Origin of the sequence: Geobacillus thermocatenulatus (assembly GCF_002217655.1) — a bacterium.
GTDB lineage: Bacteria > Bacillota > Bacilli > Bacillales > Anoxybacillaceae > Geobacillus > Geobacillus thermocatenulatus.
Genome location: NZ_NEWK01000001.1, coordinates 297,670 through 528,355 on the forward strand (window position 1 = coordinate 297,670; position 230,686 = coordinate 528,355).

The 230,686-nt window shown below is 50.0% G+C and carries 214 protein-coding genes, 1 tRNA gene, 19 pseudogenes and 2 riboswitches (1 of these 236 cut by a window edge); of the genes and pseudogenes, 181 read left to right on the forward strand and 53 right to left on the reverse strand.

Annotation, left to right across the window (positions count from 1 at the left end; all coding sequences use genetic code 11):
• Positions 1 to 451: 451 nt before the first annotated feature.
• A complete protein-coding gene (locus B9L19_RS01530; RefSeq protein ID WP_025949192.1) occupies positions 452 to 1,219 on the reverse strand; it encodes a MurR/RpiR family transcriptional regulator in 768 nt (255 codons plus the stop codon).
• Positions 1,220 to 1,343: 124 nt separating this feature from the next.
• Here B9L19_RS01530 and B9L19_RS01535 point away from each other — a divergent pair, with 124 nt between their 5' ends.
• Positions 1,344 to 2,687, forward strand: a complete 1,344-nt coding sequence (locus tag B9L19_RS01535; protein ID WP_025949191.1) for a 6-phospho-beta-glucosidase — start codon at positions 1,344 to 1,346, stop codon at positions 2,685 to 2,687.
• Positions 2,688 to 2,968: 281 nt separating this feature from the next.
• On the opposite strand, the gene B9L19_RS01540 is transcribed toward B9L19_RS01535, so the two are convergent.
• Positions 2,969 to 3,610: a hypothetical protein gene (locus B9L19_RS01540; RefSeq protein ID WP_047752549.1), complete on the reverse strand. Its 642-nt coding sequence runs from the start codon at positions 3,608 to 3,610 to the stop codon at positions 2,969 to 2,971.
• 277 nt (positions 3,611 to 3,887) lie between these two features.
• On the opposite strand from B9L19_RS01540, the gene B9L19_RS01545 reads away from it, so the two are divergent.
• The 7 genes from B9L19_RS01545 to B9L19_RS01575 all read left to right on the forward strand — a co-directional run bounded on the left by B9L19_RS01545 (position 3,888) and on the right by B9L19_RS01575 (position 12,831).
• Positions 3,888 to 4,901 carry a sugar-binding protein gene (locus tag B9L19_RS01545; RefSeq protein WP_025949188.1) on the forward strand — a complete coding sequence of 338 codons (1,014 nt, stop codon included), beginning with the start codon at positions 3,888 to 3,890 and terminating at the stop codon, positions 4,899 to 4,901.
• Positions 4,902 to 5,124: 223 nt separating this feature from the next.
• Positions 5,125 to 6,594, forward strand: coding sequence for a sensor histidine kinase (locus tag B9L19_RS01550; protein ID WP_025949187.1), 1,470 nt, complete (start codon positions 5,125 to 5,127; stop codon positions 6,592 to 6,594).
• Positions 6,572 to 8,092, forward strand: a complete 1,521-nt coding sequence (locus B9L19_RS01555) for a response regulator transcription factor (protein ID WP_025949186.1) — start codon at positions 6,572 to 6,574, stop codon at positions 8,090 to 8,092. The genes B9L19_RS01550 and B9L19_RS01555 overlap by 23 nt, the downstream gene beginning before the upstream one ends.
• 318 nt (positions 8,093 to 8,410) lie before the next feature.
• A complete protein-coding gene (locus B9L19_RS01560; protein ID WP_025949185.1) occupies positions 8,411 to 9,706 on the forward strand; it encodes an ABC transporter substrate-binding protein in 1,296 nt (431 codons plus the stop codon).
• Between the two features lie 61 nt (positions 9,707 to 9,767).
• The gene (locus B9L19_RS01565; protein ID WP_025949184.1) at positions 9,768 to 10,739 is read left to right on the forward strand and encodes a carbohydrate ABC transporter permease; all 972 of its coding nucleotides are present in this window, start codon (positions 9,768 to 9,770) and stop codon (positions 10,737 to 10,739) included.
• The gene (locus B9L19_RS01570) at positions 10,739 to 11,560 is read left to right on the forward strand and encodes a carbohydrate ABC transporter permease (RefSeq protein WP_025949183.1); all 822 of its coding nucleotides are present in this window, start codon (positions 10,739 to 10,741) and stop codon (positions 11,558 to 11,560) included. Before B9L19_RS01565 ends, B9L19_RS01570 begins: the two co-directional genes overlap by 1 nt.
• A 407-nt stretch (positions 11,561 to 11,967) precedes the next feature.
• A complete protein-coding gene (locus B9L19_RS01575; RefSeq protein ID WP_025949182.1) occupies positions 11,968 to 12,831 on the forward strand; it encodes an alpha/beta hydrolase family protein in 864 nt (287 codons plus the stop codon).
• A gap of 71 nt (positions 12,832 to 12,902) precedes the next feature.
• Here B9L19_RS01575 and B9L19_RS01580 read toward each other — a convergent pair whose 3' ends face one another.
• The 11 genes and pseudogenes from B9L19_RS01580 to ssuE all read right to left on the reverse strand — a co-directional run bounded on the left by B9L19_RS01580 (position 12,903) and on the right by ssuE (position 23,297).
• Positions 12,903 to 14,297 carry an LLM class flavin-dependent oxidoreductase gene (locus tag B9L19_RS01580; RefSeq protein WP_025949181.1) on the reverse strand — a complete coding sequence of 465 codons (1,395 nt, stop codon included), beginning with the start codon at positions 14,295 to 14,297 and terminating at the stop codon, positions 12,903 to 12,905.
• Between the two features lie 60 nt (positions 14,298 to 14,357).
• Positions 14,358 to 15,191 (reverse strand): MetQ/NlpA family ABC transporter substrate-binding protein, encoded by an 834-nt coding sequence (locus tag B9L19_RS01585; protein WP_025949180.1) that lies wholly within the window; start codon positions 15,189 to 15,191, stop codon positions 14,358 to 14,360.
• A gap of 66 nt (positions 15,192 to 15,257) precedes the next feature.
• Positions 15,258 to 15,914: a methionine ABC transporter permease gene (locus B9L19_RS01590; protein WP_025949179.1), complete on the reverse strand. Its 657-nt coding sequence runs from the start codon at positions 15,912 to 15,914 to the stop codon at positions 15,258 to 15,260.
• A complete protein-coding gene (locus tag B9L19_RS01595; protein ID WP_025949178.1) occupies positions 15,904 to 16,917 on the reverse strand; it encodes a methionine ABC transporter ATP-binding protein in 1,014 nt (337 codons plus the stop codon). The genes B9L19_RS01590 and B9L19_RS01595 overlap by 11 nt, the downstream gene beginning before the upstream one ends.
• A gap of 13 nt (positions 16,918 to 16,930) precedes the next feature.
• On the reverse strand, positions 16,931 to 18,178 hold the full coding sequence (locus B9L19_RS01600) for an acyl-CoA dehydrogenase family protein (RefSeq protein ID WP_025949177.1): 1,248 nt from the start codon (positions 18,176 to 18,178) through the stop codon (positions 16,931 to 16,933).
• Between the two features lie 12 nt (positions 18,179 to 18,190).
• A complete protein-coding gene (locus B9L19_RS01605; protein ID WP_025949176.1) occupies positions 18,191 to 19,504 on the reverse strand; it encodes an LLM class flavin-dependent oxidoreductase in 1,314 nt (437 codons plus the stop codon).
• A gap of 14 nt (positions 19,505 to 19,518) precedes the next feature.
• A pseudogene (locus B9L19_RS01610) lies at positions 19,519 to 19,953 on the reverse strand (ABC transporter substrate-binding protein); the annotation flags it as partial.
• A gap of 110 nt (positions 19,954 to 20,063) precedes the next feature.
• Positions 20,064 to 21,185 carry an LLM class flavin-dependent oxidoreductase gene (locus B9L19_RS01615; RefSeq protein WP_025949174.1) on the reverse strand — a complete coding sequence of 374 codons (1,122 nt, stop codon included), beginning with the start codon at positions 21,183 to 21,185 and terminating at the stop codon, positions 20,064 to 20,066.
• A 92-nt stretch (positions 21,186 to 21,277) separates the two neighbouring features.
• Entirely contained in the window at positions 21,278 to 21,637 is a 360-nt protein-coding gene (locus B9L19_RS01620) for a NifB/NifX family molybdenum-iron cluster-binding protein (RefSeq protein WP_025949173.1), read from the reverse strand.
• 100 nt (positions 21,638 to 21,737) lie between these two features.
• Positions 21,738 to 22,646 (reverse strand): LysR family transcriptional regulator, encoded by a 909-nt coding sequence (locus B9L19_RS01625; protein WP_025949172.1) that lies wholly within the window; start codon positions 22,644 to 22,646, stop codon positions 21,738 to 21,740.
• Positions 22,647 to 22,748: 102 nt separating this feature from the next.
• Positions 22,749 to 23,297 (reverse strand): NADPH-dependent FMN reductase, encoded by a 549-nt coding sequence (gene ssuE / locus B9L19_RS01630; RefSeq protein ID WP_025949171.1) that lies wholly within the window; start codon positions 23,295 to 23,297, stop codon positions 22,749 to 22,751.
• Between the two features lie 262 nt (positions 23,298 to 23,559).
• On the opposite strand from ssuE, the gene B9L19_RS01635 reads away from it, so the two are divergent.
• From B9L19_RS01635 to B9L19_RS01645, 4 genes are all read left to right on the forward strand, one after another.
• A complete protein-coding gene (locus B9L19_RS01635) occupies positions 23,560 to 24,429 on the forward strand; it encodes an ROK family protein (protein ID WP_025949170.1) in 870 nt (289 codons plus the stop codon).
• Positions 24,430 to 24,632: 203 nt separating this feature from the next.
• Complete coding sequence (locus B9L19_RS18900) at positions 24,633 to 24,773, forward strand: hypothetical protein (RefSeq protein ID WP_025949169.1); 141 nt, start codon at positions 24,633 to 24,635, stop codon at positions 24,771 to 24,773.
• A complete protein-coding gene (locus tag B9L19_RS01640) occupies positions 24,766 to 25,689 on the forward strand; it encodes a TetR/AcrR family transcriptional regulator (protein WP_025949168.1) in 924 nt (307 codons plus the stop codon). Before B9L19_RS18900 ends, B9L19_RS01640 begins: the two co-directional genes overlap by 8 nt.
• Entirely contained in the window at positions 25,674 to 27,290 is a 1,617-nt protein-coding gene (locus tag B9L19_RS01645) for an MDR family MFS transporter (RefSeq protein ID WP_025949167.1), read from the forward strand. Before B9L19_RS01640 ends, B9L19_RS01645 begins: the two co-directional genes overlap by 16 nt.
• A gap of 207 nt (positions 27,291 to 27,497) precedes the next feature.
• Here the strand turns inward: B9L19_RS01645 and B9L19_RS01650 are convergent, their stop codons facing one another.
• From B9L19_RS01650 to B9L19_RS01665, 3 genes are all read right to left on the reverse strand, one after another.
• Complete coding sequence (locus B9L19_RS01650; RefSeq protein WP_015375908.1) at positions 27,498 to 27,857, reverse strand: DUF779 domain-containing protein; 360 nt, start codon at positions 27,855 to 27,857, stop codon at positions 27,498 to 27,500.
• 207 nt (positions 27,858 to 28,064) lie between these two features.
• The gene (gene adh, locus B9L19_RS01655; protein WP_089113818.1) at positions 28,065 to 29,585 is read right to left on the reverse strand and encodes an aldehyde dehydrogenase; all 1,521 of its coding nucleotides are present in this window, start codon (positions 29,583 to 29,585) and stop codon (positions 28,065 to 28,067) included.
• A gap of 205 nt (positions 29,586 to 29,790) precedes the next feature.
• Positions 29,791 to 30,378 carry a hypothetical protein gene (locus tag B9L19_RS01665; RefSeq protein WP_025949164.1) on the reverse strand — a complete coding sequence of 196 codons (588 nt, stop codon included), beginning with the start codon at positions 30,376 to 30,378 and terminating at the stop codon, positions 29,791 to 29,793.
• Between the two features lie 864 nt (positions 30,379 to 31,242).
• Between B9L19_RS01665 and B9L19_RS01675 the strand changes: the two genes are divergently transcribed.
• The 4 genes from B9L19_RS01675 to B9L19_RS01690 all read left to right on the forward strand — a co-directional run bounded on the left by B9L19_RS01675 (position 31,243) and on the right by B9L19_RS01690 (position 35,298).
• Positions 31,243 to 31,677 carry a DUF1284 domain-containing protein gene (locus B9L19_RS01675; protein WP_025039145.1) on the forward strand — a complete coding sequence of 145 codons (435 nt, stop codon included), beginning with the start codon at positions 31,243 to 31,245 and terminating at the stop codon, positions 31,675 to 31,677.
• 266 nt (positions 31,678 to 31,943) lie between these two features.
• Positions 31,944 to 33,320, forward strand: coding sequence for an aspartate kinase (locus B9L19_RS01680; RefSeq protein ID WP_025949163.1), 1,377 nt, complete (start codon positions 31,944 to 31,946; stop codon positions 33,318 to 33,320).
• A gap of 442 nt (positions 33,321 to 33,762) precedes the next feature.
• Complete coding sequence (locus B9L19_RS01685; protein ID WP_025949162.1) at positions 33,763 to 34,662, forward strand: processed acidic surface protein; 900 nt, start codon at positions 33,763 to 33,765, stop codon at positions 34,660 to 34,662.
• A gap of 6 nt (positions 34,663 to 34,668) precedes the next feature.
• Positions 34,669 to 35,298 carry a class D sortase gene (locus tag B9L19_RS01690; RefSeq protein ID WP_025949161.1) on the forward strand — a complete coding sequence of 210 codons (630 nt, stop codon included), beginning with the start codon at positions 34,669 to 34,671 and terminating at the stop codon, positions 35,296 to 35,298.
• Positions 35,299 to 35,355: 57 nt separating this feature from the next.
• Here the strand turns inward: B9L19_RS01690 and B9L19_RS01695 are convergent, their stop codons facing one another.
• The gene (locus tag B9L19_RS01695; RefSeq protein ID WP_025949160.1) at positions 35,356 to 35,796 is read right to left on the reverse strand and encodes a YwpF-like family protein; all 441 of its coding nucleotides are present in this window, start codon (positions 35,794 to 35,796) and stop codon (positions 35,356 to 35,358) included.
• Positions 35,797 to 36,064: 268 nt separating this feature from the next.
• Here B9L19_RS01695 and ssb point away from each other — a divergent pair, with 268 nt between their 5' ends.
• Positions 36,065 to 36,424 (forward strand): single-stranded DNA-binding protein, encoded by a 360-nt coding sequence (ssb, locus tag B9L19_RS01700; RefSeq protein WP_011232661.1) that lies wholly within the window; start codon positions 36,065 to 36,067, stop codon positions 36,422 to 36,424.
• Between the two features lie 121 nt (positions 36,425 to 36,545).
• Here the strand turns inward: ssb and B9L19_RS01705 are convergent, their stop codons facing one another.
• The gene (locus B9L19_RS01705; protein ID WP_025949159.1) at positions 36,546 to 36,953 is read right to left on the reverse strand and encodes a helix-turn-helix domain-containing protein; all 408 of its coding nucleotides are present in this window, start codon (positions 36,951 to 36,953) and stop codon (positions 36,546 to 36,548) included.
• A 208-nt stretch (positions 36,954 to 37,161) separates the two neighbouring features.
• On the opposite strand from B9L19_RS01705, the gene B9L19_RS01710 reads away from it, so the two are divergent.
• From B9L19_RS01710 to B9L19_RS01800, 18 genes and pseudogenes are all read left to right on the forward strand, one after another.
• Positions 37,162 to 37,671: a hypothetical protein gene (locus tag B9L19_RS01710; protein ID WP_025949158.1), complete on the forward strand. Its 510-nt coding sequence runs from the start codon at positions 37,162 to 37,164 to the stop codon at positions 37,669 to 37,671.
• Between the two features lie 157 nt (positions 37,672 to 37,828).
• Entirely contained in the window at positions 37,829 to 39,184 is a 1,356-nt protein-coding gene (locus B9L19_RS01715) for a C40 family peptidase (protein WP_025949157.1), read from the forward strand.
• A 42-nt stretch (positions 39,185 to 39,226) separates the two neighbouring features.
• Positions 39,227 to 40,006 (forward strand): hypothetical protein, encoded by a 780-nt coding sequence (locus tag B9L19_RS01720; protein WP_025949156.1) that lies wholly within the window; start codon positions 39,227 to 39,229, stop codon positions 40,004 to 40,006.
• Between the two features lie 372 nt (positions 40,007 to 40,378).
• Positions 40,379 to 43,090, forward strand: a complete 2,712-nt coding sequence (locus B9L19_RS01725; protein ID WP_089113819.1) for an S-layer protein — start codon at positions 40,379 to 40,381, stop codon at positions 43,088 to 43,090.
• 384 nt (positions 43,091 to 43,474) lie between these two features.
• On the forward strand, positions 43,475 to 43,960 hold the full coding sequence (locus tag B9L19_RS01730; RefSeq protein WP_025949154.1) for a tetratricopeptide repeat protein: 486 nt from the start codon (positions 43,475 to 43,477) through the stop codon (positions 43,958 to 43,960).
• 14 nt (positions 43,961 to 43,974) lie between these two features.
• Entirely contained in the window at positions 43,975 to 45,573 is a 1,599-nt protein-coding gene (locus tag B9L19_RS01735) for an O-antigen ligase family protein (RefSeq protein ID WP_025949153.1), read from the forward strand.
• A 9-nt stretch (positions 45,574 to 45,582) separates the two neighbouring features.
• Complete coding sequence (locus B9L19_RS01740) at positions 45,583 to 46,524, forward strand: YveK family protein (RefSeq protein WP_167372760.1); 942 nt, start codon at positions 45,583 to 45,585, stop codon at positions 46,522 to 46,524.
• Positions 46,525 to 47,204: 680 nt separating this feature from the next.
• Positions 47,205 to 47,627: a hypothetical protein gene (locus B9L19_RS01745; protein ID WP_033024186.1), complete on the forward strand. Its 423-nt coding sequence runs from the start codon at positions 47,205 to 47,207 to the stop codon at positions 47,625 to 47,627.
• Positions 47,628 to 47,769: 142 nt separating this feature from the next.
• A complete protein-coding gene (galU, locus tag B9L19_RS01750) occupies positions 47,770 to 48,651 on the forward strand; it encodes a UTP--glucose-1-phosphate uridylyltransferase GalU (protein WP_025949781.1) in 882 nt (293 codons plus the stop codon).
• Positions 48,652 to 48,761: 110 nt separating this feature from the next.
• A pseudogene (locus tag B9L19_RS01755) lies at positions 48,762 to 48,887 on the forward strand (sugar transferase); the annotation flags it as partial.
• Positions 48,888 to 49,174: 287 nt separating this feature from the next.
• Positions 49,175 to 49,399, forward strand: a pseudogene (locus B9L19_RS01765) (sugar transferase); the annotation flags it as partial.
• Between the two features lie 50 nt (positions 49,400 to 49,449).
• Positions 49,450 to 50,331: a glycosyltransferase family 2 protein gene (locus B9L19_RS01770; RefSeq protein WP_025949784.1), complete on the forward strand. Its 882-nt coding sequence runs from the start codon at positions 49,450 to 49,452 to the stop codon at positions 50,329 to 50,331.
• The gene (locus tag B9L19_RS01775) at positions 50,309 to 51,598 is read left to right on the forward strand and encodes an oligosaccharide flippase family protein (RefSeq protein ID WP_075261376.1); all 1,290 of its coding nucleotides are present in this window, start codon (positions 50,309 to 50,311) and stop codon (positions 51,596 to 51,598) included. The genes B9L19_RS01770 and B9L19_RS01775 overlap by 23 nt, the downstream gene beginning before the upstream one ends.
• Before the next feature lie 61 nt (positions 51,599 to 51,659).
• On the forward strand, positions 51,660 to 52,547 hold the full coding sequence (gene rfbA, locus B9L19_RS01780) for a glucose-1-phosphate thymidylyltransferase RfbA (protein WP_025949786.1): 888 nt from the start codon (positions 51,660 to 51,662) through the stop codon (positions 52,545 to 52,547).
• 18 nt (positions 52,548 to 52,565) lie between these two features.
• On the forward strand, positions 52,566 to 53,123 hold the full coding sequence (gene rfbC, locus B9L19_RS01785) for a dTDP-4-dehydrorhamnose 3,5-epimerase (RefSeq protein ID WP_025949787.1): 558 nt from the start codon (positions 52,566 to 52,568) through the stop codon (positions 53,121 to 53,123).
• Between the two features lie 2 nt (positions 53,124 to 53,125).
• Positions 53,126 to 54,139 (forward strand): dTDP-glucose 4,6-dehydratase, encoded by a 1,014-nt coding sequence (gene rfbB / locus B9L19_RS01790; protein WP_025949788.1) that lies wholly within the window; start codon positions 53,126 to 53,128, stop codon positions 54,137 to 54,139.
• Entirely contained in the window at positions 54,136 to 54,981 is an 846-nt protein-coding gene (rfbD, locus tag B9L19_RS01795) for a dTDP-4-dehydrorhamnose reductase (protein ID WP_025949789.1), read from the forward strand. Before rfbB ends, rfbD begins: the two co-directional genes overlap by 4 nt.
• 14 nt (positions 54,982 to 54,995) lie before the next feature.
• A complete protein-coding gene (locus B9L19_RS01800; protein ID WP_025949790.1) occupies positions 54,996 to 55,919 on the forward strand; it encodes a glycosyltransferase family 2 protein in 924 nt (307 codons plus the stop codon).
• Between the two features lie 1,597 nt (positions 55,920 to 57,516).
• Here B9L19_RS01800 and B9L19_RS18500 read toward each other — a convergent pair.
• A pseudogene (locus tag B9L19_RS18500) lies at positions 57,517 to 57,621 on the reverse strand (IS982 family transposase); the annotation flags it as partial.
• 11 nt (positions 57,622 to 57,632) lie between these two features.
• Here B9L19_RS18500 and B9L19_RS01810 point away from each other — a divergent pair.
• The 19 genes and pseudogenes from B9L19_RS01810 to B9L19_RS01890 form a co-directional block, all read left to right on the forward strand.
• Complete coding sequence (locus B9L19_RS01810; RefSeq protein WP_244182594.1) at positions 57,633 to 58,172, forward strand: IS630 family transposase; 540 nt, start codon at positions 57,633 to 57,635, stop codon at positions 58,170 to 58,172.
• A 78-nt stretch (positions 58,173 to 58,250) separates the two neighbouring features.
• Entirely contained in the window at positions 58,251 to 59,357 is a 1,107-nt protein-coding gene (locus B9L19_RS01815; protein ID WP_025950806.1) for a glycosyltransferase family 4 protein, read from the forward strand.
• Between the two features lie 384 nt (positions 59,358 to 59,741).
• Positions 59,742 to 60,872 carry a glycosyltransferase family 4 protein gene (locus B9L19_RS01825; protein ID WP_025950807.1) on the forward strand — a complete coding sequence of 377 codons (1,131 nt, stop codon included), beginning with the start codon at positions 59,742 to 59,744 and terminating at the stop codon, positions 60,870 to 60,872.
• A 6-nt stretch (positions 60,873 to 60,878) separates the two neighbouring features.
• A complete protein-coding gene (locus tag B9L19_RS01830) occupies positions 60,879 to 62,249 on the forward strand; it encodes a sugar phosphate nucleotidyltransferase (protein ID WP_025950808.1) in 1,371 nt (456 codons plus the stop codon).
• A 131-nt stretch (positions 62,250 to 62,380) separates the two neighbouring features.
• Complete coding sequence (locus tag B9L19_RS01835) at positions 62,381 to 63,787, forward strand: undecaprenyl-phosphate glucose phosphotransferase (RefSeq protein ID WP_025950809.1); 1,407 nt, start codon at positions 62,381 to 62,383, stop codon at positions 63,785 to 63,787.
• 215 nt (positions 63,788 to 64,002) lie between these two features.
• A complete protein-coding gene (locus tag B9L19_RS18905) occupies positions 64,003 to 64,152 on the forward strand; it encodes a hypothetical protein (RefSeq protein ID WP_157720883.1) in 150 nt (49 codons plus the stop codon).
• 794 nt (positions 64,153 to 64,946) lie between these two features.
• Entirely contained in the window at positions 64,947 to 66,212 is a 1,266-nt protein-coding gene (locus B9L19_RS01845) for an Ig-like domain-containing protein (RefSeq protein WP_089113821.1), read from the forward strand.
• A gap of 554 nt (positions 66,213 to 66,766) precedes the next feature.
• Positions 66,767 to 68,008 carry an EAL and HDOD domain-containing protein gene (locus B9L19_RS01850; RefSeq protein ID WP_025949578.1) on the forward strand — a complete coding sequence of 414 codons (1,242 nt, stop codon included), beginning with the start codon at positions 66,767 to 66,769 and terminating at the stop codon, positions 68,006 to 68,008.
• Between the two features lie 293 nt (positions 68,009 to 68,301).
• Positions 68,302 to 68,652 (forward strand): annotated as a pseudogene (locus B9L19_RS01855) (JAB domain-containing protein); the annotation flags it as partial.
• 188 nt (positions 68,653 to 68,840) lie between these two features.
• Positions 68,841 to 69,257, forward strand: coding sequence for a hypothetical protein (locus B9L19_RS01860; protein WP_033024147.1), 417 nt, complete (start codon positions 68,841 to 68,843; stop codon positions 69,255 to 69,257).
• Positions 69,258 to 69,338: 81 nt separating this feature from the next.
• On the forward strand, positions 69,339 to 69,803 hold the full coding sequence (locus tag B9L19_RS01865) for a hypothetical protein (RefSeq protein ID WP_025949576.1): 465 nt from the start codon (positions 69,339 to 69,341) through the stop codon (positions 69,801 to 69,803).
• Between the two features lie 96 nt (positions 69,804 to 69,899).
• A riboswitch (cyclic di-GMP riboswitch) is annotated at positions 69,900 to 69,982 on the forward strand.
• Positions 69,983 to 70,011: 29 nt separating this feature from the next.
• Positions 70,012 to 70,257: a hypothetical protein gene (locus tag B9L19_RS19240; RefSeq protein WP_244182595.1), complete on the forward strand. Its 246-nt coding sequence runs from the start codon at positions 70,012 to 70,014 to the stop codon at positions 70,255 to 70,257.
• Entirely contained in the window at positions 70,244 to 70,738 is a 495-nt protein-coding gene (locus B9L19_RS01870) for a hypothetical protein (RefSeq protein WP_244182596.1), read from the forward strand. The genes B9L19_RS19240 and B9L19_RS01870 overlap by 14 nt, the downstream gene beginning before the upstream one ends.
• Positions 70,739 to 71,056: 318 nt before the next feature.
• A pseudogene (locus B9L19_RS18505) lies at positions 71,057 to 71,161 on the forward strand (IS982 family transposase); the annotation flags it as partial.
• A gap of 199 nt (positions 71,162 to 71,360) precedes the next feature.
• Positions 71,361 to 73,697: a bifunctional 2',3'-cyclic-nucleotide 2'-phosphodiesterase/3'-nucleotidase gene (locus tag B9L19_RS01875; protein WP_089113822.1), complete on the forward strand. Its 2,337-nt coding sequence runs from the start codon at positions 71,361 to 71,363 to the stop codon at positions 73,695 to 73,697.
• Entirely contained in the window at positions 73,675 to 73,815 is a 141-nt protein-coding gene (locus B9L19_RS18910) for a hypothetical protein (protein ID WP_169714166.1), read from the forward strand. The genes B9L19_RS01875 and B9L19_RS18910 overlap by 23 nt, the downstream gene beginning before the upstream one ends.
• 368 nt (positions 73,816 to 74,183) lie before the next feature.
• A complete protein-coding gene (locus tag B9L19_RS01880) occupies positions 74,184 to 74,426 on the forward strand; it encodes a hypothetical protein (protein WP_025949136.1) in 243 nt (80 codons plus the stop codon).
• Entirely contained in the window at positions 74,413 to 74,781 is a 369-nt protein-coding gene (locus B9L19_RS01885; protein ID WP_025949135.1) for a type II toxin-antitoxin system VapC family toxin, read from the forward strand. The genes B9L19_RS01880 and B9L19_RS01885 overlap by 14 nt, the downstream gene beginning before the upstream one ends.
• 138 nt (positions 74,782 to 74,919) lie before the next feature.
• Positions 74,920 to 75,144 (forward strand): annotated as a pseudogene (locus B9L19_RS01890) (RNA-guided endonuclease TnpB family protein); the annotation flags it as partial.
• On the opposite strand, the pseudogene B9L19_RS01895 reads toward B9L19_RS01890, so the two are convergent.
• From B9L19_RS01895 to B9L19_RS01915, 5 genes and pseudogenes are all read right to left on the reverse strand, one after another.
• Positions 75,145 to 75,397, reverse strand: a pseudogene (locus B9L19_RS01895) (transposase); the annotation flags it as partial.
• A 76-nt stretch (positions 75,398 to 75,473) separates the two neighbouring features.
• Positions 75,474 to 75,824 (reverse strand): annotated as a pseudogene (locus tag B9L19_RS01900) (transposase); the annotation flags it as partial.
• Positions 75,825 to 75,972: 148 nt separating this feature from the next.
• A complete protein-coding gene (locus B9L19_RS01905; RefSeq protein WP_025950013.1) occupies positions 75,973 to 76,440 on the reverse strand; it encodes an SMI1/KNR4 family protein in 468 nt (155 codons plus the stop codon).
• Between the two features lie 17 nt (positions 76,441 to 76,457).
• Positions 76,458 to 76,760 carry an HNH/ENDO VII family nuclease gene (locus B9L19_RS01910; protein ID WP_208615366.1) on the reverse strand — a complete coding sequence of 101 codons (303 nt, stop codon included), beginning with the start codon at positions 76,758 to 76,760 and terminating at the stop codon, positions 76,458 to 76,460.
• Between the two features lie 40 nt (positions 76,761 to 76,800).
• Complete coding sequence (locus B9L19_RS01915; protein WP_089113823.1) at positions 76,801 to 77,679, reverse strand: IS982 family transposase; 879 nt, start codon at positions 77,677 to 77,679, stop codon at positions 76,801 to 76,803.
• A gap of 629 nt (positions 77,680 to 78,308) precedes the next feature.
• Here B9L19_RS01915 and B9L19_RS01920 point away from each other — a divergent pair.
• The 4 genes and pseudogenes from B9L19_RS01920 (at position 78,309) to B9L19_RS01930 (ending at position 80,381) form a co-directional block, all read left to right on the forward strand.
• On the forward strand, positions 78,309 to 79,010 hold the full coding sequence (locus B9L19_RS01920; RefSeq protein ID WP_141104707.1) for a hypothetical protein: 702 nt from the start codon (positions 78,309 to 78,311) through the stop codon (positions 79,008 to 79,010).
• Between the two features lie 178 nt (positions 79,011 to 79,188).
• A complete protein-coding gene (locus B9L19_RS01925) occupies positions 79,189 to 79,422 on the forward strand; it encodes a hypothetical protein (RefSeq protein WP_025949139.1) in 234 nt (77 codons plus the stop codon).
• 143 nt (positions 79,423 to 79,565) lie between these two features.
• Positions 79,566 to 79,715 (forward strand): annotated as a pseudogene (locus B9L19_RS18510) (IS5/IS1182 family transposase); the annotation flags it as partial.
• Positions 79,716 to 79,976: 261 nt separating this feature from the next.
• Positions 79,977 to 80,381, forward strand: coding sequence for a hypothetical protein (locus B9L19_RS01930; RefSeq protein ID WP_141104708.1), 405 nt, complete (start codon positions 79,977 to 79,979; stop codon positions 80,379 to 80,381).
• Between the two features lie 147 nt (positions 80,382 to 80,528).
• Here the strand turns inward: B9L19_RS01930 and B9L19_RS01935 are convergent.
• Positions 80,529 to 81,652, reverse strand: a pseudogene (locus B9L19_RS01935) (IS701 family transposase).
• Between the two features lie 207 nt (positions 81,653 to 81,859).
• On the opposite strand from B9L19_RS01935, the gene B9L19_RS18515 reads away from it, so the two are divergent.
• The 4 genes from B9L19_RS18515 (at position 81,860) to B9L19_RS01960 (ending at position 85,502) form a co-directional block, all read left to right on the forward strand.
• Positions 81,860 to 82,708 (forward strand): hypothetical protein, encoded by an 849-nt coding sequence (locus B9L19_RS18515; RefSeq protein WP_075261360.1) that lies wholly within the window; start codon positions 81,860 to 81,862, stop codon positions 82,706 to 82,708.
• Positions 82,701 to 83,360 (forward strand): ABC transporter ATP-binding protein, encoded by a 660-nt coding sequence (locus tag B9L19_RS01945; protein ID WP_025949022.1) that lies wholly within the window; start codon positions 82,701 to 82,703, stop codon positions 83,358 to 83,360. Before B9L19_RS18515 ends, B9L19_RS01945 begins: the two co-directional genes overlap by 8 nt.
• A 514-nt stretch (positions 83,361 to 83,874) precedes the next feature.
• Complete coding sequence (locus B9L19_RS01955; protein WP_141104709.1) at positions 83,875 to 84,672, forward strand: hypothetical protein; 798 nt, start codon at positions 83,875 to 83,877, stop codon at positions 84,670 to 84,672.
• Positions 84,673 to 84,791: 119 nt separating this feature from the next.
• Complete coding sequence (locus B9L19_RS01960; protein WP_141104710.1) at positions 84,792 to 85,502, forward strand: hypothetical protein; 711 nt, start codon at positions 84,792 to 84,794, stop codon at positions 85,500 to 85,502.
• Positions 85,503 to 85,520: 18 nt separating this feature from the next.
• Here B9L19_RS01960 and B9L19_RS01965 read toward each other — a convergent pair.
• Positions 85,521 to 85,802 (reverse strand): annotated as a pseudogene (locus tag B9L19_RS01965) (IS4 family transposase); the annotation flags it as partial.
• A gap of 424 nt (positions 85,803 to 86,226) precedes the next feature.
• Here B9L19_RS01965 and B9L19_RS01970 point away from each other — a divergent pair.
• Positions 86,227 to 86,786: pseudogene (locus tag B9L19_RS01970) on the forward strand (DUF6431 domain-containing protein); the annotation flags it as partial.
• 1 nt (position 86,787) lies between these two features.
• Positions 86,788 to 86,973, forward strand: a pseudogene (locus tag B9L19_RS18520) (hypothetical protein); the annotation flags it as partial.
• A 219-nt stretch (positions 86,974 to 87,192) separates the two neighbouring features.
• On the opposite strand, the gene B9L19_RS01975 reads toward B9L19_RS18520, so the two are convergent.
• The 11 genes and pseudogenes from B9L19_RS01975 to B9L19_RS02020 form a co-directional block, all read right to left on the reverse strand.
• Positions 87,193 to 87,693: a VanZ family protein gene (locus B9L19_RS01975; RefSeq protein WP_025949150.1), complete on the reverse strand. Its 501-nt coding sequence runs from the start codon at positions 87,691 to 87,693 to the stop codon at positions 87,193 to 87,195.
• A gap of 196 nt (positions 87,694 to 87,889) precedes the next feature.
• Complete coding sequence (locus B9L19_RS01980; RefSeq protein WP_047753276.1) at positions 87,890 to 88,210, reverse strand: hypothetical protein; 321 nt, start codon at positions 88,208 to 88,210, stop codon at positions 87,890 to 87,892.
• A 459-nt stretch (positions 88,211 to 88,669) separates the two neighbouring features.
• Complete coding sequence (locus B9L19_RS01985) at positions 88,670 to 89,791, reverse strand: hypothetical protein (protein ID WP_089113826.1); 1,122 nt, start codon at positions 89,789 to 89,791, stop codon at positions 88,670 to 88,672.
• A gap of 12 nt (positions 89,792 to 89,803) precedes the next feature.
• Entirely contained in the window at positions 89,804 to 90,469 is a 666-nt protein-coding gene (locus tag B9L19_RS01990) for an ATP-binding cassette domain-containing protein (RefSeq protein WP_089113827.1), read from the reverse strand.
• Positions 90,470 to 90,636: 167 nt separating this feature from the next.
• Positions 90,637 to 90,849 carry a hypothetical protein gene (locus B9L19_RS01995; RefSeq protein WP_047752326.1) on the reverse strand — a complete coding sequence of 71 codons (213 nt, stop codon included), beginning with the start codon at positions 90,847 to 90,849 and terminating at the stop codon, positions 90,637 to 90,639.
• 234 nt (positions 90,850 to 91,083) lie between these two features.
• Positions 91,084 to 91,365, reverse strand: a complete 282-nt coding sequence (locus B9L19_RS19735; protein ID WP_128733400.1) for an IS3 family transposase — start codon at positions 91,363 to 91,365, stop codon at positions 91,084 to 91,086.
• A 256-nt stretch (positions 91,366 to 91,621) separates the two neighbouring features.
• The gene (locus B9L19_RS19740; RefSeq protein WP_128733399.1) at positions 91,622 to 91,864 is read right to left on the reverse strand and encodes an IS3 family transposase; all 243 of its coding nucleotides are present in this window, start codon (positions 91,862 to 91,864) and stop codon (positions 91,622 to 91,624) included.
• A 67-nt stretch (positions 91,865 to 91,931) separates the two neighbouring features.
• Positions 91,932 to 92,156, reverse strand: coding sequence for a helix-turn-helix domain-containing protein (locus B9L19_RS02005; protein ID WP_241771925.1), 225 nt, complete (start codon positions 92,154 to 92,156; stop codon positions 91,932 to 91,934).
• Positions 92,157 to 92,214: 58 nt separating this feature from the next.
• On the reverse strand, positions 92,215 to 92,403 hold the full coding sequence (locus tag B9L19_RS02010) for a hypothetical protein (protein ID WP_047752324.1): 189 nt from the start codon (positions 92,401 to 92,403) through the stop codon (positions 92,215 to 92,217).
• A gap of 304 nt (positions 92,404 to 92,707) precedes the next feature.
• Positions 92,708 to 93,626 (reverse strand): annotated as a pseudogene (locus B9L19_RS02015) (ABC transporter ATP-binding protein).
• Positions 93,626 to 94,309, reverse strand: coding sequence for an ABC transporter permease subunit (locus B9L19_RS02020; protein ID WP_047752323.1), 684 nt, complete (start codon positions 94,307 to 94,309; stop codon positions 93,626 to 93,628). The pseudogene B9L19_RS02015 and the gene B9L19_RS02020 overlap by 1 nt, the downstream one beginning before the upstream one ends.
• 97 nt (positions 94,310 to 94,406) lie before the next feature.
• Here B9L19_RS02020 and B9L19_RS02025 point away from each other — a divergent pair, with 97 nt between their 5' ends.
• Both B9L19_RS02025 and B9L19_RS02030 read left to right on the forward strand, forming a co-directional pair.
• Entirely contained in the window at positions 94,407 to 95,117 is a 711-nt protein-coding gene (locus tag B9L19_RS02025) for a response regulator transcription factor (protein WP_047752322.1), read from the forward strand.
• The gene (locus B9L19_RS02030; protein WP_047752321.1) at positions 95,114 to 96,838 is read left to right on the forward strand and encodes a HAMP domain-containing sensor histidine kinase; all 1,725 of its coding nucleotides are present in this window, start codon (positions 95,114 to 95,116) and stop codon (positions 96,836 to 96,838) included. Before B9L19_RS02025 ends, B9L19_RS02030 begins: the two co-directional genes overlap by 4 nt.
• A gap of 304 nt (positions 96,839 to 97,142) precedes the next feature.
• Here the strand turns inward: B9L19_RS02030 and B9L19_RS02035 are convergent, their stop codons facing one another.
• The 3 genes from B9L19_RS02035 to B9L19_RS02045 all read right to left on the reverse strand — a co-directional run bounded on the left by B9L19_RS02035 (position 97,143) and on the right by B9L19_RS02045 (position 100,470).
• A complete protein-coding gene (locus B9L19_RS02035; RefSeq protein ID WP_244182599.1) occupies positions 97,143 to 98,549 on the reverse strand; it encodes an SH3 domain-containing protein in 1,407 nt (468 codons plus the stop codon).
• 238 nt (positions 98,550 to 98,787) lie between these two features.
• Positions 98,788 to 99,795, reverse strand: coding sequence for an LCP family protein (locus B9L19_RS02040; RefSeq protein ID WP_025950133.1), 1,008 nt, complete (start codon positions 99,793 to 99,795; stop codon positions 98,788 to 98,790).
• 33 nt (positions 99,796 to 99,828) lie between these two features.
• Positions 99,829 to 100,470, reverse strand: a complete 642-nt coding sequence (locus B9L19_RS02045) for a YigZ family protein (RefSeq protein ID WP_025950132.1) — start codon at positions 100,468 to 100,470, stop codon at positions 99,829 to 99,831.
• A 306-nt stretch (positions 100,471 to 100,776) separates the two neighbouring features.
• Here B9L19_RS02045 and B9L19_RS02050 point away from each other — a divergent pair.
• From B9L19_RS02050 to B9L19_RS19245, 4 genes and pseudogenes are all read left to right on the forward strand, one after another.
• A pseudogene (locus B9L19_RS02050) lies at positions 100,777 to 101,736 on the forward strand (RNA-guided endonuclease TnpB family protein); the annotation flags it as partial.
• Positions 101,737 to 101,896: 160 nt separating this feature from the next.
• Positions 101,897 to 103,036: pseudogene (locus B9L19_RS02055) on the forward strand (CBM20 domain-containing protein); the annotation flags it as partial.
• 213 nt (positions 103,037 to 103,249) lie between these two features.
• Positions 103,250 to 103,858, forward strand: a complete 609-nt coding sequence (locus tag B9L19_RS02060) for a type IV toxin-antitoxin system AbiEi family antitoxin domain-containing protein (protein ID WP_025951212.1) — start codon at positions 103,250 to 103,252, stop codon at positions 103,856 to 103,858.
• Positions 103,858 to 104,352: a nucleotidyl transferase AbiEii/AbiGii toxin family protein gene (locus tag B9L19_RS19245; RefSeq protein WP_241771937.1), complete on the forward strand. Its 495-nt coding sequence runs from the start codon at positions 103,858 to 103,860 to the stop codon at positions 104,350 to 104,352. The genes B9L19_RS02060 and B9L19_RS19245 overlap by 1 nt, the downstream gene beginning before the upstream one ends.
• 680 nt (positions 104,353 to 105,032) lie before the next feature.
• Here B9L19_RS19245 and B9L19_RS02070 read toward each other — a convergent pair.
• Positions 105,033 to 105,776: a hypothetical protein gene (locus B9L19_RS02070; protein ID WP_025950157.1), complete on the reverse strand. Its 744-nt coding sequence runs from the start codon at positions 105,774 to 105,776 to the stop codon at positions 105,033 to 105,035.
• Between the two features lie 222 nt (positions 105,777 to 105,998).
• Here B9L19_RS02070 and B9L19_RS02075 point away from each other — a divergent pair, with 222 nt between their 5' ends.
• From B9L19_RS02075 to B9L19_RS02095, 5 genes are all read left to right on the forward strand, one after another.
• Entirely contained in the window at positions 105,999 to 107,231 is a 1,233-nt protein-coding gene (locus B9L19_RS02075; RefSeq protein ID WP_025950156.1) for a CAP domain-containing protein, read from the forward strand.
• A gap of 155 nt (positions 107,232 to 107,386) precedes the next feature.
• Positions 107,387 to 109,345, forward strand: coding sequence for a phosphodiester glycosidase family protein (locus B9L19_RS02080; protein ID WP_025950155.1), 1,959 nt, complete (start codon positions 107,387 to 107,389; stop codon positions 109,343 to 109,345).
• A gap of 319 nt (positions 109,346 to 109,664) precedes the next feature.
• Positions 109,665 to 110,066 carry a hypothetical protein gene (locus B9L19_RS02085; protein WP_025950154.1) on the forward strand — a complete coding sequence of 134 codons (402 nt, stop codon included), beginning with the start codon at positions 109,665 to 109,667 and terminating at the stop codon, positions 110,064 to 110,066.
• 164 nt (positions 110,067 to 110,230) lie between these two features.
• The gene (locus tag B9L19_RS02090) at positions 110,231 to 110,971 is read left to right on the forward strand and encodes a hypothetical protein (RefSeq protein WP_025950153.1); all 741 of its coding nucleotides are present in this window, start codon (positions 110,231 to 110,233) and stop codon (positions 110,969 to 110,971) included.
• A 31-nt stretch (positions 110,972 to 111,002) separates the two neighbouring features.
• Positions 111,003 to 112,415 carry a S41 family peptidase gene (locus B9L19_RS02095; RefSeq protein WP_025950152.1) on the forward strand — a complete coding sequence of 471 codons (1,413 nt, stop codon included), beginning with the start codon at positions 111,003 to 111,005 and terminating at the stop codon, positions 112,413 to 112,415.
• Between the two features lie 175 nt (positions 112,416 to 112,590).
• On the opposite strand, the gene B9L19_RS02100 is transcribed toward B9L19_RS02095, so the two are convergent.
• Both B9L19_RS02100 and secA2 read right to left on the reverse strand, forming a co-directional pair.
• Positions 112,591 to 113,484 carry an accessory Sec system S-layer assembly protein gene (locus B9L19_RS02100; RefSeq protein WP_025950151.1) on the reverse strand — a complete coding sequence of 298 codons (894 nt, stop codon included), beginning with the start codon at positions 113,482 to 113,484 and terminating at the stop codon, positions 112,591 to 112,593.
• Between the two features lie 38 nt (positions 113,485 to 113,522).
• Positions 113,523 to 115,913, reverse strand: a complete 2,391-nt coding sequence (gene secA2, locus B9L19_RS02105; RefSeq protein ID WP_025950150.1) for an accessory Sec system translocase SecA2 — start codon at positions 115,911 to 115,913, stop codon at positions 113,523 to 113,525.
• A gap of 271 nt (positions 115,914 to 116,184) precedes the next feature.
• Here secA2 and B9L19_RS02110 point away from each other — a divergent pair, with 271 nt between their 5' ends.
• The 12 genes from B9L19_RS02110 to B9L19_RS02170 all read left to right on the forward strand — a co-directional run bounded on the left by B9L19_RS02110 (position 116,185) and on the right by B9L19_RS02170 (position 130,216).
• Positions 116,185 to 117,267 (forward strand): glycosyltransferase family 4 protein, encoded by a 1,083-nt coding sequence (locus B9L19_RS02110; protein ID WP_025950149.1) that lies wholly within the window; start codon positions 116,185 to 116,187, stop codon positions 117,265 to 117,267.
• Positions 117,268 to 117,500: 233 nt separating this feature from the next.
• Positions 117,501 to 118,619, forward strand: coding sequence for a DegT/DnrJ/EryC1/StrS family aminotransferase (locus B9L19_RS02115; protein WP_025950148.1), 1,119 nt, complete (start codon positions 117,501 to 117,503; stop codon positions 118,617 to 118,619).
• Between the two features lie 118 nt (positions 118,620 to 118,737).
• On the forward strand, positions 118,738 to 119,475 hold the full coding sequence (locus B9L19_RS02120) for a GumC domain-containing protein (protein ID WP_025950147.1): 738 nt from the start codon (positions 118,738 to 118,740) through the stop codon (positions 119,473 to 119,475).
• Entirely contained in the window at positions 119,472 to 120,485 is a 1,014-nt protein-coding gene (locus B9L19_RS02125; protein WP_025950146.1) for a Gfo/Idh/MocA family protein, read from the forward strand. Before B9L19_RS02120 ends, B9L19_RS02125 begins: the two co-directional genes overlap by 4 nt.
• A 15-nt stretch (positions 120,486 to 120,500) precedes the next feature.
• Positions 120,501 to 121,814: a nucleotide sugar dehydrogenase gene (locus B9L19_RS02130; protein WP_025950145.1), complete on the forward strand. Its 1,314-nt coding sequence runs from the start codon at positions 120,501 to 120,503 to the stop codon at positions 121,812 to 121,814.
• A 17-nt stretch (positions 121,815 to 121,831) separates the two neighbouring features.
• Positions 121,832 to 122,563, forward strand: a complete 732-nt coding sequence (locus B9L19_RS02135) for an N-acetyltransferase (RefSeq protein ID WP_025950144.1) — start codon at positions 121,832 to 121,834, stop codon at positions 122,561 to 122,563.
• A gap of 1 nt (position 122,564) precedes the next feature.
• Positions 122,565 to 124,013, forward strand: coding sequence for a lipopolysaccharide biosynthesis protein (locus tag B9L19_RS02140; RefSeq protein ID WP_025950143.1), 1,449 nt, complete (start codon positions 122,565 to 122,567; stop codon positions 124,011 to 124,013).
• Between the two features lie 32 nt (positions 124,014 to 124,045).
• Entirely contained in the window at positions 124,046 to 125,104 is a 1,059-nt protein-coding gene (gene wecB / locus B9L19_RS02145) for a non-hydrolyzing UDP-N-acetylglucosamine 2-epimerase (RefSeq protein WP_025950142.1), read from the forward strand.
• A gap of 12 nt (positions 125,105 to 125,116) precedes the next feature.
• The gene (locus tag B9L19_RS02150; RefSeq protein WP_025950141.1) at positions 125,117 to 126,505 is read left to right on the forward strand and encodes an O-antigen polymerase; all 1,389 of its coding nucleotides are present in this window, start codon (positions 125,117 to 125,119) and stop codon (positions 126,503 to 126,505) included.
• Between the two features lie 3 nt (positions 126,506 to 126,508).
• The gene (locus tag B9L19_RS02155; protein ID WP_025950140.1) at positions 126,509 to 127,621 is read left to right on the forward strand and encodes a glycosyltransferase; all 1,113 of its coding nucleotides are present in this window, start codon (positions 126,509 to 126,511) and stop codon (positions 127,619 to 127,621) included.
• Positions 127,618 to 128,700, forward strand: a complete 1,083-nt coding sequence (locus B9L19_RS02160; RefSeq protein WP_025950139.1) for a glycosyltransferase — start codon at positions 127,618 to 127,620, stop codon at positions 128,698 to 128,700. Before B9L19_RS02155 ends, B9L19_RS02160 begins: the two co-directional genes overlap by 4 nt.
• Before the next feature lie 259 nt (positions 128,701 to 128,959).
• The gene (locus B9L19_RS02170; RefSeq protein ID WP_025950137.1) at positions 128,960 to 130,216 is read left to right on the forward strand and encodes a glycosyltransferase family 4 protein; all 1,257 of its coding nucleotides are present in this window, start codon (positions 128,960 to 128,962) and stop codon (positions 130,214 to 130,216) included.
• A 101-nt stretch (positions 130,217 to 130,317) separates the two neighbouring features.
• On the opposite strand, the gene B9L19_RS02175 is transcribed toward B9L19_RS02170, so the two are convergent.
• From B9L19_RS02175 to B9L19_RS02190, 3 genes are all read right to left on the reverse strand, one after another.
• Positions 130,318 to 131,649: a SpoIID/LytB domain-containing protein gene (locus B9L19_RS02175; protein ID WP_025950136.1), complete on the reverse strand. Its 1,332-nt coding sequence runs from the start codon at positions 131,647 to 131,649 to the stop codon at positions 130,318 to 130,320.
• Positions 131,650 to 131,652: 3 nt separating this feature from the next.
• Positions 131,653 to 132,330 carry an SH3 domain-containing protein gene (locus tag B9L19_RS02180; RefSeq protein WP_025950135.1) on the reverse strand — a complete coding sequence of 226 codons (678 nt, stop codon included), beginning with the start codon at positions 132,328 to 132,330 and terminating at the stop codon, positions 131,653 to 131,655.
• Between the two features lie 217 nt (positions 132,331 to 132,547).
• Positions 132,548 to 133,600 (reverse strand): N-acetylmuramoyl-L-alanine amidase family protein, encoded by a 1,053-nt coding sequence (locus B9L19_RS02190; RefSeq protein ID WP_244182598.1) that lies wholly within the window; start codon positions 133,598 to 133,600, stop codon positions 132,548 to 132,550.
• Between the two features lie 352 nt (positions 133,601 to 133,952).
• Between B9L19_RS02190 and B9L19_RS02200 the strand changes: the two genes are divergently transcribed.
• The 38 genes from B9L19_RS02200 (at position 133,953) to darG (ending at position 170,390) form a co-directional block, all read left to right on the forward strand.
• Positions 133,953 to 135,134: a sensor histidine kinase gene (locus B9L19_RS02200; RefSeq protein ID WP_025950131.1), complete on the forward strand. Its 1,182-nt coding sequence runs from the start codon at positions 133,953 to 133,955 to the stop codon at positions 135,132 to 135,134.
• Entirely contained in the window at positions 135,131 to 135,805 is a 675-nt protein-coding gene (locus B9L19_RS02205) for a response regulator (protein WP_025950130.1), read from the forward strand. The genes B9L19_RS02200 and B9L19_RS02205 overlap by 4 nt, the downstream gene beginning before the upstream one ends.
• A 243-nt stretch (positions 135,806 to 136,048) precedes the next feature.
• Positions 136,049 to 136,894 (forward strand): DegV family protein, encoded by an 846-nt coding sequence (locus B9L19_RS02210; protein WP_025949793.1) that lies wholly within the window; start codon positions 136,049 to 136,051, stop codon positions 136,892 to 136,894.
• A gap of 575 nt (positions 136,895 to 137,469) precedes the next feature.
• Positions 137,470 to 138,861 (forward strand): ATP-dependent helicase ComFA, encoded by a 1,392-nt coding sequence (locus tag B9L19_RS02215; RefSeq protein ID WP_025949794.1) that lies wholly within the window; start codon positions 137,470 to 137,472, stop codon positions 138,859 to 138,861.
• Positions 138,858 to 139,550: a ComFC family protein gene (locus B9L19_RS02220; RefSeq protein WP_025949795.1), complete on the forward strand. Its 693-nt coding sequence runs from the start codon at positions 138,858 to 138,860 to the stop codon at positions 139,548 to 139,550. Before B9L19_RS02215 ends, B9L19_RS02220 begins: the two co-directional genes overlap by 4 nt.
• Before the next feature lie 72 nt (positions 139,551 to 139,622).
• A complete protein-coding gene (locus B9L19_RS02225) occupies positions 139,623 to 141,767 on the forward strand; it encodes a hypothetical protein (protein ID WP_025949796.1) in 2,145 nt (714 codons plus the stop codon).
• Positions 141,764 to 142,060, forward strand: a complete 297-nt coding sequence (locus B9L19_RS02230) for an EscU/YscU/HrcU family type III secretion system export apparatus switch protein (RefSeq protein WP_025949797.1) — start codon at positions 141,764 to 141,766, stop codon at positions 142,058 to 142,060. The genes B9L19_RS02225 and B9L19_RS02230 overlap by 4 nt, the downstream gene beginning before the upstream one ends.
• 55 nt (positions 142,061 to 142,115) lie before the next feature.
• The gene (fliS, locus tag B9L19_RS02235; protein WP_025949798.1) at positions 142,116 to 142,541 is read left to right on the forward strand and encodes a flagellar export chaperone FliS; all 426 of its coding nucleotides are present in this window, start codon (positions 142,116 to 142,118) and stop codon (positions 142,539 to 142,541) included.
• 18 nt (positions 142,542 to 142,559) lie between these two features.
• The gene (locus B9L19_RS02240; RefSeq protein ID WP_025949799.1) at positions 142,560 to 143,387 is read left to right on the forward strand and encodes a flagellin N-terminal helical domain-containing protein; all 828 of its coding nucleotides are present in this window, start codon (positions 142,560 to 142,562) and stop codon (positions 143,385 to 143,387) included.
• Positions 143,388 to 143,470: 83 nt separating this feature from the next.
• Positions 143,471 to 143,908, forward strand: a complete 438-nt coding sequence (locus tag B9L19_RS02245) for a YaaR family protein (RefSeq protein ID WP_025949800.1) — start codon at positions 143,471 to 143,473, stop codon at positions 143,906 to 143,908.
• 235 nt (positions 143,909 to 144,143) lie between these two features.
• Positions 144,144 to 144,554 carry a TIGR03826 family flagellar region protein gene (locus tag B9L19_RS02250; protein ID WP_025949801.1) on the forward strand — a complete coding sequence of 137 codons (411 nt, stop codon included), beginning with the start codon at positions 144,144 to 144,146 and terminating at the stop codon, positions 144,552 to 144,554.
• 71 nt (positions 144,555 to 144,625) lie between these two features.
• Positions 144,626 to 144,892: a flagellar biosynthesis anti-sigma factor FlgM gene (flgM, locus tag B9L19_RS02255; protein WP_025949802.1), complete on the forward strand. Its 267-nt coding sequence runs from the start codon at positions 144,626 to 144,628 to the stop codon at positions 144,890 to 144,892.
• 15 nt (positions 144,893 to 144,907) lie between these two features.
• Entirely contained in the window at positions 144,908 to 145,375 is a 468-nt protein-coding gene (locus B9L19_RS02260; RefSeq protein WP_025949803.1) for a flagellar protein FlgN, read from the forward strand.
• Positions 145,376 to 145,387: 12 nt separating this feature from the next.
• On the forward strand, positions 145,388 to 146,983 hold the full coding sequence (flgK, locus tag B9L19_RS02265; RefSeq protein WP_025949804.1) for a flagellar hook-associated protein FlgK: 1,596 nt from the start codon (positions 145,388 to 145,390) through the stop codon (positions 146,981 to 146,983).
• A gap of 10 nt (positions 146,984 to 146,993) precedes the next feature.
• Positions 146,994 to 147,887 (forward strand): flagellar hook-associated protein FlgL, encoded by an 894-nt coding sequence (gene flgL, locus B9L19_RS02270; protein ID WP_025949805.1) that lies wholly within the window; start codon positions 146,994 to 146,996, stop codon positions 147,885 to 147,887.
• A gap of 34 nt (positions 147,888 to 147,921) precedes the next feature.
• Positions 147,922 to 148,476: a DUF6470 family protein gene (locus tag B9L19_RS02275; protein ID WP_025949806.1), complete on the forward strand. Its 555-nt coding sequence runs from the start codon at positions 147,922 to 147,924 to the stop codon at positions 148,474 to 148,476.
• 22 nt (positions 148,477 to 148,498) lie between these two features.
• Positions 148,499 to 148,933, forward strand: a complete 435-nt coding sequence (gene fliW / locus B9L19_RS02280) for a flagellar assembly protein FliW (protein ID WP_025949807.1) — start codon at positions 148,499 to 148,501, stop codon at positions 148,931 to 148,933.
• Between the two features lie 13 nt (positions 148,934 to 148,946).
• Positions 148,947 to 149,186, forward strand: coding sequence for a carbon storage regulator CsrA (gene csrA / locus B9L19_RS02285; RefSeq protein WP_025949808.1), 240 nt, complete (start codon positions 148,947 to 148,949; stop codon positions 149,184 to 149,186).
• A gap of 191 nt (positions 149,187 to 149,377) precedes the next feature.
• The gene (locus B9L19_RS02290) at positions 149,378 to 150,358 is read left to right on the forward strand and encodes a flagellin N-terminal helical domain-containing protein (protein ID WP_025949809.1); all 981 of its coding nucleotides are present in this window, start codon (positions 149,378 to 149,380) and stop codon (positions 150,356 to 150,358) included.
• 173 nt (positions 150,359 to 150,531) lie between these two features.
• Positions 150,532 to 151,116: a DUF8042 domain-containing protein gene (locus tag B9L19_RS02295; protein ID WP_025949810.1), complete on the forward strand. Its 585-nt coding sequence runs from the start codon at positions 150,532 to 150,534 to the stop codon at positions 151,114 to 151,116.
• 28 nt (positions 151,117 to 151,144) lie between these two features.
• Entirely contained in the window at positions 151,145 to 152,152 is a 1,008-nt protein-coding gene (locus B9L19_RS02300) for a UDP-N-acetylglucosamine 4,6-dehydratase family protein (protein WP_025949811.1), read from the forward strand.
• Between the two features lie 32 nt (positions 152,153 to 152,184).
• Entirely contained in the window at positions 152,185 to 154,452 is a 2,268-nt protein-coding gene (locus B9L19_RS02305; RefSeq protein ID WP_025949812.1) for a motility associated factor glycosyltransferase family protein, read from the forward strand.
• Positions 154,453 to 154,805: 353 nt separating this feature from the next.
• Positions 154,806 to 155,774: a class I SAM-dependent methyltransferase gene (locus tag B9L19_RS02310; protein ID WP_025949813.1), complete on the forward strand. Its 969-nt coding sequence runs from the start codon at positions 154,806 to 154,808 to the stop codon at positions 155,772 to 155,774.
• A gap of 119 nt (positions 155,775 to 155,893) precedes the next feature.
• Positions 155,894 to 157,162 carry a hypothetical protein gene (locus B9L19_RS02315; protein ID WP_025949814.1) on the forward strand — a complete coding sequence of 423 codons (1,269 nt, stop codon included), beginning with the start codon at positions 155,894 to 155,896 and terminating at the stop codon, positions 157,160 to 157,162.
• A 29-nt stretch (positions 157,163 to 157,191) separates the two neighbouring features.
• Entirely contained in the window at positions 157,192 to 158,556 is a 1,365-nt protein-coding gene (locus tag B9L19_RS02320) for a glycosyltransferase family 2 protein (protein WP_025949815.1), read from the forward strand.
• On the forward strand, positions 158,531 to 159,439 hold the full coding sequence (locus B9L19_RS02325) for a glycosyltransferase family 2 protein (RefSeq protein WP_025949816.1): 909 nt from the start codon (positions 158,531 to 158,533) through the stop codon (positions 159,437 to 159,439). The genes B9L19_RS02320 and B9L19_RS02325 overlap by 26 nt, the downstream gene beginning before the upstream one ends.
• 190 nt (positions 159,440 to 159,629) lie before the next feature.
• A complete protein-coding gene (locus B9L19_RS02330; RefSeq protein ID WP_025949817.1) occupies positions 159,630 to 160,121 on the forward strand; it encodes a glycosyltransferase family protein in 492 nt (163 codons plus the stop codon).
• A gap of 4 nt (positions 160,122 to 160,125) precedes the next feature.
• Positions 160,126 to 161,286, forward strand: a complete 1,161-nt coding sequence (glf, locus tag B9L19_RS02335) for a UDP-galactopyranose mutase (RefSeq protein WP_025949818.1) — start codon at positions 160,126 to 160,128, stop codon at positions 161,284 to 161,286.
• Between the two features lie 9 nt (positions 161,287 to 161,295).
• Positions 161,296 to 161,970 carry an HAD family hydrolase gene (locus B9L19_RS02340; RefSeq protein WP_025949819.1) on the forward strand — a complete coding sequence of 225 codons (675 nt, stop codon included), beginning with the start codon at positions 161,296 to 161,298 and terminating at the stop codon, positions 161,968 to 161,970.
• A 35-nt stretch (positions 161,971 to 162,005) separates the two neighbouring features.
• Positions 162,006 to 162,974, forward strand: a complete 969-nt coding sequence (locus tag B9L19_RS02345; RefSeq protein WP_025949820.1) for an ATP-grasp domain-containing protein — start codon at positions 162,006 to 162,008, stop codon at positions 162,972 to 162,974.
• Between the two features lie 12 nt (positions 162,975 to 162,986).
• The gene (locus B9L19_RS02350) at positions 162,987 to 163,712 is read left to right on the forward strand and encodes a cytidylyltransferase domain-containing protein (RefSeq protein ID WP_025949821.1); all 726 of its coding nucleotides are present in this window, start codon (positions 162,987 to 162,989) and stop codon (positions 163,710 to 163,712) included.
• A gap of 23 nt (positions 163,713 to 163,735) precedes the next feature.
• A complete protein-coding gene (locus B9L19_RS18915) occupies positions 163,736 to 163,885 on the forward strand; it encodes a hypothetical protein (RefSeq protein WP_155836623.1) in 150 nt (49 codons plus the stop codon).
• A 22-nt stretch (positions 163,886 to 163,907) separates the two neighbouring features.
• The gene (gene pseG, locus B9L19_RS02355; RefSeq protein WP_025949822.1) at positions 163,908 to 164,957 is read left to right on the forward strand and encodes a UDP-2,4-diacetamido-2,4,6-trideoxy-beta-L-altropyranose hydrolase; all 1,050 of its coding nucleotides are present in this window, start codon (positions 163,908 to 163,910) and stop codon (positions 164,955 to 164,957) included.
• Between the two features lie 4 nt (positions 164,958 to 164,961).
• Positions 164,962 to 166,017 carry a pseudaminic acid synthase gene (pseI, locus tag B9L19_RS02360; RefSeq protein WP_033024191.1) on the forward strand — a complete coding sequence of 352 codons (1,056 nt, stop codon included), beginning with the start codon at positions 164,962 to 164,964 and terminating at the stop codon, positions 166,015 to 166,017.
• A gap of 12 nt (positions 166,018 to 166,029) precedes the next feature.
• Entirely contained in the window at positions 166,030 to 166,977 is a 948-nt protein-coding gene (locus B9L19_RS02365) for a dTDP-glucose 4,6-dehydratase (RefSeq protein WP_025949824.1), read from the forward strand.
• Positions 166,978 to 167,020: 43 nt separating this feature from the next.
• The gene (gene pseC / locus B9L19_RS02370) at positions 167,021 to 168,196 is read left to right on the forward strand and encodes a UDP-4-amino-4,6-dideoxy-N-acetyl-beta-L-altrosamine transaminase (RefSeq protein WP_025949825.1); all 1,176 of its coding nucleotides are present in this window, start codon (positions 167,021 to 167,023) and stop codon (positions 168,194 to 168,196) included.
• Positions 168,197 to 168,769: 573 nt separating this feature from the next.
• Complete coding sequence (darT, locus tag B9L19_RS02375; protein ID WP_241771939.1) at positions 168,770 to 169,330, forward strand: type II toxin-antitoxin system toxin DNA ADP-ribosyl transferase DarT; 561 nt, start codon at positions 168,770 to 168,772, stop codon at positions 169,328 to 169,330.
• Between the two features lie 13 nt (positions 169,331 to 169,343).
• On the forward strand, positions 169,344 to 170,390 hold the full coding sequence (gene darG, locus B9L19_RS02380; protein WP_025949826.1) for a type II toxin-antitoxin system antitoxin DNA ADP-ribosyl glycohydrolase DarG: 1,047 nt from the start codon (positions 169,344 to 169,346) through the stop codon (positions 170,388 to 170,390).
• Positions 170,391 to 170,488: 98 nt separating this feature from the next.
• Here darG and B9L19_RS19745 read toward each other — a convergent pair.
• Positions 170,489 to 170,656: pseudogene (locus B9L19_RS19745) on the reverse strand (DUF4277 domain-containing protein); the annotation flags it as partial.
• Between the two features lie 222 nt (positions 170,657 to 170,878).
• Between B9L19_RS19745 and flaG the strand changes: the two are divergent.
• The 4 genes from flaG to fliT all read left to right on the forward strand — a co-directional run bounded on the left by flaG (position 170,879) and on the right by fliT (position 173,633).
• Positions 170,879 to 171,235, forward strand: a complete 357-nt coding sequence (flaG, locus tag B9L19_RS02385) for a flagellar protein FlaG (protein ID WP_025949827.1) — start codon at positions 170,879 to 170,881, stop codon at positions 171,233 to 171,235.
• Between the two features lie 15 nt (positions 171,236 to 171,250).
• Positions 171,251 to 172,753, forward strand: coding sequence for a flagellar hook-associated protein 2 (locus B9L19_RS02390; protein WP_025949828.1), 1,503 nt, complete (start codon positions 171,251 to 171,253; stop codon positions 172,751 to 172,753).
• A gap of 125 nt (positions 172,754 to 172,878) precedes the next feature.
• Positions 172,879 to 173,280, forward strand: coding sequence for a flagellar export chaperone FliS (gene fliS, locus B9L19_RS02395; protein ID WP_025949829.1), 402 nt, complete (start codon positions 172,879 to 172,881; stop codon positions 173,278 to 173,280).
• Positions 173,280 to 173,633 carry a flagellar protein FliT gene (gene fliT / locus B9L19_RS02400; protein WP_025949830.1) on the forward strand — a complete coding sequence of 118 codons (354 nt, stop codon included), beginning with the start codon at positions 173,280 to 173,282 and terminating at the stop codon, positions 173,631 to 173,633. The genes fliS (B9L19_RS02395) and fliT overlap by 1 nt, the downstream gene beginning before the upstream one ends.
• Positions 173,634 to 173,666: 33 nt before the next feature.
• Here the strand turns inward: fliT and B9L19_RS02405 are convergent, their stop codons facing one another.
• A complete protein-coding gene (locus B9L19_RS02405; RefSeq protein WP_025949831.1) occupies positions 173,667 to 174,746 on the reverse strand; it encodes an HD-GYP domain-containing protein in 1,080 nt (359 codons plus the stop codon).
• 175 nt (positions 174,747 to 174,921) lie between these two features.
• On the opposite strand from B9L19_RS02405, the gene hpf reads away from it, so the two are divergent.
• From hpf to B9L19_RS02480, 15 genes and pseudogenes are all read left to right on the forward strand, one after another.
• Positions 174,922 to 175,470, forward strand: a complete 549-nt coding sequence (gene hpf / locus B9L19_RS02410) for a ribosome hibernation-promoting factor, HPF/YfiA family (RefSeq protein WP_025949832.1) — start codon at positions 174,922 to 174,924, stop codon at positions 175,468 to 175,470.
• Between the two features lie 85 nt (positions 175,471 to 175,555).
• A complete protein-coding gene (locus B9L19_RS02415; RefSeq protein WP_033024193.1) occupies positions 175,556 to 176,029 on the forward strand; it encodes a coiled-coil domain-containing protein in 474 nt (157 codons plus the stop codon).
• Between the two features lie 209 nt (positions 176,030 to 176,238).
• Positions 176,239 to 178,752: a preprotein translocase subunit SecA gene (secA, locus tag B9L19_RS02420; RefSeq protein ID WP_089113829.1), complete on the forward strand. Its 2,514-nt coding sequence runs from the start codon at positions 176,239 to 176,241 to the stop codon at positions 178,750 to 178,752.
• Positions 178,753 to 178,845: 93 nt separating this feature from the next.
• A protein-coding gene (gene prfB, locus B9L19_RS02425; RefSeq protein ID WP_128733406.1) for a peptide chain release factor 2 occupies positions 178,846 to 179,950 on the forward strand; the annotation gives its coding sequence in 2 pieces (ribosomal slippage) (positions 178,846 to 178,920 and positions 178,922 to 179,950; 1,104 coding nt in all).
• 111 nt (positions 179,951 to 180,061) lie between these two features.
• Positions 180,062 to 180,322: a hypothetical protein gene (locus tag B9L19_RS02430; protein ID WP_081804132.1), complete on the forward strand. Its 261-nt coding sequence runs from the start codon at positions 180,062 to 180,064 to the stop codon at positions 180,320 to 180,322.
• Positions 180,291 to 180,551, forward strand: a complete 261-nt coding sequence (locus B9L19_RS02435) for a type II toxin-antitoxin system RelE family toxin (protein WP_025949837.1) — start codon at positions 180,291 to 180,293, stop codon at positions 180,549 to 180,551. The genes B9L19_RS02430 and B9L19_RS02435 overlap by 32 nt, the downstream gene beginning before the upstream one ends.
• A 136-nt stretch (positions 180,552 to 180,687) precedes the next feature.
• Positions 180,688 to 181,551: a YitT family protein gene (locus B9L19_RS02440; RefSeq protein ID WP_025949838.1), complete on the forward strand. Its 864-nt coding sequence runs from the start codon at positions 180,688 to 180,690 to the stop codon at positions 181,549 to 181,551.
• Between the two features lie 62 nt (positions 181,552 to 181,613).
• The gene (cccB, locus tag B9L19_RS02445; protein WP_025949839.1) at positions 181,614 to 181,949 is read left to right on the forward strand and encodes a cytochrome c551; all 336 of its coding nucleotides are present in this window, start codon (positions 181,614 to 181,616) and stop codon (positions 181,947 to 181,949) included.
• A gap of 218 nt (positions 181,950 to 182,167) precedes the next feature.
• The gene (gene ftsE, locus B9L19_RS02450; RefSeq protein WP_025949840.1) at positions 182,168 to 182,863 is read left to right on the forward strand and encodes a cell division ATP-binding protein FtsE; all 696 of its coding nucleotides are present in this window, start codon (positions 182,168 to 182,170) and stop codon (positions 182,861 to 182,863) included.
• The gene (gene ftsX / locus B9L19_RS02455) at positions 182,844 to 183,737 is read left to right on the forward strand and encodes a permease-like cell division protein FtsX (RefSeq protein WP_025949841.1); all 894 of its coding nucleotides are present in this window, start codon (positions 182,844 to 182,846) and stop codon (positions 183,735 to 183,737) included. The genes ftsE and ftsX overlap by 20 nt, the downstream gene beginning before the upstream one ends.
• Positions 183,738 to 183,761: 24 nt before the next feature.
• Positions 183,762 to 185,060, forward strand: a complete 1,299-nt coding sequence (locus tag B9L19_RS02460) for a murein hydrolase activator EnvC family protein (RefSeq protein WP_025949842.1) — start codon at positions 183,762 to 183,764, stop codon at positions 185,058 to 185,060.
• Between the two features lie 198 nt (positions 185,061 to 185,258).
• A complete protein-coding gene (locus tag B9L19_RS02465) occupies positions 185,259 to 185,552 on the forward strand; it encodes a transporter (RefSeq protein ID WP_025949843.1) in 294 nt (97 codons plus the stop codon).
• A gap of 70 nt (positions 185,553 to 185,622) precedes the next feature.
• Entirely contained in the window at positions 185,623 to 187,263 is a 1,641-nt protein-coding gene (gene merA / locus B9L19_RS02470) for a mercury(II) reductase (RefSeq protein ID WP_025949844.1), read from the forward strand.
• Between the two features lie 203 nt (positions 187,264 to 187,466).
• On the forward strand, positions 187,467 to 187,892 hold the full coding sequence (gene merR / locus B9L19_RS02475) for a mercury resistance transcriptional regulator MerR (protein ID WP_025949845.1): 426 nt from the start codon (positions 187,467 to 187,469) through the stop codon (positions 187,890 to 187,892).
• Positions 187,870 to 188,441 (forward strand): annotated as a pseudogene (locus B9L19_RS02480) (RNA-guided endonuclease InsQ/TnpB family protein); the annotation flags it as partial. The gene merR and the pseudogene B9L19_RS02480, both read left to right, overlap by 23 nt.
• A gap of 88 nt (positions 188,442 to 188,529) precedes the next feature.
• Here the strand turns inward: B9L19_RS02480 and B9L19_RS02485 are convergent.
• Positions 188,530 to 189,390 (reverse strand): hypothetical protein, encoded by an 861-nt coding sequence (locus tag B9L19_RS02485; RefSeq protein ID WP_025949846.1) that lies wholly within the window; start codon positions 189,388 to 189,390, stop codon positions 188,530 to 188,532.
• A gap of 40 nt (positions 189,391 to 189,430) precedes the next feature.
• Positions 189,431 to 189,516, reverse strand: a riboswitch (cyclic di-GMP riboswitch).
• Positions 189,517 to 189,971: 455 nt separating this feature from the next.
• On the opposite strand from B9L19_RS02485, the gene B9L19_RS02490 reads away from it, so the two are divergent.
• Positions 189,972 to 190,685: a pirin family protein gene (locus tag B9L19_RS02490; RefSeq protein WP_025949848.1), complete on the forward strand. Its 714-nt coding sequence runs from the start codon at positions 189,972 to 189,974 to the stop codon at positions 190,683 to 190,685.
• Between the two features lie 527 nt (positions 190,686 to 191,212).
• Entirely contained in the window at positions 191,213 to 192,661 is a 1,449-nt protein-coding gene (locus tag B9L19_RS02500) for a S41 family peptidase (RefSeq protein WP_025949850.1), read from the forward strand.
• A gap of 100 nt (positions 192,662 to 192,761) precedes the next feature.
• On the opposite strand, the gene B9L19_RS02505 is transcribed toward B9L19_RS02500, so the two are convergent.
• The 3 genes from B9L19_RS02505 to B9L19_RS02515 form a co-directional block, all read right to left on the reverse strand.
• Entirely contained in the window at positions 192,762 to 193,754 is a 993-nt protein-coding gene (locus B9L19_RS02505; RefSeq protein ID WP_025949851.1) for a glycosyltransferase family 2 protein, read from the reverse strand.
• Positions 193,755 to 193,770: 16 nt separating this feature from the next.
• A complete protein-coding gene (locus B9L19_RS02510; protein ID WP_025949852.1) occupies positions 193,771 to 195,444 on the reverse strand; it encodes a DUF6044 family protein in 1,674 nt (557 codons plus the stop codon).
• A gap of 403 nt (positions 195,445 to 195,847) precedes the next feature.
• On the reverse strand, positions 195,848 to 196,390 hold the full coding sequence (locus B9L19_RS02515) for a MerR family transcriptional regulator (RefSeq protein ID WP_025949853.1): 543 nt from the start codon (positions 196,388 to 196,390) through the stop codon (positions 195,848 to 195,850).
• 218 nt (positions 196,391 to 196,608) lie between these two features.
• Here B9L19_RS02515 and B9L19_RS02520 point away from each other — a divergent pair, with 218 nt between their 5' ends.
• The 26 genes from B9L19_RS02520 to B9L19_RS02645 all read left to right on the forward strand — a co-directional run bounded on the left by B9L19_RS02520 (position 196,609) and on the right by B9L19_RS02645 (position 222,308).
• A complete protein-coding gene (locus tag B9L19_RS02520; protein WP_025949854.1) occupies positions 196,609 to 197,781 on the forward strand; it encodes a PDZ domain-containing protein in 1,173 nt (390 codons plus the stop codon).
• A 13-nt stretch (positions 197,782 to 197,794) separates the two neighbouring features.
• Positions 197,795 to 198,019, forward strand: a complete 225-nt coding sequence (locus tag B9L19_RS02525) for a CsbA family protein (protein ID WP_025949855.1) — start codon at positions 197,795 to 197,797, stop codon at positions 198,017 to 198,019.
• Positions 198,020 to 198,259: 240 nt separating this feature from the next.
• Positions 198,260 to 200,236, forward strand: coding sequence for an excinuclease ABC subunit UvrB (uvrB, locus tag B9L19_RS02530; protein WP_025949856.1), 1,977 nt, complete (start codon positions 198,260 to 198,262; stop codon positions 200,234 to 200,236).
• A gap of 16 nt (positions 200,237 to 200,252) precedes the next feature.
• The gene (gene uvrA, locus B9L19_RS02535; protein WP_033024206.1) at positions 200,253 to 203,111 is read left to right on the forward strand and encodes an excinuclease ABC subunit UvrA; all 2,859 of its coding nucleotides are present in this window, start codon (positions 200,253 to 200,255) and stop codon (positions 203,109 to 203,111) included.
• Between the two features lie 119 nt (positions 203,112 to 203,230).
• Positions 203,231 to 203,557: a magnetosome magnetite crystal formation protein family gene (locus tag B9L19_RS02540; RefSeq protein WP_025949858.1), complete on the forward strand. Its 327-nt coding sequence runs from the start codon at positions 203,231 to 203,233 to the stop codon at positions 203,555 to 203,557.
• A 101-nt stretch (positions 203,558 to 203,658) separates the two neighbouring features.
• Complete coding sequence (locus B9L19_RS02545; protein ID WP_025949859.1) at positions 203,659 to 204,021, forward strand: phage holin family protein; 363 nt, start codon at positions 203,659 to 203,661, stop codon at positions 204,019 to 204,021.
• A 230-nt stretch (positions 204,022 to 204,251) separates the two neighbouring features.
• Positions 204,252 to 205,187 (forward strand): HPr(Ser) kinase/phosphatase, encoded by a 936-nt coding sequence (gene hprK / locus B9L19_RS02550; RefSeq protein ID WP_025949860.1) that lies wholly within the window; start codon positions 204,252 to 204,254, stop codon positions 205,185 to 205,187.
• An 81-nt stretch (positions 205,188 to 205,268) separates the two neighbouring features.
• On the forward strand, positions 205,269 to 206,081 hold the full coding sequence (gene lgt, locus B9L19_RS02555) for a prolipoprotein diacylglyceryl transferase (RefSeq protein ID WP_025949861.1): 813 nt from the start codon (positions 205,269 to 205,271) through the stop codon (positions 206,079 to 206,081).
• Positions 206,082 to 206,297: 216 nt separating this feature from the next.
• Entirely contained in the window at positions 206,298 to 207,236 is a 939-nt protein-coding gene (locus tag B9L19_RS02560; RefSeq protein WP_025949862.1) for a nucleoside recognition domain-containing protein, read from the forward strand.
• On the forward strand, positions 207,233 to 207,877 hold the full coding sequence (ppaX, locus tag B9L19_RS02565) for a pyrophosphatase PpaX (RefSeq protein ID WP_025949863.1): 645 nt from the start codon (positions 207,233 to 207,235) through the stop codon (positions 207,875 to 207,877). Before B9L19_RS02560 ends, ppaX begins: the two co-directional genes overlap by 4 nt.
• Positions 207,878 to 207,897: 20 nt before the next feature.
• Positions 207,898 to 208,395: an acyltransferase gene (locus B9L19_RS02570; protein ID WP_025949864.1), complete on the forward strand. Its 498-nt coding sequence runs from the start codon at positions 207,898 to 207,900 to the stop codon at positions 208,393 to 208,395.
• A 290-nt stretch (positions 208,396 to 208,685) separates the two neighbouring features.
• Entirely contained in the window at positions 208,686 to 209,861 is a 1,176-nt protein-coding gene (locus B9L19_RS02575) for an ATP phosphoribosyltransferase regulatory subunit (protein ID WP_025949865.1), read from the forward strand.
• A 175-nt stretch (positions 209,862 to 210,036) separates the two neighbouring features.
• Positions 210,037 to 210,660, forward strand: coding sequence for an ATP phosphoribosyltransferase (gene hisG / locus B9L19_RS02580; RefSeq protein WP_025949866.1), 624 nt, complete (start codon positions 210,037 to 210,039; stop codon positions 210,658 to 210,660).
• 146 nt (positions 210,661 to 210,806) lie between these two features.
• Entirely contained in the window at positions 210,807 to 212,081 is a 1,275-nt protein-coding gene (gene hisD, locus B9L19_RS02585) for a histidinol dehydrogenase (RefSeq protein ID WP_025949867.1), read from the forward strand.
• A 3-nt stretch (positions 212,082 to 212,084) separates the two neighbouring features.
• Positions 212,085 to 212,672 (forward strand): imidazoleglycerol-phosphate dehydratase HisB, encoded by a 588-nt coding sequence (gene hisB, locus B9L19_RS02590; protein WP_025949868.1) that lies wholly within the window; start codon positions 212,085 to 212,087, stop codon positions 212,670 to 212,672.
• A 181-nt stretch (positions 212,673 to 212,853) separates the two neighbouring features.
• The gene (gene hisH / locus B9L19_RS02595; protein WP_025949869.1) at positions 212,854 to 213,495 is read left to right on the forward strand and encodes an imidazole glycerol phosphate synthase subunit HisH; all 642 of its coding nucleotides are present in this window, start codon (positions 212,854 to 212,856) and stop codon (positions 213,493 to 213,495) included.
• Positions 213,495 to 214,229: a 1-(5-phosphoribosyl)-5-[(5-phosphoribosylamino)methylideneamino]imidazole-4-carboxamide isomerase gene (gene hisA, locus B9L19_RS02600; protein WP_025949870.1), complete on the forward strand. Its 735-nt coding sequence runs from the start codon at positions 213,495 to 213,497 to the stop codon at positions 214,227 to 214,229. Before hisH ends, hisA begins: the two co-directional genes overlap by 1 nt.
• Positions 214,226 to 214,984, forward strand: a complete 759-nt coding sequence (gene hisF / locus B9L19_RS02605; RefSeq protein WP_025949871.1) for an imidazole glycerol phosphate synthase subunit HisF — start codon at positions 214,226 to 214,228, stop codon at positions 214,982 to 214,984. Before hisA ends, hisF begins: the two co-directional genes overlap by 4 nt.
• Positions 214,981 to 215,628: a bifunctional phosphoribosyl-AMP cyclohydrolase/phosphoribosyl-ATP diphosphatase HisIE gene (gene hisIE, locus B9L19_RS02610; protein ID WP_025949872.1), complete on the forward strand. Its 648-nt coding sequence runs from the start codon at positions 214,981 to 214,983 to the stop codon at positions 215,626 to 215,628. Before hisF ends, hisIE begins: the two co-directional genes overlap by 4 nt.
• Positions 215,629 to 215,780: 152 nt before the next feature.
• Entirely contained in the window at positions 215,781 to 217,253 is a 1,473-nt protein-coding gene (locus B9L19_RS02615) for a tetratricopeptide repeat protein (protein ID WP_025949873.1), read from the forward strand.
• A gap of 75 nt (positions 217,254 to 217,328) precedes the next feature.
• Positions 217,329 to 218,285 (forward strand): thioredoxin-disulfide reductase, encoded by a 957-nt coding sequence (gene trxB / locus B9L19_RS02620; protein ID WP_025949874.1) that lies wholly within the window; start codon positions 217,329 to 217,331, stop codon positions 218,283 to 218,285.
• A 331-nt stretch (positions 218,286 to 218,616) separates the two neighbouring features.
• Complete coding sequence (locus tag B9L19_RS02625) at positions 218,617 to 219,093, forward strand: NUDIX hydrolase (RefSeq protein WP_033024198.1); 477 nt, start codon at positions 218,617 to 218,619, stop codon at positions 219,091 to 219,093.
• A gap of 18 nt (positions 219,094 to 219,111) precedes the next feature.
• Positions 219,112 to 220,008, forward strand: coding sequence for an RNase adapter RapZ (gene rapZ / locus B9L19_RS02630; RefSeq protein WP_025949876.1), 897 nt, complete (start codon positions 219,112 to 219,114; stop codon positions 220,006 to 220,008).
• Positions 220,005 to 220,958 carry a gluconeogenesis factor YvcK family protein gene (locus tag B9L19_RS02635; RefSeq protein ID WP_025949877.1) on the forward strand — a complete coding sequence of 318 codons (954 nt, stop codon included), beginning with the start codon at positions 220,005 to 220,007 and terminating at the stop codon, positions 220,956 to 220,958. Before rapZ ends, B9L19_RS02635 begins: the two co-directional genes overlap by 4 nt.
• 115 nt (positions 220,959 to 221,073) lie before the next feature.
• Entirely contained in the window at positions 221,074 to 222,036 is a 963-nt protein-coding gene (gene whiA / locus B9L19_RS02640; protein ID WP_025949878.1) for a DNA-binding protein WhiA, read from the forward strand.
• A 14-nt stretch (positions 222,037 to 222,050) separates the two neighbouring features.
• Positions 222,051 to 222,308 (forward strand): HPr family phosphocarrier protein, encoded by a 258-nt coding sequence (locus tag B9L19_RS02645; RefSeq protein ID WP_025949879.1) that lies wholly within the window; start codon positions 222,051 to 222,053, stop codon positions 222,306 to 222,308.
• A 127-nt stretch (positions 222,309 to 222,435) separates the two neighbouring features.
• On the opposite strand, the gene clpP is transcribed toward B9L19_RS02645, so the two are convergent.
• Entirely contained in the window at positions 222,436 to 223,026 is a 591-nt protein-coding gene (clpP, locus tag B9L19_RS02650) for an ATP-dependent Clp endopeptidase proteolytic subunit ClpP (RefSeq protein WP_011232532.1), read from the reverse strand.
• Between the two features lie 308 nt (positions 223,027 to 223,334).
• On the opposite strand from clpP, the gene B9L19_RS02660 reads away from it, so the two are divergent.
• From B9L19_RS02660 to gpmI, 9 genes are all read left to right on the forward strand, one after another.
• Positions 223,335 to 223,406, forward strand: a tRNA-Arg gene (locus B9L19_RS02660).
• 239 nt (positions 223,407 to 223,645) lie between these two features.
• Positions 223,646 to 223,798 carry a hypothetical protein gene (locus B9L19_RS18920; RefSeq protein WP_033024199.1) on the forward strand — a complete coding sequence of 51 codons (153 nt, stop codon included), beginning with the start codon at positions 223,646 to 223,648 and terminating at the stop codon, positions 223,796 to 223,798.
• Between the two features lie 278 nt (positions 223,799 to 224,076).
• Positions 224,077 to 225,384 (forward strand): RNA polymerase factor sigma-54, encoded by a 1,308-nt coding sequence (gene rpoN / locus B9L19_RS02670; protein WP_025949880.1) that lies wholly within the window; start codon positions 224,077 to 224,079, stop codon positions 225,382 to 225,384.
• A 29-nt stretch (positions 225,385 to 225,413) separates the two neighbouring features.
• The gene (locus tag B9L19_RS02675) at positions 225,414 to 225,659 is read left to right on the forward strand and encodes a glutaredoxin family protein (RefSeq protein ID WP_025949881.1); all 246 of its coding nucleotides are present in this window, start codon (positions 225,414 to 225,416) and stop codon (positions 225,657 to 225,659) included.
• A 122-nt stretch (positions 225,660 to 225,781) separates the two neighbouring features.
• Positions 225,782 to 226,801, forward strand: a complete 1,020-nt coding sequence (locus B9L19_RS02680) for a sugar-binding transcriptional regulator (protein WP_047752580.1) — start codon at positions 225,782 to 225,784, stop codon at positions 226,799 to 226,801.
• A 42-nt stretch (positions 226,802 to 226,843) separates the two neighbouring features.
• Positions 226,844 to 227,851, forward strand: coding sequence for a type I glyceraldehyde-3-phosphate dehydrogenase (gap, locus tag B9L19_RS02685; protein WP_025949883.1), 1,008 nt, complete (start codon positions 226,844 to 226,846; stop codon positions 227,849 to 227,851).
• 122 nt (positions 227,852 to 227,973) lie between these two features.
• On the forward strand, positions 227,974 to 229,158 hold the full coding sequence (locus B9L19_RS02690) for a phosphoglycerate kinase (protein WP_025949884.1): 1,185 nt from the start codon (positions 227,974 to 227,976) through the stop codon (positions 229,156 to 229,158).
• Between the two features lie 61 nt (positions 229,159 to 229,219).
• Positions 229,220 to 229,981: a triose-phosphate isomerase gene (gene tpiA / locus B9L19_RS02695; RefSeq protein WP_025949885.1), complete on the forward strand. Its 762-nt coding sequence runs from the start codon at positions 229,220 to 229,222 to the stop codon at positions 229,979 to 229,981.
• Positions 229,974 to 230,686 carry the 5' end (the start) of a 2,3-bisphosphoglycerate-independent phosphoglycerate mutase gene (gene gpmI / locus B9L19_RS02700; RefSeq protein WP_025949886.1) on the forward strand. Its footprint extends 823 nt past the window's final position, so only the first 713 of its 1,536 coding nucleotides appear in the window; the start codon lies at positions 229,974 to 229,976; its stop codon lies beyond the right edge, outside the window. The genes tpiA and gpmI overlap by 8 nt, the downstream gene beginning before the upstream one ends.

Below are 230,686 nucleotides of genomic sequence, written 5' to 3' on the forward strand. Positions count from 1 at the left end.
AAAAAACAATCTGGATATGTAAAATAGTGAATTTTTAGGTGCTTCACCACAAAATGCACTTGACAAAGAGAGATGACCATGATAAAAGACCAAAACAGTGTTTTTCTATTTAAGCAACATGATGATCATGTTTGTCTTTAAAAGTCAAGTACATCTTTTGATGAAGAACCCATTTTGATTCATAAAAAATTCATATTATTATGAATTTTTATTCATAGTATGAAATGTTCGTTTGTTTACCGTGAGAAATGTAAGAGAATCGACAAAATGGAAACAGGGGATGCCTTTGTTCCTGTAACACAACGTTACAACATAGAAACAATTGTTTTTCGTTTTCCCTTTGTTACAACCGAGCGCCATTCCCTTTACTTTTGCCCTCAGGCGCGGTTTAGTAATAGTAGATGGAGGCACCAACAAGGCGATGGCGCTGCTGCAATCAGCAGAGCTGGGCTCAAACGGTCGGACTGCTGTCCTTTCCGATCGTTTCCGTCTTCCGTCCCAGCAGTCGATACATTTCTTTCGCCAGCCGCTCAAGCAAGTAGACGACCGGAAGCTGGGTGGTGACATTGGTTTGCCCGATCCGCTCCGGTGTGGCGTAGTACGTCAAGTTGTAGTCCGAGATGTTCGCGAGTGTGCAATGTTTCCGGTTGGTGATGCTGATGATTGTGCCGCCGTTTTCCTTGAACCGGTGCACTTGGGCAAGCGTATAGGACGTCTCTCCGGACACCGACAAGGCGATGACGGCGCAGTTGTGGAAGTAATGGCCGTAAATTGGAAAAAACGGATCTTTGATGTAGACGGAAAACTTTTGAAAGGCGGAAAAATAGCGCGAGCCGTATTCGGCCAAAATGCCGGAGCTGCCCGATCCGACGAAAATGACGTGATCCGCCCGGGCGATCGCGGCTGCCGCATCCAGAATGGTCCGCTCGTAATCGGCGGTCAGCGTCCGTTCGAAAAATTCCCTTAATGTCTCTTGACTGCTGATGATCGCGGTTTGCTTTGTCTCGCGCAAATACAGCTTCCATTTCGCTTTAAATTCACTGAACCCTTCGCATCCGACCTTTTTGCAAAAGCGAAGCACGGTCGGCGGCGAGACGTGGACGGCTTCGGCGAGTTCACGAATGCGCATGTACGCGACTTCATTTGGATGCTTCATCACATAGTCGTAAATGGCGTAGTCGAGCTCGGAAAACTGGGCGATTTGTTCAGGAGTGAACATCGGGACACCTCGCTTTCATGGGACGGAACGTGCGATAGCTGGGAAAGGATGGCGCTTTTAAGCCCACTGATTGATTCCTACATTGATTATACCATGCCCAACAGGGCGAAAGGGGAAGAGGAATATGGATAAACGATTGAAAATGGCGACGATTGGCGGCGGGTCGAGCTACACGCCGGAATTGGTCGAAGGGTTGATCAAGCGTTATCATGAATTGCCGGTCGGGGAATTGTGGCTTGTCGATGTTCCGAAAGGCAAAGAAAAACTCGAAATCGTCGGCGCACTGGCCAAGCGGATGGTCGAAAAAGCCGGTGTGCCGATTGAGGTTCATTTAACGCTCGACCGCCGTCGGGCGCTTGACGGGGCGGATTTTGTGACGACGCAGTTTCGCGTCGGTGGGCTCGAGGCGCGGGCGAAAGACGAGCGCATCCCGCTCAAATACGGGGTGATCGGCCAGGAGACAAACGGCCCGGGTGGCTTGTTTAAAGGGCTGCGCACCATTCCGGTTATTCTCGACATCATCCGCGACATGGAAGAGCTGTGCCCGGATGCGTGGCTGATCAATTTCACCAATCCGGCTGGGATGGTGACGGAAGCCGTTTTGCGCTATACGAAGCAAGAAAAAGTCGTCGGCTTGTGCAACGTGCCGATCGGCATGCGCATGGGCGTCGCCAAGCTGCTTGGCGTTGAGGCGGACCGCGTGCACATCGATTTTGCCGGCTTGAACCATATGGTGTTTGGCTTGCACGTCTACTTGGACGGCAAAGAGGTGACAGAACGGGTGATCGACCTCATCGCCAACCCGGATCGTTCCGGCGTAACGATGAAAAACATCGTCGACCTCGGCTGGGAGCCCGATTTCTTAAAAGGATTGAAGGTGCTGCCGTGCCCGTATCATCGGTACTATTTCCAAACAGCCAAAATGCTTGCCGAAGAGCTTGAAGCGGCGAAAACGAAAGGGACGCGCGCCGAGGTCGTGCAGCAGCTTGAAAAAGAGCTGTTCGAGCTGTACAAAGATCCGAACTTGGCCATCAAGCCGCCGCAACTCGAACAGCGCGGCGGGGCGTACTACAGCGACGCCGCGTGCAGCTTGATCAGCTCGATTTACAATGACAAGCGGGACATCCAGCCGGTCAACACGAGAAACAACGGCGCTATTGCCAGCATTCCGGCAGAATCGGCGGTCGAGGTCAATTGCGTCATCACGAAAGACGGCCCGAAACCGATCGCCATCGGCGATTTGCCGGTCGCGGTGCGCGGGCTCGTCCAGCAAATCAAATCGTTCGAGCGCGTCGCGGCGGAAGCGGCGGTGACCGGCGACTACCGAACGGCGCTCGTTGCCATGACGATCAACCCGCTTGTGCCGTCTGACACCATCGCCAAACAAATGTTGGACGAAATGTTGGAAGCGCATAAAGAATACTTGCCGCAGTTTTTCAAACAAACCAAAACAGCGGCTGGGAACTAGGCCGCTTAGGAACAGCCGCCGGCGGCAGGCGGCTTGGTCATGAAATACGACAGAAGCATTCTTCCGATTGTTACGGGACATTTTTGATCTGCTGCGGATTGGCCAGTGTCGGATGTTTTTGTTTGGTTGTCAATTTATGTTTTATCGTTGTTGGCAGAAGCATTACGCGCGCGCCTGATCCATCATTCCATGGATGGAGAAAAGCAACCGTGCATGCGGTTGCTTTTTGCGCTTAGTACAGGATTGATTGCTACGGTAAGAAGTGTTGTTGCGTGGCTAGATTATTTCGCTTTTAATGCACGAATCTCATTTTCTTGTTCAAGCGAGCGAAATGCAAGTGATTGGAGAACGAGCTCTTGCCGCGCTTGGCTGGCGATAACATTGTCTAGTTTTCGTAGCGCTTCAGCGAGGGTTTGTTTTATTGCTGGGATTTCATTGATGGTTTCTAACGTTTCCATCACTGCTTGTTTAATAAACGGAATATCTGCCACATCATCTTTCGTCGCCATCCGCTGTTCGATGCTGGCAATATCGTCTTTTGTCGCCATCGTTTGCTCGATCTGGCTGATGCGTTTGTCCATGGCGGCAATATCATCTTTTGTCGCCATCGTTTGTTCGATCTGGCTGATGCGTTTGTCCACGGCGGCAATATCGTCTTTTGTCGCCATCGTTTGCTCGATCTGGCTGATGCGTTTGTCCATGGCGGCAATATCATCTTTTGTCGCCATCGTTTGCTCGATCTGGCTGATGCGTTTGTCCATGGCGGCAATATCATCTTTTGTCGCCATCGTTTGCTCAATATGACTGGCGCGACTTTCTAATGCTCGAATATCATCTTTCAACGCAGCCACATCGTCTTTCGTTGCCATATTCGCCCGCAAAAAAGCCAGCTCATCAAAAATACGTTCTAACAACTGCTCCATCATCTTCACCTCCTTTTTTCCGTTTCTATTATATCATTATTCGACAAAAAGAAGCAGGATCGAAAGGAAAATATGATCAAAAATTTTTTTGAATTTTTTCTTAAGGTACATATGAATTTTTTACATAAAAGGGCATCATTTATATACGTCGAGAAGAAGAGGAGAAGAGCGATGTGAGGCCGCGGCAGGCGGGAAGAAGGGAGAGACGCGGCATCCATTTCTTTTTTCTAGGCTAGCATCCCGACGTTCGTGTACAATGGCGGTAGGAGGGATCACGATGCGCGATTGGTGGAAACGGCTGTTTTACGGGGGCGGCATCGCCGCGCTCTTTGCAAGCGCTTCCTTCACCGTCTATTGCGCTTGGAATGTGTATGCGTATCCGCGACTCGAAAAAGAACAGGTTCGGGAAAACGCGAACGAGGCGTATCATTTTGTGCTTGTGCCCGAGGAGCTCGACAATGATTACTGGCGGCTTGTGGAAAAAGGAGCGAAAGCAGCGGCGAAGGAACTCGGCGTGGACCTCGAATACATCGGCCCGCGGCAGGCGAACATTGATGAGCATTTGCGCATTTTGAAAAAAGCCGCGGCGGCGAAAGTGGACGGAATCATCACTCAAGGGTTGACGAAAGCGGATTTTGTCCCCGTGATTGATGAGATCGCGGACAAAGGGATTCCGGTTGTGACGGTCGACACCGATGCCCCGACGAGCCGGCGCGCCGCGTATGTGGGCACCGACAACTACTATGCTGGATTTATTGCCGGGCGGGCGCTTGTCGAGGATACGCGCGGGGCTGTCAATGTCGCGATCATCACCGGCAGTTTGACGGCGGCGCATCAACAGCTGCGGGTGCAGGGGTTTCAAGATGCGGTCAAACGGGAAAAGCGAATTCGCATCGTTGCCGTGGAAGAGTCGCACATTACGCGTGTGCAAGCCGCCGAAAAGGCGTATATGATTTTGAAAAAGCACCCGGATGTGAATGCGTTTTACGGCACGAGCGCGCTTGATGCGATCGGCATCGCCAAGGTCGTCGAGCAGTTTCATCGGGAGAACAAGACGTACATTATCGGTTTTGATACGCTGCCGGAGACGATCCGGTACTTGCAAAAGGGGACGATCGCGGCGACCGTTGTGCAGGAGCCGTATGAAATGGGATACAGGGCGGTCAACATGATGGCCGAAATCGTGGCCGGCAGAGACGTGCCGAAGGTGACGAATACGGAGACGAAAGTGATTCGGAAACAAGATTTGCCGCTGCGCCCGGCGCGCAATTACGAGGTCAACACGCCATGAAGGCGCCTGTTCATCCGGACGCCGGGAGGGGATGAAGGCGAGGGAAGGCTGGCCGGCGTCCGGCGTGCTTGTTGTCACGCGCACCGATCAAGAAGCGATGAAAGCGGACAAAGGTTGGCGGACGCCGCTGGACGATGACCGGTGGCCGCATTTGGGAAACTCATACGGCTTGAAGCGGCGGGGCGATGCAACAAAGCGCTGGTGGCAGCGGGGTGGAATTGAGATGAACATTCGGACGAAGATGCTCGTTTGTTTTACCGTGTTTTTGCTTTTGCTGAACGGAGCGGTGTTTCTTTTGCACCAGACGAGCGAAGAGATGATGAACGATTATGATCAACGGATGCGCCGGTTGCTCATGCTCAATGAGGTGTCGCAGCGGACGAATCGAATGACTGAGCAGCTGAATGCATATGTGTCCGAAAAAGAAGGGCGATATGCGCGCGCGTATGAGCAGGAATACCGTTGGCTGCAGCAGCACAGCCGGCAGCTGGACGGATTTTTGCCCGTGCTGTCTGATCGCTTGGCGGCGGAAAACTATGAACATATGATCGAAAGTGTATTAGAAGAGGCGGCGCTCACTTTCTATCATTTTCAAGCTGGAAATATTGGCTTGTACTCGTCCCACTTGCATGAAACGATGAACATTGCGTCCTTTTTGCAAGAGGAAACGCTGAACTTGATTGATGATGAGTTGACGGCCTACCAGCGGCGGTACGATGAAGTGGAACGGCGCAACCGCTATTTCCGTTATATGGGGATGGGATTGTTTGTCACAACGTTGCTGCTTGGCGCCTTGCTGGCGGTGTTCTTCTCCGGCCACTTGACAAAGCCGATCAGTCTCCTCTCGCGCGCTGCCCGGGCGATCGCTGACGGACGTCTGGATGGGCCGGATGTGGAGCCGACGACGAATGACGAACTGCGGCTGCTGACGATGACGTTTAATGACATGCGCCGCAATTTAAAGCGGCTGATTGCCGAAATGAAACAAAAGGCTGAGCTCGACCGGCTCGTGAAGGAGCTGGAGCTCAAAAGCTTGCAAAGCCAAATCAATCCGCATTTTTTATTCAATACGCTGAACACGGTGGCGAAGATGGCGTACTTAGAAGACGCGCAGCAGACGTCGCGGCTGATTGAAGCGGTGGCGGCCATTTTGCGCTACAACTTGGGCGATTTGCAGCGGACGGTGACGCTTGCCGATGAGGTGCGCATCGCCCGTGAATATTTCTTCATCCAGCAGACGCGGTTTTTTGATCGGATCAAGTTTTCGTTAGAGGCGGAACCATCTTGCCTCGATCAACCGATTCCGCCGCTTACGCTGCAGCCGCTCATTGAAAATGCGTTCATCCATGGCATTGAGACGTACGAGCAGGGAGCCGAGCTGTCCGTGTCCGTTTTCGCTGAAAACAGGCGGATCGTCGTCGAAGTGCGCGACAATGGCGTGGGCATGGATGAGCAGATGAAAGCGGAGCTTGAGGCGTTGATCCGCGGCGAAGAACCGCCGGCCCGCCGCGAGCAAGGGCGCGGCCATTCGACCGGCATCGGCTTGCGCAATGTCATTCGCCGGCTGCAGCTGTTTTACGGGGTGATGGATGTGGCTGAAATCGAGTCTGCGCCAGGAAACGGAACGACGGTGCGGTTATGGCTGCCAAGATGGCATGGGGGGATGAACGGTGAAAGTGGCGATCGTCGATGATGAGGCGTTGGAGCGAAAAGCGCTTTGCAAAATGATCAACAACCACCTTCCGGACATTGAGGTGGTCGCCGAGGGCGCCAACGGCCGCGAGGCCATTGACATTGCCAAGCAATATTGTCCGGATGTGATGCTGATCGACATCAAAATGCCCGGTCTTGATGGGCTGCAAGCCATCGAAGCGATTCGCCAAGACGGATTGGATCTTGAGTTCATTATTGTGTCGGCGTTTGATTTGTTCGACTATGCGAAACAAGCGATGCGGTTTGGCGTCAAGGAATATATATTGAAACCGAGCCGGAAGGAAGAGGTCATTTCCGCCCTAGAACGCATCGGCCAAGATGTGGCGGCCAAGCGGCGGCATGCGGAGCAGATGCGCTGGCTGCAGACATTGATGGAAAGCGAATGGCTGTCCGTCCTTATGACAGAAGACGTATCGGCTGATGAGTGGGAGCGGTGGCAAGAGCTGCTGCCGTTTTCGATTGCGTCGGGGATGTTCCTCGTCATTCAGTTCCCAGATGCAGGGGTGACTGACGAATGGAAATCATGGCTGGACAAGCAGCTTAGCGGGAAGGCGCCAACGCGCTATTGGATCGGGCGGATGGCGAACCGGCGGCTGCCGGTCTTGTTGTTTCGCAGCCCAAACGATGGCGAGCCGGCTTGGAAGCCCATCATCCAGGCATTGGCGCTTGATTTGGCGCGGCAGTTTTCGGCCCGGTACGGTGCCGCGCTGTATATCGGGCTCGGCTCCCCGTTTTCCCGTCTTGACCAACTTCGTTCCTCATACTATGAGGCGCTGTCGGCCGCTCATTATTACGCCGACCGGCAAAAAGCGCAAGTCGGCTTTCTGCCGGCGGAAGCGGCGCGCGCCGGCGGGGAAGCGGAACGGGATAAACAGCTGTTTGAAGCGCTGCGCCTTGGCGACATCGAGCAAGCCCGGATGATTTGTCTGACGTATATAGAGGAACTGGCCTCTTCTCATTCACTGTTGGCCGCCGGTCGCAAAGCGGAAGAGACCTTTGTGTGGCTCGGGCGTCTTCTATCGGAGCTGGGCATTCGTTATGAGCGGCTCGCTTCCTTTGCCTCCTGCCGATCGGCGGCCGAATTGAAGCGCTTGGTGCTTGAGGAACTGAATCGCATCGCCGCAGATCTCGAGGTTTGGCGACAGCAGCAAGCCCACGGCAAACTCGGCAAAGCGAAAGATTACATCGACCGTCATTACGCCGAACCGCTGACGCTTGAGGAAGTGGCCGAACATGCCGGGATGAGTCCGTACTACTTCAGCAAACTGTTCAAAGAGCATTTCGGCATCACCTTTATCGACTACGTAACGAACGTGCGCATCGAACGGGCGAAAGAAGCGCTTGCTGAGACGGATCAAAGCTTAAAAGAAATTTGTTTTTCGGTCGGCTACAACGACCCCAACTATTTTAGCCGCGTCTTTAAAAAACAGACTGGCTTATCGCCGAGCGAATATCGGAAAAAAGTGCAGGCGCGCTGACAAAGGGAGTGCTGTCTTCACAACAGGCAAGGTGGAGATGGGTCAAAAGGCAAACCGGCAACGTCTCGCAAATGAAACAGATTGCCCCGCCTCCATCTACACCTTCCGCAAAGCCCGCCCCCGGATGGGGAGACGGGCTTTTTTTGCGCCATGAAAGCGAAATGGCTGTCCGCTGCGCTGCTTACGAGGAGAACGGAAAACAAAAAAGTGAAGAAAAACGCAAAAAAGTGAAGAAATCAAGCCGCCGATTGGTGAACGGCGCATGGTACACTCAGTGTTGAAAGGGGTTTCAAAAACAAAAGGCAAAGGGGGAGAATCATGAGAAAGAAAGCATCCGCATGGCTGGCGTTGGCGCTTGGAGTCGGGATGGCGCTCTCAGGCTGCAGCAGCTCGAACTCTTCATCCGATAACGCCAAACAAGGCAGCCAAAAAGCGGGAGAGAAACTCGAGATTTTCAGCTGGTGGACCGGAGCCGGCGAGGAAGACGGCTTAAAAGCGCTCATCAAACTGTTCCAAGAAAAATATCCGGATATTCAAGTCGAAAACGCCGCGGTCGCCGGCGGGGCCGGAACGAACGCCAAGGCGGTCTTGGCGAGCCGCATGCAAGGGAACGACCCGCCATCAACGTTCCAAGTGCACGGCGGAGCGGAGCTCAATGAAGGCTGGGTGGCAGCTGGCAAAATGGAGCCGCTCAACGATTTATATGAAAAAGAAGGCTGGATGGACAAATTCCCGAAAGCGTTGATCGATATGGTAAGCAAAGACGGCAACATTTACTCCGTGCCGGTCAACATTCACCGGGGCAACGTGCTCTGGTACAACAAAAAAATCTTCGCCGACAACGGACTAAAGCCGCCGAAAACGTTCGACGAGTTTTTCCAAGTGGCGGACAAGCTGAAAGCAAAAGGCATTACGCCGCTCGCCTTGGGCGACAAAGAGCCGTGGGCGGCGACGCACCTGTTTGAAAACGTGCTGCTTGGCACGCTCGGAACGGAAAACTACAAAAAGCTTTGGACGGGCGAATTGTCGTTTAACGATCCACAAGTGAAACAAGCCGTCGAGACGTTTAAGAAAATGCTTGGCTATATTAACGAAGACCATAGCTCGCGCAACTGGCAAGACGCCGCCCAGCTCGTTGCCGAAGGAAAAGCGGCCATGTACGTGATGGGAGACTGGGTGAAAGGCTATTTTGTCAACGATTTGAAATTGAAGGTGAACGAAGACTTCGGCTATGTGCCGGTGCCGAATACGGAAGGCAAGTTTATGGTTATCACTGATACGTTCGGCCTGCCGAAAGGCGTGAAAAACCCGGACGATGTGAAGAAATTTTTAGCGGTGCTTGGTTCGGTGGAAGGGCAAGATGCGTTCAACCCGCTGAAAGGCTCCATCCCGGCCCGCATCGACGCGGATCCGTCCAAGTACGATGAATACGGCAAACAAACGATGCAAGACTTCAAAACAGCAGAGCTGGCGCCGAGCTTAGCGCACGGTTCCGCAGCGCCGGAAGGGTTTGTCACGAAGGTCAATCAGGCCGTCAACATTTTCGTGACGCAAAAAGATGTGAAGACGTTCATCGATACGCTGGCTTCAGCGGCAGCAGAACTGAAGAAGTAATCGGGAAAAGGGGACGGGAGCCATTCTCTTCCCCTTTTCGTCATCATGAGGAGGGATCGTAGTGGAAACGGTCAACGTCACAACGACGGAGAAGGCAACGGCAGTCCCGGTGGTGCGGAAAAAACGAAAATGGACGGCCGATCATTGGCTGGCCGCGGCGTTTTTGGCGCCGTCTGTCGTTCTCATTTTCTTATTTGTGTATGGGTTTATCGGCTGGACGGGGTATGTATCCGTGAGCAACTGGAACTCCCTTGTGCCGGATTGGTCGTTTGCCGGGTTGAAAAACTATGTGTATTTGTTTCATGATTTCCGCTTTCAAGCCGACTTGCGCAATACGCTTGTGTTTACGGTGCTGTTTATCGCCGCCGTCATCGTGCTCGGTCAACTGCTTGCCATTTTGCTTGACCAAAAGCTGCGCGGCGAGTCGCTGTTCCGCAATATTTTCTTTTTCCCGATGGCCTTGTCCTTTGTCGTCACCGGGGTCGTGTGGCAATGGTTGTTCAATCCGTCAACGGGCGTGAATCTATTTTTAAAACCGCTTGGCCTTGATGGAAAATGGTATACGGATACGAACATCCTTGGCGGATTCCATTGGGGCAAAATCGAATTTGGCGTTCCCGTGGCCATCATTGCCGTTGTCGTGGCGGCCGTTTGGCAAATGACCGGATTTGCGGTGGCGATGTATCTCGCCGGCCTGCGCGCCATTCCGGATGAGGTGCGGGAAGCGGCGCGGATGGACGGGGCGACGGAGTTTCAGTTGTATTGGAAAATCATTTTGCCGCTGCTGCGGCCGATCACCGTCAGCGTCATCATCATCATGGCCCATATTTCGCTCAAAATTTTCGATTTGATTTACGCCATGACCGGGCCGGGGGCGAACTTTGTCACCGATGTGCCGGGCGTGTACATGTTTGAAACGACGTTCCGCGGCAACTATTACGCGAACGGCGCGGCGATTGCGATCGTGATGCTGCTGTCGGTTGCCATCTTTATCGTGCCGTATCTTATCTCAAGCCGGAAGGGGGGATCGTGATGGCAAAGTCGTTATGGGCCCGTCCGTTTTTATATGTGCTCGCTGTCGCCATGAGCGTGTTTTTCCTCATGCCGGTGTATGTCATGGTCGCCACAAGCTTGAAGCCGCTTGATGAAGTGACACTGGCTGATATGTGGAAACTGCCGTCGACGATCGATTGGAGCAGCTACGCCACGGCCTTTGACAAGCTCGCCCCGAACTTTTGGAATTCGATTTTGCTCGTCGTGCCGGCGACGCTCTTATCCGCCCTGCTTGGGGCGCTCAACGGCTACGTGCTGTCGAAATGGAAGTTTAAAGGAGCGGATACGCTCTTTACGCTTATTTTGTTCGGCATGTTCATCCCGTATCAAAGCATTCTTATTCCGCTCATCCAGTTTTTGCGCGAAATCGGGCTGTACAACACGATCCCGGGGCTCGTGTTCGTTCATGTCGTCTACGGCATTCCGATTACGACGCTCATGTTCCGCAATTTTTACGCCGCGATACCGGATGAGATGATCGAATCAGCGAAAATCGACGGCGCGGGGTTTGTCCGCATTTTTCGTTATATTATGCTGCCGCTGTCGATCACCGGGTTTGTCGTCGTGGCGATCTGGCAGTTTACGAACATTTGGAACGAGTTTTTGTTCGCGGTGACGATCACGACATCGGACAAACAGCCGATCATGGTCGCCTTGCAAAATTTATCGGGAAGCCAAATCGTGCAGTGGAACGTGCAAATGGCAGGCGCCTTGCTCGCGGCGCTGCCGACGTTGCTGGTGTACATTTTCCTCGGCAAATATTTCGTCCGCGGCTTGCTTGCCGGATCGGTGAAGGGGTGAACAGGCGAAAAACGGAAGACGTCTCCGTTGGGGGCTGGCCCAAAAAGATGTTTGCCTTCAAGGTGGGATCAAAATGAAAAGAGCAGTGTGTATATAGGGGTGAAAGGGGCCGGATCGTTTTGGGCCCCTATTGTATTTTGTCTGGTAGAATCATTTCATTACTAATGATCTCTTCGCTGCATCATTGGGCATCACTCTTCTTCCTTATTCTCCGCCCATGCAGCAGTCGCTCAATGCCCTCATGTATGATACTTCTCTTCCATACATCCCGCTTGCCAGCTGATGGATCGATTAGGACAGCGATGGGGAATGTTGACGATCATGCAAAAGCGTGGTAAGATAACACAAAACATACTATTCATATTTATTTACTATGAATTTAGGATGTGTGAAGGGGGAGAGAGCCGTTGATTCGATTCCAATATATTGAGAGCGGAGGGGAACGTTTGGCCGTTTCGATTCACAATCCAGCTATGTCCGTTGATCATGATGATTTACCTGTTGTCGTCATTTGCCATGGGTTTATCGGCACGAGGGTCGGCGTCGATCGATTGTTTGTCCAAGCGGCGGAACGATTTGCGTCGGCGGGAATCGGAGTCGTCCGTTTTGATTATGTTGGTTGTGGGGAGAGCAGTGGAGAATATGGAAACAACCGATTTGATGATTTCGTTCGGCAAACGAGAGATGTCATTCATACAGTCGCGCAATTTCCATCGTTCCAGCGCCGGCCGCTTGTGCTTTTGGGCCATAGTTTGGGAGGAGCAGTGGCGACGGTCACCGCGGCATTGGATCGGCGAGTCGAACGCTTGGTGCTTTGGGCGCCTGTGGCCTATCCCTATCAAGATATCGTCCGCATTGCCACACAGGGGCGAGGGCAAGTTGAGGAAGAAACGGTGGAGCACCGCGGATATGTATTTCCCCCTTCCTTTTTTGCATCGCTTGCTTATGCGAATCCGCTGAAGTCGGCAGAACAGTTTTCGGGTGATGTTCTGTTGGTTCATGGCACGGCTGATCGCGATATTCCTGTCGCATATGCGGATGTATATCGGGAGGCGTTTGGAAAACGGCGTGATTCACGATTTCTGAGCCATGTCATCCCAGAAGCCGACCATACGTTTTCCTCGATCTCGGCAAGGTGCCAACTATTCGACATCACGGCTGATTGGCTTTCTCAACGTCCAAATCGTGAGCAGGAGGGAGAACAGAATGACCAAGGCCAAACGTTGGCCGAAACAGGCCATTTTTCATTAAAGACGGGACAAAACATGTAAACATGGCGAGGGGTGATCGAAAACGAGCATGCGTTTTTCGATCACCCCTTCTTTCATGAACCGATGGAGTATCATGAGCTCTTTGTCCGAACTCCAATGGAACGGAAAGCGGCAGCGGGATGGTGGCTAGGCAACCGCGCTCCGCCCCCGAACAGCTTCTCCCGCATGGTTCCGGGGGTGTAGGCGGTTTTGTATAAACCGCGTCGTTGCAGGATGGGAACAACATATTCAATAAAATCGTCCAAATCCTTGGGTGTGACGAGGTGGGTGAGATTGAATCCATTCACCCCCGAGCGTCGGGCCCGTTCTTCAATCGCATCAGCGACTTGTGTCGGGTTTCCAATGATGACGGACTCTCGTGTCAGCGTTCCGGCTTTTTGTAACGCCTCGCCGATCGTGAGCCGCTTTGCGGCGTCTTTTGTTAACGAAGCGGCTTTGTAATGTCCGTGATCCGTGGTGCGGAACAAAAACGGTTCATCGGAGGGCTTTGTTTCATATTCAGCCAAGTCATAGCCGCTCGCCCCGCTGAATTGGGCTTTGGCGGCATCGGCGCTCCAAAGGCGGCGCAATTGTTCAAATTTGGCTTCCGCCTCCTCTGACGTTTTGCCCACGATGACGGTTAAAAAGGTGAAAAATTTGAGTTGCTCGGGATCACGCCCGTATTGTTCCGCTTGGCGGCGAATGTCTTCGATGTAGGCTTGCAATCGTTCGGGAGACGGAGCGCCGACGAACACACATTCCGCATGTTTGGCTGCGAATGCCCTCCCACGTTCGGATGAACCAGCTTGGTACAACACAGGTGTGCGTTGTGGGGAAGGCTCGCATAAATGCGGACCTTCGACCGAGAAGAAAGCACCGCAGTGGTGGATTGGATGAATTTTAGCCGGATCAATGAGCATTCCTGCTCCCCGGTCTTCGACAAAGGCGTCCTCTTCCCAGCTTCCTTCCCACAACTTATACGTTACTTCCAAAAACTCATCCGCGATCTCATACCGCTGATCATGAGCGATCATTCTCTCCAATCCAAAGTTTTTGGCCGCATTGGGCAAATACGAGGTGACGATATTCCACGCCATGCGGCCATCTGTCAGATGGTCAAGCGTGGAAAATCGCCTGGCGATATGAAACGGATGTTCATAAGTCGTGCTTGCCGTTAATACGAACGAAAGATGATTAGTGACGCTTGCCATAACAGGAATGACCAAGGAAGCATCGTTTAATGGAAACTGCATTCCATCACGAATCGATGGGGCTGGGCTTTGGCGATAAGTGTCGTATACCCCGAGAACATCAGCGAAAAAAACAGCGTCAAACAGCCCGGCTTCCAGCCGCTTCGCCATTTCCACCCAGTAGTAAAGTTCTTTGTAGCGGCGGTGTCGTTCGCTGTCGGGATGTTTCCATAGACCATGGGCGTTGTGCATTGCACTTGCCATCTCAAAGGCATTGAATAGTAAAGGACGATCCATGGGTCGTCTCCTCCTTTCCACATCGGCGGCTCGCTGCGGTGAGAGCCGCTGATGGGATGGTTACTGTTTTTTGAACCAATCAGGCCATACGTATCCTTTGTATTTTGGATCCTCTTTGATCAGTTTTGCAAATTCTTTCGATCGGTAGGCGGCGATCAAATCATTGACGAACGGTTTGTCTTTGTCTTCGGGACGGATAGTGACGACGATCAAATAGTAATCCGGTGTTTTTTCCAAGGCGACGGCTTCGGTTAATTTCAAGCCGGATGACAGGGCATAGTTGCCATTGATGAGCGCGTAGTCGACGTCCCCCAGCGCTCTTGGAAGCTGGGCCGGATCGAGCGGCTTGAGGACGACTTTTTTATAAAACTGGGCGATGTCATTCTCCGACGCTTTTGTCGGCTCCACGCCCGGTTTCAGTTTGAGAATGCCAAGCTGTTCGAGCATCGTTAATGCCCGCGCTTCATTGACGGGTTCATTCGGCAACGCGATCGTTGTGCCATCTTTGATTTCATCTAAAGAAGAATGTTTTTTAGAATACAAACCTATAGGAACAGTAGGAATAGAAATCAATGGATGCAACTGCATATGATGGGTGTGGGCAAAATTTTCTAAATACATTGAGTTTTGGAAGACATTGACATCAATGGACTTTTGATGAAGTGCGATATTCGGCTGCACATAGTCATTGAATTCCACCAGTTTCACGTTGTATCCTTTTTTCTCTAAATACGGTTGAATCGCTTCCCGAATTTGATCGCTGTAGGGGCCGGCGGTGGCGCCGATCGTAATGGTTTTCTTTTCCTCTTGCGCCGAGGAAGAGGATGACGAGCATCCTGCTGTGCCGGCTAGCAGCAATATGATGAGGGTGAATAAAAATGAAAGACGCTTCATCAGACCAATCCTCCTTTGGAAATCAGGTTTGAAGCATGTCTATAGCGTGCAGCGTCCAGACGGCGCTTACCGCTTATCCATCCAGCGGGCGACGGAATCGCCGGCCAATTGGACGATTTGCACTAAGCAGAGAAGAACGATAATCGTTGTGATCATGACGGTGTTGTCGTATCGATAATACCCAAAGCGAATGGCTAGATCCCCCACACCTCCGCCTCCGACGATGCCGGCCATCGCGGAGTAGCTGATCAAGCTGATGGCTGTAATCGTCAGTCCGTGGATGATGCCAGGAAGCGCATCGGATAAAAGGACGTCTTTGATGATCATCCATGGAGTAGCTCCGACAGCAGTGGCCGCTTCAATCACCCCCTTATCCACTTCCCGCAAAGAAGTTTCGACGATGCGGGCAAAAAATGGGGTGGCGGCCACGGACAGCGAGACGGCCGCCGCTGTTGGCCCAATCGTTGTGCCGACCAGCAGTTTTGTCAGCGGCAGCAAGGCGACTAGCAAAATGATAAAGGGAATCGAACGCACCATATTGACAAGAAATCCTAAAACGGTTTGCAGTGGCTTATTTTCCCAAAACAGGCCGCGGTCGGTGACGAATAAGAGTACACCAAGCGGCAGACCGGCGATGATGGCTGCCAACAAAGCAATGCCCACCATGTACAACGTATCCCAAAACGCTTTGATGAGTTCTGGAATCAATGTATCAAGCGGCACGATCGATCACCTCCACTCCTTTCGTCCGCTCCGCCACATAGTGGATGGCGCGTTCCACTTCTTCTTTCTCCCCGTTCAGTTCCAACAGCAGCACGCCAAGCGGCGTGTCATTGATATATTCAATTTTTCCGTGCAAAATATTGGCGCGCACGCGAAAGGTTTGAAGAGTGTCGGAGAGAATGGCTTGTTCAGCGGCCGGACCTTGAAACAAGACTCTTACCAATGTACCGCTTCGTGCTTGCCACAACCGCTCAGGCACGTCTAAGCGCAATATGTGTTCGACAAATGATCGTGTTAATGGATGCTGCGGCTGGGTGAACAAATCGTACACGCGCCCGATTTCGACAATTTGGCCGTTTTGCATGACGGCGACGCGGTCGCAAATCTCTTTAATGACTTCCATCTCATGTGTAATCACGACGACGGTAATGCCGAGCTCCCGGTTGATTTGCTTGAGAAGCTGCAAAATGGAAGAGGTTGTGGCTGGATCGAGAGCCGATGTGGCCTCATCGCACAATAGAACAGATGGATTGTTGGCCAAGGCGCGGGCGATGCCGACGCGTTGTTTTTGGCCCCCGCTTAATTGAGACGGATAAGCGTCCCGTTTATCAGACAATCCGACCAGCTCGAGCAATTCATGGACACGAGCCTCGATTTCAGCTCTTGTTTTGCCTGCTGCTTTCAAGGCGAAGGCAATGTTTTCAAACACCGTTTTGGATCGGATTAAGCAAAATTGCTGAAAAATCATTCCGATTTTCAACCGCGCTTCACGCAAGGCTTCTCCGGACAAGGAAGTGATGTCCGTGCCCTCTACAATGATGCGGCCGGATGTGGGGCGTTCCAACAAATTGATGCACCGGAGCAAGGTGCTTTTTCCCGCTCCGCTATGGCCGATAATGCCGAAGATTTCCCCACTTTCGATCTGCAAGGACACATGGTCGACGCCGACCACTTTCGTACGATGGAGGGTGTAGATTTTGGTCACTTGTTGAATGTCAATCATGCCGTTCCTCCTTTCAACGAACGGGTGATGGATGGTTGCCGGTGTTGTGAACGATTGCAGCGCCATTCGGAATGGCATGCGATGCAAACAATTCTACGACCGCATCTTCCATCGGTGGATTGTGCAACCCCGCCCGCACATCACGATAGTATTGTTGCAGCGGATTGGAGCGTTGCAAACTTTTCGCTCCGGCGATGCGCATGGCTAAATCGACGACACGGTTGGCGCTGTTTAACGCAATGTATTTGGCTAATGCTAATTCTCGGTCCATGGCTGAACGTTTTTCTGGAATGGCGTCCCATCTTTCGGCGGTAAAATAAAGCACGTGACGGGCTTTCCACAGTTCCATGTCCATTTCCGCTATTTTCTGTCGAACATGCGGCAGATGAATGATCGGTTCGGATACGCTGTTCGGCTGATAGTGCGAAGCAAACGAAATGGCGTAATTTCGGGCTGCGATGGCAGCCCCTAAGTAGCAGGCGGGAATGTGCAAAAGCCAAGCACGGCTCCCCCCGCCTTTGACGAACTCTAATTGATCGAGTTCGACTAACGCATCGGCAGGCAGTTCGACATGGTCGAAAATGACGTCATCGCTTCGTGTCCCCCGCATGGCGATCATGTCCCACGTTTTTTCAATGCGAATCCCGCTGCTTCGATGATCGACGAGGAAAAACCCGACTTTCCCCGTATCGGCAATGACGGCTGTGACCAATGAGTAGTCCAACGCTTCCGCCATGGAGGCAAATGATTTTCTCCCCGTCAGAATCCATTTGCCATCGCGTTTCACGGCGGTTGTAATCGGTTTTCCTCCTCGAGTCGGGCTTCCTGTTGCTTCTTCAGTGGCAAGTCGATTGATGACGGCTTTTCGTTTCACAATTTCCTCGCAAAGCCACGCAAACGTGCGCGCATTCCATGTGCGGCGTTCCCGAATATCGTACACAAGACCTAAATGCCAGCCTGCGCACAATCCGGTGGAAGCATCGCCTTGGCTTAGGCGCTCTTGCACGAGGATCAGTTCGTATAAAGACAATGATTGTCCTCCATATTCTTCTGGAACGGTTAGGGCTAAATAATGGGTCTCTTTCAAAAGCTGGAAATGTTCAAATGGGAACGCTCCTTCCTCATCGATGTGCCGCATGTTCGGACGGAATTGTTCCGCAAGCATAGAGGCTTGCTGCAACAGTTGTTCGTGGCGTTCTGTTTTGACAAACAATCGGGACAAATCATTCGCTAAGTTGGGAATCAGATCAGGAAACACCAATCAAATCACTCCTTATACACGGATCGGATTGGGCATGGGCAGTTCTAGATGGTCTCGCAATGTGGTTCCTTCATAGTCGCGGCGAAATAACCCGCGCTTTTGCAAAATCGGAATCACATGCTCGACAAACAGCAGCAGTCCATGCGGATAGTACGGAAACATAAGATTAAACCCGTCCGCTGCCCCTTGGCGAAACCACTGTTCAAGTTGATCCGCTACTTGTTCAGGCGTTCCCATGATGGTAAAGTGCCCTCGCGCTCCGGCGATTCGCTCGTACAATTGGCGGATGGTCAAGCGTTCGCGGCGCGCTAGATCGATGATAAGCTGGCGCCGGCTTTGATTCCCGTTTGTTTCAGGAATGTCGTCGGGAAGCGGATCATCGAGTGAATAGCCTGAAAAGTCGATGCCCCCTAAGTAGTCGGATAAGAATGCCAACCCGACCTCCGGCTTGATTAACGTTTGCAATTGTTCATATTGCTCTTGCGCTTCCCGTTCCGTTCGTCCGATGTAAGGCGCTACGCCCGGCATGATCAACAGATGGTCAGGATCGCGTCCGCTCCGTGCGGCTTCCTGTTTCACCGTTTGGTAAAAACGTTGGGCGTCAGCCAACGTCGATTGAGCAGTGAACACGACTTCCGCAACACGGGCGGCGAAACGGACGCCGTCTTTTGAAGAACCGGCTTGAATCAAGACGGGCTTTCCTTGCGGCGATCGCGACGAATTCAGCGGTCCGCGCACGGAAAAATAGGTTCCACGGTAATGTAAGGGCCGCCATTTTTCCGTTTGCACGTAGATTCCCGTTGACGGATCACGAATCAGCGCTTCGTCATCCCAACTGTCCCACAACCCATTGACGACATCGACGAATTCGCGCGCCCGCTCGTAGCGCAGGTGATGTTCCAAATGAGCGGTTTGGCTGAAATTGTATGCTTCTTCCTCATAATAAGACGTGACGATATTCCAGGCGGCTCGCCCGCGGCTAATATGGTCGAGCGAGGAAAATTTCCGCGCGATGTGAAATGGCTCGTTGTATGTGGTCGAAGCTGTGCCGGCCAACCCGATCCGGCTGGTCACGGCTGCTAAAGCAGCGAGCAATGTGAACGGCTCGAGCCGGACGATCTCGGCAGGGTGAGACAACGGCTCAATGGCGAGCCCGTCGCTGACAAACAGCATGTCCAGCTTCCCTTGTTCCGCGATTTCCGCAAGACGGCGAAAAAACGCGAAATCTTCGCACCATTCCGGCCGCACATCGGGGTGCCGCCATGCGGCGATATGATGACCGACGCCCATGAGGAACAGTCCAAGCTTGATTTGTCGTCGTTTCATGTGGCTCAGCCCCTTTACTTGTTTGTTGGTTTCCAGACAACGTTTTCTATGGACACGTGTTTTTCAATGAAACCGATCGCGCGCAAGTCGTCTGCTTCTTGCTGCAAGTCGCGAACCGCTTGAGGGTCGATCCAGTAGACAGTAGATTGTCGTTTTTTCAACACGTGAATCCATGTGTCGACAGGCAAATTCGTGGCTTCATGAAGCAGCTGTGCAGCTTCTGTCGGATCGCGGCGGATTTGTTCTCCTGACTTCTGCAATGCTTGGACGAATTGACGAACGATATCCGGATGGCTGTCCGTCATAGCAGGTGAGCTGAAATAAAAGGTGCGATAGGGAACGATGCCCGTTCCATCTTTTAATAATGTATGTCCTTTGCTTTCAGCTACGGATAAAAAAGGATCCCAGACAACCCATGCGTCGACTTCTCCTTTTTCTAAAGCCAAGCTGTATTGTGTGTTTGCTGTTTTTCATGGCTGCAGCCCGACAAAACCCATAAGAATAAGAAAAGCAACAATGTTGCCAGTCGACGGTTGCCTCTCAACTTCCGCCCCCCCTGTCAATGATGAAACAACTTCGCCTGCTGAAGCTTCTCCCGAACAAGCGGAATCACAGAGGCTCCCACTTGCTCAATCGTTTCCAAATGCGGAAACCCACGCAGCAATACATAATCAAAGCCAAGATCGATGAATTCAATAAGCCGGTCGGCAATTTGATCAGCGGTGCCGACAAGGGCGATGGAATTGCCCGACAACACTTGTGTGAGCCCGGCCCATAAGTTTGGGCCGATTTGGAAGCGCCGTTTTGCGCTTGTTTTCATCAATTCGTGCAGCCGCCTTGCGCCAACCGAATCGCCTTTTTCAATCAGTTCATCTTTTTTTTGCTTCGCCGATTCGGATAGATGGCTGACCAACGCATCCGCTCGTTCCCATGCTTCTTGTTCGGTTTCCCCCAGCACGACTTGAAAGGAGATGCTGTATCGGAGCGTTCGGCCGTAATCAGCTGCTTTTTGTTTCATTTCTTCGATTCGCTCTTTCATTCGTTCGAATGTCTCTCCCCACATCATGTACACATCTGCCACTTGCGCCGCCACTTCCTTGGCGATGTCTGAGGCGCCTCCAAAATAGATCGGCGGGCGCTGTGCCGGCTTAGGAAACAGCGAGGCGTTTTCAAGACGGTAAAACCGCCCCACGTGCGTGACGGAAGGGAGCGTAAACAGCTGTTTCAACAAATGAATGTATTCTCTCGTCCGCTCATATCGCGCATCATGGTCAAGAAAGTCTCCTTCAGCGGCCAGTTCGACTGGCGAGCCCCCTGTGACAATATTGGGGAGAGCCCGGCCATTCGTCCAAAAATCAATGGTCGCCAATTGTTTGGCGAAAATCGCAGGGGAGGTGGCGCCAGGACGTACGGCGAACAGAAGGCGCAATTTCGTTGTTCTCGCCGCCAAATACGCAGCGATAGCCAATGAATCGAGGCAGCCTGCGCCGGTCGGCAGCAGCAGCGTGGAAAAGCCATACGTTTCCGCTGCTCTTGCAATTTTTTCAATATACTCGACTGTCGGCGGGCGTTCCGGGTTCTCATCTGTTCCGGTCCAGCTGTTCAACGCTGTCGAATTGTTGCCGAGTCCGACCCATGTGCTGTCCCCAGATGTGGGGGCCATTGTAATAAATTCGACCATCGTGTTTCCTCCTTATATGATTGGAATGGACGTGCATCGGGGGCAAGGTGCGCTTTTCTACATCATGCAGATGGGAGGAGCGCCCGTCGGCCTTAACTCGCCACAATTGTTTCTTTTGGAAGCTGATCGGTTGGGGAAAGCAATCCGCTTTGCCGTCGTTGTGCAAATTCTCGGAATGACGTCGGGCCTTCCAACAAATAAAATTGGATTCGTTGTTCGACCGCTTGGGCATAGGAACGCTCACAAAACGTATGGGGCGGAGAAGCAAAGGCTTCGGCTCCCTTTTCGGCAGCGAAACGGAGCACCGCGCTTCGGCGTCCCTCTTGCAGTTGTTTGGCGATGTTCGGATAGTCTTCATACGTTTGCGAATCCGTGTCATAAAGGCGAATGGTTGCTCCTTCCAGGGTGGGCACCACGCTCTCCTGTTCATCGATCACAAGAGCAATGATCATCCATGTTCCCTCCTCACCATTTCCTAGTAATTTCATAGGTTTAATAAAAATATAAAGGAGCAACTTCCGTTTGTAAAATTGAAAAAATAGAAGCGATGGTTCAAAAAATATGAAGATCTGTACAACGTTCTCCTGTATAATGGTCTAGTAAAAAACGAATCCATGCCTCCGTTGCGGGATGGCACGCTTCACTCGCAAATCGTCGTAAGATGCCGACGGTCAGCCCATGGGGAAAATCGGCAATTGACAGCGCCACCGTCCCTTTAGGGGGAGGGGTGACGGAGATTTTCGGTACAACCGCGACGCCAAACGACGCATGGACGTAGTATTTTAGCGCCAACATATTGCTCACTTCGGTTTCATATAACGGTTGAATACCGCGTTCGATCAACTTTTTTTCCAAATGGCGCCGAAATGGGCAAGCAGCGCTTGTCACAAGGAGGCGCTCATAGGCTAAGTCGTGAAGATTGATCGATGAACGTTTGGCCAACGGGTGGGAAGAAGGAACAAGAAGCACGACATCCTCGGAAAACAATGGTTCAAAGCTTGCCCCTGTTAACGATTCCGGAGTTGCGCAAATGGCGATGTCAATGTCTCCTCGCTCGACCATGTCGACAAGCGTTTGGCTGCTGTGAATTTGGATATTGAACGAAATGGCAGGGTGCTTGTTCCGGAAAGCGCTCAGCCAGGCAGGCAAACGATAGCTGGCTGTCGGCTCCATTGCTCCGATGCGGATGACGCCTCCTTCGCCCTCGATGCATTCTTTCAAGGTTTTTTGCAAGTGCTCGAAGCTTTTTAGCAAAAACGCTCCTTTTTCGCTGAGCAATCGGCCTGCTTCGGTCAACTGAAACGATTTGCCCCGTTCGATGAGGGTGACGCCAAGCTCCGACTCCAAGTTTTTAATATGGGTGGTAACGGTTGATTGGGCATAGTTCAATTCTTCAGCTGCTCGTTGGAAGCTACGGTGTCTCACGACCGCTTGGAATGTTCGGATGGTTCGTAAATCCATCTTGTTTCCTCCTTGACGTTCTCTTTTTCCCTATAAAAAAGGCAGATTGTCCGACAGGGGGCAATCTGCTTGCACGATCAGGGTGAGTGGGTGAAATCGTTCTTACAACGAGCCGGAAACAGACAGATGAAGGGCGGAGCCCAATTCTGATAAGCTTTCATCAAGCCGGCGCTTCAATTCTTCAGGCAGCGAGTAGCCCCCTTCCGGAAGACGGGTGACCCATTGATCGACAGCGTAGACGCCGCCCAACAAGTAGCGCGCTCCCAAGGCGGACAGAACAGGTTTCAATCCGTAGTCTATCGCGAGCAAATGGGCAAGGGAGCCTCCGATGAACAACGGAAGGATGACTTTGTGCTGCAATCCCTTTTGCGGCAGCAAATCCAAGTACGCTTTCAATATTCCTGTGTAGGCGGCTTTGTAAACGGGACTGGCAATGATGACGCCTTGGGCCTTCTCTACTTTTTGGTTGGCGGCTGCAATGGCGGGGCTGTCAAAGCGAGCCCGCACCAAATCATCAGCCGGCAAATCGGCTACGTGAATTTGTTCGATGGCAAATCCCTTCTGCCGCAAAGCTCGTTCGGCATACTCAATGAGTCCATTGAGGCGGGACGTGGACGATGGGTTTCCGTTGAGAATAACGATATTCAGCATGGAAACACTCTCCTCTATAATTCATATAGGAATACTTGGTTTTTGTTATCGTATCACGCGACAGATGATGTGTCAATCGTCTTTTTGCCAATTTCTCCATCTTGTGTGCAAAACGGTGATGGACATCTGTGCGCTGGAATGCGGCACCCGTTTTTCCCCTTCCGTTTGGCGTGCGGCCGCTTTGGTGTGAAAGGGATTCCAAATCGCCATGCTTCAAGGTAAACTAAATAAGGAATAATCACAGAGGAAGGGGACGCATAGGATGCTCGGAGCCATTGAAGCGGGAGGCACGAAATTTGTCTGCGCCGTCGGCGATGAACACGGCAACATCCATGAACGGGCGGTGTTTCCGACGACGACGCCGGAGGAGACGATGGCGCACGTCATCGATTTTTTCCGTCCGCACCGCATCGAGGCGATCGGCATCGGGTCGTTCGGTCCGATCGATTTGCGCCCGGACAGTCCAACGTATGGGTACATTACGAGCACGCCGAAACAGGCGTGGGCAAATTTCGATTTTGTCGGCGCGATGAAGCGGCATTTTCCGGTGCCGATCGGCTTTGACACGGATGTCAATGCGGCGGCGCTTGGCGAACAGCGCTGGGGGGCGGCGCGGGGGCTTGACAGCTGCCTGTACATGACGGTCGGCACCGGCATCGGCGTTGGGGCAATCGTCGAGGGCCGCTTGCTGCATGGGTTGCTCCATCCGGAGATGGGGCATATTTTGGTCCGCCGCCATCCGGATGACACGTTTGCCGGCGTCTGCCCGTACCATGGCGACTGCTTGGAAGGGATGGCGTCCGGCCCGGCGATTGAGCGGCGCTGGGGGAAAAAGGGGGCGGAGTTGGCGGACCGCCATGAAGTATGGGAGTTGGAAGCCTTTTATCTTGCCCAGGCGATCACCAACTACATCCTTGTTTTATCACCGAAAAAGGTGATCACGGGCGGAGGCGTCATGAAGCAGACACACGTGTTGCCGCTTGTGCGCCGCCATGTGCAGAAATGGCTGGGCGGCTACATTCGGCATGAAGCGATTCTCGAGAAGATCGATGAGTACATCGTCCCCCCAGCGCTTGGGGACAATGCCGGCGTGGCGGGTGCGTTGGCGCTCGCGGCGGTGGCAAATGAATAGCAAAAACGGCCGTTTACCGTCTTTGTTCAGGCGGTGGGGCCGTTTTTTGTTTGAAGGCAGGGATTTTGACCATTTGTTCAAAAAAACTTAGCGAAAAACCGACCTGTTGGTCAAAAAATATCGTTTTTGAGTTGCGAATCTTTATAACATTGGTTTATAATTAGTTTGACCATTTGGTCATGATTGATATGGAGGCGAGGACAATGATCCGTGTTCGACGGTTGGTGGAATGGCTGCAACAACAAGGTGTGCGCGCTGATTTGGTGAAGCCGCGCGCGGTGTTGCCGTCGTACCGGCAATGGATGAGGGCGAATGGGAAAGGAACGAGTGGCTGCCATGGATGAGCGGCGCACTCAATTTATTGAGGTGGCATTGAAATTATTTGCTGAAAAAGGGTATCACGCCACTTCCATTCAAGACTTGGTCGAGGCGTGGGGGATTTCCAAAGGAGCGTTTTATCACCATTTCGCCTCAAAGGAGGAGTTGTTGCTTTCGGTGCTCCGCTACTACAGCGAAAAAATGGTCGCGGACTTCATGGCGGACGGCGGGAAAGGGACGGAAAAAGAGCGGTTTGTCCGCCAGCTGGCTGCTCATTTTTCTCACATTCGCCAGTACAAAGACTTTTTGCGCATGATCATGTCGGAGCAATTGCCGAAAGTCAATCCGGAAGTGGAGCGGTACATGTTCCGCCAGCATGGGCGCCTTTTTTTATGGTATTGCACGCGCCTAACGGAGGTCTATGGCGAGGCGGTTGGTCCGTATGTGTATGATGTGGCCATGATGACGAACGGCATCATCCGGCAATATTTGTTTTATTTCTTTTTTCGCGAGGAGGAGTTTGATGCAGACGAGGCGGCCCGTTTTCTTGTGCGCCGCATTGATGCGATTGTCGCCAGCTTCACGGTTGATGAGCGCCCGCTTTTGACCGAGGAGTCGTTTGCGCCATGGATGAAACTGGAGGAGCGCGAGCGCGAGCGCCAGCGGGAGCGGCTGGCTTCCGCGTTCGACGCCGTCCGGGAGGCCGTCAACGGACTCAATCCGAAGCAGGCAAGCGATGTGCTGGAAGCCGTAGCGGCGCTGGAGGAAGAGCTGCTTGGGCGCAATGAGCCGCCGCGTGCCTATATCGTCGAAGCGCTGCTGTTGTATTTGCGGCATCAACAAGCGCCTCAACTGGCGTCGGCTTTGGATGCATTGGTCAAAGAAATGGATGAATACCAACGACAAAACGGATGGGAGAGAGAAGTATGGAAAAAGCGATAGCAGTGCCGACGAGCACTATTCGTCACCGCTCGCTGTTGATCACCGGGCTCATTATTGCCATGCTCTTTGCGGCGTTGGACGGAACGATTGTCGGAACGGCCATGCCGCGCATCGTCGGGGAACTTGGCGGACTCGGCGTCATGACGTGGCTGACGACGGCGTACATGCTCACGTCAACGACGGTCGTGCCGATTGCCGGCAAGCTCGCTGACTTATTGGGCCGGCGGATTGTCTATGTGAGTGGGTTGGTCATTTTTATGGCTGGTTCGGCGCTTTGCGGCATGGCGAACGATATGACCGAGCTCATCCTTTACCGCGGCATTCAAGGGTTAGGCGGCGGGATTATGATGCCGATGGCCATGGTTGTCATCGGCGACGTCTTTACCGGCAAGGAGCGGGCGAAATGGCAAGGGGTGTTCGGCGGCTTGTACGGCCTTGCTTCGGTGCTCGGCCCGCAAATCGGCGGCTTTATCGTCGATCACTTGAACTGGCGCTGGGTGTTTTACATCAACTTGCCGGTTGGCATTCTCGCCACGGTGCTGATTGCCATGGGGTTAAGCAAATATAAAGCCGAGGGGCCGGTGAAATTTGACATCGCCGGGATGGCGACGTTGACCGTGGGCGTCGTCAGCTTGCTGTTGGGCCTGACGTTTGGCGGCGACCGATATCCGTGGGGGTCGTGGCAAATCGTCTCGCTGTTTGTGGCGTCCGCTGTCTTTTTCGCTTTGTTCGTTTGGGCGGAAAAGCGAGCTGAAGAGCCGATCCTTCCGCTTTGGCTGTTTGGCAATCGGACGTTTACGCTGCTCAATGGCATCGGCTTTTTCATGAGCGTCGGCATGTTTGGCGCGATTATGTTTGTGCCGTTTTTCATGCAAGGCATCATCGGCGTGAGCGCCACCCAGTCCGGGACGATCATGACGCCGATGATGATCACGATGATCATCGGCAGCGTCGTTGGCGGCCGTTTGGTATATCGAATCGGGGTGAAAACGCAACTCGTCGCCGGCATGATCATTATGGCGTCCGCATTTGGGCTCCTTGGCACGATGGATGTCGATACGTCCAAATGGACGGCGACGATGTATATGATTATTCTCGGTCTTGGCACCGGGCTTGTGATGCCGATTTTGACGCTCGCCTTGCAAGAAAGCTTCCCAAAATCGGAGCTTGGCGTCGTGACCTCTTCGAGCCAATTTTTCCGCTCCATTGGGGGGACGTTCGGGATGACGGTGCTTGGCGCCATCATGAACCATCGGTCGAGCGTCTTGCTTGACGAGCGGCTCATGCCAAAGCTTGAAGCGCTGCCGGCGCAGGCGAAGGGGCTTGTCGACCGCTTCGCCGATATGATTCACACCGACCCGCAAGGCTTGTATTCCGTCTTGCTCAGTCCGGAAGCGATGGCGAAAATTCCAGCGCCGCTTCGAGACATGTTCGTGCCGGTGCTGAAGCAGTCGCTTGTCGATTCCCTGCAAGCCGTCTTTTGGTTCGGGCTCGCGTTTATCGCGGTCGGCTTGCTTTTCGTGTTCGGCTTGAAGCGGATCGTCTTGTCCGATCGGGCGGAGGCGATGAAGCCGTTGAAGCAAGGAACCGAGACCGAGTGAAGAAAAGGAAACGGCGGACCGCGCCTCGTTCGACCAGGCGGCGGGCCGCCTTTTTTGTGGGCGGCCATGAACAAAACGCCCGCGGAGCGATGAGACATCCAGAGGTAGGCGGCGGCTTGCTTTGTGCCGCCCATTTCGCCAGGTGGTTTCACCTAAACGCGATGCCCGGCGCCTGGCGGCTTCACGGTGACGATCGGCAACGGGCGGCTACGGCGCGCCCGCATCCGCGCTTTGGCCGAAGACGCGCGAGCGGGTGAGAAAGCGAACGCCTTCCGGGCCTTCGAGGGAAAACATGCCGCCGCGACCCGGAACGACGTCGATGATGAGCTGCGTATGCTTCCAATATTCGTATTGCGCCTTAGCGATGTAAAACGGGCAGCCGCCGATTTCGCCAAGCAACACGTCGGAATCGCCGACGATCAGCTCGCCGAGCGGATAGCACATCGGCGAGCTGCCGTCGCAGCAGCCGCCGGATTGATGGAACATGAGCGGGCCGTACTTGGCTTTCAGCTTTTCGATTAACGCTAACGCTGCTTCCGTGGCGATGACTTTCGGTTCTTCAGCCATTGGGTGTCCCTCCTTTGCATTCATGCATTTCGTTCTTTTTCGGTATGGACGGTCGATCGGCGGCCCGCCGCTTGGCGGAGAATGAGTGGACAACAGCGGCGTCGTCAAGGCAAAAGAGGGTGTCCCGAACGGACCGGGACACCTTATCAACATGATGGGCTCTTCACCTCAAAACGAGGAGGCGATGAAAGAGCGGGTGGGTGAGTATTAGAACAAGCCCAGTTTTTTCGGTGAATAGCTCACGAGCAAGTTTTTCGTTTGTTGGTAATGGTCAAGCATCATTTTGTGCGTTTCACGGCCGATGCCGGACATCTTGTAGCCGCCGAACGCCGCATGGGCCGGATAGACGTGGTAGCAGTTCGTCCAGACGCGGCCGGCTTGGATGCCGCGGCCGAAGCGGTACGCGGTGTTGATGTCGCGCGTCCAGACGCCGGCGCCAAGGCCGTACAGCGTCTCATTGGCGATGGCAAGCGCTTCATCATGGTCTTTAAAGGTGGTGACGGCTAAAACGGGACCGAAAATTTCTTCTTGGAAGATGCGCATCTTGTTATGTCCTTTGAAAATCGTCGGCTTGACGTAATAGCCGCCTGCGAGCTCCCCTTCCAGCATGTTCCGTTCCCCGCCGATCAAAAGTTCGGCGCCTTCCTGTTTGCCGATGTCGATGTATGACAAAATTTTCTCGAGCTGTTCAGAGGAGGCTTGGGCGCCGATCATCGTTTCGGTGTCAAGCGGGTTGCCTTGTTTAATTTGTTTGACGCGTTCAAGCGCCCGTTCCATAAAAGCGTCGTAAATCGACTCATGGATGAGGGCGCGCGACGGGCATGTGCACACTTCGCCTTGGTTCAGAGCGAACATCGTAAACCCTTCAAGCGCCTTATCGAGAAACTCGTCATTGTTGTCCATCACATCAGCGAAGAAAATGTTCGGGGACTTGCCGCCAAGCTCAAGCGTGACCGGCACGATGTTTTGCGAGGCGTACTGCATGATGAGCCGTCTGGTCGTCGTTTCACCGGTGAACGCCACTTTCGCCACGCGCGGGTTCGAGGCGAGCGGCTTGCCGGCTTCTAAGCCAAAGCCGTTCACAACGTTGACGACACCAGGTGGAAGCAAATCTTCGATGAGTTCGATGAGGACGAGGATCGATGTCGGTGTTTGCTCTGCCGGTTTCAAGACGACGCAGTTGCCGGCTGCGAGCGCTGGCGCAAGTTTCCACGCCGCCATGAGAATCGGGAAGTTCCACGGGATGATTTGCCCGACGACGCCGAGCGGTTCTTTGAAATGATAGGCGACCGTGTCGTGATCGATTTCTGAAATCGTGCCTTCTTGCGCGCGGATGCAGCTGGCAAAATAGCGGAAATGGTCGATGGCAAGCGGAATGTCAGCCGCGAGCGTCTCGCGGATCGGCTTGCCGTTTTCCCACGTTTCGGCGACGGCCAGCATTTCCAAATGTTCTTCCATCCGATCGGCGATTTTGTTCAGCAAACGGGCGCGCTCCGCTGGAGACGTGCGTCCCCAGGCGTCTTTGGCCGCGTGGGCGGCGTCAAGCGCCAGTTCGATGTCCGCCGCTTTGGAGCGCGGCACTTCGCAATACGGCTGTCCGGTGATGGGCGTGATGTTTTCAAAATACTCGCCGTCGACCGGCGGCACCCATTTGCCGCCAATGAAGTTTTCGTAGCGCTTTTTCAATGTGACAAGCGCGCCTGGCTGGCCTGGTTGTGCGTAAATCATCCCCGATTCCTCCTCCATTTGAGTTTTTTGTATTCGCTTACAAAGGAAAGAATATTATAAAAATTCTTTCCAATGAATACAATATCATGACTGGACAATACTGTCAAATCGAAAATATCCATGCAGCCGTATAGATGAAAAGGCGCCCCGCTGCGTTTGGGGCGCCCTTGGTTGGCTTCAAGGACTTGAATCGACGGTTCGGCCATCAATCGACTTCCAAGCCTTCCAGCCAGCGGCTTGCGTAGACGCTGCAAAGATGATGGAACACTTCGATCGCCTCGTTCGGATCGGCGGCGAAAAAGACGCTCGCGGCCGTTTCGTTTTCTTCGCGGACGAACTCAAGCAAAAAGTCGGTGGCGATCCGGTTGAACAAAAGAAGCGCGCTGTAGGAGCGCTCAAGTTGGCGTTTCCGCTCGAGCGGATCGTCGATGGATAAAAACGGCCGCTCATAGCGGGCTGTCATCTCGGACAGCCGGCGCTGGATCTTGCGCTGGGCGTCCGCGAGCATCGCCTCGATCGTCTGTGGCGATAGAAAGGTTTGCTCGCGCAGCATATAGCCCCAAATTTGCTTGAGCGCATGGGCCGATTCACTCGCAAACGCGATGTTGTTGAGCAGATCGGCAACGTATTGCTCGTCGTCATCGGCTTGAATGCGCAGCTTCATAATGATTTCGAGCACATCGGAATGAATTTTTTCTTTCCGCCACGATTTCGTCAGTTCATGAAGCAAGACGGAAAGCGAGCGTGCCAATTCTTCTTTCGTCATGATCAGACAGTCCTTTCCCAGCAACATCATTCTCTTTCCCATTGTATCATGACGGCTGTCTGGATAAAGGAGATCCGTTATGTTTCCGAATGGACTTAGAAAAACAGCGGTTGGGGCGAAGACCGGGAGCCCATCGTTTCATCCTATTTCGCGCAGGAGACTCCCACTTCAACGACCAAAAGGAGTAAGTGGGAGAGGAATGCGCGTTCCCCCTTTCTTTTGTGTATGATCGAATAAAGACGTGGAGAAAACCGTTCAATAAAGGCACTCCAATAACTGCTACTCGATGTATGGAGTTAGTTACAGGAAATGTTGTAACCGTAAAACATCGAGCGTAGGTCCGTCTGTTGTGTGTGGAAGCCAAGTACTGCCAACAGACACACCGAGAGAATCGGTAACGATGCAGGCATGACCGGCGTCGTTGGGTAGTCGTCAACCTGCCCCCTGATGCAACCTCAAGTCAAGGAAGGAGGACGACGTCCGTTTGCACTTCTGGGGAGTTGCAAGCCCCCACTTCAAGCGTTAGCTAAGTGGGGGCAGTTGACAGACGATGCATAGGTCTAAAAGGGATGTCGCTTCGCTGTCCACTGCTGGTGATCGAGGTGCCAGTTGCTCAATGAAAAGAGTTGACGTATGATGGAGTCAAAAACAGCGGCATATGTCTGAAGAGAGGAAAGAAGGCAGCGTCAAAAGTTGGATGAAAACGCCATACAGACGATTCCATTGAGGATTCGCCCTTGACCGCCCCCATCAAAGGTGCGAAGGGTTCGCCCAGGACGACGGGGGCAAAAAAGAAAGCGATCGAAAAGCCGTCGTTCCCATCTCCAAATGTTCACTTCGACACGGTTCGGTTGGTCAAAGGTCATCCGGAAAAAAGGAAGGGGAGAAAAGATGAAACCGGTTCGTTTGCGCGGCCATCATTTGCTTTGTGTGCACGGATTTCGCGGCATGGGCTACAGCCCGTCGTTTGTGGAAAAAATGTGGGAGATCGTGGCCCGCATTCGCGATGAACACGACGATTTCCCGATTGAAGTCGTCGCGGCGCTTGACGAGGCTTGCCTCGCCTGCCCTCATCATGGGGAGACAACGTGTGAAGCCGGCCCGAATTCGGATGCTCACGTCCGTTCGCTTGATGGAAACGTCATTCGCCATTTAGGCTTGGAACCGGGCAATGTGTATTGGAAGTCCGAACTGATCCGGCGGACGGCGGAACGAGTCAAGCCGGATGATTTGGACGAGTTGTGCCGCAACTGCTCGTGGCTGCCGTACGGCGTCTGCAAAGAAGGAATCGCCAACGTCCGCCGCGGCAATGTGGCACAAACGTGAGGCAGAGCGGCCGTTTTCGGAAACATCAAGGAGGAACGATGGAAAAACGGCGTTGCGCTGAACCAGCATTCGTTCGTCAAGGCGGGGGATCTGTGGCAGCGCCGCCTTTCCGACATGGCCTCATCTGTTTGATGGGGAATCATGGCCGGCGATGGCGGCGGTTTTGGACGTTGGCGGAAATTTCTAAAAAGTGAATAGTTCCATGGGCGGAAAAATGTGATATGATAAACAATTATAGAGACTTTCGACAGAAAGGGTCATGAACGATGAAAGTAGCCAAATTCGGTGGAAGTTCGGTGGCGAGCGCCGCGCAATTCCGCAAAGTGGCCGATATCATCAGCTCCGATATCGAGCGCCGCATCGTCGTCGTGTCGGCGCCGGGGAAACGGTACAAAGACGATGTCAAAGTGACCGATATGCTCATAAAGCTGGCTGAACAAGTTGTGGCTGGCGAGCCGCATGAGGAAACGATGGAAGCGATCGTGAAGCGGTATGCGGACATTGCCAATGAGCTGGGGCTGGAAGCTGACGGCTTTTTGGCCGAGCTTGTCGATGATTTGCAGTCGAAAATCAGCGCCTATCGAAGCGAGCCGCCTCGATTGTTTGACGCCATAAAAGCAAGCGGCGAAGATCATAACGCAAAGCTTATGGCGCTCTATCTGCAAGATCGCGGGCTTGAGGCGAGCTACGTCAGCCCGCTTGAAGCCGGCATCATCGTCACCGATGAGCCGGGCAACGCCCAAGTGCTGCCGGAGTCGTATGACAAACTAAAGCAGCTTCGCGAACGCCGCGGTGTGCTCGTAATCCCGGGCTTTTTCGGGTATTCCCCGTCCGGCCATATCGTCACGTTCCCGCGCGGCGGGTCGGATATTACGGGCTCGATCGTCGCCGCGGGCGTCAAAGCGGACGTGTACGAAAACTTTACCGACGTCGACTCGATTTATTGCGTCAATCCGTCCATCGTTGCCGATGCCCGCAAGCTGAAAGAAATCACGTACCGCGAGATGCGCGAGCTGTCGTATTCCGGTTTTTCCGTCTTCCATGACGAGGCGCTGGAACCCGTCTATCGCGCCGGCATTCCTGTCTGTGTGAAAAACACGAACAATCCGGCTGCCCCAGGCACATGGATCGTTGCCAAGCGCAACCACATCGAAGAACCGGTTGCCGGCATTGCGAGCGACACGGGCTTTTGCAGCATCAACATCAGCAAATACTTAATGAACCGCGAAATCGGCTTTGGCCGGCGCGTGTTGCAAATTTTAGAAGACGAAGGCATCTCCTACGAACATACGCCGTCCGGCATCGACAACATGTCGATCATTTTGCGGGCGGATCAGCTTGCGGAGGGAAAAGAGGAGCGCATCCTCGCCCGCATCCGCGAAGAGCTTGCCGTCGATGAGGTGACGATTGAGTACGGCTTGGCGCTCATTATGGTCGTCGGCGAAGGGATGGAAAAAACGATCGGGATGGCGGCGAAAGCCACGACCGCACTTGCTGATGCCAACATCAACTTGGAGATGATCAACCAAGGCTCGTCCGAAGTGAGCATGATGTTCGGCGTGAAGGAAGAAGTCGTCAACGAGGCGGTTCGCGCCTTGTACAACGCCTACTTCCAACAGGCAGCCGTCAGCCCCCTTTCTTAATGTGAAACAGGCGTCCGAAACTCGGGCGCCTATTTTTTATGAACCGAGAAGCTCGTCAGCCCGACAAATCCGCAGAATGACAAACTGGCCTATTTTTTATGAACCGAGAAGCCCCCATTTTCGCGCGATCAGCGGAAGGGGGAATCCATCAGCATCTTCCATCACGGATGTTCCCCAACGCTCCCAAAGTGTCTTGAAAGAAGGATTTCGTTGGGACAGCCAAACCGCAGGGACAGACGGGGATGGTCTGGCTGGCAGTCTGCCTTATGGCAGGTGTCCCCGAGAATCTCCCGCCTCTAAGCGTTTGCGTAGAGGGGAGAGCGTTCAAGCGCTCTAAGCCGGGCTTTCTTCTTTATTTTCGCTCATTGGCGTACATAATAGCGGTGTGTTCGGAAAATACTACCAATGTATGCCGAAGAAAGCGAAAGGGAGGAAAGAATGGATGCGGCAGTGGCTAGGAATGGTCGTGATGGTCGCCGTTTTCGCTTCGTTTCCAGCTGGAGCGGCCGCCATCAGCCGAAGCGAGCTGGAGCAGTACGCTCGAAGCGTCGGCTGGACAGTGAGCGACTTGTTGGACTATTTGGATCGATACGGCTTGACAGCCGCCGATTTTCGCACGATGGATGAGCTGAAGCAATGGCTCGGCACGCCCATAACCGACGAGCGGCTTCACGCCGTGCTGCGCCGGCACGGACTGACGGTCGAGGAGCTCGAGGCGCTGCTTGGCCAGTTTGGTGAAACAGTGCAAGACTACCCATTTGTCGAAGACTTGGACCGGGCCATCCGTTTTTACTCACAGCACAACGCCGCCATGCAGCAAATCAACGACTTGCTTGGGGCCATGGGGATGACGGAACAAGAAGTGCGCGCCCTCACCCGTCATATCGCCTCGCTTGACGGCCCGCAGGTAGCGGGGGGGCTTTTGGCGCTTCGTGAGCGGCTGCGCCCGTTTGCGGAGACGGAAGGGCCGTGGACGGATAAAGAGCGCCGCCAACTGCGGGAGATGTGGGAAGAGGGGCTTCGCCTGCTTGAACTTGAGGCGGACGTGCCGGACATCAAGACGGCCGGAGCGGCGCCGATCCATGTTCGCTTGTACACCCGCCAAGGCGAGAAGGTCGCCGATATCGCCATAACGCGCGAGATGCTCGCATCAGGCTACATCATCCGCGCTGGGGAGAAAGGCATTGACGCCGGGCTGCTGGCTGTTGAGATGAAAGGAAAGATGTATGGAGAAAAACTGCCGGAGACGGCGTCGCCGTATTTGGCCTATACATGGGCCGGGCTGCTGCTCGCTTCTGCCGGGTTTCTTCTTTACCGGTGGGTCGGGCGGCTGAAAGGGTGAAGGAACGTGAACGGCAAGCCCACGCGGTTTTCGTGGGGGCGCCGGGCCGCGCAATGGGCGGCGCTTTGGGCGATCGTCGTCGGGGCGGCGACAGCCGGCTGGAACGGCTATTGGTACACCGTCGGCCGGATGGCGGTCAAGCGTGATGCCCCTCAGCCTTCCCCACCGCCGACCGCACCCCCTCCAACGGAACGCTCGACGCAAAAAGACGCGCCGCTTGGCGCCCGCCTTGGCGAACTCGCCATTCCGAAGCTCGGGGCGGTGATTCCGGTGTATGAAGGCGTCCGTGAACAAGAATTGCGTCGAGGTGTCGGCCATTACCCAGCGAGCGATTGGCCAGGGGAAAAAGGGCATGTTGTGCTATCTGGGCACCGCGATACTGTGTTCCGCCGCTTTGGCGAGCTCAAGATCGGCGATGCGCTCGTCATTCGGACGGATCGCGCGGCCATCCATTACCGCATCGTCAACATCCGCATCGTCGATGACGACGACCGGACCGTTTTGGTTGACAAAGCGCGCCCAACGCTGACGGTGACGACGTGCTACCCGTTTCGCCTCATCGGCCGCGCTCCGAAACGCTGCATCGTCACCGCCCGCCCGGTCCGGGTCGAGGCCCTGGCGTTTCCAAGAGGATGATCCATTTGCCTGCCGGAAGGCAAACAAACAAGGCTGGAAAGCACGCCCTCCAGCCTTTTACCTCTTCCGTTCATGCGGCGCCTTGGCATCGATTCGCTCATGCATTTGCTGGCGAAACTCTTGAAGCAGCGCTTCGCCTTGCAGCCCTTTCTTGACAAGGCCGGCCAGCACGACTTCCGCCAAATGGGTGCGCCGCGGGATCATGAGCCCTTCCATCAAGACGCTGATATGGCCATTCATTTTCGTGATCGAACGGACGGCGACGAGCATGTTGGCCGGGTCGTTGCTTCTGTGGGTGATCGTCACTTGCAGTTGAAACTCCGCACGTCTCTGCAAGCTCACAAACATCGGCTCATAGTCATCATCCAAATACGCTTCCACAAGCCAGCGGTTTTGCCCGTCTTCCTTATTGATGATCAATCCGTCAATAAACGGGATGTCTTGGCGGTGCATGTCGTCATCGATGACGGAGAGCCCGACAAGCTTGAACGTTTTCATCTCGTCCACCTCGTTCTCACGGTCTTATCCAAGATTATACCACAGGCGGACGAGAGAAGAAAAACGGGATGCGGCTCCTGATGTTGAAAAACGATTTATATGTTTTCCGTCGGATGGCAAAAACGCCATTTTGCTCCGCCATTGTCGACGGAGATTTCGCCTTTTTCGCTGGATTCCATCCATAGAATGTAGAAAAAATGCAAAAATCGCGATTTTACGACCTAAAACGAGATTCGTTATCATAAAGGTGCGGTGGAGGAAAGGGGGGATGCGCCAACACATGATCAATCAAGTCGTGTTGGTCGGCCGATTGACGAAAGACCCTGAGCTTCGCTATACGGCCGAAGGGGCTGCCGTCGCGACTGTCACGCTGGCGGTGGCGAGAAATTTTCGCAACGCGGAAGGAGGGATTGACGCCGATTTCGTTCCGTGCGTTTTATGGCGGAAAACGGCGGAACATACCGCCAATTATTGCCGAAAAGGTTCGATGGTGGCGGTGACTGGGAGAATCCAGACGCGCCGCTACGATAAAAAAGACGGTCAACGCGTCTATGTCACCGAAGTCGTCGCGGAGTCCGTCCAATTTCTCCACTCTGGCAAGAAACCAGAATGGCCAGAGCACGTATAGTCGTTTCCCCATCCATGCCTTTCAAAGCGAATCCCCAAGAGAAAGAACGTGTCCCCAAACACTCCCCCAACGGATGGCGCTAGCACGTCGTTGTTAGCGCTTTTTTTCAGCATGAGGGGAGCTACATGAGCTCGGCGCACTCTTTCACGATCGTCACGATCATCGTTTCGACATGTTTCCGCTTTTTATCCGGCAGCTTCGCGAGCGCGTACACCGCTTCGCTCATCTCCCGGTTCTGAAGCAAGTAGTCCAACGCCGCGAGCGCTGTTTCGTGCACGTCCGCTGTTCCGTATATGTCCGTTACTTCGCGCAGCAGCTCGCGCTGGCGTGTTTCGCCGCCAAGCAAAAAATCGGCGCTGACGCCAAACAACTGGCAGAGCTTCTCAAGCGACTGCACATCCGGAAGCAAGCTGCCGTTTTCCCATTTGCTGATTTGCGAACGCGACACGTTTAGCTGCTCGGCCAGCTGTTCCTGTGTCCAGCGCCGTTCTTTTCGCAATCGTTTGAGCGTTTCCCCAAGGTTTGTCATCGTTTGTCACCACGCTTTTCATCATTACTCTTTAAAGATAGAAAAGCGCGGAGGCAATGGTTGTTCCTTTTTGGACCATTTCTTTATTCGTTTCCAAATTAGAACATATTTGTCGATTATTCTGTCGTTCGGCCTCTTTTTTGCCCAGGAAGCACATAGTACAATTAGTTAAAAATGGGAAATTTATAAGCAAAAAGAGGGGGTCAAGGTGAACATTTATCTTGCCGATTTTGTCATTTGTGAACGAAACGGGCACAAGCATACGCAAAAACTGTACCATATCTATATTAAGGAAATGAAAAATCCGTTTTCCGTTCGGCTGAAAACGATCGCCCCGGCCAGTTTCACCGATTCGCTGCGCTCGCTGAAAAACGAAGGTGGACGGATGCGATTTTCGTCTGAAGGCGAGGCGCTGTTTCGCACGATCACGTGCTCGTCCGAAGCTCAGCTCTATTTTGTGTTTAAATGCACGAGCCAGTTGTACATGTTTATCGTCAAGCTCGACCTTCGCCAAAAAAAGTTTACCGTCGCCCTCTACGAGTGGAACGAACCGAAGCAAAAATACATCCCGATCCGCGTTGACGAATGGCTGGCGATGGAAAAACAGCTCATTTATGAAGTGCTGCAGTCGATTTACCTTGTCGATGATCGGCGTGTGTCGCACTTGTTCGCCAATCTGTCGCGTCCGAAACGGGGAACACCCCATTCCGGTTCATGATCTTCTTTCTTCTCCCAATGGAAAAAAGCATTTCCTTTCATGGCTTTCATACGATATACTGAAAATAGAGAACATTGCCGCACCTCATCTTAAACATCCATTTCAGGACAAGATGACAACAAACGAAAGAAGCGGCGAAGGGAGAGAGGACGCATCCGTGAAACCGAATCACGCCTTCTTTGCCGCTGCTATGGTTTCGTCCTTTTTTCTTGCCCCGGATGACAGCCAGGCAGCGGAATGGAAAACAGGCATGAGTTCCCCCGAGATTGCACAAATTCAGCAGCGTTTAAAAGAACGAGGCTTTTTTACATACCCAAACGCGACCGGCTACTTTGGCGCCATCACTGAAGAAGCGGTCAAAGCGTTCCAACGGGCGATGCATTTGCCGGCCACCGGCATCGTCGATGACGCCACCTACCTGAAACTCCAAAGCGCGCCTGCGTCAAACGACGAGTTGGCAGTCGGGTCCCACGGCGCGGCCGTCCGCGATTTGCAGCACCGGCTGAAACAGCTCGGCTATTTTCGCTATCCGCAAATCACCGGCTACTACGGCGTCGTGACCGCCGATGCGGTGAAGCAGTTTCAGCGGGCGAACGGGCTTCCTGCCACAGGCCGGGCGGATCGTGGGACGCTTGAACGGCTGAAGCAAAAAGCAACAAGTCAGCCAGCCGAGTCAACTGACACGCTGACGATCGGTTCGCGCGGCGACGGCGTCCGCAAGCTGCAGCAACTGCTCAAACAACTCGGCTACTTTACCTATTCGGACATCACCGGCTACTATGGGGTGCTGACGGCCGACGCGGTCCGCCGCTTCCAACGCGACTATGGCTTGCCTGCAACCGGCGCCGTTGACCGCCAAACCGCCGCCCGCCTCGCGAGCGCGGCAAAAGCGAAAACAACTCCGCCTGCACCGACCAAAAGCGAGCGTCAAGCGGTTCGCTTCTCAATCGGCGCGCTCGGCGACGACGTCAAGCGCATTCAGACGAAGCTGAAAGAGCTCGGCTACTTTGACGAGGGCATCACCGGCTACTACGGCGCCGCCACCGCCGATGCCGTCCGCCGCTTCCAGCAGGCGGCCAAACTCCCCGCAACCGGCGTCGTGGACGGCGAAACATATGAGCGCCTGCTTGGACAAGCCCCTGCGGCGAAGCTGGACGTCATCGAACTTGTCGCCGATGCGGCCGAACTGCTCGGCGCCCCGTACGTTTGGGGCGGCGAGACGCCGGAAGAGGGATTTGACTGCAGTGGCTTCATTTTCTATCTTTTCCAGCAACAAGGCGTCACCGTGCCGCGCACCGTTGCGTTGATGTGGAATGCAGGGACATCCGTTTCCAGCCCGGAAGTCGGCGACATCGTCTTTTTCGCCACGACGACCAACGGCCCGTCGCACGCCGGCATCTATATCGGCAACGGCCAGTTCATCCACAGCGGCGCCTCGACCGGAGTGACGACGAGCCGCCTCGACCAGCCGTATTGGGAACAGCGGTATTTGGGGGCGAAGCGGCTGTTTTAGCATACAACACTGACAGCGAAACGCAAAAGGAGGAACCAGAACATGACACGACCATTCCACATGGCGGCTGCCGTCTGCCTCGCCGCCGCCATCGCCCTCGGAGGAAATGGGCAAACGGCTGCCGCCGCCGTCCAATGGGGGCAAGTCCAATGGAAGCAAGGCATGATCGGCAAAGTCGTCATTTTGCGCGACACGCCCCTATACCGCCTAAACGGAGCCTCATGGCAGTCCGCCATGACGGCGAAACAAGGGCGCGAGTATCGCGTCTACAGCCAAAAACGGGCAGGTGGCGCCGTTTATTACAGCCTCGGCGGCGGACTGTACGCCAAACAAGGGGGTGCCATCCAATACGTGCCGTTCACAAAAGACGAGCTTCTCTCCCTTGTCGCCCGCTCATTGAAAGGCCAGTATACGGTGCAGGCGGGAACACAATCCGTCCCGTTCGTCATCGAGCGGCAAAAAGGAAATCGTCTGTTCGGCTGGTACTTATACGGCCAAAACATGTCATTGCCGCTTGAAGGCCGCTTCGACGGCGCCTCGGTGACGCTCTCCATTTATTTCAACGACAATGCCGACGCGATCGCCGACTCGATCTCGTATTTAAAAGCATACAACGTGCCGAAGGAAGAGATCGAAAAAATCGCCCAAGAGCTTGCCAACAGCGGCGATTACGCCATGCAGCTGCAATTTTCCATCACCAACAGCCCGGAACAATTCGCCGGACAGTTCCGCTTTCTCGATTTGTACTTGAATGATCGCTATGACGTCGTCAAAATGGCGCTCGGCCAACCGATGAGCGTCACGGTGAAGAAAAACGATTGATGTTTTTGCACAAAATGTTTGCCAATCAAAACCATCAAACTTCCAAAATATTGTTCTAAATTTCTGTTATAGGCATATTCATATCAATGTCGCCATCAATGGAAATCATTTCAATGGCATATTCTCTAAAAAATTTGTATTTAGGGCTAGAATTTAGAAGAAAAATGTATTATTATAGGAGACGTGGAGCATTAAGGAATGATGTGAAAGTGCTAGCACTGGATGATAGACTTGCTAATAAGTCTACCATCTGGACACACAGGATGATGTTGGTTCATGTTAGCACCTTTTAGGCAATGAATCTACTAAACGGCCGCCGTTTAGGGTCATTGCCCTAAAGTTTCATAAAAACGAAGGGGGATTTTAGGCTTTATGGACAAGAAGAAAGCAGTCAAACTCGCCACAGCCAGCGCTGTAGCAGCGAGCGCTTTCGTCGCCGCCAACCCGCACGCTTCCCAAGCGGCAACGGACGTGGCGACGGTCGTGAGCCAAGCGAAAGCGCAATTTAAAGCAGCGTATTATGCGTACAGCCACGCGGTAACGGAAACGGGCAAACTCCCGAACATCAGCGACGTATATGCCGCCTACAACAAAGCAAAACAAGCATATGCGAACGCGGTCGCTGTCGTGAACAAAGCCGGCGGCGCGAAAAAAGACGCGTATTTGGCTGACTTGCAAGCTACATACGAAACGTATGTATTCAAAGCTAACCCGAAATCGGGCGAAGCGCGCGTGGCTACGTACATCGACGCTTACAACTACGCAGTCAAACTTGACAGCCTGCGTCAAGATCTGGCGAAAGCTGTCGAAGCAAAAGACTTGGCAAAAGCCGAAGAGCTCTACCACAAAATTTCGTACGAGCTCAAAACGCGCACGGTCATTCTCGACCGCGTCTACGGCCAATCGACGCGCGATCTGCTTCGTTCGCAATACAAAAACGAAGCGCAAAAACTGCGCGACAGCTTGATCTACGACATCACGGTTTCGATCAAAGCGCGTGAAGCGCAAGACGCCGCTAAAGCCGGCAACCTAGACAAAGCGAAAGCCGCACTTGACCAAGTCAATCAATACGTATCGAAAGTAACGGATGCGTTCAAAGCACAGCTGCAAAAAGCAGCCCAAGACGCCAACGCGGCGTATGAAGCGGCGCTGCCTCCAAAAGTGGAAAGTGTAACAGCCGTTAACGCCAAAACGTTGGAAATCAAATTCAACAAAGCGGTCGATGCTGCAACGGTAATCGACAACAAAGGAACAAGCGATACGTCCGATGACGTCGTGAAAGCGAGTGCTATTACACTCACAGCGATTGACAGCCAAGGACCGGTTTCCACCGTGAAAGCATCGTTGAGCGATGATAAGAAAACGCTGAAATTGGTGGCTGATGGCAGTCAATTTTTCACGAAACGTTATGTAGTCGACATTAAAAATGTCAAGACGTTGGATGGCAAAGATGTTCCATCCTACACGACGACGATTGACACAACAGATTCGGTACGTCCGAGCGTTCTGTCGTCCTCTTACGCCGACAACGGCTTGACACTGAAAGTGAAGTTCTCTGAACCTCTTGCCAGTGTCGGAACAGTAAAACTGTACGACGGAACAACCGAGATTTCCGTTTCTCCGAAGTTCACGGCTGGCGACGATGAAATGACGATCAATCTCGCATCTTCATCTGTGCCCGTGAATAAAGACTTGACATTGAAAATCTTCGGTGCTGTCGACTACAACGGTAATGTCATCAATCCGAACCCAGCTGAATTGACTGTCAAAAAGACAACGGTAGATACCACGAAGCCGACGGTTCAAAACATCGAAGCGGTCAATACGAAAACAGTGAAAGTAACGTTCAGCGAAAAATTGCTGAGCAATCCGACCATCAAAATCGGTGGCCAAACAGCATCTGTTTCGGTTGATTCGACCGGCTTAGTCTACACGGCAACGTTGGCTAATGCTCTGTCGGAAGGTGTGTATGCAGTTGAGGTAAGTGATTATAAGGATTTGGCGGGTAATGCTGGGGATACGTACACGAAAGTTGTTCAGCTGAAGGCAGATACCACAGCGCCGAAATTCGTCAGCAGCCAAGTAGTAAAAATTGACGGCGTCGAGCATCTTGTCTTGACATTCGACGAAGAAGTCACGACTGGCAGCAACGTTACAATCGTTCAAACGAGCGATAAGTATATTGACGAAAACAACGTACTGAAACAGGTCGGCACATCTTTGACAACAACTAGCGACAATTTCAAATTATATCTGCCGACAGATGGAAAATCGAAATCCGTTGCATTGAATATTTCTTCCTTGCCAAAAGGCACGTACACCGTGACGCTGCCGAAAGGTTTAGTAAGCGATTTGGCTGGCAATTCATATGCTGAGCGTAAACAAATTACGTTCGTTCGCGGCTCTGACAGCTTAACGACGAAGCCAGCTCTTGATACAAACTATGACGCCAATGGTGTTAAAGCGGACAACAACAACGAATTAGTATTTGCGTTCACGCAAAATCTGGACGCTTCTGCATTGAACTTGTCCAACTTCAACATCAACGGATTGACTGTCACGAAAGCCGTCTTTGATGTTGATACGAAACACATTCGCGTGACGCTCGCCCCGGGAGCAAATACGTGGACGGGTACACACGTCATTACCATCAGCAACATTAAGAATACGTCTGGGCTCGTCATGGATACCGTGACCGTGAGCGAATTTATGAAAGAAAACGTGGCTCCGACGTTTACGGCGACCTTAACCAGCGCAGACGTCATCCGTGTCGACTTTAGCGAACCGGTGGCAAATGCGACGATCAATAGTCCACTTTCTGCTAACAACTTTACCGTAAAAGTCGATGGTAATGTTGTCACTGTATCTAGTGTTTACGAAGACAACAATGCTAATACCGGAGTACAGGGTTCGAAAGGGTACAAAACGGTTTACCTGAAATTGCAGTCTCCTGTGAGCGACTTGTCCAAACCGATTACGCTGTCCGCAAAAGACATTGTGGATGTGGATCAAACAGGTGCGATTAATAGTAATAATGTAGTTGGCAACAATGTTTCCGATGCTGTTGTAAACGTGGCAAAATAAGGCTGGAGTGTATAGCAAGGCAGCAACCCTCCCATGAAAGTGGTGAACTCACTTTCATGGGAGGGTCTTTTGTGAGATTCTTTTTCAAATGATGTATCATCAGGGAAACAACTGAATTTTAAAGGTTTTCATCAAAAGTTGTACTTGACTGCCTCAGAATAGGTCTTGCTTGCGTCTGTAAGGAAAAATCCGTAAATGAATAGCTGTGATGCGTGATGATTCAAACGATGTCGTGCTTGTCAATTACATGTTGTGGTGATGAACCACTTTTAGCAAAAAGCTGCTCTGTTGCCGTTTCAACCACCTATTGCTTTATAGGGCAAAATGCACTAAAATTTACAAGTGGGAGGTTGTCGATTTTTGCAGAATGAGGAGAATTTACTCATGCATGGAAAATGGGACCGATACGTGTTTCTTAGTCTGCTAGTCTTGATTTTATCGGGAATCAGCTATGCTCACTGGAAAGGCCAACAACAGGACGAGCAGTTTCTAAAAGACTATACTGAGTATCAACAGGCGGTTCAGTTGATGCAGCAGGGACGGGCAGAGCAGGCTTTGCCGTTATTGCGGTCGTTGCTGGGCAAATACCCGGATCGTTACAACATCATGCGCACACTTGGTTTGGCGTATGCGATGAAAAATGATTTTCAGAAGGCTGCTTTTTATTACGAAAAAGCGATTAGAAAAAGGCCGTTCTTGCAACAGGATCCGATTTTCACGTTGCAATTTGGCGAGATTCTGTATTACAACGGTGAGTATGCGAAAGCGAAAGCATACTTGGAGAAAAGCAAACAGTTGCCTGGATCAGAAACGTATCATGCTAGAATCGATGAACTGTTGTCTCAAATCCAGCATCAAAAATCATCATAAGGTGAGAAGCGAACATGTCTGATTGGTATAAATATTTAAATATTGAACGTGATGAACATGAGGACCAACTGGATATGGAACGGGTCGATGCGATATTGTTTTGGGGGCTGGCATTCATTGTACTGGCCATTCCATTGATCGCAAGAGTGCATATTGGCGACTTTATCAGCCCGTCGATTACCCAAACCGATGTATTGGACACAGGAAAAAAAGCGGATGTATTTACATACTATAAATTTATCGTGTTTCTTGTCTCTACAGCGTTTCTCAGCCTTGTTTTTCTATATAAAGTATTCGTGTTGAACTACCAGATTCCGAAAACAAAAATCAACATCGCTCTAGCAGTTTTAGCTGTCTGTTTGACGTTGTCAGCTGTTTTGGCGCCCTATAAAACATTGGCCTTGTACGGAATGTATGACCGGCATGAGGGAACGATCACGTATTTATGCTACTTGATGTTGTTTTTCATTGCGTCTAATATACGCTACACCCTAAGACGCATCCAATGGCTCATTTATTGCTTCACTCCATTTGTCATCATGAATGCGATATTGGGGATCGTCAATTTCTTTGGTTATGATGTATTAAAGCTCCATTGGGTGCAAAACCTGCTGTATTCCAGTCTCCCAGAAGGAGCAAAACTAGCTCAAGGCTCCCGCTTTCTCGCTACGATCAACCACGGAAACTATGTGAGCGGGATTTCAGCTTTTTTCATCGCTCTTTTCTCATATTTGACGATTTTCGAAAAAAGACTGTGGCGAAAAATCGTCAATGGTCTATTCGCCTCATTAGCGTTTGCCATGCTTCTTTCTTCGCTTGCCAGCAGTGGTTTTGTCACGCTAGTGTTGATGAGTCCGTTGTTCATTTATATGTTTGTGAAGGCTGAACAGAAAAAAACAGCGGTTCTTTCGAGCTTGGTATTGGTTGTCGCCTTTGTTGCCATTTACATTCCTTTTGTGAAACACAATAGCCGTGTTTGGGATGAGACCATTGGCTTCTTCATCCCGTACAATCCGTTTCAACAGCATCATCAGCAAGAAGCAGCATTGGATGAAGCGATAATGGATATCAAGCAAATAGCAGGAAATATCACGAAAAAGGTTGTAAGCGGCTCATTGGCCTATGCCGATGAGCAGGAATACAAACTTCCTGAGCTCCCGGGACCGGGGATAGCACCGGGATCAGGTCGGGCCTTTATTTGGGAAAAAGCGTTAGAACTTATTTCTGAGAAGCCGTTTCTAGGATATGGACTAGATACATTTCCGTATTTCTTTAATCAAGATGATCCGGAAAAAAATTCGAATTTAGGTGAAGGATATAGTGTGATTGTCGATAAGCCCCACAATATGTATATCGGTATGGCATTTGGAGCAGGGATCGTAGCATTATCTGCCTTAGTAGTTGTGATAGCGGGGGGCCTCATACAGTTGCTGCGTTCTGTCCACGTACGCCTCAATGCATATGTTGCAGCGCTTTCCGCGGGTCTGATGGCTTATGCCATTCAAGGCATGTTTAACGATTCCATTATTGGAACTGCTGTATTCTTTTGGGTGGGACTAGGTGTTTCCATCGGATTTTCACGCATAACAACCAAACAAATCAGTCAAAGGTAGGAACGGATGATGGATGAAACGATTAGCTTGCGAGAACTCATCGAAACGATATGGAGAGGAAAATGGATCATTGCGTCTACAACGATTGTAGCGCTAATGCTTTCCGCGCTGGCTAGTTTTGTATGGATCAAACCAACATACTCAGCCAACGCTACGGTATCCGTGAATAATGGGATCGTGCCCGGAAAACAATTCGATGAAACGGATAGTTATTTCAATGAGATTATTACGCCCTCGGCCTATATGGAGCGTGTGCAATCCCTTTCTGTGATCGAAGAGGGGATCAAAAACGCGCATTTGCAAGGAAAATATATGGCGGAACAAGTCAAAGGGAGTTTAAGCGTTGAAAATGTGCCGAATACCAATTTGGTCCGTGTCACCCTCAAGGCGGCCAATCCCTCTGACACCAAAAAGCTGTTGGACGGGATTTTAAACGCTGTGAACCAATCTATATGGAAAGATATTCAAACAGGTGTTGAGAAAGATCTCCACCACTTCATGAAACTGAAACAAAAAGAGCATGTTCAACTGCAGCAAACCATCAAACGTTATCGTCAGGAAGCAGCGTCTTTGAAGCTGCCGCCGTCCCTTTTGCTTGATGCAGTGATTTCCTATAATAACCAATATATCATGACCTTAGACTCAGACCACCTACGTAATATTTCATCTCTTTCGGAAAAAGAGTTAATTGCTTTAAATGAGTTGAGCAATCAAATCAAATCGTTGGCTGACCGTTACCGTCAATACGTCAATAAGGAGCAGCAGTTGCGGGATTTTATACACACATTTTCCATTGGAAATAAAATCTTAACCATCTCTGCTCCCGTCGTTCCCCAAGCACCCGACAGCCCGAAACCGCTCTTGAATATGGCGATTGCTTTTGTGGCGGGCGCCATGATTGGAACAGGAATGGTCTTTTTCCGCCGTTATTGGGAGGAATCGGGGCGATAACGAAAAGGAACAGCTCATTCGAGAGAAGGATGCTTGCATAGATGGAACAACTTGATGCACTCACTACCTGCGTTTGTTTTGGGCATCATGAGGAAGCAGGGAAAGATCGATGGTTCTAGAGAACTGGTAAAAAACGGCCAATTTCGCTGAGCCTGTTGCCTTCAGCCGAAAGAGAAGCGCCGATTTTCCAAATCTTCTCCGTTTGAGAAAAGAGTTCGTTTCTTGTGATTTTTCACTAAATCGCTAGGCCTTCTAGGAGAATGGTGAAAAACGACCGATTCCGTGGAATCCATTGCTTTCGGTTGAAAGAGGGACGTTGATTTTACAGGACTCCTCAATTTGAGAAGAGTCGGCTTTTCCCAAATTTCCACTACATCACCGACTTTCTAGGCTTTTTCGCGGAAGTTGTCTGATCCGTCCCTTTTGAAAAAAGGTCGTGCATAGAGGACAGCTGTGGGTTGGCTGGCCCATCTAAAAGAGAAAAGATGGCGGTGATGTCTCCTTACCGTTATCAATGGAGGCACTCGGCCATGCCGTGGGTGGGGACGATGACGGTCCTAGCACCTTAGACGCCCGTCGTCGAGGGTGTGGCGTGAGGGCGGGTTCGATGCCCGATCTAACTGATTTTGTTTCTATGTGCTTCACTGGCCATGCTATAATCAGAGCAGGGAGGTGAAGCCATGAGCCAGGAGCTGAAAGAATTGCTTCGTTCCGTCTTGCAAGAAGAACTGAAACCAGTCCACGACAGGCGCGAGCGGTTGGAAGGCACAGTCGGACACCTTCGTCAAGACGTATCGCAGCTGCAGCAAGACGTATCACAACTTCAGAAGGATGTCACCCAACTGCAAGAAGGTCAGAAAGCATTGCAACGTGATGTCACCCAGCTGCAACAAGGCCAACAAATATTAGAACACGAGATGGTCGGCATGAAGCAGATGCAAGAGCGAATCCTCGAAGAGCTGCACATTTCCAAACACAATCAAGCCCTCATGTTGAATGATGTCACGAGCATCAGAAAATCCGTCGATGTCACCGTCTCGTACTTGCAGCGTCGATCCGATGTGATGTTTGACAAACTGATCGATCATGAAAAAGAAATTTGAAATCTAAAATCACGGATGCCAAATTAAGTCCCAAAAAGGGGCTGTTTTTTATGCCCATATGCATCGGCGCATCGGCGCAACGGCGGTTGCACCGATGCGCGAGGGCATAGGGGCCAACTATACATAGGGGGTTACGTACTACATGAAAAAAGTGCGCAAAGCGATCATCCCAGCCGCGGGCTTAGGCACGCGCTTCCTCCCGGCGACGAAGGCGATGCCGAAGGAGATGCTGCCGATTGTCGACAAGCCGACGATCCAATACATCGTCGAAGAAGCCATCGCCTCAGGGATCGAAGACATCATCATCGTCACCGGCAAGGGAAAACGCGCCATCGAAGACCATTTCGACATCGCTGTTGAGCTTGAACAAAATTTGATGGAAAAAGGAAAATATGACTTGCTGGAAAAAGTGAAAGAGCCGTCGAAAGTCGACATTCACTACATCCGCCAGAAAGAGCCGAAAGGGTTGGGACATGCCGTCTGGTGCGCGCGCAACTTCATCGGCGATGAACCGTTCGCTGTGCTGCTTGGCGATGACATCGTCCAAGCCGACCCGCCGTGCCTCAAGCAGCTCATCGACCAATACGAACAAACATTGAGCTCGATCATCGGCGTCAAACAAGTTCCAGACCACGAAACATACCGCTACGGCATCATCGACCCGCTGGAGCAGCACGGACGCCGCTATCAAGTCCGCCAATTCGTCGAAAAACCAGCGCCAGGCACCGCGCCGTCCAACTTAGCGATCATGGGACGATACATCCTCACGCCGGAGATCTTCTTATTCCTTGAAAAACAAGAAGCCGGCGCCGGCGGGGAGATTCAACTGACCGATGCGATTCAAAAGCTGAACGAAATTCAGCGCGTCTTTGCGTATGAATTTGAAGGAAAGCGGTACGATGTCGGGGAGAAGCTCGGGTTTATCAAAACGACGATTGAGTTTGCGGTGCAGAATGAGGAGTTGCGGAAGGAACTGATCCCATTTATGGAACAGTTATTGGAAAGTGTAGCAGAGAAGGTGTAAGAGAAAAAGAAAGAGTGGAATAGAAGTTGACGAAGCTGGGAGGGACGGCAACAATCGAAGCTGCCTACCGCCAATGATAACGCCAATGATAAGAAAGATGCTGAATGGCCAAGCGAATCATGGACATCTACGGGGCGATCATCGGACGGATTTGTTCGTATCTGTTTCTCATCGTCGCGATCCTGATTACACTTGAAGATCCGAAAGGTCCCGTCTTTTTTAAAACAATTAAAATAATGATTAGACCGAATAGCGCTTATTAAGAAAGAGGTTAATTCTTACATGTAACAAGCTCTGATCCCCCCCTAAATTGACCAGTGCATCATTAATAAGATTCATCACCAAAAGATGTACTTGGCTCTTAAAGACAAACATGATAACAATGTTGCTCAAAGAGATGTGTGGTATAAAAAGGAAAAACACGGTTTTGATTTTCTTTATCATGACCGTCTTTCTTTGCCAAGTACACTTTGTGGTGAAGAGTCATTAATAAGGAAAAATAGGTTTTATTGGAAAGGAACTAGTGATCGAGGAAGAACTAAAAAGTTATAAAATGGGAGTTTTAAAATTCTTATCAGTCAAGCCAAGAATTACAGGCTATTGGAAGGTAAGCGGAAGAAGAGAGGTTAGGTATCCTGAGAGAGTAGACGTGGAATTATTTTATGTATATAATCAATCGTTGTTTTTAGATATAGTGATTCTCGTAAAAACAGTGTTCATGGTCCTTTTAAGAAAGGGAGCTTATTAATGTTTAATGCCGTAGCTTAAGCTATTCATGATTTCAGAGGGAGAGACGTAATGAGTACCAATATTTCCGTTTTGATTAATACATTCAATGAAGAAAAAAATATTCGCAACTGTTTAGAATCTGTTAAATGGGCAGATGAAATTATTATTGTGGATATGTATAGTGACGATAGGACGGTGGAGATTGCACGAGAGTATACAGATAAAATTTATATGCATGAGCGCCTAGGATATGTTGAGCCAGCAAGACAATTTGCTCTTGAAAAAGCCTCAAATGAATGGATATTAGTTGTTGACGCAGATGAGATAGTTCCGATTGAGTTGAGGAACAAGCTTATTGAAATTGCTGAATCTGGAGAGTATGATGCTGTTTTCATCCCGCGTATTAACTATTTTTTTGGATATAGAATGAAAGGTTCAGGATGGGGGCCATTACAAGATATGCAGTTGCGTTTTTTTAAGAAAAAATTTATGAAGTATGGGACTAGGATTCATAAGGGTTCAAATCTCGATCTGTCAGCGCGTGTTTACAAATTAAAAGATGAATCATTGGGATTTATCCATTTTAACTATATTGACGTTGAGCATTTTTTAGAGAAGTTAAACAGGTATACAACGATTGAAGCGAAAAATGCTGTTGATGCAGGCGAAAGATTTAGTATAGCAAAGCTTCTTATAATTATGTTCAAAGAGTTTATTAATCGATTTATTAGGAAAAAGGGTTATGCCGACGGTTTCCAAGGTTTTGGGCTATCGATGCTTATGGTGACTTATAGATTGAGCGCATACTTAAAGCATTATTTGATCGAAAAATATTCATCTGACCAGACTAAAGAAAAAATATTAAATCAATATACCCAAATAGCTAGTAATGAAATAAAAAAATATTTAAATGAAGAGGATGTAAAAATTGCTAAAAAGACTTCTTCTTAAGGTTAATAAACAAGTGTTAAAAAATGTTATATCTTTATCAATACTACAAGGTTCTAATTATATTTTACCGTTAATTACTTTTCCTTATCTTGTTAGAGTATTGGGTAGCGAAAAATATGGAACAATAGCTATAGCTACTGCTGTTGCTCAATATTTAAGTGTTTTTGTTGATTTTGGATTTAATTATACAGCTACTCGCGATGTAGCACTACATAAAAATGATTCAGAAAGATTAAATAAAATAATTTCCAATGTGTATTCAGCTAAGTTAATTTTTTTATGTATAGCACTTGGTTTTTTAACAGTCATTGTTATTCTTATTCCAATTTTTTTTAAGTATTATCCAATATATTTTATCTTTTTTATGATAGTTATAGGTAATGCATTATTCCCTACGTGGTTTTACCAAGGGGTAGAAAGAATGAATTATATAACCGCAATTAATATCAGTATAAAAATATTGTCTGTTGTTCTTATTTTTTTATTTGTAAAGGAGAAAGATGATTATATAACTGCTTCAATTATTCAAGCATCAGGGATATTGATTGCGGGTTTTATAGGATTTTCAATGTTACAAATTAAGTTTTCAATAAGTGTAAGAAATCTAAAGTTAAATTTTAACTTTAGGCATTTATTACAGGAAATAAAAGATAGCAGTAATGTTTTCATATCCACTCTAGCGGGAAATGTTTATGGCCAAGGGGCTGTTATCATAACTGGCATTTTTGCTGGAAACAAATATGCAGGTTATTATTCTATAGTTCAAAAAATTGCAAGTGCCATTGTAGGGCTATCTCAACCTTTTGCTCAAGCTATTTATCCATATTTATGCAATGTATATGTTAATAATTATAAAAGGTTTAATGAAATCAAAAAGAAAACAGCATTTTTGGTCATAGCTTGTTCTTTTACAATTAGTGTAATCAGTTTTTTTTCCTCAGCGATTTTCATTAAATGGGTAACCGGTGATAAAAATTATTATATTACTAACATGATGAGATTTTCTTCAATTATGATTGGGTTTACTATTTGCAATGTATTGCTTAATCCATTTATATTAGCTATGAAAAAATATGTACAAATGAGAAAAATGTATCTTATTACATCAACACTGTTTTTAATTCTCTCCATTCCTGTTACGTATTCTTTAAAAGGAATTGGAATAATGGTTTGTATGATTTTTGTGGAGATTAGTATATTTGTGGGGAGTATTTTTATAATGATGATCAATAAACAGTATAAAAAGTTTTTTAGTTTATTATCATGACAGGTGCTTAATACGTTAATTTAAAGTAGTTTAGCAGCATATGGATTAGGAGAAGATATGTATGAAAGGCATCATCTTAGCCGGCGGGAGTGGTACCCGCCTTTATCCGTTAACAAAAGCAGTATCTAAACAATTATTGCCTGTTTATGATAAGCCAATGATCTATTATCCGTTATCTGTTTTGATGTTAGCTGGTATTCGAGACATTTTGATTATTTCTACTCCTAGTGACACACCTCGTTTTAAAGAATTGCTAGGAGATGGCTCAGACTTAGGAATCTCATTATCCTATGCCGTGCAACCTTCTCCGGATGGTCTTGCACAGGCATTTATTATTGGTGAAGAGTTTATTGGTGACGATAATGTTGCGCTGATTTTAGGAGACAATCTTTTCTACGGTCATGGTTTAACTCAGTTGTTGCAGAGAGCGGTTGAGCGCAAAACTGGGGCAACGATTTTCGGCTATTATGTCAATGATCCTGAACGTTTTGGCGTTGTAGAGTTTGATGAAAATGGCAGAGCCATTTCGATTGAAGAAAAGCCTAAACATCCGAAGTCCAATTATGCGGTGACAGGGTTGTATTTTTATGATAACCGGGTTGTTGAATTTGCGAAAAGCATTAAGCCTTCCGCACGTGGCGAGTTAGAAATTACCGATGTGAACAAAAAATATTTGGAGCTTGGCGAATTGCATGTGGAGATTTTGGGGAGAGGTTTTTGCTGGCTGGATTCCGGCACGCATGAATCTTTGCTGGAGGCTTCGCAGTTTATCGAGACAATCGAGAAACGGCAAAGCTTAAAGGTTGCTTGCCTAGAGGAAATCGCTTATGTGAAAGGATATATTACGCGGGAACAATTGTTAAAGTTAGCGGAGCCGTTAAAGAAAAACCAGTACGGCCAATATTTAATAGATATCGCAAATCAGAAAAAGAAACCAATCTATTTATAAAATGGCGGGGTGCTTGTGATGAAAGTGATCGAGACTTCACTGCCCGGTGTGTTGTTGATTGAACCGAAAGTATTCGGCGACCATCGGGGTTTCTTTATGGAAAGCTACAACAAAAAGCTGTTTGTGGAATATGGGCTTGATCTTGATTTTATTCAAGACAATCATTCATTGTCAAAACAAGCGGGAACGTTGCGAGGCCTTCATTATCAGTTAAACCCAAAGGCACAAACGAAATTAGTTCGCGTGACGCGTGGGGCGATTTATGATGTCGTTGTCGATATTCGCAAAGGTTCACCGACATTTGGAAAGTGGCAAGCGTTTATTTTAAGTGCGGAGAATAAACGGCAATTGCTTGTACCAAAAGGGTTTGCGCATGGTTTCTGTACGCTAGTGGAAAATACGGAAGTACAATATAAAGTGGATGAATACTATTCTCCAGAACATGACCGCGGCATTCTTTGGAATGACCCAGCGTTAGGCATTGATTGGCCGACAGCGAATCCAATTCTTTCTGACAAAGATACGAAACATCCATTATTAGCCGATGCCGAAATCAACTTTGAGTGGGAGAGATAATAATGAATCTTTTAGTCACAGGCGGAGCAGGTTTTATTGGCAGCAACTTTGTCCGTTACATGCTTGAGAAATATCCAAATTATAAAGTAGTCAATTATGATTTATTAACCTATGCCGGCAATCTTGAAAACTTGAAGGATGTCGAAAATCATCCTAATTATACGTTTGTGAAAGGCGATATCAATAACCGTGAGTTAGTCGATTATCTTGTGAAAACCCATAAGATTGACGTTATCGTAAACTTTGCGGCGGAATCGCATGTCGACCGCAGCATTGCAGACCCTGGAATTTTCGTAAAAACCAATGTATTGGGCACGCAAGCGTTATTAGATGTGGCGAAAGCCAACCATATTAAGAAATATGTGCAAATTTCAACGGACGAAGTGTATGGTACACTTGGGGAAACGGGGTACTTTACCGAAGAAACGCCATTAGCGCCAAATAGCCCTTATTCGGCAAGCAAAGCTGGCGGAGATTTGCTTGTAAGGGCGTATCATGAAACGTACGGTATCAATGTGAATATTACGAGATGTTCCAATAACTATGGGCCGTATCACTTCCCTGAAAAACTGATTCCGCTCATGATCACGAACGCGTTGGAAGGAAAAGAGCTTCCGATTTACGGTGACGGCCAAAATATTCGCGACTGGCTGCATGTGAAAGACCATTGCGCGGCGATTGATTTAGTCATTCATAAAGGCAGACCGGGGGAAGTATACAATATCGGCGGGCATAATGAACGAACCAATAATGAAATCGTGCATATAATCGTTGAAAAACTCGGAGTTTCGAAAGAGTTAATTAAATATGTGGCCGACCGTCCGGGGCATGACCGCCGTTATGCGATTGATCCAACGAAAATTATGACAGAACTTGGCTGGAAGCCGCAATATACCTTTGAAGAGGGCATCGAAGAAACGATCCAATGGTATATCGACAACCAAGAATGGTGGAAAAATATGAAATCCGGTGAATACATGAACTACTATCAAAAACAGTATGGTGACAAGCTATGAAAGTAGTTGTAACAGGTGCAAAAGGCCAGCTTGGCACAGATTTAGTCGATGCGCTCGCTGATCGAGGCTTTGAAGTGTATGGGTATGGACGGGAAGAGTTAGATATCACAAACTTTGACCTAGTGAAACAGGTTATTGCGGAAGTTCATCCTGATGTTGTCATACATGCCGCTGCATACACAAAAGTCGATTTAGCCGAATCCGAGCCAGACCAAGCGTTTTTAATTAACGCATACGGAATGAGAAACGTCGCTGTCGCATCAGAAGCGGTAGGAGCAAAACTTGTTTATATTAGCACAGACTACGTTTTTGACGGAATGGCAAATACCCCGTACAACGAATTTGCGCCGACGAATCCACTTAGCGTGTATGGTAAAAGTAAGCTAGCCGGTGAGCAGTTTGTGCGCGACTTGCATTCGAAGTTTTTTATCGTCAGAACGTCTTGGGTCTATGGGAAACATGGAAATAACTTTGTCAAAACCATGTTAAAGCTGGCTCAAGAACGGGATGAATTGATGGTTGTCCATGATCAAGTCGGATGTCCAACTTACACAGTAGATTTAGCCAATTGCATTTTGGAACTGATTCAAACGGAAAAATACGGCGTTTACCATGTTTCTAATTCTGGGCATTGTTCTTGGTATGAGTTTGCGAAAGCAATTTTTGAGGAAGCTGGGATAAAAGTCAAGGTAAATCCTTGTACAACAAAAGACTTCCCAAGACCAGCGCCAAGGCCTACTTACTCCGTGTTTGAGCATATGGCGCTTAAGTTGAATGGATTTAGTGGCATAAGAAATTGGCGAGAAGCATTGAAAGAATTTATGATAAGAATTAAACTATAAGGTAGTGATAGCACTTGAAGCGAGTAACGGATAAAGATGTTGCGATTATTATTTTAAACTGGAACGCTTATGACGATACGTTTGAATGCTTAAAGTCGCTAGAGCACTTAACGTACCCTTATTTTCACGTGTTTTTAGTAGATAATGCCTCACAAGATGGCTCATTTGATAAACTTCAACAAGATTACAACGATGGGAAATTTCATTTATCCATTACATTCATTCAAACCGGAGAGAATTTAGGGTTTGCTGGTGGAAATAACGTCGCAATCAGAGAAGCGTATAAGCAAGGGTATCAATATTTTTGGCTCTTAAATAACGATACAGTAGTAGATCCAAATGCACTCACTCCATTGGTAGAAACGTTAGAAAACGACAAACAAGTAGGGATTGTTGGTTCCAAGATTTACTACTACGGGACGAACAAAATCTGGTTTGCGGGGGGCAAGGTCAATACCTGGACAGGGAAGACAAAGCATATAGGAATTAAAGAAGAGGATGTAGGGCAGTATGATCAAGTAAAAGAAGTGGATTATATAACGGGGTGTAGTTTGGGGTTCAGGAGAGAGGTGCTGGAAACGGTAGGGTATATGTGTGAGGATTATTTTTTGTATTATGAAGAGACGGATTGGAATGTTAGAGCTAATCAATATGGATGGGAAATTAAATATGTTCCGCAATCTCGCGTACATCATAAAGTATCGGCATCTTCAGGTGGAGAAAAAAATCTATCTCCAATTGTAGCCTTTTATGATATTCGGAATGGGTATTGGTTTGTCAAGCGGACTCAAAAAAGAAAATTGAAGACTTTTACGGCTTTCTGTTATGCATACTATAAGGCATTAAAAAAACTCTTAAAAGTATTTATTATGAATCAGAATAAAAAGTGGAGAAGATTATTGTATATCCATCGAGCGTTAGTCAATATCGGTAAATAACCGTTTTTTATGCAATTTTTGATCCTTTACCAAAAGTTGTACTTTGACTATTCCAGAACATACCTTCCTTGCACTCACAAAGAAATTTGGATGTGAATCTATGTTAGTGAATTTGTTTCACTACAGTAAATGATATTTGGAAGAATGGTTTGAACTTTTTTCTCTCCTGTCAACCTTGGTGATTTGATGTTGTTTCAAATACGTTTTTGATACAAGCATTATTGGAAGAGGATAAAATTATGAAACATCTTAACAGTGCCTCTAAAAGAGATTATTTTTTATTTTATTCACTATTATTTTTTTTATTAGGGTTGTGTTTTCCTCTTAAACTTGAGATGTATAAGATTTTTTCTGAAAAATATTTTTATGACTCTTATAAAATTTTATATTTAATGCGTTCCGGGGTTAATTTAGGTGATAAGGCTTTCGATTTCAGTGCTAAATTTTACAATTTTTTAAATATATTTAATATTTATATCTGGGATGTATGGGCCTTAATTCTAACTTTTATAACCGTATTTATTCTTTTATTATCAATGTCTTTCATAAGAATACCAAGAATGGATTTGCTTTTGGCGTTTTGGTTGCCAATGTCAATAGTATTATTGGTGATTTATGTTACTCATATTAGTAAAGAGTGGATTACATTTCTATTCTCCCTCCTGTTTTCAGTGGTCTTAAAAAAAATGAAGAGTAAAAAATTGTTTTTGGTCCTGTGTATTTTGATATTTTTATATTCTTATTTTTTTCGAACTTATTTCGGGTTGGTTTTTATATATTTTTGTATCTTCTTTATGTTTTTCAATCATAAAAAATCTAGACTTTGGATAGCATTAATTGTGATTTTTATTTTAATTGTGGTTCCAAATAAATATTTGTTCGGAATATTCTACATTAGAGAAGATTTAAATTATTATCGAATGGGTTCTGTAGATGCTCAAACTATAATATCAGATGTGCTCATTTCAAATAATAATTTTATAATGTTTTTTAATTATTTACTAAATATCTTTAGATTGCTATTTCCTTTAGAGATAATGTTTGTGTCGCTAAATATAAAATATGTTTTTTTTGTCATATATATGTTATTAAACTCATACATTATTTTCTTCAATATTAAAAACTATAATAAATTGTCAACAACACAAAAAAATATACTCATTTTTTTGCTAAGCATAATTGCTGTCCATGGTATTTTCGAACCTGATTATGGCTCGTATATAAGGCATTTTATATCATACTTCTTTATTATCTATCTCAATGTTTTAATTTATATTCATTTGAAGTTTAATAAGATTAATTTGAGAGATTGATATAGGTAGAGGCTTTTACGCTAAGCAATAGAGCCTTTATATAAGTTTCTGTAGATGAGCATTTTTGATTACAATAATTTCCATGTTCTGAGAGGCAAACAGGGTACCCCTTAGGCGACATGGAGCTGTTTTTTGATCACATCAATGGGAATATCTTGCCTATTTTACCCAAGGAGTCCGGTTCATGTCTCCTTTTTTGTTTGGTTGTCAATTTATGTTAGTGAATTTGCTCATCTACAGTAAGTTTGAAAATTAATCTATATACCCGTGGTGCTAGTTGAGTCTTAACGCTCAACTAGCCCAAGAACAACAAGCGAGTAAGCCAGTAAAATACCATCCAGTGCCGTTTCAAATCCAGAAACCGAGTTCGCTCGAATCTCGGTGATCCGAATCAAAAAACTTGATCACCAAGGAGACAGAAGATGCCGTTCTTCTGTACATCGATGAAACCCATATCCGCTCTTACCATGTCTTGCGGTCCACATGGTCGGAAGTCGGCCGCCAAAAACAAGTGCCGGCGTTCGGCCATCATGCCCACGTATCGCGGTTTGGCGCGGTCAACATCCACGATGGTGAAACGGTGCTTCATCCAACGACCGCTGCCCATGCCGCGACGTTCTTGGATTTCTTGAGAATGCTTAAAGAGCGCGATCCAGACCGTCTCATCATCTTGGTGTTGGATCACGCCCGCATTCACCATGCCAACATGGTCAAGGAATTTTGGCGGGAAGAAGGGCCGTGTTTTCACTTTCTTTCCCTTCCTCCCTATTCGTCACAGCTGAACCCGATTGAACGCTTATGGAAATGGCTGAAAGACACCGTGATCGCCAATGTGTTTCACCAAAATCGAGACGATATCGTCCAGGCCATTGCTCGGTTTGTGGACGACATCCACGAACGTCCGGAGGAAGTGCTGCAGCGCTTAGGATGTGCAGGATAACGGAAAGGCTAACTCTTCATGTTGTATGTATATAATTTTGGGTAACCAACACTCGTGATAATTAACAGGTGAATAAAAATGAACATTTGTCTAATTTGTATTAATTCCTCGAGGAGTGCAATAGGAGATTCTTTTAAAAGTCTATGTAATAATTTATCAGAAAAAAAGAACATCTATATAATTAAAAGCTTTTGTTACAACGATTCAGAATTTGATTACGAAAGTCACAGAATACTAAGTGTTAATTTTGATAAAAGAGACAAGAATATTTTTAAAAAAATTGATTCATTAATAAAAATCAAAAGATTTATCAAAGAAAATGATATTCAGCATTTATTCTTTTATTCGGATAATCCTTTTAATTCTTTGGTCAAGATATTGAATAATAAAATTGATTACAGTTTTTGGTGGCACGATCCCAAACCTCATACAGGTGTTAAATTATTAAATAAGATCTTGTTTAAAATCAATGAAAGTGTGTTGTTAACAGGTAAAAGGCTTAATAATATATTTGTAGCTAGTAACTATCTAAAAGAATTGGCAGAAGAAAATCCTTTGACTGATTCGAAAAAGATAAAAGTAATTTACCTACCTTATATGGAAGAAATAACATCGTTAGTTCAGGAGGAAGTACCATATGATAAAAGGTATTATGATTTTATATTTTTTGGTCGAATTGAGCAATACAAAGGATTGGATGTACTAGAGCAAGCTTTGTATAAGTTACATATAAACGGAATTGATTATAAAGCATTAATTGTTGGTCCTGGAAATCTTAACAATTGTACCAATGGTCTTCTCATGAAATTAAAAGATAAAGTTGAAGTTATTAATAAATATGTATCTAATGATGAGTTAGCTAAATATATTCTTAATAGTAGAGTTGCTGTGTTTCCTTATAGGGATTCGACAGGTACACAAACAGTGCAAACTGCTATATATCTCGGATGTATTGTAGTAGCAACTGATACAGGTAGTTTTAAAGAGTACCTTTCAGTGAAAAGTCCTATATTAGGATATGTAATAAAACCTAATGATAGTAATGAGTTATATGAAGTTTTACTTAATTTTTTAGAGAATGATATGACTTGCGGGAATAACAAAAGTACCATCGATGAATTTTTTCATCCTAAAACCATGGCATGTAATTTATACAGTGCCATTCATAACAAAAATAGGGATTAGACGGTCTCTGTGTGTTTGGTTGGTGAAGAGACCGAACGAATGAATGTTAGAACAAGGGTGCGCGGTACATTGATGATCGGAAGATCATCGATCTGAAGTTTCCAGTACGGTTTTTGGATGGATTCGTCTGAGCTCTCGAGATTCAACAATTTTCTCAATATCACACCAATCAAATATACAATCAAGCAAATAGTCTAATCAATGAGGCAACAAAGCTTGTTATCCCTTTGTTTTGGATGCTAAGTGTGTGACTGCTTTAGTGATGGCTGGAAACGACGGCAGTGGCAAGCTTTTTTGCGTTTAGCCGTTGAAACTCAAGGGAAAATCGCGAGTGTAGAGGATAAACTTTTGACAATGCCACATTTCTAGAGGAAGGGTGAAAAATTGGAGAAGGTAAGACTACTATATATATGTGAAGCTATGGGTGGAGGAGTGCGGAGACATCTTTTGGATATTATTAAAAATATTGATTTAGGTTCGTATGATATACATCTAATTTATGGAAAAAAAAGAGCTGATAAAGTATTTTTTGATAACATTCCAAATTTAAAACGAAAAGGTATCCATCTGTATGAACTTAAGGAATTAGATCGAGAAATATCGATCAAAAAAGATAGCAAGGCATTAATAAAAATAATGAAAATAATTAATCGGATTAATCCTGATATTGTTCATTGTCATAGTTCGAAAGCTGGAGCATTAGGTAGAGTTGCAGCCTACTTATGTGGCATTAAAAATATAATTTATACTCCACATGCGTATATAGCACAGTCACCGAATCTTTCCCAAACAAAAGTAAAGTTTTACGTGGGGTTAGAAAAAATATTTGGTAAAATCACAAAAGTAACTATAAATGTTTCTGAAGGGGAAAGACAGTTTGCCCTACAAAGTGGAATAGTTACAACTAGCAATAGTATGGTTATTTATAATGGCATATCTAAAAAAGATAGATCAAAAAAAATTCAGAAAAAAAACAGAATAATTATTGGGACAGTTGCAAGACTGTCCGAACAAAAAGATCCTATTACATTCTATAACATAGCTAAAAATATAGTGTCTAAATATGACTCTGTGGATTTTCGGTATGTAGGAGATGGACCTTTTTATGAAATATTAAAGAATAAAATTGAAAAAGATAATCTTCATAAAAGAATTCAATTGGTTGGCTTTAAAAACAATATTTCTGGTGAACTAGCAGAATTTGATATTTTTATTACAACTTCCTTATATGAAGGGATGCCATATGCACTTATTGAAGCACTTTCCCAAGGATTACCTATTGTTGGTACTAATGTAACCGGAAATAACGAAATAATTTTCCATGATATAAACGGTTACTTATTTAATATTAAGGATGTCAATGGAGCAGTTCAGATTTTAGAATTTCTAATTAATAATCCACAAAAAATTAAAAGTTTAGGTGAGCAGAGTTATAAAATTTATATAGAAAAGTTTACTATAGACAAAATGATAGAAAAACTAGAAAAAACGTATGAACAATTTAGAAGAAGGTGAATGCTGATGAAGATAATTTTACTTTCCGGCGGCTCGGGCAAACGCCTTTGGCCCCTATCGAACGACGCACGTTCAAAGCAATTTTTAAAAGTGCTAGAAAATCAAAATGGTGAGTTACAATCAATGGTGCAGCGCGTATGGGGACAATTAACAAATGTCGGCCTAGCTGATTCCGCTGTGATTGCGACAAGCAAATCCCAAGTGGATATGATTCAAAGCCAATTAGGACAAGATGTCCCGATGATCATTGAACCGATGCGGCGCGATACGTTTCCAGCGATCGCGTTAGCATCGGTTTATTTGTATAGCGTTGAAGGAATTGGTTTAGATGAAGTCATTGCGGTGTTGCCTGTCGATCCGTATGTTGAGGATCGTTTTTTTGATAGAGTGAAAGATTTAGAGGAAACTGTGCTCACGAGTGGGGCTGATTTGGCGTTAATCGGTGTCGAGCCAACGTATCCATCAGCGAAGTACGGTTATATTGTTCCCGCTTTTAAATCTAGTGATGGTCATTATTTAAAAGTGATCCATTTTACAGAGAAGCCAACCGAAGAAAAAGCAGCAGAGTTAATCAAGCAAGGTGCGCTTTGGAACTGCGGGGTGTTTGGGTTTCGGTTGGGTTATGTGATTTCGTTATTGAAGGAGAAGGGATATTCTGTTCAATATGAGGAATTGTTGGTGCAATACAATGAACTGCCGAAAATCAGCTTTGACTATGAGATTGTTGAAAAGACGAAGCATATTGTCGTGTTGCCGTATGATGGGTATTGGAAAGACCTTGGCACGTGGAATACGTTAACCGAAGAAATGGGGACCAACCAAATCGGCAAGGGGATTGTGGTGGAGTCGGAAAACACCCACTTGATTAATGAGCTTGACATTCCTGTCGCTGTGCTGGGAGTGTCCAACGCCATTGTAGCGGTAAGCCCGGACGGAATTTTAGTCGCCGATAAAGCAAAAAGCCCGAAGATTAAAGACCTCGTCAATGGGTTTGATCAACGTCCGATGTATGAGGAACGCCGCTGGGGCTGGTATCGGGTGCTGGATTATACAAAATTCGAAGACGGTCGGGAAGTATTAACAAAACGGATTGGCGTGGCGGCAGGAAAAAATTTAAGTTATCACATGCATCGCTATCGAAGGGAAGTATGGACGATCATTCGAGGTGAAGGGGAATTTGCGTTGAATGGTGAAATTCGCCGCGTGAAGTCGGGGGATGTGCTTGACATTCCAGTTGGCATGAAACATGGGATGAAGGCGATTACGGACTTAGAGTTGATTGAAGTGCAGATAGGAACACCATTAATGGAGGAAGATATTATTCGCATTTTTATGTCATGGGATGAGATTGAGCAGTTTTGTCGTTATGCGAGGTGATTTTTTAATAAAATGTCGAAAATTGCTATATCTTAATTGCCAACTTGTGATAAAATAAAGAGAGAAATTAACTTTACTACTATGAATTTCAATTTTCTGTTGCAATTTGGTCGGGATATGGGGGAATCGTTATGATTCGAGGACGAGAACGATTTTTGACAAAGGTTTATGCTTCGATGGATTTTGCGATCGTTCAGTTCGCATTTATTCTATCATGGGTGATAAAGTTTCATCTATTTCACGATGGGACTGATGCCCATTTGCCATTGAAAAATTATTGGTTTTGGAGCCTCATTTATGGTGCGATTGCTGTTTTAGTGGGATATCTTATAGAATTGTACAAATCGAAACGAAAGCAGAAGTTTTTGAATGAATTAGCGAAAGTATTGCAAGTACATACGCTGAGTATGTTTCTATTATTAAGCGTATTGTTTACGTCGAAAACGGTTGATATCTCAAGGATATTTCTCTTGCTGTATTTTATATGGAACGTCACGCTTGTCTCGACATATCGCTATATAGTGAAGCAAAGTCTTCGTCAATTACGAAAAAAGGGGTATAATAAGCAATTTGTCCTAATTGTTGGAGCAGGATCGATCGGAAGGAAGTACTTTGAAAATCTCCAAATGCATCCGGAATATGGGCTTGAGGTCGTCGGGTTCTTGGACGACTTTCGGACAAAGCATGAGCCGCGCTTTGCTCACTATAAACCTATTATTGGGAAAGTATCGGATTTGGAACATATTTTGATCCACCAGTTAATTGATGAAGTGGTTGTGGCGCTCCCGTTGCAAGCCTATCCCAAATATCGAGAGATTATATCGGTTTGCGAGAAAATGGGAGTGCGTGCTTCGATTATTCCTGATTTTTATGATATCCTTCCAGCTTCGCCTCATTTTGAATTGTTTGGCGATTTGCCGATCATCAATGTGCGGGATGTGCCGTTGGATGAATTGCGAAATAGAGTGCTGAAAAGATTATTTGATATTCTGTTTTCACTGCTGGCTATTATCTTAACGGCCCCGCTGATGATTGCCATTGCCATTGGAATCAAGCTGACTTCGCCAGGTCCAATTATTTTTAAACAAGAGCGGGTTGGATTGAATAGAAGGACGTTTTATATGTATAAATTTCGTTCCATGAACCATATGCCTCAGTCCGTTTCCGATACTCAATGGACAGTCGAAAACGATCCGCGTCGGACGAAATTTGGAGCGTTTTTGCGGAAAACAAGCTTAGATGAGTTGCCTCAGTTTTTCAATGTCTTGAAAGGAGATATGAGTGTAGTTGGCCCACGGCCTGAGCGTCCTTATTTTGTTGACAAGTTTAAAGAAGAAATTCCGAAATATATGATTAAGCATCATGTCCGTCCAGGGATCACTGGCTGGGCTCAAGTGTGCGGCTGGCGTGGTGACACATCGATTCGTGCGAGAATTGAACATGATCTTTTTTATATAGAGAACTGGAGTTTATGGCTAGATATTAAAATCATTTTACGTACGATTACAAATGGTTTGGTGAATAAAAATGCCTATTAGGATTCCCGTGAACGGGTGTACTTATGTGATTGGTGACAATCCATTGAAGAAAGTCAACATTATACTCCCCGCCGCGAAAGTTAGGCAATACTTGTTTTGGTGGCAACATCAAAACGCATTGCCTATCATCAGTCGCAGGGAAAGGGATGGACAGCTATGCAGGTATACGTGGCGAGGCAGCCGATATTCGATGTTGAACGGAATGTGGTGGGGTATTGTTTTATCGAAGCGGCATTTACGATGGATTGAATGGCGATCAAGCCACATTGGAAGTGCTGATTAACAGTTTTATGAACATTGGGATTGAGAAGTTGACCAATGGAAAGCCTTGTTTTGTCAACTTTACAGAGAATTTGTTGAAATAGGAAGTGCCATTGCAATTCCCACCTTCTGTGATTCTAGTGGAGATCCTTGAGACGATTCCGATGTCGAATTGGCTTTTGCGAATGTGCCGCAAGCTGAAGTCCCGTGGATACACGATCGCGCTCGACGATTTTGTTTTAGACCGTTCTTATCTCTCTTTGTGTCCGTACGACGATTTCATTAAAGTGAATCTTTCTCGTGTTTCTGTGCAGGACGCATCATCGTTCATGAAGATATCCAACTTTTTCAGAGTTAAATGGCTGGCGGAAAAAGTGGAGCTGAAAAAATGGATCTCCGTATTGGCCTTGCAAGAGTTGTACAATCTACATGCTCGAGATGGGCAAAAGCATCTGTATGAAGAAATTGTCACATTGTCCTTTAATTAGAGGGAAAGCTTGTGAATTGCTTGGGGGAGCTGTTTGGCTATGAGCAGGACAAGGCAAGTTTGTTTTTAATGGGGTTTGTTCGCTGCTGGACGTTCTTTTGCATCAATCATTGCCGCAAATTTTAGACGAGCTGAACATTCATGATGAATATACAAGCTTGTCTTTTGCATAACAAGTGTCGCTTTTGTGCTGTCTATGACCTCGTCTGGTGTATGGAATGAGGAGATTGGGAACAAATGACGCGTTTGTAGACGCTTGGGCCTGATGGAGGATGCTGCTGTTGCGTTATCAGGGAGCGATTGAGTGGGCCGTGTGGGTACAGAGGGATTTGTAACTCGCTTCACAAGACTCGGCGAATGGCATAGCCAGAGGACTTTCATCAGAAAGAAGTTTTAGGGGGGAGTTTTTTTATGAGAAACTTTAAAAAGATATTTTCTTTTTTCTCCGTTCTTGCCATTATTCTCACTATCCCATTTCTGAAAACGAATACGGCATTCGCCAGTTCAGCGACAGACCTGCCGTTCGATACATCCGTTTCTGGATACATTACTGATACTGATGATCAACAAATCTATGCGATAAATTTAGAGAAAGCTGGAAGAATTACAGTTAAACTCAACTCCTATATAGCTGCGGTGAATATAAAATTGGAAGATTCAGATGGAAATGAAGTATTCAGGAAATATGTTTCTGAAGGCAATTCGGCGAATCCAGCCAAGTGGTCAGGCTGGGTGGATCTTGAAGCAGGGACATATTATATTCAGGTTTATAAAGAATATACTTATACAGGGAAATATGATTTAAAAGTGAGCTACCAAGAAGCCAATAACAATGAAATTGAACCCAATGATGGAACAGTACAAGCTCAACCACTTAAGGTCAATAGCCAAACAGTAACCGGATTGATTAGTTGGAATGACAGTGCGGATGTTTACAAGGTTGATTTGTCGAAAGCGGGCCGGGTAACGGTTAAGCTGGATTCTTATATAGCTGCGGTGAATATAAAATTGGAAGATTCAGATGGAAATGAAGTATTCAGGAAATATGTTTCTGAAGGCAATTCGGCGAATCCAGCCAAATGGTCAGGCTGGGTGGATCTTGAAGCAGGGACATATTATATTAAAGTTTATCAAGAAAGCTCTTATACGGGGAAATACACACTTAACGTCCAATGCCCTGATTTATTGCCTGCACCGCCAACTGTAAATTTAGTCAGCAATAAGAGCAATGTTGTAACGGGAAAAACAGTACCAAATGGAACGGTTTCTGTAAAAATCAATTCAAAAGTATATAACGGTAAAAGCGACAGCAAAGGTTTGTTCAGTATCAAGATTCCAACACAAAGCGCAGGAACAAAACTTTATATTATGGTAAAGGATAAGTTCGGCGATACAAGCAAGGAGCGAGTCGTTGTTGTAGTAGACAGAATTCCTCCCACTGCTCCAATTGTAAATAGTATTACTAGTAAATCTAAAGTGATTACAGGTAAGGCGGAAGCGAACTCCACAGTCATTGCATATGTGGCAAATCAAAAGATTGGTAGTGCTAAAGTGGATCAGTATGGAAACTATGTGATGAAAATTAAACCGCAAAAAGCAGGAACTCTCATTCGAGTCATTTCGGTTGACAGGGCTGGAAATAAGAGCACTGCAGAAGTTGTAAAAGTGAAAAAGTAAAAAGTAGTTTGGGTGCAACAGCGATACTATGTCTTTTGACTTTTGTTGGAGACGGATCTTGCAACTCACATTTTGTACCCTCCCGCTTTTTGGTGGGAGGGTGTGAAATGTGAGACATAAAAACAAAATACAGAGTCTCCTCCGTCTTTCCATATCCTAGGAGTAACAGAAGAAGATCGCTCCATTGCTTCCCCGCCCATTCATGAACACCGGCAGCCGACGGAATCCCCTCTGTCAAGAATTAGTACTGTCCTCCTAACCCCAGAAAAAGAGAAAAATGGTACAATAAAAAAGAAAACTGAATCCTTGATAAAGATGCGTGTAAAACTGCCAAGAAAACCTTGTTAAATCAACAAATATGGCCCTTGGGGGTTCTTCTCCTAATAGAAATGAAGTTGAACCTCGGGATGATTGGGTTTTTCAGCATTTTTTTGATACGCTTCTGTCATGGATTCAGGTAGAGAGACAAGCCAGCCAGCGCTGGCTTTGAGCAGAACTAAGGGAACAAATGGGCTCCGTCTTCATCAATTGCGCAGGGGGAGGGATGGACAGCCATGGAGGTGTACGTGGCGAGGCAGCCAATATTCGATATTGAACGGAATGTGGTGGGGTATGAACTGTTTTATCGAAGCGGCAAACGCAATTTTTACGATGGATTGAATGGCGATCAAGCCACATTAGAAGTGCTGATTAATAGTTTTATGAACATTGGGATCGAGAAGCTGACCAACGGAAAGCCGTGTTTTGTCAATTTTACAGAGAATTTGTTGAAATACGAAGTGCCGTTGCAATTCCCGCCGGCTGCGATCGTAGTGGAAATTTTGGAGACGATCCCGATGTCAAACTGGCTTTTGTCCGTGTGTCGCAAGTTGAAGTCTCGAGGATACACGATCGCGCTCGACGATTTTGTTTTAGACCGTTCCTATCTTCCGTTATTTCCATATGTCGATCTCATTAAAGTCGACCTTTCCCGCGTGTCCATGGAGGACGCATCGTCGTTCATGAAAATATCGAAAACGTTGGGCGTTAAATGGCTGGCAGAGAAAGTGGAAACGTATGAACAATTTTGGCGGGCTGCTGACATGGGATTCATGTATTTCCAAGGCTTTTTCTTCAGCAAACCTGTGATTTACGGGGACAAAGCCCTCCCGTTTGGTTCCCATCCATCTTATTGGGCGCTGTTGGGGTGTTTGAGCGAGGATGATCCGAATATTCACGAAATTGCCGAGATGATTGAGCGTGATCTGGCGCTCACGTACCGATTGTTGAAATTGGCCAATTCCATGATCGTGTCACATCGCCCGAAAATTAAGTCGATCCGTCATGCGATCATGTTATTGGGCATCAATGAATTGAAAAAGTGGATCTCCGTATTGGCCCTGCAAGAGTTATACGATCTGCATGCTCAAGATGGGCAAAAGCATCTGTATGAAGAAATTGTCACATTGTCTTTTATTCGAGGAAAAGCTTGTGAATTGTTGGGGGAGCTGTTTGGCTATGAGCAGGACAAGGCGAGTTTGTTTTTAATGGGGGTTTGTTCGCTGTTGGACGTTCTTTTGCATCAACCATTGCCGCAAATTTTAGACGATCTGAATATTCATGACGATATACAAGCCTGCCTTTTGCATAAAACAGGTCGTTTTTGCGCTGTCTATGACCTTGTTTGGTGCATGGAGCGAGGGGACTGGGAACAGATGATACGGCTATGCGGACAATGGGGCTTGGCGGAGGATGAGGTGTTGTCGCGCTACCAGGAAGCGATTGAGTGGTCGGTGCGGGTGCAGGGGATTTTGTAGGGATGAGAAGTTAACTCTTTATGTTGCATGTAATATAACGTTAGAATGAGGAGCTAATAATCATACGGAGAGAAATCTCTGTGGGGCTTTTCTTTTTGCCCAAATCTGTATCAAGCATGATTTCAAATATATATTATGATTTTGAGCCTATAGTCTAGTGCCTCAATTCCTTTTGGGGAATTGGGGCTATTTTTGTTTTAGGAGGGAAAGGGATGAGCAAGTACCAAACCGTTAACCACCAGCAACTGGAGTTGCTAGAAAGAGAGGTATCTGTCAAGTAGCCAGCGAAGCGCATCAACATCGTGAGCCTGAAGCTCGTTCGAGAGTCTAGCGTGCTGTACAAGGAGCGGCAAATCAAATCCCCAGAGGATGCGTACAAGTTGTTGAAGCTATTCCTTGCTGAAGCCGACCGCGAGAAGTTTGTCGTTGTCTGCCTTGACACGAAAAACCAGCCGACTGCCATTAACGTCTGCCATGTCGGAAGCCTGAACGCTAGTATCGTGCATCTGAGGGAGGTGATGAAGGCTGCCATTCTCTCCAACTCGGCTTCCATCATCGTAGCCCATAATCATCCCAGCGGTCATTGCGAGCCGTCGAGGGAAGACATTGAAGTGACAAAAAGGCTCGTGGAGGCAGGAAGGATCCACTCGAGGATTAATCGAAACAGAGAAACATTGGTTGGGCCTCTATTTTTTTCATTCATATGCAGGAGTTTGCTTGTTTTTGTTGAAAGAATCCTTTGATGATGCATGAACGGAGATTGCTCGTCATTTTGTTGGGGGCAGATGAGCCTGTTGCAAATATGACAAAAAAGGGGGGAGAAAAGGTGAAGATGTTTGAGTACCGCTTTGCCATTGCACCTCTGTTTCACTTCATTGCAAGCAAATCGATGGAAGCAGGCTTGCATGTATGTGATGGCCGTGGAAAGCAAACCGTGCAGTTGTTTATGAATGATGCCGCTTCTGAGAAAGGGAAGAAACGCATCGGGGCCATACAATATGAAGGAAGCAACGATTACGCAATGAAAGAGCCTTACATTGTCAGCTGGAGGTTCGAGCGAGCGCTGCTTCCGGATGGCCTCAAACAAGACTTGGAGGCGATCACGGCGTTTCGCAGAGATCGAAAAGAAGGGACGGCCATCAATCCAAACGCCCAGTCGATTGCTTTTAAGTTTGAAGCGTTGACGGATGCCGCCAAAGAAACGATTGAGGCGATTACGGCTGTTCTTCAGAGGCATGCCAGACGTTGAAACGGTTGCGCGACTGGCGCTTTTCGATGGATGGGGCGGTTTGGCTAAGACAGAGATGGAAAGGGAAACGAGGGATTAGGAGTGGCGCATGTATTTCAAATGAAAACGAAGCCGCATGGGTTTCAGCGGTACGACGAATTCATTCGCGATCAGGTCATTGGGATTGGCTGGCCGCTGATTGGCAATTTGAACGGCATAAGCAAAGATGAACTGAGAGAACGACTGCGCAATGTGTACCATTATTCAGGGGCGAAGCTTGGCAACGCTCTTGGGGCGATCTGGACGTTTGTCCATACGATGGAACAAGGGGATGTCGTGTTGGTTCGCCATGGTGCATGGCTCAGCATCGGCATCATTGGCCCCTATCGCTATGTGAAACATCTCGACAATGATATCGATGGGTTTTGCCACCAGCGATCGGTGGAGTGGAAGATCATCAATGAAAACGTTCGGTTGTATAATGAGAAGGTGCATGAAACATTGCGGAGCCCGGGAGTTGTGACAAAAAGCAAATATCCTGTACACGAGCTTCAACTAGGGATTTAATGGTGAACTAGGAACGTTTGAGGCATATATGAAATGGTTCAAAGGTCGAAAATAGTCATTTCGTCTCGCTTCCTTGCGAAGAAAATCATGGTACAATCATGATAAAGGTACAGCTAAGGAAACTTAGCGTCACAAAGCTACAGGGGCTAAGGGGAAACCTATGCCAGCCAGCTGCCATTACCAAAAAATATAAAAGAAGGAATTGGTAATGTTAAAGAAAGGATGGCCGATTTTGGTGGCGTCGATGCTCGTTGCCTCTCCGGCGTGGGCGGCCGCCAAGCCTGCGGGCAAAGCGCATGAGCGCGAAACGATGGTGAAGAAAGTGGAAGTCGTCGTCAAGAAGAAGACGGAGCCAAAGGAAACAGAGGCGAAGAAAAAACAGGAATCGTCCAAGCAACAAAAATGGCTTGCGCAAAAGTTGGCGCAGTTACATAAAAAAAGTGAGCCAAATTGAAGAACGTTTAGACAAAGTGACCGCTCGCATTCAAGCATTGAGTGAAGCCGAACCGGCGACGGATACGCAAACCTCGTCGACGCCTGCGGATTCGGCGTCAACGGGCGAGTCGTCCGCTTCTCAACCGACAGAAGCCACAGTGGCAACTGACGCTCCGAGCGGACAAGCCGTAGCCGCTAATGACGCTGCAGCTCCGGCGTCCAGCGGGCAAACAGTAACGGAGGCGCCGTCTCCGACTTCTCCACAACCTGTTGGTGAAGACCAAGAGGAACTCGATGAAGAAAAAGAAGAGCAAATTGTTGGCCTCATCGGCCAGCTCATTGCCCTGTCCAACCAGCTGCGGGCGGTGACGAATGACATTCGCGCTCTTGAAAAGAAAGTCGGCGCCAACAACGCAGACATTCAGAAGGTAAAAGAAAAAGTCAAGGCGTTGAACGACCAAGTGCAAGCGAACAAAAAGGCGTTGCTCAATTTGCTATAGAAATAAGGAAGGGCGCCAGTGGAGGGCGCTCTTCGTTGTGTTGCAATGGTGATTTTCTATTTTTGTTTGGGTTGCTTCTTTTCCTGCACTTTTAGAAAAGACATTCCTTCGAGGCATATTCTCTTTGCGGATAATGGATTATTTGAACAGCTTTTCTGCTTCCTTATCTACTCCTCTTAACGATGCGCGTCACTCCTTTAATGTTGGCTGTCATTCTTTCTAATGTTGAGCTGTCAATCGCTCTTCGGACGGAGGTTTCAATGATAATATACAGCATGAATGTAGAAAAGAAGATTGAAAAGATCAACCATCCTCAACCGGATCACCGACATTCGAGCGAATTCCATTGCCGGGTTTGAAGTGGCACTCGATGGCATCTTGTTGGCGTATTTCCTGGTCACACTAGGGCTAGTTGAGCGCTGACGCTCAACTATCACCACGGGTTTCCTCTATTTCTTTTTGTTTGTTTTTTCCGTGAAAATGCAGGACTGACGCATGATTTTCATCCCTGGGTGGAGGGCAAAGCGCGCTGCCCATGGACCTTTTCTATCAAAATTTTGTTGCTTTTATGGTAATATGTATAGAGATGAGAATGATTTGATCTGAGTGAGGGGGATGGGCATTGAAAAAACGGAACAAATACGCGGCGGCGAGCGTGGTGTTGGCGTTGGGGCTGCTTGCTCCGGCTGTGTCGCCGACCGCAGCGGGCGCGGAAGACCGAGATGTCGTCAAGCTGCGCATTTTAGAGACGACGGACGTACATATGAATCTTGTCAACTACGATTATTTCAAAGATAGTCCAACGAATGAGTTCGGGTTGTCGAAAACGGCACGTTTGATCGAGCAGGCGCGCGCTGAACAGCCGAATACGCTTCTGTTTGACAACGGGGACTTGATTCAAGGAACGCCGCTTGGCGACTATGTGGCCAAAGTGAAGCCGCTGCAAGACGGAGAAGTGCATCCAGCGGTGAAACTGTTGCATTTGTTGAAGTACGATGCGGCAACAGTCGGGAACCATGAGTTCAACTACGGCTTGGATTTCCTCAATGAAGTGTATGACGATGCCAAGCTGCCGATCGTGAATGCGAACGTGTACCGTGACGATCATGATCAAAATCCGGATAACGATGTCAACTATTTCACGCCGTATCAAATTTTAGAGAAAGAAGTCGTTGATGAAGACGGGGAGAAACATACGCTGAAGATCGGCGTCATTGGCTTTGTGCCGCCGCAAATTATGGATTGGGACAAAGCGAATTTGCAAGGGAAAGTGATTGCGAAAGACATTGTGCAGTCGGCGCAAAAGTATATTCCAAAAATGAAAGCGGAAGGGGCCGATTTGATCGTTGTGCTATCGCACTCGGGCATTGAGACCGGCGGAAACAGCCCGAATATGGAAAATGCATCGTATTATTTGACGCAAATTCCGGGGGTCGACGCCGTGTTGACCGGCCACCAGCATAAAAAATTCCCGGCCCTTCCAGGCACGACACCAGATTTTCCGGACGGAAACGGAATCAACAATGAAACCGGCACGATTAACGGTGTTCCTGTGACGATGCCGGGTTCATGGGGCGATACGCTCGGCGTGATCGACTTGACGGTCGAGCAAGTCGACGGAAAATGGAAAGTGACGCAAGCGAAAGCCCAACTCCGTCCAGTGTATGACAAGGCGACGAAAACGCCGCTTGTCGACAGCGACCCGGCTGTTGAGCAGGCGATCCAAGCGGAACATGAAGCGACGATTCAGTACGTCCGCAGCCCGGTTGGAAAAACAACGAGTCCGATCAACAGCTATTTTGCGCTTATCAAAGACGATCCGTCCGTGCAAATCGTCACGAATGCGCAAAAATGGTATGTCGAAAAGATGTTGAAAGGGACGAAATATGAAGGTCTTCCGGTGTTGTCGGCCGGCGCTCCGTTCAAAGCCGGCGGACGCGGCGGGGCGAGCTACTATACCGACATCCCGGCAGGGGAAATCGCCATTAAAAACGTTGCTGATTTGTACTTGTATCCGAACACGGTGTATGCGCTGAAAATTACGGGAGCCGAGTTGAAAGAATGGCTTGAGTGGTCGGCGGGGCAATTCAACCAAATCGACCCGAACAAGACAGACGTTCAGCCACTCGTCAACAACGACTTCCCGACGTACAACTTTGACATTATGGATGGCGTGACGTACGAGATCGATGTCACCGAGCCGGCGAAATACGACAAAAACCAAAATGTGATCAATCCGAATGCGAACCGGATTAAAAACTTGAAATTCGAAGGCAAGCAAGTGACGCCGAACATGGAATTTATCGTCGCAACGAACAACTATCGGGCGACGACAAACCGGATCATCAATCCGGGCGGGAAAAACACGATTTTGGCTGCGCCGGATGAAAACCGGCAAGTGATCATCGATTACATTCGGGAAAACGGAACGATCAACCCGTCGGCGGATGGCAACTGGCGGTTTGCGCCAGTGAAAGGGAAAGCGCCGGTGACCGTCACGTTTGAATCGTCGCCGGAAGCGCAAAAATACTTGCCGCAAGACGGTAGCATCCGCTATGTCGCCGCCTTGCCGAGCGGATTTGCCCAATATGAATTTGCCTTGCCGCTTTGGAAGGAAGAAAAGCCCAACCCGCCCAAGCAGCCCGAGAAGCCAACCACTCCTCCAAGCCAAGTGAAAAAAGTCTACTGGGATGGCGTGGAGTTGAAAAAAGGACAAATCGGCCGCTTGACAGTGCAAAAGCCGATCAATCTATGGAAACGGGCGAAGGATGGGCGCCTTGTGTTCGTCCGCATCTTACAGCCTGGGGAGGTGTACCGCGTCTACGGGTATGACGCGCGCTTCGGCGGGCAGTACGCGGTCGGCGGCGGGTATTACGTGACCGACATCGACACGCACATCCGCTACGAAACGCCGTCGCATCTTACAGCCTGGGGAGGTGTACCGCGTCTACGGGTATGACGCGCGCTTCGGCGGGCAGTACGCGGTCGGCGGCGGGTATTACGTGACCGACATCGACACGCACATCCGCTACGAAACGCCGTCAAAGGAGAAGTTGAAGTTGGTGAATGGGCAATAAAGTGAAATAGCTGTCTTAGCCGTCAGGGATGTATGCCTGTTTCGGCTAAAGGCAGCTTTTTTCCTTCAAGTGGAGTGGATGACGTTTTCATGAGTGAAAGCGTTCGATATGAAGTGTGAACATAACGGTAGGAATTTCACTTATTATCAGAATATAGTAATAAATGCATGCATTCAGATAAACAGAGGAATATTCTGTGGATTTTCCCGATAAATTCTTGACTGACTCATCAATTGAATTTTTGTGTGATAATGTACAATGAAAATGGTATAATATGTTTAAAGAGTTCCGCTTTATCATCTCCCGCCTCGAACGCCTCGAAGCGTAAGCGTAGGTGGGAGAGCGTTCAATGAAAGGAGCGAAGAAGCATGGATTTTGTGAGAGTAATAAAAAACAGCAATGATCTAGAAAAGTTCATAGATATACCTGAATCATTAAAAAATAGGAAAGTGGAAGTCATTATCCTTCCCTATGTAGACGAAGAAAATTCAGAACAATCAGAAAGAAAGAGCTTAAGAGGGGCTCTGTCAAAATACAAAAATGAGGATTTGCAGGCTCAAGAAAGCGATGCCTGGTCTCAAGCTGTGGTGGATCAATATGAAAATCATTGATGCAAACATTATTCTAAGATACCTGCTTAATGATCATGATGATTTGTCGGCTAAAGCGGCAACGATTATTGAAAATAACAAGGTGTTATTGCTAAAGGAAGTAGTCGTTGAAGTTATCTATGTTCTTGAAAAAGTGTACAATGTCGCAAATGCTGAGATCAGCGATACTCTTTTAGAACTGTTCAAATACGATAATATCGACGTGGATGATATCGAGATAGTAGAGGAAGCGCTCATTCTGTTTGGCAGAAGACGACTGGACTTTGTGGATGCCCTTTTGTACGCCTATCATAAAGTAAAGGGATACGAGGTATATACTTTTGATAAGAAGCTGAACAAGGTACTTGAGGAATAGACATCATGATATACTTGTTACAGACCCGCGAGTGGGAAAGCTTACTCCTTTAGGGGTGGGATGAAAGTGAGTCGTTTTACTAATATTGAATAATTATAAAAACATGGTATCATGTCATCGCTAGAAGGAGGTGAATCCATGCCGACGATCACGCTAAGGCTGGAACTGCACAAGCCGACGAAAGCCAAACAAGACATGTACGAACGGATGACAGAAGTGAATACCGCGTTTGCGAATTGGCTGTTGAATCATCCCAAGCTGAATCAAGCGACGAGCAAATTATTTAAAGCGTTTTCGTCGCAGCGGTTTCCTTCCGCCGTCGTGAATCAGACGATTCGAGAAGTGAAGTCCCAAAAGAAAAACCCGCTCAGAGTGGTCGAACCAATACGAGAGCAGCATCAGGCGAAGCAGCCGTTCCGGATCCGCCGCCGGGCGACCCGTTTTTTCCGTGTACAGGGGAGCCACCCAATCGTGAATGACGGAAAAGTCAACCGCTTCGTTGATTTGGCGCAAGATATGATGTGGAGGAACCAGTTCTTCCATGTCGATGACTTGAAACAGACGAGGCTGAGTCGAAGGGTTTTTGGGGGCTTTCATGGATCCGCTCACGCTCCATTCCAACGATTTTTCTTCCTTTTTCGACATAAGCCCCCTAAATCCCTGCCTTGGCGTGTACTTTTTCACCAGCCTTCTAGAATTCGTTCGATAAACTTGCCAATTTCCCGTGTACTCATGCCACTTTGATACATCCTAATGATGGCTTCCTCGAGCCTGCCGGTGTGGCGTTGATAAGGGGCAAACAGCTGCGTTTGAAATTCTCCGTTTCGGTCTCTAGGGACCAAAAGCCCTTCAATCCGGCCATATTGTGTATCTAGATTTCGTTGATAGTAGCCGTTTCTCATATTCGATGTTCCGGCCTGTTCGATTTCGAGGAAATGTTTGATTTCTTCCCGCATGATCCGTTCTAATTTTTCCTTCACAAACTGACGAATGACACTTTCCAGTTGATTGGCCCAGTCGACATTCGGTATACTTTTAGACATAGGTAGGGTTCTCCTTTCTCTGGAATGTTTGGGTTCAATCAGAGAATACCCTACCTTTTTTATTTTGATCTAGTAAAATGCTTTACACAAAATTTTATACATCATCAAAAAACCTCGAAAGGCTTATAGCCAATCGAGGTAATATAGGTTACAGCTCACGTTTAACTAAATCTAATAAGAAATCCCCGAAATCATTTGCAATTATTTCATACTTTTGTTTGTCTAAGTCAACTCCTGGAAAAAATGAAACAACCTTAGGTTCATTATTATCAATCTTGTTAAAGTCTAAACAAAAAACTTCATCACTTCCTGTATCGTAAATGATTAATAAATTACTTGGCAAATTACCCTCTCTTCTCTCTGTTAAAGTATACCATATTGCATCTGGAACTGAAGAATTTTCAAAATCGCTACTAATTATCCCAAAAATCTCTTGAGAACCAAAGTTACCCGCACCAAAAGACAACAGAAAATCCAAATATGAACCTGTGAACTTTAACCCAAGTTTTTCTTCTGCTTGAATAATTAATTCTCTTGAGCGAGGACCCACAAAATCACTTAGTTCTGCATTAGACAAAATAATTTTTTTAGCTTGATTATATGCTTCCATACTCATATTTTTCCCTCCTCGAACTATTTAAAATCACTAACTCTATGTTTCCAATAATCTTTGCGCCATTTATCAAATTCATTCCTGTTAATCCCACTAGGGATAGTATTAGGATTAATGTGGATTATCTTACTATTTTCTTTGTGAAATGTTTGTGTAACCTCAGCAATAGAACTTTCATTTCTTTGTGTCATGTGATGGAGATTTATAGGCTTTCCATCTGAACCTAACGGTGCTAACCCCTTTTCCATTCTTTCAAGATTAGTTCTACCACGCGCATCTTTCATATGTGGGTCTATAATATCATCTCTCTGATAAACTTTCACGTTCTTATATACGGTTGTCACCCGTGGTGCTAGTTGAGCTTTAGCGCTCAACTAGCCCAAGTGTAACCAGGGAATAGGCTAACCATATACCGTCTAACGCCACTTCAAATCCGATGATCGAATTGGCTCGGATCCCCGTGATGCAATATTGGTCAACCAGAACCGAGAACACTGTCTCGATCACGTTGCGTTTTTGTTGGATCCACGGCTCCCATGTCTCAGACGCACGATGTTTCTGGTTTTTTCGAGACGGAGTCCAAAGCGCCATTTGGTATTCTTCGTACAGCCTTTTTTGCAAGTTACGGCTGATGAATCCTTTGTCCCCAAAGTTATAGGGGTGAGGAATTTGGGTCATGACGCTTTCGGCTGCCATTCGATCGTGGCAAGATGCTTCCGTCACCACGTATCCCATCGGCAGCCCTTGATCGGTCACTTGAAGGTGCAGCTTAAACCCGTAGTACCATTGCTTTTTCGAAGTACAATACCCGATATCGGCGATTCCTTGAAACCGTTTGACCCGGTTCATTCTCACGGCATGACATAACTCGATTGGCAAGCTATCCACCACAGCGTAGGCATGGTGCTGCCCGCGTTTCGCCAATTCATGGCGAATCCATTTGATCGCAAAACGCAGTGATCGACAACGACGATGATACCGGGAACGTTCCAGAAATTTCTCCTTTGGGAACAAGTTCCCGATCACAAAGCGATGCCACGCCCGTTCAGAAGTAAAACCGAGCAGCTTTCCTAAAAGATGAATGGCGATGATGACAGCGTCCTCTTGCTTGACCAAATGGCGATTTCGACGATGAAGATGCACCTGAATGCATGAAAGTTGGGCAGAAACAAAAACGAAAATGGCGGCATATTGCTTTTGAATCTTGGACCGATCTGTAGTAAAATGAAAGTGCTCTTGCATGGGGATTCTCCTTTCGAATGGTAGGTCGCACTTTCATTCTACAGGAGATCCGCCAGGCAAGGGCTATTTTTATGCTTGTCTGATTTTATCTAGCACCACGGGTTAAATCTATATAAATGCACGTTGAAACTTTAACATTTTTCTTTTTGATGGGGTACTCGTTATTTTTCGACTGTCGGGTGACCGAACAACACCGCTCCCAGACAAATTTGTCTGGGAGGCGGCTCGTTGTTCGGTTCTCTGTCACACTAAATATTGGACTCTTCACCACAACATATACTTGACAAGCAATGTGGTTTCCTGACAAGGATAGGCAAAAAGTGCTGATGTTCCCTCACAAGCGTAAATAGGGGATGTTCAGAAAAAATCAAGTACAACTTTTGGAGAAGATCCGAATTTTACACTATATTACAATTTATGTAACCTTTTTTGGGAAAAATAGGTATTTTCCACAATTAAATTTGCGGAAAATACGGATGTTTTTCCTCTCTTATTCTGATACAATCAAGTGGTGAAGCCGGCTGGCTTAATACAAATATAGGGAGATGTTAATAGTGTAAAAAAAATCCATTACCAGCCTTACTTTAGGGTTAATGCTTTTATTTGCAACTGGAGTATATGCTAAGGGTTTGGAAGAAGATAAAATTGATATTGTAGAAAAAAGCAACCAAAAAGTTATTGTAGAAAAATCTGATGGTGAACGGATTATTATAAACGTAGATAGGCCAGATTTTAAAGATAGACTTAGTGATAATTTGATCAAAGATATAGCTGAGCAAGTGGACATTAGTGACAATGTAACTATTCATGATATTATTGAACCGTCTTTTTGTATAACAATCCCAAACGATGTGGGATTTCTAAATTCTAAAAAAAATCGATTCTCATTCTCTCTTAATGCTGCTCAGCCGGAAAGTTTGCTTTATCGATACGAGGTGACAAAGAAATATACTGATAGGTCTCCGCTAGCTGCACAATTGATTATAAGTGTTGCTTATGGTAAAACAGCAACTTTAAAATCTTCAATAACTGTTACTAATTCTGCTACTATTAGTGGGGCGACTAAACTGCCGGACGAAGGACTTGCAGAGCTAAATGCATCCCTAAATGCGTCAGTCACTTATACTTATGAGAAAGGTAGAACTTTTTTAGGTCCTTCAAAAGGGTACACAAGTAGACAATATTATTCAACTAGATTTCATGATAGAGGAAATTATATTGTTCGAAAAATAAATCGCATAACGGGCAATGTATCAGAAACCTACACTGGTACTTATGGAGAACCTAGTTTACAGGATCCAATTGTAAACTGGTCTAGAGATATCAAATAAATTACGCTTTAGTGATTTTGCTCATCTACAGTTAGTGATTGAACGAATTAGCTTTAGATAAAGAGAGCAACAGTTTTTTACGATTGAGAATGCGCTACAGACTTTCTTTTATTACAAAAACACTATAGTTCAAAACTTTGAATTGTAAATGCAAACACATAGAGAGGAGAAATGAGTTTTGAATAATTTTATTGAAAAAGGATTTATGTACGGTTTTGTCATAGGAATCACTTTAGCATTGATATTTGTCCCCTATAAAACAGTAACATATATGTCAGGAGGGGTGACAACAACGGGGTATAAAGAAATAACTGAATATATTATAAATGTACTTAGAGTGAGTTTTAGCAGCGGAGTGATTGCCTCTACAATTAGTCTGGCTTTATATAAAAAAAGAAAAACTAAAAATTAGCACGGTTGTTGATGATTGTCAAGGCCGATTATTTTTTCCCCAAAATCGCCGGTTTAAAATTCCCCAGAAGGACCTTTCACTGATCCTTCTGTTTTTCTTGTTGGAGCCTCTTTTCCCGTAATCGATAGCTTTCCCCCTTTAGGGGGACCGGCTCTTTGGCGTGCGCAAAACCGGAATTGGGAGCAGGAAGTCCTGCTCGTCTTCCCATCCTTTGGCGCCAAATGGCGGGGAGAATGGCCTCCAAAATTCGACATGTGGGAAGTCTATGCCCCATTAATTCACCGGCCTTCTAGAATGGACATCTTGGCGGGCTGCGGACCGCAGTAGCTATGGTGAAAGAGCACATAAAGGAGTACTGCATTACGGTGTTTCTGCGTTTTATTTTGGTCAAGGTTCTTTGTAATGAAATTTTACAACAGCGTCTCTTTATTGAAAAAATATGTCGAAAAATGTCTAAAATAAAGATAAAATTGTCAAACGATTTTTCTTTTTTTTTAAGAGTCAAGACTTATAATTGGGGTAGAGGATGTTTACTTTGATTTAGGGGGATGAGTATGTCTATTATTACGAAAAGGATGTCAAAAATCATTGGAATGTGTGTAATTGGGTTTGGTGCGTTAATGTTTGCAGTAGCAGTTTTTGCCTATAATGGTCCGTATTCATATGATGCCATTGTTCCTAGCTTTGGAATTCCAAATTGGTATAGTGCACCAAAACCTGCATCAGGTTCTAAACAGTATAATACTGTATCATCTATTGGTGGAGGTTATGACGGAGACATTAGTGGATGGATCTCTGATGGAAATGGCAATGCAATTTCATCCTCTTATGATCTTTATTCCGGTAAAACTTATTATTATAATACCAGCGCAACTAAAGGTTCTAAAGTTGAATTGTCGATGGATACACATATCTGGGTTCCAGTGAATGTCGAAGTAAGAGGGTTTTGGGGATCTTAATCCTCTAGTTCGGATTGGGGTCCGTTGCGGAGAAGTGTGGCATGTTTGATCTTTACTTGAGAACTGTAGTTGAGTAATTTTCATTACAATAATTACCACTAAAAAAGAGACAAACAGGGTATCCCTTATGCCACGTGGAGCTGTTTTTTAAATGAACTCCACAAGGCTATGTCCTTTTCTCTTGCGCAGGAGATCGAGCCCGTCGGAAAAATCGCTGTTCGACTCGAGCATGCTATACACATACGCCAGTTGTACCAAAATCCAATACTGTTTCACCGCCCGACGCCCGCGAACGCGGTATCCATCGAGCTTCAGCTGGTCTTTCGCTTGTCGAAAAAAGCATTCGATCGACCAGCGTTGGGCATAGCAGCGCAAGATGTCTTCATCGCTTAGCTCCCAGTCGGTGCTCAAGACGCAGTGAAGATGTTCCGATTTCATCGGCTGATGGGCTTTCCAAGCGAGCAGCACCACCGCATGGTCGAGACCGTTGAGCGCGCCTTCGTAACGATAGACACGATAGCGCTCTTCTCCCACTGTGACGAGGCGAGTGTCATTCGGTTCGATGGAGCGGGCCAACTGCTTCGCTTGGACGGCGGCGCCGTTCGGATCGAGAATCCGGTTCGTCTTGAGCATCGCAATCACGTGGAATCCTTTTTTCAGACAAGCTTTCACGAGCGCTTTCGATGGATGCCACGAATCCATCAGCCCATAAACGGGACGGCGTACATTCAGCGAAGAGAGCATCTCGATCGCGAATTCCCCTTTGCTTTTTCCCGCCGTCTTGTCGTAGAGGCGGAAGATAAAGGGGAACGCCTAGGTTGCAGTATGAACCATGAGCCAAACAAGAGAATGGCCCCAAATCGTTTTTTTTTCTCTGTGTGAGAGTAGTGCCAATCACATCCCTGAATCGCGTGTGTTGCCCGTGACGAAGGTTTCGTTTTTTGGCCAATCGTATCATCGATCGAAACAAACAAGGGTTGATTCTCCTGTTTGGCGATGCGTTCGACACGACGAAGGATCCACTGCTGGAGTTTGCGAAGCAATGTTTCTTCCTCCCACGGACTTTTCGTGAAAAAATGGCTGAGTGTCGTGCGATGGTTCGGATGAAAGTTCTCATGATGAAGGTCGGTCAATGTTCCCGAAAAACCCTCCGTGATCATCGCATCCACGAGATGAACGAGATGCTTCATAACAGGTTTCGAGAAATAAAGGGCCAACCCTAACATCGTGAAAAACTGGTGGATTCCTTGATGATGTGCTAATCTATTCATGAGACATGAACCTCCTTGTGTGAATGGTTTGTTGGCACATCTATTCTAACTAAGGAATCGGGTTCATGTCCCCTTTTTTGTTTGGTTGTCAATTTATGTTAGTGAATTTACTCATCTACAGTTGAGAAGCGATTCTAGGAAGATGTTGTTCTCTAGTAATCACCAGCTTTCTAGATATCTCAATAGTGAAAGTGGGTGATGGTTCGCATGTTTCGAACAGAATTCTATCGATTGCTACGTCGTTGGCAGCTGGCTATAGGAATGATTGCGCTAGTGGGCTTTATGCTCCAAGGATTTTACAGCTATTACACGAAACCTCCTTATTTCTCTGGACAGTACAGTGCGTATATGTCATACATTTCAGCATTGGGCACAGGTAGTGGAGCTTTTTGGATTGTCGTGTTGCCATTGATATCCTGCTTAGTAGCTGGTGATAGCTTGGCCTGGGATCGAAGGACGGGAGCAATTCGCTTCATGTTGATACGGTTATCGAGAAAACAGTACATACTTGGCAAAATTTTATCCTCTAGTATGTTTACAATCCTGTTTGTATCGATAGGTCTTATCTTATCTTTTGTGATCGCATCAATTTTGTTTCCTTTAAAGCTTCCGCCGTGGAGGTTTGTGAATGGAACGGCCACTTTTTCAGTGCCAGGAGTGCCAAAGAGCGAAATTTTCTTATTTCCAACGTTTATGCACAATTTTTTCTTTGAACATCCTTTCACTTATATACTTTTGGTAACTGGAATTGTGGTTTTATCCGCCGTGGTATGGACAAATATTGCACTATTGGCATCTCTATTTACTACCAATATTTATCTTGTTATGGGCATTCCTTGGTTGATTTACATTATCGTTTCTTTTATTATGATGATTCCGTTGGTCGGGTTGCCTCACTATTCTCCTTTAGTGTTGTCAGGTCCGTTCATGGAAAGTGGTCCTGGGACAGGGCCTTCAGCATTATCGATCCCTATTTTTTGGATGGTGGTGATCCTACTAATAAACACCTTATCTTATATAATTTTCCTTCGAAAAGGAGGAGAAGTTCTTGACTAGTTTTTCTGATTACGCAATTGAAGCAAGTGGCATAGAAAAGACACTTAGAGGAACCCTGGTTTTAAAAGGCATTAACCTTAGCGTTTCTTATGGAGAGATTGTAGCGATTGTTGGGGCGAATGGTTCCGGAAAATCGTTATTATTCCGCATCTTGGCTGGCTTGGTTTATCCAGACAAGGGAAAGATTACGATTGGTGGGAAACCACTACAACCAGGATTATTAGGTCCCCTTGCCGACATTGGCTTATTAATTGAAACACCTGGTTTTCTTCCTTATCTTTCGGGAATGGACAACTTAAGGCTGCTTGCAATGCTGCGTCGGCGGATTACAGATGAAGAGATTGCCGAAACAATGCGCAAGGTTGGGCTTGAACCAACCGATCGACGTCCCGTAAAAGCCTACTCATTGGGCATGAGACAACGTCTCGGCATTGCCCAGGCCATAATGGAACGGCAAAAAATCCTTTTACTAGATGAACCTACAAACGCATTGGACCCAGAATTTACTGATGACTTTTTGAAGATGCTTTCTGATCTTCGGAATAATCAATTTGCCATTGTTATGACGTCCCATGATTTACATGAAGTTAAGGGGCTTGCAGATCGAATACTTCTCATGAAGAATGGCATCTTAACTAACTATGAGATTTAGGAATGATGGTGGAGATTAAACTGACGCCTCATTCGAGGCGTTTTTTCATCCTATTTCGCGCAGAAGACTCCCACTTCAATGACCAAAAGAAGAAAGTGGGGGGAATGCGCGTTCCCCTTTCTTTTGTGTATGATCGAATAAAGACGTGGAGAAAACCGTTTAATAAAGGCACTCCAATCACGGCTGCTCGATGGATGGAGTGGGTTGCAGCAAACGTTGCAACCGTCAAACATCGAGCGTAGGTCTGTCTGCTGTGTGTGGAAGACAAGCGCTGCCAACAGACACACCGAGAATCGGGAACGATCAGGCATGACCCAGCGACGTTGGGCAACGGTCAACCTGCCCCTTGATGCTACCCCAAGTCAAGGAAGGAGGACGACGTTCGTTTGCACTTCTGGGGAGTGGCAAGCCCCCACTTCAAGCGTCAGCGAAGAGGGTTAGTTGATGAAAACGAATTTGCACGTTGATTCGTGATGTGAGAGGGGTTTCCACATTGTATTGGCGAATGGTTTGGATGAATTCATTGGCGATTGTAAGAAACGCTCGTTGGTGTGTTGTTCCTTTATTTGCCCTGGCAATTTTGGGGATTTCTGTTTCCGATATTGTGTATTATAGCGGGGGGCGGTTGCATGATGCAAATGAGTGGGACATCCTATTAGAAATGTTTAATGATCCTTTCAAAGTTGCTGTGCTTCTGCCTGCTGTCTATTTTACTATGATTGCTGATACAGCCACTCGTGATTTGGACGGCTGGGGATATATGATTTGGAATCGAGGAATGTCAAGAGCCCAATGGTGGTGGAGCAAGATTGGAGCACTTTGTGTGACAACGTTCATTTATACGAACATCTTATGGCTGGTGGCGTTATTTGCAAGCTTATTCTTGGTTCGGTTTGAATCGCATTGGAGCAAATTTGTCTTTTTGTCGCATTGGTCATATCAAGGCGGTCTTACCGTTCATCAGTTGCTTGTTCCTCCACCAATTATCATGCTTAAAATATGGGGATTAATCACCATTGGGCTATACGCTCTTAGTGTTTGTGTTGTATTGTTGGCATTTGTTTTTCATCATGCTGGAATTGCATGGATGATTGGGGCTGCAACCAGTATCATATCCTATGGAATTTGGGTCAAGATCCCACAAGCTTCTGCTTGGGCACCTACACTGCATTTAGTTTTGTTAACTCATTACGGTTTCTCTTCCAAAGCTCCTGCTTACTTTTCTTGTATTTTTTCGATTGTTGGGGGATTCCTTCTTATCATCATAATTGGTGCTATTGGACATTTGCTCGTATTGAAAAGGGAGTTTTAACTATGGGCAAGACTCGAGAACATATAGTTGGTTTGAGGCTAGTTGGTGCAGAACTTTGCACGTTTGTTAGGCGAAAGAGATCGTTACTATTTTTTTTGCTTATAGGCGTCTATGTGCTCGTGTCAGAAATCAATTTTCTTTATGGATTCGGGGTCAACAAATCTTCTTTAAATTCTTGGCAATTGATTGTAGCGGTTTTGGAAGGGCCCTCGCTTCATCCACCTATTTTTCAAATCATAGGATGGTTAGTTTTACCCACAATTTTCGTTCTAGGTATGGGTGAACCATTTTCCTTTTTCCAGTTGCAACGGGTGAAAATTCTGTTATCCAGAATTCCAACACGATGGGATTACTGGTGGGGCAGATTAATAGCTTGGTATGTGTTGGGTGTATTGTTTGTGGCCTTTGTATTAGTAATTAGTATACTTCTGAGCGGGATGGTCGTTTCATCAGATCATTGGAAGATTCCTAGGGCATTGATTTTAAACCAAAAGACACAGCCTTTTCAAACGGTTATCATTTGGAGCTCTTTTAATCTTTTAACAACGATATGGTGGTATATAACGATCCTTGTCATCTTCTCTATGTTTTTTTCCCATTCAGGGATCGCCACTATAGTCACCTTAGTTGCTGGCTGTATATTGACTTTCATAGGTGCAAACGATGAGCAATTTATACCATTTTTGCGCCCCTTGTTAGGGGCAAAACTGAATGGTTTATCAGATAACATAATAGATTCGAACTCTTTTATGCATCTAGTTTACAGTAGTTGTGCTTGGTTTCTGCTCAGTATTGTCGGTTATGTAATTTTTCGCTGCAAAGATTTATAATTTTAACACGAGTGTTGATTATCCAAAATTAGACATACGCCTTCCATCAATTTGGGCATACTCAAACAAAGCAGCGGCCATCCCGGATTTCCAATCGAGAGGAAGCGGCCCAGAGAAAAAACGGCGAACAAACGAAATGAAGGAAAGAGAGACGTTCGTCCGTTTTTGGGTTGGATCGTAAAGCCATCGCAACAACACATACGCAATGAACGCCGCAAACAGTTGATTGTATACCGCATTTTCCGTCGTGCCAAACAAGGTCGGGACATTCCGATATTGCTTCACCCAACGGAAAAAGATTGTTTAGTGCAAAATAAGGGTCTTTACCATTTTCTGTGATTTTCACTCAATCCTGAATCCGTGACAGAAGTGCATCAAAAATGCTGGGAAACCCAATCGTGTCGAGACTTCGACTCCATTTCGAATGTTCACCTATTAGGTGAAGAACCCCGAGTGCAATATTTTGTTGATTGATCAAGTTTTCTTGGCAGCTTTGAACGCGTCTTTATCACGGATTCAGGTCAATCCCAGAAACATGTTAGCTGGATGAAATAGGTTCATCAGTCAGGATGTAAATTATCATTTTATTTCAGCACAAAACTCCCGTTTTTTTGCACATTCTTTCAGAAAGCCCTCTCCCCTTTTCTGAAGGAATGTGCTAAATTTTTTGTGAATTGTTTCGGATGAAGATTTCCATTCGTTTCAAGGAGAGGGGGGAGGAAGTGTGATCCAGTTTCACGACTTTGGCATTGACATTCAAACGTATACGGATCGTGGGAAAGGGAACGATTTTCCCGACGTGAACCAATGCCCGCACTGTCCATCCCGCCGCCCCTTGCATCGTCACGGATACTACCAACGCTATGCGTTGACGGCAGAGGGGGAGTATCACCTTTGGATTGCACGATACGCTCGCGAGAATGCCGCAAAACCGTGAGTGTGCTGCCTTCTTTCCTCCTCCCGTATGTTCAATATACACGATCGGTCATCTGGAAAGCGGTCAAAACGTGGCTCGAAACGCCAAGGAGAGGAGCGAAGACCAAACAGGTTGGTTTTCCCACCAAGGAGGTCATCTTGCTTTATGTCCGACGATTTTTACGGAATCTTTCCCGCTTGCATCACGCGGCAGCGAGAAGGTGGGGGATCATCGGCCCTGTAGGGAACGCAAGAACAGAACGGGCGGTTTGGTGGATGCAGACCTTGGAGGGACGGGGGGTGGGCTCGATCATCCAAGACCTGTGGACAAACGAGAGGTGGCATCCGTTTGCGGATCAAATTGCTTCCTGGGACCGGCTCTTTGGCGTGCGCAAAACCGGAATTGGGAGCAGGAAGTCCTGCTCGTCTTCCCATCCTTTGGCGCCAAATGGCGGGGAGAATGGCCTCCAAAATTCGACATGTGGGAAGTCTATGCCTCATTAATTCACCGGCCTTCTATATATTTTGCAATAAACAAAAATACATAATATTGTAAAACCTGAATCCGTGACAGAAGTGCATCAAAAATGCTGGGAAACCCAATCGTGTCGAGACTTCGACTCCATTTCGAATGTTCACCTATTAGGTGAAGAACCCCGAGTGCAATATTTTGTTGATTGATCCAGTTTTCTTGGCAGCTTTGAACGCGTCTTTATCACGGATTCAGGTTTTTGTTTGGTTGTAAATTTATGTTAGTAAATTTACTCAACTACAGTTAGTTAGTCGAGTTGTCCGCTGAATTGGGAAGGTGAAAAGATTGATCCTTCTTCTCCCTTATCAAAACAAAATATAGTTTTATGGTTGCCCATCCAACCAAACCACCAATGGAATTTAATATAAAATCGTCTACGTCCGCTACTTTGTTTGGAATTCCAGTTAAACAATTAATGAGTAATTGGGTCAATTCAATGCCCAAACTGACGGAAATGACGACAGTCAAAGTTCGAAAAAAGCCTGTGCTGCGTTTTTTCAATAGTCCTATTAAAATCGGCAACGGGAGAAGGAGAACAATATTCCCCACGACTTGCAAAAGGTTGCCTTGCTTCCACGCAGAGATAATGGTTTGAAACGGGATCAACTGATAATAGTATTTCCAAGGCATGTCCGGATAGCTTGTTTTATCAAAGCTGATCGTTATCGGGAGTAAGGTCAGTTTGACAACAGACAAAGAATAAAATATCGTAGTTGCGACAAAAAAGAGTTGTTTAACGGTCATATTCGCTTTCCTTTTTTTCAAAATGAAGCAAGTGATACCACATAATATGACAAAAACGATCATAAATAGCGGTGGATGTAAGTCAAATGAGAATCCAATCGTTTTCATGCATGTCACCAATCCCGGTTCATGAATTTACCAACTGTAATCAATTTTTACTTTTCCCTCAAATAAGATCCCGGTGAAGTTTCTGAATCTATTTACCGGAACCTGAACCCGATTTATAAAGGGTGACGCTATCCACTTCTGTTGATGAAACCGTACCGCTATCAATATCAGAATCTCCAAAGAATCCTTGTTTCTTTAGATATAAAGTCATGGTTGTTCCTTTTAATCCTTTTGATGGATATGTTGTCACAACAAACTTTGGCGTCGCACTTGCATCAAACGTGCGGCTGTTAAGCCCTCCGGTCAAACTGTACGTCGATTCGTACGTACCGCTTGCTGCAAAAGCTGTCAATACCGAGGAGAATAAAACAACAGCTAAAAAACTGAAAGCCAATATTTTTCTAAACATCATAAAACCTCCTTTTTATACTTCATGCTTTGATCCAAAATACATCACCAATGATTGAGAACACAGGAATTAGCCGGCCGGCTTCACCCTTACTGTACCAAAAATAAAAGAAAAAAACATCCGTATTTTCCGCAAAATTCATTGCGGAATACCTCCTTTTTGTGCAAAAATTTATAATAGCGTATAGTAACCTTTTTTTGTCAAGAATGAAATGTTTGGTCGGTCAGTCAAGAGTTTGTGGAGAACTCTTCTCGGTTCACCACGTATGTTGTCGACCACCACCTGAATCCGTGACAAAACATCTTTACAATAGTCGCAAACCATGGATACGATAAGGGAAAACGATGTTAACGACTTTTCATCAAGTAGGTGAATGTCATGAAAGATTTCCCGATTCGGTTTGTGTTGACAGATGAAGCGATTACTCCAAGTGCTGGGCTTGCTCTCGTGGGCTACTTACTACACCAAACGAAATAAATAGCATGAATTCGAACGTCCATGGTGTGGAAACTCCTTTGCTTTCCTTGTGTACCAAGGACCTATTCGACATCGGGATGAAAAAATCCTCCCGATTTTCGTCGGGAGGGTGCGAAATGTGAGATCTAATGTGATATTAGAAAAACTTAAAAATGATATTAGAAAAGCGGTATAAAGTAGATTAGATAAGGATTCATTTGGACTTTCACCCATTGCCTTATCTATAACCAAATCACTAACTAGAGAAAAAATAAAGTACATTATTCCAATTGTCAGCAACTTCTGAACATACTCTGGGCTTCTAATCATACGAATTAACTGTACTTTAACAAGTTTTTGAAAAACTCGATTGAATCGGAAAATAGTTGTTGCAAACTCACTTAAAGAATTAGTGAATTTGTTGAACCATACAAAATTCTCTAAACTGAAGTTTCCTTTAAGTAATGCTTTTATGATTATTCTGTAAGTCACAATTGCAAAAAAAGAAGCCACGCTTAAAATGAAAATAAAAAAAGAAAAAGTCCATTGAAAATTACTAAAATAACCTTTTGGAACAATGGTATACAAACATAGTGTTAAGAAGAAAAAAGCAATTGTCCAAATAGGAAATCGTTTTTGATGATTTTTTAATAAAACCAGCAAGAATTCTAAATAAGTTCTTAAAAGCTTAATGGTTGCTATACCTATCAGTAAAAGGACGATATTTATCCATTTAGCCTTAAATAAAGCTAGATAGACTACAATCGTAATAAGTTCAGTCACATAATTAAGAGACCATCCAGATGCAATATAATGAAAATAGAAAATCTTATTTTCAGTTATTGGGACATTTCTCAGAAAGTTAATTATGAATTGAGAACTCTCATACAAATGAATAACACTAAATAAAAGTAGTAATTCAAGTATTAAGTACAACAAACAATAATAGAAGGAAAACTTATTGGGATCCATTTGAAAAGTAACAAAACATACAAAAAAGATGAGTGACCAAAATAGCACAATCAAAATGTTTTGAATAATTACTTTTTGAGAACTATCCCCTTTTTTTTCTTCTACAGAAATTCGGTATAGTTTACGGTAAGCTTTATATCTCATAGCAAGCATCCGCATCCCTTTTTAATTTATGTACTCTTCTATTAAACGACCGCCTTCTAAACGATAAAGACGATCAGCAACCTCTGTTGTATGTTGTAAAATATGACTAGTAAAAAGAGTGGTTTTATTTTCAGCCTTTCTCTTTTTAAATAAATTTTTAACCCATTCTGTAGCTTGATAGTCCAAACCTTCAAATATCTCGTCACAAACTAATAATTTTGGGTCATAAAGAATGGCTCCAATTAACTGTACCTTTTTTTTTGTTCCAAATGATAATTCCGAGAAGTTAGTGCCTAACTCTTTTGTTATATTCAATTCTTCTGACAGCTGATGATAAATATTAATTGTTTGATTAGCAGGTAATTGATATATATCGATAAGTAGTTCAAAGTACTCCTCTACAGTTAATTTTTCTAAATAATCTTGATGATCTGAAGATACAAAAGCTGTATTTTTTCTTAAAAAAATTCTATCATCAATATTTTGATTTAGAATTCGTATTTCTCCGCTGTCATATTTCATGAAATTTAACATACAATGTAGAAAGACACTTTTACCAGCCCCATTATTTCCTACAATGGAAATAATAGATGGTTTTTCAACTATTAGGTTTAGATTATTTAAAACAAGCTTATTTCCAAAACTTTTGGATAAACTGTTAATATAAATAGGTACTACATTATTCATAATATTTACCCATCCTCTAATTTTATGTTAAACTAATTCTATAGAGAGGTAATAAATCTTATAGCAACGTAAAAAGGAAAGATAAAGCAATGGGATGTGTTTAGAATTAGCTTAAGTTTATAAGATAGGATGATGAAATAAAATTCATTAGGTTAGCAGACCTAAAATTAGTCAATTAAACCTGCTGCTTTAAGTGCTTCGTAAATGGCTTGGACAATCCAAGAATGGTCTAAGAACCACTCAACTAATGCAGCAAATCCTTTCTTATAGGCAGCAATGAATGAATCATAAAGAGACCCAAGTACATTTTTAATTGCTTGGATTGCTTTACCACCATATTTTATAATCGCGTTTGCAATTTTGTAGATAAGATTCAACATTTTTTATTACCTCCCTTGTTTTATATCCCATTGCTTTATCTTACTACTTTGATATTAACAAGTATATTTTTGGCAAACAATAGAATTAGAGTTATATTGCGGAAAAACGCAAAACAAAAAAAAAGAGAAGTTCCCTTATTTTGATATTATCCTTCTTGTGTAGACAGTGTAAAAAAGGACTCACTGCTATATTGAAGTGACCCCTATCAAGTAGACAGGAATAAAAAAGCACATTTAAGCAGCCTGAATCCTATATTCATAAGGACTCAGGTTATTTAATTTCTTTTGGAAATGTTGATGGTTATAAAAACGAATATATTTGTGTACAGCATCCTTCACCTCTTCGGCCGTGCGGAAAGAGTACAGATGGAAACACTCTGCCTTGAAATGGCTGAAGAAGTTTTCCATGCAGGCATTGTCCAAGCAGTTTCCTTTCCTGGACAACTGGCCTTTATATTGTGTTGTATGGACGGGATGTATACTGGAACCCCTGATCACTATGTAGGAGGAGTCCATTTATATTCCGTTTTTTATGGCCTTTTTTAGCGTGTCGATGACCAGTTTGATGTCATTTCTTTGGCTGATATGGTAGGCCACGATTTCATTGTTGTATAAATGGCGGACAAATAGAGCTTTTGCCCATGAAAAATTAAATAGGTAATATCTGTCACCCACTTCTCGTTTGGCTTTGACGCGCGGAAATCTCGGTTTAGATGATTGCCCGAAATCACATAAGGCTCTTTCTTTCCGTAATAAGGCCGTTTCTTCCGAATCACTGCCCGGATTGGATTCCCATCTCCCTCATCAGCCTTTGTACTCGTTTATGGTTGATATCCAGTTTGTATTTCCGTTTCATCCAGACTTTGACTCTCCGATACCCATAGATTCCTTCCACTTCTTGTAGCTGCTCGTCTTCCAAGTGCTTCTGAGAAGGGCGTTCCTGTCGTTTTACCCACTTGTAATATCCGCTTCGAGACACGCCTGCTATCCTCACATAATGGTTGAATCGAACCATAACACCCGGCCATTTCTTGAAGATCGCGGAACTTCTTGTGAGCTGGTACTGCTTCCATTCCCCCTTTTCACATCTTTAAGAGCTTTTTTAGCATCTCTATTTCCGCCTCAAGACGCTTGATTTTCGTTTCAGGATCTTCTAGTCGAGTTCTCGGTCTTCCTTTATTCGGTCTTTTCGCTTTGCCCCGTTTTTCCTCCAGACCTTGTATTCCTTCCTGTTCATAGCGTTTCACCCATCGACGTACCATGGACTCATTAATCCCTAATTCTTTAGCCACCGTTTTATAGCCCATGCCCTCTTTCAAATATAAATCCACCTTTCTTTTTTCTGTCTACTATAAGGGGATCATATCATTTTTGGCTTTTAACTTCATCAGAATTCTTTTGCTCTTTCATTGAAAAGACTAGCCTGCCAAATCCACCTGCTACAAACAAAATTAGAAACAATGTCGAGTTTTCCTTGAAAAACTCAATTCCAACATACCTACCAATTGTACCTAGCGCTCCTATCAAAAACACGATATCTAATAAGACTTTCATTAGAATCCTCCATTCTCATTATTAATATCTCACTAATAGCTTAATTTTTAAAATCGTTGCTACTAACTTATGGTTAAAAAACATATTTCTCTAGCTATCGTATGAAGTTTTAAGTTTATTAATTAAGAAAACAGGCCGCGGCGTTGGATTTTTCCACCTATGTTTGAAGGAAATTTTAATGATTGGGACAATTATATTTTTTTATTACCTCATAATTCTCAATCAATTAGTATGCAAATTAGAATTTTAAGCTTCTCATTTTCAATTATCTCGACTCTCCACCAAAAGAACGCAAGCACTAGGGCTATTTAGCGACTACATCTAGATTATCGTTTAAGAAGATTTCCTCTAAAGAAGGTTCATGTACATTAACTCGATATATGTCAATTTTATGTTTGGTGAATGCCCGAATAATCAGGGGGATTTTTTCTTCTGAGTCTACGACTAAAGAAGTCCTATTTTCTGTTGTCTTGATGTCACGGCCAACAGTTTCTAGAAACTTTAAAATTAATTCTTTTTGTGGAAATGGCGAATGCTTAATATCCACATGAATAGAAGACATATAATGGGATCTTAATTCCTCTAATGTTCCTTCATTCAAAATACGACCATTTTTCATGATGGCAATTCTTGTACAAATCTTTTCCACTTCATGGAGATTATGAGAAGTCATAAAAATTGTTTTTCCTTCTTTTTGTAGATTTACAATTAATTTTTGAATATTCAAACCAGATTCCGCATCAATACCAGATGTTGGCTCATCTAAAAAGATTAAATCCGGATTATGTATAATAGCTTGAGCAATTCCCAATTTTTTCTTCATGCCAAATGAAAATTTTCCAGCCTTTTTATGGGCATGTTCCAGTAAGCCGACTCGTTTTAAAATGTATTCACAATGCTCTGTTGAAACCTTATATCCACTTATTTTTGCGTAATATTTTAAATGATCTATAGCAGTTAATGAGTCATAAAATGTTGAATAGTCAGGTAAAACTCCAATACGGTGCTTAACTTTTTTTAAACTTGGTTCATCTAACAACTTAAAGCTTCCGGAGGTAGGTTTTATAATACCAGTAATTATATTGATAAACGTAGATTTACCGGCACCGTTTCTTCCTAAAAAAACCATAAATTTCCCCATTCTTTACCTTTAAGTCTACATTATCTACCACTGTTTTGGATCCATAAATCTTCGTGATCCCTGTAGCCTCTATCACATTCATTACAAATCCCTCCTGTTAAACAACACAATTCCAAGCATTAATAACCCAATTGCATAAACAAAATTTACCAATATGTAAAAATCACCTAATAAAGCATAATAGTAAGGAGTAAAGAATTTAAACCAACTAATGAAAACATTATTTGAATGGATTACCAAAAAACTTAACACTGGAAAAGCCAAGGCAAAAACAACACCAAAAAACATGGTTATCGCTGGTTTTGGAAAGATAACGGAAAAAACAAGGTTATAGGCGATTGCTACTGAAATAAACCCCATACATTCTAAGATGCCCCACCATAAAAAGTTTTTAGATACGAATGCAATTAAAACAAAGGATGTAAAAATACAAAAAAACCAAAACAGCCAAATCCCTAAATATTTACCAATAATGATTTTAACCCGAGAAGTTTTGGTTACAAGAAACCTCATTGTTCGTGTACTCACTTCTCGGTTGATGACATCGTGTGATAAACTTGAAATGAAAAGAAACCCTAATAAAAATACAATAGATGCGATACCAGTAGCATATCCATCCTTACCCGTGTTGACATCTAACCGATCTGTTATGGTTGTCATTAAATCTGCCGTCCAATAAGTAACTCCAAAAATAATGGCAACGATAATAATGGATTTAATACTTTTAAAAAGTCCCTTAAACTCATGGAAACAAATCGTCCGCATACCAATCACTCCTTTCAATTTTTAGTATAATAAGAGTAGTTTATTTCCTTATTAACGGAACCTTAACATTTTCTTAAATTGTAAAGGAGTTAGTATTATGGAAAATTCAAGAATTTTAATCGTTGATGATGAAGAATCCATTCTTAATATGCTTAAGCTCGTGTTAAACAAAGAAGGGTTCACATCTGTGCATACTTGTACAAATGGAACGGATGCGTTGCGTCTACTTGAGCAAAAAAAATTTGACCTTATCATTTTGGATATTATGCTTCCGGATATGTCGGGTTTAGATATATGTCAAGCTATTAGGAAAATATGTGATGCCCCTTTATTTTTCATTTCAGCTAAATCATCAGATCTTGATAAATTAACAGGATTTGCACATGGATGTGATGATTACATCACAAAGCCGTTTAACCCTCTTGAAGTGGTTGCTAGAATAAAGGCACAACTACAACGATATCTTTCTAAGAATAATGAAAAACAAGCAGAAATTTTAGATTTTGGACGTTTTAAGCTTAATTTGACATCAGCTGAGCTAATCGTTGAAGACAAACCTGTACCTTGTTCGGCCCAGGTTTACCGACTCCTTGCTTTTTTTTGCAAACATCCTAACCAAGTTTTTACAAAAGAACAGCTCTATTACCAGGTATGGGGGGATGATCAGTTGACTGACGATAATACTGTCATGGTTCACATTAGAAAAATTAGAGAGAAAATTGAAAAGGATCCAAGCAATCCACAATACTTAAAAACTGTTAGGGGGATAGGTTATAAATTGGTTACTGAGGAGAAAATGCAACCATGAACCTAAGTAAAAGGTTAACCTTGCATTTTGTATTACATTTTATCCTCATGTTATGTTTTATTTTGCTATTCATTTTAGGTTCTTTCTTTTTTTTATCTTATTTTATTTTGGAATCGGAAATGAAGTCTGATTTTTCGAGGGTGAGTGAAGAGTATTTAGATCTTGCAATCACAATAAAAAATGGCAAAGCAGTTATAAATAAGAGTATAAAGGAATCTATTCAGAAAAAAGGGGGATGGCTACAAGTTGTCGATTCGAAAGGTTATGTGATCGGAGAATATAATACACCAAAAGAATTGCCAAAACGCTATAGTTTTACAGACATTTTATCCATGGATTTAAACAATTTTCGGACCCATTATTGGATTTTAGAGAAAGAAAATTCTTCAGAAGTTACTATCATTTATGGAGAGCCATTAAAAAGTAAACAGATCTTAAACACACTGTTACGATCAAACTCCTTTCCTAATATCAATACTGATTTTAAAGAGTACTTAGTTAAAAATGATGCATGGATTCAAATCTACGACGCAAGTGGAAATGTGGTATACAGCTACCATGCGCCTCCAAACTTAAAGTTTACCTATACAGAGATTCTGTCAATGAAAAAAAGACCTTGGAATTCTAAAGTAGACATTTCTAGTTATTATTTCAAAGAAAAAGACCGGATTTTTTTAGTGGGCACCTACAATCCCTATTACAGTCCAGACCACATTACCGATAGTATCATTAGTGCCTCTTTTTTGAAGAGCTTTCTTATTGTCTTCGGTACACTGATTGTATTCGCTATTATTATTTCAATTTGGTATGGTAAGAAGTTCGGTAAACCATTGCTTTATATGATGAAATGGATTAATAATATGTCAAAAGGGAATTTCATGGAACCAAAGGACAAAAAAGGGAGGGTACCAATATTAAATAAGAAAGGGAGCTTACATAAGCGTTATAAAATATTTAAAGAGGTTGTCCATTCTTTATATACTTTGTCTAAGACTTTGCAGCAAAATGAAGAAAATCAGCGAAGGATGGAGAAAACTCGAGAGGAATGGATTACTGGCCTTTCTCATGACTTAAAGACACCATTGAGTTCTTTATATGGTTTTTCTGCTTTATTAGCGTCTAACCAATATCAATGGTCTTCGGAAGAAATAATGGAAATGGGACGTATCATGAAAGAGAAAGCAGTGTATATGAGCGAGTTAATTGAAGATCTAAATCTAACATACAGACTGAAAAATAATGCTCTCCCTATTAATAAAGAAAAAACGGACATCGTATCTTTAATCAAAGAATTCCTCTCTACTTTTTCAACAACGACCGAAGCTAAAGATAAAGAAATTTATTTTGAGAGTGCTCAAGATACCATCTTTCTTGAGATCGATCTAAAGTGGTTTATGAGAATATTAGATAACCTACTGACTAATGCAGTAAAACATAATAAGCCTGGGACAAAAATCAAAGTCAAAGTTGAATCGAACCATCAACGTACGATTATCTCTATAGAAGATAATGGAATAGGAATGGATGAAGAAACAGTGAAAAACCTCTTTAATCGTTATTATCGAGGCGGGAATACTCAAGATAATGATAGTGGATCCGGATTAGGAATGGCAATAGCTCATCAGCTAGTAGTAGCTCACGGTGGAGAAATTTTAGTGGAAAGTCAGAAACATGTCGGAACCATCATAAGAGTTGCATTCTACCATAAAAATGATGTATAAAAAACTAAAAACACTTGATGAGGAGCATTTTTACTCAACAGAAAATTTTATTTAAAAATATATGTTCCACATGTGTTTACTAAAGAACATAGAAAAAGCTCTGATTTATCCCTTGGGTGTAAATTATCATTTTATTTCAGCACAAAACGCCCATTTTTTTGCACATTCTTTCAGGAAGCCCTCTCCCCTTTTCTGAAGGAATGTGCTAAATTTTTTGTGAATTGTTTCGGACAAAGATTTCCATCTCAAGATGAGGGATGAGAGTCCGAAAGCGCTTACGATATCAATTCCTGAAAATGGTTCGCTAACTAGTGATTGACAACACCCGTAGTGAACCGAAAAAATGTTCTCCACAAAGTCTTGACTGACTCAACGGAGATGCTTCTGTCGTCTTCAAAACCGTGACCGTTCGGTTTTTCGCAATCCGCTCGATGACGGTGGCGCCCAACGAAGGTTCGGCAAACAGCGCCGCGTTCGCGGTTGTCACCTGTTTTTGCTGTCCTTGGCTGGGGATGGATTTGGCGACAACCGTCTCGTGCACCCAGCCGAGCGTTTTTCCATTGAGGGACACTTTATACCAAAGCGCCCCTGACGCATCTTTGGCGCTTGACAGGCTGTTCAGTTTGGTTCCTTTTCTCAGTTGGGTGACGACTTTTGCTTTTAAAGATGGAGCTTGCCGCACATTGGCGACCGACACGCTGACCGTCAGCGGCTGGCCTGAGATGCTGGACGTATCTGAGACACCGCTTGGAACCGAAATGGTTGATGACATCGTCAACACTTTTTCCGACATCCATCCCCGGACATGTCCGAGATCAACGCGGTACCAAAGTTCCTGACCATTTGTGACGAACAAATCGATCACCTTGACAGATTGACCGCGTGACACTGTGGCGACGGCGCGGTAATGGATGCTCGCCCCGCGGCGAACCGGGGAGGACTGCACAACGTTCATGAATGTCGGTAAAAGTGTCGGAAGCTGTTTGGGTATGTAGATCTGTTCTGTTTTCACCCATCCTTTGACTCCCGCCCATTCCACACGCACATACCGTTCTCCAAGCGAATTGGTGAACTCGGCCATGATGGAGACCACATCGCCGTTTGACAATGTTTTCACGACCGGATAGGAAGGGGATGCCCCTTTGCGTATCGCGATGTCGTTGGCGGCGATGACCGCACGCTTTCCGACGAGCATGGAAGGCGGCTGGTTGGAGAAGCGGTCCGCACGCGCCCAGCCGGTGACGCCACCGTACTCGATGAGGTACCACGTTTCACCATAGGCGTTTTGAAACTCGTCTATGACGTTCACTTGTTGGCCGGCGGGAATCGAACCAACGGCCCGATATGAATCGGTTGCCCCTCTTCTCAGCAACGAGTCTTGCTTGGCGAACATTACGTTAGGGAAGGCGGCAGAGACATGTCCTTCAGAAAAGTCGTCTGCCCGCGCCCAGCCTATGATGCCCTTGTATTCGATGCGATACCACGTTTCGCCAGCAGCATTTTGGAACTTGTCGATGACCTTTACTTGTTGGCCGGCGGGAATCGAACCAACGGCCCGATATGAATCCGTCGCTCCTCTCCTCAGCAAAGCATTATGCTCAGCGATCATAAGTGTCGGTGAGGATGAGGAAGGACTTCCATTGGCGGCCAAGGCGGCTGATGGCCATAGCGGGCAAGTCGCCAACAAGACGGAAAGAAGTGTTTTTTTCAAGGATTCGATCCCCCCTTTTTTCTCAAGTTTGCGTTTTCTATACTATCATAGCGAATTTTGCCGTTTTATCCAACCCGAATTCAGTCCTATTATGCAAAAAAATGAAAAGTTTTGTTGAAAAAGAGAGAAAAAAAGCGGAGGACATGATAGGGCGTGCTCTTTCATCATCATTGCGTGATATACGCTGGAAATGGAAAAAGGCGCTCCATTGCGTTTGGGAGCACCTTCTTTGCGATCGTTAATTTTGGCTTTGTGTGGATGGTGAATCGCTGCGCGTGAGGGAGGCGTTGGACGTCTCGAGCGCTTGCTGCAGCGTTTCATTGATTGAGCTGACCGACTGCTCGTCGGGGATGTAGTAGTATACGCCGTTGATCGTTTCGTCGTATCCTTTCAAATGCAAATTTTCTACATCTGCGTTTTTCATTTTTTGATAGACATAGATGAACGACAACAAATCGGATGGAGGGATGTTCGTCCGCACATGATCCCCTAAATCGGCGATGACGTCATCCAGCTTCGGCAGCGAGGTGATGGACGTGCTTTTGTCGATAATCGCGCGGATGACTTGTTTTTGCCGCTCGTTTCGGCCAAAGTCGCCTCGGGGGTCCGATTTTCTCATGCGCACATAGGCGAGTGCTTCGTTGCCGTTCAACTCTTGTTTGCCTTTATGGAACGTATGCCATTTGAGCGAACCTGTCAGCTGGGCTCTGAATGTAAACGGAACATCCACCGTGACGCCGCCTAAGGAATCGACAATTTTTTCGAACCCTTCAAAATCCGTCGTCACGTAATAGTCGATCGGAACATCGATCAGCTCATTGACGGCCGCAATCGTCGATTGAATGCCGCCATGACTGTAGGAATGGGTGATTTTGTCTTTCCGCCCTTCGCTCGGGATGTAAACGCGCGTGTCGCGCGGAATGCTCAACAAATACACTTTGTTCGTCTTCGGATTGACGGTCAACAACATGACAACATCAGATCGCCCTTCCTCATCGTGGTACTGGTTTTCCACTCCAACCAACAGCACGGTAAACGGATCTTTGCGCATTTCAATATTTCTTGCAGGCTTGCTTGATGGATCAAGTTCTTGGTAAATTTTGTTTGTTGCCTGTTTTGTCTCGGAGTAAATATTGTAGCCAAAGGCGCCGACTCCCCCGAGCAAAAGAAGAAACACGAGCAAAAAGAATCGGCGGAGCCGCTTTTTTTTCTTCCGCTTTTTCACCGTTTTTCTTGTATGATTCATCGTTTAACCCTTCTTTCCTTGTACGGTTTCGTTTCAGGAAGACGGAAGCAACCGCTCGGCATACTCCATTGCTCCCGCTTGAATGTCCGCCCTTCCGTTTGTCAGTTCGGTCATCCACTCGCCGAACGAAGACTGGCCGTCCTCGGGAACGAGAACGTCAAACGCAACGCGGTCGGCATATAGGATATTTTTAATCGTATATACGGAAGAGCGCAGCTCATTTTCCACCTTCCCAAGCCACGAATAGTCGATCGTGACATGCATGACGCGCATGAGCCGACGCTCGACGATGCCGGCGGCGTTCAGCCCCTCGGAGACGGCGCGGCTGTATGCACGCACCAGGCCGCCCGCACCGAGCTTGATGCCGCCGAAGTAGCGGGTGACAACGGCGACGGTGTCTTTCAATCCTTTTTTCTTCAGCACCTCAAGCATCGGCACCCCTGCGGTGCCGCTCGGCTCGCCGTCATCGTTCGCTTTTTGGATTTGGTCATGCTCGCCGATCAAATAGGCGGAGCAGTTGTGAGTAGCGTCCCAATGCTTCTTCTTGATTTGTTGAATAAAGGCGACGGCCTCTTCCTCGGTTTCGGCGCGATTGATATAGCAGATGAACCGTGATTTTTCGATCACGATCTCGCGTTCACCGTATCCTTTGACCGTGTAATATGTTTGCAACAAAGCAAAACACCTCAACATACAAAAAACGCGAAAACGGTTTAATGTTGTTCATTTTTTTTGCATGAATGGCTAGCGCTCTACTCTCATTATGGTAAACTGAAAATAAAAGAGCAATAGATAGGGCATGCTTTTATTATTATAAATCGACAACTTTTTTCCTTCAAACAAATTTTGCTGGCGGAGTCAGTCAAGACTTTGTGGAGAACATTTTTTCGGTTCACTACGGGTGTTGTCAATCACTAGTTAGCGAACCATTTTCAGGAATTGATATCGTAAGCGCTTTCGGACTCTCATCCCTCATCTTGAGATTGGCTGTTGAATCATCCCAAGCTGAATCAAGCGACGAGCAAATTATTTAAAGCGTTTTCGTCGCAGCGGTTTCCTTCCGCCGTCGTGAATCAGACGATTCGAGAAGTGAAGTCCCAAAAGAAAAATCAAAAGGCAAAGACATTTCAAAAACGATGGTGTTGCTTCAACAACCAAAACTTAAAAATAGTAAAGAAGGGGGATTTCTATACGGTTTCCTTCCCCACGCTGGAGAAGCGAATCGGCGTGCCAGTGGTCACGCGCCCCTATCAAGAAGCGTGGCTGAATCGGCTGCTCGATGGAACCGCCAAACAAGGGGCCGCCAAGCTCTACAAAAAGAGAAAGAAATGGTACTTGGCGATCTCGATCACCTTTGAAGTCAAGCCGCGACACGAAACAAAGGTGATGGGGGTTGACGTTGGGCTTCGCTATATCGCCGTGGCCAGCGTGGGAACGAAATCACGGTTTTTCAAAGGGAACCGATGCGCCTTTGTACGTCGACGATATGCGGCTTTGCGGCGAAGGCTGGGCCAAGCCAAGAAGCTCCAGATGATTCGCAAAATCGGCCGTAAAGAGTCCCGCTGGATGAAGGATCAAAATCACAAAATCAGCCGTCAAATCGTAAATTTTGCCCTCGCCAACGGTGTTGGCGTGATTCGGATGGAAGAGTTGACAGGGATTCGGAAACGGGCAACATCGGCCAAAGAAGCGGGGCGAAGCCTTCATGCTTGGGCGTTCCATCAATTGCAAACGATGATCGCCTATAAAGCGGAAATGGCGGGCATTCGCGTGGAGTGGGTGAATCCAACCTACACGAGCCAAGCGTGTAAATGTGGTCATCGGGAAAAGGGAAATCGTCATGGCATCCACTTTCAGTGTAAAAAATGCGGATACACCATCCACGCCGACTTGAATGGCGCGATCAACATCGCCAAAGCGATTTCGGGCTTTGCCGTCTAACCTAGCGCACTGGTCACAGGTGCGCCGCCCATTGGGGTACATCCTAACCCGATGGGACGGGGTGATGGCACACCCTTGAAGCTTTTGCGTTGTCCGAACCAGAAATGGATGAGGACGCAAACGACCCAAGAATCCCACGCCTTTAGGCGTGTGGAGTGTCAAGATTCCGAACAGCTTGAACGGCTGGAACACAGGGGCCTGGGAGATGTCGCGCAACGGTGCGGTGACGCCCGATTGGCAATTTACCGTCGAGGTGCAGGAAGGGGAAACGATCACCTATAAGTATGTGAAAGGCGGATCGTGGGATCAAGAGGGGTTGGCCGACCATACGCGTGAGGACGACAACGATGATGACGTGAGCTACTACGGCTATGGGGCGATTGGCACCGACTTGAAAGTGACGGTCCACAATGAAGGAAACAATACGATGATTGTGCAAGACCGAATTTTGCGCTGGATCGATATGCCGGTCGTCATCGAAGAGGTGCAAAAACAAGGGAGTCAAGTGACGATCAAGGGCAATGCCATTAAAAACGGTGTTTTGACGATCAATGGCGAGCGGGTGCCGATTGATGGCCGGATGGCATTCTCGTACACGTTTACGCCGGCCAGCCATCAAAAAGAAGTGTCGATTCATATTGAACCATCGGCTGAAAGCAAAACAGCCATTTTCAACAACGACGGCGGAGCGATTGCGAAAAACACGAAAGATTATGTGCTGAATTTAGAAACGAAGCAATTGCGCGAAGGGAAGTTGACAACGCCGCCAAGCAACGGCGATTCTCCGGAAAGCGATTGGCCGGGCAGCGAAACGCCGTCCCATGACGGAGGGGCAACGCCAGGCAACGGCACCTCTCCGGGCAGCGGTGGTCCATCGGATGGCACATCCCCTGGGGGGAGCGTTCCGCCGGGCGGCACAGCTCCTCCGGGAAACGGAGCGCCTCCATCAGCACCGCCGCAAAAACCGTCTCCATCGAAACCAAAAGAGAAACCGAGAAAGCCAACCACTCCTCCAAGCCAAGTGAAAAAAGTCTACTGGGATGGCGTGGAGTTGAAAAAAGGGCAAATCGGCCGCTTGACAGTGCAAAAGCCGATCAATCTATGGAAACGGGCGAAGGATGGGCGCCTTGTGTTCGTCCGCATCTTACAGCCTGGGGAGGTGTACCGCGTCTACGGGTATGACGCGCGCTTCGGCGGGCAGTACGCGGTCGGCGGCGGGTATTACGTGACCGACATCGACACGCACATCCGCTACGAAACGCCGTCGAAGGAGAAGTTGAAGTTGGTGAATGGGGAGTAAGCAAGAAAGCGAGACTGTCCGAATCAATAGGGCAGACTCGCTTTTATATGTGAAAATAACGGCAGGAATTTTACTTATGGTCGGCATATAATAATAAGTGAATGCATTAAGGTGAAAAAAGAGGGATATGGTGAGTAATCGAGAATAAGTATATTAAACGTTTGCAATGAGTGATAAATGCCGACGTTTAGATGAAAAGAGTGGTGATCATGAATGAATAAAGAAGTAAGCAAAATCATAAAAGATATTTTTATGCGTCAAAAAGGATTTGCGAAGACAGAAGACTTAACCAGAGAAGGAGTGAGCAAATATTATATTCGAAAGTTCGAGCAAAATGGAGAAATCATTAGGATCAAACGTGGGCTGTACCGTTATGCTGCATTTGAAAGTGATCAAAATGAAGAAGTGATTGAAGTATCAAAAGTGATCCCGAATGGCGTTCTTTGTCTTTTGTCGGCATTGTCTTTTTATGAGTTAACCACTTATAACCCGTGGGAGTACCAAATTGCTATTGAAAGAAAATCAAGGAAACCCCGTTTGCCCGATTATCCGCCAATTAAAATTTTCTATTTTTCAAAAAAACAGTTTGAATATGGAATTGAAGAAGTGGAAATAGGCGGCCATAAAATAAGCATTTATAATCGTGAAAAAACGATTTGCGACATTATTCGATACAGAGAAAAAATAGGAATCGATTTAATGAAAGAAGGTTTGCGAAATTATTTACAAAGTTCTGAAAAAAATATAAGCAAACTGGTGGAATGTGCTGAGAAAATGCGCATCAAGACGGTTTTATTAAAATACTTAGAGGTGCTTTTATAATGGGAAATGTTAAAAATATACCTGCTTCAGTTGGAGAAAGACTAAAGAATATTGCCAAACAAAGTGGAAAAACCTTTGATTTCATTTTACTGTTGTATTTTCAAGAAAGGTTGCTATACCGACTTTCCATTTCTAATTATCGGGATAAATTTGTTCTAAAAGGCGGTCTCTTTTTATTTTCCTTAACACAATTTCAATCTAGGCCAACCAAAGATATTGACTTTTTAGCTAGACAAATTTCAAATGATATTCAATATATCAAAACTGCGTTTGAGTCCATTTGTACGTTAACTGCTGAAGAAGATGGAGTCGAATTTAATGTAAAGGGCATTACGGCTGAACGAATTAAGGAGGGTGCTGATTATGAAGGAATTCGTATTAAAATTCCGGCAGCACTTGGCAAAATAAAAAAGCAATTGCAACTGGATATTGGATTTGGTGATGTCGTGATCCTAAAACCACAAGAGATGCAGTATCCTACTTTACTTTATTAAATATGAAGCCCCCGGAAATTCGAGTCTACTCCACTTATTCAGTAATAGCTGAAAACGCGTCTTATGGGAAGCCATATTTGAAACCTTTCAAAGACGTCGAACGAATTTAGAAAAAGAACATCCTGTGTTTTCACCTTCTTTCGCAGAAGATGAGAGCCGAAACAAACAGTGGAAGGCATTTTTGCAAAGAACGGGTATAAAAGAAGATCTACAGTTTCCCTTCGTCATGGAGAAAATTCGAGATTTTCTTTTTCCTGTATATGAATCAATTTTAAAAGAAAATGAATATTGGAAAATGTGGAATAGCCGGGCTCTTAAATGGGAGTAACGAAGAAGACAACAGCTCAAAAATTAGAAAAGCATAGGGTAGACTACATGAATTGAGCAGTAATATTTGAGAGCCTGACAAAAACGAGACAAGAAAAACTGGCTGACGGTGATCAACGTGTACCGCTTTTTCAGCGGTACGACGAATTCATTCGCGACGAGGTCATGGGGATTGGCTGGCCGCTGATTGGCAATTTGGACGGCATAAGCAAAGATGAACGGACAACGTGTAAGACATCGACACGCACATCCGCTACGAAACGCCGTCGAAGGAGAAGTTGAAGTTGGTGAATGGGGAGTAAGCAAGAAAGCGAGACTGTCCGAATCAATAGGGCAGACTCGCTTTTTGCACGTTATTGTGCACTCGTGATCGTAACCGCCAACCCGTCTGCATCATAGGAAAGGGCAATCACAAGGCCGTCTTTGTGGAAGGCGAGTGCAGGCGGGTAGCCTTGGGTAGAATCGGACTGTTCATACTTGTTTCCAAATAGCGTGATGAGCTGTTGTTTCAGATTGTTGTAAATCGCTGTGAGCTGATCGTTTGTATACTCCTTTCCGGCATCGAACGAGTAGCCGTAGAAGGCCAGCTTTCCGTTCTCAAATCCATAGACGAGCAGCGTATCGTATCCAAAAAGAGAAGTCGAATAGACCCAGGCTTGGCCGCCGTCTATATTTTCTTGTAGGATCAATTTTGCGGTTTCCAACTTCTTGACTTGAGAAGCGGACATGCCGAGCTTGACTCCGCGGAACAGTTGCTCCATTTTGACTTGATTGAGTTTGGCTTTGGACGGCGTTTCGTATTTTACCCGAGCATCGCGATCGACATAATATCCACCGCCCAGCCCTAACATGCCCGGTTTAAACGTGTAAATGCGGTACGTTCCGCCGGCTTTTAACGTTTTTATGTAAACTTTCTTCTCTCCTTGCAACTTATAAAGCTCGGTATCTTTTAAAACGGTCAACTTGCCGATCTGTCCCTGCACCAATTCCATGCCGTTCCACCAAACTTTTGCTTGCGCATCGTGGGCGTGAAACGGCGACAGAAGGATTCCGGCGCTTAGTGCTGAGACGGCTAGAAATTTTTTTATGATCTTCATCAAGTATGCTCCTCTCTTAACAAAGATAGAAGAATAATATGATCCATTTTATCCTATCTTTCACTCTTTAGCCAAGTCTGTTGGAAATCTTGTTTGACGAAATATTGACCTTTGCACCGCCAAAGCACCCTCTTTTTCTTCGAAATCATTCTTTTTTCTCTTTTCTTTTGACGGAAAGACATCTATGATGAAAGAAAAAGAGAAAGGAAGGAGCGGGCGGAAGTGAGGAAATGGATGCAGGCGGCGGCAATTGGAATGCTGTTGGCTGTGGCTGGATGGCTTTTGATGCCCAGTTCATCAACGGTTAAAGCGGAGGATTGCGGGGAGCTTGTCGGAACGGAAAAAGTGTGGTGGGACGGCGTTGAACTGAAGCCCGGGCAAATCGGCCGGTTGACGGTCACAGCGCCGACAGAGCTATGGTTGTCGAACAAAGCTGTCAAGACGCTGCCAAGCGGCGCGGTGTACCGCGTGTACGCGCTGGGCGGCGGTTATTTCGATGTCGGCCGAGGATATGCGATCAAGAACGATGCCCGCGTCCGCTATGAAACGCCGTCAAAAGAGAAATTGGCCGCTGTTTTATGCGTGCAGCGAGTGAAGGCGAACATGGTCGATGTCACGATGAACGGGGTGGCGATCGGCGATCCGCGCGCGAAGGTCGAAGCGATGTACGGCAAGGCGAAGCGGAAGACGAAAAACGCCTACGGCCTATATTGGGAGGCGTATGATCAGGGCGGCTACCAAAACTTTTTGCTGGTGAGCTATGACCGTGATCGGGTGGCGGCGATGTACACGAATCAGCCGATTGTCCAAACGAAAAAAGGAACGGGCATCGGAACGGCGAAAACGGTGGTAGAAGCGCGCTACGGCCGGCCGCTTGCGGTGATTCAAAAAAAGGATGGCCTTTACAGCATCCAAAATGATGAATATGATACGTATCTTGTCAACGGCCGCTACATCACCTTCTTTTATGACCGATACAACAACAACCGGGTGGATGGCGTGCTTGTCGTCAATCGGACGCTCGAGGATGAAAAGCCCGGGTTTTACGGAACGCCGACGGAGGAGCTGCGTACGGCCTATGAATATCAAATTTTGGATCTCGCGAATGCTGCGCGCCGCTTGCACGGGCTTCCGGCGCTCGCGTGGGATGCGAAGGCGGCGGCGGCCGCCCGTGAACATAGCGAAGATATGGCGGTTCATCACTACTTCTCTCACACGAATTTGCAAGGATTGTCGCCGTTTGACCGCTTGAAGCGCCATGGCATCGCGTATCGCGTGGCGGGAGAGAACATCGCCTACGGACAATACGATGCGATTTTCGTTCATGAAGCGTGGATGCACTCGCTCGGTCATCGGCAAAACCTTTTATACCCGGATTTTACCCGTCTCGGCGTCGGGGTGGCGTTCAATTCATTCCATCAACCCTACTACTCTCAAGAGTTTTATGCTCCGTGACCGTGGATGATGTTTTCGCTTCTACAGAGCGTCCCAGCAGTGCTGGGACATTTTTTTGACCAAATAGATGGAAAAAGATCCCCCTTTTTGTAGAAGTTTGTCGTATAATAGAATCAGTGGCGACAAAATGATAGAAAGAGAGGAAAATAGGACCAGTGGCAAAAGTGAAAAACATCATCCGCATGGGGATCGGGGCGGTGTTGGCCGCGTGGACGGCGCTGCAGGCGGCAGAAGCGGATGCCGGGGCGAATGTCGTCTACTGGGAAGGCATGCGCCTCGTGCAAGGGCAGATTGGAAAATTGGAGATCGTGAAACCGATTAACCTCTGGAAACGGGAAAACGGGGCGCTGACGTTTGTCCGCGTGCTGCAGCCTGGAGAACAGTACCGGGTGTATTCGTATGACGAGGCGTTTGGCGGCCAATACGGGGTTGGCGGTGGATATTACGTCACCAATATCAAAGGGCATGTCGTGTATAAAACGCCGTCGAGGGAGAAGCTGAAGCTTGTCAATCCGGGGAAGTATGGGGCAAGACAGTTGGCGGTCGGCACGGTGGTAAAGGAGGTGTCGACGCGCATCGCCTCTGGGGTGGAAAAAGAGGAAATGGAAATCGTCGGAACGCGCGGCAAGCAGCACGTATACAAGCTTGACATCGATACGTCGAATGAGAGGCTGGCCATTGAGACGGCGCTGTCCAATGATCAAGTGCTTGGCATTGAACCGGTGCTTGAGCAGGCAAAACGGTACGATGGCCGCGACGGAATCGTGCTGGCGGCGGTGAACGGCGATTATTTCAAACAGGATGGTTCGCCGACCGATTTGATGGTGCACCGTGGAGAAATCGTGATGACGAATACGACGCCGGCGGCGGAACGGACGATTTTTGGCATCAGCGCTGATGGGAAGCCGATGATCGGAAACCCTGATGTTCAAATTCGCGTTCGAATTGGAGAAGGAAGCTCATACCCCGTCGATGGCATCAACAAGCCGCGGCGTGCCCATCAGTTGATGTTGTACACTCCGTATTTCGCTGCGTCGACGAAAACAAATGCCCTTGGGACGGAAGTCGTGCTGACGAATGTGCAAGGAGTGTTGAACGGGAATGGAACGGTCACCGGAACGGTGAAGAAAGTGGTGGTCGGCCAAGGCAATGAACCGCTTCAACCTGGGGAGCTCGTGCTGTCGGGCCACGGCCGGGCGAGCGACTATTTGCGGCAGGCGAAAGAAGGGGATGCGGTGGAAATTTCCCTTCAATATGATCAGCCCGAATGGAATGGGGTGAAAGAAGCGGTTGGCGGCCGCTACCGGTTGGTCTCGAATGGACAGGCGCAATCGTTCGCCATTGCCGGTGTGCATCCTCGCACGGCGGTCGGCATTGACAAGAACGGGAATGTCATGCTCGTCGTTGTCGATGGCCGCCAGCCTGCCCATAGCCAAGGCATGACATTGAATGAGCTGGCCAAACTGATGCATGAGCTTGGCGCCGTCGATGCGATGACGCTCGATGGCGGCGGTTCTTCGACCTTTGTCGTCCGCCAGCCAAACGGGCAGCTCAAAGTTGAAAACAAGCCGTCTGATGGATTTGCGCGCCCGGTGGCGAGTGCGCTTCTTGTTGTGTACAAAGAGATGCAGGAGAACGGAGAACAGGAGGAAGTGCTTGACGACTTTGAAACGGAGTCAAAGTGGAGTGCATCGGGTGTCAACTATGTGTCTGCGGCGGTTGAGCGGACGACAGAAACGGTGAGGGAAGGAAAGCAGGCGTTGAAAATTTCCTACGATTTCCGCGGGATGCCAGGGACATCCGGCGTCTATGCTAGTCGGGAGGAACCGATTTGGATTTCGAAACGGCCGCAAGCGATCGGCATGTGGGTGTATGGAGACGGAAGCGGCCATTGGCTGCGCGCCCAGTTGCGGGATGGAAGCGGGCGCCGCATCTGGATCGATTTTGTCCGCCATGTCGATTGGACCGGTTGGAAATATGTAGAAGCTGCTGTGCCCAGCGATGTCGCGCTTCCGCTCATGCTAGAGATGCCGGTGCGTTATATGGAAACGGATATCGGGCGGAAAAACGCCGGATCGATTTACATCGACGGCCTTCGCGCCATCTTCCGCTGATGCGCTCGCCTTCCCTGCTTGCCCAGAAGGATGGTGAATGGACAAGAGATGTTGCTCATCGATAGGGGTTCCGAAGTCGAGAACGTCCTTGCATGTTGCTCTTCTAGAAGGCTGGTGAAAAACGACTGATTTCGCCGAACCCATTGTTTTGGGCCGAAAGAGAAGCATTGATTTTGCAAGACTTCTCTATTTGAGAAAAAAGTCCATTTTCCGAGATTTTTCACGAAATCACCAGCCTTCTAGGCATTTGCATTTCTCTGAAAAGTATTGTATATATTAGAAAATGGGCGGATCGGCAAACCACAAGGGAGGCAAAAGTTTGACGATGGATGAGCAAACATTGTTGGAGCAGTTGCGGAAACATCCGCCGAAGCTGGTCGGAGGATATAAAAAACAAGGATGGGCGATCAAAGTGTTGGAGCGAATCGCCAATCCGGATGTGGAAGACGAAGGGGACGGCCGGGTGACGGCCAAAGCGGTGCTGCAGGCGCAAGACGGCACATATTACCCGGCTTTTTTGACAATTGACCTCCATCAACAAGGAAGAGTCGTCGGCGTCTATTTTATCGCTGAAAACAAGGAACAATTCGATTTGATTCCGTTCGAATGGGCGAAAGAGTTTCTTGGCAAGCCAGAGCAGGAAATCGTTCCGTTTCGCTACCGGACGCTGAGCAAAATCGACGGCGACAAGCAGCAAACCCATTGGCCGGACTTTCGTTGATCAAGGCTGGCTCTGACAGTCAAAAAGGTGGCTGAAGAGTCGGCCTGATTTTATGCTTTGAAGGGCTTACGTTCGATTTTTTTTCAGAACATATTTTCATTTTGTGTCTTTTCCAGTAAAATTGAAATACATGTTTCCTATTTTCATAGATAGCAGGTGAAAGTGTGAGGAGAAAACGGAGAAAAGCATTTTCCGTCATTGGATGGCTAGGGGTGTTTTGGTTGTCGTTTTCGCTGTTGGCTGTTCAGGCGGAAGCGGCCCCGTTCCCGAATGTGGAGCGGCTTGAACAGCATGCCGCCCAGCTTGAGCGGGCGATGAAAGCGGATCAATGGTCCAAGCCGTACCGTCTCTTCAACCAAGTTAAACGCGATTATGAGGCGGCAAAAAAAGAAGTGGCGCGCGTGCGTCCACAAACGGCAAGGGCGCAGTTGGAAAAACGGATTGCGGCCGGAGAACAGACGATGAAAAAGGCTTCCGCCTATATCAGCGCGGTCGAAAGCGGGGAGCGATTGCGCGCCTTGACGGCCAACGTCGACCGGGCGCTGCGGACGGGGGATGTGGATGTTGTGTACGATTCCTATGGTCCGCTGGAATATCAAATTCGCAAAACAGCGATTCTCATCGGCCGTGTTCCGGGAGCGTTGCTGCGCGAAAAGATGGAAGGATGGTTTCAACGCCCGGCTTTGTCTGTCAAGCTGCGTGCCTATGATCCCATCAATATTATGAAAGCCATGGACAAACTGCTTGATGCGTATGATGAAGGGGATATCGCGCGGGCAGAGCGGTTGCTGTCGCTTTGCGACCGGTGGCTGCCAAACGTGGTGGATGCGGCGACGCGCAAGCAGCTGGCGGTGTATATCGATGATTTTAAAGCGCCGGTTGTCTTAGATGTCGATATCGAATAAACCGGCGCATGTCGGGAGAGGAGAGACGGATATGAATGTGATTCAGCGATGGGCGGCGGCTCTTCTATTGCTTGCGGCTTCATGTTCGGTTTGGAGTCTGCCGGCGGAGGCGGCGACGGCTCCGGCGTCAACGAAGGTGCTCGAAGAAGTGCGGGAAATTGTCCGCCAGTATTATGTGGAACCAGTGAGCGATCAAGTGCTGAAGGCGAGCACCCCGCAAGATATTGTCAAACAGCTTGATCCGTATTCTGCCTATATGACAAAGGAAGAATACGAGGAATTTTTAAAGGGGATTGATATGGAGTCTGTCGGCATCGGCGTGATGATTGAGGAAGATGAGGACGGCGTCCACATCATGTCTGTCTTGGACAATGGACCAGCCGCCCGCGCCGGACTGCAGCCGGGCGATGTGATTCAGGCTGTTGACGGGCAGCCGATAACGAATGAGACAATGGAAAAAGTATTGAGCTTGATCGCAGGGGAAGAAGGAACGACGGTGGCCGTAACTGTTTGGCGGCCGTCGACCGAGGCAACCGTCAGCGTCACCATCAAGCGGGAAAAAATCGATTGGCCGAACGTGGAGTTCAAACGGCTGGCAGGGAATATCGGCTATATTCAGCTATATAGTTTTGATGAGACAGCATCTGGTGAGATCGAACGCGCCATCCGCTCGTTAAGCGGGGTGAAAGGGTGGATTTTTGACCTCCGCAACAATCCGGGGGGATATGTGGAAACGGCGCAGCAAATCGCCGGCTTTTTCCCGAATGTGAAACAGGCGTTTCAGCTGCGCGACCGTTCGAATCACCCAGAAGTGTATGCCGCTGTCAAACAGCCGGTGCAAATGACGGGTCCGATCCGGCTGCTTGTCAACGCGTCGAGCGCGAGCGCGTCGGAAATGTTGGCGGCGGCGGTGAAGGAGCAAAAGGCGGCCGTTTTGTATGGGCAACGGACGTTTGGTAAAGGATCGATGCAGGAAATGTTTGAGCTGTCGGACGGCAGCATGTTGAAGTTGACCGTCGCCCACTTTTTCTCGCCAAAAGGGACGCCGATTCATCAAGTTGGGGTGAAGCCGGATGTGCCGACGGTTGTCGGTAAAGAGATGTATGCCGCTCACCGCGATTTGCTGATTGGCCAGCTGAAAGGGTATCAGTCGCTCGGCAAGCTGCGCAATGCGCCGGTCGATAAGACGTTTGTCGTCCGCTTCTCTCGTCCGCTCGCCAATACGGCGGTAAGCGGAGTAAAATTGTATCAATTAGGTGGACAGGAAGTAACGGTGACGGCGCAAATCCGCCGGGGGACGGAGCTTTTGATCAAACCGGCAGCGAAGCTGGCCAAAGGGCAGAGCTATGTATTGGTCATTCCGCGGGTGTTAAAAAGCAAAGACGGCGTGGCGATGAAAAAAGGCGCTTACATGGAGATTCAAACCGCTTCTTCTACGAAATAAGGCCCTCCCGTCCAGATGCGTTGGACAGCCGTCTGCCCTTGATATGGTGCAAAGTTCGGCTGCTTCGACTAAGGCGCGGCCGACAGCGGGAGCGCGGTCGTTTTGAACGGAACGATGCAAAGAAAGCTGGCCTCCATCGGTCGTTTGGCGACCATGGGGGCCAGCTTTTTGCCGATTACGTTTCGCTTGATTTCGTTTCTTGCCTTTCGCTCTGTGCCGGGGAGGATGGGATTGTCACCTTCCAGGACGTCCAATCCGGTTCTGCTTTGTGCAGCAATTCCGGTGGGAAGAGGAACGTCCATGGTTTGCTCGTGTGGGCTTTCACTTCCAGATGGCACGGAAATAATCCGCGGGCGACCATGTCGCCAGCATGATCCCGCACTTCAAGCGGGATTTGTTCAAAATGGATATGTTTGTCGCTGCCGTTGCGAATGAGCAACGTGACGGCTAGTTCACCGGAAGGCAGCTGTTTCGCTTCAATGCCCATGAAGTTCACTTCCCCAGGAGCGGGAGGCGGAGCCGAGTCAACGAGGGCTTGCAGCTGTTGGCGCTGCTTAGCCGACAGCGCCTGCTCCCAGCTTTCCTCTAGGTCGAGCCGATGCCGCGGTGTCAGTTCAAAGGCGATCTTCCATCCATCTTGAGGCAACTGATCGACGAGCTTGTCCTCGGCGGCGAACAAAAACCGCCACGGGCGAGCCGTCATCGGCGGCAGCTCGCCGAAAGCGTTCATATCAAACTCTTTGCGGGCGATCGCCGTGCCATCCTCGTCAAGTAGCAACAGGCGGATTCGTTCAAAGCGAATCGGCTTCGGCAACGTGTTGCGCAAAATGGCGACAGCGACAAACCCATCGTTGTATTCGACCAGCTTGACGCCGGAAATGGAAATTTGGTTTGGCTGAAGCGGCGGCAGCTGTTCGTGGTAAAAGCGATAGACGTACGTTTCCTCTGGAGACAGTTGCCAGTCCGGATGAAACGACAGCGTCGTTTTCGTTCTGCCCTCCGGCTGTTCGACATGCTGCGCCGGCAGCTCGGCCTCCGGTTGCGTGCGTTGTTTTCGTCGGAAAATCATAGGGAACCTCCTTTACGAGGCGGCGTGCTGCACCGCGGTTATGGTTCGTTCGCGGCGGCCGCTTCGTCATCGATGACAAACTGGCTTTTCAAGTAGTTCATGGCTGTGGTGCAAATGCTGGCGTCGATCGCTTGTTGCAGCGCGACGAATTCGCGATAGGCGTCCATTTCAAAGGCGCGGTACGGATCCTCTTGGCCGTAGCTGCGCAAATGAATCCCCTCTTTCAATACATTCAGTTGATTTAAGTGGCGAATCCAGTGGGCGTCGATGGTTTCGACCATCAAATGTTTAAGCCGCATCGTTTGTTCTTCGTCGCACGGAAGATCGGTGAGCGCCGCTTCAAGCGATTGGTATTCGTCCCAAACAAGCAGGGCGATTTCTTCTTTTTGCTTATGGCGAAGATCCTCAATCGGATAGGTAAATTGGAAAAAGGCACGGCGCAGCTCGTTGTGCAGTCCTTCGATGTTCCACTCTTCAAACAAAACGTCTTCCGGACAATAACGATCGATCGTTTGTGTGATATAGCGCTGAATGTGTCGAAGGAGCTCGGACAGCACCTCTGCTTGCTTCAGCGCCAAGACGCGATCGCGCATATGGTAGATGACTTTGCTTTGTTGATCGATCACGGTGTCCAGTTTCAACAAATGCAAACGCGCTGAATAATGGGCGTTTTCAATCGTGGTTTGCACTTTTTGGACGAACTTGATCGGGTCGGGCGACACGATGAGCCCGGTTTCATCCGTCTTGACTTTGCTTCGCCATTTTTCCAGTTCCTCTTGATCGTACAGCCGAAATAAATCATCCTCCAGCGAAATGATAAACTGGGAAGACCCCGGATCCCCTTGGCGTCCTGCCCGGCCGCGCAGCTGCATATCAATGCGATGGCTTTCATGCCGCTCTGTGCCGATGATGTGCAGCCCGCCAAGTTCCTTGACGCCTTCTCCAAGCAAAATGTCGGTCCCGCGCCCGGCCATATTGGTCGCGATCATCACTTGCCCTTTTTGCCCAGCGGTCGCGATGATGCGCGCTTCTTCTTCCTCCGTTTTGGCATTGAGCAGGTGGTGAGGGATGCCTGCTTTCGAAAACGCTGCTGACAACCGTTCCGACTGTGCGACCGATGTCGTGCCGATGAGAACGGGACGGCCGATGGCATTCATTTTTTTCACTTCGTCAATAATTTTCCGTACTTTCGCCTCGTACGTCTGGTAGACGAGATCGTCCCAGTCGGTGCGGCGAGATGGCCGGTTTGTCGGAATCGTCATAACGCGCAGCCGGTACGTTTGCCAAAATTCTTCTTTCGACGGCGTAGCGCTGCCGGTCATCCCGGCTAGCTTCTCATACATGCGAAAATAGTTTTGAATCGTAATCGTGGCTTGGATGTCGTTTTCTTCGGTGATGTCCACGCCTTCTTTCGCTTCAATCGCTTGATGCAGGCCGTCGCTGAACGAGCGCCCTTCCATCACCCGGCCAGTGAACGGGTCAACGATCATCACTTTGCCGTTTTTGACGATGTAATCGACATCTCGCCGCATGATAAACCAAGCGCGCAGCGACTGCATCGCGTGATGGAGCAGCACGTGATGCTCCCAGTCGTATAGGTTGTCGATGCCAAACGCCCGCTCGATTTTTTGCGCCCCTTCTTCGGTGAGGAAAATTTGTTTCGTCTCCAAAGACCGTTCATACTCTTTTCCTTCTTCAAAGGTGCGGACGATGCGCGCCATAATCGGGAACAATTCGGCTCCGATCCCCGATTTATTGGCGATGATGAGCGGGGTGCGCGCTTCGTCGATTAAAATGCTGTCGATTTCATCGATGATGGCGTAATATAGCGGGCGCTGCACTTTATCTTCGAGGCGGTGCACCATGTTGTCGCGCAAATAATCAAAGCCGAACTCGGTGCCGGTGCCGTACGTAATATCGGCCGCGTACGCTTCTTTTTTCTCGCTGGCCGTCATTTGCGACACATTCAGGCCGACGGTTAAGCCGAGAAAGCGGAACACACGGCCCATTTGTTCGTAGTCCCGGCGCGCCAAATATTCATTGGCTGTAATAATGTGGACGCCTTTTCCAAGGAGGGCGTGCAAGTAGCTTGGCAAAGTCGCCGCCAGCGTCTTTCCTTCCCCGGTCTGCATTTCGGCGATGTTTCCTTCATGCATGGCGAGTCCGCCCATCAGCTGCACGTCATAATGGCGTAGACCGAGCACGCGCCGCGCCGCCTCCCGGACGACGGCAAACGCCTCGGTTTTGATGTCATCGAGCGTCTCACCGCATTCGAGCCGTTCTTTGAAGGCAACCGTTTTTTGGCGCAGTTGTTCATCGCTCAGCGAAGAAATGGTTGGTTCCCATTCATTGATTTGCGCCGCCAGCTTGGCAAGACGCTGCACGTCTCGCGCGCTTTCATCAAATAGTTGCTTTACTTTTGCAAACATATGTCCATTCCTTTCCTAGACAGGCATGATTCACACCAAGTGCTCTAAAACCTAATTATAGCACAAGATGTTTCCTGTGGAGAGGAATTGTAAAATATGGAACCGTCCATCGGATTGATGCTCGACGGTTCTTGCATCAAGCGGGCGGAACGAAATTTTCCATCATTGGCGAAAAAAAGAGGTGTAAAAAAAGATTGATTTACTCATCGTATATGGTAACATAAAGATGATGTGTGTTTTCCGCGATTTTATAAGGCCAAGGTGATTGTACATGAATCTGGAAGCATTTGCCGCATGTTTGGCTTCGTTTATCACGGTATTGGTCATCACCCCGTTCGTGATCAAGCTCGCGGTCAAAATTGGCGCGGTCGATCGGCCGAACGGGAGAAAAGTGCATGCAAAGGTCATGCCAAGGCTTGGCGGATTGGCGATTTTTATCGGTGTCGCCGTCGGCTATTTTGTCGGCGGGGTGTATAAAGAGCAAGTGACGGGGATGACGGTCGGCGCCATCATCATCGTGCTCGTCGGGATGCTCGATGATTTGTACGAGCTGTCGCCAAAAGTGAAGCTGGCCGGCCAGCTGCTGGCGGCGTTCGTCGTTGTTGCTTCCGGGCTGAAGGTCGATCTTTTGACCGTTCCGTTTGTCGGCACGTTTGAGTTGGGGCTGTGGAGCTACCCGATCACGATCTTTTGGATTGTCGCGATTACGAACGCCATCAACTTGATCGATGGATTGGATGGATTGTCCGCGGGCATTTCCGCCATTGGGATTGCGGCCATTGCCGTCATGGCGGGCATGGCGGGCAAAATGCTCATTTTCACGCTCTGCTTGATCATCTTAGGCAGCGTCATCGCTTTCTTGTTTTACAACTTCCACCCGGCGAAAATTTTCATGGGGGATACCGGCGCGTTGTTTTTAGGATATGCGATTTCCGTCCTGTCGGTGCTAGGGCTTTACAAAAGCGTGACGCTCTTCAGCTTCGTCGTTCCGGTGATCATTTTGGGTGTGCCGATTTTCGATACGACATTTGCCATTATTCGCCGCATTGTGAATAAAAAGCCGATCTCGGCGCCGGATAAGTCGCATCTTCATCATCGGCTGCTGGCCCTTGGCTTTTCACATCGCAACACGGTGCTGCTCATTTATGCATTTGGCTTGATGTTTGCCATCAGCGCGATTTTGTTCTCCGCCTCGACGTTATGGCAGTCCATTCTCATCGTCTTTGCCTTGATCGTCTTCGGGGAACTGCTTGCTGAACTGATCGGCTTGGTCAATGATCAGTACAAGCCGTTTATGACCTTTATTCGCAAGCTGCTTCGGGGAAGCCGAAAAGTATACGGAAATGACCGATAAATAGCAGATGGGCCGTTTGTGTCATGAAAGGGACAAACGGCTTTTTTCAGGAATGGCCCGTCTTTGGAAAATTATACCCTTCTTTTTCGTTTTTTATGCAGCTTCTTCCGTTCCTTCGCTGATTTTTTGCGGCAAGACCAAGATTGCCACAAAACTGTCATTATATATTGACGCAAATGTGATAAACTAAACATGTTTATTCTATATATTTTTTGGATGTGGAGGAACTTGCGATGAATGTGCCAATGCTGGATTTGAGCGAACAGTATGAACAATTGAAGCCGGAGATCATGAGCGTATTGGATGAAGTGATGTGCTCTTCCCGCTTTATTTTAGGAGATTATGTCAAAAAGCTAGAAGCAGATATTGCCGCCTACAGCCGGGCTAGACATGGGATCGGCTGCGGCAACGGAAGCGATGCGATACATATTGCTTTGCAAGCGGCCGGCGTTGGGTCGGGCGATGAAGTCATCACGACGGCGTTCACGTTTTTCGCGACGGCAGGATCGATTGCGCGCGTCGGCGCCAAACCGGTGTTTGTCGATATCGATCCGGTGACGTTCAACATCGATCCAGCGCAAATTGAAGCGGCGGTGACGGAGAAGACGAAAGCCATCATCCCGGTGCATTTGTACGGCCAAATGGCGGATATGGAGGCGATTGCCGCGATTGCCAAGCGGCACGGATTGGCGGTCATTGAGGACGCCGCCCAGGCGATCGGCGCGAAATACAACGGGAAATGCGTTGGCGAGCTTGGGACGGCGGCGACGTACAGCTTCTTCCCGACGAAAAACTTGGGCGCCTACGGGGATGGCGGCATGATCATTACGAATGATGACGAACTGGCGGAAAAATGCCGGGTCATTCGCGTTCATGGCAGCAAGCCGAAATATTACCATCATGTACTTGGCTACAACAGCCGCCTCGATGAGATGCAAGCGGCGATTTTAAGCGTCAAATTCCCGCATCTGGATCGGTGGACGGAACAGCGGCGCAAGCATGCGGCGACGTATACGCACCTGCTTGAGGAGGCGGTCGGCGACCTTGTTGTGACGCCGAAAGAAGTCGACGGGCGCTATCATGTGTTCCATCAATACACGATTCGAGCGCCGAAGCGCGACGAGCTGCAAGCGTTTTTGAAAGAACAGGGGATCGCGACGATGGTGTACTATCCGCTGCCGCTGCATTTGCAGCCGGTGTTTGCTTCGCTCGGGTACAAGGAGGGACAGCTGCCGGAAGCGGAAAAAGCGGCGAAAGAAGCGTTGTCGCTGCCGATGTTCCCAGAGCTGAAAGAGGAGCAGCAACAGTACGTCGTGGAGAAAATCGCAGAGTTTTACCGTCATTTCGCTTGATCATCCAACCGGCCAAAGGAAACGTCACTTGCGCACAGCCATGGCGTTTTCTTTGGCGTTGGATCATTTGTTTTGTTCTCAACACTTTGTTATTTTATGATAAGGGATGGTGGCCGGATTGACGGCGGAAAAACGACCGTTTGTGCTATATGAATATTTGCGCTTTTTTTGGCAGCGAAAATGGTGGTTTCTTGTCGTTCCGCTTGCAACGATCGTGTTGACCGTCATCGCAGGGCGGCTTTTGCTGCAGGGGGAGAAGTATACGGGGAAGGCTGTCGTGTTTACCGGATCGATTGACGTAAAAGAGTTGACGGATCCGAAAAATATAGAAGCGAAGTTTCCTGAGGTGAAAAACTTGGATGTCGTCGTTCCCGAGGAACAGTACGTGCAAATCACGGTTAAAGGCGACGATGAACAAGACGTGAGTCGAGAATTGAAGCTTGTCGTGTCGGAATACAGCCAGGAGCTCAAGCGCCATTCGCAAGAGCGGATTGATGTCACGACGAAATACTTGCGTGCGTTGGAAGAACGGGAGCGCGCCTTGCAGAAAAAAGTCGATTATTATAGCGAACAAATACAGTCGGGCCGCTTGAGTCCAGAACAATTCGATGACATCAGCGACTTGTTGGTGGAGTCGGAAAACAATTTGACTGAAGTGATGGAGCGAGTCAATCGCATCCGCGGCAATCTCGTCTTTTACGAAAAACCGGCCGTATTGTCGGAAACGGTGGCGAAATCGAAAACGTATACGGGGCAGCTGATGGCCGTCGGCCTTGTCCTCGGCCTGTTTTTGACGGTCGTTTGGCTCGTGCTTTGGAAGTATATATTGGACGCGAGGAGGTACTATTCTTCATGATCCGTTTTGCCATTGTCGGCATGGGGCATATCGCCAAAAAACATATCGATGCCATTGAAAAGGCGGACGGCGCCGAGCTGGCGGCCGTGTGCGACACGAATCCGGAACGTTTGCGCGACGTGTCCGATGTTCCTGTTTACACTGATATCGAGACGATGTTGAAGGAAAACGAACAGATCGATGTCGTCAACATTTGCGTTCCGTCCGGATTGCACGCGCCGCTGGCCAAGCTGGCGGCTCGCTATCTCCGTCATATCATTGTGGAAAAACCGATGGCGCTCCGTGCGAGCGACGCCGAAGAGATGATCCGCGCGGCGAAAGAAAGCGGCGTGAAGCTCGCGGTCGTTCATCCCAATCGCTTCCGTCCGGCGATTCGGAAGCTGAAAGAGGCGATGGAGCGGGGGATGTTCGGAAAACTGAGCCATGCGAACGCCACGGTGCGCTGGAATCGAAATCAAGCCTATTATGATCAGGCAGCATGGCGGGGGACAAAAGAGTTTGACGGCGGTGTCTTGATGAATCAAGCCATTCACAATTTGGATTTGCTGCTTTGGCTGATGGGGCCGGTCAAGTCCGTGCAAGCGATGGCGGCGACTCGTCTGCGCAAGATTGAGACGGAAGACGTCGCGGCGGCGGTTGTCGAGTTCGAGAGCGGGGCGCTTGGCGTCATTGAGGCAGCGACGACGATTTATCCGCAAAACCTGGAGGAATCGATCGCCATTTTCGGCGAAACGGCATCGGTGAAAATCGGCGGCCGGACGGCCAACTTTATCGAAACGTGGGAAGCGGAAGGCGTCAGCGAGGAAGAACGGGCAAAGCTCATCGATGAGATCAACGCCGACCCGTTTGGCAAGCCGGGGCACCAATGGATCATTGAAGATATGGTGCAAGCGATTCGCGAAGACCGCGAACCGATCGTCACGGGTTTGGACGGATTGGCTCCTGTTCGGCTGATCGAAGCCATTTTGCGTTCGGCGGAAACGGGGACAAGAGTGCAACTATCTGAGTAGAAAGGAATGAGGGCAATGAACTACGCGGAACGGCTGTTGCAAAAGTTTGAGAAACGCGACGCGGTCATCGGCGTGGTCGGTCTTGGCTACGTCGGCTTGCCGCTGGCGGTCGAAAAAGCGAAAGCGGGGTTTCATGTCATCGGCTTTGACATCCAACAAAGCCGCGTCGATCAAGTAAACAACGGGATCAACTACATCGGCGATGTCGTCGATGAAGATCTGCATGAGATGGTCAAACAAGGGCGGCTTGTGGCGACGACCGATTACGCGCGGATCGCGGAAGTCGATGCCGTGGCGATCGCGGTGCCGACCCCGCTCGATGAGCATCATCAGCCGGATACGTCCTATGTTGAAAACTCGGCAAACGAAGTTGCCAAATACGCCCATGAAGGGATGCTTGTCGTGTTGGAATCGACCACCTATCCAGGCACGACGGAAGAAATCGTGAAACCGGCGCTCGAGAAAAAAGGGCTGATCGTCGGGGAGACGGTGTTCGTCGCCTATTCGCCGGAGCGGGTTGACCCGGGCAACAAGCAGTTTAAGACGAAAAATACGCCGAAAGTCGTCGGCGGCGTGACCAAAACGTGCACGAAAGTGGCGGCGGCGATGTATCGCGCCGTGCTTGAAGGCGATGTGCATGAAGTGTCGAGTCCGGCGGTGGCGGAAATGGAGAAAATTTTTGAGAACACGTTCCGCCATATCAACATCGCATTGGCGAACGAAATGGCCATTTTGTGCGAGCGGATGGGCATTGACGTTTGGGAAGTGATCGATGCAGCGAAGACGAAGCCGTACGGATTTATGGCGTTTTACCCGGGCCCGGGGCTTGGCGGCCATTGCATTCCGATCGACCCGTTTTATTTGACATGGAAAGCGCGCGAATACAATTACCATACACGCTTGATTGAGCTGGCCGGCGAAATCAACAACGCGATGCCGGAATATGTCGTCAACCGCGCGATGCTCATTTTGAACGAAGAAGGGAAGGCGCTGCGCGGCTCGAAAGTGACGGTGCTTGGCGTCGCCTATAAAAAAGACATCGACGATGTGCGCGAATCGCCGGTGTTGAAAATCGTCGAGCTGCTCGAACAATACGGGGCGGAATTGGCCGTCGTCGACCCGTATGTGCCGTCGTTCCGGGCGTGCAACCGCGTCATTGAGACGGTCGAACTGACGCCGGAACTGCTCGAGCAGTCGGATCTTGTCTTGATCACGACCGACCACTCCAACATTGACTATGAGATGGTTGCTCGCCATAGCCGGGTCGTATTTGATACGCGCAACGCCATGAAAGACGTGTCGAAGCCAGTGAAATACGTCAAATTGTAAGCGAAGGAGACGAAACCATGAACGTTGTCGATCCCTCTGTCGTTTGCGGTGAACGTGTCGAAATCGGCCATTTCACGGTCGTCGAGGCGAATGTCAAAATCGGAAACGACGTCAAAATCGGCCATCGCGTCACGATTCATGAAGGAACCGTCATCGGCGATGGCGTGACGATCGCCGACGGTGCGGTGCTCGGCAAACCGCCGAAGCCGGCGAAAACGAGCACCGTCAAGCTGTCGGGCGAGTTGCCGCCGCTTGTCATCGGCGACCATTGCACGATCGGCGCCAACGCTGTCATCTATCGAGGAGCAGTGATCGGCGCCTACACATTGATCGCGGATTTGGCGAGCGTGCGCGAAAACGTGCACATCGGCCAATATGTAATCGTCGGGCGCGGGGTGTGCGTTGAAAATCACGTCCAAATCGGCGATCGGACGAAAATCCAATCGAACTCATACATCACCGCGTATACAACGCTCGAAGACCATGTGTTCATCGCCCCGTGCGTCACGACGACCAATGACAACTACATGGGGCGGACGGAAGAACGGTTTGCCAAAATCAAAGGGGCGACCGTCAAGCGCGGGGCGCGCGTCGGGGGCGGGGCGATTTTGCTGCCGGGCGTGACGGTGGCGGAAGAGACGTTTGTCGCCGCTGGGGCGCTCGTCACGAAAGATACGGAGCCGAAGACGGTCGTGAAAGGATTCCCGGCGCGCTTCAGCAAAATGGTCGACGAGCGGGAGTTGTTATAAATTGTTCTCGGCATTCAAGCGTTTAGGAGCGGATTCGCTCCTTTACGCGTTTATGAACGTCGGCACGAAGCTGATTGCCTTTTTGATGCTGCCGATTTATACAAGCTATTTGTCCAAGGCGCAGTACGGGGCGGTCTACTTGATCGACCAATGGACGTCGATGCTGACGTTTCTCGTCATTTTCGGTACGGATTCGGCGCTCTCTTTTTACTATTACGATACGGACGACAAAGAGAAGCGCCTTTTGTATGTGCGCAACGTCATGTACTTCCGGTTGTTTGTCGTCGGCCTCTTATTTTTGGCTGTCGTTTTGGCCGGTCCGTGGATCGCAGGCGCGCTGTTTCAAGAACCTCGCTATGTCGATTTGCTGTACATCAGCATCGCGACGCTATTGCTCGATACGATTTTCGTCATGGCGACCACGGTGCTGCGGTTTGAATTTCAGACGAAAAAAGTCGTGATTTGGACGCTCGTGAAAATGCTGCTTGTCGCTGTGCTGTCGTATGCGGCGCTCCGGTGGTTTGCGGCGACGCCGGAAGGGCTGCTCATCGGCCGGCTCGTGAGCAGCGCGCTCGTGTTTTTGCTCATGCTTCATTTGACCGTCAAGTATATGGTGTGGCGCGTGCGCTTTGACGTGTTAAAGGAGCTGCTTGCCTACGCCGCCCCGCTCGTGCCGACTTCGCTCGCCTTTTGGGTGATCGCCAACGTCAGTACGTTTTTCATTCAACGGTTTGCGTCGTTAGAGGAAGTTGGGGTGTTTGGGGTTGCCTTGCGTCTCGCGACCGTGATCACGCTCATCACGAGCGGCGTGCAGATGGCGTGGCGTCCGTATTCGATGTCGATGAAAGACCGGTCGGAAAGCCGTGCGCTGTTTGCGAAAGTGTATATGGCGCTTTTGCTGATCGGGGCGTTTGGGCTGCTTTTGATCGCCACGGCGAGCCCGTGGCTTGTGGCAACCTTTTTCAAACCGGAATATCGGGATGCAGCGTCCTATATCCCGTTTTTATCGGCCGTCACGTTTTTGAACTTTTATTATCTGATTGTTTCCACCGGCTTGTTTTTGACAAAGGAAACGGGCTATATTTCGCGGGTGTTCACGCTGGCGGCGCTTCTTCACCTTGCGTTGAACGCCGTGTTGGTGCCGCTTTGGCTCAGCTGGGGGGCGATTGCGGCCAGCCTCATGACGTATATGGCCGCTGTGGCTTTCATTTTTCGCAAAAGCCAGCAAGTGTATCCTGTGCCAGTGTCGTGGAAAAAAATGGCTTTGGTTTTGAGCGGAACATTGCTCGCCCTCATCGTCATCGTCTACGTTCAGCAGGCGCCGTTTGCGGACGGCTGGGTGCTCGCTGGGTGGGGCTTGTTTGCCGCCACGCTCTTTGTCAGCCGGGTTGATCGTGATTTGCGCCGTCCGGTGCGCACGATCGAGGGCGAAAATGCGCAAAATACTTGATAACCGCTCATCTGATCTAGGAGGTGTTTCGGATGAAAATCGCCACCGTGTTAGGCGCCAGACCGCAGTTTATCAAGGCTGCCCCCGTCTCGCGCGTCTTGCGGAAACAATATACCGAAGTGCTGATCCATACCGGGCAGCACTATGACCCGAATATGTCGGCCATTTTTTTTGAGGAGTTGAACATTCCGACCCCTGACTACTATCTTGGGGTGGGTTCAGGCAGCCATGGAAAGCAAACGGGCGAAATGCTGATGAAAATTGAAGAAATTGTCATGCAAGAAAAACCGGATTATGTGCTCGTCTATGGCGATACGAACTCGACGCTCGCGGGCGCTCTTGTCGCAGCGAAGCTCCATATTCCCGTCATCCACGTCGAAGCCGGGCTGCGCAGCTTTAACAAGCAGATGCCGGAAGAAATCAATCGCATCATGACCGATCATGTCTCCGAGCTCTTATTTTGCCCAACGGAGACGGCCGTGGAAAATTTACGAAAAGAAAATATTACGCGAAACGTCTGGAATGTCGGCGACGTCATGTATGACGCCATTTTGTACAACAAAGAACTCGCACAGCGTCAATCGACGATTTTGGCTGATTTGTCGCTGGCGGAACAATCCTACTACTTGATCACCATTCACCGAGCGGAAAATACCGATGATCCCGACAAATTGAAAGCCATTTTGGCTGCTTTTCGGGATATTGACGGGACGAAAGTGTGGCCGATTCATCCGCGGACGCGGCATAAGCTTGAAGAGTACGGCTTGGATGCTTCGGCGATTCCAGGGCTTCGGCTGATCGATCCAGTCGGTTATTTGGATATGCTTCGGCTAGAGAGCGGCGCGAAAAAAATCATCACCGATTCAGGCGGCGTGCAAAAGGAGGCGTATTTCTTGCGCGTGCCTTGCGTGACGGTGCGCGAACAAACCGAATGGGTGGAAACGCTCGAAGGCGGGGCGAACATCTTAACCGGCACGGACCGTGAGAAGATCGTCGCGGCGGTCCACAAGGAGGTCGCCCCCGTTTATGCGGACGTCTTTGGCGATGGGCATGCGGCGGAGAAAATCGTGGCGGCGATCGGACAGCGATAAGGGTGCGTCGGCATGTTGGACGTGTTGATTGGGTTGATGGTTCTTGTCGCCTCTACCTTGATGTTTCGCTATGCAGCGGGGACGCTTTCCTTGACGGCGCCGAATCTCGTGTCGATTGTGTACTATTACTCGTTCCTTCTGTCAAGCTTCATCGGTGCGTTGCTGATCGCCTTGGGGATGGACGATTACTACATGATTCGCAAGCTGTTTCGGCCCGAGGAATACCGGCAGATTGGATTTGCTGTCGTATGCTTTGTCATGATCGCGTTCCCGCTGTCGATGGTGATCGTTTCAAGGCTGTTGGGGTTTGAAGCGAGGCAGGAGTTTCGCGCCTATTTGCAAAAGCCACTTTCCCCGTTGGCCGGAGCGACGGGCAGCCAAGTGTTTTATGCGTTTTTGGCGCTGTCGCTGCTCAGTTTTGCCGCCATTGCGTATATGATTTGGAAAACGCCGACGATTCCGGTGTTTGCGCTCTTGACAGGGACGGACGAGAGCTTGGCTGCCTTGCGTGTTGAGGCTTCGCGCCATTTTGCTGGAAACGTGCTTGTTCGCAATATTTTTGCCATTACGCTCACGCCGCTTTTGTCGTTTATCGCTTATTTGTTTGTCGTGCTGACGAACGAGCTTCGATGGAAGCTTTTGTTTATTTGTCTGTTTGTCGGGGCGGTGTTCGTCAATGTGTATGATTTGGCCAAATCGCCGATTTTCTTTTATGTGATGATGTTTTTGCTGATTCGCATTTACATTGGAAAAACAAGACTGTCGGCGGCGAAATTGGCGTTGTATGGGGGAGTGGGGGCGGCGGTGCTCGTCGGCATGTACATCGTCATTCAAGGGGTTCAGGATGCCAAGACTTTTTTGTCTTACAACAAGGGTCCGATCGGCCGCATGATTTTGGCGCAAATCGCACCGATGTTTCTCCATTTGAATTTGTTCGGCGAAGCGCTGCCATTTCTTTATGGAAAAAGCTTGCCCTCGATTTTGACGGGATTGTTTGACGTCGAGAACATCCGCTCCGCCCGGCTCGTAATGGCGCATGTGTTCCCGGAGCGGATCGCAGACGGGACAGGGGGGGTTTTAAACACCCTTTTTGTCGCGGAGGCGTATGCGAACTTTGGTTATGTGGGAATCGTCATCGGCACGCTGTATGTCGGCATCGTGACGCAGCTGTTGTACATTGGGTTTCTGCGGCTGCCAAAAAATCCTTTGTGTTTAAGTTTGTTCGTTTATTTTTCCATGAACATCCCCCGCACGCTCGTCGGCGGGTTCACCGACTTTTTGTTCAATCCGACCTGGGTGCTGCTCGTGGCGTTGTTTGGCGGAATGGCGTTATGGCTGCGGGTGCAGGGGGATTTACGGGCATGGTTTGCAGCGAAAAGGCGAATCACGGATGAGGGATGAAGGATGAAAACCGTGTTGATTTATTACCCGTTTTCACTGGCCGCGGAACGAAACAGCGGATCAAAGCTGCGGCCGTATGAAATGCATCAAGCGTTTTTGCGCTGGGGAGCGAAAGAGGGAGTGGACGTTCTTCTGATCGCCGGCACGTCAGCCGAGCGGGAGAAGCAATTTCAAGAGCTCCGCAGCCAAGGCAAGCTCGATGACGTCTGGTTTTGCTATATGGAAAACCAGACGATTCCGCTTTGGCTCACGGACCCAGGGCACCGGCCGCAACGTCCGTTCGTCGACCGGGACGTTCTCCGCTACTTGAAAGCCCGCAATGTTCCGATCGGCGTCTTTTACCGCGATGTGTATTGGAAGTTCCCTGATTTGTATCCGCTCCGTGGTTGGAAAAAAGCGGTCATGCACATGATGTACCGTTGGGAAGAACGGTTTTACGAGCGGTACTGCGATGTCATCTTTTTGCCGAGCCTCGAAATGGGAACATACGTCGCGATCCGGCGTCCGATGGTTGATTTGCCGCCTGGGGGGAAACAAAAGCCACTGCAGCGGACTGAAGAGGCGAAACAGCCGCTGAATGCCATTTATGTTGGCGGCATCAACAATGCCGACTATGGGCTTCCGCTTCTGCTGGAAGCGATTCGCTTGGCCAATCGCCGCAAGCCGCTTGTTTCGCTCACCGTCGTCTGCCGAAAAGACGAGTACGAGCGACAGCCGCTTGCGGTGAAAGAAGAGCTTGCCGCCTTACAAGTGCGCGTCGAGCACGTCAGCGGCGAAGTGCTCGACCGTTTGTATGCGGAGATGGATTTCGCCTTCATCCCGCGGCGGAGGAGCGAATACAACGATTTTTCCGTCCCGGTTAAGCTCGTCGACTACCTGTCGAGCGGCTTGCCGATTGTCGCCACCGCTTGCCCGGCGCAAAAGCGGTTGATTGAAGCGGATGGGTACGGCGTCATTTGCGATGACACCCCCGCGTCGATGGCGGAAGCGATCGCCAAGATGGCTGACGTACTCGAGGAATGCCGCTCGCGCATTGCTCAGACGTTTATGGCGAAACATTCATGGGAAGCGAGAGTGGAAAAGGTGAAAGAGATGTTAGTGGGGGGCCTCCGATGAAAATCGCCTTATTGGCTCCAAGCAAATCGATCCATACGCATAAGTGGGCCCGCTTTTACCAAACGCAAGGCATTGATGTGAAAGTCGTCACGTTCAAAGACCATTACGGGCCGGAACAAGCGAAAGAAGTCGAGACGGTCGTGCTGCCGAAATGGCTGCCGGGGAAGTTGTCGTATTTTTCCACGGTGTTTTCGTTAAAGCGGCTGCTCGCCTCGTTTCAGCCCGATATTTTGCATGCCCATTACGCCTCAAGCTATGGGTTGATCGGGGCGCTTGCGGGGTACCACCCGTTTTACGTCTCCGTCTGGGGGCGCGACGTGTACCAGTTTCCAAACGCCAACCGCTGGAACCGGCGGATGCTGGAATATACGTTGCGGAAAGCTGATGTCATTTGTTCGACAAGCTATGTGATGGCGGAAGAAACCGGGAAGTACACGGACAAGCCGATTGAGGTGACGCCGTTTGGGGTTGATGTCGCCCGCTTCAAACCGTTGCCGAAACAGCCGAAGCGGACCGTGACGATCGGCACGGTGAAAGCTCTTTCCGACAAGTACGGGATCGCCGATTTGATCCGGGCGTTCGCCATTGTGCACGAGCGTCATCCGCAAACGGAGCTGTTGATCGTCGGCGACGGGCCGCAGCGGAGTGAATACGAGGAGCTGTGCGCCCGACTCGGCATCCAATCGGTGACGACGTTTGCCGGCAAAGTCCCGAACGAACAAGTGCCGCTGTATATCAATCAAATGGATATTTTCTCCGTGCCTTCGACGGAAGACAGCGAAAGTTTCGGCGTTGCCGCCGTCGAGGCGATGGCGTGCGGCGTTCCCGTTGTCGTGTCCAACGTCGGCGGACTGCCGGAAGTCGTCCGTGAAGGAACGACGGGGTTGATTGTGCCGAAAAACAGTCCGGAAAAGCTCGCGGAGGCGTTCGAACAGCTGCTGCTTGATGGAGAGCGAAGGCGGCGAATGGGAGAGAACGGCGTCAACCATGTCCATGAACATTATGATTGGACGGAAAATGCGATGCGCATGATCCGATTGTATGAACAAACGTTGAAAGGCGGTGGAGGGAGTCGATGAGGAACAAAGCCGTCATGTCAGCCGCCGCGGTTGGGGCTCGTTTGTTGCCAAAAGCGGAGGCGAAGTCACGAAGCCGGCGGCTTTCTGTTGGCCAGTTCATGATGGCTGTCAGTTCGCGGCAACGATTATCCATCCAAGGACAGCGGGATGATGCCAGGGGGGCGTTTCCCTTTTTCCACGCCTCGGTTGCGATCGCCTCTTGGTGCTCGACACGGAACATACGTTTGCGGTTTTTTGGAAAAGTGGTGTGGAGCGGACCATGAGGATCATTTACTTATGCCAACACTTCCCGCCGGAAACAGGTGCGCCGCAAATTCGTGTGTATGAGGTGAGCAAAGAGCTGATCAAACGGGGGCATGAAGTGGAAGTACTGACGGCATTCCCGCATCATCCGCACGGCGTCATCCCCAAGCCATACCGCGGCCTGTTTTATTTGTTCGAACAATGGGACGGCATTCCCGTTCATCGAACATGGATTTATCCGTCGCCAAAGGGGAGCTTTTGGAAACGGCTCGCTTCGTATTTTTCGTTTACGTTCAGCTCGTTTTATTCGCTGCTTGTGAAAGCGAAGCCGACGGATGTGATCATTTGCAATTCCCCGCCGTTGTTTTTAGGGATCACCGGGTACGTGGGAGCGAAGTTGAAACGGGCGAAGTTTGTTTTCAACGTCGCCGACATTTGGCCGGAATCGGCCGTGGAGCTCGGCATTTTGAAAAATCGGCTGTTCATTCGAATGGCGAGATGGCTCGAGCTGTTTTTATACCGGAAGGCGTGGAAAATCGCCGCCGCGACGGAAGGCATTCGCGATTATATGATTGCGCAAGGGAAGGCGCCTGAGGATGTCTTTTTATTGCCGAACGGCGTCAACACGGATGTGTTTCGCCCGTTGCCAAAAAGCAAGGAGTTGCTTGCGAAATTAGGGCTCGAAGGAAAAGTCGTCTTTACGTACGCCGGAACGATGGGATATGCCCAAGGGCTCGATTCGGTGCTGCGGGCGGCGGCCCTCGTCAAAGCGAAAGACGAGCGGGCGCATTTCCTGTTTGTCGGCGACGGCCAAGAGCGGGAAAAGCTGATGGCGCTGAAAGAAGAGCTCGGCCTTGACAACGTGACGTTTTACGGATCCGTTCCGGTTGAGAAGATGCCGGAGATTTTCTCCATCACCGATTACAGCATCGTTTCGTTGCGCAACATCGACTTGTTTAAAGGAGCAAGGCCGTCGAAAATTTTCCCGGCGATCGCCACCGGAACCCCGGTGCTGTATTGCGGCGAAGGGGAGAGCGCAGAGATTTTAGAAACATACCATTGCGGAAAAATCGCTCCTCCCGAAAATCCCGAACAGATCGCCGCGGCGGTTCTCGAGTTGCTTTGCCTTCCGAGAGAGGAATACGAAACGATGGCGGCAAATGGACGCAAGTTGGCGGTGGAGCAATACTCATGGATTCGCATTGTTGACGATTTGCTTCACGCCCTTGGCGATGAAACGAAACGTGAATCGGTCAGATGGACAGAAAAATAGAATGAAGAAAGGGCGTTCCGTTCACAAAGAAGGACGCCCTTTTTGTTTCCGCCATGTCGAGATGGAGAGCAAAACCCCGTATGACATCATGGACTCTGTCACTAGAACGAGACTTGAGCGCCGGGGAAGTAGTGTTCTAAAATTTGTTCTGCCGTCCATCCACGCTCGGCGAATGCCTTCGCTCCGTATTGGCTCATGCCGATTCGGTGCCCCCAGCCTTTTCCCGTGACGGTGATCGAGCTGATCCCTGACGGCGAGGCGGAAAGCGGCATGATGCCATCCGTTGTTTGCACGTTGATTCCTTCGACGCCGGCGAGCGAAACCGTTCCGTTCTCGGTTTGGACGGAATAAGATGACAAGGAAGAGGCGGCGACGCGCCCATTAGTCGTTTGAATCGACACGGATGGACCGCTTTTTTGCACTTGAATGTCAAACCAGTTGGACGGCAAGATGCCGTAAAATTGATTGCTGTCCAGCGGGAACAGCTTGCGGATGGTTGTTTCATTGCCTTTCACTGTTTTGGCACCGGCCGAGGTTTCAATCGTGACAGCCCCCACTTCCCCGTTCGCGCCGGTTTTGGCGATCGAGACGTCGTATAACACAACCGATGGATCGGTGATGCCGAACGACCGCAGCAGCACAGACGGGGAGAAGGTGAACGACCAACGGCTGTACGGCGATGATTCATATGGGTCATCGACGCTCGCCAAATATGGGTAGGCGGTTTGCGACGAGTTCCAGACGTCGCTTACGTTGGCGGTTCTGCCGCCGCTTGTCGAGTGGTAATACGTTTCAATGACACTGCCATTATATTTAAGATACAATCCCCTTGTCGCATCCACTGCCTCGTTCGATCGAGAAGATTCTCCATCATATCCTTTGTACGTCTGTGTGTTTGGATTGGTCGTCAAACTTGTTTTATGTTTATAGGCATAGTTTCGGGCGGCAATGGCTTGCGCCTTCAGCGCCTCAAGCGGCCAAGAGGCCGGCATCTCGCTCGGCACGACGCCTTTTAAATAATCCTCCATCTCTAAAAGATTGACAGCGTACAAGGCGCCATTTTGCAGACGAATGTCAACGCTTCCCCGATACCGAGTTTGGTTCACCTTGACAAGGGACAACGGCGCCGCGCCGATCGTTTCCTGAATGGCAAATCCAGAACTCGAAACATCCGTCTTTCCGTTGTACGTGGCCAATACGTTCGAAGAGGAAGAACGAAATGTCAAAGTTGTCCCGCTCGGCAACGGGGTGATCGTCAGCGTCTCTTTATTGAAAATTTGGTAATTCCCTTCAACGGCGACGGTCACAGATGTCCCTTTATATAAAAGGACTTGCACAGGATTGTTGTACGTTTTCACCCCAGCGGCGTTCGAGGCGGAAGGAGAGACGATGAGCCAAAACAGGCCGACGGCCAACCACGCTAGTTTTTTCACCGTCTACTTCACCTCACCAAATTCAGCGGCCATCCAACCCCGCCGCCCATCAGACAGCTGCACGTTGTACCATTTCTCTCCTTTGTTGTTGGTAAACGGCTGGATATAGACCATCTCTGTTCCTTTTGGAACGGTCGCAATAATCGGATAAGCAGTCGTCGCTCCTTTTCGAATATTGACCGCGGCGGTGGCGATGACGTGCTTGGTGCTGTCGCTGCTGACAGCGGATGTCGAGACATCTCCTGAATGGATCCATCCTTTCAGCGATGAAGATAGGACGACGTTGTACCACAGTCCTTGGGAAGTAAGGTGCGCCCCGACGACTTGCAGTGAAGCCCCTGCCTGTTTATAAGTGATGACGCGGTAGCTCGTTGACGCTCCGCTGCGGACGGCCGCATTGTTTTTCGCTACATAGACGACAGAAGGCAAAGAAGGCGAAGCGGGTTTGCTGGCAAGTTGTTGTTGAAGCTGCTGAATTTGTTGTTGCTGGGCGGCCAGTTGTGCTTTCAAGTTGGCAATGTCGTTTTTCATCGGGTTGAGCTGGGATGTCACCCAGTCGACGCTCGCTAACACGACTTCTTCCGATGCTTTCATCGCCGATGGCGTAAACAAGAGGGCGCCTGCCGTCATTCCGACCGCCAGGCTGGCAGCAACGGCCCATTTGGCTTTTCGTTTCATCATGTTCATCTCCCCCGTTTTTGGATATGGAAAGAAAGGAGAATAATAGCTTTCCTAAAAGGCCGGTGAAACACAACGGATTCGCTCGGTTCATGGGGAATCGCAAGGAATGAAAACGCGATGTTGCCGTGTTTCTCAGTTTGAGAAACACCATTGCCAAAGCTTTATATCCGTTGCATCATCGGCCTTCTCATGCTATTATTCTCCGAATGCGAACAAACTAGAATTGGTTGAAATACTCTTCCAATCCTTCACGAATGCCAACGGCTGCTTTTTGGCGGAACGCTTTCGTTTTGAGCAGCGCCTCTTCATTCGGATTGGAGATGAAGGCGAGCTCAACGAGAATGCTCGGCAGCTCATTTTTCCGGTTGACGTAAAAGTCTTGTGTTTTATGGCCGCGGTCATATGTTCCGAGTTGTTGGACAAGATGTTTTTGCACAATGGCGGCCAACTGCTCGCTTTTTGGCCCATTGAAGTTGCTCGATACGTTGTAGTACGTCGTCGTTCCGCGAGATGTCCGCGAGTACGAGTCGGCGTGAATGCTGATAAAGGCGTCGTAGTCCGAGCTGTTGGCGATCCACGTCCGTTCCGACAGCTCCAAAAAGATATCGGTGCTTCGTGTCAATTTCACGATCGCTCCGGCCCGCTCCAATTCTTCTTTTACCAATAAGGCGGTGTCGAGCGTAATATCTTTTTCCCGCGTGCCGCCAGGGCCGATCGCCCCCGTGTCGTGCGCCCCGTGCCCTGCGTCAATGATGATTTTTTTGCCCTTAAGTCCGGTCTCGAGAATTTTCAGCGCCAATCGGTCGCTGTAATGGCGAAGGGTGAACGTGTACCCCGGTTCAAGGGTGATGAGCAGGCTGCTGCCCGTCCACTCCACAGTTTGTATGCCTGGAATGTCGGTCGACGGGACTTCAGCGTAGGAAAACGAGCCGGTGATTTTCAGACGATTGCCCGGCAACAACGAATAGGAGACGCGGAAATTAGAAGTTTTTTTCCACGTCAAATAGGCATCTTCGTTGATGGTCGAAAACGTCGGTTCAACGAGACTATTTAAGGCGACGGTAGAGGTGCTCGATTCCTCCACCCATCCGCGGACGCCATTGGATGTTTCGACATTCAGCCAGCCATGATATTCATAAAGAACAGCAAGCCGTTCATTCGCTGCCAGCGTCTTCAGCGATTGATAGTTTGAAGAGGCGCCTCGGCGCAGCGGAGCGCCCGCCTGTTTGACGTATACGTAGGATGGAGCGTTGACTTCAAAGGCCGGCATCCATCCTGTTTTCCCCGATGCAGATGCGACTTGCACCCAGTCGAACGGAGAGTGTGAGTAAAATATTTGTGGGTGACATTCCGAAATGATCCCCGACGAGGGTTGCGAACTTTTGTTCGCGACACTCGTCGGGGCCACCAAGCGAAGCGCGGTAGAAAAAAGCAAATGTCATGCAAAATTGCATGACATTTGCTTTTTTCTACCGCGCTTCGCTTGGTGGCCCCGACGAGTGTCGCGAACAAAAGTTCGCAACCCTCGTCGGGGATCATTTCGGAATGTCACCCACAAATATTTTACTCACACTTGCTGGCGCCCATGCGCACCGCTTGGCAGCGCTGTTGGAGGTTGGCAAATGGCTGAAGCAAAGCATTGGGACGTGAAGCAGTTAGATCGGATTGTCGAAAAAATGATCGACACCGTTCAACATAGCAAAGACGAAATTTTTCGCATCGGGGAGCAGTCGCGTCAAGAGCACGACCATTTGCTGCGCGAACTTGAGGAGGTGAAACGGCTGACCGTGCAGGCGATCGAAGAAGCGGATCAGCTGGATAGGAAGGCGCGTCAAGCGCGCCGCCGCCTGTCGGAAGTGAGCCAAAACTTTTCCACCCACTCGGAGCAAGATATTCGCGAGGCGTATGAAGCGGCGCATGAGCTGCATATGAAGCTGACGATGGTGCGGGAGCGGGAGAAACAGCTGCGGCTGCGCCGCGACGAGCTGGAGCGGAGATTGGCAAGTCTTGCGCTAATTATCGAACGTGCCGATTATTTAGTTGGACAAATTACGGTCGTGCTCCACTACTTAAACAGCGATTTCCGCCAGGTCGGCGAGCTGATTGAAGGTGCGAAGCAAAAACAGGAATTTGGACTGAAAATCATCGAAGCCCAGGAAGAAGAGCGGCGTCGGCTGTCGCGGGAAATCCATGACGGTCCGGCGCAGCTGCTTGCGCATGTCCTGCTTCGATCGGATCTCGTCGAAAAGGTGATCAAAGAGCGAGGGACAGAGGCGGCGATCGCCGAAATTCGCGATTTTCGCAAAATGGTGCGTTCGGCTTTGTCCGAAGTGCGCCGCATCATTTACGATTTGCGGCCGATGGCGCTTGATGATTTAGGATTGGTGCCAACGCTAAAAAAATATTTGCAAACGACCGAAGAATATAATAACGGAGTCCATATTTCCTTTGTGCATATCGGCGAAGAAATTCGGCTGCCGTCGCGGATGGAGGCGGCCGTGTTTCGGCTTGTCCAAGAGTCGGTGCAAAATGCCTTAAAGCACGCCGAAGCGCGCCACATCGACGTCAAAATGGAAGTGACGTGCCGCCATCTGCTTGTTAGCGTCAAGGACGATGGCAAAGGATTTGATCCATCGGTCAAAAAAGAAAATGCGTTCGGCTTGATTGGCATGCGGGAGCGGGTGGAGCTGCTCGGCGGCACGCTCGACATCCGCTCAAAGATTGGCAGCGGAACGACCGTGTTCATTCGCGTTCCGCTCGACCGTTCGACTGACGAAACGAACAAGGAGGAGAGGAAACGATGAAAACACGCATCGCGATTATCGACGATCACCAGCTGTTTCGCGAGGGCATCAAGCGCATTTTAGAATTTGAGGGCGATTTTGAAGTCGTGGCGGAAGGCAGCGACGGAAGCGAGGTGCTTTCGATCGTCGAAACATACCGCCCGGACTTGGTGCTCATGGACATTAACATGCCGGACATCAACGGCGTGGAGGCGACGAAACAGCTGATCGAAGCTTACCCTGATACGAAAGTCGTCGTGCTGTCGATTCATGACGATGAACACTATGTCATGCGCGCCTTGCAGACGGGAGCGACCGGGTATTTGTTGAAGGAGATGGATGCCGATACGCTCATTGAGGCGGTGAGAATCGTCGCGGAAGGCGGTTCGTACTTGCATCCGAAAGTGACGCACAACTTGATTCGCGAATACCGCCGCTTGACGACGGAAAAAGGCGGCGCAGTGATGAAGCAGGAGGTGCGCCGTCCGCTGCATTTGCTGACGCGGCGCGAGTGCGAAGTGCTGCAGCTGTTGGCCGACGGCAAAAGCAACCGCGCCATCGGCGAAGCGCTGTACATCAGTGAGAAGACCGTCAAAAACCACGTCAGCAGCATCTTGCAAAAATTAAACGTCAACGACCGGACGCAAGCCGTTGTGGTTGCGATCAAAAACGGCTGGGTCGAGGTGCGCTGAACGGAATGAGGCTCTAGACAGTCTTGACAACGGTGTGTTGATGGATGAAGGGGATTCCTCCAGCACCGATGCGCCGTTTGGCGGCGAAGGAGCGGCTTGGGCAAAGCGGTTGCATGAGGATCAACGATGTTCCGCTTCACGGCCTGCCCGTGTTCTTTGCCTTCTCATGTATCGAGCGGTGGTGGACAGCCAGTCTTTTTGGTATAATGGCAGAAAAGGCTGAATCAGGAAGGAATGGCGCCCGTGAAAATTGCGATTGTCACTGATAGCACGGCTTATTTGCCGAAAGACGTGCGCGAGCGGCTCGGCATCCGGATGATTCCGCTGAGCGTCATTTTTGGGGACGAAACATATCGCGAAGAGATTGATATGACGGCGGATGAATTTTTTGTCAAAATCAAGCAGCACCCGAAGCTGCCGACGACATCGCAGCCGTCGGTCGGTGAATTTGTCGACTTGTTCACTGCCATTCGTGAGGAAGGGTACGACGCTGTCATCAGCATCCACCTCTCAAGCGGCATCAGCGGCACGTACCAAGGGGCGGTGACGGCGGGAACGATGGTGGATGGCCTGCGCGTTTACGCCTATGATTCGGAAATCAGCTGCATGGCGCAAGGGTTTTACGCCATCGAAGCCGCCGAGATGGCGCAAGCGGGGAAAACGCCGGACGAGATTCTCGCCCGCCTCGATGAGATGAAGCGAACGCTGCGCGCCTATTTTATGGTCGACGACTTGGCCCACCTCCAGCGCGGCGGGCGGCTGACCGGGGCGCAGGCGTTCATTGGGGGGCTCTTGCAAATCAAACCGCTTCTTCGCTTTGAAAACAAAGTGATCGTGCCGTTTGAAAAAATCCGCACGCGCAAAAAGGCAGTCCAGCGCATCGAGGAGCTGTTTGACGAAGATGCGGACAAAGGCGTTCCGCTCAAAGCCGCCATCATCCACGCCAACCAACCCGATGAAGCCACCCGCTGGCGCGATGAGCTGTCCGCCCGCTATCCGCACGTCGAGTTTCTCATCAGCTATTTCGGCCCCGTCATCGCCACCCACGTCGGCGAAGGGGCGCTCGGGTTGACATGGTATCAGCCATAAGCTGAGGCCGCAAAGCGCGTCTCGAGGCGCTGCAGCCGAGCACAAGGCGGAACGGTGTGCTCCGCCTTGTGCGGCGGCGAATTTGTTTTACATTCGTTTTCTCACCTCCTTATGAAACGGACTGGAGATGTGGGACTGGCTGAACTTGTCGAACGTTTTCCTTTCCTGAAAAATTTGTCGCTATTTCCCCGGGAATGTTGTCGAAACACGTTGTCGATCGACTACATGACTCTCCTGTGAATCTTCGCTGGCGTCAGGTTTCGCGGCATCCATTTCTTTCGAAGACCGATATGTCGTGAAAAAGACGGTTAAACCACATCCTGATTTTCCATTTGGAAAGGCCTTTTCACCTCCACTTTCTTTTCTGATTGAATGTTGCCGTTTTGTGCATGGTGTCTGTTTTTTATTACCAGCCTTCTAAAGAATGTCGCGAAATCGCTCTTTCTGTCCCTTTATGCGCTTCAAGCCTCTCAACTTGGGGAGAGGGTGTTTTCCAAGGCGTTTTTGCCGCGTCACCCGCTCTGTTAGGATCTCAGAGACATGCTTTTCCTGAATGACAAAAGGAGTGATGCTCATTGTACATCCCCCCATCAACCGCTGCTTCGCCGCTTGTCGTCTGGCTCAATGGCCAGCGCCTACCCCGAGAGCAGCTGCCGTTTCCCGATGGAGAAGTCGCTGCCGCCATCCAGACCGGTTCGCTATGCGAACAGCCTGGGCTCATCAACACAGCGCGCGGCTGGCGCTGCGTCCGTTGCGGAAACGACGATCCCTATCTGTTCGCCTCGTTTCCGTGCGCCCGCTGCGGATCGGATTGCGCGTATTGCCGCAAGTGTCTCGTGATGGGGCGCATCAGCTCCTGCACCCGCCTTGTTCATGCGGCGCTGCCGCTTCCATACGGCCGTTACGAAGCGCCGCTTTCCTGGGACGGGGAACTGTCCGCCGCTCAAGCGGAGGCGGCCCAGACAGTCCGCCAAGCGGTGCTGGATCGAAGAGAGCTGATCGTTTGGGCCGTATGCGGGGCGGGGAAAACCGAGATCTTGTTTCCCGCCATCGCTGCCGCCTTGGAGGAAGGTTGGCGCGTTGGCCTCGCCACGCCAAGGGTCGACGTCGTCCGCGAGCTCGCCCCGCGTTTTCAACGGGCGTTCCCGCGCGTTCCGCTCGCTGTTTGGCACGGCGGAAGCGACGAGCGCGGGCAAATCGCCCCGCTTGTTCTTTCGACGACCCACCAACTGTTGCGCGCCTACCGCGCATTTGACGTCATGATCGTCGATGAAGTCGACGCCTTCCCGTATTCGGTCGAACCGATGCTTGAATACGCCGTCAGTCAAGCGCGGAAAGAACGCTCAAGCCTCATCTATCTCACCGCCACCCCGTCCCGCGCTTGGCAGCGCGACATCGCGAGAGGCAAACGGAACGCCGTCGTCATCCCCGCCCGCTACCACGGTCATCCGCTCCCCGTCCCCGTGTTTGAATGGTGCGGCAATTGGCGCAAACGACTCGAGCGCGGCCGCTTGCCTGAAAACGTCTTCTCATGGGTTCTCCAGCGCCTTGAACAAGGAAAGCAAGCGTTTTTGTTCGTCCCACACATCGATGAGCTTGAAACGGTCGTCCGCCTGTTGCAACGAGTCGATGCCCGCATCGTCGGCGTCCACGCCGAAGCCCCGGATCGCGCCGAACATGTGCAGGCGTTTCGCGACGGGCGCGTTCCGCTGCTTGTGACGACGACGATTCTTGAGCGCGGCGTGACGGTGCCGAACATCGATGTCGCCGTTCTCGGCGCCGAAGACCGCATCTTTACGGAAAGCGCTCTCGTGCAAATCGCCGGCCGCGTCGGCCGCCATGCGGCGTTTCCTGGTGGCGATGTCCGCTTTTTTCACCACGGGAAAACGAGCGAGATGGTGCGGGCGCGCCGCCACATCCTCCGCATGAACGAAGAAGCGAAGAAAAGGGGGCTGCTGTGTTCATGAACTGCCTTCTTTGCCATTCCCCGTACAATCCGATCGCGAGCTGGCGCCAGCTTCTTCTCCTCGAAGAACCAGACGTCCTTTGCCCGCGCTGCCGCGGGACGTTCGCCGTCATTCGCGGCCGCCTTTGCGAGATGTGCGGACGACTGCTTGAGGAGGCGGCGCCATCCGTGTGCGCCGACTGCCTTCGGTGGCAGGAAGACGAACAGTGGGGGAGGGCGCTCGTGAAAAACCGATCCGTCTATCTATACAACGACTGGATGAAAGACGTCGTCGCCTTATGGAAATTCCGCGGCGACTATGTCATCGTCGAGGCGTTCCGCCGTCCGTTTGTCCAAGCGTTTCGCCGCCATTTCGGCCGCGATTGGTGCATCGTCCCGATCCCGCTGAGCCCCGAACGGCTTCATGAGCGCGGCTTCAACCAAGCGGAAGCGCTCGCCCGCCTGCTCCCATCCCCGTATTTCCCTTGGCTTTCCCGCAAACATTCCGAAAAGCAATCGAAAAAGTCGCGCCGCGAGCGGCTGGAGACCGACAACCCGTTTTTCCTTGCCGATCATCCGCCGCTTGACGGAAAACGAATCGTTCTCATCGATGACATTTACACAACGGGCATCACCGTCCGCCACGCGGCCCGCATCCTGCTTGAGGCAGGGGCGGCGGAGGTGGGAGCGTTGACGTTGGTGCGGGCGTGAGCAGGCTAAACATTTGCCTGCGGGATGCCGATATAAACAGTAGCAACCGAATGGAGCGGAAGGTGAACGGGGATGGAAATTCGCAACGTTTTGACTAGGCAATCGATAACGTCGCCAAATCAAACGCTGGTGGTGCAAAAAGGGGAAACATACGATGCCGTCATCAAAGAAAGCCAAGGCGGCGCCGCCGTTGTCGTGATCAAAGGGATCGAAGTGCAGGTGCGAACGGAAGGGGAATGGCCGCAGGAAGGGCGTGTGGCCATCAAGATCGTCGGGGAACAAGACGGAGTTCCAGTGGCGCGAATCGTTCCCCGTCCCCCCCAAGAGACGGACAAACAAGCGGTTCATTTTTCTGCTTCTGAACCGTTATCGCCTGAGCTGAGACAGGTCGGGGCTTGGCTGCAAAAACATGGACAATCGCTCACAAAAGAGATCGTTTCCACCTTGCGTACCTTTTTCACCGAAGCCCCAGGCACCGCAGAGCAAAAACTCGATACCGTCCGCGCGGTTATCAATAAGCATTTAGAACTGACGGGCGTTCATCTTGCGGCCGTCCATGAGGCGCTGCATGGGAAGCCGCTCGGAGAGAGGCTCGTAGATATGGTAGAGGAGCTGAAGGTGAATGAACAAAAGAAATTCCGCGTTTCTATGGAAGGAAAATTGGACGGCAGTGCGTCAACTTCTATGTCCCGTGTTGATTTTCCACAAGAATTCGTTCAACCATTGCTGCAACGATTAACAGCTCTTTTGTCTGAAACGCATCAAAAGGGAAATGGCACAGAGATGACGCAAGCGATCCATTTATTGCGCGACAAGGTTCTTCGTGCTATCGAGCAACTGAAAAAAGAGCCGCATCTTGAACAAGCGCTTGACTTGATTCAAAAGGAGATTGGAGAAGGAGTTCAGATTCATCCAGCCTGGAGTCAGGCGTTCAACGAAGCATTGACGGAAGCGCGCCAGTCGATGGAGAACGGGAGAGAACTTGCTGCCCGGAAAGTGTTATTCGATATGTTGAGTGACATGGAACAAACCTTTTCTTCGGGATCATCGGACCATGTTCCGCTTAATGGAGCATGGATGCAAGCGAGTGTGCCGATGCAAACGAAGGACTTTCTCGTGCAAACGGTCACAGCCAAAATGGCACAGACGTCCCGTGACTTTCAGATTGTGAAGCGCCATGTGATGCGCCATTTGGAGACGGTGCTGCACTGGATGGAACAAGGAGGACAAGCCGCCCGCTTGCAGACAAAACAGTACTTGGAAAGCGCCATTAAGCAGTTGGATAACGTCATTTTAAAAAGTAATTTGATGCTGTTTACGGACATGGCGACGGAAAAGCAGTTGATGAAGGCGAGCTCCCAGCTGGCCGAAGCGAAAAAGCGGCTTCGTCAAGGGGATGAGCAAGGAGCTCGAAAATTGGTCAATGGGGTAAAAGAGACCCTGGCGAATATGGAACTGAAACTTTCCGAAGCAAAAGTGAAACATTTTGTCGCTGGCTTGGGCGAACCGCAGACGGATTTGTCAGAAACATTTTTCCGGCAAATGAACGAAGCGGCGCAGCCGTTCGTTGACGGGCCATCCGCACGGCAATTGTTTGAAGCACTCCGCCGCTTTGGCTTTACACACGATTATGAGGCGGCTGAGTCGCTCGTGCAGAAAGATGCCAACGGGGAAGGGACGCCACAGAACATGAAGGCAATGCTTCTGCAGCTCGCGCAAAGCGGAAATGAGCCCATCGCCCGACAGGCGGAACAGGCGTTAACGAATTTGACGGGTCAACAGCTGCTAAACCGATGGGACGCAGGAGTGGGCATGCAAAGCCTGTTCTTCTCCTTGCCGTTGCGATGGCAACATGACGTGCGGAACGTCAACGTCTATGTCAACGCCCGCCAAGATGGCGAGCGAATCGATTGGGAAAACTGTCAGCTCTATTTCTTGCTGGAAACGAAAAAGCTAGGAGACCTCGGCATTTTGCTTCAGGCGAATGAGCGAAACTTATCGATTACCCTTCGCAACGACCGCGATGACTTTGCTGAAAAAGCCGCGCCGTTCATCGATATGGCGAAAAAGCGATTGGAGGAGATCGGCTACCACGTCAAAACGGTCAACGTCGACAAGCTGACGAATGAAACGAAGCGGGAGGAAGAAGAAAAACGGGCGTCATCCGTTCGCCTGTACGGACCGTTTACGGAAAGAGGGTATGATTTCACGATATGATAGCGAACTATTTCAACCAAAAAAAGCAGAGATATATGAACGGCCCAACGGCGGCTGTCATCCGCTATGACGAATCGTCGGGCCAGTCGCCGACTGTCGTTGCTCAAGGGAGCGGACATGTGGCGCAGAAAATCATTGAACTGGCGAAACAGCATCACGTCCCGATTCAAGAAGACCCACTGCTCGTGCAAAACTTGCTTCAGCTTGATCTAGGCGACCGCATCCCGCCGCAATTGTATGGGGTCATTGCCGAAATTTTGATTTTGATTGAAGAAATTGAAAAAAATGCTTAAACATTGTCGACTCATCGCCGATATAAAAAACAGAGGGCAAATGGGGGGCACGGCGTTGGACTTTTTAACCGAGGAATGGATTTACCAAAAAAACTCGCAGCAACTGACGGCATTGCTATATGAAGGATTGCTGGAATGTTTGGAAGAGGCCATCGCGGCCCTTGAACAAAAAGACTATTGGAAAGCGAACAAGCAGCTGCAAAAAGGAAACGACATCCTTCGCCGCCTCGGCGTGGGATTGCGCTATGACGCGGGCATCATCGCTCATCAGTTGGATGCGCTCTACAACTATATGGCTGAGCGCCTCATCGAGGCGAATATGAAAAAAGACGTGAAGATTGTTCAGGAAGTGTTGCGATTAACGACTACGATTGCCACCGCTTGGAACGAGGCGCTCAAAAGCGGCGCCTCTTCTGCGCAAACGGCGCGAAATCCTAAAACAGCAGCGTATGAGCAGTTCATCGCCTATGAGCAATCTTAAGCAAAGGAGTCGGTTTCGATGCGAATCAACCATAACATTCAGGCGCTCAACGCCTACCGCAATTTGGCGGCCAATCAATCGAGTATTTCGAAAAACTTGGAGCGCCTCTCCTCCGGCTTGCGCATCAACCGTGCGGCTGACGACGCAGCGGGGCTTGCCATTTCGGAAAAAATGCGCTCGCAAATTCGCGGCCTGCAAATGGCGGAACGGAACGCGCTCGATGCGATTTCGCTCATTCAAACAGCGGAAGGGGCGTTAAACGAAGTCCACAGCATCCTGCAGCGGATGCGCGAGCTGGCTGTGCAGGCGGCGAATGGGACGAACCAAGATACGGACCGCGAAGCGCTTGACAGCGAGTTTCAGCAGTTGATTGAAGAAATTGATCGTATTGGGCAAGATACGCAATTTAACAAAATGAATATTCTTGCTGCTGATCAAAATATCGATATCCAACTTGGAGCCAACAATGGGCAAACGTTGACATTATCTTGGAAACAGCAATTGAAAAACTCTCTTGGCGAGGATGCTACAGACATTAGCAATTTAAATATTAAAACGATTACTGATGCCCAGAATGCGATCACAACATTGGATAATGCCATCATCTCCGTATCCAAATCCCGTTCTAAGATGGGCGCTTACCAAAACCGCCTCGAGCATACCATTAACAACTTGACAACCGCGAATGAAAACTTAACTTCCGCCGAATCCCGCATCCGCGATACGGATATGGCGATGGAGATGGCCGAGTTTACGAAAAACAACATCTTGACGCAGGCGGCGCAGGCGATGCTCGCGCAGTCGAACCAGCTGCCGCAAGGGATTTTGCAGCTGCTGAAAAGCTGATTGAATCCGCATCGGGCGGGGCATAAACGCCTCGCCCTTTTGCTATGGTTGTGCGATAATGGGGGTAGCGAGAGGTGATGGCGATGGAAGTGCAAAAAGTGACGCGCACAGGGCTGGCGAATGTGGGCCGTAAAAATGACGTTCCCACGGAATCAGTGTCCTTCACCGAAGTGATGGCGAAAACACGCCGCGATGTTGTATGGGAGCGAATCAACGAACAAGTCCGGCAAATCGAGGAGCAAGGGAAAAAGCTCGCCGAGTCGCGGACGGTGGAGGATTTGCGCAAATACAAACAGCTCGTCAAGTCGTTTTTGGACGACGCTGTGAAAAACGGCCTCCAGCTCGAGGAACAACGTGGATTCAGCCGCGGCGGGCGCGCGCGCATTTATAAGCTCGTGAAGGAAGTCGATCAAAAGCTCGTTGAACTGACGAATGAAGTGTTGCAAAAAGAACAGCGTGGACTTGAGATTTTGCGGCTTGTCGGCGAGATTCAAGGGCTGATCATCAATATTTACACATGACGGACTCGTTTGCGGGTACAAGAGCGATTCTACAATGTTGCGTTGGTCATCAACATGGTTTCATTATCGACCTGCTTGTGGCTGTGGAAGATGGCTAACGGCGCTGCATGCCGAGATGCGGCGCTGACAGGGGGATGATGTCGGCGCCAAGCGGGTGATCACGAGAAGAGGCCGCTATTCGACCTAATCACTTTTATAAGGCGGCTTCATAGGCCATGATCGGGAGGGATGCGCGATGGCGGAACTAGTCAATTGTTCAAAGTGCGGGCGGTTGTTTGTGAGATTATCGACACGTGACGTGTGCGAATCGTGCTATCAAGAAGAAGAGCGGCAATTTGAACGCGTTTACGCGTTTTTGCGCAAGCGGGAAAACCGCACGGCGACGATGGCGCAAGTGGTGGAGGCGACAGGCGTGGAGGAGAAGCTGATCATCAAATGGATTCGCGCGGGGCGGCTGCAGCTCGTCCATTTTCCGAATCTCGGCTATCCGTGCGACTCGTGCGGCGCGCTGATCCGTGAAGGGCGGCTGTGCGCCAAGTGTCTCGGCCAGCTGCAGGCTGACTTGCGGAGGGCGGAGAGGGAAAAGGAAGCAGAAGATCGTTCCCGCCGCGCCACTTATTACAGTCAAGATCGTAAAGAGCGCTAAACATTTTCCCTAACGCTCCGATATAAACAATAGCACGATGTGAACCGTGTCTCTCAAGCGAGGTGAACGCGATGAAAATCGACCATATCGGATCGACGGGCGTGAACCCGTACCAACGCCAGCTCGCCAAAACGGAGCGGTTGGCGGCGGGGAAGACGAAGGGCGATCAAGTGGAGATTTCCAAAGAGGCGAAAGAGCTGCAAGAAGCGGCAAGCTGGGAACGGGCGCGGCAGGCGAAGCTGGAGGAGCTGCGCCAACAAATTGAGACCGGCGCCTACCAAGTCGACCCGCGGGCGGTCGCCGAACGGATGATTGACTATTACCGAAACCAACGATAAAGGAAGCGGATGGCGATGATAGTTGCCCCTCTCATTCATCTGTTGCGGATGCACATTGAGCTTTACGAAAGCTTGCTGGCGCTGTCGCGGCGGAAGACGGAAGCGCTGAAGAAAAACGACATCGAGGCGCTGTCGGCTTTGCTTGCCGATGAACAGAAGCATATTTTGGCCATCCGCCAGCTCGAAGAACGGCGGCAGCGCTGGCTGAAGGAGACGCTCGGCGATGAGGCGGCGACCCTCTCCCGATGCATGGATCTGGCAAAAGGCAAGGAGCGCGAGGAGCTGAGGGAATGCCAAGCGCGGCTTCAGACGGCCGTGAAGGCCGTGGCGGAGGCGAATGAGCTCAATCGCCAGCTCATCGAACAGTCGCTCCAGTTTGTCACCGCGATGATCGAGACGTTCGCCCCGACGCCATCCACGTACAGCCGCACGCAACAATATGCCTCTTCGCCCGAGCGACCGCTGTTTGAATCGAAAGCGTAAGGAGGAAGAACGATGCTCTCGACATTCCACGGCCTTGAAGCCGCCCGGCGCGGCATGATGGCCCAACAAGCCGCCTTGTACACGACAAGCCATAACATCGCCAACGCCAATACGGAAGGGTATACACGGCAGCGCGTTCAACTGCAGCCGACGCCGCCGTTCCCGACGCCCGGCCTCAACCGCCCGAACATTCCGGGGCAGATGGGGACAGGGGTGGAAGCGTCGTCGGTCGAACGGGTGCGCGAATATTTCCTTGACATCCAATACCGCGGCGAAAACAGCAAGCTCGGCTATTGGGAAGCGCGCGCGGATGCGGTGTCGAAGATGGAAGACATCATGAACGAGCCGTCCGACAGCGGGCTGGCGAAAACGATGGACCAGTTTTGGCAGGCGCTGCAAGATTTGAGCACCCAACCGGAGAACGAAGGGGCGCGCTCCGTCGTCCGCCAGCGCGGGTTGGCGGTTGTCGAGACGTTCCATTACTTGTCCAATTCCTTGGCGCAAATCCGCACGGACATCGGCACGCAAATCGGCACGACGGTGACGGAAATCAACTCCCTTCTCAACCAAATCAGCGCGTTGAATGAACGGATCGCCGAAATCGAACCGAACGGCTATTTGCCGAACGACTTGTATGACGAGCGCGACCGGTTGATCGATCAGCTGTCACAGTATATGGAGATCGGCGTGGAAAAGCATCCAACCGGCGGAAACGCTTTGCCCATGGCGGAAGGAACGTACGATGTTTACGTGATGAACGGGAGTGCGAAAGTGTATCTCGTTCAAGGGCGCACGGCGTCTGTTGTGTCATTTCCTGACGGCAGCGATGTCGACGGCGACGGGGTGAAGGAAATGCCCCCCGCTTCAGGCGTTAATACGCTTGATGTCAGCGGGACGACCATTTCCTTCACGGCTCTTTCCAACGGCAAGCTGCGCGGGTTGATTGAAGGATACGGCTATCAGGCGGGAACGGACGCCAGCGGCCAGCCGATCGTCAAAGGGCTGTATCCAGACATGCTCGCCAACTTGGACAAGCTCGCCTATACGTTCGGCACGGTGTTCAACGCCGTTCATCAACAGGGCTACGGGTTAAACGGAAACACGAATCACCCGTTTTTTGACGGGATCAGTGCCGTGAGCGGCGCGGCGAACACGATCAAGCTCGCTGCCGACATCGACGATTTGGCGAACATCGCGGCGTCGACGAAAAGCGGGGAAACAGGGAACGGCAACAACGCCATCAACCTCGCCAACGTCCGCAGCCTGCTTTTGTCCAATGCGACCGTTTCGCTGCAAGACGGCGTCTCCGTCAACTTGGCCTCCCTGAATTTGCCGCTTTCCTCAGGCACGGTCGAAACGAACTACCAAGGCTGGATCGGCCAGCTTGGCGTCGACGGCGAGCAGGCGAACCGGATGAAAACGAACAGCGAAACGCTGCGCCAGTCGGTGGAGGAAAAGCGGCAGTCAGTGAGCTCCGTGTCGCTCGATGAAGAGATGATGAACATGATCAAATTCCAGCACGCCTACAACGCCGCGGCAAGGCAAATCACGGTGATTGACGAAATGCTCGATAAACTCATCAACGGCATGGGCGTCGTCGGAAGGTAGGTGAACGGTGATGCGCATTACGCAAAGCATGTTGGCGAACAATACGCTTAAGCAGATTGCCCGAAGCTACGCCAATTTGGACAAATACCAAACCCAGCTCTCGACAGGGAAAAAAATCACCCGCCCATCCGATGACCCTGTCGTCGCCATGAAAGGAATCGCCTATCGCTCGAATTTGGCGGAAGTCGAGCAGTTCAAACGCAACTTCTCGGAAGCGTACAACTGGGTGGAAAACTCCGATTCGGCGCTTGACAAGGCGACGCAGGCGCTGCAGCGCATCCGCGAGCTCACCGTGCAGGCGAGCAACGACACATACGAAGAAACGCAGCGCCAGGCGATCGCCAAAGAAGTGCGCCAGTTGACGGAACATTTGGTCACGATCGCCAATACGAAAGTCGGCGACAAATACATCTTCAACGGGGCGAAAACGACGGAGCCGCCTGTGACGGTGAACCCGGACGGCACGATTTCCGTGTCGGCAAACAGCCAACAGCTGAACATTGAGCTCGCCAAAGGCATTTACATTCCGGTCAACATTCCGCCGAGCACAGCGTTTGGCGCGGGCGGCGGATTGTTTTCCGACTTGCAAAACTTGGCCGTTTCCCTCGAAAATCCAAGCACGACCGGCGATGATGTAGCGGGCTATTTAGACAAACTCGACAGCCACTTGACGAATTTGCTCGGCGTCCGCGCCGAACTCGGCGCGCGCATGAACCGGATCGAGCTGATGGAAGACCGCATCGACAGCCAGCAGGTGATCGCGGAAAAAATGTTGTCGGACAACGAAGACGTTGATCTGGAAAAAGTCATCACTGATTTGAAAACGCAAGAAAGCGTCCACCGTGCGGCGTTGGCCGTCGGCGCGCGCGTCATTCAGCCGACGCTCGTTGACTTTTTGCGTTAAACTAGCGTAACGCCCGCCGAAAGGAGCGATGGCTGTGCGCATTCCGCAGCTTAGGATGGAAGCGACGTACGCCAAGCTGGCGATCTCAAGCGAACGGGCGCGGCTTGACATCACCCAGCCGCCCGCGGAGATGACGATCGAGCAACCGCCCGCTGACATGCGCATCGCCGCCATTCCCGCCCGCCTGACGATCGACCAGACCGAGGCGTGGGCGGCGGTCAACAACAAGCACGTGTTTCGGCTGATCGAAGACGCGGCCGCTGACGGACGGCAAGCGGTGCTCGACTTCATCGAGCGCGCCGCCATTCAAGGCGATGAACTGATGCGCATTGAATACGGCGGTGATCCCCTCGTGGAACAGGCGGAGGCCAACAGCGAAGGCCCGCCGCTTGAGTTGGGCATCGCCCTCGTCCCGCCGCCGTTTAGCGTCAAGGTCGACTATGAACCGGGAAGGCTGGCGATCGACTGGAACACCTACGCGCCCCGCATCGATGTGAAACCGCATGCGCCGATCATCCGCTACCAGCAAGGGGCGGTCAAGATCGATCTCGCCCAGCGTCCGTCGCTTCACATTGACGTTGTCATTTGAGGAAAATGAGGAGGAGCAAGCATTGAACATCGACACGAAATACCACGGAACAGTGGCGGTGAAGGAAGAAGACATCGTCCGCTTCCCCCACGGCCTGCCCGGATTTGCGGACGAGAAGCGGTTCGTCCTTTTGCCGCTTGCCGACACGCCGTTTGTCATCTTGCAGTCGGCCGAGACGCCTGCGCTCGGGTTTATCTTGATTGAGCCGTTTTCGTACTTTCCAACATACGAATTTGAACTGGATGATGCCGCGGCCGAACAGCTGGCGATCGAAAGCGAACGCGACATCGCTGTGTACGTCATTCTCACCGTCGCCGACCCGTTCGACAACACGACCGCGAACTTGCAGGCGCCGGTGGTCATCAACGCCCGCAAACGGCTCGGCAAGCAAGTGATCTTATCGAACACCCCATACAAAACGAAACACCGCCTTTTCCCCGAAAAAGCGGCGACGTAAAGGAGGCGGCCTGATGCTTGTCCTAACGCGCAAAATCAAAGAAGCGATTCAAATCGGCGACGATATCGAAATCACCGTCCTCGCCATCCAAGGCGACCAAGTGAAGCTTGGCATCAACGCGCCCAAATCGATCGACATTCACCGCAAAGAAGTGTACCTCGCCATCCAAGCGGAAAACAACGCCGCCTCCGAAGCGTCCGAAGCCTCGCTCGCTGAACTGACCGCCAAGCTGAAACAATGGAAACAACCATAACGTCGAAGCGCCCAAGCGGCGCTTTTTTCGCTCCATCGACAAAAAATTTAAATTTCCCTATTAAACTTCCAAAAAACGCGCCGATATAAAAAGTGAGCGCGGCATCCGGCGAAAGGCGGCCGACTTTCGCCCCGTGCCGATGACTTCCACAGGGACGTGGAAGAGAATATCCATTCAAGGAGGAAGAAACTATGCGAATCAACCACAACATCGCGGCGTTGAATACGTATCGGCAGTTGACGGCCAATACGACCAACGCTTCGAAATCCATTGAAAAACTTTCGTCTGGCCTCCGCATCAACCGCGCGGGCGACGATGCAGCAGGTCTTGCAATCTCGGAAAAAATGCGCGGCCAAATTCGCGGGTTGGAGCAGGCAAGCCGCAACGCCCAAGACGGCATCTCGCTCATCCAAACGGCGGAAGGTGCGCTGAATGAAGTGCACTCCATCCTGCAGCGGATGCGCGAGCTGGCAACGCAGGCGGCCAACAGCACGAATACGCAAGCAGACCGCGAGCAGCTGCAAAAAGAGTTCAACCAATTGACGTCCGAAATCAACCGGATCGGCAATACGACGGAATTCAACACGCAAAAATTGCTGAACGGCAATGTGAGCGGCGCGAGCCCAATTAAACTGCAAATCGGGGCGAACACCAATCAGTCGTTTGAAATTAAAATTTTCGACATGCGCGCCCGAGCGCTTGGATTGGCAGGGGCGTCTGGTCAGAGTGCCAACACTATCGGCGCGGCCACCACGGCAAACGGTACATCGGTATCCTCCGTATTGTCTGGCGGCATCGCGAAAGCGAATTTTGCTGGGGGACAGGCTAACCAGCTAACAGACGTCAGCTCGGCAGGCACGGCCGAATATGCTTTAGATATCATGTCTTTCAGCGGCGCAACGGCGGCGATTTCAAAAATTGACATTGCGATCAACACCGTTTCGACGGAGCGCGCCCGCCTCGGTTCTTATCAAAACCGCTTAGAGCATACGATCAACAACTTGGATACGTCGGCGGAAAACTTGACGGCGGCGGAATCGCGCATCCGCGACGTCGATATGGCGAAGGAAATGATGGAATTTACGAAACAAAACATTCTCACCCAAGCGGCCCAATCGATGTTGGCGCAAGCAAACCAACAGCCGCAGAGCGTGCTTCAGCTGCTGCGATAATCGAAAAAAGCAATCAGGCCTCTTCTCGACCTAGGGGAGAGGCCGTTCTCTTTTATTTTGTTCGGAATAATTTTCCGAATCTCATTCGCTTCACACGGACAAAAATGATCCGATAATAATGATAGAAGGTGTCAGAGAGTAGTCGACAAATCTCGTGTAGGAGAGTGCAGGACATGCAGCTCAACATTTTCGGACAGACGTTTGACTATCGCAATGATCGATCAGAGCTTGAAGCGATGTTCCAAAAAATCTTCTCCATGATTGACGAGGCGGATCGGCAATTGAGCCATCTCGTCATCGATGGCGTCGAAGTATATGACGATTTTGAGACCTATGTGGAGGAACGAATCGATTTCATCCGCACGATTGACGTTGTAGCGGTGACAATCGAACAATACATACAAGATGTACTCCAGACGATGCATTCGTATTTGATGCGCGCCTTGCCAGAGATTGAGCGCATCATTGATGAGTTTTACCAAACGCCTTCGGAAGATGCGTGGATGCGATTCGAGCAAATGCTGGAAGGAATCCAATGGATCGACCAAGCTCTTTATTGGCTCACCGAACACCCGAAACATTCGCTTGATCGGCAAGCGCTCGCTCGCATTCGGGAAACGCTGGCGGAACAATTGCGGCAATTGCTTGAAGCTGTAGAAGCAGGCGACGCGATTTTGATCGCCGACTTGATTCAGTATGAGATCAAGCCGCTATGGAAGGAAATGACCGAGCATGTCCAAACAAACGTGGTCAACTAAACAGAGACAGCAAAGGCAGTGAACCGAATTGAGCATTTACACAGGAAAAAAAATCTTAATTATCGGCGGCACGGGGACGATCGGGCAGCATCTCACCAAAGCGCTCTTGCAGCATGACCCGAGCGTCATTCGCATTTTCAGCCGCGATGAGCATAAACAGTTTGAACTGGCGCAACAATTCAAACAACATGCCCAAGTGCTTCGCTATTTAATCGGAGATGTCCGCGACGAAGCGCGGGTGCTGCGGGCGATGGAAGATATTGACTACGTCTTTCATCTCGCCGCCATGAAGCATGTGCCCGCTTGTGAATACAATCCGTTTGAAGCGGTGAAAACGAACATCATCGGCACGCAAAATGTCATTCAAGCCGCTTTGAGCGCCGGAGTGAAAAAGGTGTTATTCACTAGCACGGATAAGGCCATTTCGCCAACGAACACGTACGGCGCCACAAAGTTGGCAGCGGAACGGTTGATCGCGGCGACCGAATATCAAAAAGGGCCGAAGCAAACAATTTTCTCGGCGGTGCGGTTCGGCAATGTCATGGGGTCGCGTGGTTCGGTCATTCCGTTGTTTAAAAAGCAGATTTTAGAGGATCGGGAAGTGACCGTCACCCATATGGACATGCTTCGCTACATGATGACGCCGTCGCAGGCCATTTCTCTCCTTTTGAAAGCGAACGAACTGGCCGTGGGCGGAGAAGTGTTCGTGCTGAAAATGCCCGTGGTGGCGCTGAAAGATTTAGTTGAGGTGATGATTGAAGAAGTCACCAAGAAATATCGCATCAACGAGCCCATTCGCATCAAAGAGATCGGCTTGCGCCCGGGGGAAAAAATGTACGAAGAGCTGATGACAGAAGACGAAGCGCATACGGCGTGGGAAACGGACGACATGTATGTGATCGGCCCTCCCTTCGGCTGGAAGCCGCATGCCTATCCAAAGGAATCGAGCATCCGCCCGTGCCAAAACCCGTTTCAAGGCGAGATGATTGAGAAAGAAACATTGCGCCGTTGGATTTTGGCAGAGGGCTTAATATAGGAGGAACGGTGAGTGATTAAGAGATGAGCATCATGTTGTTGGCAGAAAATGAGCGCTTTTTGCAAAACCACTATCCATCCATTTGGCAGCTATGGAAGCAAATTGAGCATGCTCCGATTTGGTCGCAATATGAAATCGTCCGGTCCCATGCTGGGCCGCCGACGATTCAAATTTATGTGGATGGACGCCCGCTGTATTTGCACAGCAAATACAATCCCGAACAGGAAGCCGAGCGCCTCGCCCAGCAGTTCAAAGACCAAGTGGAGCAATGCGACCATTTATTTTTTTACGGCATCGGGCTTGGGTATCATGTTGAAAAACTGTTATCCATGTTTCCTGATAAGTCGTTCACCATTTATGAACCGAATCCGTGGGTCTTTTTCCGCTTTCTGTCGTGCAAACGGGTGACCGAATGGCCGCTTCATCGGCTTCGCTATTTGTATGTCGAAACGGACGAGGAATCGCGCAGGCAGTTTTTTGCTGAGTTTGCCAACGCGCTCGAGACGAATGTGGGGCTTGTGGCGCTGCCAAGCTATGAGCGCATTTTCGTCGACCAATATCGACAATTTGTCCAACAGTTTCGAGATATTCTCCAGTCGAAGCGCATCAATTTGGCGACAGAATTTGCCTTTAGCAAACGTTGGACCCTAAACAGCGTTATGAACTTGCCGACAACGTTGCGATCGCCGAGCATTTTCAGCCGGAAAGAGCATTTTCGTTCCAAGCCGGTCTTGCTCGTGGCCGCTGGGCCGTCTCTGCAGGAGGAATATGACAACCTTCGCTATATAAAGGAAAAAGGGCTGGCCTATATCTTTGCCGTCGGATCGGCGAATCGAGCGTTAGTGGCGAACGGCATCCTTCCTGACGCTGTTTGCACGTATGATCCACAGGCTCATAATTTCGCTGTGTTTTGGGACATGATTGACAAAGGCATTGACGCCCACGTGCCGATGATTTACGGGACAAGCGTCGGATACGAAACGATTCAAAAATACAAAGGGCCAAAGTTTTATGCCGTGACATCTCAAGATACAGTCACGCCATACTACTTGGACAGCCTTGACCGCAGCGAAGTCATTGATGATGCGTTTTCGATCGCCATCATTACATTGCAAATCTTGGCGAAGCTGGAAGCGAATCCTGTCATTCTTGTCGGGCAAAATTTCGCCTTCCGCGACAATTACTATTATGCGAAAGAAATCAAACGGGGAGAAAAGCAGACGGCTGAAGTGCTCGAACATGAGCGGCGCGGCCTCATGCAAGTGAAGGACGTATACGGACATCTTGTCACGACGAATGAATCGCTCAACCAAATGCGGCTGCTGATGGAGCACTATATCCAGAAGTATGCTCAGATCGAGGTCATCAACACGACAAAAGGTGGTGCGGATATTGCTGGTGCTCCATTCGTTCCGCTGGAGGCCGTCATTCAAACTCGGTTGACGCAGAAAGCCGTGAATGAAAACTGGCATGGCGGTCAAGAAAGCAACGGGATGCAAGGGGTGGAAGACAAAATCGGGAGCATGAAGCGTGCGATGACCGATTTCATCAAGAGATACAATGAACTTGAAGCCATGTTTCATGAGTTGGAGCAGGCCGCTATTCGAAAAAAAGAAGACAAATTGCACAAATTATTCGCTCTCTTCGATGAACGGTTTCGCCGCTTGACCAAAAACGACTTTTTTGACGTGTACGTACGGCCTGTCGTTCGTGTCTATACGGAAATGTTGCAAAAGGAAGCGCACCACATCCGCAAAGAGCAAGACCCCGTGGTGAAAGCGGGCAAGGTGGTTCGGGCGTTCCGCAGTTATTTGCATCTATGCCAACAAGTCTACAACGACATGGCGCCGTTGGTGCAAACATACTTGCACCCCGCCCTGAAACAGAAGGACGATGGCTGGAAGAGACGCGAATGCATATCTAGTGAATTTCAATACATCGGCCAATGGCGGAAAAAGGAGATCAGAATTGAAAAACAATCGTCCGGGGAAGCGGAGGTGATCAGCGCATATTACGAAACGAACGAACCGAATGCCACGATTAAGTTTACGTTTAAAGGGACGGCGCTTCGGGTGATTGGGGCGAGGCACGCGGAGTGTTCGGATGAGATTCGAATCGCAATTGACGGTCATATTGAAAAATTTTCGGGCAGAGAAAAACGCGTACATCCCCCCTTTCCACCTAGTTTTAACCAGTTATTATTCGAAAAGCATAATTTGAATGTTGGAGAACATGTGGTGGAAATTGGGTTGCAAGGTGATGGTTGGTTTCTTTTTCAAGGGGTCGAATGGCAGGAATGAATAAGAAAAAGGTCATCACCACAACCTTATACTTGACAAGCCGTAAAGTTTCCTATATACGCAGAAATTATAAATTTACCGATTTTTCTAATATTTATGAATATGGATGTTTAGAAAAATATCAAGTGGGCTCTTCACCAAAAGTTGTACTTGATTTTTTCTGAACATACCCTATTTACGCTTGTGAGGGAAAATCAACAAATCAGCGCTTTTTGCACATCTTTGCGCAGGAAACTGTATTGCTTGTCAAGTACATGTTGCGGTGAAGATCCATCAAGTGTAACTATTGGTAAAAAATAAAAAAGTAATTTGAAAGATTCATCTGTGCAAGGAACAGGAGAGTGAAAAGGGAAATGGTGATTATTTTCGGCGCAAGCAGTGGAGGGGAAAAAATTCTTAGGGAACTCATTGATCTCCAAATCGATTTCTTTGTTGACAACGATTCGGAAAAATGGGGGACTATGTTTTTTGGATATCCTGTGTATTCTCCAGAAGTGATCGCTGAGCAACCGTTGAAGGGATTGAAAGTTTTTGTAGCCTCTATTTTTTATGAAGAGATTAAAAAACAGTTGGAGTCATTTCAGTTGATTGAAGGAATCCATTTTTATAATGGTCTTCAAATTGTAGAGGAAAGGAAACGTTTTCGTCATTGTGTGGTTAGACTGGAACAATATGTGGATACGGGAGTTAAAAATATTGAACAGGAGTTGCAAAGGAGAGCTCTTCAAGAAACTGTTGATTTTGTTGAACAGCATCTCATGAGGGTCCCTTCTTTTCCAGATCGCTACTCGCTGTTGGAATATGCGTTGAGTTTAGCGGAAACAGGGGGGCTCTTCTTGGAGTTTGGTGTTTTTCAAGGAGATAGCATTAATTTTATTTCATCGAGAGTTCCTCATACCGTTTATGGATTCGATTCGTTTGCGGGATTGCCTGAGGATTGGCGAGATGGATTTCCTCGAGGAGCCTTTCAAATCGATCAATTGCCGAGGGTAAACGATAATGTCCAACTAATTCAAGGTTTGTTTCGCGAAAGTTTGCCTAAGTTTTTGCAAATAAACCATGATCATTGTTCGTTTATTCATATCGATTGCGATTTATATTCCTCGACACGGGATATTTTCCATGCATTAGACGAGAGAATTGTAGAGGGAACCATTATAGTATTTGACGAATTTTTTAACTACCCAGGGTGGAAGAACGGAGAGTTTAAAGCGTTTCAAGAATTTGTTACGAATAATCAAATCGAATTCGAGTACATAGCCTATTGTCGTTATCATGAACAAGTAGCGGTAAAAATCAAGGGAAGAAGTAGGACGTCATGAAATCGGCTGCCTTTTCCTTGCTATAACCATAGATGAAGGAGAAGCAAAGAAGAGTTTCAGAGAAGTGGATGTTGTGAAGAAGAAATGTAAGTTAAAAGCGGTGACAAGGAGATAGGAAGATGCTTAAGCTGTTTCATAATCTTCAGCAAAGAGATTGGCGTGTTGAGATTGTTAGGGAAGCATTGGAGCGATACAATGAGCAGGAAGTGGCCATTTACGGCACAGGGAAGCATACAGAGTGGTTATTGGGCGAAATCGGCCAGCTTGTCACGAAAATTGCCTGCTTACTTGATCGTGATGAAAACGTGGAAGGAGAAGGAAAATTCGGTTTGCCTATTTGCACGGTGGAAGAGGCAATGGCGGCTGGAATTAAAGCGATTATCATTTCTTCTACCTTTGAAGAGGAAATTTATGAGCGGCTTCAGACTGTCAGGCAACAGGAAGTGGAAATCATCCGATTATACTCACAAGAGGCCATGAGCAAAGGAAAGAAAAGTATTATTACACACATACAAATGATAGCTCGCGAATCTAAATGCTATGACTTCATTGATAGACGAAAAGGACACTGTCAACTTGCTGTCGTACTAGCGGGGTATAAACCATATCTTTGGCCTTTTACTCTTGGAAGGTTGGCGAAGTATGTCCCTTCAAATGTCGATGTTTGTATCGTATCTTCCGGCCTCTACTCCGAGGAGTTGGCGCGCTGGGCTGAGCGTCATCAATGGTCATATTTATATACAAAGATCAATGACGTTTCGCTGGCGCAAAACTTGGCGATTGCGGAACATCAAGATGCAGAATGGATTTTTAAGCTGGATGAAGATATTTTTGTGACTGAACGATATTTTCAACAATTGCGTTCCGGGTATGACCGTATTATTGAAGAGGGGTTGTTCCATCCTGGATTTGTTGCGCCGATAATTAATCTGAATGGATACACTTACGTGAAATTCCTCAAAGCGTTGGAGTTGGATCAGGAATATAAGCAGGTGTTTGGAGAGTTGAGATATGCGGCCAATGGAATTAAGTGTCATTATGACCCAGAGGTTGCTCGTTGGATATGGCGACATAGTCTTCCCTTAGAGGAGGTAGCTCAAAAAATTGCTAGCAAGCCTTTCGACTACTCAACTGTGCCTCATCGCTTCAGTATAGGAGCGATTCTATTTAACAGGGAATATTGGGAACAAATCGGGGGATTCAAAATTGGAACGAAGGAAGGCATGCTAGGGGGAGACGAAGAGGATCTATGTCAAAAATGTGTAGAACTTTCACGTGTCATGTGTGTAGTGCATAATGTGTTCTGTGGGCATTTCTCCTTTTTCTTACAGGAAGAAAGTATGAAAGCATTTTTAGAAAAACATAGGGAGCTTTTTATGATTCGCTGACGGAAAGAAGAACGAAAGGAGTTGACAACATGGCACCTTTAGTGGGAATAGTGATTTGCAATTTTAATAAAAAGGAATATTTAATCCGTTGTATAGAATCAGTTTTAGATTCGTCGTATCAAAATTTTTCATTATATGTGGTGGATAATGCCTCCACAGATGGATCAGCCGAACTTGTGCGAGAATTATTTGGTGGGAAACTAACGCTTATTATGAATGATGAAAATAAAGGCGGGACAGGTGGATTTAATAGGGGAATGAGAGAGGCACTTCGAGCTGGGCATCGATATATTTTATTGCTTGACAACGATGTGGTCATTGACAAGGAAACTATAAAACATTTAATAGATGTATTGGAAGAGGATCCTTCCATTGGTATTGTTGGTTCGGCGATTTATAAGATGGACGCTCCTGATCAGTTGCAGGAAGTGGGAGCCGCCATTGATTGGGATGAGTTCAAAGTGGTGCCTTTCTATCAAGATGTCTTGCAGCCAAAGCATTTGCCGTACATAGTGGAAAGTGATTACGTTCCAGCATGTTGCGCTTTAATTCGTGCAGATGCGGTTCGTCAGATCGGGTTGATGGATGAAAAATGGTTTATTCATTGGGATGATATAGAATGGTGCTATCGTTTTAAACAGAGAGGGTATCGCGTTGTTGCATGTTCACGGGCCAAAGTTTGGCATAAAACGGGAGCCGTCTTGCACACAAGCACCTTTCCTCATTATTATTTAACCAGAAATAAAATCCGTTTTTTTGCTAAATATGCAAAACAAGATAATTTAATGAATTTAGCTAAAATGATCGTTGATGAATGGTTTAAAGCGCTCTATTTTGGAGGATTGAAAGGCAAACGTACAGTCGCGCAGACTATTTATATGGCCTACGAGGATGCACTAAATAATGTAACAGGAAGAGCCAAAGAACATCGAATTTTTGAAATGGAAACTGTAAAGGTTGACCTTTTGGAGCCGGTATTGAGATCAACCTCTAAAGTTATAGTCATAGCAGAGTCTGATGCCAATCCTACTATTCTGATGAATTATATGGCTCGAAAAGGGATTGAATATGTTGTAAGATCCGTGGGTGACAATGGAGTTGGATCACAATGGATGGGAGCACAAGACATCAGGAATGATACAGTTGTTCTATATTTTTGTAAGCATGTTTTGGATATACCCGATAACGTGTCACATGTCATTGTGGTCGATCAGTTTTTTAATGTTATGGATTTAAGAAAGGGAAGAGATGCTATTCGAGCAGTAAGGAATTTGCGACAACAATTGTTTGAAGGGATGGCCCCGTTGATTTATGCTAGACTTTTGCATTTGCGACATGTATTAAGCGTGCAAGAAGAAGGGAATAAAGATGATGCAAAGATTCCCATTAGTTAGTATTGTCATGTTGGCTTGGAATCGAAAAGATGACGTACGGGAGAGTTTGCGTCATATTCAGAAGATCGACTATGAGCCGTTGGAAATCATCGTTGTGGATAATGCTTCCGACGACGGGACAGCACAAATGGTAGAAGCCGAGTTTCCTGATGTACATTTGATCAAGATGAAAAAAAATATAGGCATCGCTGCGTATAATGTTGGATTCGAGCAGGCGAAGGGAAAGTATATTGTGATCATTGACGATGATTCTTTCCCCGCCAGACATGCGATTCGGCGAATGGTTCAAGTGTTTGAAAAAGATGAACGGCTGGGTGCAGTGGCTTTTGATGTGCGCAATTATGATCATTACGATGAGATTAAAAACGAATTAGAGGATACAGATGAAACAGAAGAAGTGAAGGCCGTAGCCAGCGACTACTTGATGTCTTTTAATGGTGCGGGCGTAGGGATTCGGAAAGATTTATTCAAAAAAATTGGATATTATCCTGAAGAATTTTTTCTTTATTATAATGAAATGGATTGCGCCTTTAAAATTTGGAATGCAGGGTATCGCATTGAATTTTATTCTAACATTGTTTCTTATCACAAGTATTCGCCTAAAAATCGCGCTTCTTGGAGAGCGCCGTTCTACTATACAAGAAATGCGTTTTGGCTCATTTGGAAGCATTATCCTATGGATATGGCGTTAAACACAACGCTTAGATTAATATATCATTGTCTTTATTATTCTATAGAGCAGAAAACGACGGTTTACTTAAAGGCGATGTGGTCAGCTTTTCGTGAAGCATACAAATTAAAAGGAAAGCGAAAGGCAGTGGATCGGGCTATCGCACAGAAGCTGCGTGTCCCATTCAATCTTTCGTTTACATTCTATCGGTAACGCTTAGGAGGCCGGTGGAAAACAGGTTTTGCATCCAACTGATCGGCTTTGATTGGGAAAAGGATACGAATATGACAGAGTTTTTTCGGTAGATCCATAATGGGCATCAGCCGCTTCATCCCACCGGCCTCTTTTAGACGAAAAAGGAATTGAAGCATCTATGCATGGTTATTAAGGAGTACATAGTCGGATGAAAAAACTATTAATCGTTCGATCTGTAAGTATGCAGCAGTTAGATAACAACCTAAAGGCTATTATCAATACATTTCCTGATTACGAGTATCATATGTTGACACATGAGCACAGTGTCAAACTTGTAGAAAAATATGATGTCATCAAAAAAATCATTGTATATCCTTATAAACAATCCTTTTCGATCAAAAGACCGGTGCCCGAATTAAAAAACGAAATTTATGATGTTGTGATCATCCCTGTTTCCAATCTGACTGGTGCTGGCTTTTTTAATGTTTTTCAATTTTCATTATCATTAAAGTCGAAAAGGCGAGTAATTTGCAATCTGATTTCTGATTTATGGGATATTACCTCAGGACAAATTCGCTGGATGAGAATGAAGCATATCATGATGTCAATTGTATCTATGACTGGATCAATCATCGCCGGGTTATTGGTTGTTCTGTTCTTGCCATTCATGTTAAAAAGGCTTGAAAAAAAAGGAGAATAGCAACATGTTTGACTATGTCGTTGTTGGTGCAGGATTTGCTGGAGCAGTCATAGCAGAACGAATCGCTACTCAATTAAACGAAAAGGTATTAGTCATTGAGAAGAGAAATCATATTGGTGGCAACGCGTATGACTATTATGATGAAAACGGAATTTTAGTTCATAAGTATGGGCCTCACATTTTCCATACTCGTTCCAGAGAAGTATGGGACTATTTGTCGCAATTTACGGATTGGCATTTATATCATCATCATGTTCTCGGTTCCATTGATGGGAAAAAGGTTCCTATTCCGTTTAATTTAAATACATTACATGAGCTGTTACCTGAATCGTTTGCCAGACCTTTGGAAGAGAAGTTAGTGAGCAAATTCGGTTATAACGTAAAAGTTCCCATTTTGAAGTTGCGTGAAACGGATGATAAGGACTTAAAGTTTTTGGCGGATTTTGTTTATGAAAAAGTGTTTCTGAACTATACGACAAAACAATGGGGAATGAAACCGGAAGAGCTAGACCCGACGGTTACTGGAAGAGTGCCGGTATATATTTCTAGGGATAACCGCTATTTTCAAGATGCTTATCAGGGAATGCCAAAAGAAGGTTATACGAAAATTTTCGAAAAGTTATTATCCCATTCTAATATTAAGCTTATGTTAAATACGGATTATAAAGAAGTCATAGACATTGACGTTAAGAATGGAAAGATCAGTTTGTTTGGGCAGGAATTTAAAGGAATATTGGTTTATACAGGGAAAATCGATGAATTTTTTAACTATGAATTTGGTGATCTTCCTTATCGTTCTCTTCGCTTTGAATTTGAAAACATTCAAAAGGAGTTTGTGCAGCCTGTTGGTACCATCAATTATCCGAATGAATATCAATTTACGAGAATTACGGAATTTAAACATTTAACTGGCCAAGAGCATTCATCAACAACAATTGTCAAAGAATATCCTCAAGGTTACGAACGAAATGTAAAAGGAAAGGATATTCCTTATTATCCTATTCCGAAAAAAGAAAACTTAGAGTTGTATGCGAGATATAAAGAGAGGGCGCGGCAGTTCCCGCATGTTTTCTTTGTAGGACGGTTGGCTGAATATCGCTATTATGATATGGATGCAGTTATCGCAAGGGCGCTTACGGTATTCAACAATAAAATTTTACGGTGAACTGATGAAATGAGGAACTTCGAAGCCTACATCTTTGACCTCGATGACACACTATATTGCGAGTACGATTACGTCAGATCGGGATTTCGGGCGGTGGCGAATGAGCTGGCGAAGCAGCGTCCAGACATAGGGATAGACGGCATTCATCAAATGCTGATCGATGAATGGCGGCGAAATGGGCGCGGGCGGGTGTTTGATGACGTATGCAAGCAGCTAGGTATTGACGCCGATATTGTCCGCCTCGTCCGTCTTTACCGCAGTCATCGGCCCGATATTTCGCTATATGATGATGCGAAGGAAGTCCTGGCTCATTTGAGGCAGACAGGAAAAAAGCTCGGCATCATCACGGATGGGGATTCGACGATGCAATGGTCGAAAATCAAAGCGCTTGAACTTGAGCATGTCGTAGATGCCATCATCGTAACCGGGGATTTGGGAAGGGAACATTGGAAGCCGAGCGAGACGCCGTATCGAAAGATGATGGAGTATTTGGGGTTGGATTTTCGCGATTGCGTATACATCGGCGATAACCCGAATAAAGACTTTATTGCTGCGAAAAGGCTTGGGATGGGCACGGTGCGGATCGTTCGCGATGTGGGCGACCACATGCGGACGAAATTGGGGGGAGAATACGAAGCGGACATGACGATTGGCTCGTTGATACAATTGATGAACAAGTTGTAGGTCGACGACGGGGGGCGTCGGCTCTTTCCCACTGTTTGGTGAAAGAGGTGGTTCGTATACACGTATTGGTGACCAGCATTTCCAAAAAGATTCCGTTGCTTCAAGCGGTTCGACGAGCCATGCAGAAAATCGGAATGCCAGGGATTTTGATCGGGGCTGATCGAAACAATAGCTGCATTGGCCAATATTTTGTCGACGAATTTTGGCCCATGCCTTCACTCGAACAGTTCACTGTTGAAGAATTCATTTCGATTTGCCGTCAAAAGCGCATCCGTTTCATTATACCGACAAGAGATGGCGAGCTTCCGTTCTTTTCTTCCTATCGTCAAGTATTCGAAGAGAATGGTATAGTTGTTATGGTGTCTGAACGGAACGCGATTGAGACTTGTCTCGACAAGCTGCGGTTTTATGAGCGGCTCTCTGCTCAAGGGTTTCCTGTCATTCCGACAGCACTTTCGCTGGAAGAGCTGAATGATGGTCAATATGTTGTGAAGGAACGTTACGGAGCGGGGGCAAAACACATAGGGCTTTGTTTAACGAAAGAAGAAGCAAATTGGCATGCCAAGAAGCTGGAGGTCCCTGTTTTTCAACCTTTTATCGCTGGGACAGAGATCAGCATCGATCTCTACATGACGCGGATGGGGCGAGCGAAAGGAGCAGTAGCGCGAAAAAGAGATTACGTGGTCAATGGGGAGTCGCAAATCACCACAACGATCAGAAATGAAAAATTAGAGGGCATGTGTACCGCTGTCGCCTCCTATTTAGGGTTATACGGGCATGCGGTGATGCAGGCGATCATTGATCGTGAGGGGCAGTTTCATCTCATCGAGTGCAACCCCCGCTTTGGCGGGGCTTCGACGTTAAGCATCGAAGCGGGTTTGGACAGTTTTTATTGGTTCTTTCTTGAGGCGCAGGGGAGGAATTTGGACGATTATCCATTTCATCGTTCACCGAAAGAGAAGAGGCAAATTCGACATCCAGCCGATTTTGTGATCGATTGGTGAAGGAGGATCGACTTGAAAACGATCATCATCATTCAAGCGCGCATGGGGTCGTCTCGGCTGCCGGGAAAAGTGCTCATGCCGCTTGGGGATACGGTTGTGTTGGACTATGTTGTTTCACGATGCCAACAAGTAGAAGAAATTGATGAAGTGATGGTGGCGACGTCCACTCTGATGCAAGATGATGCGATTGAAAATTGGTGCCAGAAACGCCACGTATCTTGTTTCCGCGGCTCAGAGGGCGACGTGCTTGCCCGCTATTACGAGTGCGCTAAGCCTCATCAGCCTGATTATGTCATTCGCGTGACGGCGGATTGCCCTTTTGTTGATTTTGAACTAGCCAATCAAATTGTTGCGGCCATGAAGGCTGAGCCCTCTGATATCGTCATGGTGGAAGGAGAGCTGCCGCGCGGTCTAGTTGTTGAAATGGTGTCGTTTTCCGCGCTCGAATACATTTATCATCATGGGAAAGAGCCGCGTCATCGTGAGCATGTGACGTACTACGCCTATGAATTTCCGAGTGAATTCCGCCGCACCTATGTTCAAGCGCCGAAAGACATTTGTCAACCGCATTTGCGCATCACGTTGGATACCGAAGAAGACTATCAATTGTGCGCGGCCGTTGCGAACCATTTCAAAGGGAATCGGCTCGTTCGTTCGAGCGAGGTCGTTCAGTTTTTACTGGCTCATCCCGATGTGGCCAAACTCAACGCCCACGTTCAACAAAAACCGGTGGTGTAACATGTGTACGCGGAGGCAAAGCGATGAGTGATCAAAATAAAACGATTGTCCTTTATAATGGGCAAAGTCAGTATGGTGTGCTTCGATATTTTATTCAAGATCTGCATACTTGGTTGGCAAGAGCGGAAAAAATCGTTGAAACGGTGATGTATCACAAACATTTTATGGCTTGAATGGGCAGAGGCGAATAGGATCATGAATATTTTATTCCGTGTCGACTCATCGTTTGCGATCGGCACCGGCCATGTGATGCGCTGTTTGGCGTTGGCGGAGATGCTGAAAGAAGCTGGTTGTGCCGTTTATTTTGCGATGAGGGCAGGCCCAGGGGATTTGGGCGATGAGGTTGAACATAAAGGGTTTCCTGTGCTTCGCCTTGTGTACGAAGGACCTGTTGTACAAAAAATCGATGCGAAGCGGACGATTGAGGTGATTAGGCAGCAGCTTCCATCGCTCGATTGGTGCATTGTCGACCATTATGAGCTTGATCGCTGCTGGGAAGAAAACGTGAAAGCCTATGTCGGCCGTATGATGGTGATAGATGATTTAGCGAACCGTTCTCATGAATGCGATATTTTGTTGGATCAAAACTATTACCAGCATTCTCAACAGCGGTATCATGGACTTGTGCCGCCAGGCTGCCGTCTATTGTTAGGTCCACAATATATGTTGTTGCGGCCGGAATTCTATGAAGCGAAAAAATTCTCCAATCTTCGCAACGGTCAAGTGAAGCGGATCCTTCTGTTTTTCGGCGGCAGCGATCCGACGAATGAAACGGAGAAAGCGCTGCATGCTTTCAAGGAGTTGGATGTTCTTGATGTGGAAGTTGACGTTGTGGTAGGTAAAGCCAATTCGAATCGTTTTCGTGTGGAACAATTCTGTCGTGAAATGGGCTTTCATTACCATTGCCAAATTGATTACCTTGCTGAGTTGATGGCAAAGGCGGATTTTTCGCTGGGGGCCGGCGGCGTGTCGATGTGGGAACGATGCTTTCTCGGCCTGCCCTCCGCGGTGACGATCGTGGCGGAGAACCAAAGGCGATCGACGGAAGACGCTGCCGCGTACGGAGCCGTTTGGAATATCGGTTGGCATGCAGATGTAAAATCGGCTGATTATGCCGATATCATAGATAGAGCGGTGGCTTCGCGGGAAGAGCTGAAGCACATGAGCCGCAAAGCGCTCGAATTGGTGGGGAGTACAAAAGTGTATATCGTACATCCGGTCGTGAAGGCGTTATTGGAGGGATGATTCATTGATCAAAGACATTCAAATTGGCCACCGTCTAATCGGGCGAAATCATAAACCATTTATTATTGCAGAAATGTCCGGTAACCATAATCAATCGTTGGAGAGAGCGTTGGCCATCGTGGAAGCAGCAGCGCAAGCAGGCGTCGATGCGGTGAAATTGCAGACGTATACGGCGGATACGATGACGCTCGATATGGACGAAGGAGATTTTTTTATTGATGACCCCGAGAACCTTTGGCGGGGGAATTCGCTTTATAAGCTCTATCAGGAAGCGTACACGCCTTGGGAATGGCATAAGCCGATTTTTCAACGCTGTAAAGAATTAGGGCTTATTGCGTTCAGCACTCCTTTTGATGAAACGGCCGTTGAGTTTTTAGAGGAACTGAATGTGCCTGCCTATAAAATCGCCTCGTTTGAAAACACGGATTTGCCTTTAATCCGCAAGGTTGCCGCAACAGGGAAACCATTAATGATTTCAACAGGAATGGCAACAGCGGCGGAGTTGGACGAAACGGTTAGAGCGGCGAGGGAATCGGGTTGCCACGATCTCATTTTATTAAAATGTACAAGCACCTATCCCGCGACGCCAGAGAACTCCCATTTGGCGACGATTCCGCATATGAGAGAGCTGTTTCAATGTCAAGTCGGACTGTCCGACCATACGATGGGCATTGGAGTCAGTGTCGCCGCTGTTGCGCTCGGCGCCACTGTCATTGAAAAACATTTTACCCTTTCCCGCGCAGAAGGAGGAGTGGATGCCGCTTTTTCCATGGAACCGCATGAAATGGCTGCATTGGTGACGGAAACGGAACGGGCTTGGCAAAGCATCGGCCATGTTCAATATGGCCCTACGGACGCGGAGAAAGCATCATTGAAACATCGACGGTCGTTATACATTGTGCGAGATATGAAGGCAGGCGAGACGTTGACGAAGGAAAATGTGCGCGCGATTCGTCCCGGCAATGGATTGCCGCCGAAATATGTTGACCAGTTGCTTGGAAAAACAGTGAAACGCGACGTAAAAAAAGGAACGCCGGTGACATGGGATTTACTATGGTAAGGAGTGATCGGTATGAGAATATTGTTGACAGGCGGTGCGGGGTTTATTGGGCGCGCCGTGGCGAAACGGCTGCTTGACGATGGACATGATGTCTGGATTGTGGATGACCTTTCGAATGGGCGGGAAGAAAATATTTCCGAGTTTCGCCATCATCCGAATTTGAAGCAATTCATTGTCGGAGATATCAAAGACGAGCGTTTGCTTGCACAGCTTTTTCGTGAACATGAATATGATCTTTGCTACCATTTAGCGGCATCGATTAACGTACAGGATTCCATTGATGATCCTAGAACGACGTTTTTCAACGATACGGTTGGAACGTTTTATCTTCTTGAACAATGCCGGAAGCATGACACGAAACTAGTGTTTATGAGCACGTGCATGGTGTATGACCGCTGCCATGATGAAGCAGGCATCGAGGAAATCCATCCGACCAAGCCTGCTTCGCCGTATGCGGGAGCGAAAATTGCGGCGGAAAATATGGTGTTGTCTTATTTCTATGCTTATCACCTGCCCGTTGTCGTTGTGCGTCCATTTAATACATACGGTCCTTATCAAAAAACGAGCGGTGAAGGCGGGGTTGTCGCCATCTTTATTCGGAAAAAATTGATGGGGGAGCCGTTGCACATTTACGGCGATGGCACGCAAACACGTGATTTATTGTATGTGGACGATTGTGCACGATTTGTTGTTCAGGCAGGCTATTCAGACAAGGTGAATGGGGAAATCTTGAACGCTGGATTAGGCAGGGACATCTCGATCAATGATTTGGCCAAGCTCATTGTGGGCGATGAAAAGCGGATTAAGCATGTTCCCCATATTCATCCACAGAGCGAGATTCAAAAATTGCGATGCAATTATGAGAAAGCCAAGCGGTTGCTTGGTTGGGAGCCGCAAGTGTCTCTTGAAGAAGGGATTCAAAAGACGGAAGAATGGATCAAAACGAGTCGCCTCATGTAGTCGGGGCGGCTTTTCTTCAAAATATCCAAGGAGGGAATGAGGCGTGAAGCTTGCGATCCATGGTGGAACCCCTGTGCGTGAATCCTTTTTGTCTTACGGACAGCAATGGATTGATGAAGAGGATATTCAAGCGGTGGTCGAAACATTGCGAGGCCCGTTGATTACACAAGGGCCGAAAATTCAGCAGTTTGAAGAAGCGGTGGCCCGCTATGTCGGGGCGAAATATGCGGTGGCGTTTGCCAATGGAACGGCTGCCTTGCATGGAGCTTGCTATGCGGCTGGCATTTCGCAAGGAGATGAGGTGATTACGACCCCGATTACCTTCGCAGCCAGCGCCAACTGTGTGCGGTATGTAGGGGGCAAGCCTGTGTTTGTGGATATTGATGAAAACACGTACAATATCGACCCCAGCCTCATTGAGAAGGCCATCACTCCGCGCACGAAAGCCATTATTGCCGTTGATTTTGCAGGTCAGCCTGCCGATTTAGATCCGATTCGGGAAATCGCTAAAAAATATGGTCTTGTCTTCATCGAAGATGCCGCCCATTCTTTAGGAGCTTGTTATAAAGGGAAAAAAGTAGGCTCGTTAGCAGATATGACGATGTTCAGCTTTCATCCTGTCAAAACGATCACGACCGGCGAGGGGGGGATGATTGTCACGGATGATGAGGAGTATTATCATAAATTAAAACTCTTTCGTACACATGGGATTACAACGGTAGGCAAGAATGAAGGGCCTTGGTATTATGAGATGGTGGATCTTGGCTATAATTATCGAATGACGGATTTGCAGGCAGCGCTCGGGCTCAGCCAATTGGCCAAAATCGATGCGTTTGTGCAGAAACGGCGGGAAATTGCCGCCATTTATGATGAGGCGTTTTCTCGCATTCCAGGGGTGCGCATTCCTTATCAGCTCCCGTATGTGGATTCAGGCTGGCATTTATACGTGCTTCAGCTGCAAGTAGAGCATTTCCGGGTGGGGCGCAAAGAGATATTTGAAGCGCTGCGGGCAGAAAATATCGGAGTGCACGTTCATTACATTCCAGTTTATTTTCATCCTTATTATCAACGATTAGGATACAGGAAAGGAATTTGCCCGGTGGCGGAAAAGTGGTATGAAGGGGCGTTAACGATTCCCATTTTTCCGAAAATGAGCGAATATGATATTCAAACGGTTATAGAAGGGGTAAACAAAGTGCTTTCTTTTTATCGAACATAACGAGGGTTGCCGCCTAGTTTTTATTTGATGAAAGCAGATTTCTAAAAGGCTGGTGAATTAATGAAGCATATAGCTCCACAACATCGCTTCTCAAATAGAAAAACTTTGTAGCATCAGTCCTTCCTTTCAAGCGTTTACTCATCGATCAGGGGCAAACAGCTGTTTTTCACCAGCCTTCTAAGTTTTTATTGGTGACCGCGGCAGGAAATGACGATGGGAATGGAGAAAGGAAAAATACGGTTTTATGATTTGGAAGGCTGGTGATGTAAGGGGAAAGGCTGTTCTCCAACTGTGTTTCTCAAATTGCAAAACCTTGCAATATCATAGCGCGTCACTTCTTGCGATTGCTCACCAACTTAGCGAACCCATTGTTTTTCACCAGTCTCTCTTCTAAGGGATATCCTGTTTGTCTCTTATCCAACGGAAATGATTGTGACGAAGAATGCTCACTACAGCTCTGAAAAATATATCCGTCATAAAGGCCAGGTGTTCTTAGAAAGATGATCAGTAAAAAATGGTTGTATCATATCACCCACTATCGCAATCTTCATTCCATTTTTTGCGCAAGGTGGATTGCTGGCACATCGCTTAGCCAAAACAGCAAAAATTTCTTATATAAATATAGCTCATACCAGTATACAAAACCAGAGATGGGTCACTTCTGTTCCACTGCCTCCGTATGGCACACTTCATGATTATGTCCCCTTTTATTTTGCACCCCGTTCTCCGATGTTATATGCTATAAGCAAAGGACGTGTCCAAGGGTATACGGGTGGGCAAGATGAGGTCGTTTATCTCTTGTCAAGAACGGATATCATTCATTCACATGGATTAAAGTATGTGTTTACCAATGGACATGCCATTATGGCCATGACTGATTTTTATAATGACTTGCATGATTTAAATCAAATTGATTGGCATATTATGCGATCGATGTATTGGCATGACACGGAAGACGATCCTGACCGCAAAAGGAGAAGGCAAGCGGAGTTTTTGGTATATGGGTTTGTTCCCATTCATCTCCTTGTAGCGGTTGCTGTAAAAAGCAGCGAATGGGAGTCGAAAGTCAAGCAAATCGTGTTGCCGTATGGTTATGAAGGTTCAGTTGTTATTCGGCCAGATTGGTATTTTTGAAAGGGTGAAGACGATGATCATCCTAAAGAAGGGAAACCTTTTGGACGATGAAGCCGAGGCGCTGGTGAATACCGTGAACTGTGTCGGTGTCATGGGCAAAGGGATTGCGTTGCAGTTTAAGCAAGCTTATCCAGAGATGTTCTCTGATTATGAAAAGGCATGCCGCCGAGGGGAAGTACGGCCTGGAAAGATGTATGTTGTGGAGACGGGGATGTTGTTGAACCCGAAGTATATTATTAATTTCCCGACTAAGCGGCATTGGAAGAGCCGCTCGCGTATGGAAGATATTGAGATTGGGCTTGCGGATTTAGTCGATGTGGTGAAAACGTTGCAAATCCGATCCATCGCGTTGCCTCCTCTTGGCTGCGGCAATGGCGGCCTTCGTTGGGAAGAGGTGCGGCCCAAAATTGAGGCGGCGTTTGCCCCGCTAGAAGACGTCACTGTGCATTTGTATGAGCCGGTGGGCAGTCCTCGTCCGGAACAAATGAAGATTCGCACGAACCGGCCAAAAATGACGAGAGCTCGGGCGTTACTCCTTCTGTTGATGAACGATTACTCGCTTCCTGGGTATCGTCTGTCCTTACTGGAAGTGCAGAAGCTTGCTTATTTTCTTCAAGAAGTCGGCGAGCCATTGCGGCTGCGGTTCGAGAAAGGGATGTATGGGCCGTATGCCGACAATGTCAACCATGTATTGCTTCGCATGAACGGCCATTTCCTTACCGGCATTGGCGACCGCAGCGGGAGGGCAGAAATTCGTGTATGGCCTCACGCGATCAAAGAGGCAGAGGCGTTTCTAAACGGTGATGAACAGGCGCAAGGACATTTGGAACGAGTTCGTGTTATCATTCGTGGCTTTGAGACGCCGTATGGCTTGGAGCTGCTGGCTACCGTGCATTGGGTGGTGAAAGAAAATCCGAATGGCAAAGATGATATAGATGTGATCGTCGATGCCATCGGCCGCTGGAATGAACGGAAAAGACGATTGTTTTCCAGAGAGCATATCGTGAAAGCGTGGGGGCATTTGCGCCGGACGAACGCGTGGAGTAAATCAGGTTCGTGAATGTGAACGGCTCCCACTTCAACGATCAAAGGGAGTAAGTGGGAGAGGAATGCGCGTTCCCCCTTTCTTTTGTGGTATGATCGAATAAAGACGTGGAGCAAAATATCCAGAAGGATCAGGCTGACGATATCACTGGTTTGGGTTTGGCATTGCGGATCGATCCGAACCAGCCGCTCAATCAGCTGGGGGAGGCCAAGATCCTTGAAGATGGCGTTTATGATAGTCAAATAGGAACGTTCATCAATCACCCGAATTCGAACGTCCATGATGGGAAAACTCCTTTGCGTTCCTTGTGTTTCAAGGTTTTATCCGACAATCCTCCCGATTTTGGTCGAGAGGGTGCGAAATGTGAGTTTATACATCCATTTTTCCAAGAAGGACTCTTTTTTCGTTGCCCGCCGCATTTCTCTCCTTTCTCCCCTTCACACTTCCCGCGTTTCATCCGATATAAATCATAGAAATCGTCCAAACCAAAGGAGCGGATCCGTATGACGATTGAACGGGTGTCTTCTTCTTTCCTTTCATATGAACCGATGCGAAGCGAACAGGCGAAGGCGGACGTCGGGCTTTCAGCGGCGCGCCCGCAAGAAGGAGAGGATTCTTCTCCTTCACAGCCGCTTTCGGAAGAAGCCGTGGAGAAAGTGGTCAACGGCTTGAATGAGCTCGTGCAGCCGAGCCATACATCAATTCGGTTTGAGCTGCATAAAGAGTTGCACGAATATTACGTCCAAGTGGTGGATGAAAAAACGCAGGAAGTGATCCGCGAAATTCCGCCGAAAAAGCTGTTGGATATGTACGCGGCGATGATGGAATTTGTCGGTTTAATTGTCGATAAAAAAATTTAACGGTGGTGAGTCGACATGGCGAATACGATGCGCATCAGCGGCCTCGCGAGCGGAATGGACATTGACAAAATCGTGAGCGATTTGATGAAAGCGGAGCGGGCGCCGCTGGATAAATTGAAGCAGAAAAAGCAGCTGCTTGAGTGGCAACGCGATGACTACCGGTCGATGAACACGCTGCTTCAGGGGCTTGACGACTATTTGTTTTCCAACATCACGCTCCAAAGCAGCATGCTCAAAAAAACCGTCTCGAGCTCGAATGAATCGGTCGTCACAGCGACGGCGGGCTCGAGTGCGGCGAACGTGGCGACGACGATGCAAGTCAATCAAGTGGCCACATCGGCTGTCTGGCTGTCCGATGCAGGGACGAGAGTGGACAAGGCGAATTTTTCCGTTGCCGCTGATGTGACGCTGACGATCAACGTGACAAACGGGGATGGGACTGCGAAGCAGGCGACGATCACGGTGAAGCAAGGAGCGACGTTGGATGCGGTGATCGCTCAGCTCAATAACAATGCGGATCTTGGCGTCAGCGCGTTTTACGACGAGCAGACCGGGCGGGTTTCAATCATGAAAAAAGAGACGGGGGCGCAGGCGAGTCTAGTGCTCGCTGACCAGGCGACGGTGGACTTTTTTGCGCAATTAGGGTTTACGAATACTGCAGCGGGGCAGGAGCTGACGGGAAAAACGGCGGGGAAAGACGCGCAAGTGACGATTAATGGCCTAACGACGACCCGCTCGGCGAATACGTTTACGATCAATGGCGTGACGTACACGCTCAAAGGGACGGGCGCGGCGACGGTGTCAGTGGCGACGGACGCGGACGCGATGTTTAACGCCATTAAAGGGTTTGTCGACAAATACAACGACACGATCGACAAAATCAACGCCGAGCTGAAAGAAGAGCGCTACCGCGACTATCCGCCGCTGACGGATGAGCAAAAAGAAGCGATGACGGAAAAGCAAATCGAGCTGTGGGAAGAAAAGGCGCGCAGCGGAATGCTTCGCGGCGATTCGATTTTGTCAAGCGCCTTGAGCCAAATGCGGATGAATTTGTACACGAAAGTTGAAGGGGCGAACATTCCAAGCGGGTTTTCGCAGCTCGCGCAAATTGGGATTACGACGTCGTCGAATTACCTTGACGGCGGGAAGCTGATCATTGATGAGACGAAGCTGCGGGAGAAAATCAAGGAAAACCCGGATGCCGTCTATCAGCTGTTCAATCAAGACGGGGCGACGGATGCGGAAAAAGGCATCGCCCGCCGCCTGCGCGATACGATCAAAGCGACGATCGGGAAGATTGAGCAAAAAGCGGGGAAGACGATTTGGACGAACCAGCAGTTTGCGATCGGGCGCGATTTAATCGAAATCAATGACCAAATTGACCGCTTCCAAGACCGTTTGAAACAAATTGAAGACCGCTACTACCGCCAATTCACCGCGATGGAAGAAGCGATTCAGCGCGCCAACCAGCAAAGCATGTATTTGATGAACGCCTTCGGCGGCGGGACGCAGGGGTAGGCGGGTGAAGGCTCAGGCGCTGTCGTGGTGACGGTGGGGAAATGCCCCCGCCCGCGGATGGCAACAGAGAAAAGAGGTTCGACGCGGCCCATTGCGCGAACATCGTGGAAAAGGAGTGACGGAAGATGGCGACAAACAATCCGTATCAACACTACCAAGCGAACGCGGTGCAAACGGCGTCGCCTGGCGAGCTGACGTTGATGCTGTATAACGGGTGCTTGAAGTTTATCAAGCTCGCGCGCCAGGCGATCGAGAAGGGGGACATTGCGGCGCGCAATGAGAACTTGATTAAGGCGCAAAACATCATTTTGGAACTGATGAAGACATTGAAGATGGAGTATGAGGTTGCGAAGTCGATGATGACGATGTATGACTACATCTACCGCCGTCTGATCGAGGCGAATGTGAAAAGCGATGCGGCGATTTTGGATGAAGTGGAAGGGTATGTCGTCGAGTTTCGCGATACGTGGAAGCAAGTGATTCAGCTCCATCGGCAGCGCCAATACGCGGAAGGCGGGCAGGTGTAATGAGCGTCGTGCACGATGTGTGGCGCGCCACGAAGGAGCTGCTGGAGGCGACGGCGCTGCCGTGGCCGTCTGAGGATCGGGAAGAGCGGCTTCAAATGGTTGATCGATTGCTTCGGGAGCGCCAGGAGCTCCTTTGGAAGCTGCGTCCGCCGTACAGCGAGGAAGAGCAGCGGCTTGGCCGCGAGATCATCGCTTGGAATCAGGAGATTGAGAAGCGGCTTCATCAAGTGCGCGATGAGATTCGCGGCGACTTGCGGGTGGCAGGGGCGAAGCGGCAGGCGAACGCCCGCTACGTTCATCCGTACGAGCAGCCGCTTTCGTTTGACGGGATGTTTTACGATAAAAAGCGATAAAGAAAAGGACAGCGCCGTGCTGTCCTTTTCGCTTCAAACTGCTTTCACAATCGTGATGTTCATCTGTTTCCGCAAGTCGATTTCATACGGGCTTTTCAGCTCCTCACCCGCGGGATTTTTGATGACGCGGACGATGGGGCGGAGCGGGAAGCCCGGAAACACTTGCGAGACGACGCCGACTTCTCCGGTGTTGAGCTTAACGGTCGTGGCGACCGGGTAGACGGCGATGTAGGAAAGGAAGAGCTTAATGAGTTCGTAGTCCAAGATGCCGCCGGCGGCGGATAAGTATTCGGCTGCTTCGTGCGGCGAGTATTGTCTTCGATGGTAGCGCGCCGATGTCAAGGCGTCAAAAACGTCGGCGATGGCAACGATGCGGGCGTATTCGTGAATGTCGTCGCCCGATAAGGCGCGCGGGTAGCCGCTGCCGTCGCACCGCTCGTGGTGCTGCAAGGCGCAGTGGGCGGAAAAAAGCGAAATGTTGCGCTGGCGCCGCAACAGCTCGAAGCCGAGATATGTATGGCGGCGGACGATTTCCTTTTCCTCTTCCGTCAAAGCTCCTTTTTTCCGCCAAAGGCCTTCAGGCAGCTGGGTCATGCCGATGTCAAACAGCAGCGCGCCGACGCCGAGGTCGAGCAGCTGCTGGGGGCGGTACCCTTTGGCGATGCCGATGACGCCGGCGATCGTGGCGACGTTGACGGAATGATGGAAAAAGTAGCCGTTTGAGATGACCAAATCCGACAAGTTAATGAGCAAATCTTCTTGTTTGAGCAAGTAGTCCAAGATGTCTTTGAACACTTTTTCGTACTCTTTTCCCAAATCGAGGGAAGACACGCGGCTGAGCAGCTTTTTTTGCTCGATCAAGGCGGTTATTGTCTCGTACACTTTTTTCACCGCCTGCTGGCGCACGGTCGGGCTGATCAATGGCAGCGGGCGGATGTCATAGGTTTGTTTGTCGTCAATATAAATGTATTGAACCCCTTTTTGCGCCAACGAGCGGATGTAGCCGCTGGTCAGCCGGACGCCGCGCGAGAGCAGCACGCTGCCGTTGGCGGCGAACAAGTCGACGGCGAGCACGTCGCCGCTTTTTGCATGGGAAATATGGATCTTTCGCATCGTTCACACACTCCGTACTTTCCACACCGATTAAGAAAAAACACCCATGCCTATTTTACCATATTTTCCTATGATTTTCACAAAATCTTCGAAAATATTTTTGATTGAAGCAGGGGTTTGATGGGTAATGAAAGAATGTAGGGATCTATAGTTTGAAAATAAGGAGTGGTCAGCCATGATGTATCACATTCGCGGGGAAAACATCGACGTCACACCTGCGTTGCGCGAGTACGTGGAGAAAAAAATCGGCAAATTGGAGCGCTATTTTGACCGCACCGATGACGTGAATGTCCATGTCAATTTAAAAGTCTACAACGATGGACAAGGGAAAATCGAAGTGACCATTCCGATGCCACATTTGTTGCTTCGGGCGGAAGAGCGCCATGAAGACATGTATGCGGCGATCGATTTAGTAGCCGATAAACTCGAGCGGCAAATCCGCAAACATAAAACGAAAGTCAATCGGAAGCTGCGCGACCGCGAAAAAGAAGCGAAGATGGCTGCCCCTGTGCCAAGCGGCGCTTCTGCGGCAGAGAGCGAAGACGAGTTTGAAATCGTGCGCACGAAACACTTCAGCTTGAAGCCGATGGACAGCGAAGAGGCGATTTTGCAGATGAATTTGTTGGGGCACAACTTCTTCATTTTCACCAATGCGGAAACAAACCGGACGAACATCGTCTACCGCCGCAAGGACGGAAAATACGGATTGATCGAGGCGAATTAAACGGTTGCCTCTTGTGCACATCCCCTGCTTTTTTGGGCAGGGGATGTTATAATATGCATGTGAAAAATCAAAATGGGGGAGAGCAATGGAGGAATTGTTGCGTCAAATTTTGTCCAAGTTGGACAACATGGAAAAAGGGTTTTTGGTGTTCCAAGAAGAAACTCGCCAACGGTTTGAGCAGATGGATGGCCGCTTGACGGAGATGAACGGACGCCTCGTCGGCCTCGAACGGGAAATGGGCGTAGTGAAAGAGCGGTTAGACCGTATGGAAACGCGGTTGAATGGCGTAGAGGCCCGGTTGGACGGCGTGGAGACGCGGTTGAATGGCGTAGAGGCCCGGTTGGACGGCGTGGAAACGCGGTTGAATGGTGTGGAAACTGAATTGGAGGAAGTGAAAGAGACGCTTGATCGGGTCGAAACGCAGCTTGTGGATGATGTGCAAATCTTGCTTCGCAAGATTCACGAAAAAGTGGAGGAAAAAAGTTTCGAAATTTATGCGCTGAATCGGCGGCTTCACCATGCGGAAGCGGCGATTGAGCAACTTCAGTCCAAGGCGTGATTCCCTCTTTTGGACATGCCCCTCTCGAAAAGGCTGGTGATCTAGTGAAAAGTCCTGTAAAATGACCGCTTCTCTTTCAGTCGAAAGCAATGATTTCGGCGAAATTGGTCGTTTTTCACCAGCCCTCTAAGCCTGTGCAACAGTTGTCACTGATCCCTGTAAATGATATGATGAAGAAGTGAGTCCATGAAAAATAAGGAGCGTTTCCTATGCTTGGAGTCTTAAAAAAAGTATTTGACCCGAACAAGCGTCAGTTGGCAAGGCTTGAGAAAATTGCCGATCAAGTCGACGCGCTCGGTCCGGAGATGGCGCGGTTGTCGGATGACGAGCTGCGGCAAAAAACCGAGGAATTCAAAGCCCGCTACCGACAAGGCGAATCGCTCGATGATTTGCTTGTTGAGGCGTTTGCCGTCGTGCGTGAAGGAGCGAAGCGCGTTCTTGGCTTGTATCCATATAAAGTGCAAATTATGGGCGGCGTCGTCTTGCATGAAGGCGACATCGCCGAGATGAAAACGGGGGAAGGGAAAACGTTGACGGCGACGATGCCCGTCTATTTGAACGCCTTGACGGGGCGCGGCGTGCATGTCGTGACGGTCAACGAATACTTGGCGACGCGCGATGCGACGGAGATGGGCAAGCTGTACGAGTTTTTGGGCATGACCGTCGGCTTGAACTTAAGCGGCATGTCGCGCGAGGAGAAGCAGGCGGCGTACAACGCCGACATTACGTACGGGACGAACAACGAGTTCGGCTTTGACTATTTGCGCGACAACATGGTGCTCTATAAAGAGCACATTGTGCAGCGGCCGCTCTATTATGCGATCATCGACGAGGTCGACTCGATTTTGATCGATGAAGCGCGTACGCCGCTCATCATTTCAGGGACGGCGCAGAAGTCGACCAAGCTGTATGTGCAGGCGAATGCGTTTGTCCGCACGCTGCGCAAAGATGTCGATTACACATACGATGAAAAGACGAAAAGCGTCCAGCTGACGGAAGAAGGAATCAACAAAGCGGAGCGCGCGTTTGGCATCGACAACTTGTTCGATTTGAAACACGTCACGCTCAATCACCATATTCAGCTGGCGCTAAGGGCGCACGTGACGATGCAACGCGATGTCGACTATGTCGTGCAAGACGGAAAAGTGATCATCGTCGACCCGTTCACCGGGCGTTTGATGCACGGACGCCGTTACAGCGATGGGCTTCATCAAGCCATTGAGGCGAAAGAGGGGCTCGAGATTCAAAACGAGTCGATGACCTTAGCCACGATTACGTTCCAAAACTATTTCCGCATGTATGAAAAATTGGCGGGGATGACGGGGACAGCGAAGACGGAAGAGGAAGAGTTCCGGAACATTTACAACATGCGCGTCGTCGTCATTCCGACGAACCGCCCGGTCATCCGCGAAGACCGTCCGGATTTGATCTACCGGACGATGGAAGGGAAATTCCGCGCCGTGGTCGAGGACATCGCCGCCCGCCATGCGAAAGGGCAGCCGGTGTTGGTCGGCACGGTGGCGATCGAAACGTCCGAGATGTTGTCGGAGATGCTGAAAAAACGCGGCATTCCGCATAACGTTTTAAACGCGAAAAACCATGCGAAAGAGGCGGAAATCATCGCTCAAGCCGGGCAAAAAGGCGCGGTGACGATCGCGACGAACATGGCTGGGCGCGGGACGGACATTAAGCTTGGCGAAGGGGTCAAGGAGCTTGGCGGGCTCGCGGTCATCGGCACGGAGCGGCATGAGAGCCGGCGGATCGACAACCAGCTGCGCGGCCGCTCGGGACGCCAAGGCGACCCTGGGGTGTCGCAGTTTTACTTGTCGCTTGAGGATGAATTGATGCGCCGCTTCGGCTCTGAAAGCCTCATGGCGATGATGGACCGCTTGGGAATGGACGATTCGCAGCCGATCCAAAGCAAAATGATGACACGGGCCGTCGAGTCGGCGCAAAAACGGGTCGAAGGCAACAACTTCGACGCCCGCAAACAGCTGCTTCAATATGACGACGTCCTGCGCGAGCAGCGGGAAATCATTTACCGCCAGCGCTATGAGGTGCTCGATTCCGACAACTTGCGCGGCATTATCGAAAAGATGATCCAATCGGTGATCGAGCGCGTCGTCAACGCTCATACGCCGAAAGAAGAGGTGCCGGAAGAATGGAATTTGAAAGGGCTCGTTGAGTATCTCAATGCCCATCTGCTTCCGGAAGGGGATGTGACGGAAGCGGACTTGCGCGGCAAAGAGCCCGAAGAGATGATCGAGCTGATTTGGGAAAAAGTAAAAGTGCGCTATGATGAGAAAGAAGCGCAAATCCCGCCAGAGCAAATGCGCGAATTTGAACGCGTCGTCGTCTTGCGCGCTGTCGATATGAAATGGATGAACCATATCGACGCGATGGAGCAGCTCCGCCAAGGCATCCATTTGCGTGCGTACGGGCAAGTTGACCCGCTGCGCGAATACCAAATGGAAGGCTATGCGATGTTTGAAAACATGATTGCCGCGATCGAAGAGGAAGTCGCGACGTATATCATGAAAGCGGAAATCCATCAAAACCTCGAACGCCAAGAAGTGGCGAAAGGCGAAGCCGTGCATCCGAAAGAAGACGGCGAAGAGCCGAAGCGAAAACCGGTCCGCAAGGCGGTGCGCGTCGGCCGCAACGACCCGTGCCCGTGCGGCAGCGGGAAAAAATATAAACATTGTTGCGGAAGAGTGGTATAACCGTTTATAAATAATAAAGGGAGGCTCGGCCTCCCTTTTGAATGGCACATCTCCATCATTCGCATACTATATTCATGATGAGGTGAGGACAACATGATCGATTTGGTGGAAATCAAGCAAGAGCTTGAGAAAATGGCTAAGCGATTAGCGGAAATCAGGGGGTCTCTTTGACCTCGAAGCGAAGCAGGCGCGCATTCGCGAATTAGAAGAGCAAATGGCGGCGCCCAACTTTTGGGATGATCAAAAGGCGGCGCAGGCGGTCATTTCCGAAGCGAATGCGCTCAAAGATCTCGTCGAGGAATTTTCCTCGCTTGAAGAACGGTTTGACAACTTGGAAGTGACGTACGAATTGCTCAAGGAAGAGCCGGATGACGAGCTGCAAGCTGAACTCGTCGAGGAAGCGAAAAAGCTGATGAAAGACTTCAGCGAGTTTGAGCTGCAGCTGCTGCTCAATGAGCCGTACGATCAAAACAACGCTATTTTGGAGCTCCACCCGGGCGCGGGCGGCACGGAGTCGCAAGACTGGGCGTCGATGCTGTTGCGCATGTACACGCGCTGGGCGGAGAAAAAAGGGTTTAAAGTCGAGACGCTCGATTACCTCCCGGGCGAGGAAGCGGGGATTAAAAGCGTCACGCTGCTCATTAAAGGGCACAACGCCTACGGCTACTTAAAGGCGGAAAAAGGGGTGCATCGGCTGGTTCGCATCTCGCCGTTTGACGCCTCGGGCCGCCGCCATACATCGTTCGTGTCGTGCGAGGTTGTGCCGGAGATGGATGATAACATTGAAATTGAGATCCGGCCGGAAGAGCTGAAAATCGACACATACCGCTCAAGCGGCGCGGGCGGGCAGCACGTCAACACGACCGACTCGGCCGTGCGCATCACCCACTTGCCGACCGGGATCGTCGTCACGTGCCAGTCGGAGCGGTCGCAAATTAAAAACCGCGAAAAAGCGATGAACATGTTGAAGGCGAAATTGTACCAAAAGAAACTCGAGGAGCAGCAAGCCGAGCTCGCTGAGCTGCGCGGCGAGCAAAAAGAAATCGGCTGGGGCAACCAAATTCGTTCGTACGTCTTCCATCCGTATTCGCTTGTCAAAGACCATCGGACGAATGTGGAGGTCGGCAATGTGCAAGCGGTGATGGATGGGGAAATTGATGTGTTCATCGACGCGTATTTGCGTGCGAAGTTGAAGTAAAGGGCGATCATCGGATCGTCCTTTTTTCGCTTTAAAATCGTGTTTTGACCTTTTGACGCATCCATGCTTTCGTGATACGGTAAAGGTAATGATTAAGGAAAAAGGAGGGCGATGGCTTTGGCTGTGCGTAAACAATTGCTTTACGAACTGATTGACCGGTTGGATGAAACGGATCATCAAACCGCGTACGATTTTTTGATGTACTTGCTTGATCGGTCCAGAAAGGAACGAATGGTATGGGAGCGGATTGACGAAACAGATGAAGAAGAAGCGTTGACGAAAGAAGAGCGCCAGCAGCTGCAAAGCGATGAAGGGTATATCACCGGAGGAGAAGCCAAACGTGAATTCGGGCTACAGGTTGATTTACCGTAGGGCCGCAGTCAAATTCATCGCTAGGCAAGAAAAAGAGGTTCAAGAACGGTTGGCCTCTGGATTGCAAGGTCTGCTTGCGATCCCGCCGCAGGGGGATATAAAAAAGTTGAAGGGGCAGGATGGATTATATCGGCTGCGGGTCCGAACATATCGTGTTTTGTTTCGCATCGATCATGATGAACGAATCATCTATATTGAGGCGATCGGCAACCGCGGGGATGTGTATTGAGGCTTGTATTTTTTGGCTAGGGCGATCATCGGATCGTCCTTTTTCCCTTTAGCATAGCAGACCATTATCGCGTTAATCGACTGTCATTTACTTGCCAAAACGGGCATGCTATACTCACAGAGGAAGGTGGGGAAGCATGCGGAAGCGAAGAGAGAGGACCATGCCTCCGGCGGTGGAGGCGGCTTTGGAGTATGCGTATGTTCTGATCGGCGCAGCGATCGTCGCGGTGGCGTTTAACGTGTTTTTGCTGCCAAACCGGATCGCCTCAGGCGGAGTGAGCGGCATCAGCACGATTATGCACGCGTTGTTGGGCATTGAGCCGGCCTACGTCCAATGGGCGCTCAACATTCCGCTTTTTATCGCTGGCGTTGTGCTGTTGGGCCGGCAGTTTGGCGTCAAGACGTTTGTCGGGACGGTGTTCTTGCCGCTTGTCGTCTATGTGACGAAGGGGATGGAGCCGGCGACGACGAATCCGCTTCTTGGCGCGATCTTTGGCGGCATCGGCGTCGGGCTTGGCCTCGGCGTTGTCTTCCGCGGCCGCGCCTCGACCGGAGGCACCGATTTGGCCGCGCAAATCATCCATAAATATACCGGGCTGTCGCTTGGCATGTGCGTGATTTTGATTGACGGCTTGATCGTCTTGACCGCGGCATTTGTGTTTGACATTGAACGCGCGCTCTATGCGTTGATCGCCTTGTATGTCACGAGCAAAACAATTGACCTCGTTCAAGTCGGGCTTGGGTATTCGAAAATCGCTCTGATTATTACAAAGGAAGAAGAAAAAGTGCGCCGCGCCATTTTGCACGAAATCGACCGCGGGGTGACGCGGCTGCCGGCGTACGGCGGCTACACCGAACACGAACGGCCGGTGCTGATGTGCGTCGTCGCTCAATCGGAGTTCACGAAATTGAAACAATTGGTCCGAACCATTGATCCGACAGCGTTTGTCGTCGTGGCGAACGCCGCTGAGGTGCTCGGCGAAGGATTTCAACGTACGTAAAACGGAAGAAATCGGTTATAATAAAGGAGAATGAAATTTTTGTTTTCTGGGGGGAGTTCGCCATGAAGTGGAAGTTGGCTGCGATGTTCCTTGGCGTTTCGCTCGCCCTTGCCGCGTGCGGCGGTGGCGGGGACAACGCTGGGGAGAAAAACGGCGGCGGCAACGGTGGAGGGGATACAGCAGCGGCTGCCGAGCAAATTTTTAAACAAAACTGTGCGTCCTGTCATGGACAAGACTTGTCGGGCGGGGTCGGCCCGAACTTGCAAAAGGTTGGAAGCAAGTACTCCAAAGATCAGATCAAAGAGATCATTGCCAACGGCCGCGGCGCGATGCCGGCCGGAATCATCAAAGGGGAAGACGCCGACAAAGTGGCGGAATGGCTCGCTTCGAAAAAATGAAAAGGATCACGGCATGTGCACCGTCTGGTTGAACCGAAAACCAGGCGGTGTGTTTTTTGGGCCGTTTTTCCTACTCTCGCTTTTGTTGGCCATTTGAAATATAAATGTAAAATTCGACAATAGAAAATCGTGTTATAATAATCCTTGCGGAATTTTGCAAGATTCATTCGAAACAGCTCGAGAAATGGCAGCCAGCAAGTCGAAAATAGGTGATGATGATGATTGAAATGCAAGATGTATACAAAACCTACCCAAACGGCGTTGTGGCGCTAAACGGCATCAACGTCCGCATCAAGCAAGGAGAATTCGTCTATGTCGTTGGGCCCAGCGGAGCTGGGAAGTCGACGTTTATTAAAATGATGTACCGCGAGGAAAAGCCGACGAGCGGGACCATTATGGTCAACGGTGTCAACTTGGCCAAGCTCAAAGACAGCAAAGTTCCTCTTTTGCGCCGCCATATTGGTGTTGTGTTCCAAGATTTCAAGCTGCTTCCGAAGCTCAACGTTTACGAAAACGTCGCCTTTGCCTTGGAAGTCATTGAAGAATCACCGAAAGCGATCCGCAAAAAAGTCATGGAAGTGCTCGATCTAGTCGGCCTCAAGCATAAAATCCGCTCTTATCCGAACGAACTGTCTGGGGGCGAACAGCAACGCGTCTCCATCGCCCGCTCAATCGTCAACTCCCCGAAGATCGTGATTGCCGACGAACCAACAGGGAACTTGGATCCGGAAACCTCGTGGGGCATTGTGGAGCTGTTTGAAAAAATCAACGATCGGGGAACGACGATTGTGATGGCGACCCATAACAAAGAGATCGTCAATGCGACCCGGCGGCGTGTCATCGCCATCGAAAACGGGAAAATCGTCCGCGACGAGGCGAAGGGGGAATACGGCTATGACGCTTCATACGTTTAAGCGCCACGTCCGGGAAAGCATCAAAAGCCTTGGCCGCAACGGTTGGATGACATTTGCGTCCGCGAGCGCCGTCACGGTGACGCTGTTGCTTGTCGGCGTCTTTTTTGTCGTCATGTTCAACATCAACCATTTTGCCAAAAAAGTCGAAAACGATGTCGAAATTCGCGTCCATATCGAACTCACGGCTGACAGCCGGCAAAAAGACGCCTTGCGCCGGCAAATTGAAGCCATTCCAAACGTGAAGGAAGTGCGCTACTCATCGAAGGACGAAGAGCTGAAGCGGCTGATCAAAAGCATGGGGGATGAAGGCTCGTCGTTCCGCTTATTTGAACAGGACAACCCACTAAGCGATGTATACGTCGTGAAAGCGGCCCATCCGCAAGATACGGTGAAAATCGCCAAGCAAATCGAAACATTGCCGTTCGTCCATAAAGTCAACTATGGCCAAGGGACGGTCGAGAAGCTGTTTGACGCACTGAAAGTGGCGCGCAACGTCGGGCTTGTGCTCATTCTCGGATTGTTGTTTACGGCGATGTTTCTCATTTCCAACACAATCAAAATTACGATTTTCGCCCGCCGCCGCGAAATCGAGATTATGCGGCTCGTGGGCGCGACGAACGGGTTTATCCGCTGGCCGTTCTTTTTGGAAGGGTTATGGCTTGGAATGCTTGGCGCTCTCTTCCCGATCGCGGCGCTTTCGATCGTGTACTACAACGTGTATCAAGTGTATGAACAGCGCGTTTCCTTGCCGTTTTTTGAACTTCTTCCGTTTTCGCCGTTTATGTGGCAGTTGAGCGCACTGCTCTTGGCGATCGGCGCGGGCATCGGCATTTGGGGAAGCGTCATGTCCGTGCGTAAGTTTTTGAAAGTATAAGAATCATAGGGAGAGGGGAAAGCGATGAAAAAGAAAAACATGATGGCGCTCGCGGTCGCCGCGGCGCTCGGCCTTGGCGTTCTGCCGCCGGCGGCGGACGCCGTCAGCACTCGTGATATCGAACAAAAGCGAGGCGAGATCGACGCGCTTCGTTCGAAACGGTCAGAGGTGCAGGAAAAAATCAGTGAGGCGCAAAAAAACATCGAAGCCCTTCAGTCGCAGCAAAAACAAGTCGCCAACGATATTGAAAAGCTGAACATGGCCATTGAGGAAACGAGCGGCAAAATCCGCAACGTCAGCGCCGATATTGACCAAACGGAGCACGCCATTGACCAATTGAAGCAGGAAATTGCCGAAATTCAAGAACGGATTGAAAAGCGGAATGACATTTTGAAGGAGCGGCTTCGTTCCTTGCAGGAAAGCGGCGGGGCGATCAGCTACTTGCAAGTATTGCTTGGCGCGCAAAGCTTCAGCGATTTCATCGACCGGATGAGCGCCGTGACGACGATCATGGAAGCGGACCAACAAATCATCCGCGAGCAGGAAGCCGATAAAGCGTTAAAAGAGAAAAAGGAAGCTGAATTGACGGAGAAGCGGAACAAGCTGCAAGAGGATTTGCAAGAATTGAAGCAGCTGCAGGCTGAACTGGCCGGCCAGCTGGAACAAAAAAATCGCCTGATGGCCGATTTGAAACAAAAAGAGGAAGAAGAACATGATCATAAGATGGCGCTTGAAGAAGAAAAAGAACTGATCGCCAAGCAAGAAGCAGCGGTGAAAGAGCAGCTTGCCGAACTCGAACGGCAAAAACGGGCGGAAGAAGAAGCGAAACAGCGGGCGCATACATACACCTCGTTTGACAATGGTGACGCATCGTCAGGAGAAATGCCATCCGGCGGCAGCATGCCGCCTGTATCGAGCGGGGCGTTCACCCGGCCGGCCAACGGACCGATCACCTCGGGCTTTGGCTACCGGTTTGGCGGCACGGACTTCCATCCAGGGGTCGACATCGGCAAGCGAGCTCCCGTTGTGCCGGTTGTCGCGGCAGCGGACGGCATTGTGTTCCGCTCCTACTATTCTAGCAGCTACGGCAACGTCATTTTCATCAGCCATGTGATTAATGGGCAAACCTATACGACCGTGTATGCTCATTTAGAAGCGCGTCTTGTTGGCGAAGGGCAGCACGTCCGCAAAGGACAAATGATTGGCTACATGGGCAATACCGGGAATTCGACCGGTCCTCATCTTCATTTTGAACTGCATCGCGGCGGCTGGAACGAGGCGAAAACGAATGCGGTCAATCCACTTGACTATATTCCTTTCTAATGTCGAACCGTAGGTGGCATGGCGCAACTTGTCTGTCTTTTGGCAGGACAAGTTGCGTATTTTTTTGATTGATTTGACATCAAGAAAATGGTCTGTCCGCACCACATTCCCCCCCTTGACTCTGTACCTTAGTCCATCGTTTATAATGTTGAGCAAAGACGGGAACCCCCCACCCCGTCATCGCAAGGAGGGAGACCGATGGGAATGGTCAAAACATCGTTTTGGGCCGTGCTGGCACTGCTCAGCTGCCCGTGCCATCTGGCGGTTATTCTGCCGTTGTTGGCTGGAACATCGGTCGGTGCGTATTGGATCCGACACCAAAGCCTTGCCATCGGCTTTTTTACGGTTTTGTTTTTCTTTTCGCTGATGATGATGTTTGGAAAGCGAAAGCCAATGCGATCAGGTGAAGCGGAAAGCTGCGGCCTTGGGAAAACGGGAAACGGCCATGGGGTGTGCTGTGTCCCCTTCCGAACGAATCATGAGGATGAGTGATATGGGTTTCATGATCGAGGATCTGAACAAATTAAGAAAGAGACATTTCTGGATAGGAGTGATTTTTACCATGAAAACATACCGAATGACCGTCCAAGGCATGACATGCACCGGCTGTGAACAACATGTCGCCAGAGCGCTGGGGGCGATTGGGGCCAAGCTGATGGATGTCAGCTTCCAGCGCGGTGAAGCGGTATTCGCGTTGCCTGAGGGCACGGACGTTGACATGGCGAGACAAGCGGTCAAAAACGCCCATTACGAGCCGAGGGACATCGAGGAGATCGCCGTGACAGCCAGATCTGTCATCGATGGCGAGGGAGAGTATGACTACATCGTCATCGGTTCCGGCGGAGCGGCGTTTTCCTCGGCGATCGAAGCGGTGAAATACGGGGCGAAAGTGGCGATGGTCGAACGTGGCACGGTCGGGGGGACGTGCGTCAATATCGGCTGCGTGCCGTCCAAGACGTTGCTTCGGGCTGGTGAAATCAATGCGTTGGCGCGAAATCATCCGTTTCTCGGCCTGCATACATCCGCTGGTCCGGTTGATTTGGCGCCGTTAGTGAAGCAAAAAAATGAGCTGGTCGAGCAGCTTCGCCAAGCGAAATATGCAGACTTGATCGGAGAGTATGGGTTCGATTTCATCCAAGGGGAAGCCCGATTTGTTGGGCGCCAAACGATTGAAGTGAACGGCCAAACGCTGTCGGCGAAACGGTTTTTGATCGCGACAGGTGCTTCCCCGGCTGTGCCGGATATTCCGGGGCTTCATGATGTCGACTACTTGACGAGCACGACGTTGCTCGAGCTGAAAAAGGTGCCGAAGCGGCTCGCCGTCATCGGCGCCGGCTACATCGGGATGGAGTTGGGGCAGCTGTTCCACCATCTCGGCTCGGAGGTGACGTTGATGCAGCGAAGCCCGAGCCTCTTGAAAGCGTATGATCCGGAAATTTCCGAAGCGGTGGTGCGGGCGCTCACGGAACAAGGCATCCGCATCATCACCGGCGCTTCGTTTGAACGGGTCGAACAAGACGGGAATACGAAAAAAGTGTATGTGAATGTAGACGGCCGCATCCGGGTCATCGAAGCGGACGAATTGCTCGTGGCTGCCGGGAGAACGCCGAATACAGCGGCGTTGAACTTGCCGGCAGCCGGTGTGGAAGTCGGGGCGCGCGGGGAAATTTTGATCGACGAATACACACGGACGACGAACCCGTCGATTTATGCGGCAGGCGATGTCACGCTCGGCCCGCAGTTCGTCTATGTCGCGGCCTATCAGGGAGCCGTTGCCGCGGCCAATGCCGTCGGCGGGCTGAACAAGCGCTGGGATACGGCCGTCGTTCCGGCGGTGACGTTCACCCATCCGGCCATCGCCACCGTCGGGTTGACCGAACAGCGGGCGAAAGAAAACGGGTATGACGTGAAAACGTCCGTCCTGCCGCTTGAGGCGGTGCCGCGCGCGATCGTCAATCGGGAAACGACGGGGGTGTTGAAACTTGTCGCTGAGGCCCGTACGGGCAAGCTGCTAGGCGCCCACGTTGTTGCGGACAATGCCGGCGAGGTCATTTACGCCGCCACGTTGGCGATTCAATTCGGATTAACGATCGACGACCTTCGCCGCACGTTGGCTCCGTATTTAACGATGGCGGAGGGGCTGAAGCTGGCGGCGCTTACGTTTGACCGAGACGTTTCGAAACTGTCGTGCTGCGCGGGATGAGGCCTTTGAATGGGGCCGCCGCTTCGCGGACCGTTATCAAGGGGGTGGAACTCATTGCTGTTGCGGTTGCAACGAAGCTTAATGGGGAGGCGATCCGTTTGGTGGAGCGCTTCCCTATTCATAAAGAAATGTCAGTCCAACGTTCATATTGACTTGACCCTGTACGATAGTAGAAGGTTTATGTTTTTGGGTGAGGTGGTTATGTGAAACATTACCGCATCGGCGAGTTGGCCCAAAAATGCCAGATTCATAAAGAAACGATCCGGTACTACGAACGGAAAGGGCTTATTCCAGAAACAGAGCGGACAGAAGGCGGGTATCGTCTGTATACGGAGGAGACGATCCGGCGAATCCGGTTTATTAAACAGCTGCAAGGGCTCGGATTCACCTTGGCGGAAATTGATAAACTGCTTGGCGTTGTCGATCGGGATCGCGATCGATGCAAAGACATGTACCGCTTTGTTACGCAAAAGATCGAGGAGATTCAAGCCAGCATTCGCGATTTGAGGCGGATCGAAGCGATGCTCCAGCAGTTAAAGGAATGTTGCCCTCATGAAGACAATTTATATAACTGCCCGATTATTGACCTATTGCTAGAAGAACCCTTTTACCCTCGCCAACGGTGTTAGCGTGATTCGGATGGAAGCGTTGACGGGGATTCGGAAACGGGCAACATCGGCCAAAGAAGCGGGGCGAAGCCTTCACTCTTGGTCATTTCACCAACTACAAACGATGATCGCCTATAAAGCGGAAATGGCGGGCATTCGCGTGGAGTGGGTGAATCCAACCTACACGAGCCAAACGTGTCAATGTGGTCATCGAGAGAAAGCGAACCGAAACGGCATCCGCTTCCGATGCCAAAGGTGTGGATACACTCTCCACGCCGACTTGAATGGCGCCATCAACATCGCCAAAGCGATTTCGGGCTTTGCTGTCGAACCTAGCGCACGGGTCACAGGTGCGCCGCCCATTGGGGTGCATCCTAACCCGATGGGACGGGGTGATGACACACCCCTGAATTTGGGCGTTGTCCGAACCAGAAATGGATGAGGACGCAAACGATCCAAGAATCCCACGACTTTAGGCGTGCGGAGTGTCAATATGGAATTTTAGCCGCAACAGTTCTGTGCGTTCTTCCACTGCAACGGGGGAGAAGAAAAAGGGTGATAAGGAAATAGGTGGTGGCAAGCTCCAGCAAAAATATGGCTGCCCTCATCAGCCGGTTTCCCGGCCTTTCGGGCAGCTGCTTGTCTGCTCAGGACGCGATTATTCGCTGCTGTTGCCATCATCGCCGCCTACATTGCCACCATCGTAGTCATCATCGTCTTGGTCGTGATTTTGATCATGACCGTCTTGATCATGGCCTTGGTCATCGTCATCTTGATCATCGCCGGGTTGCCCAGCATTTTCTCCTTTGTCCTCGTCTTGCTTGACGGACAGTTTCCGCGCCCGGCCGCTTCCATATTTCCACTCGAGTTCAAGGCGGAACGGAGTATCAAGGGAAAAGAGAGTTTGGATTTTGGCGATGACTTCATCATTTGACAGCGACGGTGATGCTTGCAAGTCGTTAATGAGCGACTGGACATCATTTGTTGTTACTTCACCCGTCTGGTCTTTCATGTGCAAATGGGAATGGCGTTCAGACCAATGATAGTCGACTTTAATGGTTTGGTTGGCCGCTGTTTTGATTCGCAACTCAAGCTTTTGGATGACATTGGCCAGCTTTGTTTTTCCTTTCTTCTCTGCCCCGTCTTTAACCCGGTCGTTGTCGCTGTCGGCATCTTCCGGTTTAGTGCCGAGCGCTACCTCGGCGCTGTTTGTCAGCCCATCGCGATCGGTGTCTTCGTCCCCATCTAATATTTTATCTTTGTCCGTATCTGTTTTCGTCGGATTCAGACGGAGATTGTATTCCACTCGGTTGGTTAAGCCGTCGCGGTCTTTGTCCTGGTTGGCGACGTTTTTCCCTAGACCGAGTTTGTACTTCAGTTCCCAATCATCCGGGATGCCGTCTTTGTTTTTATCGGCCCATTTTGGCTTGGATTGTTGTTTCCCCTTGGCTTCGGCTGTTGCCCATCCTGATGAAAACAACAAGGCAGCAGCGAGGCACCCAACTAGCATTCGCTTCATGCTTTTCTTCTCCCTTCATCAATGATGGATTGAAGATACGTTCGGCAGCTGGCTGGCATAGCGTCTTTCGCCGTAGCCCCTTTAGCTTTGCGCCACGCTGTTTCCAGCGCTTTGCCTTTTCGCCGTATCTCCTCGCAGGAGAAGATGCGGCGGTAATCTATCTTCACTATAAGTTGTCCTACGATCTGAGGTAAATCATCCATTTGTCCTATTTTTCATCCGTTCCAAAGTTGACAGGCAAAACGGTTTTTTCTATAATAATCTCGAATTCGAGATTTTAGAATCAATCAAATTGATGGAGAACTTCATGCTGGCTAGCCCTCCAAGGAGGCCGGTGAAAAACGTCCATTTCCCCTAATATCGATGATTCTTGAGTGGAGGGAAGAGCAACATTTATATATAAGGCTCCTCCGTTTGAGAAGCGACATGATTGAACCGCGTTTCCTGTTGAATCACCAGCATTCTAGATTTTTCATGATCCGCATCGTATATATCACATGACTATGATCGCTATGGCGATCGCCGTATCAAAGCGGCATGCTCTTGGTGCTCTATTTCGATAAATGAAGGAGAGGAACAAGATGATCCGCATCGACCGGGCGTCGTCCCGATATCATGCTGATTACGGGTGGCTGAAAACATATCATAGTTTTTCGTTTGGCGAGTATTATGATCCTAATAACATCCAGTTTGGCCCGCTAAGGGTGTTAAACGACGATTTCGTTGCGCCGCTTGCCGGTTTTGGCGCTCACCCGCACCGGGAGATGGAAATTGTGTCGATCGTGCTGAAAGGCTATTTGCAACATGAAGACAGCACCGGACATAAGGCGGTGACAACGTTCGGCGGCGTGCAGCGGATGTCGGCCGGCACCGGCATCGTCCATTCGGAAGTGAACCCGTCGGCGACGGAAGAGGTGAACTTTTTGCAACTTTGGTTTTTTCCGGAACAATACGGATTGCCGCCGTCGTACGAGCGGACCGAGTTTCCGGTCGACAAGATGAAAAACGCCTTGCTGCCGATTGTCACGAAACACCCGTCTTCCCCGGGGATTGCTCACATTCATCAAGATTTGACGATTTATCTTTCCGATTTGGAAGCCGGGCATGAGCTGACGTTTACCCAGCCGGAAGGGCGGAACATCTTTGTCTTTGTCATTGAGGGGGATCTGACGTTAAACGGCGAGGCCCATCTCCAGCGGCGCGATGCGGCCCGCATCACGGAAATGCCGGTTCTTCGCCTCGCAACGAACGAAGGATCACGGTTGATGCTCATCGACTTGCCAAAAGAGGGGTGAAAGCGTTTCGTTTTTGTGCGGCTCATTGGTTTGGCTTCCATTCTAGGAGACTGGTGAAAAACAACGGATTCGCTTGGTTTTTGAGAAATCAAAAGAAATGAAGTTGTGGTGTTGCAAGGTTTCTCAATTTGAGAAATACTGTTGGAGAGCAGCACTTCCTTTTAAATCACCGGCCTTCTAGATCGTGCCAAGAAGACGAATCAAGAAGAGGCATCGTTCGCCGCCAAGGGCGAGGGGTGCCTCTTTTTGCCGCTCTGTATGAGTTGAGAAATCAACAAGGAGGGTGTAAACTAGTAAAGGATGGGCAACGCACTAGCATACTCGGTACAAGCCCAACATATGATGAAGATAAAGGCATGGCACGGCGTAAGGCGGTGCTTTTCCTTTTCGTATTTGGCAAAAGCCGTCGGCGTTGAGGCGGAAGGGATGTTCATTTGCTTCACTGACGGAGGAGCGAGGAGAAAGCCCCCTTCCCGCACCGCAGCAAGCGGTGGGGAAGGTCAAGCATAGGGTGAGGAGGAAGCAACGTGAAAAAATCGACGACGGCCGCATTGATGGCCATATCGATGCTCATTGGGGCGGGAGGGACGTACGCCGGTCTTCAGTTGGCGGACCGCCCGATGGAAGGCTCGCTTTCGACGATGATTTCGAATGAGCCGTCCAAGTCGGCGAACGAAAGCGAAGAGATGAAAAAAATCCGGCAAGCGTATGAGCTCATTAAGAATCGGTACGTGGAGAAAGTGGATGAAGAAAAACTGACGGAAGGCGCCATTCAAGGTATGATCAACACGCTCCATGACCCGTATTCCGTCTACATGGATGCGGAAACGACGGAGCAGTTCAACGAGTCGCTCGACTCGTCGTTTGAGGGGATCGGCGCCGAAGTGAGCATGATCGACGGCAAGGTGACGATCGTGGCTCCGATCAAAAACTCGCCGGCGGAAAAAGCGGGTCTGAAGCCGAACGATCAAATTTTGCGCGTCAACGGAGAAAGCCTAGAGGGGCTCGACTTGTATGAAGCGGTGCTGAAAATCCGCGGCAAAAAAGGGACGACGGTGGAGCTTGACATTTTGCGCCCCGGCGTCAAAAACGTGATGAAAGTCAAAGTCGTCCGCGACGAAATTCCGATTCAGACGGTGTATGACTCGATCAAAACCTACAACGGCAAAAAGGCGGGCTATTTGCAAATCACGTCGTTTTCGGAAAACACGGCCACCGATTTTAAAAAGAAATTGGCGAAGCTTGAGGCCGAACATATTGATGGCTTGATCATCGATGTGCGGGGCAATCCGGGCGGCTATTTGCAAAGCGTTGAGGAAATTTTGAAGCAACTCATCCCGAAAGGCAAACCATATGTGCAAATTGAAGAACGCGATGGCGATCGGCAAAAGTTTTATTCCGATTTAACGGCGAAAAAGCCGTACCCGATCGTGGTGCTCATCGACAAAGGAAGCGCATCCGCGTCGGAAATTTTGGCGGGAGCGATGAAGGAAGGGGGCGGCTACAAGCTGGTCGGCGAGACGACGTTCGGCAAAGGGACGGTGCAGCAGGCGATTCCGATGGGCGACGGCAGCAACATCAAATTGACGCTGTACAAATGGCTGACGCCGGACGGGCATTGGATCCATAAAAAAGGGATCAAGCCAGATGTCGCGGTGGCGCAGCCGGATTATTTCCACGTCGCTCCGCTTCATGTGGAAAAACCGCTTCGGTATGACATGAACGACGAGCAAATCGCCAATGCGCAAAAAATGCTCAAAGGGCTTGGCTTCAACCCGGGCCGCACGGACGGCTACTTCAGCAAAGAAACCGAACAAGCCGTCCAAGCGTTCCAAAAAGCGAATCAGTTGCCGGTCACTGGGCGCATCGACGAAGCGACGGCAGATGTGCTGCAGGCAAAAATCATGGAAGCCGTCCGCGATCCGAACCATGATGTGCAGCTGAAAAAAGCGCTTGGCGTGTTGTTTCCGTCGTAAGCGAGCCAATGATGACGGGTAAAGAGAAAAGGGTGCCTCTGGCAACGCAGAGGCGCCCTTTTCTTTTTAACAGATTTGCCCGTGGACCATCCATGGCCTCCTACAAACGGGCTGGTGTTTTCTCCCTTTCTGATGGAAGCGGCAGCTGCACGGTTTTTTCGACCGCAAACCGCGGCCGCCGTTTCACCTCTTGATAAATTTTGCCGATGTATTCCCCGATGAGGCCGAGGCTCATGAGCACCAGCCCGCCGATGAACCAAATGGAGATCATGAGCGACGTCCAGCCTGATTCGGCGTGCCCCAGAAGTTTGCTGATGAGGGCGTACAGCCCGGCCGCACCGCTCGCGAGAAAGGCCAAAAAACCGATGAGCGTAATGGCGCGAATCGGTGCGACGCTCAAGGACGTGATGCCGTCAAAGGCGAAGGCGAGCATCTTTTTGAGCGGGTATTTCGACTGTCCAGCCCACCGCTCATGCCGGTCGTAAAAGACGCACGTCGAGCGGAAGCCGATGAGCGGAACCAACCCGCGCAAAAAGAGATTGACTTCCGTGTAACGGCTCAGTTCATCAAGCGCTCGCTTGCTCATCAGACGGAAATCGGCGTGGTTGTAAATCAGCTCGATTCCGATGGCCCGCATGAACCGATAAAAGGCTTGGGCGGTCGTACGCTTGAACCATGTGTCTGTCTTTCGGCTCCGCCGCACGCCATACACGATGTCATATCCTTCGCGGTATTTTTGCACAAATTCGCGGATGGCCTCCACATCGTCTTGCAAATCGGCGTCAATGGACACGGCACAATCGGCGTACGCGCGAACCGTTTCGAGCCCAGCGAGCAGCGCCCGCTGATGGCCGACGTTGCGCGCGAGCTTGATGCCCGCCACGAAAGGATTTCGCCCGCTTTCTTCTTCAATGAGTGCCCATGTCCGGTCGCGGCTGCCGTCGTCGATAAACACGATATGGCTGCCGATGGCGACCGCTCCTTCTTCGAGCAGCTGCTCAAGCAAAGCGGTCAGCCGCCGGGCCGTTTCCAGTAGCACTTCTTCTTCGTTGTAGCAGGGGACGACGATGGCTAACAATGGTTTGTCCACCATGTTTCTTGCCTCCCTTTCACTCCACTTTGTATACATAAATTTTCCAGACTGACTGTCGATCGGTGAACGCCCGCAAGAAGCGGAGATGGATGTCGCGGGCGTTTTCGATCGGGACGGAGGAAAAAATGTACTTGCCGCCAAGCTGTTTGAACGCCTTTGTGTCGATCTCGAAATGACGAATGACCTTATGCGAGCGTTTTGTGAACATGTAATGTTTCCCGAGTTCCGCCGAAAACAAATAGACGCGGTTGCCCCAATGGTCGAAATAGTCTTTCAGCACGGGGCTTTTGTCTAATTCTTTGGCGATGATGCGGCGAAACTTCCGCTTATACGATAACGGGTAAAAATTGTTGTACGTATCGAGCGTATAAAACCCGTTGTATTGGGCGATGGCCGGGTGAAGCCCAACGCTGGCGACGCGGTAGGACGATACCGGTTTGCCGATGTATTGCTTGATTTTGGTAAATAAATGTTCGGAATAAAACTGCTCGAACGACGGCGTGCCAGCGAGGCGATAGCGGATTTCCTCATTAAACCCACCAAGCAAAAGCAGCTGCAGCGCCAAGGTGATCGGCACGAGGCGCCGCCATGCGGTCCGTTCCTTGGCTAAGATTTGCAAGGCCAAGGCAAAATCGACGTAAATGACCATCGGCCGCAAAAAATGGAAGCGGGCGAAATTGAACGTATTCAAAAGGGAAATTCGTTCTTTCAGCGGCTGCCACCCTTTGTAAAACCAAAACGCATACCAAGTCGATAAAGCAATGTTCAACCAAAACAACAAAAGGAAGCGCCGCTCCAATGGCCCGCGCTGACGGCGGCGCAAAACGAGAAAAAACGCCGCCCAAAGCACCGGCAAGATGATCGGCCCATGGACGGTCATCACATGCGTATGGCCGAGCACATAGTTTTTCAACGTTAAACGAAGGCAGTGGACGAAGCTGAGCCGCGAGGAGAGGAACTCGTTCCGGCTCGTCGGTTCGCCGCTGAAGACAAGCGAGTACACGAGGCGGTACTCGATGGCCAAAAAGATGCCGGTCATGAGGGCGATCGCGGCGAAAAACCGCTTGTTCCACTGCTTGCGGACAACGCCGTCAAACAGCCACACCGCCGCCATCGCGGCGAGGAAAAAGAAAAATCCGAGCACAAAGCTGGCGTAAAACGGAAGCAAGATGATCGCCAGCCATTCTTTCCATGTCGCTTCTCCGTTGCGGATCGACAGAAACGCCCAAAGCGCCAGCGGCATGCCGAGCGTGCTTAACATGCCGGACGGCCAAAACGGTGTCAGCGCAAAAGCAAGCGCCGCCCCGACGCGAATGAGCCATGATTCCGGTGAAGGCAAAAAGTGGCGCCTGAGCAGCCAATACATCCCCAAAAAGGCGAATACCCTCGTGATCGTCTGGCTGATGGCGTACGCCACCATGGAGGGAAACAAAGCGTGCAGCCACACGATGCCGCTGAATTCGGTGCCGAAGGCGTTGCGCGGCAACCCGTTGATCACTTGCGGGATGACAGCATCAAGCGGGCCGAACAGTTGGCCGCTGCGAACGAGCACGCGATACCAGGCGATGTTCGAATCTAGATTGTCGTGCACGCGAATATGGGCGTGTTCGCCTAACATGTACAGCGGAGAAAGGTAGAGAGCCAATGCGATGAACGCGATGGCGAACGCTTTTCGCTCCCTTTGTTCCATTTCGCTCGCCCTCCTTTCCTGTGCGAGAAGATTGCACAACGTGACCCATTATAAGACGCTGCGATTAAAAGAGAATAAAAAAATCGTAAAGAAGTAGTGAAGAAGAAAAACAAAAAGGCTTATCACCACAACACGTACTTGACAAGCAAGGCGTTTTTGGATCCGCTATATAGCCCAAACATGGATGGACTGATTTTTCTTTATGCGTGTGAGTAAGACATGATTGGAAACCGTCCAGGACCACTTTAGGGTGAACAGCCATAAAAAAAAGAAAGTGTCCCAACGCCCAATGGTGCACCGTTTATGACCACCATCATATACGCGTGAAACACCTTCACAAAATGATCGATCATCTTTTCTTGAAAGGGCGACGATCTTTTCGGTCCAACCTGCATGAAACCCGTCAGGCAAACAGCCCCATCACGCGCCTAAAGCCGCGCCGTTTTCGTTTCGCTTCTTTCGGCGGTTCATGCGGGGATGGGGGCCGGGTGTTCAACTGCTGTTCAAGACGGGCGACCGTTTGCTCCAGCACGGCGAGGCGGGCGGCGATTTCCTCCATTTCTTGACGGTGATGCAACAGTTGAATGGAGACGACATCATCCGCTTTTTGTTCCAATTGTTGCTCGAGTTCATTCAAACGCGAGGAGACGCGGTCCATTTCCGGTTCGATATATTCTTGGAACAGAGCGTGAATGGGAACGTTTGGCGGCGTTGTGGAAGAACGGCTAGAGGCCGGCGGTGCTTCGGGTGTTGCTTCTGGCGGCGCTTCCATGGCGGCGCCTTGTTCAAATTTGACCCGTTCGAGCAAGGCGACGGTTTTTTCATCAAACAAGTAATGTCCGGCTTCGTTTTTCTGCAGCGGAATATTGTATTTCCGCACCCAGCGCTGGATCGTTTTGGGCGATACTCCGAGACGGGCGGCAACGTCAGATGTTTTGAGCTCCATCGTTTCACTCCTCCTTTTTCGTCTTCTGCTATATCCTTTTTCCATCGGTGTGCAAAATCCTGCCGGGCCGACAAAACTAGTGTCGATTCGGCAAAGAAAGTGGAAAACAGCGAAGATTCGCCATTGGTGAAAAAAGATGGCTGTGGGCATGGGAATTGGCCATGCCATTTGGTAGAATAGAAGGTAAAGAATGATGAACGACGCAAGGGGTGAAGCGGATGGCCACATGGTGGCTGGAATGGCTTGAGGGCGTCGCGTCGGTTTGGCGGCAGCCGCTTCTTTATTATGGCGCCGCGCTCGCTTTGGCTGTCGGTTGGCGGCGGGTGAAGCGGGAGCGCCGCGATTTTCATGTGCGCGTCTACAGCCTATGGCAAGAGTGGCGCGGGCTTTGGACGAAGGGATGGATGGCGGGGTTGGTGTTGTCGGCGGCAGCCGTCGGCATCGGGATCGCAGTGCCGCAGGAAGCCGTTTGGACGATAACGGCGCTGACAGTGTTCTTTAGCTTGGCGATGGAAGCGCGGTTGTTGTCGCCTGCTTATCCAGTTGGCGGCGCGCTTCTTGCGTTCGGTTTGGCGGAGCGAAGCGGCGCGTTGTCCCGCTGGCTTCCCGACGGCATGGCGACGGCGCCAGCTTTGGCGGTGTGGCTTGCATTGCTTTTGCTTTTCGAAGGATGGCTCATCATTCGCACGCGAAACGAGGCGGCCTCGCCGCAGCTTGCGAAAAGCAAGCGAGGGATGACGGTCGGCTTGCAATGGACGCAGCGTCTTTGGTTTGTGCCGGTTGTGTTGCCCGTATCAGGCGGCGCGCTGCCTCCGGCTTCCTGGTGGCCGCTCGTTTCGACGGGAGACGGCTATTCATTTTGGCTCGTGCCGTTTCTTCTCGGCTTTTCCCAGCGCCGCCAGCACATGCTGCCGGCGGAAGCGGCGCGCGCGGAGGGACGGCTTGTTGTTCGGCTGGCGTTCGTTGTCTCCCTATTGGCTGCTTCCGGTATATGGTATCCGCCGCTGGCGGTGGCAGCGGGGGCTATGGCGATCATCGGCCGCGAATGGATCGCGTTTTCCGGGCATCGCGCCGACCGCGCCCGCCCGCCCCGCTTTGCCCGCCATCCGCACGGCTTGGTGATTGTCGGCGTGCTTCCCGGCTCGAAAGCGGAAAAAATGGGGCTGTCGATCGGGGAAGTCATCGTGAAAACAAACGGCGCCCCGGTGCGGAGTGAAACCGAGTTTTACGAGGCGCTCCAACGCAACCGTGCGTTTTGCAAGTTGGATGTCGTCGGACATAACGGCGAAGTCCGTTTCGTTCAAGGGGCGCTCTATGAGGATGAGCATCATGAACTCGGGCTGCTGTTCGTCCGTGATCGGAACGCATCAGCGTCTGAAGCTGTTTCGTAAAGGAGAATGGATCATGTGGTTTTTGGCGGCACTCCTCATCCCGTGCCTATTGGTGCTGTTGTTTGCGCGGGTGACGTACAATCGGTACATCGCGGTGCTGTTGACTGTTGCGCTGCTTGTCGCTTCCTACTTGAAAGGCTATACGGACGAGCTGCATGAAATTGTCGCTGACATTGCATCGACGATCGCCGGTTTTCTTTGGGCCGGCCGCATGCTCGACCATCTGAAGCAAAAATGAAGCGGGGTTGTCGGTTCAACCGTCTGTTTTTTGAAAAAGGCATCGTCGGCTGAACGTCGGATTGTCGAGACGGAACGGAGCGAAGATGCGGACCTTGGGCATGAATGGGTCCGCTTTTTCGCGTTAGGCGAATGGAAAATGTTGTGCAGAATGGTGCGAATATGAGTTCGCATTTTTGATGCATCGATCATCACGATGTGATACAATGGGGAAAGATGGTACGAAGGAGGAGGCGAAACGGTGGAGGGCCGTTTTCAATTAGTGTCGCCGTACGAACCGCAAGGCGATCAGCCGCAGGCGATCGCCAAGCTTGTGGACGGCTTGCAGCGGGGTGTGAAACATCAAACGCTTCTTGGGGCGACGGGGACGGGCAAAACGTTTACGATCTCGAACGTGATCGCCCAAGTCAACAAGCCGACGCTTGTCATCGCCCACAACAAAACGCTCGCTGGCCAATTGTACAGCGAGCTGAAAGAGTTTTTTCCGCACAACGCCGTCGAATATTTTGTCAGCTACTACGATTACTATCAGCCGGAAGCGTACGTGCCGCAGACGGATACGTACATTGAAAAAGACGCGAAAATCAACGATGAAATCGACAAATTGCGGCACTCGGCGACATCGGCGTTGTTTGAGCGCCGGGATGTCATCATCGTGGCCAGCGTCTCATGCATTTACGGCTTAGGGTCGCCGGAAGAATACCGGGAGCTCGTCGTCTCGCTGCGCGTCGGGATGGAAATCGAACGCAACGCGCTGCTTCGGCGGCTCGTTGACATCCAATACGACCGCAATGACATCGATTTTCGGCGCGGCACGTTCCGCGTCCGCGGCGATGTTGTCGAAATTTTCCCCGCGTCGCGCGATGAACATTGCATTCGCGTCGAATTTTTCGGCGATGAAATCGAGCGCATCCGCGAGGTGGACGCCTTGACGGGCGAAGTGCTTGGCGAGCGCGAGCATGTCGCCATTTTCCCGGCGTCGCACTTCGTCACGCGCGAGGAGAAAATGCGGCTTGCGATTCAAAACATTGAACAAGAGCTTGAGGAGCGGCTGGCCGAACTGCGCGCCCAAGGAAAGCTCTTGGAGGCGCAGCGGCTGGAGCAGCGGACGCGCTATGACCTTGAAATGATGCGCGAGATGGGCTTTTGTTCCGGCATCGAAAACTACTCGCGCCATCTGGCGCTTCGGCCGCCGGGGTCGACGCCGTATACATTGCTTGACTATTTTCCGGACGATTTTTTGATCATCGTGGATGAGTCGCACGTCACCTTGCCGCAGCTGCGCGGCATGTACAACGGCGACCGGGCGCGCAAGCAAGTGCTCGTCGACCACGGCTTCCGCCTGCCGTCGGCGCTGGACAACCGGCCGCTCACGTTTGACGAGTTCGAGCAAAAAATCCATCAAATTATTTACGTCTCGGCGACGCCAGGGCCGTACGAGCTTGAGCACAGCCCGGGCGTCGTCGAACAAATCATCCGCCCGACCGGGCTTCTCGACCCAACGATCGACGTCCGTCCGACGAAAGGGCAAATCGACGATTTGATCGGCGAAATTCATGAGCGCGTCGAGCGGAACGAACGCACGCTCGTGACGACGCTGACGAAAAAAATGGCGGAGGATTTGACCGATTATTTGAAGGAAGCTGGCATCAAAGTCGCCTACTTGCATTCGGAAATCAAGACGCTTGAGCGCATTGAAATCATCCGCGATTTGCGGCTCGGCAAATACGATGTATTGGTCGGCATCAACTTGCTGCGGGAAGGGCTCGACATCCCAGAGGTGTCGCTGGTTGCCATTTTGGACGCCGACAAGGAAGGGTTTTTGCGCTCGGAGCGCTCGCTCATCCAGACGATCGGCCGGGCGGCGCGCAACGCGAACGGTCATGTGATCATGTACGCCGATGCGATCACACAATCGATGGAAATCGCCATTCAAGAGACGAAGCGGCGCCGCGCGATTCAAGAAGAGTACAACCGAAAGCACGGCATCGTGCCGCGCACGGTGAAAAAGGAGATTCGCGACGTCATCCGCGCGACGTATGCGGCGGAAGAGAAGGAGATGTACGAGGCAAAGCCGGCGGCAGCGATGACGAAACAAGAGCGAGAAGAGCTGATTCGCAAGCTCGAAGCGGACATGAAAGAGGCGGCCAAAGCGCTCGACTTCGAGCGGGCCGCCCAGCTGCGCGACATCATTTTCGAATTGAAAGCGGAAGGGTGATGGCCGGGTGAACGGAATGGATAAAATTATCGTCAAGGGGGCGCGCGCCCACAATTTGAAAAACATTGACGTCGAAATCCCGCGCGGCAAACTCGTCGTCTTGACCGGGCTGTCCGGGTCGGGGAAGTCGTCGCTGGCGTTTGACACGATTTACGCGGAAGGCCAGCGGCGCTACGTCGAATCGCTGTCGGCGTACGCCCGTCAGTTTTTAGGGCAGATGGAAAAACCGGACGTCGATGCGATTGAAGGATTGTCGCCGGCCATTTCGATCGACCAAAAAACGACGAGCCGCAACCCGCGCTCGACGGTTGGAACGGTGACGGAGATTTACGACTATTTGCGGCTGCTATTTGCCCGCATCGGCCGCCCCATTTGCCCGACGCACGGCATTGAAATCCAATCGCAGACGATCGAGCAAATGGTCGACCGGCTGCTCGCGTACCCGGAGCGGACGAAAATGCAAATTTTGGCGCCGATCGTCTCGGGAAAAAAAGGGACGCACGCCAAGACGCTCGAGGACATCCGCAAGCAAGGGTATGTGCGCGTCCGCATTGACGGCGAGATGCGAGAGTTGACGGAGGACATTGAGCTTGAAAAAAACAAAAAACATTCGATTGATGTCGTCGTCGACCGGATTGTCATCAAGGACGGCATCGCATCGAGGCTCGCCGATTCGCTCGAGACGGCGCTGAAGCTTGCCGACGGCAAAGTGGTCGTTGACGTGATCGGCGAGGGGGAGCTGCTGTTCAGTGAAAAGCACGCCTGCCCATATTGCGGCTTTTCGATCGGGGAGCTTGAACCGCGTCTGTTTTCGTTCAACAGTCCATTCGGCGCCTGCCCGGACTGCGACGGGCTCGGGGCGAAGCTCGAAGTGGATCTCGATTTGGTCATCCCGAACGATGAGCTGACGTTAAAAGAACACGCCATCGCTCCGTGGGAGCCGCAAAGCTCGCACTATTACCCGCAGCTGCTCGAAGCCGTGTGCCGCCATTACGGCATCCCGATGGACGTGCCGGTGAAGGATTTGCCGAAAGAGCAGCTCGAGAAAATTTTGTACGGCAGCGGCGGTGAGCCGATTTATTTCCGCTATACGAACGATTTTGGCCAAGTGCGCGAACAATACATCCCGTTTGAAGGTGTCGTTCGCAACATCGAGCGCCGCTACCGGGAGACAAGCTCCGATTACATTCGCGAGCAGATGGAAAAGTATATGGCGGAACAACCATGTCCGACATGCCAAGGCTACCGGCTGAAAAAAGAAAGCCTCGCTGTCCTTGTCGGCGGCAAGCATATCGGCGAGGTCACCGCCATGTCGGTGACTGAGGCGCTCGTCTTTTTTGACAGGCTCGAGCTGACCGAAAAAGAGGTGCAAATCGCCCGCCTCATTTTGCGCGAAATCCGCGACCGGCTCGGTTTTTTGCAAAACGTCGGCCTCGACTATTTGACGCTCAGCCGCTCGGCGGGAACGCTCTCCGGCGGCGAGGCGCAGCGCATCCGCTTGGCGACGCAAATCGGCTCGCGGCTGACGGGGGTGCTGTACGTGCTCGACGAACCGTCGATCGGCCTTCATCAGCGCGACAACGACCGGCTGATCGCGACGTTGAAAAGCATGCGCGACCTCGGCAATACACTCATTGTCGTGGAGCACGACGAGGATACGATGCTGGCCGCGGACTATTTGATTGACATTGGCCCGGGGGCGGGCATCCACGGCGGCGAGGTCGTCGCCGCCGGCACTCCGGAAGAAGTGATGAACGACCCGAACTCGCTCACCGGCCAGTATTTATCGGGGAAAAAATTCATCCCGATTCCGGCCGAACGGCGCCGGCCAGACGGGCGTTGGCTCGAAGTCGTCGGCGCGCGCGAGCACAACTTGAAAAACATATCAGTGAACATCCCGCTCGGCACGTTTGTCGCTGTCACCGGGGTGTCGGGCTCGGGCAAAAGCACGCTTGTCAACGAAGTGTTGTATAAGGCGCTGGCGCAAAAGCTCAACCGGGCGAAAGCCAAGCCTGGCGAGCATCGCGACATCCGCGGGCTTGAGCATCTCGAGAAAGTCATTGACATCGACCAGTCGCCGATCGGCCGCACGCCACGGTCGAACCCGGCGACGTACACCGGGGTGTTTGACGACATCCGCGACGTGTTTGCTTCGACGAACGAAGCGAAAGTGCGCGGCTATAAAAAAGGGCGGTTCAGCTTCAACGTCAAAGGCGGGCGCTGCGAGGCGTGCCATGGCGATGGGATCATCAAAATTGAGATGCACTTTTTGCCGGACGTGTACGTCCCGTGCGAAGTGTGCCACGGCAAACGGTACAATCGCGAAACGCTTGAGGTGACGTATAAAGGGAAAAACATCGCCGATGTCTTGGACATGACGGTCGAAGATGCGCTCGACTTTTTCGCCTCGATCCCGAAAATCAAACGCAAGCTCGAGACGCTCTATGACGTCGGGCTTGGGTATATGAAGCTCGGTCAGCCGGCGACAACGCTCTCCGGCGGCGAGGCGCAGCGCGTCAAGCTCGCCGCTGAGCTTCACCGCCGCTCCAACGGCCGGACGCTCTACATTTTGGACGAGCCGACGACCGGGCTTCATGTCGATGACATCGCCCGGCTGCTTGACGTGCTCCATCGGCTCGTCGACAACGGTGATACCGTGCTTGTCATCGAGCATAATTTGGACGTCATCAAAACGGCGGACTATATTATTGATTTAGGCCCAGAGGGCGGCGACCGCGGCGGGCAAATCGTGGCCGTCGGCACGCCGGAAGAGGTGGCCGAGGTGGAGGAGTCGCACACCGGCCGCTACTTGAAACCGATTCTCGAGCGCGACCGGGCGCGCATGCAGGCGCGGTATGAAGCGGCGAAGGCGTAAAGGCCTTGGCCGCTTTGGCATATAGGAGACGGTGGCTTTTGGAAAGAGAAAAAGGAAACTTTTCCAAGCCGCGGTCGTATATACAAGGTAAAAGAACCTTATGGAAAGGGGATTTCCGCTTGTCGACGAACAAAGTGTTGTCCGCGCTTTGTTATTTCAGCGTCTTTTTTGCGCCGTTTATTTTGCCGATTGTCGTCTATTTTGTTGTCGAAGATCTTGAAGTCAAACGCCATGCGAAGCGGGCGCTCGTGTCGCATTTGATTCCGGCTGTGACGATCCTCTTGTTCATTGCGCTGGCCGCATCGCCGGTGCTGTTTGGCCATTGGGGCGAGGAATCGCTTCTTTTTGGCGGCGGGCTCGTCTGGCTTGGGTTCCTTGTTGCTGGGGCGGTGAATCTCGTTGTCGTCGTTTGGAATGTCATAAAAGGAATTCAAGTGTTAAAATAAGAGAAAGCGCCCGTTCGCCGGCGATGCCGCGGCCCCGCTTTTTTGGGCCTGTCAAAAGGGGTGGCCGGCGGGCGCGAGACTCGAATAAAGATGGTGATGGGATGCTCAATTGGTTGATCGGTGTGTTGATCAATACGGTGCTGCTCATGGCGATTGACGGGTATTTTGACGATATTCATTTCAGCGGCGTCGGCGCGGCGTTTTTGGCGAGCGTCATTTTGGCGGTGCTCAACACTGTCGTTCGCCCGGTGCTCATCTTGTTGACGCTGCCGGTGACGGTGTTGACGCTTGGATTGTTTTTGTTTGTCATTAACGCCATCACGCTCATGATGACCGCCGCGCTGATGGGCGATGCCTTCCAAATCGGCGGCTTTGGCACCGCGCTGCTTGCGTCGATCGTCTTGTCGTTTTTCCATTTGCTTGTGCAAAAAGCGGTGATCGAGCCGCTCCGCAACCGGTCGTAACGGGGCGCGGTTCATTGCCAAGCGGGTGGCGCCGTGTGTCCGCACGGCGGATGCGGCAATGTTTCGCCATTGGAGAAGCGATGCAGGAAAGATCGTTTCGGCTTGATGGATTGGGCGTGATCGGGACGGGGGAACCGTCCTTGTTTTGTTTTCTGCGGAATGTTTTCTTCAATGGCGAAACGAAACGTGCTACAATGAAGAAAGATGATGAAAGGAGCGAAAGGCGACGTATGCCGAAAGTGCGGACGAAAGACATCATTGAGCAGTTTCAGCTCGAGCTTGTCAGCGGCGCGGAAGGCATTTACCGCCCGATTACGACGAGCGACTTGTCGCGGCCGGGGATTGAAATGGCCGGCTATTTCGCCTATTACCCGGCGGAGCGCCTGCAGTTGCTCGGGCGGACGGAACTGTCGTTTTATGAAACGTTGACGCCGGAAGAAAAACGGTCGCGGATGGAGCGGCTTTGCACGGATATTACGCCGGGCATCATCGTCTCGCGCGGACTGGAGGTGCCGCCGGAGTTGATCGAAGCGTCGGAGCGCCAGTCGGTGCCCGTGATGCGCTCGACGATGAAAACGACCCGTCTGTCCAGCCGGTTGACGAACTATTTGGAAAGCAAGCTCGCCCCGACCACTGCGGTGCACGGCGTGCTGGTCGATGTGTACGGCGTCGGGGTGTTGATCACCGGCAAAAGCGGCGTCGGCAAAAGCGAAACGGCGCTTGAGCTCGTCAAGCGCGGCCATCGGCTCGTCGCCGATGACTGCGTGGAAATCCGCCAGGAAGATGAAGACACGCTCGTCGGCAGCGCGCCTGAGTTGATTGAACATTTGCTCGAAATTCGCGGGCTTGGCATCATCAACATGATGACGCTGTTCGGCGCCGGGGCGGTGCGGACGCATAAGCGCATTTCGCTCGTCATTGATTTGGAACTTTGGGATCCGGAAAAACAATACGACCGGCTTGGGTTGGAAGAAGAAAAGGTCAAAATTTTGGATACGGAATTGCCGAAATTGACGATTCCAGTCCGTCCGGGCCGCAACTTGGCGGTCATCGTTGAAGTGGCGGCGATGAACTTCCGCCTGAAGCGGATGGGCGTCAATGCAGCCGAGGAGTTTTCGGCGCGATTGAGCGACGCCATCGAAGACAGCACGAACGAGTATGATTGATGTGGGGCTGCATGGGAAGATTGGATAACAACGGCGGGGGAAACGCTCCCGGTTTTCTATGGGGCATAGGAGGGAAAAACGATGGACGCAACGATTCAGCCGCTCGACCGCGTGTTTTTGCATCTCGGTCCGATTACGATTTACTGGTACGGGGTCATTATCGGCACAGGCGTTTTGATCGGCTTGTGGCTGGCGACGCGCGAAGCGGTGCGGCGCGGCTTGCCGAAAGAGACGTTTGTCGATTTAGTGCTGTTTGCCGTGCCGATCGCCATTGTGTGCGCGCGGGCGTATTACGTGCTGTTTGAATGGCACTATTATTCAAAACATTTGTCAGAGATTCCGAAAATTTGGCAAGGGGGCCTCGCCATTCACGGCGGTTTGATTGGCGCGGTGGCGACGGGCGCGGTGTTCGCCCGCGCGCGCGGGCTGTCGTTTTGGAAGCTCGCCGACATTGCCGCGCCAAGCATCATTTTAGGCCAGGCGATCGGGCGCTGGGGCAATTTCATGAACCAAGAGGCGCACGGCGGCCCGGTGTCGCGCGCGTTTTTGGAGAGCTTGCATTTGCCTGACTGGATCATCAACCAAATGTACATTGACGGCCGCTATTGGCATCCGACGTTTTTGTACGAATCGCTTTGGAATTTGGCCGGCTTTTGTCTTTTGCTTTGGCTCCGGCGCGTCAACTTGCGGCGCGGCGAGCTGTTTTTGTCGTATTTGATTTGGTACTCGATCGGCCGCTTTTGGATTGAAGGGATGCGCACCGACAGCTTGATGCTCGCCGGCAGCCTGCGGGCGGCGCAAGTGATGTCCGTGACGCTCATCGTTTTGTCCGTCGCGCTTTGGATCGTGCGCCGGACAAAAGGCTGGGCGGATGAGCGCTATCAGGATGAATAGCCGTTTGAGGCGGCGAACCGCTGCGGACTTGTTCGGTTTGCGGGAAACCGCGATGAATGCAGCTGCTTCGCAGCGGGAACAATCTTGTCGGGGAGCTGCATTCCTTCTTTTTTCGGTTGGGTTCGGACGAATGAACAAGATGTGGTGCGCGTCATCAAGAGAATCAAAGTTTCATCGCACCGCGGTGATCAAGGCAAGCAAAGGAGAGAGGAGACCATGACAGGAATGTTGCAGCGCGGCGTGCTCGCGGGGCTGAAAACGTCGTGGGCGCTTGGGAAAATCATTTTCCCCGTGACGCTCCTGTTGGCGTTGCTGCAGCCGACGCCGCTTTTTTCATGGATCATTGATGGGGTTGCGCCGTTGATGAAGTGGTTCGGCTTATCCGGCGATGCGGCCGTGCCGCTTGTGCTCGGCAACTTGCTTGGGCTGTATGCGGCGATCGGGGCGATGCTGACGATTGAGTTTACGGTGAAAGAAGTGTTCATTCTCGCGGTCATGCTTTCCTTTTCCCATAACTTGATCGTCGAGTCATCCGTCGCCTCGCGCACCGGGATGAGCGTCTGGCTGATGATCGTCGTGCGCGTCGGTCTCGCTGTCGTGTCAGGTTTGTTGATTGCCCATTTCTGGAACGGCGGACAGGAGATCGCCCAATACGGGTTTGTCACGCATGAAGCCGCCCCGCCGTCCGGCTGGGGAGAGATCATCCTGGCGGCGCTGAAAAAAGCGGCCGCCGGCATTGTGCAGCTCGTCGCGATCGTCATCCCGCTCATGACGGTCATTCAAATTTTAAAAGAACGCCATTGGATCGAAGCCGTTTCGCGCTGGATGGCGCCGGCGACGAGGATGCTGGGGATGAGCGCGAACACGTCGCTCACGCTCGCCGCCGGGTTTGTGTTCGGCTTGGCGTACGGGGCGGGGGTGATGATTCAGGCGGCGAAAGAAGACGGCGTCTCGAAGCGCGACTTGACGCTGGCGTTCATTTTTCTCGTGTCATGTCATGCGGTCGTCGAAGATACGCTCATTTTCGTTCCGCTTGGCATCTCTGTGTGGCCGCTGCTTTTCATCCGCTTGGTGACGGCGGTGCTGTTGACGATGGCGGTGGCGTTCGTTTGGCGCCGCTTTGAACAACCGGCTAGAAAGGAAGCTGCTTCATGACGATTCGCACGATTTTGTTTGATCTTGACGGCACATTGATTGATACGAATGAGCTCATCATCCAGTCGTTTTTGCATACGTTGGAGAAGTACTATCCGGGCCGCTACAAACGTGAGGACGTCCTGCCGTTCATCGGCCCGTCGCTCTATGAAACGTTCGGCTCGCTTGATCCAGAGCGGGCTGAGGAGATGGTGAAGACGTACCGCACGTTCAACCACGCCCATCATGACGAACTGATCCGCGAGTTTGACACGGTGTGTGAAACGATCGAAACGCTCCACCGCCATGGCTTCCGCCTTGGCGTCGTGACGACGAAAATGCACGACACCGCCCTGATGGGGTTAAGAAAAACGCGGTTGGAACCGTTTTTCTCGTGCGTCATCGGCCTCGATGACGTCAATCGTCCCAAACCGGATCCTGAACCGATTCATAAGGCGCTTGAGGCGCTTGAATCGACACCGGACGAAGCGCTCATGGTCGGCGACAACTACCACGACATTTTGGCCGGCAAAAACGCCGGCGTGAAAACAGCCGGCGTCGTCTGGGCGATTAAAGGCCGTGAGTATTTGGAACAATATGAACCGGACTATATGCTCGAGAAAATGAGCGACTTGCTCGCCATTGTCGGCATCAACGAATGAAAGGAGGAATCGTCCTCCCGGTGAGACGAACGACCAAATACCCTGTCCAAGGGGCGAACTCGCTCTGGCAGTTGTATCGCACCGTATCGTTTTGGAAAGTGCTGAAAAACGTTATCATCATTCAAATCGGGCGCTACACCCCGTTTTTGCCGCTGAAACGCTGGCTGTACCGCACGTTTCTCGGCATGAACATCGGCGAGCAAACCGCGCTCGCCTTTATGGTTATGCCCGATATTCTCTTCCCGGAAAAAATCCACATCGGCCGCAACTGCGTCATCGGCTACAACACGACGATTCTCGCCCACGAATATTTAGTGGACGAATACCGCCTCGGCGATGTGGTGATCGGCGATGAGGTGATGATCGGCGCGAACTCGACCATTTTGCCCGGCGTGGTGATCGGCGATCGCGCCATCGTTGCCGCGGGCACGGTCGTTCATCAAGATGTCCCGCCCGGAGCGATGGTCGCCGGCTGTCCGATGCGCATCGTCCGCCGGAATGAACCGCCTTCCGATTAAACGGGGGCGGTTTTCCATTTTGGAATAGGAAAAGGAAAGAAACAAAAAAAGGAGAATTGGGAATTTTGGCAAGATGGATCGCCGCTATTTTCATTAGAGAGCAGATCACCATCTATATCGTGTGGAACGAAACGGACAAGCGCTTCTTGTTTTTGAAGCGATCTTGTCCGTTTTGTTATTGATAAAGCATTCCCCCCTTGACGCTGTGGCCGCAAAGGAGTAAACTACTAGTAACTTCACTTCTCTACCATATTAGCAAACTAAAGTATTTCGATAAAGGGCGTGGGGACATGGCAAAAAAGCTGTTTATGTTTGAAAAACCGTTAGGCATGCGCGATACGCTGCCATTTTTATATGAGTTGAAAAAGCAGGTGCGCTCGGTGATGGCGGAGGAAATTGAACGGTGGGGGTACGAGTTTATCGAAACGCCGACGCTTGAATATTATGAAACGGTCGGGGCGGCGTCGGCGATTGCCGATCATCGTCTGTTTAAGCTTCTCGACCAGCAAGGGCATACGCTCGTGCTTCGGCCCGATATGACGGCGCCGATCGCCCGGGTGGCGGCGTCAAGGCTTTATGAAGACGGCAATCCGCTTCGGTTGGCGTACAATGCCAATGTGTTCCGCGCCCAGCAGCGCGAAGGCGGGCGGCCGGCGGAGTTTGAACAGATCGGCGTCGAGCTGATCGGCGACGGCACGGTGGCGGCGGATGCCGAGGTCATCAGCTTAATGGTCGCGTTGTTGAAGCGCGTGGGACTCGACCGCTTTTCAGTGGCGGTCGGCCATATCGGGTATGTCAATGCGCTGTTTTTGGAGATTTTAGGGAATGAGGAGCGGGCGAGTGTATTGCGCCGTTTTTTATATGAGAAAAATTACGTCGGCTACCGTGAACATGTGAAGTCATGGCCGCTTTCGTCGATCGATCAAAAGCGGCTGTTGGATCTTCTTTCCTTGCGCGGCGGAACGGACGTGATCGAACAGGCGAAAACGCTCGTCACAAGCGAGGAAGGACGGCGGGCGGCCGATGAGCTGGCGGCGCTCATGGCGGCGCTTTGGACGTACGGAGTGGCCGAGGCGGTGAAGCTCGATATGGCGCTTGTCAGCCATATGAGCTACTACACGGGCATTTTGTTTGACGTGTACGCTGAGCAGGTTGGATTCCCGATCGGCAACGGCGGACGGTATGATGATTTGTTGGCGAAGTTTTCCCGCCCGGCGCCGGCGACGGGGTTTGGCTTGCGTGTCGATCGGTTGGTTGAGGCGATTGGAGAAACGGATGTGCGCGGCGACATCGAGTGCATCGTCTTCAGCCAAGAGCGGTTGGCGGAAGCGGTCGAGCTCGCCGAGGCGAAACGGGCGGAAGGCAAGCGCGTCGTCTTGCAGCACATCGCCGGCATTCGCGATATTGACGCCTACAGCCAGCGCTACCGGTCGATTGTCTATTTGCTCGGCCGCGGCGGGCAATGAATGCCGCAAAAAGAGGAGAACTTCTCGAACGGAAACGATCAAAACGACTGTCGATGATGCGGGAGATGGAACGGCTAAAGCAATAAGGAGTGTCCGGCTGCGCTAGTTAGGCAGAGGGGGAGTTTGGCGAAAAAGCGCCGCGTTTGCACATGACGACAAGCAAGGAGGAAGAACGATGCTGACGATTGCCATGCCAAAAGGGCGCATTTTTGACGAGGCGCTCGAGCTGCTGCGGCGGGCGGATTATGCGCTGCCGCCGGAATTTGACGAGTCGCGCAAGCTCGTCATTGACGTGCCGGAGGAGCAGATGCGCTTTATTTTGGCGAAACCGATGGATGTCGTCACCTATGTTGAGCATGGGGTGGCAGATTTGGGGATTGCCGGCAAGGACGTGCTGATGGAAGAAGAGCGAGACGTGTACGAACTGCTCGATTTGCACATCAGCCGCTGCCATTTGGCGGTCGCCGGGCTGCCTGGCGCCAAGATGAACGAAATCGCCCCAAGGGTGGCGACGAAATATCCGAACATCGCGTCAACGTATTTTCGCGAACAAGGCGAGCAAGTGGAAATCATCCGCCTAAACGGCTCGATCGAGCTTGCCCCGCTGATCGGCCTTGCCGACCGAATTGTCGATATCGTTTCGACCGGACGGACGCTTAAAGAAAACGGGCTTGTCGAGCTGGAACGAATCGCCGAGGTGACGTCGCGCCTGATTGTCAACCCGGCGAGCTACCGGCTAAACGGCGGGAACATTGAGCGGTTGGTCGACCGATTGGCGGCGGTGATTCCACAATCATAGAAAAAAGGTTGGAAACGGGCGGTTGTCCGCAGAGAGCTTGATGGAGGCTCGGCCTGGCGCTGCCGGCTGGAGAAGCGGCGTCCGCCGCGCCGATGGGGGTCTCGGTGGATGAGAACGAATCGATGCCATAGAAAGGGGAGCGAACGATGAAAATCGAACGGATCCGAGGCGGCGTGTCACTAAGGCGCACGATTGAAAGTGGAACGGAGGAGCAGCGGCGTGCGGTGCTTGATATCATCGCCGCCGTGCGTGCCCGCGGCGATGCGGCGCTCAAAGAATATACAGAACGGTTTGACGGCGTCCGCTTGGATTCGCTCAAGGTGACGGAAGAGGAAATGAAGCGCGCGCATGCGGCAATGGACGCGGAGATGCTTCAGATCATTCGCCAAGCGGCGGCGAACATTCGCGACTACCATAAACGGCAAAAGCGCGAATCATGGTGGATGACGAACGAAGACGGCACGATTCTCGGGCAGAAGGTGACGCCGCTCGATGCGGTCGGGTTGTACGTGCCGGGCGGGACGGCCGCTTATCCGTCGTCTGTGCTGATGAACGTTATTCCCGCACAAGTGGCGGGGGTGAAACGGATTGTCATCACCTCGCCGCCAAACCAAGACGGCGCGCTGCCAGCTGGGGTGCTGGCCGCCGCCTATGAACTCGGCGTGACGGAAATTTACAAAATCGGCGGCGCGCAGGCGATCGCCGCGCTGGCTTACGGGACGGAAACGATCCGGCCGGTTGACAAAATTTTCGGGCCGGGCAATATTTATGTGGCATTGGCGAAGCGGGAAGTGTTCGGGCATGTGGCGATCGACATGATCGCGGGGCCGAGCGAAATTGTTGTGCTCGCCGATGAGACGGCGTATGCGGATGAGATTGCGGCGGATTTGTTGTCGCAAGCCGAGCATGACGTGCGGGCGTCGGCCATTTTGGTGACGCCGTCGATGAAATTGGCGCTGGCGGTGGCGAGCGAAGTCGAACGGCAGCTTGAAACGCTGCCGCGCCGCGGCATCGCCCAAGCGGCGCTTGAGAACTACGGCGCCATTTACGTTACCGAGACGCTTGAGGAAGCGGTGGATGTTGTGAACGAACTGGCGCCGGAGCATTTGGAAGTGATGACGGCAGAACCGCTCGCGCTGCTCGGCCGGCTCCGCCATGCGGGGGCGATGTTTTTCGGCCGCTTCAGCTCCGAGCCGGTCGGTGACTATTTCGCCGGGCCGAACCACGTGCTGCCGACGAACGGGACGGCAAGGTTTTCAAGCGGCTTGAGCGTTGATGAGTTTGTGAAAAAATCAAGCGTGATCGTTTACAGTGAAGCCGCATTGAAACAACATGGAGAAAACATCGCCGCCTTTGCCCGCCTCGAGGGGCTCGAGGCGCACGCGCGTGCCGTTGAGATGCGGCTGAAGAAGGGGGAATGAACGATGGCAAGGGAAGCGACGGTCACAAGAACGACGAACGAGACGAGCATTGAGCTGCGTTTGGCGATTGACGGCGAAGGAAAAGCCGAACTGGAAACGGGCGTGCCGTTTTTAACCCATATGCTCGATTTGTTCGCCAAGCACGGCCAGTTCGATTTGCGCATTGAGGCCAAAGGCGACACGCATATTGACGACCACCATACGACGGAAGACATCGGCATTTGCCTTGGGCAGGCGATCAAAGAAGCGCTTGGCGACAAAAAAGGAATCAAGCGGTACGGCAACGCGTTTGTGCCGATGGATGACGCCTTGGCCCAAGTGGTCATTGACTTGAGCAACCGCCCGCATTTCGAGTTTCGCGGCGAGTTTCCGGCAGCGAAAGTCGGCGCGTTTGATGTCGAGCTCGTCCATGAGTTTTTATGGAAACTGGCGCTTGAAGCACGGATGAACTTGCATGTCATCGTCCATTACGGGCGCAATACGCACCATATGATCGAAGCGGTGTTTAAAGCGCTCGGGCGGGCGTTGGATGAAGCAACGATGATCGACCCGCGCGTCAAAGGCGTCCCGTCGACAAAAGGGATGCTGTAGCCGATGGAGTGCGGCGCCTCCGTGGGGAAAGAGTTTCGCGGGCAAAGGGAATGCGGCAGGGCGCCAAGGAGAGGCCCGCGCGGGAAAGGAGCGCCGTTAACAAAAGGCATGCCGTCATCAAGTTGTTCGGTGGATGAGGGAAAACGATCGATTGGCATGGATCAGCGAAGAAAGGAATGAGATGACGATGATCGGGATCATCGACTATGGCATGGGCAACTTATACAGCGTCCGCAAAGCGCTCGAGCGGCTCGGCTGTCCGTATGTCCTAAGCGGCGACAAAGAGGAGCTCGAGCAGACGCGCGGGCTGATTTTGCCCGGCGTCGGCTCGTTTCGCGATGCGATGCACATGTTGAACGAGACAGGCCTAGCCGCTTTCATTCGTTCGGCGGCTGAAAACGGCACGCCGTTGCTCGGCATTTGTTTAGGGATGCAGCTGTTGTTTGACGAAAGCGAGGAAAACGGACCGACAAAAGGGCTTGGCTTGCTTCGCGGCCGCGTCGTCCGTTTTCCGGGCGTCACGAAAACCGGCGAGCCATACAAAGTGCCGCACATGGGCTGGAACCGGCTCCGCTTCCAACGTTCGTCGCCGCTCCTTCATGGCGTCGAGGAAGGGCATGTCTATTTTGTCCATTCGTATTATGTCGTTCCGGGCGATGAGGACGTCGTGCTTGCGAGCAGTGAATATGACGTTGATGTTCCGGCGGTCGTCGGGCGCGGTTGTGTGTTTGGCACGCAGTTTCATCCGGAAAAAAGCGGCGCGGTCGGCATGCGCATCTTGAACAATTATGTCGGCATCGTCACGGGAAGGGGGAACGGTTGATGGCGGCGTTTACGATTTATCCGGCGATCGATATGCGCGGCGGCAAGTGCGTCCGTCTGCTGCAAGGCGATTACAACAAAGAAACGGTGTACGGCGATTCGCCGGTCGCGATGGCCGAGCAATTCGCCGCCCAAGGGGCGGAGTGGATTCATATGGTCGATTTGGACGGAGCGAAAGAAGGGCGGCGCGTCAACGATCGGTTTGTCATTGAAGCGGTCCGCCTGGGCGTCAACGTGCAAGTCGGCGGCGGCATCCGGACGGAAGAGGATATCGTGCATTATTTAGAAAATGGGGTCGCCCGCGTCATTTTAGGAAGCGCCGCCATTTCCGACCCGCCGTTTGTGAAAAAGATGCTCCAAACATACGGCCGCCGCATCGTGATTGGCATTGACGCCCGCGACGGCTTCGTGGCGACGGAAGGGTGGCTGGCGACGTCAAACGTGAAAGCGGAAGAGCTCGGGCGGATGCTCGCCGAGGCGGGGGCGGAGACGTTTATCTTTACGGACATTGCAACGGACGGCACGCTGTCGGGCCCGAACATCGCCGCCGCGGTCCGGTTGGCCGAGGCGACGGGAAAAGAAGTGATTGCTTCTGGCGGCGTCAGCTCGCTTGACGATTTGCGCGCGCTCTGCCAATATGCTAGACAAGGCATCGGCGGTGCGATCGTCGGCAAGGCGCTTTATACGAATCAGTTTACGCTTGCGGAAGCGTTAAAGGCGGTGAGCGAGCGATGATCACGAAACGCATCATCCCGTGCCTCGATGTGAAAGACGGCCGCGTCGTCAAAGGAGTGCAGTTTGTCCAGCTGCGCGATGCCGGCGACCCAGTGGAGCTGGCGAAGGCGTACGATGAGCAAGGGGCGGACGAGCTCGTCTTTTTGGACATCTCCGCTTCCCATGAAGGCCGAAAAACGATGGTCGATGTCGTCGAGCGCGTCGCTGCCCAGCTCGCCATTCCGTTTACGGTCGGCGGGGGGATTCATTCGCTTGACGATATGAAGCGGATGCTGCGCGCCGGGGCCGACAAAGTGTCGCTCAACACCGCCGCGGTGCTCCATCCGGCCTTGATCGCGGAAGGGGCGGACTTTTTCGGCTCGCAATGCATCGTCGTCGCCATTGACGCGAAATACGATGAAACGCTTGGTTCATGGCGCGTCTATACGCACGGCGGCCGCAACGCGACCAAATGGGAAGTGGTCGCGTGGGCGCAGGAAGCGGTCCGTCTTGGGGCCGGGGAGATTTTGCTGACGAGCATGGACGCCGATGGCGGCAAAAACGGTTTTGATATTGAGTTGACGCGCAAAGTGAGCGAAGCGGTTTCCGTTCCGGTCATTGCGTCCGGCGGCGCCGGCAAGGCCGAGCATTTCCTCGAAGCGTTCGAAAAAGGGAAAGCGGACGCGGCGCTCGCGGCCTCCATTTTCCATTACAAAGAAACGTCGGTTGGGCAAGTGAAAGCGTACTTGAAAGAAAGAGGGGTGAACGTGCGATGACGGCGGATATTCGCTTTGATGAAAAAGGGCTGGTGCCCGCGATCGTCCAAGATGCGCAAAGCAAGGAAGTGCTCACGCTCGCCTATATGAACAAAGAGTCGCTTGAAAAAACGCTGGAGACCGGAGAAACATGGTTTTACAGCCGCTCGCGCCAAGAACTATGGCATAAAGGGGCGACATCCGGGAACGTGCAGCGCGTTGTCGACATCCGCTACGACTGCGACGCCGATGCGCTGCTCGTGCTCGTCGAGCCGGCCGGCCCGGCTTGCCATACCGGGTCGTATTCCTGTTTTTCCCACTCGCTTGACGGCGCGGCGCGCACGCCGGCGGCCGACCGGTTCGCCATTTTGAACGAGCTCGAACAGATCATCGCCAAGCGTGACGCCGAACGGCCGGAAGGGTCGTACACGACGTACTTGTTTGAAAAAGGCGTCGATAAAATTTTGAAGAAAGTTGGCGAAGAAGCGGCGGAAGTGATCATCGCGGCGAAAAACCGGAGCCATGACGAATTGAAATGGGAAGCGGCCGACTTGTTGTACCATTTGCTTGTGCTGTTGCGCGAACAAAAGCTGCCGCTTGACGCGGTGCTGGCGACGCTTGCCGAGCGGCACGCGCAAAAGGTGGGAGCGGGCGACACAAAATAACAAGATGGTTAGGTGAGAAAACGGAACGTCTGCCATTGCGCCGGCGTTCCGTTTTTGCACGGAAAAACCGCATTCCTAAAGTTTCTTGCTTGTTTTCGCCGCCGATATGATATACTGTTGTTCGACGAATGTTACGGACGACGGAGGACAGAATGGGAAAACAACTGAAGCGATCATCACGAAAAGCGACGATTGTACCGTTCATCCAAAGCGGGGATTACTTTTTTAAAAAAGGAATGAAAGCATACGACCAAGGCGATTTGGAGAAGGCGAGGAAATATTTGGAGCGCGCCGTTCGCTTGGATGAGCGCGACGCCTCATTCGCCTTGCAGCTCGCCCTTGTGTTGTCGGAGCTTGGTGAATATCAATTTTCCAATCAATGGATGTTTAAAATTATCCATGATTTGGACGAAACGATGTACGACTGTTTGTATTTTTTGGCGAACAATTTCGCCTGCCTCGGCTTGTTTCGTGAAGCGAGGCAATACGCGGAACAGTATTTGAGGCATGAGCCGGCCGGAGAGTTTGCCGACGATGCCGCTGACTTGCTTGAGCTGCTTCGGCTCGATGGCTCGGAATGGACGGAAGAAGAGGAGCAGCTGATGGTGCTGGAGGATCGGGCCCGCCGTTTGCTTGAGGAGGAGCGGTTTGCGGAAGCGATTGAAGCGCTTGAAGCGCTCGTCGCGCGCTATCCGGACGTTTGGTCGGCGCATAACAATTTGGCGCTTGCGTATTTTTACAGTGGCGATGTCGACAAAGCGAAACAGAAAGTGCGTGAAGTGCTCAAATGCGATCCCGGCAATTTGCATGCGCTTTGCAACGCGCTTGTCTTCGCCTATTACTTGCGTGAGGAAGAACAGGCGGCCGCGCTTTGTGAGACGCTGGCCGGTTTGTATCCGTTTTTTCGCGAGCATCAATACAAGCTCGGGGCGACATTCGCGCTTGTCGGGCGGTTCGATTTGGCGTTTCGTTGGCTGCACCGTTTGTATAAACAAGGCTTTGACGGTGATGGGCCATTTTATTATTGGCTCGCTTGCGCTGCCTACTATACGGGCCATGAGTCGCTCGCTCGGCAAATGTGGGAGGTGCTTGCCACCCTCCATCCCGAAAAACGCGGTGAGGAGCCGTGGGCCGTTTCAGCGCCGGTGGATGAGGCGCTCATCCGCTTGATGGCATGGCTGGAGGGCGATGAGCTGGCCGACCGTCTGTACGGATTGTACTTGTTCAGCCGCTCGCCACAGGCGAAAGAGGCATCGATGTCGCTTGCGGTATGCCGCCTCTTGCCGTCTGATTCCCGTCTGCGCCCGTTTATCGACTGCTTTTTGTTCGGCTTAACCGATGGCCCATCCGCTTGGGCGGCGAACATCGGCCGCATGGTCGATGCGCTTTCGGCGCATAATGAGGAAAAGGAAGCGCTCTGCCGCTTTGCGTTGGCGATTGCCGTCCATCCGCTGGCCGATGGCGAACGGTTTGCGAACGGAGCGGCGTGGGCGGCTGCGATTGAATACATGTGGCGCCGTCAGCAAGGAGAGCGTGTGACGCAAAGAGAGATGGCGGCCAAATACGGCGTTTCGGCGGCGACGGTGCAAAAATACGTGCAAAAAGCGCGCCGGCTCTATACATGAGCAAATCAATAGACAGGGCGAATCGACTTCTATACGATGAAAATGAAATGATTCTCAAGCGAGGGAGTGGACGGTGTGGCAGACGAAAAAATTTACGATGTCATTATTGCCGGAGCCGGGCCGGCTGGGCTGACGGCGGCTGTCTATACATCGCGCGCCAATTTGTCGACGCTGATGATCGAGCGCGGCGTCCCGGGCGGACAGATGGTCAACACTGAGGAAGTCGAGAACTATCCTGGCTTTGAAACGATTTTAGGCCCGGAATTGGCGACGAAAATGTTTGAGCATGCGAAAAAATTCGGCGCGGAGTACGCATACGGCGATGTGAAAGAAATCATCGACGGCGAGGCGTACAAAACGGTCATCGTCGGCGACAAAGAGTACAAGGCGCGCGCCGTCATCATCGCCACCGGAGCGGAATATAAAAAACTGGGCGTACCGGGTGAAGCGGAGCTCGGCGGCCGCGGCGTTTCGTACTGTGCGGTGTGCGACGGGGCGTTTTTCAAAGGGAAAGATTTGGTCGTCGTCGGCGGGGGCGACTCGGCGGTCGAAGAGGGCGTCTATTTGACGCGGTTTGCCAATAAAGTGACGATCGTTCACCGCCGCGACAAGCTGCGGGCGCAAAAAATTTTGCAAGACCGGGCGTTCGCCAATGAAAAAATTGATTTCATCTGGAACCATACGGTGAAACAAATCAACGAAAAGGACGGAAAAGTCGGCAGCGTGACGCTTGTGCATACGCAAACGGGCGAGGAGAGCGAATTTCCGTGCGACGGCGTGTTCATTTACATCGGGATGGTGCCGCTCTCGAAGCCGTTTGCCAATCTTGGCATCACGAATGAAAACGGCTATATCGTCACGAACGAAAAGATGGAGACGAAAGTGCCGGGCATTTTCGCCGCCGGTGATGTGCGGGAAAAAACGCTCCGGCAAATCGTGACGGCTACCGGCGACGGCAGCATCGCCGCGCAAAGCGCCCAGCATTACGTTGAGGAACTGAAAGAAAAGCTCCATAAGCAAGGGGTCAGCTGATCCGGTAACCAAATCGCAATCAAATCGTAATGGTTATTTAACCCAGATGTAACACGGGCGCAACACATTTGTCGTATGCTATAAGTAAGTAATTGACCCCCTTTTATATAGATCCTTTTTGGCGCGGGCGTTTGTCCGCGTCTCTTTTTTTGCCGGGCGCTTGTATCCTGCCGCTTCGCTCGAAACGGCGGGGATGGCGTCTTTCGGCTGGAAGCGGAATGTTGGGCCCTGAGGTTTTTGCAGACCGGAAGCGGACGGTTTCCAGCGGTTTGAAGGTGGAGCGGCCTAACTATTTATGGTAAAATAAAAACGATGATGTGCGTGTTTGCGGATGGTTGGGGTGAACGAATTGCAACGGGTGACAAACTGCGTATTATATAAAGACGGCCAAGTGCTGCTTTTGCAAAAGCCGAGGCGCGGCTGGTGGGTCGCTCCGGGCGGGAAAATGGAGCCCGGCGAGACGGTGCGCGAAGCATGCATTCGTGAATACCGGGAAGAGACGGGCATTTATTTGAAAAATCCGAAGCTAAAGGGCGTCTTTACGATCGTGATGAAAAATGGGAATGAAACGGTGTCGGAGTGGATGATGTTTACGTTTTTCGCCGACGACTTCATTGGCGAAAACGTGCCGTCTTCCGAAGAAGGGACGCTTGCTTGGCATCAGGTGGAGACGCTTTCGACGCTGCCGATGGCCCCTGGCGACTATCATATTTTGGACTACGCCTTGAAAGGCAAAGGGGTCATGTACGGGGTGTTTGTGTATACAGAGGAGTTTGAACTGCTTTCGTATCGGTTGGATCCGAGTTGATGGAGAGGAGAGACGACAATGGGTCAAAACGGGGCGCTGCAGCCGATTCAGCTCGTCATCATCACCGGCATGTCCGGCGCGGGAAAGACGGTGGCGATTCAAAGCTTCGAAGACCTCGGCTTTTTTTGTATTGACAACTTGCCGCCGACGCTGCTGCCGAAATTTTTGGAGCTCGTCAAAGAGTCCGGGAATAAAATGAACAAAGTCGCTCTTGTCATGGATTTGCGCAGCCGCGACTTTTTCGATCATTTGTTCGCTGCGCTCGATGAGTTGGCTGAGCAGGCATGGGTCGTCCCCCAGGTGTTGTTCTTGGACGCCCAAGATTCGACGTTGGTGGCTCGCTACAAAGAAACGCGGCGGACGCATCCGCTTGCGCCGAACGAGCCACCGCTTGAGGGAATCCGTTTGGAGCGGAAGCTGCTCGAGGAAATCAAGGGACGGGCGCAAATGATTTACGATACGACGGGGCTCAAGCCGCGCGAGCTGCGGGAGAAAATCATCCGCCAGTTTTCATCGCACGCTCAATCCGGGTTTACCATCAACGTCATGTCGTTTGGGTTTAAGTACGGCATTCCGATTGATGCCGATTTGGTGTTTGACGTCCGCTTTTTGCCGAACCCACATTACATTGAACATATGCGGCCGAAAACCGGGTTGGACGATGAGGTGTCGTCCTACGTGCTCAAATGGGGGGAAACGCAAAAGTTTTTGGAAAAGCTGATTGACTTGTTGTCGTTCATGCTTCCGTATTACCAGCGCGAAGGGAAGAGCCAATTGGTGATCGCCATCGGCTGCACGGGCGGCCAGCACCGTTCGGTGGCGCTCGCAGAATATATCGCCCGCCATTTTTCAGATGATTATAAAACGGTTGTCTCGCACCGGGACATGGAGAGGAGAAAGGACGTACACGGATGAGGAACGAACGAGCAGCGAAACTGGTCGTCATCGGCGGCGGCACCGGGCTTCCTGTGCTGCTGAGGGGGCTGAAGCAGCATGAATTGGATTTGACCGCCATTGTCACGGTCGCCGATGACGGCGGAAGTTCCGGGCGGCTGCGCGATGAACTGCACATTCCGCCGCCCGGGGATGTCCGCAACGTATTGGCCGCGCTGTCTGACGTCGAACCGCTCATTGTCGAGCTGTTCCAGCACCGTTTTCAAAACGGCAACGGCTTATCGGGACACTCGCTCGGCAATTTGATTTTGGCGGCGCTCACATCGATCACCGGCGACTTTGTGAAAGCGATCCGTGAGATGAGCAAAGTGTTGAACGTGCGCGGCCAGGTGCTGCCAGCAGCGAACAAGAGCGTCGTCTTGCACGCGGAGATGGAAGACGGTTCCATCATCTCTGGCGAGTCCAAAATCCCGAGGGCGGGAAAAAAAATTAAGAGGGTGTTTTTAACGCCGGAAGACATTGAGCCGCTGCCGGAGACGGTTGATGCCATCCGCCGCGCCGATTTGATTGTCATCGGGCCGGGGAGCCTATACACGAGCATCTTGCCGAATTTGCTCGTGCCGAAAATCGGGCAGGAAGTATGCAAGGCGAAAGCGAAAAAAGTCTATATATGCAACATTATGACTCAGGCCGGCGAGACGCCGCACTATACGGTGAGCGACCATGTGGAGGCGCTTCATGCTCATCTTGGCGGCCCGTTTTTGGACGCGGTGATCATCAACAGCGGAGCGATCCCGGAAGCGCTCCGCCGCCGTTACGAGGAAGAGCGGGCCGAGCCGGTGCGTGACGACAGCAGCGGGCTTTCGTTGCAAGTCATCCGCGATGATATTGTCACGTACGAGGATGGGGTCATTCGCCATAATACGGCGAAAGTCGCCGCCCTTCTTCTCGGGCTTCTCCCCCGCTCTTGAGGGAGGGGCCTAGGGAGATGACAAGCGTCATCCGGGCGGCGCTCCCGATGGCCGCGCCGAAAGTCAGGCACCTCCAACCGGCCGGATGCGGGGAACGAATGGAGGTGGAGCGACCGTGTCTTTTGCATCGGAAACGAAGAAGGAATTGACTCATTTGGAAGTGAAGCCTTGCTGCTTGCGCGCCGAGCTGTCGGCGCTTTTGCGCATGAATGGTTCGCTGTCGTTTTCCGGCGGGCGAATGGCCATTGATGCTCAGACAGAAAATGCGGCGATCGCTCGGCGCGTTTATACGCTGCTGAAAAAAGGGTATGATGTCGCCGTCGAGCTGTTCGTCCGCAAGAAAATGCGTTTGAAAAAAAACAACGTTTACATCGTCCGCGTGACCGACGGTGCGGCCGCGCTCCTTCGCGAGCTTTACATTGTCAACGGCGATTTTTCGCTCATCCATGACATTTCCCCGGAGCTCGTCAAGAAAAAATGCTGCAAGCGCTCGTATTTGCGCGGCGCATTTTTGGCCGGCGGTTCGGTCAACAACCCGGAGACGTCGTCGTACCATTTGGAAATTTTCTCGCTGTATGAAGAGCACAACAAGGCGTTATGTGAACTGATGAACAGCCACTTTTTTTTAAATGCGAAAACGTTGGAACGGAAAAAGGGGTTTATTACGTATTTAAAAGAGGCGGAAAAAATCGCCGAGTTTTTGAACATCATCGGCGCCCACCAGGCGTTGCTCCGCTTTGAGGACATTCGCATCGTCCGTGACATGCGCAACTCGGTCAACCGGCTTGTCAATTGCGAGACCGCGAACTTGAATAAAACGATTGGTGCTGCGCTCCGGCAGGTGGAGAACATCCGCTACATCGACGAGACGATCGGCCTTGATTCACTGCCGGCAAAACTGCGGGAAATCGCGAAGCTGCGCATCGAGCATCAAGATGTAACGCTCAAAGAGCTTGGCGAGATGGTGGCGGGCGGAAAAATCAGCAAGTCCGGCATCAACCACCGGCTGCGCAAAATTGATGAGATCGCGGAGCGGCTGCGGGCTGGAAAGCCGGTCGATTTCCATAAATCGCTGTAAAGGGGAGATGGAGAATGGTGGAAAAACAAGTGGAAGTGAGATTAAAGACCGGGCTGCAGGCGCGCCCGGCGGCGTTGTTCGTCCAAGAAGCGAACCGTTTTTCCGCTGATGTGTTTTTAGAAAAAGAGGGAAAACGGGTCAACGCGAAAAGCATTATGGGCTTGATGAGCCTTGCTGTCGGCCATGGAGCGGTGGTCACGCTCATTGCCGACGGTCCGGATGAGCAAGAAGCGATCGAAAAGCTCGCCGCCTATGTGCAAAAGGAAAAGTAAAGCAGCATGTGGGGCTGGCGGGGAAAGGAATGGAAAAGGCTGCTCCGTTTTGGTCGGAAGCAGCCTTTTTTCGTCAATGTCGGTGCAGGAAGCAGCTCGATGGCGGTTCTGCCAATGTGCGTCCGCCTTATTTTTCATCAGCGCGCGTCAGCACGCGGTCAATGATGCCGTATTCCATCGCTTTTTGCGCGGTCATAAAGTTGTCGCGGTCCGTATCGCGCTCGATCACTTCGATCGGTTGGCCGGTGTTTTCCGATAAAATGCGGTTCAGTTTGTCGCGCAAGAACAAAATGCGCTTCGCTGCGATTTCGATTTCCGTCGCTTGCCCTTGGGCGCCGCCGAGCGGTTGGTGGATCATGATTTCACTGTTTGGAAGCGCGAACCGTTTCCCTTTCGCGCCAGCTGCCAGCAAAAACGCCCCCATCGATGCTGCCATGCCGATGCAAATCGTCGATACGTCCGGCTTGATGAACTGCATCGTGTCGTAAATCGCCAGGCCAGCTGTGATCGAGCCGCCCGGGCTGTTGATGTACAAGGAAATATCTTTGTCCGGGTCTTCCGCCGCCAAAAACAACAGCTGCGACACGATCGAGTTGGCCACTTGGTCGTCGATCGGGCTGCCAAGGAACACGATTCGGTCTTTCAATAAGCGCGAATAAATGTCGTACGCCCGCTCCCCGCGGTTCGTCTGTTCAATGACCGTCGGAATCAAATACATCAAAAACGCCTCCTTTTCCATCCTAATGGATCAATATGTACGCCTTCATCATACATGAATGGTCAATGAAGGTCAAACAAAACGATCTTCCTCATCCTTTATAACATATTCGCGGCTAACGGCAAACATCCCTTTTTTCATCATAACCGCTTTTTCGTTTTTTTAACCTGTTGTCGTCCCGTTGATGGGGAAGGAACAAAGGTGCAATTTTTCCTGCTTTTGATGGCATTTTTCCTCTTGCATTTTTGCGCGATCCTGCTATAATAGAACATGCGACGGAACGAAATAGAGAAATCATGAACTTCCATGCCCTCGTAGTGTAGTGGATAGCACGAGAGATTCCGGTTCTCTTAGCGTGGGTTCGAATCCTGCCGAGGGCGTTCCAACGATCCGACAAGTTCGGATTGAGATTCCCCAATCCCTTGATACGACCGCGTTTGCGGTCGTTTTTCATTTTTTGGGAATCCCGAAAAAACGATAGAATCCGAAAACATTTTGCACGAATTTTGCACGGCTATTTGGCATGATACAGCGCCTCCATCGCGTGATCGGCCTGCCGGGATTCTTTTTGTTCCATCTCATCTAAAATATGCGAGTACGTTTGCAGAGTAGTGACAATATGGCGGAACGGGAAACGAGTTTGGAGCAGCTGGCTTCGATTCGGTTTCGCCAACCGTCGATCACGATTCAGACCTTGTCCGCAGACAAAGCGTATGGCGCCACGGAGTATCTGGAAGCGCTCTTTCTTCATCCGGACTACAGTTGCAAATGATTTGTGTACCTCTTCAAGTGGTGTTCAGACAATGATTGAACGGGCGGAGAAAAAATAAAAAACGTATAAACGAAAGCCTCTTTTGCTGCCTTTGCGAGTGAAGAGGATCTTTATAATGGATTTATCGGTCGGTAGCGCCAAGATGCTCTTCTTTAATGCTTCTTGAAGAATTTGGGGGTAGTTCACGGGCGGTCGCCAAGGCCGCTTTCCGCCGTCAAAAATTTCTCCTACCCCCTCCCGCTCCCGTCGTGTACAATAAAAGAAAGGGAGGCGTGACGATGAGGGCGGAGTTATGGCAAGAGCAGCGGCTGCAGCTGTCGCTGACAAAGGAACTGGTGCAGGCGATTGAACTGCTGCAATATTCCGCAGCGGATTTGGAAGCGTTTTTATATGAACAGTCGCTGGAAAACCCGTTTTTGGAAATTCGCCGCACCCGGGTGCGGCAACGGCCAAGCCGGACCGAAAGAGACCAAAAGCAATGGCTCGAGAACATTGGCGCCCGCGCAGAGACGCTAGATGGCCATTTGCTTTCTCAGCTGCCTGCGTTGAAGCTCGGTGATCGGGAAGAGCGCATCGTCCGTTATCTCATTGCCTCGCTCGATGAGGACGGCTATTTGCGCGTGCCGCTTGCCGAGCTGGCGGCGCGGTTTTCCGCATCGGAACAAGAGATGGAACGGGGGCTGCGCCTTGTGCAGTCGCTCGACCCGCCAGGAGTCGGCGCCCGCGATTTGGCGGAATGCCTTCTTTTGCAGCTTGAACGTCTTTCGGAGCGCGACGAGCTGGCGGAAACGATCGTCCGTCATCATTTTGTCTCCTTTGCCGAAAAATCGTGGAAGACGCTCGCCAAGCAGCTTGGCGTCAGCCTTGGCGAACTGCAGCGCGTCTTCGAGCTCATTCGCACACTCGAGCCGCGGCCGGGCATTCACTATTCGAGCGAAACGCCGCCTTTGGTCGTGCCGGATGTCATTGTCACCCGCGGAGCGGATGGAGACTGGATGGCCGCTTATAATGATGACATCCATCCGGAGCTCGGATGGAATCGGGAGTACGAGCGGCGCATCGCTGCATCCAGCGATCGGCATGCCGAACAGTTTATCAAAGAAAAATATCGGCAGTTTACATGGCTCGCCAAAAGTTTGGAACAACGAAAACAGACGCTTCTGCATTTAATGGCTGTCATCATCGACCGCCAGCGCCCGTGTTTGGAATTCGGGCTTTCGGCGCTCAAGCCGATGACGATGCGCGAGGTGGCCGAGGAGCTCGGCGTTCATGAATCGACGGTGAGCCGCGCGGTCCGGCATAAATATGTACAAACGCCGTTTGGCACGATTGAGTTGCGTCGCTTTTTTTCAGGCGCTGCTACAGTCCATGCAACAGACGAGGCGGCTTCCTCAACCCGAGTGAAAGCGATCATCCAGGAGCTGATTGCGGCGGAAGACCCACGGGCGCCGCTTTCTGACCAACAGCTGGCCGATTTGCTTCATGGCCGCTACGGCATCGCCATTTCACGCCGCACGGTCGCCAAATACCGTGAGCAGTTGCGCATTCCACCTTCGGCGAAACGAAAGCAATACACCGGAGCTTGATGCGGCCGGTGAAAGAAAGGAAGAACGCGATGCACATCCGATTGTACACGAAAACAAACTGCCCGCTTTGCGACAAAGCGAAGGCGATTTTGGCTGAACTGCAGGCCGACTATCGGTTTACCATGGAAGAGATCGATATTTATGAAGACGAGGCGCTCCTCGAGAAATACCAGTTGATGATTCCGGTCGTCGAACTCGACGGGGAAGAAATCGGGTATGGGATGATGAAAAAAGAAACGATCAGAAAGCGGTTGCGACAAGCGCAAAAAAGTTGAACCGCCTTATTCCTCCTGCTATAATGAAAATGACGCGGGAGGAATGTTTTATGGTATAGTGGGACATAATATGTCACACCGGGACAAAAATAGTCCCTATGTTTTACTGAGGAGAAGGATCGATGGAACCGTTAGTAGAGGCGTTGAAAAAATTATCGCCCGACTTGCTTGATGTTATGCAAAAACGATACGAAATTTTGCACTCCATTTCGCTCATGGCGCCGATCGGACGGCGGGCGCTGGCGGCGAGCCTCGGCATGAGCGAGCGGGTGCTTCGGTCGGAAACGGAGTTTTTGAAAGGGCAAAACTTGCTTTCCGCCGATGTGTCGGGCATGCGGCTGACGGAAGAAGGCCACGAGCTTCTTCATACGCTTCATGATTGGATGCGGGAAGCGCTCGGTCTTAAAGAGCTGGAAGCCGCTCTGCAGCGGAAGCTCGGCATTCCGCGCGCGATTGTCGTCGCCGGGGATAGCGACCGTTCCCCTTGGGTAAAAAAAGAAATGGGTAGAGCGTGTGTCGCCTGCATGAAGGAGCTGCTTGAGCCCGGGGACATCGTCGCCGTGGCCGGCGGAACGACGATGGCGGCGGTCGCGGAGATGATGACCCCGGATGCGAAGCTTCGCGATGTGTTGTTCGTGCCGGCGCGCGGAGGCCTTGGCGAAGATGTCGAGAATCAGGCGAACACGATTTGTGCGAAAATGGCGGAAAAAGCGATGGGCCGCTATCGATTGCTGCACGTGCCTGACCAGCTGAGCGATGAAGCGCACGCGTCGCTTGTCGAAGAGCCAGCGGTGAAGGAAGTGCTGGAGCTCATCCAATCATGCCGCATGGTCGTCCATGGCATTGGTGACGCGGTGACGATGGCGAAACGGCGGAAGACGCCGCCTGCTGAGATGGGGAACATCATCGCCCGCCATGCGGTCGCCGAGGCGTTCGGCTACTATTTCAACGAGTACGGCGACGTCGTTCATAAAGTGAAAACGGTCGGCATTCAACTGGAACACCTCCCGCATGTCGAGCATGTCATCGCCGTCGCCGGAGGGGCGTCGAAGGCGAAAGCCATTCGCGCGTACATGAAACGGGCGCCACACTCGCTCTTGGTGACGGACGAAGGAGCCGCAAAAGCGTTCGTAGGGGAGTAATCTCCCTTGCTGATACAATCCAATCGCAAGGAGGAAAATCAGATGGCAGTCAAAGTGGGAATCAACGGATTTGGCCGCATCGGACGCAACGTCTTCCGCGCGGCATTGAAAAACCCGGATATTGAAGTGGTGGCGGTGAACGATTTAACCGATGCGAATACGCTTGCTCATTTGTTGAAGTACGACTCCGTCCATGGCCGTCTGGACGCCGAAGTGTCGGTGAGCGGCAACAACTTGGTCGTCAACGGCAAAGAAATCATCGTCAAGGCGGAACGCGATCCGGCGAACTTGGCGTGGGGCGAGATCGGCGTTGACATCGTCGTTGAGTCGACCGGCCGCTTCACGAAACGCGAAGACGCCGCCAAACATTTGGAAGCCGGCGCGAAAAAAGTGATCATTTCCGCCCCGGCGAAAGACGAGGATATTACGATCGTCATGGGCGTCAACCAAGACAAATACGATCCGAAAGCCCATCATGTCATCTCCAACGCTTCGTGCACGACGAACTGCTTGGCGCCGTTTGCCAAAGTGCTGCATGAACAATTCGGCATCGTCCGCGGCATGATGACAACCGTTCACTCGTACACGAACGACCAACAAATTTTGGACTTGCCGCATAAAGATTTGCGCCGGGCTCGCGCGGCCGCGGAATCCATTATTCCGACGACGACCGGAGCGGCGAAAGCGGTCGCGCTTGTCTTGCCGGAATTGAAAGGCAAATTGAACGGCATGGCGATGCGCGTGCCGACGCCGAACGTATCGGTCGTGGACTTGGTTGCCGAACTGGAAAAAGAGGTTACGGTGGAAGAAGTAAACGCGGCGTTGAAAGCGGCGGCCGAAGGCGAATTAAAAGGCATCTTGGCCTACAGCGAAGAACCGCTCGTTTCGCGCGACTACAACGGCAGCACTGCTTCGTCGACGATCGACGCGCTGTCGACCATGGTCATTGAAGGCAAAATGGTGAAAGTCGTTTCGTGGTATGACAACGAAACGGGCTATTCGCACCGCGTCGTCGACTTGGCCGCGTACATCGCGTCGAAAGGGCTGTAAGACGGGCTTGGCGTTGAGTTTTCCATCCGTTCAAGTCTATAATAAGGAAATGGAGGGGAGCGGGGAAATGATCCCCACTCCTTTTCCTTTGTCCAAACTGCAGCCAAAAGGGGGCACGAACGATGAACAAGAAGACGATCCGCGACGTTGAGGTGAGGGGAAAGCGCGTCTTTTGCCGCGTCGATTTCAACGTTCCGATGGAAGAAGGCGCGATCACCGATGACACGCGCATCCGAGCGGCGCTGCCGACGATCCGCTATTTGATCGAGCACGGGGCGAAAGTCATTTTGGCGAGCCACCTCGGCCGCCCGAAAGGAAAAGTGGTCGAAGAATTGCGTTTGGATGCGGTTGCGAAGCGGCTTGGAGAACTGCTTGAGCGCCCGGTCGCGAAAACGAATGAAGCGGTCGGCGATGAGGTGAAAGCGGCGATCGACCGTTTGAACGAAGGCGACGTGCTCTTGCTTGAGAATGTCCGTTTTTACCCTGGCGAAGAGAAAAACGATCCTGAGCTGGCCAAAGCGTTTGCGGAGCTCGCGGATCTGTATGTCAACGATGCGTTCGGCGCCGCCCACCGCGCCCATGCGTCGACGGAAGGCATCGCCCATTACTTGCCGGCGATCGCTGGATTTTTAATGGAAAAAGAACTCGAAGTGCTCGGCAAAGCGCTCTCGAATCCGGACCGCCCGTTTACAGCAATCATCGGCGGCGCGAAAGTGAAAGACAAAATCGGCGTCATCGACAATTTGCTTGAAAAAGTCGACAACTTGATCATCGGCGGCGGTCTGGCGTATACGTTCGTCAAAGCGCTTGGGCATGATGTCGGCAAATCGCTGCTTGAAGAAGATAAAATCGAACTGGCGAAATCGTTTATGGAAAAAGCGAAAGAAAAAGGCGTCCGTTTTTATATGCCGGTGGACGTGGTCGTCGCCGACCGGTTTGCGAACGACGCCAACACGAAAGTCGTCGCCATCGACGCCATTCCGAGCGATTGGGAGGCGCTTGACATCGGCCCGAAAACGCGCGAATTGTACCGCGATGTCATTCGCGAGTCGAAGCTCGTCGTCTGGAACGGCCCGATGGGCGTCTTTGAAATGGAGGCGTTCGCCCATGGGACAAGAGCGATCGCCGAAGCACTGGCGGAAGCGCCCGACACCTATTCGGTCATCGGCGGCGGGGATTCGGCGGCAGCGGTTGAGAAATTCGGTTTGGCCGACAAAATGGATCACATTTCCACAGGCGGCGGCGCGTCGCTCGAGTTTATGGAAGGAAAACAGCTGCCGGGTGTTGTCGCGCTACAAGACAAATGACCCACGGCGCCGGATTGGGCGCATGGCGGCTGATGCCGCCCATGGAAAGGAAGGGTGAACGATGAGAAAACCGATCATTGCAGGCAACTGGAAAATGCATAAAACATTGGCGGAAGCCGTTCAATTTGTCGAGGACGTAAAAAGGCACGTGCCGCCGGCCGACGAAGTCGATTCCGTCGTTTGCGCGCCGTTTCTCTTTTTGGATCGGTTGGTGCAAGCGGCAGACGGCACGGATTTACACATCGGGGCGCAAAACATGCATTTTGCCGACCAAGGGGCGTATACAGGCGAAGTGAGCCCGGTCATGCTGAAAGACATCGGCGTTCAATACGTCATCCTCGGCCATTCCGAGCGCCGGCAAATGTTTGCGGAAACGGATGAGACCGTCAATAAAAAAGTATTGGCGGCTTTCACCCGTGGGCTTATACCGATTGTTTGCTGCGGGGAAACGATCGAGGAGCGGGAAGCGGGGCAGACGAACGCGGTTGTCGCCTCACAAGTGGAAAAAGCGCTCGCCGGCTTGACGCCGGATCAAGTGAAGCGAGCGGTCATCGCTTACGAGCCGATTTGGGCGATCGGCACGGGCAGATCGTCGACGGCGGAAGATGCGAACGACGTGTGCGGCCATATCCGTTCGGTCGTTTCGCGCTTGTTTGGCCCGGAAGCGGCGGAAGCGATCCGCATCCAATACGGAGGCAGCGTCAAACCGGACAACATCCGCGACTTTTTGGCGCAAGAACAGATCGACGGCGCCTTAGTCGGCGGCGCGAGCTTGGAGCCGGCGTCATTCTTGCAATTGGTGGAGGCGGGGCGCCATGAGTAAACGACCGGTCGCCCTCATCATTTTGGACGGGTTTGCGCTGCGCGAGGAAACGTACGGCAATGCGGTCGCTCAGGCGAATAAACCGAATTTTGACCGCTATTGGAACGAATACCCGCACACAACGCTCAAGGCGTGCGGCGAGGCGGTCGGGCTTCCGGAAGGGCAGATGGGCAACTCGGAAGTCGGTCACTTGAACATCGGCGCCGGGCGTATTGTGTACCAAAGCTTGACAAGAGTGAACATCGCCATCCGCGAAGGCGAGTTTGACCGAAATGAAACATTTTTGGCGGCGATGAACCATGTGAAAGAGCATGGGACGAGCTTGCATTTGTTTGGCCTGCTGTCCGACGGCGGGGTGCACAGCCATATTCACCATTTATACGCCCTCTTGCGTTTAGCGGCGAAAGAAGGCGTCAAGCGCGTGTACATCCACGGCTTTTTGGACGGCCGCGACGTCGGCCCGCAAACGGCTCCGCAATACATTAAAGAACTGCAGGAAAAAATCAAGGAATACGGGGTCGGCGAAATCGCGACGTTGTCGGGCCGCTACTACTCGATGGACCGCGACAAGCGGTGGGATCGCGTCGAGAAGGCGTATCGGGCGATGGTGTACGGCGAAGGCCCGACGTACCGCGATCCGCTTGAGTGCATCGAAGATTCGTACCAACACGGCATTTACGACGAGTTCATCCTGCCGTCGGTCAT

Excerpts from the sequence above, each read along its gene's own strand:
- B9L19_RS02160 (WP_025950139.1), top strand. The coding sequence starts at position 127,618 with ATGAAAATCGCCTTATTGGCTCCAAGCAAATCGATCCATACGCATAAG.
- ppaX (WP_025949863.1), top strand. The coding sequence starts at position 207,233 with ATGACGATTCGCACGATTTTGTTTGATCTTGACGGCACATTGATTGAT.
- B9L19_RS01585 (WP_025949180.1), bottom strand. The coding sequence starts at position 15,191 with ATGAAGCGTCTTTCATTTTTATTCACCCTCATCATATTGCTGCTAGCC.
- B9L19_RS02030 (WP_047752321.1), top strand. The coding sequence starts at position 95,114 with ATGAACCTAAGTAAAAGGTTAACCTTGCATTTTGTATTACATTTTATC.
- B9L19_RS01720 (WP_025949156.1), top strand. The coding sequence starts at position 39,227 with ATGACACGACCATTCCACATGGCGGCTGCCGTCTGCCTCGCCGCCGCC.
- B9L19_RS01745 (WP_033024186.1), top strand. The coding sequence starts at position 47,205 with ATGAGCCAGGAGCTGAAAGAATTGCTTCGTTCCGTCTTGCAAGAAGAA.
- B9L19_RS01995 (WP_047752326.1), bottom strand. The coding sequence starts at position 90,849 with ATGTTGAATCTTATCTACAAAATTGCAAACGCGATTATAAAATATGGT.
- B9L19_RS02340 (WP_025949819.1), top strand. The coding sequence starts at position 161,296 with ATGAGGAACTTCGAAGCCTACATCTTTGACCTCGATGACACACTATAT.
- B9L19_RS01535 (WP_025949191.1), top strand. The coding sequence starts at position 1,344 with ATGGATAAACGATTGAAAATGGCGACGATTGGCGGCGGGTCGAGCTAC.
- hisA (WP_025949870.1), top strand. The coding sequence starts at position 213,495 with ATGGCGGCGTTTACGATTTATCCGGCGATCGATATGCGCGGCGGCAAG.
- hisD (WP_025949867.1), top strand. The coding sequence starts at position 210,807 with ATGAAAATCGAACGGATCCGAGGCGGCGTGTCACTAAGGCGCACGATT.
- B9L19_RS02325 (WP_025949816.1), top strand. The coding sequence starts at position 158,531 with ATGATGCAAAGATTCCCATTAGTTAGTATTGTCATGTTGGCTTGGAAT.
- rfbD (WP_025949789.1), top strand. The coding sequence starts at position 54,136 with ATGAAAGTAGTTGTAACAGGTGCAAAAGGCCAGCTTGGCACAGATTTA.
- clpP (WP_011232532.1), bottom strand. The coding sequence starts at position 223,026 with ATGTATTTGATTCCGACGGTCATTGAACAGACGAACCGCGGGGAGCGG.
- B9L19_RS01725 (WP_089113819.1), top strand. The coding sequence starts at position 40,379 with ATGGACAAGAAGAAAGCAGTCAAACTCGCCACAGCCAGCGCTGTAGCA.
- B9L19_RS02675 (WP_025949881.1), top strand. The coding sequence starts at position 225,414 with ATGCACATCCGATTGTACACGAAAACAAACTGCCCGCTTTGCGACAAA.
- B9L19_RS18915 (WP_155836623.1), top strand. The coding sequence starts at position 163,736 with ATGAGTGATCAAAATAAAACGATTGTCCTTTATAATGGGCAAAGTCAG.
- B9L19_RS02430 (WP_081804132.1), top strand. The coding sequence starts at position 180,062 with ATGGCTTTGGCTGTGCGTAAACAATTGCTTTACGAACTGATTGACCGG.
- B9L19_RS01975 (WP_025949150.1), bottom strand. The coding sequence starts at position 87,693 with ATGACCGTTAAACAACTCTTTTTTGTCGCAACTACGATATTTTATTCT.
- B9L19_RS01835 (WP_025950809.1), top strand. The coding sequence starts at position 62,381 with ATGATTCGAGGACGAGAACGATTTTTGACAAAGGTTTATGCTTCGATG.
- B9L19_RS02005 (WP_241771925.1), bottom strand. The coding sequence starts at position 92,156 with ATGGGCTATAAAACGGTGGCTAAAGAATTAGGGATTAATGAGTCCATG.
- B9L19_RS02250 (WP_025949801.1), top strand. The coding sequence starts at position 144,144 with ATGGCGGAACTAGTCAATTGTTCAAAGTGCGGGCGGTTGTTTGTGAGA.
- B9L19_RS02170 (WP_025950137.1), top strand. The coding sequence starts at position 128,960 with ATGAGGATCATTTACTTATGCCAACACTTCCCGCCGGAAACAGGTGCG.
- ssb (WP_011232661.1), top strand. The coding sequence starts at position 36,065 with ATGCGCCAACACATGATCAATCAAGTCGTGTTGGTCGGCCGATTGACG.
- B9L19_RS01685 (WP_025949162.1), top strand. The coding sequence starts at position 33,763 with ATGCGGCAGTGGCTAGGAATGGTCGTGATGGTCGCCGTTTTCGCTTCG.
- B9L19_RS01530 (WP_025949192.1), bottom strand. The coding sequence starts at position 1,219 with ATGTTCACTCCTGAACAAATCGCCCAGTTTTCCGAGCTCGACTACGCC.
- secA (WP_089113829.1), top strand. The coding sequence starts at position 176,239 with ATGCTTGGAGTCTTAAAAAAAGTATTTGACCCGAACAAGCGTCAGTTG.
- B9L19_RS01545 (WP_025949188.1), top strand. The coding sequence starts at position 3,888 with ATGCGCGATTGGTGGAAACGGCTGTTTTACGGGGGCGGCATCGCCGCG.
- B9L19_RS02485 (WP_025949846.1), bottom strand. The coding sequence starts at position 189,390 with ATGAAGCGAATGCTAGTTGGGTGCCTCGCTGCTGCCTTGTTGTTTTCA.
- secA2 (WP_025950150.1), bottom strand. The coding sequence starts at position 115,913 with ATGTTTGCAAAAGTAAAGCAACTATTTGATGAAAGCGCGCGAGACGTG.
- B9L19_RS01930 (WP_141104708.1), top strand. The coding sequence starts at position 79,977 with ATGTCTATTATTACGAAAAGGATGTCAAAAATCATTGGAATGTGTGTA.
- B9L19_RS01560 (WP_025949185.1), top strand. The coding sequence starts at position 8,411 with ATGAGAAAGAAAGCATCCGCATGGCTGGCGTTGGCGCTTGGAGTCGGG.
- B9L19_RS19240 (WP_244182595.1), top strand. The coding sequence starts at position 70,012 with ATGTTAAAGAAAGGATGGCCGATTTTGGTGGCGTCGATGCTCGTTGCC.
- B9L19_RS02510 (WP_025949852.1), bottom strand. The coding sequence starts at position 195,444 with ATGGAACAAAGGGAGCGAAAAGCGTTCGCCATCGCGTTCATCGCATTG.
- B9L19_RS02295 (WP_025949810.1), top strand. The coding sequence starts at position 150,532 with ATGCAGCTCAACATTTTCGGACAGACGTTTGACTATCGCAATGATCGA.
- B9L19_RS02190 (WP_244182598.1), bottom strand. The coding sequence starts at position 133,600 with ATGCCGGCCTTTGAAGTCAACGCTCCATCCTACGTATACGTCAAACAG.
- B9L19_RS02025 (WP_047752322.1), top strand. The coding sequence starts at position 94,407 with ATGGAAAATTCAAGAATTTTAATCGTTGATGATGAAGAATCCATTCTT.
- B9L19_RS02200 (WP_025950131.1), top strand. The coding sequence starts at position 133,953 with ATGGCTGAAGCAAAGCATTGGGACGTGAAGCAGTTAGATCGGATTGTC.
- adh (WP_089113818.1), bottom strand. The coding sequence starts at position 29,585 with ATGATTTACGCACAACCAGGCCAGCCAGGCGCGCTTGTCACATTGAAA.
- B9L19_RS01550 (WP_025949187.1), top strand. The coding sequence starts at position 5,125 with ATGAACATTCGGACGAAGATGCTCGTTTGTTTTACCGTGTTTTTGCTT.
- B9L19_RS02690 (WP_025949884.1), top strand. The coding sequence starts at position 227,974 with ATGAACAAGAAGACGATCCGCGACGTTGAGGTGAGGGGAAAGCGCGTC.
- fliT (WP_025949830.1), top strand. The coding sequence starts at position 173,280 with ATGAGCGTCGTGCACGATGTGTGGCGCGCCACGAAGGAGCTGCTGGAG.
- B9L19_RS19245 (WP_241771937.1), top strand. The coding sequence starts at position 103,858 with ATGGGAAATGTTAAAAATATACCTGCTTCAGTTGGAGAAAGACTAAAG.
- B9L19_RS02505 (WP_025949851.1), bottom strand. The coding sequence starts at position 193,754 with ATGGTGGACAAACCATTGTTAGCCATCGTCGTCCCCTGCTACAACGAA.
- ftsX (WP_025949841.1), top strand. The coding sequence starts at position 182,844 with ATGACGCTTCATACGTTTAAGCGCCACGTCCGGGAAAGCATCAAAAGC.
- B9L19_RS01730 (WP_025949154.1), top strand. The coding sequence starts at position 43,475 with ATGCATGGAAAATGGGACCGATACGTGTTTCTTAGTCTGCTAGTCTTG.
- B9L19_RS02290 (WP_025949809.1), top strand. The coding sequence starts at position 149,378 with ATGCGAATCAACCACAACATCGCGGCGTTGAATACGTATCGGCAGTTG.
- B9L19_RS01770 (WP_025949784.1), top strand. The coding sequence starts at position 49,450 with ATGAGTACCAATATTTCCGTTTTGATTAATACATTCAATGAAGAAAAA.
- B9L19_RS01845 (WP_089113821.1), top strand. The coding sequence starts at position 64,947 with ATGAGAAACTTTAAAAAGATATTTTCTTTTTTCTCCGTTCTTGCCATT.
- hpf (WP_025949832.1), top strand. The coding sequence starts at position 174,922 with ATGATGTATCACATTCGCGGGGAAAACATCGACGTCACACCTGCGTTG.
- flgM (WP_025949802.1), top strand. The coding sequence starts at position 144,626 with ATGAAAATCGACCATATCGGATCGACGGGCGTGAACCCGTACCAACGC.
- B9L19_RS01880 (WP_025949136.1), top strand. The coding sequence starts at position 74,184 with ATGGATTTTGTGAGAGTAATAAAAAACAGCAATGATCTAGAAAAGTTC.
- fliS (WP_025949829.1), top strand. The coding sequence starts at position 172,879 with ATGGCGACAAACAATCCGTATCAACACTACCAAGCGAACGCGGTGCAA.
- rfbA (WP_025949786.1), top strand. The coding sequence starts at position 51,660 with ATGAAAGGCATCATCTTAGCCGGCGGGAGTGGTACCCGCCTTTATCCG.
- B9L19_RS02230 (WP_025949797.1), top strand. The coding sequence starts at position 141,764 with ATGATAGCGAACTATTTCAACCAAAAAAAGCAGAGATATATGAACGGC.
- B9L19_RS02365 (WP_025949824.1), top strand. The coding sequence starts at position 166,030 with ATGAGAATATTGTTGACAGGCGGTGCGGGGTTTATTGGGCGCGCCGTG.
- B9L19_RS01815 (WP_025950806.1), top strand. The coding sequence starts at position 58,251 with ATGAACATTTGTCTAATTTGTATTAATTCCTCGAGGAGTGCAATAGGA.
- rpoN (WP_025949880.1), top strand. The coding sequence starts at position 224,077 with ATGAGGGCGGAGTTATGGCAAGAGCAGCGGCTGCAGCTGTCGCTGACA.
- B9L19_RS18515 (WP_075261360.1), top strand. The coding sequence starts at position 81,860 with ATGTTTCGAACAGAATTCTATCGATTGCTACGTCGTTGGCAGCTGGCT.
- B9L19_RS02060 (WP_025951212.1), top strand. The coding sequence starts at position 103,250 with ATGAATAAAGAAGTAAGCAAAATCATAAAAGATATTTTTATGCGTCAA.
- B9L19_RS02260 (WP_025949803.1), top strand. The coding sequence starts at position 144,908 with ATGATAGTTGCCCCTCTCATTCATCTGTTGCGGATGCACATTGAGCTT.
- gap (WP_025949883.1), top strand. The coding sequence starts at position 226,844 with ATGGCAGTCAAAGTGGGAATCAACGGATTTGGCCGCATCGGACGCAAC.
- B9L19_RS02095 (WP_025950152.1), top strand. The coding sequence starts at position 111,003 with ATGAATGTGATTCAGCGATGGGCGGCGGCTCTTCTATTGCTTGCGGCT.
- B9L19_RS01665 (WP_025949164.1), bottom strand. The coding sequence starts at position 30,378 with ATGTTGCTGGGAAAGGACTGTCTGATCATGACGAAAGAAGAATTGGCA.
- B9L19_RS02305 (WP_025949812.1), top strand. The coding sequence starts at position 152,185 with ATGTTGTTGGCAGAAAATGAGCGCTTTTTGCAAAACCACTATCCATCC.
- B9L19_RS02310 (WP_025949813.1), top strand. The coding sequence starts at position 154,806 with ATGGTGATTATTTTCGGCGCAAGCAGTGGAGGGGAAAAAATTCTTAGG.
- hisH (WP_025949869.1), top strand. The coding sequence starts at position 212,854 with ATGACGATGATCGGGATCATCGACTATGGCATGGGCAACTTATACAGC.
- B9L19_RS01540 (WP_047752549.1), bottom strand. The coding sequence starts at position 3,610 with ATGGAGCAGTTGTTAGAACGTATTTTTGATGAGCTGGCTTTTTTGCGG.
- B9L19_RS01640 (WP_025949168.1), top strand. The coding sequence starts at position 24,766 with ATGGATGAGCGGCGCACTCAATTTATTGAGGTGGCATTGAAATTATTT.
- tpiA (WP_025949885.1), top strand. The coding sequence starts at position 229,220 with ATGAGAAAACCGATCATTGCAGGCAACTGGAAAATGCATAAAACATTG.
- B9L19_RS01675 (WP_025039145.1), top strand. The coding sequence starts at position 31,243 with ATGAAACCGGTTCGTTTGCGCGGCCATCATTTGCTTTGTGTGCACGGA.
- B9L19_RS02125 (WP_025950146.1), top strand. The coding sequence starts at position 119,472 with ATGATCCGTTTTGCCATTGTCGGCATGGGGCATATCGCCAAAAAACAT.
- B9L19_RS02135 (WP_025950144.1), top strand. The coding sequence starts at position 121,832 with ATGAACGTTGTCGATCCCTCTGTCGTTTGCGGTGAACGTGTCGAAATC.
- flaG (WP_025949827.1), top strand. The coding sequence starts at position 170,879 with ATGACGATTGAACGGGTGTCTTCTTCTTTCCTTTCATATGAACCGATG.
- B9L19_RS01955 (WP_141104709.1), top strand. The coding sequence starts at position 83,875 with ATGAATTCATTGGCGATTGTAAGAAACGCTCGTTGGTGTGTTGTTCCT.
- B9L19_RS01850 (WP_025949578.1), top strand. The coding sequence starts at position 66,767 with ATGGAGGTGTACGTGGCGAGGCAGCCAATATTCGATATTGAACGGAAT.
- B9L19_RS01860 (WP_033024147.1), top strand. The coding sequence starts at position 68,841 with ATGTTTGAGTACCGCTTTGCCATTGCACCTCTGTTTCACTTCATTGCA.
- B9L19_RS02020 (WP_047752323.1), bottom strand. The coding sequence starts at position 94,309 with ATGCGGACGATTTGTTTCCATGAGTTTAAGGGACTTTTTAAAAGTATT.
- B9L19_RS01595 (WP_025949178.1), bottom strand. The coding sequence starts at position 16,917 with ATGATTGACATTCAACAAGTGACCAAAATCTACACCCTCCATCGTACG.
- flgK (WP_025949804.1), top strand. The coding sequence starts at position 145,388 with ATGCTCTCGACATTCCACGGCCTTGAAGCCGCCCGGCGCGGCATGATG.
- lgt (WP_025949861.1), top strand. The coding sequence starts at position 205,269 with ATGGACGCAACGATTCAGCCGCTCGACCGCGTGTTTTTGCATCTCGGT.
- uvrA (WP_033024206.1), top strand. The coding sequence starts at position 200,253 with ATGGATAAAATTATCGTCAAGGGGGCGCGCGCCCACAATTTGAAAAAC.
- B9L19_RS02010 (WP_047752324.1), bottom strand. The coding sequence starts at position 92,403 with ATGAAAGTCTTATTAGATATCGTGTTTTTGATAGGAGCGCTAGGTACA.
- B9L19_RS19740 (WP_128733399.1), bottom strand. The coding sequence starts at position 91,864 with ATGGTTCGATTCAACCATTATGTGAGGATAGCAGGCGTGTCTCGAAGC.
- B9L19_RS01740 (WP_167372760.1), top strand. The coding sequence starts at position 45,583 with ATGGATGAAACGATTAGCTTGCGAGAACTCATCGAAACGATATGGAGA.
- B9L19_RS01980 (WP_047753276.1), bottom strand. The coding sequence starts at position 88,210 with ATGTTTAGAAAAATATTGGCTTTCAGTTTTTTAGCTGTTGTTTTATTC.
- B9L19_RS01615 (WP_025949174.1), bottom strand. The coding sequence starts at position 21,185 with ATGGTCGAATTTATTACAATGGCCCCCACATCTGGGGACAGCACATGG.
- B9L19_RS02330 (WP_025949817.1), top strand. The coding sequence starts at position 159,630 with ATGAAAAAACTATTAATCGTTCGATCTGTAAGTATGCAGCAGTTAGAT.
- B9L19_RS02225 (WP_025949796.1), top strand. The coding sequence starts at position 139,623 with ATGGAAATTCGCAACGTTTTGACTAGGCAATCGATAACGTCGCCAAAT.
- B9L19_RS02415 (WP_033024193.1), top strand. The coding sequence starts at position 175,556 with ATGGAGGAATTGTTGCGTCAAATTTTGTCCAAGTTGGACAACATGGAA.
- B9L19_RS01680 (WP_025949163.1), top strand. The coding sequence starts at position 31,944 with ATGAAAGTAGCCAAATTCGGTGGAAGTTCGGTGGCGAGCGCCGCGCAA.
- rapZ (WP_025949876.1), top strand. The coding sequence starts at position 219,112 with ATGGGTCAAAACGGGGCGCTGCAGCCGATTCAGCTCGTCATCATCACC.
- B9L19_RS01830 (WP_025950808.1), top strand. The coding sequence starts at position 60,879 with ATGAAGATAATTTTACTTTCCGGCGGCTCGGGCAAACGCCTTTGGCCC.
- wecB (WP_025950142.1), top strand. The coding sequence starts at position 124,046 with ATGAAAATCGCCACCGTGTTAGGCGCCAGACCGCAGTTTATCAAGGCT.
- B9L19_RS02150 (WP_025950141.1), top strand. The coding sequence starts at position 125,117 with ATGTTGGACGTGTTGATTGGGTTGATGGTTCTTGTCGCCTCTACCTTG.
- B9L19_RS02625 (WP_033024198.1), top strand. The coding sequence starts at position 218,617 with ATGGTTGGGGTGAACGAATTGCAACGGGTGACAAACTGCGTATTATAT.
- B9L19_RS02520 (WP_025949854.1), top strand. The coding sequence starts at position 196,609 with ATGGCCACATGGTGGCTGGAATGGCTTGAGGGCGTCGCGTCGGTTTGG.
- hisB (WP_025949868.1), top strand. The coding sequence starts at position 212,085 with ATGGCAAGGGAAGCGACGGTCACAAGAACGACGAACGAGACGAGCATT.
- B9L19_RS02525 (WP_025949855.1), top strand. The coding sequence starts at position 197,795 with ATGTGGTTTTTGGCGGCACTCCTCATCCCGTGCCTATTGGTGCTGTTG.
- hisG (WP_025949866.1), top strand. The coding sequence starts at position 210,037 with ATGCTGACGATTGCCATGCCAAAAGGGCGCATTTTTGACGAGGCGCTC.
- B9L19_RS01695 (WP_025949160.1), bottom strand. The coding sequence starts at position 35,796 with ATGAAAACGTTCAAGCTTGTCGGGCTCTCCGTCATCGATGACGACATG.
- csrA (WP_025949808.1), top strand. The coding sequence starts at position 148,947 with ATGCTTGTCCTAACGCGCAAAATCAAAGAAGCGATTCAAATCGGCGAC.
- B9L19_RS01570 (WP_025949183.1), top strand. The coding sequence starts at position 10,739 with ATGGCAAAGTCGTTATGGGCCCGTCCGTTTTTATATGTGCTCGCTGTC.
- B9L19_RS01620 (WP_025949173.1), bottom strand. The coding sequence starts at position 21,637 with ATGATCATTGCTCTTGTGATCGATGAACAGGAGAGCGTGGTGCCCACC.
- B9L19_RS02130 (WP_025950145.1), top strand. The coding sequence starts at position 120,501 with ATGAACTACGCGGAACGGCTGTTGCAAAAGTTTGAGAAACGCGACGCG.
- B9L19_RS01580 (WP_025949181.1), bottom strand. The coding sequence starts at position 14,297 with ATGGATCGTCCTTTACTATTCAATGCCTTTGAGATGGCAAGTGCAATG.
- galU (WP_025949781.1), top strand. The coding sequence starts at position 47,770 with ATGAAAAAAGTGCGCAAAGCGATCATCCCAGCCGCGGGCTTAGGCACG.
- B9L19_RS02315 (WP_025949814.1), top strand. The coding sequence starts at position 155,894 with ATGCTTAAGCTGTTTCATAATCTTCAGCAAAGAGATTGGCGTGTTGAG.
- B9L19_RS02110 (WP_025950149.1), top strand. The coding sequence starts at position 116,185 with ATGAATCTGGAAGCATTTGCCGCATGTTTGGCTTCGTTTATCACGGTA.
- B9L19_RS02465 (WP_025949843.1), top strand. The coding sequence starts at position 185,259 with ATGGGAATGGTCAAAACATCGTTTTGGGCCGTGCTGGCACTGCTCAGC.
- B9L19_RS02245 (WP_025949800.1), top strand. The coding sequence starts at position 143,471 with ATGGAAGTGCAAAAAGTGACGCGCACAGGGCTGGCGAATGTGGGCCGT.
- B9L19_RS01625 (WP_025949172.1), bottom strand. The coding sequence starts at position 22,646 with ATGGATTTACGAACCATCCGAACATTCCAAGCGGTCGTGAGACACCGT.
- B9L19_RS18900 (WP_025949169.1), top strand. The coding sequence starts at position 24,633 with ATGATCCGTGTTCGACGGTTGGTGGAATGGCTGCAACAACAAGGTGTG.
- B9L19_RS01650 (WP_015375908.1), bottom strand. The coding sequence starts at position 27,857 with ATGGCTGAAGAACCGAAAGTCATCGCCACGGAAGCAGCGTTAGCGTTA.
- B9L19_RS02615 (WP_025949873.1), top strand. The coding sequence starts at position 215,781 with ATGGGAAAACAACTGAAGCGATCATCACGAAAAGCGACGATTGTACCG.
- B9L19_RS01605 (WP_025949176.1), bottom strand. The coding sequence starts at position 19,504 with ATGAAACGACGACAAATCAAGCTTGGACTGTTCCTCATGGGCGTCGGT.
- hisIE (WP_025949872.1), top strand. The coding sequence starts at position 214,981 with ATGACGGCGGATATTCGCTTTGATGAAAAAGGGCTGGTGCCCGCGATC.
- B9L19_RS02440 (WP_025949838.1), top strand. The coding sequence starts at position 180,688 with ATGCGGAAGCGAAGAGAGAGGACCATGCCTCCGGCGGTGGAGGCGGCT.
- B9L19_RS02560 (WP_025949862.1), top strand. The coding sequence starts at position 206,298 with ATGACAGGAATGTTGCAGCGCGGCGTGCTCGCGGGGCTGAAAACGTCG.
- merA (WP_025949844.1), top strand. The coding sequence starts at position 185,623 with ATGAAAACATACCGAATGACCGTCCAAGGCATGACATGCACCGGCTGT.
- B9L19_RS01905 (WP_025950013.1), bottom strand. The coding sequence starts at position 76,440 with ATGAGTATGGAAGCATATAATCAAGCTAAAAAAATTATTTTGTCTAAT.
- B9L19_RS02070 (WP_025950157.1), bottom strand. The coding sequence starts at position 105,776 with ATGAAGATCATAAAAAAATTTCTAGCCGTCTCAGCACTAAGCGCCGGA.
- B9L19_RS01735 (WP_025949153.1), top strand. The coding sequence starts at position 43,975 with ATGTCTGATTGGTATAAATATTTAAATATTGAACGTGATGAACATGAG.
- B9L19_RS02100 (WP_025950151.1), bottom strand. The coding sequence starts at position 113,484 with ATGATTTTCCGACGAAAACAACGCACGCAACCGGAGGCCGAGCTGCCG.
- B9L19_RS02405 (WP_025949831.1), bottom strand. The coding sequence starts at position 174,746 with ATGCGAAAGATCCATATTTCCCATGCAAAAAGCGGCGACGTGCTCGCC.
- B9L19_RS02040 (WP_025950133.1), bottom strand. The coding sequence starts at position 99,795 with ATGAATCATACAAGAAAAACGGTGAAAAAGCGGAAGAAAAAAAAGCGG.
- B9L19_RS01915 (WP_089113823.1), bottom strand. The coding sequence starts at position 77,679 with ATGCAAGAGCACTTTCATTTTACTACAGATCGGTCCAAGATTCAAAAG.
- ssuE (WP_025949171.1), bottom strand. The coding sequence starts at position 23,297 with ATGCTGAATATCGTTATTCTCAACGGAAACCCATCGTCCACGTCCCGC.
- B9L19_RS02645 (WP_025949879.1), top strand. The coding sequence starts at position 222,051 with ATGGTGGAAAAACAAGTGGAAGTGAGATTAAAGACCGGGCTGCAGGCG.
- B9L19_RS19735 (WP_128733400.1), bottom strand. The coding sequence starts at position 91,365 with ATGGACTCCTCCTACATAGTGATCAGGGGTTCCAGTATACATCCCGTC.
- B9L19_RS02155 (WP_025950140.1), top strand. The coding sequence starts at position 126,509 with ATGAAAACCGTGTTGATTTATTACCCGTTTTCACTGGCCGCGGAACGA.
- B9L19_RS02490 (WP_025949848.1), top strand. The coding sequence starts at position 189,972 with ATGATCCGCATCGACCGGGCGTCGTCCCGATATCATGCTGATTACGGG.
- B9L19_RS02680 (WP_047752580.1), top strand. The coding sequence starts at position 225,782 with ATGGAACCGTTAGTAGAGGCGTTGAAAAAATTATCGCCCGACTTGCTT.
- B9L19_RS02545 (WP_025949859.1), top strand. The coding sequence starts at position 203,659 with ATGCTCAATTGGTTGATCGGTGTGTTGATCAATACGGTGCTGCTCATG.
- rfbB (WP_025949788.1), top strand. The coding sequence starts at position 53,126 with ATGAATCTTTTAGTCACAGGCGGAGCAGGTTTTATTGGCAGCAACTTT.
- cccB (WP_025949839.1), top strand. The coding sequence starts at position 181,614 with ATGAAGTGGAAGTTGGCTGCGATGTTCCTTGGCGTTTCGCTCGCCCTT.
- hprK (WP_025949860.1), top strand. The coding sequence starts at position 204,252 with ATGCCGAAAGTGCGGACGAAAGACATCATTGAGCAGTTTCAGCTCGAG.
- ftsE (WP_025949840.1), top strand. The coding sequence starts at position 182,168 with ATGATTGAAATGCAAGATGTATACAAAACCTACCCAAACGGCGTTGTG.
- rfbC (WP_025949787.1), top strand. The coding sequence starts at position 52,566 with ATGAAAGTGATCGAGACTTCACTGCCCGGTGTGTTGTTGATTGAACCG.
- glf (WP_025949818.1), top strand. The coding sequence starts at position 160,126 with ATGTTTGACTATGTCGTTGTTGGTGCAGGATTTGCTGGAGCAGTCATA.
- B9L19_RS02460 (WP_025949842.1), top strand. The coding sequence starts at position 183,762 with ATGAAAAAGAAAAACATGATGGCGCTCGCGGTCGCCGCGGCGCTCGGC.
- B9L19_RS01885 (WP_025949135.1), top strand. The coding sequence starts at position 74,413 with ATGAAAATCATTGATGCAAACATTATTCTAAGATACCTGCTTAATGAT.
- B9L19_RS01990 (WP_089113827.1), bottom strand. The coding sequence starts at position 90,469 with ATGAATAATGTAGTACCTATTTATATTAACAGTTTATCCAAAAGTTTT.
- B9L19_RS01635 (WP_025949170.1), top strand. The coding sequence starts at position 23,560 with ATGCTCGGAGCCATTGAAGCGGGAGGCACGAAATTTGTCTGCGCCGTC.
- B9L19_RS02575 (WP_025949865.1), top strand. The coding sequence starts at position 208,686 with ATGGCAAAAAAGCTGTTTATGTTTGAAAAACCGTTAGGCATGCGCGAT.
- B9L19_RS02180 (WP_025950135.1), bottom strand. The coding sequence starts at position 132,330 with ATGATGAAACGAAAAGCCAAATGGGCCGTTGCTGCCAGCCTGGCGGTC.
- B9L19_RS02220 (WP_025949795.1), top strand. The coding sequence starts at position 138,858 with ATGAACTGCCTTCTTTGCCATTCCCCGTACAATCCGATCGCGAGCTGG.
- B9L19_RS02515 (WP_025949853.1), bottom strand. The coding sequence starts at position 196,390 with ATGGAGCTCAAAACATCTGACGTTGCCGCCCGTCTCGGAGTATCGCCC.
- flgL (WP_025949805.1), top strand. The coding sequence starts at position 146,994 with ATGCGCATTACGCAAAGCATGTTGGCGAACAATACGCTTAAGCAGATT.
- B9L19_RS02205 (WP_025950130.1), top strand. The coding sequence starts at position 135,131 with ATGAAAACACGCATCGCGATTATCGACGATCACCAGCTGTTTCGCGAG.
- B9L19_RS02320 (WP_025949815.1), top strand. The coding sequence starts at position 157,192 with ATGGCACCTTTAGTGGGAATAGTGATTTGCAATTTTAATAAAAAGGAA.
- pseG (WP_025949822.1), top strand. The coding sequence starts at position 163,908 with ATGAATATTTTATTCCGTGTCGACTCATCGTTTGCGATCGGCACCGGC.
- B9L19_RS02240 (WP_025949799.1), top strand. The coding sequence starts at position 142,560 with ATGCGAATCAACCATAACATTCAGGCGCTCAACGCCTACCGCAATTTG.
- darG (WP_025949826.1), top strand. The coding sequence starts at position 169,344 with ATGATCATCCTAAAGAAGGGAAACCTTTTGGACGATGAAGCCGAGGCG.
- B9L19_RS02390 (WP_025949828.1), top strand. The coding sequence starts at position 171,251 with ATGGCGAATACGATGCGCATCAGCGGCCTCGCGAGCGGAATGGACATT.
- B9L19_RS02115 (WP_025950148.1), top strand. The coding sequence starts at position 117,501 with ATGAATGTGCCAATGCTGGATTTGAGCGAACAGTATGAACAATTGAAG.
- B9L19_RS18920 (WP_033024199.1), top strand. The coding sequence starts at position 223,646 with ATGGCGGAACGGGAAACGAGTTTGGAGCAGCTGGCTTCGATTCGGTTT.
- hisF (WP_025949871.1), top strand. The coding sequence starts at position 214,226 with ATGATCACGAAACGCATCATCCCGTGCCTCGATGTGAAAGACGGCCGC.
- B9L19_RS01645 (WP_025949167.1), top strand. The coding sequence starts at position 25,674 with ATGGAAAAAGCGATAGCAGTGCCGACGAGCACTATTCGTCACCGCTCG.
- B9L19_RS01985 (WP_089113826.1), bottom strand. The coding sequence starts at position 89,791 with ATGCTTGCTATGAGATATAAAGCTTACCGTAAACTATACCGAATTTCT.
- B9L19_RS02635 (WP_025949877.1), top strand. The coding sequence starts at position 220,005 with ATGAGGAACGAACGAGCAGCGAAACTGGTCGTCATCGGCGGCGGCACC.
- B9L19_RS01705 (WP_025949159.1), bottom strand. The coding sequence starts at position 36,953 with ATGACAAACCTTGGGGAAACGCTCAAACGATTGCGAAAAGAACGGCGC.